The organism is Streptomyces sp. NPDC020299 (genome assembly GCF_044387825.1).
GTDB lineage: Bacteria > Actinomycetota > Actinomycetes > Streptomycetales > Streptomycetaceae > Streptomyces.
The window spans coordinates 115,344-342,409 of the sequence record NZ_JBIRWL010000002.1 but is presented as its reverse complement, the minus strand read 5'-3'; the positions used below and the strand labels follow the sequence as shown (position 1 = coordinate 342,409).

The 227,066-nt window shown below is 71.6% G+C and carries 197 protein-coding genes and 6 pseudogenes (1 of these 203 only partly in view); 98 read left to right on the top strand and 105 right to left on the bottom strand.

The window, feature by feature from the left end; all coding sequences use genetic code 11:
• Positions 1-1,763: the 5' portion of a glycoside hydrolase family 44 protein gene (locus ACH45E_RS05720; protein WP_361444438.1), read on the bottom strand. Its footprint begins 628 nt before the window's first position; 1,763 of the gene's 2,391 nt are visible here — the first part of the coding sequence; the start codon lies at positions 1,761-1,763; its stop codon lies off the left edge, out of view.
• Between the two features lie 247 nt (positions 1,764-2,010).
• Complete coding sequence (locus ACH45E_RS05715) at positions 2,011-2,427, bottom strand: hypothetical protein (RefSeq protein ID WP_361444441.1); 417 nt, start codon at positions 2,425-2,427, stop codon at positions 2,011-2,013.
• Between the two features lie 112 nt (positions 2,428-2,539).
• Here ACH45E_RS05715 and ACH45E_RS05710 point away from each other — a divergent pair, with 112 nt between their 5' ends.
• Positions 2,540-2,893 (top strand): hypothetical protein, encoded by a 354-nt coding sequence (locus ACH45E_RS05710; protein WP_361444444.1) that lies wholly within the window; start codon positions 2,540-2,542, stop codon positions 2,891-2,893.
• 450 nt (positions 2,894-3,343) lie between these two features.
• On the top strand, positions 3,344-5,005 hold the full coding sequence (locus tag ACH45E_RS05705; RefSeq protein WP_361444447.1) for a BTAD domain-containing putative transcriptional regulator: 1,662 nt from the start codon (positions 3,344-3,346) through the stop codon (positions 5,003-5,005).
• Positions 5,006-5,018: 13 nt separating this feature from the next.
• Here ACH45E_RS05705 and ACH45E_RS05700 read toward each other — a convergent pair whose 3' ends face one another.
• From ACH45E_RS05700 to ACH45E_RS05675, 6 genes are read right to left on the bottom strand one after another with little or no spacing between them, the layout of a single operon-like run.
• Positions 5,019-5,570 carry a GAF domain-containing protein gene (locus ACH45E_RS05700; protein ID WP_361444450.1) on the bottom strand — a complete coding sequence of 184 codons (552 nt, stop codon included), beginning with the start codon at positions 5,568-5,570 and terminating at the stop codon, positions 5,019-5,021.
• Between the two features lie 8 nt (positions 5,571-5,578).
• Positions 5,579-6,424 (bottom strand): S8 family serine peptidase, encoded by an 846-nt coding sequence (locus ACH45E_RS05695; RefSeq protein ID WP_361444453.1) that lies wholly within the window; start codon positions 6,422-6,424, stop codon positions 5,579-5,581.
• On the bottom strand, positions 6,421-9,492 hold the full coding sequence (locus ACH45E_RS05690; protein WP_361444456.1) for an adenylate/guanylate cyclase domain-containing protein: 3,072 nt from the start codon (positions 9,490-9,492) through the stop codon (positions 6,421-6,423). Before ACH45E_RS05690 ends, ACH45E_RS05695 begins: the two co-directional genes overlap by 4 nt.
• A 56-nt stretch (positions 9,493-9,548) precedes the next feature.
• Positions 9,549-9,770, bottom strand: a complete 222-nt coding sequence (locus ACH45E_RS05685; protein ID WP_361444459.1) for an aroma-sacti cluster domain-containing protein — start codon at positions 9,768-9,770, stop codon at positions 9,549-9,551.
• Position 9,771: 1 nt separating this feature from the next.
• A complete protein-coding gene (locus ACH45E_RS05680) occupies positions 9,772-10,521 on the bottom strand; it encodes an iron-containing redox enzyme family protein (RefSeq protein WP_361444462.1) in 750 nt (249 codons plus the stop codon).
• The gene (locus ACH45E_RS05675; RefSeq protein ID WP_361444465.1) at positions 10,518-11,621 is read right to left on the bottom strand and encodes a radical SAM protein; all 1,104 of its coding nucleotides are present in this window, start codon (positions 11,619-11,621) and stop codon (positions 10,518-10,520) included. Before ACH45E_RS05675 ends, ACH45E_RS05680 begins: the two co-directional genes overlap by 4 nt.
• Before the next feature lie 295 nt (positions 11,622-11,916).
• Between ACH45E_RS05675 and ACH45E_RS05670 the strand changes: the two genes are divergently transcribed.
• The 5 genes from ACH45E_RS05670 to ACH45E_RS05650 all read left to right on the top strand — a co-directional run bounded on the left by ACH45E_RS05670 (position 11,917) and on the right by ACH45E_RS05650 (position 17,643).
• On the top strand, positions 11,917-12,132 hold the full coding sequence (locus ACH45E_RS05670) for a hypothetical protein (RefSeq protein WP_361444468.1): 216 nt from the start codon (positions 11,917-11,919) through the stop codon (positions 12,130-12,132).
• Between the two features lie 12 nt (positions 12,133-12,144).
• Positions 12,145-12,357, top strand: a complete 213-nt coding sequence (locus tag ACH45E_RS05665; RefSeq protein WP_361444471.1) for a hypothetical protein — start codon at positions 12,145-12,147, stop codon at positions 12,355-12,357.
• Between the two features lie 144 nt (positions 12,358-12,501).
• Entirely contained in the window at positions 12,502-15,240 is a 2,739-nt protein-coding gene (lanKC, locus tag ACH45E_RS05660) for a class III lanthionine synthetase LanKC (RefSeq protein WP_361444474.1), read from the top strand.
• On the top strand, positions 15,237-16,580 hold the full coding sequence (locus tag ACH45E_RS05655) for an MFS transporter (protein WP_361444477.1): 1,344 nt from the start codon (positions 15,237-15,239) through the stop codon (positions 16,578-16,580). The genes lanKC (ACH45E_RS05660) and ACH45E_RS05655 overlap by 4 nt, the downstream gene beginning before the upstream one ends.
• A 19-nt stretch (positions 16,581-16,599) precedes the next feature.
• Positions 16,600-17,643 carry an MsnO8 family LLM class oxidoreductase gene (locus tag ACH45E_RS05650; protein WP_361444480.1) on the top strand — a complete coding sequence of 348 codons (1,044 nt, stop codon included), beginning with the start codon at positions 16,600-16,602 and terminating at the stop codon, positions 17,641-17,643.
• Between the two features lie 153 nt (positions 17,644-17,796).
• On the opposite strand, the gene ACH45E_RS05645 is transcribed toward ACH45E_RS05650, so the two are convergent.
• Both ACH45E_RS05645 and ACH45E_RS05640 read right to left on the bottom strand, forming a co-directional pair.
• Positions 17,797-18,714 carry an alpha/beta hydrolase gene (locus ACH45E_RS05645; protein WP_361444483.1) on the bottom strand — a complete coding sequence of 306 codons (918 nt, stop codon included), beginning with the start codon at positions 18,712-18,714 and terminating at the stop codon, positions 17,797-17,799.
• A 369-nt stretch (positions 18,715-19,083) separates the two neighbouring features.
• Positions 19,084-19,875 carry a hypothetical protein gene (locus ACH45E_RS05640; RefSeq protein ID WP_361444486.1) on the bottom strand — a complete coding sequence of 264 codons (792 nt, stop codon included), beginning with the start codon at positions 19,873-19,875 and terminating at the stop codon, positions 19,084-19,086.
• A gap of 300 nt (positions 19,876-20,175) precedes the next feature.
• Here ACH45E_RS05640 and ACH45E_RS05635 point away from each other — a divergent pair, with 300 nt between their 5' ends.
• The 5 genes from ACH45E_RS05635 (at position 20,176) to ACH45E_RS05615 (ending at position 24,251) form a co-directional block, all read left to right on the top strand.
• The gene (locus ACH45E_RS05635) at positions 20,176-20,844 is read left to right on the top strand and encodes a DedA family protein (protein WP_361444489.1); all 669 of its coding nucleotides are present in this window, start codon (positions 20,176-20,178) and stop codon (positions 20,842-20,844) included.
• 67 nt (positions 20,845-20,911) lie between these two features.
• A complete protein-coding gene (locus ACH45E_RS05630) occupies positions 20,912-21,622 on the top strand; it encodes a phosphatase PAP2 family protein (protein ID WP_361444492.1) in 711 nt (236 codons plus the stop codon).
• On the top strand, positions 21,597-22,265 hold the full coding sequence (locus ACH45E_RS05625) for a response regulator transcription factor (RefSeq protein ID WP_361444495.1): 669 nt from the start codon (positions 21,597-21,599) through the stop codon (positions 22,263-22,265). Before ACH45E_RS05630 ends, ACH45E_RS05625 begins: the two co-directional genes overlap by 26 nt.
• The gene (locus ACH45E_RS05620; RefSeq protein WP_361444498.1) at positions 22,262-23,638 is read left to right on the top strand and encodes a HAMP domain-containing sensor histidine kinase; all 1,377 of its coding nucleotides are present in this window, start codon (positions 22,262-22,264) and stop codon (positions 23,636-23,638) included. The genes ACH45E_RS05625 and ACH45E_RS05620 overlap by 4 nt, the downstream gene beginning before the upstream one ends.
• Before the next feature lie 49 nt (positions 23,639-23,687).
• Positions 23,688-24,251 (top strand): CGNR zinc finger domain-containing protein, encoded by a 564-nt coding sequence (locus ACH45E_RS05615; protein ID WP_361444501.1) that lies wholly within the window; start codon positions 23,688-23,690, stop codon positions 24,249-24,251.
• Between the two features lie 63 nt (positions 24,252-24,314).
• Here the strand turns inward: ACH45E_RS05615 and ACH45E_RS05610 are convergent, their stop codons facing one another.
• Positions 24,315-24,509, bottom strand: coding sequence for a hypothetical protein (locus tag ACH45E_RS05610; RefSeq protein WP_361444504.1), 195 nt, complete (start codon positions 24,507-24,509; stop codon positions 24,315-24,317).
• 300 nt (positions 24,510-24,809) lie between these two features.
• Between ACH45E_RS05610 and ACH45E_RS05605 the strand changes: the two are divergent.
• Positions 24,810-25,010, top strand: a pseudogene (locus tag ACH45E_RS05605) (alpha/beta hydrolase); the annotation flags it as partial.
• A 124-nt stretch (positions 25,011-25,134) separates the two neighbouring features.
• A complete protein-coding gene (locus ACH45E_RS05600) occupies positions 25,135-25,623 on the top strand; it encodes a hypothetical protein (protein ID WP_361444973.1) in 489 nt (162 codons plus the stop codon).
• A 203-nt stretch (positions 25,624-25,826) separates the two neighbouring features.
• On the opposite strand, the gene ACH45E_RS05595 is transcribed toward ACH45E_RS05600, so the two are convergent.
• The 3 genes from ACH45E_RS05595 to ACH45E_RS05585 form a co-directional block, all read right to left on the bottom strand.
• Positions 25,827-26,987 carry an MFS transporter gene (locus ACH45E_RS05595; protein WP_361444945.1) on the bottom strand — a complete coding sequence of 387 codons (1,161 nt, stop codon included), beginning with the start codon at positions 26,985-26,987 and terminating at the stop codon, positions 25,827-25,829.
• A 302-nt stretch (positions 26,988-27,289) separates the two neighbouring features.
• The gene (locus ACH45E_RS05590; RefSeq protein WP_361444507.1) at positions 27,290-28,129 is read right to left on the bottom strand and encodes a type II CAAX endopeptidase family protein; all 840 of its coding nucleotides are present in this window, start codon (positions 28,127-28,129) and stop codon (positions 27,290-27,292) included.
• A 76-nt stretch (positions 28,130-28,205) separates the two neighbouring features.
• Positions 28,206-29,135, bottom strand: a complete 930-nt coding sequence (locus tag ACH45E_RS05585; protein WP_361444510.1) for a LysR family transcriptional regulator — start codon at positions 29,133-29,135, stop codon at positions 28,206-28,208.
• A gap of 169 nt (positions 29,136-29,304) precedes the next feature.
• On the opposite strand from ACH45E_RS05585, the pseudogene ACH45E_RS05580 reads away from it, so the two are divergent.
• Positions 29,305-29,862, top strand: a pseudogene (locus tag ACH45E_RS05580) (LysE family translocator); the annotation flags it as partial.
• 99 nt (positions 29,863-29,961) lie between these two features.
• Here the strand turns inward: ACH45E_RS05580 and ACH45E_RS05575 are convergent.
• The 3 genes from ACH45E_RS05575 to pepN form a co-directional block, all read right to left on the bottom strand.
• Positions 29,962-30,132 (bottom strand): hypothetical protein, encoded by a 171-nt coding sequence (locus tag ACH45E_RS05575; RefSeq protein WP_361444513.1) that lies wholly within the window; start codon positions 30,130-30,132, stop codon positions 29,962-29,964.
• Positions 30,133-30,169: 37 nt separating this feature from the next.
• Positions 30,170-30,523 (bottom strand): hypothetical protein, encoded by a 354-nt coding sequence (locus ACH45E_RS05570; protein ID WP_361444516.1) that lies wholly within the window; start codon positions 30,521-30,523, stop codon positions 30,170-30,172.
• A gap of 113 nt (positions 30,524-30,636) precedes the next feature.
• Positions 30,637-33,087 (bottom strand): aminopeptidase N, encoded by a 2,451-nt coding sequence (gene pepN, locus ACH45E_RS05565; protein WP_361444519.1) that lies wholly within the window; start codon positions 33,085-33,087, stop codon positions 30,637-30,639.
• Between the two features lie 274 nt (positions 33,088-33,361).
• Here pepN and ACH45E_RS05560 point away from each other — a divergent pair.
• From ACH45E_RS05560 to ACH45E_RS05535, 6 genes and pseudogenes are all read left to right on the top strand, one after another.
• Positions 33,362-33,859: pseudogene (locus tag ACH45E_RS05560) on the top strand (PAS domain-containing protein); the annotation flags it as partial.
• Positions 33,837-34,103 (top strand): SpoIIE family protein phosphatase, encoded by a 267-nt coding sequence (locus ACH45E_RS05555; protein ID WP_399040212.1) that lies wholly within the window; start codon positions 33,837-33,839, stop codon positions 34,101-34,103. The pseudogene ACH45E_RS05560 and the gene ACH45E_RS05555, both read left to right, overlap by 23 nt.
• Before the next feature lie 256 nt (positions 34,104-34,359).
• Positions 34,360-36,918 (top strand): class III lanthionine synthetase LanKC, encoded by a 2,559-nt coding sequence (lanKC, locus tag ACH45E_RS05550; protein WP_361444522.1) that lies wholly within the window; start codon positions 34,360-34,362, stop codon positions 36,916-36,918.
• Between the two features lie 115 nt (positions 36,919-37,033).
• Entirely contained in the window at positions 37,034-37,159 is a 126-nt protein-coding gene (locus ACH45E_RS05545) for a SapB/AmfS family lanthipeptide (RefSeq protein ID WP_361444525.1), read from the top strand.
• 155 nt (positions 37,160-37,314) lie between these two features.
• Positions 37,315-39,021: an ABC transporter ATP-binding protein gene (locus tag ACH45E_RS05540; RefSeq protein ID WP_399040051.1), complete on the top strand. Its 1,707-nt coding sequence runs from the start codon at positions 37,315-37,317 to the stop codon at positions 39,019-39,021.
• A gap of 44 nt (positions 39,022-39,065) precedes the next feature.
• A complete protein-coding gene (locus ACH45E_RS05535) occupies positions 39,066-40,970 on the top strand; it encodes an ABC transporter ATP-binding protein (RefSeq protein WP_361444531.1) in 1,905 nt (634 codons plus the stop codon).
• Here the strand turns inward: ACH45E_RS05535 and ACH45E_RS05530 are convergent.
• On the bottom strand, positions 40,906-41,595 hold the full coding sequence (locus ACH45E_RS05530) for an SDR family oxidoreductase (protein WP_361444534.1): 690 nt from the start codon (positions 41,593-41,595) through the stop codon (positions 40,906-40,908). The two genes, ACH45E_RS05535 and ACH45E_RS05530, sit on opposite strands and share 65 nt — an antisense overlap.
• 273 nt (positions 41,596-41,868) lie before the next feature.
• Here ACH45E_RS05530 and ACH45E_RS05525 point away from each other — a divergent pair, with 273 nt between their 5' ends.
• Positions 41,869-42,315, top strand: a complete 447-nt coding sequence (locus tag ACH45E_RS05525; RefSeq protein ID WP_361444537.1) for an XRE family transcriptional regulator — start codon at positions 41,869-41,871, stop codon at positions 42,313-42,315.
• Here ACH45E_RS05525 and ACH45E_RS05520 read toward each other — a convergent pair.
• Complete coding sequence (locus ACH45E_RS05520) at positions 42,308-42,823, bottom strand: LuxR C-terminal-related transcriptional regulator (protein ID WP_361444540.1); 516 nt, start codon at positions 42,821-42,823, stop codon at positions 42,308-42,310. The genes ACH45E_RS05525 and ACH45E_RS05520 overlap by 8 nt on opposite strands.
• 145 nt (positions 42,824-42,968) lie before the next feature.
• Entirely contained in the window at positions 42,969-43,877 is a 909-nt protein-coding gene (locus ACH45E_RS05515; RefSeq protein WP_361444543.1) for an SDR family NAD(P)-dependent oxidoreductase, read from the bottom strand.
• A gap of 96 nt (positions 43,878-43,973) precedes the next feature.
• Here ACH45E_RS05515 and ACH45E_RS05510 point away from each other — a divergent pair, with 96 nt between their 5' ends.
• Positions 43,974-44,600: a TetR family transcriptional regulator gene (locus ACH45E_RS05510; protein ID WP_361444546.1), complete on the top strand. Its 627-nt coding sequence runs from the start codon at positions 43,974-43,976 to the stop codon at positions 44,598-44,600.
• Positions 44,601-44,624: 24 nt separating this feature from the next.
• Here ACH45E_RS05510 and ACH45E_RS05505 read toward each other — a convergent pair whose 3' ends face one another.
• Complete coding sequence (locus tag ACH45E_RS05505; RefSeq protein ID WP_361444549.1) at positions 44,625-44,822, bottom strand: hypothetical protein; 198 nt, start codon at positions 44,820-44,822, stop codon at positions 44,625-44,627.
• Positions 44,823-45,299: 477 nt separating this feature from the next.
• Here ACH45E_RS05505 and ACH45E_RS05500 point away from each other — a divergent pair, with 477 nt between their 5' ends.
• From ACH45E_RS05500 to ACH45E_RS05490, 3 genes are all read left to right on the top strand, one after another.
• Positions 45,300-45,707, top strand: coding sequence for a YciI family protein (locus ACH45E_RS05500; protein ID WP_361444552.1), 408 nt, complete (start codon positions 45,300-45,302; stop codon positions 45,705-45,707).
• Positions 45,708-45,715: 8 nt separating this feature from the next.
• Complete coding sequence (locus ACH45E_RS05495; RefSeq protein ID WP_361444951.1) at positions 45,716-46,861, top strand: DUF6596 domain-containing protein; 1,146 nt, start codon at positions 45,716-45,718, stop codon at positions 46,859-46,861.
• Positions 46,862-47,129: 268 nt separating this feature from the next.
• The gene (locus tag ACH45E_RS05490; protein WP_361444555.1) at positions 47,130-49,136 is read left to right on the top strand and encodes a non-reducing end alpha-L-arabinofuranosidase family hydrolase; all 2,007 of its coding nucleotides are present in this window, start codon (positions 47,130-47,132) and stop codon (positions 49,134-49,136) included.
• Here the strand turns inward: ACH45E_RS05490 and ACH45E_RS05485 are convergent.
• From ACH45E_RS05485 to ACH45E_RS05475, 3 genes and pseudogenes are all read right to left on the bottom strand, one after another.
• Positions 49,111-49,728: a 2'-5' RNA ligase family protein gene (locus ACH45E_RS05485; protein WP_399040047.1), complete on the bottom strand. Its 618-nt coding sequence runs from the start codon at positions 49,726-49,728 to the stop codon at positions 49,111-49,113. The genes ACH45E_RS05490 and ACH45E_RS05485 overlap by 26 nt on opposite strands.
• 28 nt (positions 49,729-49,756) lie before the next feature.
• Positions 49,757-50,369: pseudogene (locus ACH45E_RS05480) on the bottom strand (IclR family transcriptional regulator).
• Between the two features lie 91 nt (positions 50,370-50,460).
• On the bottom strand, positions 50,461-51,054 hold the full coding sequence (locus ACH45E_RS05475; RefSeq protein WP_361444561.1) for a dihydrofolate reductase family protein: 594 nt from the start codon (positions 51,052-51,054) through the stop codon (positions 50,461-50,463).
• Between the two features lie 71 nt (positions 51,055-51,125).
• Here ACH45E_RS05475 and ACH45E_RS05470 point away from each other — a divergent pair, with 71 nt between their 5' ends.
• Positions 51,126-51,725 (top strand): TetR family transcriptional regulator, encoded by a 600-nt coding sequence (locus ACH45E_RS05470; protein WP_361444564.1) that lies wholly within the window; start codon positions 51,126-51,128, stop codon positions 51,723-51,725.
• A gap of 25 nt (positions 51,726-51,750) precedes the next feature.
• Here ACH45E_RS05470 and ACH45E_RS05465 read toward each other — a convergent pair whose 3' ends face one another.
• The 6 genes from ACH45E_RS05465 to ACH45E_RS05440 all read right to left on the bottom strand — a co-directional run bounded on the left by ACH45E_RS05465 (position 51,751) and on the right by ACH45E_RS05440 (position 56,092).
• Positions 51,751-52,449 (bottom strand): alpha/beta hydrolase, encoded by a 699-nt coding sequence (locus tag ACH45E_RS05465; protein ID WP_361444567.1) that lies wholly within the window; start codon positions 52,447-52,449, stop codon positions 51,751-51,753.
• Between the two features lie 80 nt (positions 52,450-52,529).
• The gene (locus tag ACH45E_RS05460; protein WP_361444570.1) at positions 52,530-52,952 is read right to left on the bottom strand and encodes a nuclear transport factor 2 family protein; all 423 of its coding nucleotides are present in this window, start codon (positions 52,950-52,952) and stop codon (positions 52,530-52,532) included.
• Positions 52,953-52,957: 5 nt separating this feature from the next.
• The gene (locus ACH45E_RS05455; RefSeq protein ID WP_361444573.1) at positions 52,958-53,764 is read right to left on the bottom strand and encodes an MBL fold metallo-hydrolase; all 807 of its coding nucleotides are present in this window, start codon (positions 53,762-53,764) and stop codon (positions 52,958-52,960) included.
• A gap of 65 nt (positions 53,765-53,829) precedes the next feature.
• Positions 53,830-54,441, bottom strand: coding sequence for a DsbA family protein (locus ACH45E_RS05450; protein WP_361444576.1), 612 nt, complete (start codon positions 54,439-54,441; stop codon positions 53,830-53,832).
• Positions 54,442-54,558: 117 nt separating this feature from the next.
• Complete coding sequence (locus tag ACH45E_RS05445; protein ID WP_361444579.1) at positions 54,559-55,053, bottom strand: MarR family transcriptional regulator; 495 nt, start codon at positions 55,051-55,053, stop codon at positions 54,559-54,561.
• Between the two features lie 103 nt (positions 55,054-55,156).
• On the bottom strand, positions 55,157-56,092 hold the full coding sequence (locus ACH45E_RS05440) for an AraC family transcriptional regulator (protein WP_361444582.1): 936 nt from the start codon (positions 56,090-56,092) through the stop codon (positions 55,157-55,159).
• A 97-nt stretch (positions 56,093-56,189) separates the two neighbouring features.
• Between ACH45E_RS05440 and ACH45E_RS05435 the strand changes: the two genes are divergently transcribed.
• Complete coding sequence (locus ACH45E_RS05435; RefSeq protein ID WP_361444585.1) at positions 56,190-56,987, top strand: MBL fold metallo-hydrolase; 798 nt, start codon at positions 56,190-56,192, stop codon at positions 56,985-56,987.
• Here ACH45E_RS05435 and ACH45E_RS05430 read toward each other — a convergent pair.
• Positions 56,926-58,539, bottom strand: a complete 1,614-nt coding sequence (locus ACH45E_RS05430; protein WP_361444588.1) for an FAD-dependent monooxygenase — start codon at positions 58,537-58,539, stop codon at positions 56,926-56,928. The two genes, ACH45E_RS05435 and ACH45E_RS05430, sit on opposite strands and share 62 nt — an antisense overlap.
• Positions 58,540-58,838: 299 nt before the next feature.
• On the opposite strand from ACH45E_RS05430, the gene ACH45E_RS05425 reads away from it, so the two are divergent.
• From ACH45E_RS05425 to ACH45E_RS05410, 4 genes are read left to right on the top strand one after another with little or no spacing between them, the layout of a single operon-like run.
• On the top strand, positions 58,839-59,750 hold the full coding sequence (locus tag ACH45E_RS05425) for a GNAT family N-acetyltransferase (protein ID WP_361444954.1): 912 nt from the start codon (positions 58,839-58,841) through the stop codon (positions 59,748-59,750).
• The gene (locus ACH45E_RS05420; RefSeq protein ID WP_361444591.1) at positions 59,747-61,069 is read left to right on the top strand and encodes an ABC transporter substrate-binding protein; all 1,323 of its coding nucleotides are present in this window, start codon (positions 59,747-59,749) and stop codon (positions 61,067-61,069) included. The genes ACH45E_RS05425 and ACH45E_RS05420 overlap by 4 nt, the downstream gene beginning before the upstream one ends.
• Positions 61,063-62,022, top strand: coding sequence for a sugar ABC transporter permease (locus ACH45E_RS05415; protein ID WP_361444594.1), 960 nt, complete (start codon positions 61,063-61,065; stop codon positions 62,020-62,022). The genes ACH45E_RS05420 and ACH45E_RS05415 overlap by 7 nt, the downstream gene beginning before the upstream one ends.
• Positions 62,019-62,888: a carbohydrate ABC transporter permease gene (locus tag ACH45E_RS05410; RefSeq protein WP_361444597.1), complete on the top strand. Its 870-nt coding sequence runs from the start codon at positions 62,019-62,021 to the stop codon at positions 62,886-62,888. Before ACH45E_RS05415 ends, ACH45E_RS05410 begins: the two co-directional genes overlap by 4 nt.
• Before the next feature lie 18 nt (positions 62,889-62,906).
• Here the strand turns inward: ACH45E_RS05410 and ACH45E_RS05405 are convergent, their stop codons facing one another.
• Complete coding sequence (locus ACH45E_RS05405; protein WP_361444600.1) at positions 62,907-63,563, bottom strand: ATP-dependent endonuclease; 657 nt, start codon at positions 63,561-63,563, stop codon at positions 62,907-62,909.
• A 170-nt stretch (positions 63,564-63,733) separates the two neighbouring features.
• On the opposite strand from ACH45E_RS05405, the gene ACH45E_RS05400 reads away from it, so the two are divergent.
• The 4 genes from ACH45E_RS05400 to ACH45E_RS05385 all read left to right on the top strand — a co-directional run bounded on the left by ACH45E_RS05400 (position 63,734) and on the right by ACH45E_RS05385 (position 68,822).
• On the top strand, positions 63,734-64,561 hold the full coding sequence (locus ACH45E_RS05400) for a class I SAM-dependent methyltransferase (RefSeq protein ID WP_361444603.1): 828 nt from the start codon (positions 63,734-63,736) through the stop codon (positions 64,559-64,561).
• 101 nt (positions 64,562-64,662) lie between these two features.
• The gene (locus tag ACH45E_RS05395) at positions 64,663-66,360 is read left to right on the top strand and encodes a hypothetical protein (RefSeq protein WP_361444606.1); all 1,698 of its coding nucleotides are present in this window, start codon (positions 64,663-64,665) and stop codon (positions 66,358-66,360) included.
• Between the two features lie 162 nt (positions 66,361-66,522).
• Entirely contained in the window at positions 66,523-68,166 is a 1,644-nt protein-coding gene (locus ACH45E_RS05390; RefSeq protein ID WP_361444609.1) for a protein kinase, read from the top strand.
• Complete coding sequence (locus tag ACH45E_RS05385; protein ID WP_361444612.1) at positions 68,163-68,822, top strand: hypothetical protein; 660 nt, start codon at positions 68,163-68,165, stop codon at positions 68,820-68,822. Before ACH45E_RS05390 ends, ACH45E_RS05385 begins: the two co-directional genes overlap by 4 nt.
• On the opposite strand, the gene ACH45E_RS05380 is transcribed toward ACH45E_RS05385, so the two are convergent.
• A complete protein-coding gene (locus tag ACH45E_RS05380) occupies positions 68,807-69,949 on the bottom strand; it encodes a PP2C family protein-serine/threonine phosphatase (RefSeq protein ID WP_361444615.1) in 1,143 nt (380 codons plus the stop codon). The genes ACH45E_RS05385 and ACH45E_RS05380 overlap by 16 nt on opposite strands.
• Positions 69,950-70,200: 251 nt before the next feature.
• On the opposite strand from ACH45E_RS05380, the gene ACH45E_RS05375 reads away from it, so the two are divergent.
• Complete coding sequence (locus ACH45E_RS05375) at positions 70,201-70,767, top strand: antibiotic biosynthesis monooxygenase (protein WP_361444618.1); 567 nt, start codon at positions 70,201-70,203, stop codon at positions 70,765-70,767.
• A 28-nt stretch (positions 70,768-70,795) separates the two neighbouring features.
• Here the strand turns inward: ACH45E_RS05375 and ACH45E_RS05370 are convergent, their stop codons facing one another.
• The 8 genes from ACH45E_RS05370 to ACH45E_RS05335 form a co-directional block, all read right to left on the bottom strand.
• On the bottom strand, positions 70,796-71,407 hold the full coding sequence (locus tag ACH45E_RS05370) for a TetR/AcrR family transcriptional regulator (RefSeq protein ID WP_361444621.1): 612 nt from the start codon (positions 71,405-71,407) through the stop codon (positions 70,796-70,798).
• A 47-nt stretch (positions 71,408-71,454) separates the two neighbouring features.
• Complete coding sequence (locus ACH45E_RS05365) at positions 71,455-72,354, bottom strand: 3-hydroxybutyryl-CoA dehydrogenase (protein ID WP_361444624.1); 900 nt, start codon at positions 72,352-72,354, stop codon at positions 71,455-71,457.
• 49 nt (positions 72,355-72,403) lie between these two features.
• Entirely contained in the window at positions 72,404-73,576 is a 1,173-nt protein-coding gene (locus tag ACH45E_RS05360; protein WP_361444627.1) for an acyl-CoA dehydrogenase family protein, read from the bottom strand.
• 50 nt (positions 73,577-73,626) lie between these two features.
• On the bottom strand, positions 73,627-74,799 hold the full coding sequence (locus tag ACH45E_RS05355) for an acyl-CoA dehydrogenase family protein (RefSeq protein ID WP_361444630.1): 1,173 nt from the start codon (positions 74,797-74,799) through the stop codon (positions 73,627-73,629).
• Between the two features lie 62 nt (positions 74,800-74,861).
• Positions 74,862-76,916, bottom strand: coding sequence for an acetate--CoA ligase family protein (locus ACH45E_RS05350; RefSeq protein ID WP_361444633.1), 2,055 nt, complete (start codon positions 76,914-76,916; stop codon positions 74,862-74,864).
• A gap of 1 nt (position 76,917) precedes the next feature.
• Complete coding sequence (locus ACH45E_RS05345) at positions 76,918-77,109, bottom strand: ferredoxin (protein ID WP_361444636.1); 192 nt, start codon at positions 77,107-77,109, stop codon at positions 76,918-76,920.
• 56 nt (positions 77,110-77,165) lie between these two features.
• Positions 77,166-78,407, bottom strand: coding sequence for an NADH-ubiquinone oxidoreductase-F iron-sulfur binding region domain-containing protein (locus tag ACH45E_RS05340; protein ID WP_361444639.1), 1,242 nt, complete (start codon positions 78,405-78,407; stop codon positions 77,166-77,168).
• On the bottom strand, positions 78,404-78,826 hold the full coding sequence (locus ACH45E_RS05335; protein WP_361444642.1) for a hypothetical protein: 423 nt from the start codon (positions 78,824-78,826) through the stop codon (positions 78,404-78,406). The genes ACH45E_RS05340 and ACH45E_RS05335 overlap by 4 nt, the downstream gene beginning before the upstream one ends.
• 259 nt (positions 78,827-79,085) lie before the next feature.
• On the opposite strand from ACH45E_RS05335, the gene ACH45E_RS05330 reads away from it, so the two are divergent.
• The 7 genes from ACH45E_RS05330 (at position 79,086) to ACH45E_RS05300 (ending at position 87,199) form a co-directional block, all read left to right on the top strand.
• Positions 79,086-80,261 carry an aromatic ring-hydroxylating dioxygenase subunit alpha gene (locus ACH45E_RS05330; protein WP_361444645.1) on the top strand — a complete coding sequence of 392 codons (1,176 nt, stop codon included), beginning with the start codon at positions 79,086-79,088 and terminating at the stop codon, positions 80,259-80,261.
• 176 nt (positions 80,262-80,437) lie between these two features.
• Positions 80,438-81,562, top strand: a complete 1,125-nt coding sequence (locus ACH45E_RS05325) for a spermidine/putrescine ABC transporter substrate-binding protein (RefSeq protein ID WP_361444648.1) — start codon at positions 80,438-80,440, stop codon at positions 81,560-81,562.
• A gap of 3 nt (positions 81,563-81,565) precedes the next feature.
• The gene (locus ACH45E_RS05320) at positions 81,566-82,465 is read left to right on the top strand and encodes an ABC transporter permease (RefSeq protein WP_361444651.1); all 900 of its coding nucleotides are present in this window, start codon (positions 81,566-81,568) and stop codon (positions 82,463-82,465) included.
• Positions 82,462-83,343: an ABC transporter permease gene (locus tag ACH45E_RS05315; RefSeq protein ID WP_361444654.1), complete on the top strand. Its 882-nt coding sequence runs from the start codon at positions 82,462-82,464 to the stop codon at positions 83,341-83,343. Before ACH45E_RS05320 ends, ACH45E_RS05315 begins: the two co-directional genes overlap by 4 nt.
• A 3-nt stretch (positions 83,344-83,346) precedes the next feature.
• On the top strand, positions 83,347-84,417 hold the full coding sequence (locus ACH45E_RS05310) for an ABC transporter ATP-binding protein (protein ID WP_361444657.1): 1,071 nt from the start codon (positions 83,347-83,349) through the stop codon (positions 84,415-84,417).
• A 36-nt stretch (positions 84,418-84,453) separates the two neighbouring features.
• On the top strand, positions 84,454-85,773 hold the full coding sequence (locus ACH45E_RS05305; protein ID WP_361444660.1) for an NAD(P)/FAD-dependent oxidoreductase: 1,320 nt from the start codon (positions 84,454-84,456) through the stop codon (positions 85,771-85,773).
• Entirely contained in the window at positions 85,766-87,199 is a 1,434-nt protein-coding gene (locus tag ACH45E_RS05300; protein WP_361444663.1) for an aminobutyraldehyde dehydrogenase, read from the top strand. The genes ACH45E_RS05305 and ACH45E_RS05300 overlap by 8 nt, the downstream gene beginning before the upstream one ends.
• A gap of 29 nt (positions 87,200-87,228) precedes the next feature.
• On the opposite strand, the gene ACH45E_RS05295 is transcribed toward ACH45E_RS05300, so the two are convergent.
• Positions 87,229-88,020: an SDR family NAD(P)-dependent oxidoreductase gene (locus ACH45E_RS05295; RefSeq protein ID WP_361444666.1), complete on the bottom strand. Its 792-nt coding sequence runs from the start codon at positions 88,018-88,020 to the stop codon at positions 87,229-87,231.
• 100 nt (positions 88,021-88,120) lie between these two features.
• On the opposite strand from ACH45E_RS05295, the gene ACH45E_RS05290 reads away from it, so the two are divergent.
• From ACH45E_RS05290 to ACH45E_RS05280, 3 genes are all read left to right on the top strand, one after another.
• The gene (locus tag ACH45E_RS05290) at positions 88,121-88,756 is read left to right on the top strand and encodes a TetR family transcriptional regulator (protein ID WP_361444669.1); all 636 of its coding nucleotides are present in this window, start codon (positions 88,121-88,123) and stop codon (positions 88,754-88,756) included.
• Between the two features lie 97 nt (positions 88,757-88,853).
• Complete coding sequence (locus ACH45E_RS05285; protein WP_361444672.1) at positions 88,854-89,489, top strand: ParA family protein; 636 nt, start codon at positions 88,854-88,856, stop codon at positions 89,487-89,489.
• Positions 89,486-89,722 (top strand): hypothetical protein, encoded by a 237-nt coding sequence (locus tag ACH45E_RS05280; protein ID WP_361444675.1) that lies wholly within the window; start codon positions 89,486-89,488, stop codon positions 89,720-89,722. Before ACH45E_RS05285 ends, ACH45E_RS05280 begins: the two co-directional genes overlap by 4 nt.
• Positions 89,723-89,801: 79 nt before the next feature.
• On the opposite strand, the gene ACH45E_RS05275 is transcribed toward ACH45E_RS05280, so the two are convergent.
• A complete protein-coding gene (locus ACH45E_RS05275) occupies positions 89,802-90,077 on the bottom strand; it encodes a hypothetical protein (RefSeq protein ID WP_361444678.1) in 276 nt (91 codons plus the stop codon).
• Positions 90,078-90,302: 225 nt separating this feature from the next.
• Here ACH45E_RS05275 and ACH45E_RS05270 point away from each other — a divergent pair, with 225 nt between their 5' ends.
• Positions 90,303-90,623 carry a GYD domain-containing protein gene (locus ACH45E_RS05270; protein ID WP_361444681.1) on the top strand — a complete coding sequence of 107 codons (321 nt, stop codon included), beginning with the start codon at positions 90,303-90,305 and terminating at the stop codon, positions 90,621-90,623.
• Positions 90,624-90,666: 43 nt separating this feature from the next.
• On the opposite strand, the gene ACH45E_RS05265 is transcribed toward ACH45E_RS05270, so the two are convergent.
• Positions 90,667-91,467, bottom strand: coding sequence for an alpha/beta hydrolase (locus tag ACH45E_RS05265; RefSeq protein WP_361444684.1), 801 nt, complete (start codon positions 91,465-91,467; stop codon positions 90,667-90,669).
• Between the two features lie 205 nt (positions 91,468-91,672).
• Between ACH45E_RS05265 and ACH45E_RS05260 the strand changes: the two genes are divergently transcribed.
• Complete coding sequence (locus ACH45E_RS05260; protein WP_361444687.1) at positions 91,673-92,623, top strand: helix-turn-helix domain-containing protein; 951 nt, start codon at positions 91,673-91,675, stop codon at positions 92,621-92,623.
• A gap of 33 nt (positions 92,624-92,656) precedes the next feature.
• Here the strand turns inward: ACH45E_RS05260 and ACH45E_RS05255 are convergent, their stop codons facing one another.
• The 3 genes from ACH45E_RS05255 to ACH45E_RS05245 are packed head-to-tail and all read right to left on the bottom strand — an operon-like array spanning position 92,657 to position 95,336.
• Entirely contained in the window at positions 92,657-93,703 is a 1,047-nt protein-coding gene (locus ACH45E_RS05255; protein ID WP_361444690.1) for a serine hydrolase domain-containing protein, read from the bottom strand.
• On the bottom strand, positions 93,700-94,623 hold the full coding sequence (locus tag ACH45E_RS05250; RefSeq protein WP_361444693.1) for a DUF6895 family protein: 924 nt from the start codon (positions 94,621-94,623) through the stop codon (positions 93,700-93,702). Before ACH45E_RS05250 ends, ACH45E_RS05255 begins: the two co-directional genes overlap by 4 nt.
• Complete coding sequence (locus ACH45E_RS05245; protein ID WP_361444696.1) at positions 94,620-95,336, bottom strand: hypothetical protein; 717 nt, start codon at positions 95,334-95,336, stop codon at positions 94,620-94,622. Before ACH45E_RS05245 ends, ACH45E_RS05250 begins: the two co-directional genes overlap by 4 nt.
• 510 nt (positions 95,337-95,846) lie before the next feature.
• Between ACH45E_RS05245 and ACH45E_RS05240 the strand changes: the two genes are divergently transcribed.
• Positions 95,847-96,323, top strand: coding sequence for a tautomerase enzyme (locus ACH45E_RS05240; RefSeq protein ID WP_361444699.1), 477 nt, complete (start codon positions 95,847-95,849; stop codon positions 96,321-96,323).
• A gap of 18 nt (positions 96,324-96,341) precedes the next feature.
• Here ACH45E_RS05240 and ACH45E_RS05235 read toward each other — a convergent pair whose 3' ends face one another.
• Positions 96,342-96,938, bottom strand: coding sequence for a TetR/AcrR family transcriptional regulator (locus tag ACH45E_RS05235; protein ID WP_399040031.1), 597 nt, complete (start codon positions 96,936-96,938; stop codon positions 96,342-96,344).
• A gap of 97 nt (positions 96,939-97,035) precedes the next feature.
• Between ACH45E_RS05235 and ACH45E_RS05230 the strand changes: the two genes are divergently transcribed.
• Positions 97,036-97,467 carry a tautomerase family protein gene (locus tag ACH45E_RS05230; protein ID WP_361444705.1) on the top strand — a complete coding sequence of 144 codons (432 nt, stop codon included), beginning with the start codon at positions 97,036-97,038 and terminating at the stop codon, positions 97,465-97,467.
• The gene (locus tag ACH45E_RS05225; protein ID WP_361444708.1) at positions 97,460-98,470 is read left to right on the top strand and encodes an alcohol dehydrogenase catalytic domain-containing protein; all 1,011 of its coding nucleotides are present in this window, start codon (positions 97,460-97,462) and stop codon (positions 98,468-98,470) included. Before ACH45E_RS05230 ends, ACH45E_RS05225 begins: the two co-directional genes overlap by 8 nt.
• Positions 98,471-98,616: 146 nt before the next feature.
• Here the strand turns inward: ACH45E_RS05225 and ACH45E_RS05220 are convergent, their stop codons facing one another.
• The 3 genes from ACH45E_RS05220 to ACH45E_RS05210 form a co-directional block, all read right to left on the bottom strand.
• A complete protein-coding gene (locus tag ACH45E_RS05220) occupies positions 98,617-99,129 on the bottom strand; it encodes an N-acetyltransferase (protein ID WP_361444711.1) in 513 nt (170 codons plus the stop codon).
• Positions 99,130-99,426: 297 nt separating this feature from the next.
• A complete protein-coding gene (locus tag ACH45E_RS05215; protein WP_361444714.1) occupies positions 99,427-99,750 on the bottom strand; it encodes a hypothetical protein in 324 nt (107 codons plus the stop codon).
• Between the two features lie 48 nt (positions 99,751-99,798).
• Positions 99,799-101,307 (bottom strand): DUF4118 domain-containing protein, encoded by a 1,509-nt coding sequence (locus tag ACH45E_RS05210; protein ID WP_361444717.1) that lies wholly within the window; start codon positions 101,305-101,307, stop codon positions 99,799-99,801.
• A 222-nt stretch (positions 101,308-101,529) separates the two neighbouring features.
• On the opposite strand from ACH45E_RS05210, the gene ACH45E_RS05205 reads away from it, so the two are divergent.
• The gene (locus tag ACH45E_RS05205; RefSeq protein ID WP_361444720.1) at positions 101,530-102,183 is read left to right on the top strand and encodes a response regulator transcription factor; all 654 of its coding nucleotides are present in this window, start codon (positions 101,530-101,532) and stop codon (positions 102,181-102,183) included.
• A gap of 8 nt (positions 102,184-102,191) precedes the next feature.
• On the opposite strand, the gene ACH45E_RS05200 is transcribed toward ACH45E_RS05205, so the two are convergent.
• The 3 genes from ACH45E_RS05200 to ACH45E_RS05190 all read right to left on the bottom strand — a co-directional run bounded on the left by ACH45E_RS05200 (position 102,192) and on the right by ACH45E_RS05190 (position 104,484).
• Positions 102,192-102,578 carry a response regulator gene (locus tag ACH45E_RS05200; RefSeq protein WP_361444723.1) on the bottom strand — a complete coding sequence of 129 codons (387 nt, stop codon included), beginning with the start codon at positions 102,576-102,578 and terminating at the stop codon, positions 102,192-102,194.
• A 96-nt stretch (positions 102,579-102,674) separates the two neighbouring features.
• A complete protein-coding gene (locus ACH45E_RS05195) occupies positions 102,675-103,907 on the bottom strand; it encodes a hypothetical protein (RefSeq protein WP_361444726.1) in 1,233 nt (410 codons plus the stop codon).
• A 67-nt stretch (positions 103,908-103,974) separates the two neighbouring features.
• Entirely contained in the window at positions 103,975-104,484 is a 510-nt protein-coding gene (locus tag ACH45E_RS05190) for a SigE family RNA polymerase sigma factor (RefSeq protein WP_361444729.1), read from the bottom strand.
• A 136-nt stretch (positions 104,485-104,620) separates the two neighbouring features.
• On the opposite strand from ACH45E_RS05190, the gene ACH45E_RS05185 reads away from it, so the two are divergent.
• The 10 genes from ACH45E_RS05185 to ACH45E_RS05140 all read left to right on the top strand — a co-directional run bounded on the left by ACH45E_RS05185 (position 104,621) and on the right by ACH45E_RS05140 (position 116,551).
• Entirely contained in the window at positions 104,621-105,064 is a 444-nt protein-coding gene (locus ACH45E_RS05185; RefSeq protein ID WP_361444732.1) for a hypothetical protein, read from the top strand.
• A gap of 236 nt (positions 105,065-105,300) precedes the next feature.
• The gene (locus ACH45E_RS05180; protein ID WP_361444735.1) at positions 105,301-106,155 is read left to right on the top strand and encodes an ABC transporter permease subunit; all 855 of its coding nucleotides are present in this window, start codon (positions 105,301-105,303) and stop codon (positions 106,153-106,155) included.
• Positions 106,152-107,039, top strand: coding sequence for a carbohydrate ABC transporter permease (locus ACH45E_RS05175; protein WP_361444738.1), 888 nt, complete (start codon positions 106,152-106,154; stop codon positions 107,037-107,039). Before ACH45E_RS05180 ends, ACH45E_RS05175 begins: the two co-directional genes overlap by 4 nt.
• 38 nt (positions 107,040-107,077) lie before the next feature.
• Positions 107,078-108,727: an extracellular solute-binding protein gene (locus ACH45E_RS05170; RefSeq protein WP_361444741.1), complete on the top strand. Its 1,650-nt coding sequence runs from the start codon at positions 107,078-107,080 to the stop codon at positions 108,725-108,727.
• A 57-nt stretch (positions 108,728-108,784) separates the two neighbouring features.
• On the top strand, positions 108,785-109,831 hold the full coding sequence (locus ACH45E_RS05165) for a LacI family DNA-binding transcriptional regulator (RefSeq protein ID WP_399040024.1): 1,047 nt from the start codon (positions 108,785-108,787) through the stop codon (positions 109,829-109,831).
• Between the two features lie 22 nt (positions 109,832-109,853).
• Complete coding sequence (locus ACH45E_RS05160; protein ID WP_361444744.1) at positions 109,854-111,866, top strand: DUF2264 domain-containing protein; 2,013 nt, start codon at positions 109,854-109,856, stop codon at positions 111,864-111,866.
• A 78-nt stretch (positions 111,867-111,944) separates the two neighbouring features.
• Complete coding sequence (locus ACH45E_RS05155; protein WP_361444747.1) at positions 111,945-113,474, top strand: APC family permease; 1,530 nt, start codon at positions 111,945-111,947, stop codon at positions 113,472-113,474.
• Between the two features lie 165 nt (positions 113,475-113,639).
• Positions 113,640-113,891: a ferredoxin gene (locus tag ACH45E_RS05150; RefSeq protein WP_361444750.1), complete on the top strand. Its 252-nt coding sequence runs from the start codon at positions 113,640-113,642 to the stop codon at positions 113,889-113,891.
• Positions 113,881-115,269: an FAD/NAD(P)-binding oxidoreductase gene (locus tag ACH45E_RS05145; RefSeq protein ID WP_361444753.1), complete on the top strand. Its 1,389-nt coding sequence runs from the start codon at positions 113,881-113,883 to the stop codon at positions 115,267-115,269. Before ACH45E_RS05150 ends, ACH45E_RS05145 begins: the two co-directional genes overlap by 11 nt.
• Before the next feature lie 49 nt (positions 115,270-115,318).
• On the top strand, positions 115,319-116,551 hold the full coding sequence (locus ACH45E_RS05140; RefSeq protein WP_361444756.1) for a cytochrome P450: 1,233 nt from the start codon (positions 115,319-115,321) through the stop codon (positions 116,549-116,551).
• 36 nt (positions 116,552-116,587) lie between these two features.
• Here ACH45E_RS05140 and ACH45E_RS05135 read toward each other — a convergent pair whose 3' ends face one another.
• Positions 116,588-117,505 (bottom strand): hypothetical protein, encoded by a 918-nt coding sequence (locus tag ACH45E_RS05135; RefSeq protein ID WP_361444759.1) that lies wholly within the window; start codon positions 117,503-117,505, stop codon positions 116,588-116,590.
• Between the two features lie 166 nt (positions 117,506-117,671).
• On the opposite strand from ACH45E_RS05135, the gene ACH45E_RS05130 reads away from it, so the two are divergent.
• From ACH45E_RS05130 to ACH45E_RS05120, 3 genes are all read left to right on the top strand, one after another.
• Positions 117,672-118,691, top strand: a complete 1,020-nt coding sequence (locus tag ACH45E_RS05130; protein ID WP_361444762.1) for a glycoside hydrolase family 43 protein — start codon at positions 117,672-117,674, stop codon at positions 118,689-118,691.
• A gap of 191 nt (positions 118,692-118,882) precedes the next feature.
• The gene (locus ACH45E_RS05125) at positions 118,883-119,683 is read left to right on the top strand and encodes a MerR family transcriptional regulator (RefSeq protein WP_361444765.1); all 801 of its coding nucleotides are present in this window, start codon (positions 118,883-118,885) and stop codon (positions 119,681-119,683) included.
• Positions 119,680-120,894, top strand: a complete 1,215-nt coding sequence (locus ACH45E_RS05120; RefSeq protein WP_361444768.1) for a glycosyltransferase — start codon at positions 119,680-119,682, stop codon at positions 120,892-120,894. Before ACH45E_RS05125 ends, ACH45E_RS05120 begins: the two co-directional genes overlap by 4 nt.
• Positions 120,895-120,980: 86 nt before the next feature.
• Here the strand turns inward: ACH45E_RS05120 and ACH45E_RS05115 are convergent.
• A pseudogene (locus ACH45E_RS05115) lies at positions 120,981-121,318 on the bottom strand (YciI family protein).
• Between the two features lie 306 nt (positions 121,319-121,624).
• Between ACH45E_RS05115 and ACH45E_RS05110 the strand changes: the two are divergent.
• Positions 121,625-122,434, top strand: a complete 810-nt coding sequence (locus ACH45E_RS05110) for an SGNH/GDSL hydrolase family protein (RefSeq protein ID WP_361444771.1) — start codon at positions 121,625-121,627, stop codon at positions 122,432-122,434.
• A 67-nt stretch (positions 122,435-122,501) separates the two neighbouring features.
• On the opposite strand, the gene ACH45E_RS05105 is transcribed toward ACH45E_RS05110, so the two are convergent.
• The gene (locus ACH45E_RS05105; protein WP_361444774.1) at positions 122,502-125,105 is read right to left on the bottom strand and encodes a PA14 domain-containing protein; all 2,604 of its coding nucleotides are present in this window, start codon (positions 125,103-125,105) and stop codon (positions 122,502-122,504) included.
• Between the two features lie 143 nt (positions 125,106-125,248).
• Entirely contained in the window at positions 125,249-126,292 is a 1,044-nt protein-coding gene (locus ACH45E_RS05100; protein WP_361444957.1) for a LacI family DNA-binding transcriptional regulator, read from the bottom strand.
• A 215-nt stretch (positions 126,293-126,507) separates the two neighbouring features.
• On the opposite strand from ACH45E_RS05100, the gene ACH45E_RS05095 reads away from it, so the two are divergent.
• Positions 126,508-134,592: a type I polyketide synthase gene (locus ACH45E_RS05095; RefSeq protein ID WP_361444777.1), complete on the top strand. Its 8,085-nt coding sequence runs from the start codon at positions 126,508-126,510 to the stop codon at positions 134,590-134,592.
• A gap of 81 nt (positions 134,593-134,673) precedes the next feature.
• Here the strand turns inward: ACH45E_RS05095 and ACH45E_RS05090 are convergent, their stop codons facing one another.
• A complete protein-coding gene (locus ACH45E_RS05090; protein WP_361444780.1) occupies positions 134,674-136,866 on the bottom strand; it encodes an MMPL family transporter in 2,193 nt (730 codons plus the stop codon).
• A 234-nt stretch (positions 136,867-137,100) separates the two neighbouring features.
• Here ACH45E_RS05090 and ACH45E_RS05085 point away from each other — a divergent pair, with 234 nt between their 5' ends.
• Positions 137,101-137,436 (top strand): hypothetical protein, encoded by a 336-nt coding sequence (locus tag ACH45E_RS05085; protein WP_361444783.1) that lies wholly within the window; start codon positions 137,101-137,103, stop codon positions 137,434-137,436.
• Between the two features lie 132 nt (positions 137,437-137,568).
• Entirely contained in the window at positions 137,569-138,426 is an 858-nt protein-coding gene (locus ACH45E_RS05080; RefSeq protein WP_361444786.1) for an intradiol ring-cleavage dioxygenase, read from the top strand.
• A 59-nt stretch (positions 138,427-138,485) separates the two neighbouring features.
• On the opposite strand, the gene ACH45E_RS05075 is transcribed toward ACH45E_RS05080, so the two are convergent.
• The gene (locus ACH45E_RS05075) at positions 138,486-139,370 is read right to left on the bottom strand and encodes a hypothetical protein (RefSeq protein WP_361444789.1); all 885 of its coding nucleotides are present in this window, start codon (positions 139,368-139,370) and stop codon (positions 138,486-138,488) included.
• A 229-nt stretch (positions 139,371-139,599) separates the two neighbouring features.
• Here ACH45E_RS05075 and ACH45E_RS05070 point away from each other — a divergent pair, with 229 nt between their 5' ends.
• The 4 genes from ACH45E_RS05070 to ACH45E_RS05055 all read left to right on the top strand — a co-directional run bounded on the left by ACH45E_RS05070 (position 139,600) and on the right by ACH45E_RS05055 (position 143,440).
• On the top strand, positions 139,600-140,283 hold the full coding sequence (locus ACH45E_RS05070; protein ID WP_361444792.1) for a response regulator transcription factor: 684 nt from the start codon (positions 139,600-139,602) through the stop codon (positions 140,281-140,283).
• Positions 140,284-140,402: 119 nt separating this feature from the next.
• On the top strand, positions 140,403-141,833 hold the full coding sequence (locus tag ACH45E_RS05065; protein ID WP_361444960.1) for a HAMP domain-containing sensor histidine kinase: 1,431 nt from the start codon (positions 140,403-140,405) through the stop codon (positions 141,831-141,833).
• Positions 141,830-142,429 (top strand): hypothetical protein, encoded by a 600-nt coding sequence (locus ACH45E_RS05060; protein WP_361444795.1) that lies wholly within the window; start codon positions 141,830-141,832, stop codon positions 142,427-142,429. The genes ACH45E_RS05065 and ACH45E_RS05060 overlap by 4 nt, the downstream gene beginning before the upstream one ends.
• 219 nt (positions 142,430-142,648) lie before the next feature.
• Positions 142,649-143,440: an HAD family hydrolase gene (locus ACH45E_RS05055; RefSeq protein ID WP_361444798.1), complete on the top strand. Its 792-nt coding sequence runs from the start codon at positions 142,649-142,651 to the stop codon at positions 143,438-143,440.
• On the opposite strand, the gene ACH45E_RS05050 is transcribed toward ACH45E_RS05055, so the two are convergent.
• Together ACH45E_RS05050 and ACH45E_RS05045 are read right to left on the bottom strand one after the other, a co-directional pair.
• Complete coding sequence (locus ACH45E_RS05050; protein WP_361444801.1) at positions 143,437-144,873, bottom strand: hypothetical protein; 1,437 nt, start codon at positions 144,871-144,873, stop codon at positions 143,437-143,439. The two genes, ACH45E_RS05055 and ACH45E_RS05050, sit on opposite strands and share 4 nt — an antisense overlap.
• 251 nt (positions 144,874-145,124) lie before the next feature.
• Positions 145,125-145,739 carry a lamin tail domain-containing protein gene (locus tag ACH45E_RS05045; RefSeq protein WP_361444804.1) on the bottom strand — a complete coding sequence of 205 codons (615 nt, stop codon included), beginning with the start codon at positions 145,737-145,739 and terminating at the stop codon, positions 145,125-145,127.
• Between the two features lie 368 nt (positions 145,740-146,107).
• Between ACH45E_RS05045 and ACH45E_RS05040 the strand changes: the two genes are divergently transcribed.
• Positions 146,108-147,085, top strand: a complete 978-nt coding sequence (locus ACH45E_RS05040) for a chlorophyllase (RefSeq protein ID WP_361444807.1) — start codon at positions 146,108-146,110, stop codon at positions 147,083-147,085.
• Here ACH45E_RS05040 and ACH45E_RS05035 read toward each other — a convergent pair.
• Both ACH45E_RS05035 and ACH45E_RS05030 read right to left on the bottom strand, forming a co-directional pair.
• Positions 147,078-147,485, bottom strand: a complete 408-nt coding sequence (locus ACH45E_RS05035) for a DUF3224 domain-containing protein (protein WP_361444810.1) — start codon at positions 147,483-147,485, stop codon at positions 147,078-147,080. The genes ACH45E_RS05040 and ACH45E_RS05035 overlap by 8 nt on opposite strands.
• Positions 147,482-147,907 carry an STAS domain-containing protein gene (locus ACH45E_RS05030; protein ID WP_361444813.1) on the bottom strand — a complete coding sequence of 142 codons (426 nt, stop codon included), beginning with the start codon at positions 147,905-147,907 and terminating at the stop codon, positions 147,482-147,484. The genes ACH45E_RS05035 and ACH45E_RS05030 overlap by 4 nt, the downstream gene beginning before the upstream one ends.
• A gap of 158 nt (positions 147,908-148,065) precedes the next feature.
• Between ACH45E_RS05030 and ACH45E_RS05025 the strand changes: the two genes are divergently transcribed.
• Positions 148,066-148,410 carry a helix-turn-helix domain-containing protein gene (locus tag ACH45E_RS05025; protein ID WP_361444816.1) on the top strand — a complete coding sequence of 115 codons (345 nt, stop codon included), beginning with the start codon at positions 148,066-148,068 and terminating at the stop codon, positions 148,408-148,410.
• Between the two features lie 17 nt (positions 148,411-148,427).
• Here ACH45E_RS05025 and ACH45E_RS05020 read toward each other — a convergent pair whose 3' ends face one another.
• Complete coding sequence (locus ACH45E_RS05020; RefSeq protein WP_361444819.1) at positions 148,428-148,961, bottom strand: DoxX family protein; 534 nt, start codon at positions 148,959-148,961, stop codon at positions 148,428-148,430.
• A 26-nt stretch (positions 148,962-148,987) separates the two neighbouring features.
• Positions 148,988-149,743: a helix-turn-helix domain-containing protein gene (locus ACH45E_RS05015; RefSeq protein WP_361444822.1), complete on the bottom strand. Its 756-nt coding sequence runs from the start codon at positions 149,741-149,743 to the stop codon at positions 148,988-148,990.
• A 121-nt stretch (positions 149,744-149,864) separates the two neighbouring features.
• On the opposite strand from ACH45E_RS05015, the gene ACH45E_RS05010 reads away from it, so the two are divergent.
• From ACH45E_RS05010 to folE, 3 genes are read left to right on the top strand one after another with little or no spacing between them, the layout of a single operon-like run.
• A complete protein-coding gene (locus ACH45E_RS05010; RefSeq protein WP_361444825.1) occupies positions 149,865-150,425 on the top strand; it encodes a DUF2231 domain-containing protein in 561 nt (186 codons plus the stop codon).
• Complete coding sequence (locus ACH45E_RS05005) at positions 150,407-150,865, top strand: hypothetical protein (RefSeq protein ID WP_361444828.1); 459 nt, start codon at positions 150,407-150,409, stop codon at positions 150,863-150,865. Before ACH45E_RS05010 ends, ACH45E_RS05005 begins: the two co-directional genes overlap by 19 nt.
• Positions 150,866-150,899: 34 nt before the next feature.
• The gene (gene folE / locus ACH45E_RS05000) at positions 150,900-151,517 is read left to right on the top strand and encodes a GTP cyclohydrolase I FolE (RefSeq protein ID WP_361444963.1); all 618 of its coding nucleotides are present in this window, start codon (positions 150,900-150,902) and stop codon (positions 151,515-151,517) included.
• A gap of 521 nt (positions 151,518-152,038) precedes the next feature.
• Here folE and ACH45E_RS04995 read toward each other — a convergent pair.
• On the bottom strand, positions 152,039-152,851 hold the full coding sequence (locus ACH45E_RS04995; RefSeq protein ID WP_361444831.1) for an SAM-dependent methyltransferase: 813 nt from the start codon (positions 152,849-152,851) through the stop codon (positions 152,039-152,041).
• Positions 152,852-153,068: 217 nt separating this feature from the next.
• Between ACH45E_RS04995 and ACH45E_RS04990 the strand changes: the two genes are divergently transcribed.
• Both ACH45E_RS04990 and ACH45E_RS04985 read left to right on the top strand, forming a co-directional pair.
• Positions 153,069-154,304 carry a SpoIIE family protein phosphatase gene (locus ACH45E_RS04990; protein ID WP_361444834.1) on the top strand — a complete coding sequence of 412 codons (1,236 nt, stop codon included), beginning with the start codon at positions 153,069-153,071 and terminating at the stop codon, positions 154,302-154,304.
• Positions 154,301-156,421: an acyltransferase family protein gene (locus ACH45E_RS04985; RefSeq protein WP_361444837.1), complete on the top strand. Its 2,121-nt coding sequence runs from the start codon at positions 154,301-154,303 to the stop codon at positions 156,419-156,421. Before ACH45E_RS04990 ends, ACH45E_RS04985 begins: the two co-directional genes overlap by 4 nt.
• Before the next feature lie 120 nt (positions 156,422-156,541).
• Here ACH45E_RS04985 and ACH45E_RS04980 read toward each other — a convergent pair whose 3' ends face one another.
• The 11 genes from ACH45E_RS04980 to ACH45E_RS04930 all read right to left on the bottom strand — a co-directional run bounded on the left by ACH45E_RS04980 (position 156,542) and on the right by ACH45E_RS04930 (position 174,117).
• Positions 156,542-157,240, bottom strand: coding sequence for a GAF and ANTAR domain-containing protein (locus tag ACH45E_RS04980; protein WP_361444840.1), 699 nt, complete (start codon positions 157,238-157,240; stop codon positions 156,542-156,544).
• A gap of 44 nt (positions 157,241-157,284) precedes the next feature.
• A complete protein-coding gene (locus ACH45E_RS04975; RefSeq protein WP_361444842.1) occupies positions 157,285-158,448 on the bottom strand; it encodes a substrate-binding domain-containing protein in 1,164 nt (387 codons plus the stop codon).
• A 60-nt stretch (positions 158,449-158,508) separates the two neighbouring features.
• Positions 158,509-159,594 carry an ABC transporter permease gene (locus tag ACH45E_RS04970; protein WP_361444845.1) on the bottom strand — a complete coding sequence of 362 codons (1,086 nt, stop codon included), beginning with the start codon at positions 159,592-159,594 and terminating at the stop codon, positions 158,509-158,511.
• A complete protein-coding gene (locus ACH45E_RS04965; RefSeq protein ID WP_361444848.1) occupies positions 159,591-161,138 on the bottom strand; it encodes a sugar ABC transporter ATP-binding protein in 1,548 nt (515 codons plus the stop codon). The genes ACH45E_RS04970 and ACH45E_RS04965 overlap by 4 nt, the downstream gene beginning before the upstream one ends.
• Before the next feature lie 63 nt (positions 161,139-161,201).
• Complete coding sequence (locus ACH45E_RS04960; RefSeq protein WP_361444851.1) at positions 161,202-164,060, bottom strand: SpoIIE family protein phosphatase; 2,859 nt, start codon at positions 164,058-164,060, stop codon at positions 161,202-161,204.
• Positions 164,061-164,157: 97 nt separating this feature from the next.
• Complete coding sequence (locus ACH45E_RS04955) at positions 164,158-165,102, bottom strand: cyclase family protein (RefSeq protein ID WP_361444965.1); 945 nt, start codon at positions 165,100-165,102, stop codon at positions 164,158-164,160.
• On the bottom strand, positions 165,099-166,136 hold the full coding sequence (sbnA, locus tag ACH45E_RS04950) for a 2,3-diaminopropionate biosynthesis protein SbnA (protein WP_361444854.1): 1,038 nt from the start codon (positions 166,134-166,136) through the stop codon (positions 165,099-165,101). Before sbnA ends, ACH45E_RS04955 begins: the two co-directional genes overlap by 4 nt.
• 38 nt (positions 166,137-166,174) lie before the next feature.
• A complete protein-coding gene (gene sbnB, locus ACH45E_RS04945) occupies positions 166,175-167,245 on the bottom strand; it encodes a 2,3-diaminopropionate biosynthesis protein SbnB (RefSeq protein WP_361444857.1) in 1,071 nt (356 codons plus the stop codon).
• Entirely contained in the window at positions 167,242-168,249 is a 1,008-nt protein-coding gene (locus tag ACH45E_RS04940; protein WP_361444860.1) for a TauD/TfdA family dioxygenase, read from the bottom strand. The genes sbnB and ACH45E_RS04940 overlap by 4 nt, the downstream gene beginning before the upstream one ends.
• Before the next feature lie 47 nt (positions 168,250-168,296).
• A complete protein-coding gene (locus ACH45E_RS04935) occupies positions 168,297-171,566 on the bottom strand; it encodes an amino acid adenylation domain-containing protein (RefSeq protein ID WP_361444863.1) in 3,270 nt (1,089 codons plus the stop codon).
• Positions 171,567-171,579: 13 nt separating this feature from the next.
• Positions 171,580-174,117 carry a Pls/PosA family non-ribosomal peptide synthetase gene (locus ACH45E_RS04930; protein WP_361444866.1) on the bottom strand — a complete coding sequence of 846 codons (2,538 nt, stop codon included), beginning with the start codon at positions 174,115-174,117 and terminating at the stop codon, positions 171,580-171,582.
• 280 nt (positions 174,118-174,397) lie between these two features.
• Between ACH45E_RS04930 and ACH45E_RS04925 the strand changes: the two genes are divergently transcribed.
• Positions 174,398-175,246, top strand: a complete 849-nt coding sequence (locus ACH45E_RS04925) for a maleylpyruvate isomerase family mycothiol-dependent enzyme (protein WP_361444869.1) — start codon at positions 174,398-174,400, stop codon at positions 175,244-175,246.
• 13 nt (positions 175,247-175,259) lie between these two features.
• On the opposite strand, the gene ACH45E_RS04920 is transcribed toward ACH45E_RS04925, so the two are convergent.
• The 4 genes from ACH45E_RS04920 to ACH45E_RS04905 all read right to left on the bottom strand — a co-directional run bounded on the left by ACH45E_RS04920 (position 175,260) and on the right by ACH45E_RS04905 (position 180,681).
• Positions 175,260-176,243, bottom strand: a complete 984-nt coding sequence (locus tag ACH45E_RS04920; protein ID WP_361444872.1) for a winged helix-turn-helix domain-containing protein — start codon at positions 176,241-176,243, stop codon at positions 175,260-175,262.
• A 124-nt stretch (positions 176,244-176,367) separates the two neighbouring features.
• Positions 176,368-176,820: a peptidoglycan-binding domain-containing protein gene (locus ACH45E_RS04915; RefSeq protein WP_361444875.1), complete on the bottom strand. Its 453-nt coding sequence runs from the start codon at positions 176,818-176,820 to the stop codon at positions 176,368-176,370.
• 197 nt (positions 176,821-177,017) lie between these two features.
• A complete protein-coding gene (locus tag ACH45E_RS04910) occupies positions 177,018-179,744 on the bottom strand; it encodes a SpoIIE family protein phosphatase (protein WP_361444878.1) in 2,727 nt (908 codons plus the stop codon).
• A 124-nt stretch (positions 179,745-179,868) separates the two neighbouring features.
• On the bottom strand, positions 179,869-180,681 hold the full coding sequence (locus tag ACH45E_RS04905; RefSeq protein WP_361444881.1) for a maleylpyruvate isomerase family mycothiol-dependent enzyme: 813 nt from the start codon (positions 180,679-180,681) through the stop codon (positions 179,869-179,871).
• Positions 180,682-180,861: 180 nt separating this feature from the next.
• On the opposite strand from ACH45E_RS04905, the gene ACH45E_RS04900 reads away from it, so the two are divergent.
• The gene (locus tag ACH45E_RS04900; RefSeq protein ID WP_361444884.1) at positions 180,862-181,449 is read left to right on the top strand and encodes a sigma-70 family RNA polymerase sigma factor; all 588 of its coding nucleotides are present in this window, start codon (positions 180,862-180,864) and stop codon (positions 181,447-181,449) included.
• A complete protein-coding gene (locus ACH45E_RS04895; RefSeq protein WP_361444887.1) occupies positions 181,439-182,215 on the top strand; it encodes a hypothetical protein in 777 nt (258 codons plus the stop codon). Before ACH45E_RS04900 ends, ACH45E_RS04895 begins: the two co-directional genes overlap by 11 nt.
• A 37-nt stretch (positions 182,216-182,252) precedes the next feature.
• Here ACH45E_RS04895 and ACH45E_RS04890 read toward each other — a convergent pair whose 3' ends face one another.
• The 3 genes from ACH45E_RS04890 to ACH45E_RS04880 form a co-directional block, all read right to left on the bottom strand.
• Positions 182,253-183,152, bottom strand: a complete 900-nt coding sequence (locus tag ACH45E_RS04890) for a serine hydrolase (RefSeq protein ID WP_361444890.1) — start codon at positions 183,150-183,152, stop codon at positions 182,253-182,255.
• 145 nt (positions 183,153-183,297) lie between these two features.
• Positions 183,298-183,756, bottom strand: a complete 459-nt coding sequence (locus tag ACH45E_RS04885; RefSeq protein ID WP_361444893.1) for a Fur family transcriptional regulator — start codon at positions 183,754-183,756, stop codon at positions 183,298-183,300.
• Positions 183,753-184,211 (bottom strand): ATP-binding protein, encoded by a 459-nt coding sequence (locus tag ACH45E_RS04880; RefSeq protein ID WP_361444897.1) that lies wholly within the window; start codon positions 184,209-184,211, stop codon positions 183,753-183,755. Before ACH45E_RS04880 ends, ACH45E_RS04885 begins: the two co-directional genes overlap by 4 nt.
• Before the next feature lie 471 nt (positions 184,212-184,682).
• Between ACH45E_RS04880 and ACH45E_RS04875 the strand changes: the two genes are divergently transcribed.
• Complete coding sequence (locus ACH45E_RS04875; protein WP_361444900.1) at positions 184,683-185,450, top strand: CAP domain-containing protein; 768 nt, start codon at positions 184,683-184,685, stop codon at positions 185,448-185,450.
• Between the two features lie 19 nt (positions 185,451-185,469).
• Here the strand turns inward: ACH45E_RS04875 and ACH45E_RS04870 are convergent, their stop codons facing one another.
• Complete coding sequence (locus ACH45E_RS04870) at positions 185,470-185,997, bottom strand: SRPBCC family protein (protein ID WP_399040002.1); 528 nt, start codon at positions 185,995-185,997, stop codon at positions 185,470-185,472.
• 97 nt (positions 185,998-186,094) lie between these two features.
• Here ACH45E_RS04870 and ACH45E_RS04865 point away from each other — a divergent pair, with 97 nt between their 5' ends.
• Positions 186,095-187,006, top strand: coding sequence for a LysR family transcriptional regulator (locus tag ACH45E_RS04865; RefSeq protein ID WP_361451177.1), 912 nt, complete (start codon positions 186,095-186,097; stop codon positions 187,004-187,006).
• Between the two features lie 12 nt (positions 187,007-187,018).
• Here ACH45E_RS04865 and ACH45E_RS04860 read toward each other — a convergent pair whose 3' ends face one another.
• The 8 genes from ACH45E_RS04860 to ACH45E_RS04825 all read right to left on the bottom strand — a co-directional run bounded on the left by ACH45E_RS04860 (position 187,019) and on the right by ACH45E_RS04825 (position 205,027).
• Complete coding sequence (locus ACH45E_RS04860; RefSeq protein ID WP_361451180.1) at positions 187,019-188,380, bottom strand: alpha/beta hydrolase; 1,362 nt, start codon at positions 188,378-188,380, stop codon at positions 187,019-187,021.
• A gap of 119 nt (positions 188,381-188,499) precedes the next feature.
• Complete coding sequence (locus tag ACH45E_RS04855; RefSeq protein WP_361451183.1) at positions 188,500-191,346, bottom strand: type 2 lanthipeptide synthetase LanM family protein; 2,847 nt, start codon at positions 191,344-191,346, stop codon at positions 188,500-188,502.
• Between the two features lie 99 nt (positions 191,347-191,445).
• Entirely contained in the window at positions 191,446-191,646 is a 201-nt protein-coding gene (locus ACH45E_RS04850; RefSeq protein ID WP_361451186.1) for a DUF6229 family protein, read from the bottom strand.
• A gap of 118 nt (positions 191,647-191,764) precedes the next feature.
• Complete coding sequence (locus ACH45E_RS04845) at positions 191,765-195,031, bottom strand: family 78 glycoside hydrolase catalytic domain (RefSeq protein WP_361451189.1); 3,267 nt, start codon at positions 195,029-195,031, stop codon at positions 191,765-191,767.
• Between the two features lie 26 nt (positions 195,032-195,057).
• On the bottom strand, positions 195,058-198,423 hold the full coding sequence (locus ACH45E_RS04840; RefSeq protein WP_361451192.1) for a glycosylhydrolase-like jelly roll fold domain-containing protein: 3,366 nt from the start codon (positions 198,421-198,423) through the stop codon (positions 195,058-195,060).
• Positions 198,416-200,986: a beta-L-arabinofuranosidase domain-containing protein gene (locus ACH45E_RS04835; RefSeq protein ID WP_361451195.1), complete on the bottom strand. Its 2,571-nt coding sequence runs from the start codon at positions 200,984-200,986 to the stop codon at positions 198,416-198,418. The genes ACH45E_RS04840 and ACH45E_RS04835 overlap by 8 nt, the downstream gene beginning before the upstream one ends.
• A 67-nt stretch (positions 200,987-201,053) precedes the next feature.
• Complete coding sequence (locus tag ACH45E_RS04830; RefSeq protein ID WP_361451198.1) at positions 201,054-204,062, bottom strand: glycosyl hydrolase; 3,009 nt, start codon at positions 204,060-204,062, stop codon at positions 201,054-201,056.
• A gap of 110 nt (positions 204,063-204,172) precedes the next feature.
• The gene (locus tag ACH45E_RS04825; protein WP_361451201.1) at positions 204,173-205,027 is read right to left on the bottom strand and encodes a GNAT family N-acetyltransferase; all 855 of its coding nucleotides are present in this window, start codon (positions 205,025-205,027) and stop codon (positions 204,173-204,175) included.
• Between the two features lie 266 nt (positions 205,028-205,293).
• Here ACH45E_RS04825 and ACH45E_RS04820 point away from each other — a divergent pair, with 266 nt between their 5' ends.
• Positions 205,294-205,593 (top strand): hypothetical protein, encoded by a 300-nt coding sequence (locus ACH45E_RS04820; protein ID WP_361451204.1) that lies wholly within the window; start codon positions 205,294-205,296, stop codon positions 205,591-205,593.
• Between the two features lie 79 nt (positions 205,594-205,672).
• Here the strand turns inward: ACH45E_RS04820 and ACH45E_RS04815 are convergent, their stop codons facing one another.
• A complete protein-coding gene (locus tag ACH45E_RS04815) occupies positions 205,673-206,146 on the bottom strand; it encodes a carboxymuconolactone decarboxylase family protein (RefSeq protein WP_361451207.1) in 474 nt (157 codons plus the stop codon).
• A gap of 251 nt (positions 206,147-206,397) precedes the next feature.
• Between ACH45E_RS04815 and ACH45E_RS04810 the strand changes: the two genes are divergently transcribed.
• The 4 genes from ACH45E_RS04810 to ACH45E_RS04795 all read left to right on the top strand — a co-directional run bounded on the left by ACH45E_RS04810 (position 206,398) and on the right by ACH45E_RS04795 (position 211,011).
• A complete protein-coding gene (locus ACH45E_RS04810; RefSeq protein WP_361451210.1) occupies positions 206,398-207,000 on the top strand; it encodes a DUF3455 domain-containing protein in 603 nt (200 codons plus the stop codon).
• 41 nt (positions 207,001-207,041) lie between these two features.
• Entirely contained in the window at positions 207,042-208,307 is a 1,266-nt protein-coding gene (locus ACH45E_RS04805; RefSeq protein ID WP_361451213.1) for a glycosyltransferase family 4 protein, read from the top strand.
• Positions 208,304-209,137 (top strand): transferase, encoded by an 834-nt coding sequence (locus tag ACH45E_RS04800; protein WP_361451216.1) that lies wholly within the window; start codon positions 208,304-208,306, stop codon positions 209,135-209,137. The genes ACH45E_RS04805 and ACH45E_RS04800 overlap by 4 nt, the downstream gene beginning before the upstream one ends.
• A 65-nt stretch (positions 209,138-209,202) precedes the next feature.
• Complete coding sequence (locus ACH45E_RS04795; RefSeq protein WP_361451219.1) at positions 209,203-211,011, top strand: hypothetical protein; 1,809 nt, start codon at positions 209,203-209,205, stop codon at positions 211,009-211,011.
• A 14-nt stretch (positions 211,012-211,025) separates the two neighbouring features.
• On the opposite strand, the gene ACH45E_RS04790 is transcribed toward ACH45E_RS04795, so the two are convergent.
• From ACH45E_RS04790 to rpmG, 3 genes are all read right to left on the bottom strand, one after another.
• A complete protein-coding gene (locus ACH45E_RS04790) occupies positions 211,026-212,231 on the bottom strand; it encodes an MFS transporter (RefSeq protein WP_361451222.1) in 1,206 nt (401 codons plus the stop codon).
• A gap of 77 nt (positions 212,232-212,308) precedes the next feature.
• The gene (locus tag ACH45E_RS04785; protein ID WP_361451225.1) at positions 212,309-212,773 is read right to left on the bottom strand and encodes an MSMEG_6728 family protein; all 465 of its coding nucleotides are present in this window, start codon (positions 212,771-212,773) and stop codon (positions 212,309-212,311) included.
• Positions 212,774-212,883: 110 nt separating this feature from the next.
• A complete protein-coding gene (rpmG, locus tag ACH45E_RS04780) occupies positions 212,884-213,048 on the bottom strand; it encodes a 50S ribosomal protein L33 (protein WP_361451228.1) in 165 nt (54 codons plus the stop codon).
• Positions 213,049-213,249: 201 nt separating this feature from the next.
• Here rpmG and ACH45E_RS04775 point away from each other — a divergent pair, with 201 nt between their 5' ends.
• Entirely contained in the window at positions 213,250-214,464 is a 1,215-nt protein-coding gene (locus ACH45E_RS04775) for an acyltransferase (protein WP_361451231.1), read from the top strand.
• 18 nt (positions 214,465-214,482) lie between these two features.
• On the opposite strand, the gene ACH45E_RS04770 is transcribed toward ACH45E_RS04775, so the two are convergent.
• Positions 214,483-215,400, bottom strand: coding sequence for an SGNH/GDSL hydrolase family protein (locus ACH45E_RS04770; protein ID WP_361451234.1), 918 nt, complete (start codon positions 215,398-215,400; stop codon positions 214,483-214,485).
• Positions 215,401-215,519: 119 nt separating this feature from the next.
• Between ACH45E_RS04770 and ACH45E_RS04765 the strand changes: the two are divergent.
• Positions 215,520-215,861, top strand: a pseudogene (locus ACH45E_RS04765) (amidohydrolase); the annotation flags it as partial.
• A 36-nt stretch (positions 215,862-215,897) separates the two neighbouring features.
• On the opposite strand, the gene ACH45E_RS04760 reads toward ACH45E_RS04765, so the two are convergent.
• Positions 215,898-216,257 carry a helix-turn-helix domain-containing protein gene (locus ACH45E_RS04760; RefSeq protein WP_361451237.1) on the bottom strand — a complete coding sequence of 120 codons (360 nt, stop codon included), beginning with the start codon at positions 216,255-216,257 and terminating at the stop codon, positions 215,898-215,900.
• A gap of 124 nt (positions 216,258-216,381) precedes the next feature.
• On the opposite strand from ACH45E_RS04760, the gene ACH45E_RS04755 reads away from it, so the two are divergent.
• The gene (locus ACH45E_RS04755) at positions 216,382-217,035 is read left to right on the top strand and encodes an NAD(P)H-dependent oxidoreductase (protein WP_361451240.1); all 654 of its coding nucleotides are present in this window, start codon (positions 216,382-216,384) and stop codon (positions 217,033-217,035) included.
• Positions 217,036-217,100: 65 nt separating this feature from the next.
• Here ACH45E_RS04755 and ACH45E_RS04750 read toward each other — a convergent pair whose 3' ends face one another.
• Positions 217,101-217,367: a hypothetical protein gene (locus ACH45E_RS04750; protein ID WP_361451243.1), complete on the bottom strand. Its 267-nt coding sequence runs from the start codon at positions 217,365-217,367 to the stop codon at positions 217,101-217,103.
• A gap of 52 nt (positions 217,368-217,419) precedes the next feature.
• On the bottom strand, positions 217,420-221,877 hold the full coding sequence (locus ACH45E_RS04745) for a cation-translocating P-type ATPase (protein ID WP_361451246.1): 4,458 nt from the start codon (positions 221,875-221,877) through the stop codon (positions 217,420-217,422).
• A gap of 174 nt (positions 221,878-222,051) precedes the next feature.
• On the opposite strand from ACH45E_RS04745, the gene ACH45E_RS04740 reads away from it, so the two are divergent.
• Positions 222,052-222,225 carry a CsbD family protein gene (locus ACH45E_RS04740; protein WP_361451249.1) on the top strand — a complete coding sequence of 58 codons (174 nt, stop codon included), beginning with the start codon at positions 222,052-222,054 and terminating at the stop codon, positions 222,223-222,225.
• Positions 222,226-222,366: 141 nt separating this feature from the next.
• Here ACH45E_RS04740 and ACH45E_RS04735 read toward each other — a convergent pair whose 3' ends face one another.
• The 3 genes from ACH45E_RS04735 to ACH45E_RS04725 all read right to left on the bottom strand — a co-directional run bounded on the left by ACH45E_RS04735 (position 222,367) and on the right by ACH45E_RS04725 (position 225,129).
• Complete coding sequence (locus tag ACH45E_RS04735; protein ID WP_361451252.1) at positions 222,367-223,533, bottom strand: FAD-dependent oxidoreductase; 1,167 nt, start codon at positions 223,531-223,533, stop codon at positions 222,367-222,369.
• Between the two features lie 68 nt (positions 223,534-223,601).
• Positions 223,602-224,351, bottom strand: a complete 750-nt coding sequence (locus ACH45E_RS04730; protein ID WP_361451255.1) for a restriction endonuclease — start codon at positions 224,349-224,351, stop codon at positions 223,602-223,604.
• Between the two features lie 112 nt (positions 224,352-224,463).
• Positions 224,464-225,129 carry an SDR family NAD(P)-dependent oxidoreductase gene (locus tag ACH45E_RS04725; protein ID WP_361451258.1) on the bottom strand — a complete coding sequence of 222 codons (666 nt, stop codon included), beginning with the start codon at positions 225,127-225,129 and terminating at the stop codon, positions 224,464-224,466.
• A 121-nt stretch (positions 225,130-225,250) separates the two neighbouring features.
• On the opposite strand from ACH45E_RS04725, the gene ACH45E_RS04720 reads away from it, so the two are divergent.
• The 3 genes from ACH45E_RS04720 to ACH45E_RS04710 all read left to right on the top strand — a co-directional run bounded on the left by ACH45E_RS04720 (position 225,251) and on the right by ACH45E_RS04710 (position 226,977).
• Positions 225,251-225,811, top strand: a complete 561-nt coding sequence (locus ACH45E_RS04720) for a hypothetical protein (protein ID WP_361451261.1) — start codon at positions 225,251-225,253, stop codon at positions 225,809-225,811.
• 5 nt (positions 225,812-225,816) lie between these two features.
• Positions 225,817-226,209, top strand: a complete 393-nt coding sequence (locus ACH45E_RS04715; RefSeq protein ID WP_361451264.1) for a DUF6153 family protein — start codon at positions 225,817-225,819, stop codon at positions 226,207-226,209.
• A gap of 105 nt (positions 226,210-226,314) precedes the next feature.
• A complete protein-coding gene (locus tag ACH45E_RS04710; protein ID WP_361451267.1) occupies positions 226,315-226,977 on the top strand; it encodes a DUF305 domain-containing protein in 663 nt (220 codons plus the stop codon).
• Positions 226,978-227,066 lie beyond the last annotated feature (89 nt).

Here is a 227,066-nt window from a genome sequence, read left to right as displayed (position 1 = left end):
CGGTCCGAGCCGACGGAGGTGGCGGTCGGGGTGCCGGGGGCGGAGGGCCCAGTGGCCGTGGAGGACCCGGCGGGCAGCACGTACTCGGTGATGGAGTACGCGGGGAAGGTGGCGGTGAAGGCGCCGCCGGACACCGGCTGGTCGGCCAGGTGCTTGATCGCGGTGGTGTCGTCCTGACCGTAGCGGTAGACCTGTGCGGCCGAGGCCGGTGCGGTACGGCCGGTCACCGACACCGGCGCGGTGAGGTCGCCGGTGGTCTTGTTCACGACGATCATCGTCAGCGCGTGGTCGGAGCTGCGTTCCGCCGCGTACACGGCGAGCTTGTCCTGGTCGGCGCTGGCCGCGTGCACCGAGGTGTCACCGAAGGAGCTGCCGTTGCCGTCGTAGTTCCGGTACATCCGGAAGGCGAAGGCCCCGGGGTCGGTGGACTTGGGCGGGTCCCAAAGGGTGGCCAGGTCCAGGCCCTCCCGCCCGAAGATACCGAGCACGTCGGCCTGGGCGAGCCCACCGTCGATCTTGTCCAGCGCGCCCCAGTTGTACTCGGTGATGGCGAGCTTGGTGCCGGGGTAGTCGGCGTCGACGAGGGAGCGCATCCGCGGGATGAACTGGACGGCCTGGTTGATCCAGCTCTCGTCCACGTAGGTCGGGTCCCACAGCTGCCGGGTGGAGCGCAGCCGCAGCGCCTGGGTCGCGGCGTCGTCGCTGCCGCCGAACACCCCTGACTGCTGCGGGTAGATGTGCTCGTCGAAGTAGTCGAGGATGCGGCGGCCGTGGGCCTGCTCGTACGCCTTCATCTGCTGCAGGTACCAGGGGGCGAACTGGACGCCGCCGTGGGCGGCCCGGTCCGGCGGGTTGGACCAGCAGTCGCCGCCCTGCTCGCTGCAGTTCTTCTGGTCGAGGCCCGAGTAGACCAGGGAGTTGAAGCCCCAGCCGACGGGGCCCAGGGTCTGCGCGGCCGGATCGGCGTCCTTGATGGCGGCCGCGGTGGCGTACGTCGTGTCGCGGATCTCGTCATAGCCGGGTCCGGCCGGGTGCACGTCCCGATGGGTGCTCCACCACAGGTCGGGTTCGTTGTCGAGGTTGTAGAACCGCACCCCGCCGCCGTTCGCGGTGCCGTAGGTCCTGTCCAGGTACTGCACCCAGCCCTTGGTGAAGTCGGCGCCGATGGCGGTGCTGGTGTCGGCCGGGTCGTTGCCGGTCACCTTCGTGCCGTCGGTCTTCACACCGTTGCCGCAGTCGGGCCGCCACTGGGCGTCGCTGCCCTGCTGGGCCCCGTACTTGGCGATGCCGAAGCCGCAGGCGCTGTTGCGGGCCGCGGTCGTCCAGCCGGACATCGGCACGGTCATGACGGTGTCGGTGCCGGTGCGGCGGTTCTGCTCGACGAACTTGTCGGCCTCCGAGCCGTCCGGCAGCTTCGAGGTGTCGTTGTCGTAGTACAGGTTCTCGAAGTACCAGTCGGCGCCCGCGTTGTAGGCGTCGAGCTTGTAGTTGTAGCGGGTCGTGGCGTTGCCGCCCCACCGGCGGACCGGCAGCCGCAGCTCGGCGGCCAGGGACTCGTCGGCGAAGTTCATGCCGTAGATGTGCGGATCGATGGCGCGGCGGCCGGTGGTGGCGTCGATGCCGAGCGCGGGGCCGTCGGCGGCCGCAGCGGCTCGCGGCGCCGCGACGGGAGAAGCGGTGGCCACGGCGGGCACGGCCGCCGGGCCGGCTCCGGCCGTCAGCAGGACCACGGCCGCGAGCGCGGCTCTCGAAGTCGTGCGCATGATCACCTTCCCTGCGGCCGCGCGGCGAGGGCCCTGACCGCCCGGGCGGGCGGTGCCGCACGACCTGGACGTGGGGGACGACGGAGGGGTGCGCGGAGCAGGCGTGCGTGTGCGGTGGGGGGAGCCGGGACGCGGGAGCGCACCCCACATGGGAGCGCTCCCACAGCCTCACATGTTCAGCGACCCTCGATGCGGTGTCAACCTTCCGGACACAAGCCGTCGGGACATGGCTGTTGCGGACGGCGGCTCAGGACGCGGCGGCGAGGCGCGAGGCGAGGTCCCGGCCGGCGGCCTTGCAGGCGGGCGGGAAGGTGAGCTTCAGGCCCTGCTCCTGCCCCTCGACGGTGAGTACCGTCCGCACTCCCAGGCCGAGCAGTGCCCTGCCCGCCGGGGCGGCGGAGATCAGCTCGCGCGGCAGGGCGACGAGCAGCTTGCCGGGCCGGCCCGTGGAGGTCTTCGCGTCGAAGAACAGCGGACGCCGGCCGGTGGGCGCCCAGTACATGGGACGCGGCTGCACCGTGGCGATGACCGTCCCCGCGGTCAGGACGCCGACCAGCGCGGTGGTCATGACCCGACGCTTCGCAGAGACGGAGCCGACCTTGGCCAGAGAGGTGAGTTCGACCTGCTCGCCCTCGGTGAGCAGGGGCGCGACGGACTGCTGCATCTGAACAAAGCCTTGACCACGAGTTGGCAAGATCGGTCGTGACACTTGTCATGCGCAGCAGGGGACGGCGGACACTGTGGGCCCAAGTGCCGTCGCCTGTACGGTTCTTCGCATGCCAAAGAGCGACGGGGACAACCCGCAGAAGACCGATGTCAAGGTCAGCCTCCTCGGCGGTCACCGCCTGGACGGAGCCACGCTCCATGAGCGGACCATCACCGCATCCCTCATCGGCGGCGCCGACGTCGACCTCACGGACATCGACATCCCCGACGGCGCCGAACTTCGCATCACCAAGCTGAGCCTGATCGGCGGAGTCAGCCTCAAGGTCCGCCCCGAGGTCCGGGTGGAGGTACGCGGGCTGCGCCTGGGCGGCGTGAAGGACGACGGGCCGAGCGAGCCGGGCGGCCCGACCGTCCGGATCGACGCCTGGGGCCTCGTCGGCGGCGTCACCGTACACCGCGCATAGTCACATCGACGGGGGCGCGCTCGTACAGGCCGCCGATTCGCGCCGCTGTCGCAAGTTGTGCCGGGGTCGCACACGTCGGGGGTTCTGGCAGCGGGCCGTCCGGAGCGGGGCATGGACCGGTTGCCGGTGGGAATCGCCCGAGCGGACCACCGCGGCGGTCCGTGACCGGCTCATGAGAATGCTTCGTTCCGATGCGGACAAAGCGGTCGGGGAGCCAGTCATCCGGCAGTGCCGCGCACGACGGGCCGAACGTGGACCGGCACTTCGCGAGTCCGCAGTCGCACGGCTGCAAAGCGGCCGTACGGTCGCGCCGTCCACGGTACGGCCGTGCGCGTCCGGTGAAGGCGGTGAACAGCAGGAACTTGCTGGCCGACCCCCCATGCGCGGTACAAGTAGTTGTGGCAATGTCGACACATGAGTCGTTTGGTCACTGCATTCGGGGAATTATGCGTGCGGGACGACAGGGGCGCCCCGGCCGATCTCGGCGGGCCGAAACCACGTCTGCTGCTGGCTCTGTTCGTGAGCCGGGCCAACACGGTGTTCCCGGTCGATGGTCTGATCGACGCCCTCTGGTGCGGCCGGCCACCGCGGACCGCACGGAAGAACCTCCAGGTCTACGTGTCCCGGCTGCGCCGGGTCCTGGGTGACCGCCTGGCCCACACCCTGGGCGGGTACGTACTGCGGCTCGATCCGTCGGACTGCGACCTGCTGCGGTTCGAGCAACTGGCCAGGACCGGCAGGCAGCGAACCCGGGACGGGCAGACCGAGGCGGCGCTCGACGCGCTCGTCGAGGCCCTCGAACTCTGGCAGTGCAGGCCGCTGGCGGAGTTCGGTGACGTGCCGCATCTGACCGCGGCGGTCGACCGGCTCCAGGAGATGTTCCTGTCGGTTCTGGAGGAATGGGCGGAGTTGGAGGGTGACCGCGGTGGCCACCGGCTCGTGCTCGACCGGCTCCAGGAACACATCGCGTTCCATCCGCTGCGGGAGCGGCTGGCCGCAGCGTGGATCAAGGCGCTTGCGGCCACCGGCCGGCACAGTGAGGCGGCGGCCTACTTCGACACGGTCCGGCGGGCGCTGGCACGGGAGTTGGGGGTGGCGCCGGGGCCCGCGCTGACCGTGCTGCACCGTCGATTGCTGGAGACGACCGCTGTCGGGCGTCACCCCGGGCCGGGCAACCAACTACCGCGTGACTTACCGGACTTCGTCGGGCGGGCCGACGAGGTGCAGCGCGCGCTCGCGTACTTCCGCGCGCGCCGGGACGGCGGTGTCATCGTCGTGTCCGGTCCGGTGGGAGTCGGCAAGTCCGCGTTCGCCGTCCACGTGGCACACCTGCTCGCGGACTCCTTCCCCGACGGCCTGATCCTGGCCGAACTCGGCAACCGCTCGCTGGGCTCGGTTCTGCGGGCACTGCTGGACAGCGTCGGTCTGCCCGGGACGCACAACGTCGCCCAGGCCCTGGCCCGGTGGCGTTCCTGGGTGGCGGGCCGGCGGATCCTGCTGGTACTGGACGATGCGGTGGGGCAGCAGACGGTACTGGCGTTGCTGCCCGGCTCCGGGGCCAGCTGCACCCTCGTGACCAGCCGGTACCGGCTCAGCGGTCTGGAAGCGGTGACCCGGGTCGAACTCCCGCCGTTCGAGGAGGCGGAGGCGACCGAACTGCTCGGCCGGATCATCGGTTTCGGCCGGGTGATGACCGATCAGCCATCCGCGCGGCGCATAGTCCGCTGCTGCGAGGGGCTGCCGCTGGCAGTCCGGATCACCGCCGCGAAGCTCGACTCACTACGCCATGTCCGGCTGGCCGACTACGCCGACCGGCTCTGCGGCGCATCCTCCCTGCTGGACGAGATGGCGGTGGGCGAACTGGTGCTGCGTGAGCGGTACGAAGCGTTCTGGCGGGACCTGCCGCAGCCGCAGCGGGTGGCCTACCGGAGGCTGGCCGCGCTCACGCCTCCCTTTCGGTACGACCAGGTGATCGCCGAGGTGGAGGAGTTGCACGAGTGCAGTCTGTTGATGCCGCCCGCCGGGGAGGTCAGCGCCCACATGGCCGCCTACGGGATGTCGGGGTTCGCCTATGAGTTCGGGCGTCGGGTCACATCTCCCAAATTGTCATGATCATGGCCGATCTTCAGCGCGGCCTGCTGCGCAGGAAGTCACGGAAGGCGTCCATGATCTGCTCATCCGTGGTGTCCCAGGCCGGGGCACCGCCGCGGAGCGCCGGGCCGCCCGCGACCCGCAGCGCGAGGGCCGCCTGACCGGCGAAGAGCGACAACAGGTCCAGGTCGCCCAGATCCGCACGGGACCGGGGCGTCGGATCGAGCACTTCCAGGACGCCGAGCACCCGCTGATCCGACAGCAGGGGCGCGGCCATGAGCGCGTCCGGAACGTAGCCCGTGGACTCCGCGAGGTCGCGGGCGAAGGTCCGGGTGTTCGCCAGGTCGTCGGCGATCATCGCCTGGCCGGACGAGGCGACCCAGCCGGCGATGCCGCGGTGCGCCGGGAAGCGGGTGCCGACGAGGAGGTCCTCGCCCTCTCCGGACACGGCCTGGAAGACCAGTTCGCCGGCGGCGTCGTCCAGCAGGAACACAGAACTCGCGGCTGCGCCGAAGATGGCCCTGGCCACGTCGACCACGGACTGCAGCAGCGCACGGGTGTCGTCGGAGGGAAGGGATGGGGACACCGCGGACCTCACTTCTGCGTTCGGGACGGGGGATCGGCGGGACCGGCCGACCGGACGTTCGCCGCTGTCAGATAGAGCACCGTCTTGAGCTGGAAGACGGTCAGCCCCGGATGCTTGGCAAGGATCAGCGCGCACAGCCCCGCGATCCGCGGAGTGGCGAAGCTGTTGCCCGTCGTCCGGGTGACGCAGTTGTCCAGCCAGGCCACGCGCACGTCCTGGCCCTTCGCGTAGAACTCCACCGGAGGACGCGGGTTGTACAGGTGCAGACCGGGATCGCCCTCCTGGTGGCTCCCGACGGACACCACGGAGCAGAACCGCCAAGGGAAGCTGACAACGGGGCTGTTGTGCGCCGACGCGACGATGGCGGACCGCCGGAAGTACGCCTCGTCGGCCAGTTCGTGCAGTTCCCGGACGAACCTGGTGTGCGTGGTCGACAGACTCATGTTGATCACGTCGAACTCCTGCTCCACCGCCCAGCGCAGACCGGCCAGCAGGAAGTCTCCGGTGCCCGTGAAGTTCTCGCCGAGCACCCGCACGCTGTGCAGCTCGCACTCCGGAGCGACTTCTCGGACGATTCCCGCGCAGGCGGTGCCGTGGCCGCACAGGTCACCGGTGTCGGTCGGCCGGATCCGGGGTCGGCCGTCGTCCCCCTCGACGACCATGTGCGCCGACGCGACGCGCCCCACCATGAGATGGTTCCGCTCCACCCCGCTGTCGACGATGCACACCCGTACACCACGGCCCGTGGACCCGCCCCACGCCCATTCGGGTGTGACGGGCCCCAGGGCCACCGCCGGCACCTGGATGTCGTCCGGCCGCAGGTCCCGCAGCCCCCAGCTCAGCGCGTTCGTCACTGGCTGCCTCCGTCCGCCGCCGCGTGATCCCGTGGTACGCCCTGCCCGGCCGCCTCGCCCGCCTGTACGGCGAGTTGCAGGGCGGCCGCTCGTCCCATGGTGTGGCCCTTCGTCTGGAAGAGGCGGCCGGCGCGATCGGCGGTGTGCCGGGCGGCTGCCGGCCGTCCCGCCTTCAGGTGGACGTGCGCCAGGTCGAGCCGGGCGGTCGCGCGACTGATCGGGGAGTCCGTGGTGTCCGCCACCTCGACTGCCCGGCGAGCCAGGGCCAGCGCGGTCCCGGCATCACCGCTCAGGGCCGCGGCCAGGGCACGGACACCGTAGTCGTCCGCCGCGTCCGCCGGGGGGAGATCGGCGGCTTCGGCGTCGGCCAGGGCGGAGCCGGGGTGCCGCCCGCGCGCGATCACGACCCGGGCGAGGTCCCGGCAGGCGGCGGCGAGGAGCACCGGGCCGCCCGCCGTACGGAACGTCGCGACGGCCTGCCGCAGCAGCGACTCCGCCCTCCCCGCCGACCCGGCCAGTACCTCCACCCCGGCGGCGAAGAGCGGTGCGAACCCGGCCACTTCCGCGTAGCCGAGCCTCGCGGCGAACCGCTCCGCGGTCACCAGACAGGTACGGGCTTCGTCGGCCCGGCCGCACAGGGCGAGCAGGTTCGCCAGCGGGTAGTTCAGGGTGACGACCGCGATGGGGTTGCCCGGACCGTGCTGGGCGAGAAGCGCGCGGCAGCGGTCTATCGCCTCGTCCGCCGGGGTCGGTCCGTGCCACAGGGAGATGCCGAGCGCGCCGAGCGCCATGGCCCGCTCCGGGGCGGCTCCGGCGGCCACCGCGTGGTCCAGCGCGACGGCGAGCAGATCACTCGCCGCGCGATGCCGTCCGGCGAACTGCTGCTCCTGCGCCAGCCGTACATGGGCGCGCGCCAGGCCAAGCCGGTCGTCGCAGTCCTGGAAGACCTCCAGCCCGGCGCGCGCCGCGTCGGCGGCCGTCCCCGGCGAGGCGTCGGGGGCCAGGGAGGCGAGTTGCAGCCGCGCATGGGCGTGGGCGAGCCGGTCGCCGGCCGCGGAGGCGGCGTCCAGCACTTTGCCGAGCAGGGCACCGCCCTCGTCGGTGCGGCCCAGGGCCAGCCAGGTCTCCCCCAGGCCCTGTGCGGCGTGCCTCCACCGCTCTTCGCCGGGAGCGCAGTGGTCGAGGGCGCGGGCGTGCAGCTCCGCCGACCAGGACAGGTCGGCGCGGGCGAGCGCGTGCCGGCCCGCGCGGATGAGTGCCTCGGCTGCCCGCTCACGGAGTTCTTCGGTGTGTTCGCCACGCCGCCCGAGGTCGCGCCGGTGCAGATGGGCCAGTTCGAGATGGTGGGCGGCAAGGGCCGCACCGGCGCCAGGCAGTGCCGCCAACCGCTCGTGCCAGACCGCGCGTTGCCACTTGCTCAGGCCGCGGTAGGTGACGTCACGGAGCAGGCCGGAGCTGAACTGGTAGGTCGCCGGAGCTCCTGGCACGGGTTCGGCCAGGCCGCGCCGTACGAGGTCGCGCAGCGCGTCGCCAGGGTGGGCGCACCACCGCCCCGTGTCCAGGGGGCTGTTCTCGGGAATCTCGTCGAGGAGCCACCGGACCTCCGCCTCGCCGAACCGGCGGCCGATCACCGCGCCCGCGTCGAGAACCGCGCGTTCCTCCCCCGGCAGGACGTCGAGCCGGGCGGCGAGAACGGCGGTGACGGTCACCGGCAGGTCGCCGGGGTCGGCGCCGTCCTCCACCATGCTCAGCAGCTGTTCCAGGTGCAGCGGGTTGCCTTCGGCACGTCGCACCACGGCCTCCAGCAGGCTGTCCTCGGGTCCGGTGGTGGCCAGGGCGGCGGCCAGGCGCCAGGCGTCCGGGCCGGCCAGCGGACCGAGGCGGATCTCGTCGGCCGCGACGCGCGGCTCGTCCTCGCCGGAGCGCTGTGAGCAGACCAGCAGCACCGGCACGCCGGACAGTGCGTCCCCCAACCGTGCTACGACTTCGAGCAGTTGCGGACGTGCCCACTGCAACTCGTCCAGTACGAGCGCGACGGGCCCCGTCGCGGCCAGCCCGCTGAGCACCGTGGCGACGGCGGCCCACGTCGCCTCCGCCGACGGGCTGGGCGTTCCGTCCGCCAGCAGCCCACCCCGCAGCACCTCGTAGGCGGCCTCGTCCGGTTCCCCGGCACCGGCCGGCGCTCCTGGCCCGGCGGACGGGGACGCGTGACGGGTGCGCGCGGTGCGCAGCACGTCCCGGATCGCGTCCGCGAGGGGTGTGAGGCTGGCCTGGTCACGGTAGGAGTGGCAGCGGCCGGCGCCGACGGCCGAGCCCTGGGCCGGCAGGGTCGCGATCCACTCCCGCAGCAGCCGGGTCTTGCCGATCCCCGCGTCGCCCGTGACCCGGACCACGCGGCCGGTGCCCTCGGCCGAGGCGGCGGCCCAGGCCGCCGCCAGCCGGCCGTACTCCCTCGCGCGCCCGACGAAGGGAGTGCCGGAGCGCGCCGCGCCGCGTGGGTGGTCCTCGGCGGTCAGGCCGAGCAGACGGAAGGCGTCGACCGGTTCGCGCTTGCCCTTGAGGGTCAGCGCCCCCACCGGTTCGACGACCGCGGTGGCTCCCAGGAGGGTCCGGGTGGCGGGCCCGATGAGGATGTGCCCCGGGCCCGCGGCCTGTTCGAGCCGGGCGGCGACATTGACCACCTCACCGGAGACCACCGTGCCCGCCGCGATGTCCCCCGAGGTCACGGCCTCTCCGCTGTTCACACCGATGCGGACCGCGAGGGTGCTGCCGAATTCCCGTTCGAGCTCGGTGTTGAGCTCGCCCAGCGCGGCCATCATGTCCAGAGCCGCGGACGCCGCCCGGCGCGCGTCGTCCTCGTGCACGTGCGGCACGCCGAACACCGCCATCACGGCGTCCCCCACGAACTTCTCCACCGTCCCGCCGTGCGACTCGATTCCGGTCCGCATCGTGTCGAAGTAGCGCAGCACCACGGAGCGCAGCGTCTCCGGATCCAGCGATCCGGACAGTTCGGTGGAACCGACCAGGTCGCAGAAGAGCGCGGTGATCACCTTGCGTTGCTGCCGCATGGGCCGTCCCCCTCGCTGGTCGCCGTCCGACCCGCACGGCAGGTCGTGCGGGCTGCTCAGAACAGCGCCGCACCCGCGACGACGGTGTGCGCCTGCACTTCCGGCTCCACGGCGTCCAGCCGTGCCTTGAGGTCCAGGATCAGCTCGAGTTCCTCCGGGGTGAGTGCCCCGAAGACGGCGCGTTGTTGTCCGGTGAAGGCATGGACGGGGAAGCCGGCCTCCTCCAGTGCCCGCAGGATGTGTTCCGCGTCGCGGTCGGGTTCGGGGGCGGACGCCATGTCACGTGTCCTCTCGGTCGGGGTGACCGGTCCTGTCGGTCGTGGTGCTCACCGCGTCCAGTACGTCGACGAGCGCCCCCACGGTGTGCAGTGCGCTCAGCCTGACCGCTGCCCGTACCTGCGGCGGCGCGGTGATGCCGTCGAGGGTCGCGAGGACCGCGGCACTGTGTCCGCCGTCGACCTCGGCGTGCACTCGCAGCGTCTCGAAGGCGGCCGCGGGCAGACCGGTGCGGTCGGCCAGCAGGGGTATCAGCGGCGGTGCGGGGGCGTTGAGTTCCAGCACCGCCACATAGCCGAGCAGACACAGCGGGTGGAAGTGGCTGACCCAGTAGTACTGGGCGCCGACCATGCGGGCCACTTCCGGTGACGGCGGCCGGGCCAGCTCTCGTCGCGGCTGGAGACCGGCGGCCGCCATGTCCCGCAGCAGCCACGTGTCGTGGTGCCGCTCGCGTGCGATGTGCCGGGACAGGTAGTGGCCGAGCGGCTCCGACGCCGGATCGGCCGGGTCTGCGCGGCGGCAGTGGTCCAGGGCCAGTTCCATCAGCGGCACGGAGGCCCGGATGACCGTGTGCATCGTGACGAGGTAGCGCAGGTAGCGTTCCCGCAGGTGCCGGGGGTGCCACAATCGGGCCGCGCTGCTGCGGAGGGTGGGCGTCACCAGGCCGAGGACTACGCGCAGTTCCTCTCCCACGGGCACCTCGGCCCGCTGCGGACCGCCTGCGCCGACAGCGCGTTCGGGAGCTGCCGTCACGGCGTGCGCTCCCGCCCGGAGCACCCGCTGTGGCTCTGGTGCCGCTCGGGGTCGACGAGGTGGGCGTGGCGTGCTTGGCCGTGCCGGGCGACGAGCGCCGCGGGGCCGCCCGCCTCGCCGGCGCGCACCGCGGCAGCCTGCAGCAGCTCCCCGGCCGGGCCGCCGCCCGAACGCTGTGCCCAGCGCCGCGCGGAGTCCGAGTCGTCGAGGTGGTGGCAGGTACCGCAGTAGCCGTCCGGGGCCACGCCCGCGCGGGTGGCGATGTGCACGGGGCCGACCGTGCGGATCATCCGCAGCAGCGGACGGGTCCGCGACTGCTCGTGCACGGTCCGCCAGGCCGTCGTACGGACGTCACCCAGATTCAGATGGGCTGGGCGGACCCGGCGGTCCGCCACGTCCTGGTTGCAGCAGGCGGTGATGGTGCCCTCGACCGTCACGACCGGCCATGCGGCCATGTCGCAGGGGGCTGCCGCCCATGGGTCCGGTCCGGCCGGCGTCAGGGGGCGGGGCGTCAGTCTGCTGCCCCGTCCCACCGGACGGACCTGTCCGACCAGCATCGGGACGTCGGTCCCGAAGCGGCTGAGTACCTCGGCGCAGACCTCGTCCGGGTACGGATCGGCCGGAGCGTTTCCCAGGAGGTGCAGGCTCACGGCGACACCGGTGCCGAGCAGGGCGTCGAGGGCGGAGAACACGTCCCGGCGCGGGACATGCCGCTCGTGGTACGCGTCGAGGCTGAGCGAGAAGTGGTCGACGGCGCGCGCGACCCGGCGTACGGCGGGCGGCAGTTGACCGCCGATGGCGAAGAACCCGCCGGAGAGCACCGCCGTCCGTGTCCCCGAGGCACGGGCGGACTCGGCCGCCGCGACCACCAGGTCCGGCCGGACCAAGGGCTCGCCGCCGGTCAGCATCAGCACCTCGGGATGGCAGTCGGGCGCGAACGTGCCAAGGAATCGCAGCAGTTGGGCGCCGTCGAGGTCGCGGCCCCGGCGGGTGGCCGCCGTGGAGCAGTGGCCACAGCTCAGCGGGCAGCGCTCGGTGACGGTGACCAGCAGTCCCGCGCCGATCTTCTGGCGCAGCGACATCAGTTCGGCCAGCCGCATGCCCGCCCCCTCTCGGTGAGGCCGTGGTCGGCGCGGTTGTCGGTGACCAGCCCGAGTGTCGGGCCTCTGCCTGCGAAGCGGTTTACAAACGGTATATGCCCAGGTCAGAGGCGCGTTGCCGGGAGCCGGGGCGGTCGGCGCGGGGCCGGGCGGGGGTGGCCGCGGTCCGCCATGAGCGCCAGGAGCTGCCTTTTCACCGTCCGCAAACCGCTCTTGTGGCGGTGGTTCCTACCGTTCTGGGCGAGCCGGGCCGGAGCGGACCGGCCCGTGCCGCGCGACGGAGGGAGAAGAGCCCATGGCGGAAGCGGACAAGGTACCCGAGCAGAGCGAGGACGACACCGCCAAGGTCGACAAGGCCGCCGAGGTGGCCCGGGCGGCGGAGGTGGCCGCCCACTCGCTCGCCGATGCCGTGCTGCAGTTGCAGCGGCTCGACCCCGAGAAGGAAGCGGCCGGCGGCATCGTACCGCCGGCCGACAGTGGCGGTTCCTGCCACAACATCAGCTGCTTCTAGAGAGGTGACGCCATGTCCGAGGAGATCCGCCCCGACGCCGAACCCCCCGAGGTCGAGCCCATCGAAGCCGAGGCCGCCGAGCCCGACGGCGATGTGGAGGCGCACCTCGCGGCCGGCCAGGACGCCGTCCTGGGCCTGCAGAAGCTGAGTCCGGAGAAGGAGGCCTCCATCATCAGCGATCCGGCGGGAAGCGGGGGCTCCTGCCACAACATCAGCTGCTTCTGACGGCTGACGAACGCACGATCAGGACGTTCGGCCGGGTACGGGGCGCACACTCCCCGGCCCGGCCGGACGGGGCGTCACCATGCTCCGGTCTCGGCAGAAGGGATGTGCGTTATGCAGCTCGAATGGGAGATCATACAGACGTACATGACGCACCACCCGCGCTGGTTCGAGGATTTCGAACGCCGAGTGCCGAGTGGGGAGCACCTGCGCGAGTACCGGGCCGTGATGCCCGCGGCGTGGCGGCTCTGGCGCCGGGGCTACTGGCTGCTGACCGCCCCGCCGGAGGTGCCGGCCGTCGCCCAGGGCTGGAAGCTGCACGTGTCCGCGACCTCACGGACCAGCGCGGCCACCCTGCGCGCCGTACTGCCGCTGCTGCGGGACGCGAACGTGCACTTCAAGTTCCTGATGGATCCCGCCGCGATGCTGGAGTCCAACGGCAAGTCCTTCCCGCGGGGTTCGAGCGGCAAGTTCATCACCGTGTACCCGGCCGACGAACGGGAGTTCCGCGCGGTCGGGGACGCGCTGACCGACGCCCTCTCGGGCTTCGACGGCCCCCACATCCTCTCCGACCGGCGCTACCCGGGGTCGCGGGTGGTGCACTACCGGTACGGCGGTTTCGTCTCGATCTCCCGTATGCGGCCCTCCGGCATGAAGGAGCTGCTGATCCGCACTCCGGACGGCGAGCCGGTGGTCGACATCCGGCATCCGTACTTCCATCTGCCGTACTGGGTCACCGATCCCTTCACCGGGGAGTCGGCCCCGGACCAGGCCCAGGCCACGACGAAGGACACGTCCGGCTCCGGTGTCACCCTCGCGGACGGACGCTTCACGGTGGTCAGCGCGATGAAGTTCAGCAATCGCGGCGGCATCTACCACGGCGTCGACAACGAGACGGGCGCGGACGTGCTGATCCGCGAGGCCCGGCCAGGCGTGCAGATCGGCCCCGAGGGGACCGATGCCGCCCAACTGCTCCGCCACGAGTACGACATGCTCACCGAACTCGCCGACACCGGGCTGTTCGTACGGCCCGTGGCGTTCTTCACCGAGTGGGAACACTCCTTCATCGCCGAGGAGTTCATCGAGGGCACACACCTCGGCCACCTCGGCATCATCGAGAATCCCGTCTACAACCTGGATCTGACCGCCGAGCGGCTGACCGACTACTACGAGCGGTTCCGCGCACTGTGGCTCCAGGTCGCGGACGCGATCGCGGTCTGCCACGAGCGCGGCATCGTGCTCGGTGACCTGTCGCTCACGAACATCATGGTCACCGCCGACGACCGGATCCGCGTCATCGACCTGGAGTCCGCGTTCCACGAGGACGCCCCCCAGGGGGCGGCCCGCGGCGCGCGGCTCTACACGCCCGGTATGGTGACCCGCCGCGCCCGGCTGGCCGGACAGGGTGACCGGGGCACCGACTACTACGCTTTCGGCGGCCTGATCCTCGGCTGCGTCATGCTCTGCCACCAGACGGACTTCATCGACCGGACGATGCCGCGCAGGCTGCTGGCCGAGGTGGCCGCCGATCTCGCCCTCCCCACCGAACTGGTAGAACTCGTCAGGGACCTCTACGACGAGGACGCCGCCCTGCCCGATCCGCGCGAACTGCGCCGCCGGATCGAGGCGCTGCCCTTCGCGGACGCCTGGCGGCAGCCGCCCCCGCTGGGGCTGCCCCCGGCGACGGACGGCGCCGCCCGTGCCGAACTGCACAAGCGGGTGGAGGCCACCCTCAACGGTGTGGCGGACTTCTGGAAGAACACCGCCGACCTCAGCCGTCAGGACCGGCTGTTCCCGGCCGACGTGATGGTGTTCCGCACCAATCCGCTCTCGCTCGCCCACGGCGCCTACGGCACGCTGTACGCCCTGCACCGGTTGCGCGGCTCGGTGCCCGACGATCTGCACGCCTGGGCCCTGCGGCAGTCCACCGCGCACGACGCGATGCCCGCCGGACTGTACTTCGGCGCGGCGGGCGTGGCCTGGGCCCAGTCGGCCACCGGGCACCGGGACATCGCCGTACGGACGCTCCGGGACGCCCACGGGCACCCGCAGCTGCTGACCGAGCCCGGTGTGCTGACCGGGGCGGCGGGCTACGGCATGGCCTGTCTGCGGCTGTGGCGCGACTCGGGGCTGGAGGAGTTCGTGGACCGGGCCCGTGCGGTCGGGGAGCATCTGGCCGGGGCGGCCCACCGCGAGAACGGCCTGGCCTCGTGGCCCGACAGCTCGGGCGCGACGCCCGTCGGGTACGGGGACGGCGCCGCCGGCGTGGCCATGTTCCTGCTCGGCCTGCACTGTGCCACCGGTGACCCGGCCGCGCTGGAACTCGGCCGCGCCGCACTGGACTTCGACCTGGCCCAGGCGGTCGCGGGGGCCGGCGGCCGCCTGTCGTTCCCCGCCTCGGTGGCCACGGACGACAAGCCCACGATGGTGGTGCGGCATTACTGGGACCACGGCACGGCGGGCATCCTCACCACCCTGTTGCGCTACCACCATGTGACCGGCGATCCCGGGCTGCGCGAGCGGATCACCGAGCTGCTGCCCGACGTGCGACGCAAGTACACGGTGTTCCCCCAGCTGTTCCACGGCACCAGCGGGCTGGGCAACGTGCTCCTGGACGCCTACGAGTTCCTCGGCGACGCCGAACTGCTCGCGGAGGCCGAGCGGGTGGCCGAGGCGGTGCTGTGCACGGCGATCGAACGGCCCGAGGGCATCGTCTTCCCCGGCGAGCAGACCGTCCGCGAAAGCTGCGACCTGGCCGGCGGATCGGCCGGCGTGGCCCTCTTCCTCGACCGGCTGCGCAGGGCCCGCCCCGGTGGCCGCAGCAACACCAACTTCCTGCTCGACGACCTGCTGCCCGCGGCCCGGGGCCGGGCCGGTGCGCGGTGAAGGCGACCACGGCCGCCGCCACGGCCGATCCCGCCGTGGTGCCGCTGCGGGCCAACCGCGACTTCCGGCTGCTGTGGATCGGGCAGGCGCTGTCCGACTTCGGGTCGGCCATGACGGGGCTGGTCCTGCCGCTGGCTCTGCTGCGCAGCGGCTACTCGACCTCGGCCGCCGGCACCATCGGTACGGCGGTCCTCGTCACCGCCATGATCGTCCGGATGCCCGCCGGCTATCTCACCGACCACTACAGCCACCGCCGGCTCATGCTCACGGCCGATCTCACCCGCCTGGTCACGGTCGGCGCGGTCGCCGCCTGGACCTTTCTGGACCGGCTGCCGATCGCGGTGGCCGTGGTCACGGTGATCGTGGCCCAGCTGGGCGTGGAGCTCTTCCGGCCCAGCCAGAACGCCACCGTGCGGCGTGTCGTCCCGGCCGCGCAACTCGGCACGGCCATCTCGATGAACCAGGCGAGGGCGTACGCCGCCGGCATCATCGCCCCGGCCGTGGCGGGGCTGCTCATCGCCGCCGCGCTGTGGCTCCCGTTCGCCATCGACGCCCTGACCTACGCGGTGTCCGCGCTGTGCGTGGTGTCGCTGTCCCGTCTGGCCCGCCGCGCCGAAGCGGACGGGACCGACACCACGGCAAAGGCCCCGGCGAGCGGGAAGGACACGCCCGGAGCGGCGGCGAGCACGAGCGGAAGCGGCCCGGACACCGCTCCGCGGGAACGCTTCCTGCCCCGGCTGACCGCGGGACTGCGGTACGTGGTCAAGGACCCCTTCCTGCGCACCGTTGCCGGGCTGGCCGCGGGAGAGAACTTCGTCTTCCAGGCCCTGGCCTACGCCCTGCTCCTGGGAATCGGACGGGAGCACGACGGCGCGGCCGCGGTGGGACTCGCGATGAGCGCGGCGGCGGTGACCGGCCTCACCGGTTCACTCATCGCGCCCTGGCTGCAGCGCAGGCTGCGCATGCAGACGGTCATGGCGGCCGGACCGGCGCTGGCCGGCATCATGCTCGCGGTCGCCTGGTCCACCGGCAGCGGCATCGCGTTCGCGGCCGGGTACTCCGCCCTGTGCCTGCTGACGCCCGTCAACGGCGCGGTGTTCGGGACCATTCTGGCGACCACGGTGCCCCAGGACATCTACGGCCGGACCACCACGGCGCTCGGGTTCACCGCTGAGATCCTCCAGCCGCTCGGCCCGTTGGCGGCGGGCCTGCTGCTGGCGTATCTGTCCCTGTCCGGCATCGCCGCCCTGCTCGCCCTGGCTTTCGCCCTGCTGGCGGTCCTCTCTCTGCTGCTGCCCTCCCCGCCGGATGCATCGGGCTCCGACGCGGTCAAGGCCTGACTCTCCCAGGGAGGTTCACATGGTTCCGCTGTCCGTGCTCGACGTGGCGCTCGTCGCGCCCGGCGGCACCGCCCGGCAGGCACTTCACGACGTCGTGCGGACGGCCGTGGCGGCCGACGCATCCGGATACCACCGGTTCTGGGTTGCCGAGCACCACAACTCACCCCGCTGCGCGGGGAGTTCACCAGCGGTGCTGATCGCGCACATCGCGGCGACGACGCACCGTGTCCGGGTCGGCTCCGGCGGGGTGATGCTGACCAACCACGCACCGCTCACCGTCGCGGAGCAGTTCGCCGTCCTGCAGTCACTGCACGGCGATCGGATCGACCTCGGCGTCGGCCGCGCGACCGGCGGCACCGACAGCAGCACCCTCCTCGACCGCGCTCTGCGCCGACCGCCGCAGGCGCGCGCCGAGTTCCCCCAACTGGTCGACGAACTCGCCGGCTTCCTGTACGGCCACTGGCCGGGCGACCACGCGTTGCGGGAGCTGGAACTGTCCCCTGCGGTCGCCGTGCCGCCCGGCATCTTCGTGCTGGGCACCTCGGAGAACGGTGCCCGGGTGGCCGCCGCGCGCGGGCTGCCGTTCGCCTACGGGGCGCACCTCGGCCCCAAGTCCCGTCCGGCCGCCCTGGACCGCTACCGGTCGGCCTTCTCCCCCGGCCCCCTCGGATCGAGCCCGTACGTGATCGCGTCCGTCAACGTGCAGTGCGCCGAAAGCGATGAAGAGGCCGAGGTCCTCGCCTTCGACACCACCGCCGCCCGCTTCCGTCAGAAGCACGCGGCGACCTCCCCGGCCACCGCGCTCACCGAACCCCGCGAGCGCTACCTCATCGGCAAGATGCTCGACGACATGCAACTCGTCCGAGGTGGCCCGGACACCGTCACCAGCGGCCTGAGCCGACTTGCCGCGTCATTGGGCGCCGACGAGATCATGGCCGTCCCGTACGACATCACCGCCGCCGGCCGCGCCCGCACGCTGCGCCTCACGGCCGAGGCGTGGTTCCGTGACGCGAAGGCCCCCGCAGTGCCGTCCTCACTTGCCTTGGGACCCTCCTGCGCGTAGTCCGCACCCGACGCCACACCCCGGGTGATCCCCGACCGCCATGACGGCTTCCTGTCGAGGGAAGCCGGGGTGCCGCAGTGCTCGTTGCCGTCGGTCAGGTCGTCTCGCACCAGGACGAGGAGTTGTCACCCACGACGCGGGCATCGTCGAAGCCTAGGACCTTTCCTGCGTCGCCGGGGTGCGGATGCGCTGGGTGAGGAAGAGGGCCGCGCGGTCCAGTGCGTCGTCGGCCTCGTCGAGGACGCCGGCGAACGACTGGAAGACATGGGGTACGTCGGCGGTGATGTCGAGGACGACGTCCGCTCCGGCGGCTCTGGCGCGCGCGGCCATGCGCGTGGAGTCGTCCAGGAGCACCTCGTTGGTGCCCGCCTGCAGGAGCATGGGCGGGAAGCCGGTCAGGTCGGCGAGGACGGCCGGGCTGAGCATGGGGTGGTACGGGTCCTGCCCCGCGAGGTACATGGCCCCGGTGTACTCCAGGGTCTCGCGGGTGAAGAACGGGTCGATGCCGGCCTTGGAGTCCATGCTTTCTCCGGTCCGGGTGGCGTCGAGTCCGGGAGAGAACGCCACGATCGCCGCAGGCATCGGGAGGTCCGCGTCACGGGCGGCAAGACACGTGGTGACGGTGAGGCCACCGCCGGCGGAGTCCCCCGCGAACGCGATGGCCGAAGGGTCCTCGCCGCTGTCGAGCAGTGCCCGGTAGGCGCTCAGCGTGTCTTCGATCGCGGCCGGGAACGGGTGCTCGGGAGCGAGCCGGTAGTCCAGGGACAAGGCCCTGAAGCCGGTCCTGGCCACGAGGTTGCCCGTCAGCGACAGCGCGGTGCGGGGTGAACCGAACACGTAGGCGCCGCCGTGGAAGTACAGGATCGTCCCCGCGCAAGGGCCGTCGGCCGGCTCGACGAGCAGCGCGGGGCGGGGGCCCAGCGTCGTGTCCGTGGTGCGGATGCCGTCCGGGACGACCATTTCGGCCATCATCGCCCTGAACCCGGCCCGGATCTCCTCGACCGACTGAGGGCCCTCGGGCCCTGGCTGCCGCAGCATCGTGTCGATCATCGCCCGCTGTTCCCTGCTCATGCACACTCCCACCCGTAGATAGCTGCCGCTACATTATATGCCACGGCATACATGTCGGCGCGATGACACTGCCGGCCTCCCGGGCGCCCGCACAACGCCCTCAGGCCGGCCGAGTTGGTCGCCCCCCTCGACGAGCCCGCGATGGCGACCGTCGCACAGACCCGCTGACAACCCGGACGACGACGCCCCCCAGGCCGCCCGGAATTGACTCCGCGGCAGCCTGGCGGAGGCGGTGGAGCCGGCTCCGGTATGCCATTGGGCGGGCGTAAGGTTCCGCGCACGCGAACACGTCCGCCGCAGCCACCAGGCGCTCATGGCCGGCATGGCCGAGCGGGAGCACGAGTAGCCGGCCATCCTCCCCTTTCGGTCTCACATGTGAGCCGGCTGCTCCTGGTCCCGGCGGGAGAAGGCCAGGTAGCCCACGAAACAGACGATGGCCGCCGTCCAGGCGAGCGTGACCGGTCCCAGCCCGAACCCGAGTCCACCCCGGGCGTGCCCGAGCGCCATCCAGTCGGCGAGGGAGGCGCCGAGGGGGCGGGTGATGACGTAGGCCGCCCAGAAAGCGGGCACGGCGTTCAGGGCGGCGAAGCGGTGGGCAACGGCGGGTACGCAGATCACGGCGGTGAAGAGGACGACCGATCCGAGGTAGCCGAAGCCGATGGTGGCGGTCAGATCGCCGGCCGCGGTACCGAGGGCGAAGGTGGCGAGGACGGCCGCCCAGTAGAAGATCTCGCGGCGGCGGGTGCGGATGCCGTGGATGGACAGCGTCCGCTCGACGGCGTACCAGAGGGCGAAGACGGCGGCCAGCGCGGCGAGGAAGAGCGGCGTGGACACCGTGTAGGGCACGCCGAGACCGACGTGCAGGACGTCGGCGGCCATCGTGCCGAACACGCTGACCATGACGACGGCGGTCCAGTACACCCAGGCGACGTACCGGCGGACGGCGAACTGCACGACAAGGGAGACGGCCAGGGCGAGCCCACCGAGCGCGACCGCCGGCACGGGGCCGAGCACACGGGCCAGAAGGTCCGAGGCGGTCTCGCCCATCCCGGTGGTGAGCACCTTGATGATCCAGAAGTAGGCGGTCACTTCCGGCACCTTGTTCGCCAGGGTGCGGACGGAAGCAAGGGGGCGGTCGTCGAGGAGGCGCTCTGTGGTCATGGCCCGCACGATGACATGGTGAACTCCCGGTGCCACAGATGCCTTTGCGATTGTTTTGGGGCTTCTGGTGCAGGAGTTTCAAAACCGCGTGGCCAACCTGACAGCAACCTGAACGCCTCGGCAAAGTCCCTGGTCATGATGGTAGGGCGGGTGATAGGCGCGACGACGCCCGAACGCGGCCGGTGATGTGAACGGATGCCCCTGTGTGATCGGCTAGAGTTCCAGACGACGTCTACAGAACTGTAGTCGACTGACGACTCGCGTGAAGTCGAAGTTGTCCACCGGAAGGGGTCATCGTCCATGACCGCACCGATGCACGCCGCCGCACAGCTGGCCGTGAACGTGCTCGACGCCCATTCGCTGCTGGCGGCCTTCGGCGTGCTGGGCGTAGGAGTGGTGATGTTCGCCGAGACGGGACTGCTGGTGGGGTTCTTCCTCCCGGGGGACGCCCTGCTCTTCACGGCCGGCCTGCTGTGCACGAGTACGGCCGAAGGCAGTGTGCGCCTGTCCCTGGGGCCTTTGCTCGTGGCGGCCGCGGCAGGCGCGCTGGCCGGGGCGCACTGCGGATATGTGCTCGGCCGGAAGGCGGGCGGAGCGCTGTTGGCGCGGAGTCGCTCGCAGCGTCTGCACGAGGGCATGAAGCGCGCCGAGGAACTGCTCGAGCGGTACGGGTATGCGAAGGCCATCGTGCTGGCCCGCTTCGTGCCGGTGGTGCGGACGGTGCTCAATCCGATGGCGGGCGCGCTGGAGGTTCCGCTGCGGACATTCACGCTGTGGCAGGTCGTCGGCGGGCTCGTGTGGAGCGTCGGCCTCACCCTCGCGGGGTATGCGCTGGGCTCGTCGATCCCGAATGTCGACCGGTACCTCCTGCCGCTGGTGGCGTTGATCGTCGTCGTGTCAGTGGCCCCTCTTGTCTCCGAGGTCTACCGGGGTCGCCGGGCGGCCGGGTCCGAGGGGGGACGCAGGTGATCCAGGTGATCATTGCCTGGTCGGCACACGGGGAGCCGGTGGCACAACGCCCGCTGCCGACGGTCTCGTGAACCGGCGTGACGCCGCCGACCTGGCCGGCAGCATCGCTCTCGGCGCCTGGACGGCGTTCGGGGTGCTGTGCGCGGTCGTGGTGGGCCGGCAGGGTGTTCCGCTGTGGCTGGACGACAACCTGCTGACCTGGTCGGTCGGCCATCGGCCGGTGGTGGCCCTGGCCGCGACCCGGGGGGTGACGGATACCGGGACCGGGGTCGTCCCCTACGTTCTCGCGATGCCGGCCGGTGCGGTGGCAGGACGAAGCGGGCGCGAGCGGCTGGTGGCCGCCGCGTTGAGCCTTGTCTGTCTGGGGTCCGGACAGGCGGTACGGCGCGGGGTGATGACACTCGTCCACCGGCCCCGTCCGGCGCGCGCCGACTGGGCGGCGCATGCGAGCGGATGGGCGTTTCCGTCGGGGCACACCACCACGGCGGCTCTCACCGCCGGGCTGCTGATCGTCGCGGTCTGGGTGCGCGCTCCGCGCGGCGCCGTCTGGCTCGGCGTCGTCATCGGATGCTGGGGCGTGCTGGTCGGCCTCTCCCGCGTCTATCTCGGGGTGCACTGGTTCACCGATGTCGTCGCGGGCTGGCTGTTCGCCATCGGGTGGCTCGGTGTGTGGCTGTGGGCGGTGGCCCGGTGGCTGCCCGCATCGTTCGTCTCGGGCGCGGCCCGCCCGGCCGATGATCCGACGGAGGACCATGCTTCACAAGATCCTGGTCGTTGAGGACGATCACGCCCTGCGTGACGTGCTGCGCCGTGGCCTCGCCGAGGAGGGTTTCGAGCCCGTGCTCGCCGCCGACGGCGCCACCGCGATGCGGCTGGCCGCCGACGGCATCGGCGCGGTCGTCCTGGACGTCGGGCTGCCCGACGCGGACGGCCGGGATGTGTGCCAGGCGATGCGCGCCAACGGGTTCGGCGCCCCGATCATCTTCCTGACGGCCCGCCGCCACCTCACCGACCGGCTGTCCGGGTTCTCCGCCGGGGGCGACGACTACCTTCCCAAGCCGTTCCATCTCTCCGAACTCGTCGCCCGGCTGCGGGCCGCACTCAAACGCGCCGCGCCATCGGCCGTGACCACGGTCGGAGATCTGGTCCTGGACGCGACCCGGCACAGTGCGCGGGCAGGCGATGTCGGCGTCGACATCGACCTGTCACCGACGGAGTTCCGTCTGCTGGCCACGCTGGTGGCCGCGGACGGCGGCATCGTGCGCCGCCGCGACCTGGTCAGGGCCGCCTGGCCGGACGGAGCACACGTCAGCGACAACACCTTGGACCAGTACCTGACCCGACTGCGCCGCAAGCTGCGCGAGGCGGGCAGCGGCCTGAGCCTGGGAACGGCGCGCGGGATCGGCCACCGGCTGTCATGAACCATCTCCTGCGGCGCCTGGCTCCGCGTACCCTGCGCGGCCGGCTCTCGCTCGTGGCGCTGACCACCGCCGCGCTTCTGATGACCGTTCTGACCGTGGTGTTCAACACTGTGGTGGACCGGCACCTGCGGCATCTGGCGGACGACGAACTACGCAGTCGCTCGGCCGCTGTCGCCACGACCGTCGACGCCGGCGGCCCCCAGGTGCGGATCGTGGAGTCCGTCAACGACCGCCTCCTCGACGCGAACGTGTGGATCTACGCCGGGACTCACCTGCTGGAGAAACCGCCATCGGCCTCGGCCGGCGGCACGCTGACCCGGGCGGCCGACCAGCTCGCCGTGCGAGGGCACCCGCTCTGCAGGACCGTCGAGGCTGATAGCCCTCACCTCGTCCGACTGTGTTCCCGGCCCGTGCCCGGCCACCGCAGCACCGCCACCATCGTGACCGCCCTGGACCTCGCCCCCTACCGCAACTCGGCGAACACCCTGCTGCTGGGTTCCCTGATCCTGGACGCGGTCATGCTCGCGTGCACCTACGCGCTGACCCGCCTGGCCGTCGGCCGGGCGCTGCGCCCCGTGCGCACCATGACCGACCAGGCCACCCAGTGGAGCGCCGTCGGCTCCGACCAGCGCTTCGGTACCGAGGCCCAACCGGTCGAACTGGCCCGCCTGGGCACCTCGTTGGACGCGCTGCTGGACCGCATACGCACCGTACTGCGCCATGAGCAGCAGCTGACCGGCGAGTTGTCCCACGAACTGCGCACACCGCTGACCCGGATCATCATCGAGCTCGACTGGTGGCGGGCCCGCCCGCGCTCCGCCGCGGAAACCAGCGCCACCCACGAGGTGATCGCCGAGGCCGCCCAGTCCATGCGCACCATCTGCGACACGCTGCTGAACGACGCCCGCGACAGCGCGCAGGACGCCTCCACGGCCCCCGGCGCCACGGCCGTCGTCCCAGTCCTGTGCCGACTGGTCGACAACCTCGGCACACCGGAGCGGGTGAAGGCCGTCGTCGAAGTGACGCACCCTGGGCCGACGGCGGGCGTCGCGCCCGCTCTGCTCGAACGCATCGTCAGCCCGCTGCTGACCAACGCGGTCCGCTACGCCCGCTCCAGAGTCACCGTGTCCGCGCGGCAGGGGCCTGGCGGCGTGCGGATCCACGTCACCGACGACGGTCCCGGCGTGCCCGCGGCGTTCGTCGACGAGCTGTTCCAACCCGGCCGCCGCGCCGACCCCGACGACGGACACGACGGCGCGGGCCTCGGACTGCCGCTCGCGCGACGCCTGGCCCGCGCCGTCGGCGGTGAGGTCTCCCACGACCCCGGGTACACCTCCGGGGCGCGCTTCCTGGCCGACCTGCCCGCCGGATGACCGGCTGCCCAGGCGGCACCCTGCGTCAGTCACCTGTCAGGATGGTGATGTGAATCTCAACCATGTCTTCGTTTGCGGGCACCCGGCCCTCGACTTCGTGGCCACCCTCCGCGCCCGGCGCTCGACCCGGTTCGAAATGTTCGTGACGCCGGAGCGGCTGAACGCCTGGTACCTGGAATCCGGGCTCGTGGACACGATCACGCCGGGCGAGGAGGGCGACGTCCGGGAGGCGACAACCGTGCGCGAGGCCATGTACCGGCTCGTCACGGACCGCCGTCTCGGTGAGGAGTTCCACCGGGAGGCGCTCGCCGTGGTCAACGCCGCCGCACGCAAGACCCCCGTGACGCCCCAGCTCACCATGGCCGGGCGACACACCGACGCGACCCCCGAGCAAGCCCTGGCGACCGTCGCCCGGCAGGCCGTCGAGCTGCTCAGCGGCCCGGACGTCCCCCTGCTCAAGGAGTGCGAAAACCCGGAGTGCACGCGGGTCTACATCGACCGTTCCCGGGGCTTCCGGCGGCAGTGGTGCGGCATGGAGTCCTGCGGCAACAAGATCAAGGCAGCCGCCTACCGCGCCCGCAAGAAGACCGCGCCCCCCACGGCCGCGCGCTGACGCGCATCCACTCCGGTCGATGCGGGGCCGTCGAGCGTGGCCTCGCCGCGCCGTGCCGGATACCTAAAGCCCCAGGTCGAGAGCCAGGCACGAGTAGTACTTCCAAGACCCGTCGGGGCCGTACGCAGTATTCACCGTGCCGCCCGACGCCGCCTCGACCTCTTCGGTCATCTCCTCGAAGCGGATGCGCTCGGGAAGCCTGCCGTACCGCGCGAGCCGCGCTGCCGTGGCGGCATTCATGGCGAGTTCCTCGTTCATGACCGTTCTCCACTTCGCCGATCGTGGGCCGCGTCCTGCTCGCTGTCTGCGAAGACCATCAGCATGCCTTCAGATGCGTCACCGGTCAAGCAGGTGACGTAGCCCCGCGGTCTCCCGGTTTCAAGTGATCGACAGGCGCACCATCAGCAAGGCCGTCGGCCTGGGGGGCACCGGCACAGTCACGGTCCCGCTGTCCGGCCTGCGGGCCAACGCGACCGGCTTCCGCACGCTCAAACATGTCAAGGCAGGCGTCCTCGACATCGGTTACGCCGAGGCAGGGCCCGCCCACGACCCGGTCGTGTCAAGGCCCTCGTCTCCCCCAGCTGGAACTTCGACGACGCCACCTTCCAGCGCACCGCACGGGCCTTCGAGAACCCCGACCATGCCGCCGCCGTCGTCGTCTACAACTACCGCTGGCGCATCGGCCTCATCGACGGGGAAGGCCGCTACGACCGCTACGAGAAGCGACTCGTCGCCCAACCCCCCATCGTCGTCCCCACCGAGCTCTGCCCAGGGGGCTTCCGGGAGTTGTCGCCCTTGCCGATGGGCTACTGTCAACTTCACGAGCGGCAGCGGGAGCGGATGCGTGTCTCGCCACCTACCTGGCCGGAGGGTCTGCATCCCAATGACGCCCAACCTGCTGTTAATCGTCGGCATCACCGCCGTTGTCATGGTGAGCCAGTTCTCGGCGCGGCCAGTACGGCCGCTGGCGTATCTGTGGGTCGCCCTCCTGCTCGCGCGTGGCTGCGTTCCACCAGGACCGAGCCGTACGACCGCGGCCGGAGTCGCGTTCTTGGTCGCCGGGCTGGTCGTGTCGGTGGCCGCCGGGGTCCTGCGCGGTCGCACCATGCCGATGTGGCGGGATGCGAGCGGGCGGCTGTACCGCAAGGGCGGCCGGGTGACGCTGGTGCTGTGGCTCGCCACCGTCGTCGTCAAGCTGGGGCTCGGCGCGATCGCGGAAGTGGCGTTCGGCGAGCCGTTCAACGACGACGCCCTGTGGCTCGGCCTCGGTGTCACGTTGGGAGCCCAACAGCTGGTGATGACGTATTACGGCCGCCGTCTGACAGAGCCCGGGCAGCGGACCGCTCACAGCGTGATGGTGCCGCGGATGTAGGTGGTGGCGGCGCCACTGGCTCAGCGCCCTCGCGGACCAGTGGTGGGCGGGCTGCCACATCGATGATGGACAACAGGTCGCCCGAGACGTATACCGGCGCCTCACCACGTCCAGCACCGGCGATCCCGACCGGCTGTGCTTCGGCCTCGCGGCGTGCGGCCCCTGCGGACAGCCATCGGGGCTGACATGGCACGTGTGTCCCTTCACGGTCCCGGCTCGGCCCGGGGTGCCGCCGGTACCGGGCGCCGGTGCACGAGGGCGATCACCGCGCCCATCCCGATCAGCGCCGCGAGCGCGACGAAGCCGTAGGTGAGCGTGGCGAGTGAGGCGACGGCGGCGACGAGGAGGGGACCGCCCGCGTCGCCGAGTTCGCGGCCGAGTTCGGCGGCGCCCATGGTCTGGCCCAGTCGCTCCGTAGGAGTGCTCGCGGCCAGCGCGGCGAAGCCGAGCGGGGTGATCAGGCCCGTACCGACGCCGATGAGGGCGGCTGCGCCAAGGATGCCGGCCAGGCCCGGCAGCAGCGCGCAGGCCAGGCCCGCGGCGGTGACCGACAGCCCCGCGGCCAGGCCGGTCCGCGTGGTCAGGCGTCCGTCGTCCAGCGCGCGCCCGGCCCGCGGCTGGACGACGGCGGAACAGCCGGCGAGCACCGACACCACTGCCCCTGTTGCGACCGTGCCCAGTCCGGCGGTGCGGCCGGCGACGGGCAGGAAACCGACACCGGCCGACAAGGCCGCGGTGCCCGCCGCGAGCGCGGCCGTCGGAGCGAGGAAGGCCGGTTCGGTCAGCCGCCGGGCCAGGTCCAGTACCGTCTGCCGGGCCCTGGGCAGCGGAAGCACGACGGGAACGGCGAGTACGGCCCAGACGGCGACGGCCGCGCCGAGCGCCGCGAGGACCGCGAACAGCAGTCGCAGACCCCCGGCCCACACCAGGACGCCGCCGAGCAGCGGGCCCGCGGTGTAGCCAAGGGACTTGTAGAAGCCGTAGCTGCCGAATGCCCGCCCGTGTTTCGCCGCCGGGTTCAGCCGGGCCACCAGTGCGGAGGCGGACGGCGAGAACGCGGAGGCCGCGGCTCCCTGCCCGAGCCGGGCGGCCCACAGCCAGCCGGGGCTGTCCGCGACGGCGTATACCGCGGATGCGACGGCGAAGGCGGCGAGCCCGCCGAGCAGTACCGGGCGGGCGCCGATGCGGTCGGCGAGGCTGCCGAAGAGCGGCTTGAGGAGTACTTCGGCGCCGTCGTAGAGGGCGAGCAGTCCGCCGAGCACCATGAGGGAGGTGACCTCGCCCTCGGGGTCGCTGCCGAGGCTGGCGGCGATGCCGTGCGCACCGAAGGCCGTGGTGAACCCGGCGGCGTACAGCGGCCACATCTGACGGGCCGGGTGATCACTCACGGGTCAGGCCCAACTCGCCCGAAGGGGCTTGATCCGTGCCCAGAGCTCGAGATCACCGTTGATTACCATGATCTGTTGCATGCGTCCATTGTGGCCGACGCACGCGGAGGAAGGGCACCACGGCACTGAGCAGTACCAGGAGCAGGGCGGTGGCGAGGGGCCGAGTTCGCGACGCGTTGCGGCCGGGAGGACCCGAGAGGTCCCTGAGCGCGACGCCGGCCCCCGGGGACAGCCCGGCAACGTCGAGAAGGGCGTCGAGGCCGTCGAATCTGCGAAGGTCAGCGAAGGATCAGCACCGCCAGCGTTCCGATGACGGTGTCGGCGGCTACGTGCACCAGGTAGCTGACCCGGATGCCGCCGCTGCGTACGCGCAGGATGCCCAGGACGAGCCCCCAGGACCCGGCCATGAGCATGCCGGTGATGCCGGACGGGAAGCCCCCGTAGTGCGCGGCTCCGAACAGCACCGCTTGCAGCGTCACGGCTGCCTTCGGCCCCCAGACGGTGGCGAGTTCGGTCAGCAGCACGCCGCGGAAGAGCGTCTCCTCCCACACCGCATTGACGAGAGCGAACGCCACAATGCCGAGAAGCGCGAGCCCGAGCGGCAGGCGCTGCAACTCCCTGAGGAATTCGGCCGGTTCGGGCCGCACCACAAGCGCCCAGGCCGTGAGCGCCACGGCGCTGAGCACCACAGTGGCCAGGCCGAGCCAGGCAGTGCCGGGCGTCACCGAACCCCGCGTCAGCCATGGCACGGCAGGCCTCAGGGCCGCGTGGCGACCGGCGATCAGCAGACATCCGAGCGGGACCACGCACACCAGGGCCGTGGTGACGGCAGGCGGCCACCCGCCGACGGTGCCCACGGCGAAACAGCCGAAGAGCGGCCCGATGAACGCCGCCGCCCGGATCGCCGCCGACGACCGCAGGACGCCGGCACAGACGATCAGCAGGAGGACGGCCGTCCCTACCGCTGCCGTCCGCACCGGCACTCCCGCGCCGATCGGGAAGACCGCGCAGGCTCCCAGAGCGACGATGCACGCGCCCGAGGGCCACGCGCGGGCCGGGGAGGCGTCGGTCCGCGGGGCGGGCAACAAGGGCGCCGAGCCCTTCAGTTCGGAGGTCATCACGTGGCTCCGGTCGACGTGTCGGCGGGCGGTTGCACAGCATGTGGGGCACGCGGGTGTGGAGGACGGCCTTCGTTCACGGAGCCGTCCAGGCAGTTTCGATGTCCGCTGCGACATCGCGCAGCAGTGTCAGAAAGACGTCCACCAAGGGAGTGAGAGAGGTCTCGGTTGCCGTGACCGCGTGGAGCCGGCGGTGGAGCCGCGGCTGGGCGAGTTCCCGGTGCGTGGTGCCCGGGGCGTGGATCAGGGCCAGGCGGGAGACCAGGGCGACACCGATGCCCGTACCGACCAGGGCCTGGGCGACGGCGTAGGAGGCGGTCTGGAACCGGATCCTGGGGGTGAAGCCGGCGTCGGCCGTGGCCCGGTCGAACTGCTCCCGGGCGGCGTGACCGGCCAGGATGGTCACCCATGATTCACCACGGAGTTCTTCCAGGCGCAGTGGGGCGTTCCGGGAGTGCCGGGCGGCCAGCGGGTGATCGTCGGGGAGGACGACGACCATGGGGTCGAGCAGCAGCGGGTGGACGGTGACCTGCGGCGGTGGATCGGGAAGCGTGGCCCAGGACGCGATGACCGCCAGATCCAGTCGGCCCGCCGTGATTTCCTCCACGCCGCGTTCGGAGAGCAGGTCCTCCACGGATACGTCGGCGTCCGGGTGCTGGTGGCGCAGGGCCGTCAGAGCGGGCGGGAGCAGGTGGAGGGCGGCGGCCTGGAAGGCTCCGACTCTCAGGCGCAGTGACAGATGGCCCAGGAGTGCGGTCAGCCCCTCTGTGGCTTGGTCCAGCTGCTGGTCGATGACCTGTCCGTGTCGGGCCAGGAGGGCGCCGGCGGCGGTGAGAGTCGCTCCGCGTGCTCCGCGCAGGACCAGTGGGGCCCTCCAGTGCCGTTCGGCCCTGGCCACCTGTTGGGTCACGGCTGCCGGGGTGAGGCCCAGGGCGTGGGCGGCTCCCGTGAGAGAGCCATGACGTTCGATCAGTGCGAGCAGGCGGAGCTGTCCCGGATCCGGCATTCAGTAATCTTAAGGCTGAGCCGATCGCATTGGGCTTCTGTGAAGTCCGCGAGCACGCCAGCCTGGGTGGGCAAGCCACCACCTGCGGAGAGGCCGATCGGCATGCCCACCCACCTGCCCGTCTTCCTGATCACCACGTGGCTGCTGGCCATGCTTCCCGGCGCCCGGCCAGGCACTCGTGATCCGTCAGACGCTGGAGGGCGGCCCTCGCTCGGCGCGGGCGACCATCGCGGGCAACGCCACCGGACTGGTGATCTGGTCCGCCGCGGCCGCGGCGGGGCTGTCAGCCGTCCTCCTGGCCGATCCCGCGGCCTACGCTGTCGTACGCGTGGCGGGCGGGCTCGTCCTGATCGTGCTGGGCATCACCACGCTCCGGGCGGCCCGCAGGGGGCCCGACTCGTCTTCGACGAGTGCGGAGACAGAGCCGACGAGCTGGTGGCGCGCCTACACCGCAGGCCTTGGCACGACCCTCGGCAATCCCAAGGCAGGCGTGTTCGCAGTCTCCGTACTGCCGCAGTTCGTCACGGCCGACGGGCCGGTCCTCATCTCGAGCATCGCCCTGGGGGTGACATGGGCGCTGGTCAACGCCTGCTGGTACCTGCTGTTCACCTGGGCCGTCGGCAAGGGGCGCGCGCTGGTGTCCAGGCCGGCGGTGCGACGCATGCTGAGCATGGTGACCGGGCTGGTGCTGCTGATCCTCGGAGCGGCCGTCGCAAGCGGCGTCTGAAACACGCCGGTCCGCTCGTCCCGCGTCGATCGGTGGGCGCCCGCGGCCGGGACCTCCGGCCACGGTCGAGCACCTGGTGTGCGCCCCGGGCTGAACCTGTCAGGCCGTGGGTGGGTACGGCTGGTCGGCGTGCTGTCCGCCCAGCAGTTGCGTTGCCTTGTGCTGCGTGTGCTCGGCGGCCATCTGGGCCTCCGCCACCACGTCGCCCAGTTCCCGCACCAGGTCCTCGTAGATCGGCATGTGATCGCTTTCGCTGAAAGTACGTGTCACGGCGCTGCTCCTTTCTCTGTCGTGGCTCGTAATGCTGTCAGGCCCGGTTCAGCCGGGCGGCGATTCCGTGACCGATCAGCAAATAGATGACGGCCGGGAGACCATAATTAAGGACAACACGCAGACTTTCTGTGTCCATCGTGAAAATGTCCTGTGCCCATCCGGAGAGCCAGTCCGCCGTTCCGTGCACGAACTCAACGAAGGGATTCGCCTGATTGGCGTCGAGCAGGTAGAGCACGATCCACAACCCCAGCAAACCGGCCGCGACATCGGCGATCGTGCAGATCGCAAGGGCTGTCCGACGTGCAGCGGCCTGGTTGCGCGCGGGGTGACCGGCCCCTGGGGGCCGGTCGTACGCCTGGTATCCGGAAACCGGGTCGGTGCTGTTCACAAAAAATCCGATCTGACGCTTGTTCTGCCGGCAGGGTCACTTGAGGCACTGAGATTCAGCACCGGCCAGTGACCTGTTCCTGCTTGCTTCTGCGTCTCGGGAGCACCACCGTGTTACACCTTCATTTGATCCGCCCGGAAAGTTCGGGAATGGAGCATTCGGCTGACCATGTCCGAGCGTTCCAAGAGGGTCATGCGGACTACCGGGGCCGCTTCACGGGATGCCTGCCGGGCCTTTTCTATGTACGCGGGATCTATGGCCTGGGCAGGGAAGAGGTGGCTTGTGAAGGCGGCGGCCGCGATCATTCCGCCTTGATGCAGATGGGGGATCGAGTCCAGGTAGCGCCGGGTGTAGGGCAGCAGCAGCGCGTCCTGGGAGGGGCGCCAGAAGGCCGCCGCGACCTGGCCGACCGACTGGACGGGGACCTGACGGTCCACGACCAGCTGCTGCCAGACCTCCGCCTTCGCGGTGGGGTCGGGCAGGGCGGCTCGTACGGTGAGGGCGCGGATCCAGGCGTCGGGGTCCGGGTCGCGTCCCAGCAGGACGGCCGCCTCGGACGCGACGTCCCGGCCGAGTTCCGCCTCCCGGACCAGCGCGCGCCAGCGCAGGTCCACGTCGTCACCCGCCTGTTCGCGGAGCCATGCCAGGTCGTCCGGGGCCGCCGCCGTGCGGGCCAGACCGCGCAGCGCGACCTGACGGTGACCGGGACTCGCGGCGAGGTGCCGGCACGCTGCCGCGACTTGTGCCGTCAGCCCGTCGCGTTCGCCGGGCGACGCCCACAGTTCGGCGATGTTCGCGGCGAGGGTCAGGTACGGCTCGATCGCGGCGTCGGACGTCTCGGCCGTCAGGACCGCCGTGACGCACCGTCCGGCTTCCGTCGCCGTGGCCTCGCCGTTCGTCAGCATGTCCCACACGGTGGACGCGGCCACGGCCCGCGAGACGGCTGTGGGCAGTTGTGCCGCCGTGCGGAAGAGGGCGTCCCTCGTCGTGGGCTCCGGGCGGGACGTGGCGAAGGTCAGGCCGTCGTCGTTGATCAGCAGGACGTCCGCCGCGGGCGGGAGGCCGGTGACCGCGGTTCGGGCCTGCGTCACCTCGACCCGGACCAGCGCCCTGCGTTCCAGCGCTCCGCCGTTCCCGCCGTACGCACCCACCGCCAGCACCTGGGGGCGCGGGGTACCGGCGGCCACCAGTGTGACGGTCTCGCCGTCACACTCCAGTGAGAAGCGGTCGGCGCCCGCCGTCTCGAGCCAGGCCGTGCGCCAGGCGTCCAGATCCCGCCCGCTGACCTCCGAGAGGGCGTCGATCAGGTCCTGGAGGGTGGTGTTGCCCCACGCGTGACGGGCGAAGTAGGCGGCCATGCCGGCCGTGAAGCGCTCTTCGCCGACGTACGTCATGAGCTGCTGGAGGACGGAGGCGCCCTTGGGATAGGTGATGCTGTCGAAGATCGACGCGGCCTGCGCGACGTCCTGGATGGGCTGGTGGATCGGGTGGGAGGCGGGGCCCTGGTCGGCCAGGTACGCCCTGAGCTTGCCGCCCACGAGGTGGCTCGCCCACACGTCGGTGTACCGGGTGGCCCGCTCGGCGGCCCAGTGGCAGGCGAACTCCGCGAACGCCTCGTTCAGCCAGAGGTCGTCCCACCAGCGCATGGTGACGATGTTGCCGAACCACATGTGGGCCATCTCGTGCAGCAGCACCCTGGCGAACTGCTCGCGCTCGGCGGGCGTGGGCGTGGCCCGCCGCAGGAACACGTCCGACCAGGTCACGCAGCCGTAGTTCTCCATCGCCCCGCCGAACTCGGGCGTGAACACCTGGTCGTACCTGCGCTGCGGGAACGGCATCGCGAAGGCCTCGCCGAAGAAGGCGAGGCCCTGGCGGGTGAGGGTGAAGATCTCGTCGGCGTCGCGTGCGAGAACCCCGGCGAGCGAGCGGCGGGCGTAGAGGCCCAGGTCATAGCCATCGGCCTCGCGGCGGATCTCGTGGAACGGGCCCGCGTTGACGACGGTGTTGTACACGGACAGGGGCGGGGTGTCCGGGAAGGTCCAGCGGCGGGCCGAGCCCAGTTCCTCCACGCGCGGGTCGCCCGAGTTGCTGATGACCGTCCACGCGGGCGGGGCCGTGACGGTGAACGCGTGCGGGGCCTTGAGATCGGGCTGGTCGAAGCACGCCCAGACGAACCGGGCCTCGTCCGGTTCGAAGCTCGTCCACACATAGACCTCGCCGTCCGCGGGGTCGATGGCCTTGTGCACGCCCTCGCCCGTGGCCGTGTCGGCCTGGACGCTCTCCACACGCAGTACGTTGTGCCCGGCCAGGGCGGGCAGCGGGATACGGCCGTCATCGGTGGCCGTGAGGGGGACGCCGTTCAGCGTGGCGCCCCGCACCTGTGCCGCGCAGTCCACGAAGGTGTCCGCGCCCGGCTCGCGGCAGCTGAAGGTCACGGTGGAGACGCATCGGACCTCGGGCCCCACGGGCAGGGCCGTGAGATCGATCTCCACGTCGTACCGCTCCACCGTCAACAACGCGGCCCGTCGTTCGGCTTCGGTACGGGTAAGGCTCCGCATCCCCATGCGCCCTCCTTCGGCAGACAGCAGGCGTCAGCGTACGACGGAGCCCCCCGGTGACCGCAGCCGTTTTCGGGAGGGAGCGGCCGGTCACCGGGCAGACGCGAGGCGCTGCACACGGCGACTTCTCTGAACTTCTCCTGCCGTCGCGAGGGACGATGGAAGCCCCGCCCCCGCGCGCGGGACCGGACGGAAGGAGTTCCGTGCGTCCCACACCGAACGCTCGTCCGGGTTTCCTGACGCCGGTACCGGTGCTGCGGAGCCGGGCGGTCTGCTGGACGTGCTGCGCATGGCGGCCATCGTGCTGGACGCGCGCGGGCGGATCGTGTTGTGGAGTCCGCCGGCGGAGTCGCTGTTCGGCTACACGGCGGCCGAGGCGCTGGGCCGCTACGCCGGTCGCCTGCTGGTGGCCGAGGAACACCTCGAACTCGTCCTGCGCCTGTTCGACGAGGTCATGCGTACGGGCGAGAGCTGGGCCGGGACCTTTCCCATGCGGCACAAGGACGGCAGGACACACCTGCTGGAGTTCCGCAACATGCGTCTGCAGAACGACGAGGGCGACTACTACGCCCTCGGCCTGTGCGCGGAGCAGGAAACCCTGCGCAAGATCGAGCAGGACGTGGCCCTGTCGATGCGGTTGGCGGAACAGTCACCGATCGGGCTGGCCGTACTCGACCCCGAATTGCGGTACGTGGCGGTGAACGCCGCCCTGGAGCGCATCGACGGGATCCCGGCCGAGCAGCGCCTGGGGCGATCTGCCCAGCGGCGCCCCCCTGGGCACCGGGACCGCCTCCTACCGTGCGGTCACCCTTCCGTTCGACACGGGCGATCGGCTCGTGCTGTACACCGACGGCCTGATCGAACGCCGCAGGGAGGACATCGACAGCCGTCTTCAGGTCCTGCTCCGCCTGCTCGACACTCCCGGCACTTCGCTGGAAGACATGTGCGACCACCTCCTGCACGCGTTGCGCAATCCCGACGATGACGACGACGTCGCTCTGCTGATAGCCAGCCCACGCTGACTACGGGCACGGTCACGGAGCCGATGGCCGAACAGGTATGCCAGCGCACGATATGGCGCATTTTGGATGATGATGGCTTCGCGCGCCCAATGCGCGCGCTTGATGCGCCCTGCCGACCTGAGGGTGATTGGTCTTACCTTCACATAACAAGCCGCAAAAAGGGCCGACATAACGGCCCTTGAGGGTGAAGGACGGCACATCCGTTCTTTATCCGTCCTTCAGGAAAGGCTTGTCGCCGCGCTTTGGGGGGGCTGTTATGGACATGCGCTACGAGGCCTATTCGTACGCCGATCACGTGTTCTACGACTCGCCTGTTCGGTGGGCAACCAAGGACGAGTTCGCTGCCACCGAAGAGCCTTTACCGGCCGGCTGGCTGGGCAACACGAGAGACGTATGGGTGGGCCGTCAGCCCGCGGACGTCGAACTGCCCGACCAGGGCTGGAAGATCCACGTGTCCGCCTGCCTGGACAACGCGGAGCACATCCTGTCGGCCGTCAGCAGGTACTGCTTCGACCACCGGGTGGCGTTCAAGTTCCTGCGCAGTCCGGCACTGGTGCAGACGCAGAACGCGAAGTACGCCTCACGCGGCTCGAGCGGGAAGTTCATGACGCTCTACCCCGTCGACGAGCCGACGCTGGAGCGATGTCTGGGCGACCTCGACGCGGCGCTCGCCGGCCGGCCGGGACCGTACATCCTCAGCGACGTGCGCTGGCGCGACGGCCCGCTGTATCTGCGCTACGGCGGATTCACCGAGCAGTTCTGCCGGTCGGAGACCGGAGAGCTCGTCCTGGCGCTGCGCGAGCCGTCGGGGCGGCTCCGCCCCGACGTACGGCGCGCGGTGTTCGACGTGCCCGAGTGGGCCCCCGTACCGGCCGTCCTCAAGCAGGCCCTCGCCGACCAGGCCAGATCGAGCATGGCCGACTTCCCCTACACCGTGGAACGGGCCCTGCACTTCTCCAACGGCGGAGGCATCTACGTCGGCCGGCCCATCGGCGGCGGCGAGGAGGTCGTCCTCAAGGAGGCCCGCCCGCACGCCGGGCTCGACCAGCGCGGGGACGACGCCGTCGAGCGGCTCGGCAGGGAGCGCGACATCATGAGGCGGCTGGCCGGCGTGCGCGCCGTACCCGCCGAACTCGGCCATCTCACCGCCTGGGAGCACCACTTCCTGGTGCAGGAGTACATACAGGGCGAGCCGCTGAACAAATGGTTCGGGCGGCGCTACCCCCTCATCCACCCCGCTCCGGACGACAAGACCATCGCCCGCTACCGCGAGGAGGCCCTGGCCGTCCTGGCGAGTATCGAGGAGGGCCTGCGCGCCATCCACGAACGAGGCGTCGTCTTCGGCGATCTCCACCCACGCAACCTCATCGTCCGCCCGGACGGGCAGGTGTGCTTCATCGACTTCGAACTCGCTTCACCGGTCGACGAGTTCGTCAGACCCGGACTGGGTGCCGCCGGCTTCGCCGCCCCCGCCGACCTCCAGGGATTCGCGATCGACGAGTACGCGCTCGACGCGCTCCGTCTGTGGATCTTCATGCCGCTCATGCAACTCACCTCTCTGGACCCGGGGAAGAGAGCCGAACTGTCCGCCGCCGCGACCAGGCGCTTCGGCCTGCCCACCCGCACGCCCCCCGACCAGGACTTCCAGGACCCCCAACGCACCACGCTGACCGAGCTGTTCGGCGGCGACCGCGCCACCTGGCCGGCGCTGCGCGACTCGATGGCGGCGGCGATCACGGCGAGCGCCACCCCGCAGCGCGACGACCGCCTCTTCCCGGGGGATCCCAACCAGTTCACCCATGACGGACTCGGACTCGCCTACGGTGCGGCAGGCGTGCTCTGGGCGCTGCACTCCACAGGCGCGTCCGTCGACGCCGACCACGTCCAGTGGCTCCTGGACGCCGTCCCACGCGAACCCTGCCGCCCCGGCCTCTACATCGGCTCGCACGGCGTCGCCCTCGCCCTGGACCGTCTCGGCCACACCCAGCAGGCGCACAACCTCCTGGACCGGCTCCTGCAGGACTCCCCCGACGGCCACGGCACCGATCTCGCCGAGGGACTGCCCGGCATCGGACTGACCCTCCTGCACTTCGCCGAGAGGACCGGCGACCACGCCCTGCACACGGCCGCACTCGACACCGCCGAACGTCTGGCCGCGCGCCTGCGACAGACCTCCGGCGACACCGCTCCGGCAGCGCGGCAGCGCACCGGCCTCATGTACGGCGGCTCCGGGTCCGCGCTGTTCTTCCTCCGCCTGTACGACGCCACCGCCGACACCGGGCTTCTCGACCTCGCGGAACAGGCCGTCGACGACGACCTCGCCCGGTGTGTCCTGGGTGAGGACGGCACGCTCCAAGTGGACGACGGCAGCAGGGTGTTGCCCTACCTGGAGTCGGGCAGCGCCGGCATCGCCGCCGTACTCCACGACCTGCTGCGCCATCGACCGGACGAGCGGCGGCAACAGAGCCTCGATCAGATCCGCGGCGCCGCGGAGCCCGAGTTCATCGTCCAGCCCGGTCTGTTCAACGGGCGGGCGGGACTGATCCTGCTGCTGCATCACCTGCAGGACGGCGCTTCGCTCCACGAGCCCGTCATCCGGCGGCACATCCGGCGACTGGCCTGGCACCTCATCCCCTACCAGGGACACGTGGCGTTCCCCGGCGAGCAGTTGCTGCGCCTGTCGATGGACCTCGCCACCGGATCCGCCGGCGTCCTGCTCGCCCTGGGATCGGCCCTCGCCGGAACCCCGGCGCTGCCCTTCTGGAGCGGTGGACGTGCCACGGCACCCGCCGCCCCGGTCCGGCAAGTCTCCTGACCGCCGCTCCACCGAGAGCGGCGCCACCCCACTGCGACCTCCGCAGTCGCAGTCCACGAGTTCCCGGTGCTCGCCGGGAAAGCAGGAACACCCATCACAGTGACAGGAGTGCATCATGTCCATCCTCAGCCTGCAGGCCCTGGAGACCCCCGAAGAGAGCACCGAGTACATGTCCGTGCTCAGCTCGCTCAGCGCGGTCAACTGCACCAACAGCACCGTCAGCACGCTGCTCTGCCTGTAGCGGATGCACCCGCCGGGCCGCCCGTACGGCATGCCGTCGGCCGACCCGGTGACACACGGCCGGCCCGGACTGCGAAGCAGTCCGGGCCGGTGCCCTTTGTTCCGCCGGCACCCCCACGTCCGCCGGCCACGCCATCTCCCGGAGGGACCCCGAAAATGGGAAACGATCGCCGAGGGCAGCCGAGACGCGAGGAGGTCCACAACCGGATGTGGTGGCCCACCGTCCTGGCGATCTCGGTGACGCTGAGCTCGGTGTCCGCACTGGTCCTGCCCACCGTCCTCGCCAGAGCCGTCGACCGGGTCCTGTCCGGCGGCGCCACCGCCGGCTTCCTGCCGGTCGCCGGCGCCGTCGGCCTTCTCACGGCGGCCGAGGCCACGGCGCAGTACGCGGGTCCGCGGGCCACCGCCGGGGCGACCGCCCGGCTGCGCGCCGCCATGGTGCGGCACACCCTGGCCGTCGGTCCCTGTCCACCCGGGCGACTGGCCACGGGAGACCTGGTGGCCCGGCTCACCGGAAGCACCGCCGAGGCCGCGCTCACCGTCCAGGCCGCGGTCTATGCCGTCGCCCAGCTCACCATGGCACTCGGCGCCGTGGTCGCACTGGGGCTGCTCGCCCCGGAACTCGCCGCCGTGTTCCTGGCCATGGCGCTCCTGGGCTACCTGCTGGTGCGCCGGCAGGTCAGGAACACCGCCCAGCGAGGTGCGGGCTACCTGCGGGCACAGGGCGACGTAGCCGCACGACTGCTGGACGCGCTGGCCGGCAGCCGTACCATCGCCGCCGCGGGAACCGTCGAGCAGGAGATCGAGCGGGTGCTGCGACCGCTACCCGAACTAGGCCGGTACGGGCGCGCCCTGTGGGACAGCCAGCGCCGCGTCGCCTGGTCCACCGGGCTGCTCGCCCCGGCCACGCAGATCATCGTGCTCGGCGTCGCCGGGCACGAGCTCTCCACCGGGGAGATCACCCCGGGCGACCTGATCGCGGCACTCGGCTACGCCACGCTCGGCCTCGGCGGTTTCGGCACCGTACAGAGCCTCCTGGACTTCGCCCGGGCCAGAGCGGGACAGGCCCGGGTCCTGGCAGCCCTGCGTACGTCCCCGGACCCACCGGGCCTGCGCGCCCTGCCCCCCGGCCCGGGGCGTCTCGAGATCCGTGCGGTCACCGTACGGAGGGCGGGAAGCGCCGTCCTCGACCGACTGGAGCTCGTCGTCCCCGCACGGTGCTGCGTCGCCCTCGTCGGCCGCTCCGGCGCGGGCACGTCCTTGCTGGCAGCGGTGGCCGGCGGGCTCCTGGCCCCGGACGAAGGCATCGTGCTCCTGGACGGCGTACCCCTGGACGAGATCCGCCCCGCCGACGTGCGTGCCGCCGTTTCCTATGCCTTCAGCGACCCCGTGCTGACCGGTGCCACGGTCCTCGACGCCATCCGTGTCGCCGCCCGGCCGGTCCCCGAAGCCCGCGCCCACCAGGCCGCCCGCACCGCGCAGGCGGACGCCTTCGTCCGCCGCCTCCCTTCCGGCTATCACACCGCCGTGTCGGAAGCGCCACTCTCCGGCGGAGAGCGTCAACGGGTCGGGCTCGCACGCGCCCTCAGCCGCGACTGCCGGCTCCTCGTCCTCGACGACGCGACCTCCAGCCTCGACACCACCACCGAAGCCTCGGTCCTGTCCGCCATGGACGTCACTCACGGGGCCCGCACCCGACTGGTCGTGACCCGCCGGACATCGACAGCCGCCCGCGCGGACCTCGTGGCATGGCTGCACGAGGGCCGCATCCAGGCAGTCGCCCCCCACCAGGAGCTGTGGCAACAGCCCGCCTACCGCCGCATCTTCCGCGACACCGAGGACGACCGGGACGCGGGCGACTGAGATCCACCTGCGCCCCGTAGCCACGTACGAAAGGACAGGCACGCATGGGCGACCGCACCGCCGGCGCACGTCACCCCAACCCGACTCCAGCGGCCCGGCCCACGACCGGTACCGATGCCGGCACCGGCAACGCAGCCGTGCGCCTGGTGCGAAGCAGCCTCGCGCACAGCCGCGGGCAGGCATGGCGGCTGACGCTCTGGACACTGCTGTCCACCGCTCCGGCACTCGTCTCCGGCAAGGTTCTCGCCATCGCCGTGGACCAGGGCTTCATGGCGCAGCGCCCCCGCGCGGCGGTGCTGGGCCTGGGTGTGTTCGCCCTGTGCGCGCTCGTCGGGGCGTGGGCGAGCCGGCAGGCCTATCCCTGGCTCGCCGAGATCGTGGAGCCGCTGCGCGACCGCCTCCTGCGTGATGTCGTCACCGGCACGCTGCGCCGTGCGGTGGCCGACGGGGCGCCGCGGGACGACGGTTTCGCGGCCGTCGCCGTCGCTCAGCTCACCCGGCAGGTGGAGGCGGTCCGGGACGCACTCGCCGGGCAGCTCATGCTCGTGTGGCATTTCGCCCTGACGGCCGCGGCGGTCATCGCCGGGACCGCTGTCATCGCCCCGGCCGCTGTGCCGCTCGTCGCGGGGCCGATCGTCGTGGCGCTCGCCCTGTTCGCCGCCCTCGCCCCCGCCACCGTTCGCAGGCAGCGCGAGGCGTTCGAGGCCGAAGAGACGCTGGCCAGGAACGCGGTCACGACCGTGGAAGCCCTGCGTGACCTGGTGGCGTGCGGGGCGTACGAGCAGGCGGAGCGCGAGGCCCTCGAGGCCGTGCGGGCCAGCTTCCGCGCGTCCCGTGCGCTGGCGCGGGTGTCGGCGGCGCGGCGGCTGATCGTGGCGCTGGGCGGGCACAGTCCTCTCCTGCTGGTGGTTCTCGCCGCCCCCGGCCTCGCCGATGACGGCATGACCTCCGGCGCCATCCTGGGCGTACTCGCCTATGTGCTGGCCACCCTGGAACCCGCGATCCGTCTGCTGGTCCAGGGCGTCGGTGCCTCCTGGCTCCGGCTGGCCGTGGCAGCCGAGCGCCTCGCGGAGGCCGCCCGCCATCCGGAACCGGAGCCGGATCCCCATCCCTCGCTCCGGCCCGCGGACGGGTCGGCCGTCCTGTCGGGGATCACTTTCGCCTACGGCCCGGAGGCCGAGCCGGTGCTCGACGGTCTCGATCTGGCCCTCGCCGACGGCGACGACCTGGTCGTCGTCGGCCCCTCCGGCATCGGCAAGTCCACGATGGCGGACCTGCTGGCCGGAATCCGCAAGCCCGACAGCGGACAGATCGTTCTCGGCGGTGTGCCTCTCGACCACGTCACACGCCGCGATCTGACCCGTGCCAGGGTCCTGCTGCCCCAGAACCCCTATGTCTTCACCGGGTCCTTGAGAGAGAACCTCTGCTATCTAGCCCCGGACGCCGCGGACGGCGTCATCGCCGCGGCCGTCGCGGAACTGGGCATGGAGGGCCTGGTCGGCCGCCTCGGCGGGGTGGACGGCTGGGTCGAGCCCGCTCAGCTCTCCTCCGGGGAACGGGAATTCATCGCCCTGGGGCGTGCCTACCTCTCCCCCGCGCGGCTGGTCGTCCTCGACGAGGCGACCCGCCATCTCGACGCGGCGGCCGAACGGCGGGTGGAAGAGGCGTTCCGACGGCGGCCCGGCACGGTGGTGACGATCGCGCACCGCATCGCGCCGGCCCGCCGTGCGGGCCGGGTGCTGCTCCTGGACGGCGTCCGGCCCTGGGCCGGCACGCATGACACGCTGCTGGCCGAGGCGCCGCTCTACGCCGATCTGGTCGGCCACTGGGACCTCGGTGCCGCCGCGCCCGGCGGCACCCGGTCCGACGGGAGCGGAGCGGAACTCACCGTCCGGGGCGCAGCGTCAGATCGCTCATCGTCGCGTCCCTCGGCAGATCCAGCGCCGTGACGACGGCGGAGGCGACCGAAGCCGCGCTCATGTGGGCGTCCGGGTCGTAGGGGAGGCCGAACTGTTCGTGCAGCCGCACCTGCATCGGCGTGTCGGTCTCACCGGGGAAGACGGTGGTGACGCGCACCCCGTGCTCGTACTCCTCCGCCCTGAGGGATTCGGCCAGCGCTTTCAGCCCGAACTTGGAGGCCGCGTAGGCGCTCAGGCGCGGCGGCGCGTACATCCCCGCGCCCGAGTTCATGAAGACGACGTGTCCGCGCGCCGCCCGGAGGGCGGGAAGAAGCAACCGCGTGAGCTCCGCCGGTGCGGCCAGATTGACCGCGAGTGTGCTCTGCCAGACCTCCGCGGCCGTGCCGTCGACCCGTCCCGCCTCCGCCACGCCGGCGATGTGCAGCAGCGAGTCCAACCGTCCGGGCAGCTCCTGCGCCTCCAACTCTCCACGCAGCGAACCAGGTTCGGCCAGATCGGCCACCACGGTCCGGCACCCCGGAAAGCGGATGCGCAGCTCCCTCGCCCGCGCCTCGTCCCGGGCCAACAGCCACAGTTCCTCCCCTCGCGCCGTGAGGACGGCGGCCAACGCCGCACCGATACCCGAACCAGCACCTGTGACCATATACACGCTCATAGGATCTTAGATACCCAGATGCACCGCTATATCCACCAGACTTGCGGGCTTGATGCGGAGTGCCACCGCGCCCGGGGCGCGTGCGGTCATGTCCGAACGGGACGAACTCTCTTCCCATCCGGCCTCTCCCCGGGCCAGTGGCTCAAAAGCTGCTGGTGACCGCCGTAATGTGGCACCCGCTGGACCATTTCTGCACAAGTAAGAAAGAACCAAGCAGTGAATCGACCACCATTCTCCGCAGTCGGCGCGTTAGCGGCACGACAGCGTCTCGGCATGTCACATGAGCAGGTGGCAGGGCAGCTGAACGCCCTTGCGGTCCCTGCCGATCCGAACCTGGTGATTTCCTGGGAGAGCGGTTCCTCCCGCCCCACCGAGAAACAACTGTTCGCACTGGCGGATGTTCTGTGGTGCCGGACCACTGAATTGATGGGCATCGAAAAGCCTCGAAGCCTGGCAGAGCTTCGGCTGGCCCGGCAGTTCACCGTGAGCATGCTGGCCGAAAGCATCGGAATGAGTGCCGCCGAATACGAGGAGGCCGAGAAGCACAACCAGTGGCGCGGAAACTGTCATCAAACGCTTGCCCTGCTGAACGCGATGGACCTTTCCCTGCCCGAAGTACTGGATGCCATAGGCCAGTCCGAGGTCCAGGTGACCGCCTTGCCCTTGGGGTCGCGGACGTCCCTGTGGAGCCGGGTCCGGCCCGGTCGAGAGGTCATATGAGTCCGGCACGGATGGCATAGGACACCGCGTGCACGCGGTTGCGCAGGCCTAAGCGGAGCATGACGGCGGACATGATGTTCTTGATGGTGCGCTCCGAGTAGCTCAGCTTCATGGCCACCTCGGACAGGGTCAGTCCTTCCGAGATGAGACGCAGCACGTCGATCTCCCGGGAACTGAGCCCGGAGGCGGTCAGGCCCCGGGGACCGAGAACCTGACGCTGGACGTGTTCGAGCTGATCGAGCAGTCTGCCCTGCGCGACCGGGGGCAGACACGCCTGCCCGACGGCGACGACGCGCACCGCGCGCACCACCGCCGTGGCATCGGCCTCCGCTCGCCACAGCACCGCCCGTACCCGATGCTCGGCCACAGCGGCAGGGTCGGCGTACCAACCGCCGTCGGCCACCAGCACGAAACGGGCCTGTGCCGGCGCAGGCAGCCCGCGCAGCAGCTCCAGCGCAGAGGCGTTGACCGAACTCACCGCGACCACCACGGCCTCGGCTTCCGTCACCTCCGCCAGGGTGATGTGCGGGCCACTCCGCAAGGACGCCGTCAGCCCCAGTCTGGTGACCGGATCGACGGCGTGCACAGCGGCACGCACCGAGTTCATGTCTCCTCCTACAGGGGACACCGAGGTGTGAAAGGTGAAGCAGCCGCTACGAGGCCCGCGTGGCCGCGTCTCGTCCGACGTCGCCCTTGCGGGCCCGTGCGATCGTCGCGTCGATGTAGCGGAAGAGCAGGCCGGGGGCGGCGCCGGCCACCCACTTCAAAACCTTGGTGCTCGCCCCGGGAACGACACTGGCCCGGCCGGACTCGGTTCCCTTGAGCATGGCGCGCGCGACGGCGAGGGCGGTGAGCGGCTTTTCACCGCTGGACAGGGCGAGCGTCTCCGGCGGCTTGAGAGGCTGCTCCGCTGTGAGCATCGGTGTGTCGACGTCCGGCGGGTAGACGCCCGTGACGGTGATGCCGTGGGGCCGGTACTCCTGGCGGAGGACTTCACACAGGCCGCGGACGGCGAACTTGCCGGGACAGTAGGCGCCGTAGCCGAAGACGCCGAGCAGCCCGGCCGCCGAGGAGACACAGGTGATGCTGCCACCGCGGCCACTCATCAGGTCGGGCAGCGCAAGACGGACGGGGTACAGCGTGCCGAAGTAGTTGACCTCCATCTGCCGCCGCAGATCCGTGTCGGTCAGGTCCTGGAAGTACGCGGGTCTGGTGATCCCGGCACAGGTGATGACGGACCGGATCGCGCCGTGCTCGGCCCTGCCCCGGTCGAGCGCCGCGGCGACCGCGCCGGCGTCGGCCACGTCAGCGGGCGCGACGACCACGTTGGGCAGCATGCGGTCGCGCAGCGCCTCGGCCTTGGCGCCGTCCGAGGCGATCACTGTGACATGGGCACCCGCCCGCACCAGAAGCTCCGTCGCGGCGAGGCCGATGCCGCCGGTGCCGCCGGTGAGGGCCACGTGCCGGCCGTTCCAGAAGGCGCGATCGACGACGCGTCCGGTGCTCGACCCCGCCCCGCCGTCAGCTCTTCGCTGCCGGTCGCCGGCCGCCCCGCTTGCCATCGTGCCTCCCTCTCCTGAGCTGCAGCGAGTTTGACTTGGGCAACTGTTTTGGTCAAGTGCCCAAATCGCTTGTTCAAGATGTGCGAGAATGGGCCGATGCCCGATAGCCGCAACCCGAGCCGGCGCCGTGACGAGGGCCGGCGTGTCGAGCTCATCGAAGCCGCCACCCGAGTCATCGCCAAGGAGGGGATCGCGGCGGCGACCATCCGTCGGATCGCCGAAGAGGCAGGAGTGCCCGGCAGCCTCGTCCACTACTGGTTCGCGGACAAGGACGAACTCCTGCAGGAGGTACTCGCCGCCGACCTCAACCCGATCCAGAACGCGGTCACCACGGTCACCGAGGCCGGTGACGGCCTGCTCGAGCAACTTCGGGCGGCGTTCCGGGTGATCGAGCAGGACGACCGCGGCCGTCAGATCACTCCGTACGAAATGACGACCTGGGCACTGCGGAAACCTGAAATCGCACACCTGGCGAGGGAGCAGTACGCCTCCTACCGGCAGTTCGGGACGGAGAGCATGTCCGCCTGGGTGGCCGCGACGAACGCCCGGCTGCCTGCCGAGACACCCGTGGCGGGGCAGCTCATCGCGGCTCTCTTCGACGGACTCGTCCTGGCCTGGCTCGCCGACCCCGAGAACACGGACGTGGACGCCGTGCTGAGGCTGGCGTGCGACCTCATGGCACCGTTCGCGCCGGAATCGCCGGACTCGCCAGGCACTTCCTGAGGTCGCAGCCCTTCTTGACCGTCCTCATCGCGCACCGGCCCACCGCCCTGTCGCGGTGTCGAGCTGCTTACGGGCATCGTGGGCAGACGACTCGGCGCTCAGCCGGCCGCCCGACGCGATCTCGGCGTCGCGGATGATCGATCCGACCGCTGCCGGGGCGTCGTCGGCGACGTCGTAGTGCTGGGTGGTCCCAGACGTCAGAGCGACGATGCGGTTCATCACGCCCGGCACGGTGAACAGTTCGCCGCCGACGACCTTCCGCAGCTGCTCGGTGCGCTCGTCCCCGCGCAGCAGAGCGACCTGTGCCCGCGTCCAGCCCAGCCCTCAAGCCGCGATCGCCCGCACTGATCGCGCGTCTTGGTGCCTTCCAGTCCGAGATCGAGAAGGAGCTGGCGGCGGAGCTCAGCATCCGGACCGCATGAAGCGCGCTTTCGACGTACTGACCACGGGCCCGCCGAACAGCGAGGGCCGCCGGAACTGATCCGCACCAGGCGCGGCCATGTCGATCCCCGTTCATGCCTCCATGCCTCCGACAAGGACGGACGGCACCGACAACAGTTCGCGACGTCCCGTAACGGAGGCGTCGCTCTCCGAGATTCTCAAAAAAAATCGGACGGCGATGTCGAGAACCCGTGACCCGCTCCGTCCCCGGGGTGAACGCGACGACAATGGGTCGCACCAGTACCGAGGAGAAACACGATGGCGAAGTACTTGCTGCTCAAGCACTACCGCGGCGCCCCGGCCCCGGTCAACGACGTCTGCATGGACGAGTGGACGCCGGAGGAGATCTCGGCGCATGTGCAGTACATGCAGGACTTCGCGGCCCGGCTCGAGAAGACCGGCGAGTTCGTCGACGGCCAGGCGCTCGCCCCCGAGGGAACGTGGGTCCGGTACGACGGTGAGGGGCGCCCGCCGGTCACCGACGGCCCGTTCGCCGAGACCAAGGATCTCATCGCCGGCTGGATGGTGATCGACGTCGACAGCTACGAGCGCGCCGTCGAGCTGGCCGGGGAGTTGTCGGCCGCCCCCGGCGCGGGCGGGAAGCCGATCCACGAGTGGCTCGAGCTGCGTCCGTTCCTGGCCGCGCCGCCCACCATCACGGAGTGACCTCATCGATGAACGAGGCCCTGCTCCGGAGCCTCACGCCGGGCGTGCTCGGAATCCTCGTCCGCCGCGGAGCCGACTTCGCGGCGGCCGAGGACGCCGTGCAGGACGCGCTGGTCGAGGCGGTCCGCGTCTGGCCGGCCGACCCGCCGCGGGACCCGAAGGGCTGGCTGGCCACCGTGGCCTGGCGCCGGTTCCTCGACGCGACCCGGGCGGATGCCGCCCGCCGCCGGCGTGAGGACCTCGTGGACGAGGAGCCGGCGCCCGGGCCCGCGACCGCGGTGGACGACACGCTCCAGCTCTACTTCCTGTGCGCCCATCCGTCGCTGACACCGGCGTCCGCGGTCGCGCTGACGCTGCGTGCCGTCGGCGGGCTGACCACCCGCCAGATCGCCCAGGCCTATCTGGTGCCCGAGGCGACCATGGCACAGCGGATCAGCCGGGCCAAGCGCACCGTCTCCGGCGTGCGGTTCGACCAGCCCGGCGATGTCGCCACCGTGCTGCGCGTCCTCTACCTGGTCTTCAACGAGGGCTACTCCGGCGACGTCGACCTCGCCGCCGAGGCCATCCGGCTCACCCGTCAGCTCGCGGCCGTGATCGACCACCCCGAGGTGGCCGGGCTGCTCGCCCTCATGCTGCTCCACCATGCCCGGCGCGCCGCCCGGACCGCGCCCGACGGCAGCCTCGTACCGCTTGCCGAGCAGGAGCGCGGCCGGTGGGACACCGAGTCGATCGCCGAGGGCGTCGAGATCCTCCAGGCGGCCCTCGCCCGCGACCGGCTGGGTGAGTTCCAGGCACAGGCCGCCGTCGCGGCACTCCACGCCGACGCACCCACCGCCGAGGAGACCGACTGGGTGCAGATCGTCGAGTGGTACGACGAGCTCGCGCGCCTGACCGACAGCCCGGTCGTCCGGCTCAACCGCGCGGTCGCCGTCGGCGAGGCCGACGGACCGCGCGCCGGTCTGGCGGCGCTCGCGGCACTGGACACCTCACTGCCCCGCCACACCGCGGTGGCGGCCTACCTCCACGAGCGCGACGGCGACCTGGTGACGGCGGCACGGCTGTACGCCGAAGCGGCCCGAAAGGCACCCAACCTCGCCGAGCGCGATCACCTGACGCGCCAGGCCGCCCGGCTCAACTCCCGCCGCCGTCGCTGACAGGACGTCTCCCTTGGCGCGTTCGCTGCGACGGCGGGAGCCGAATGCCACGCAGGGGATTGACGCGCCCTCCGAGGCTCCTATCATCCGTAACGCCCGACGAGTCGTCCGCTGTTCGCCCCATCGAACTCCGCCGGGCCGCACGGGCACGTTGCGTCCGATCCCTCCGAATCACCCTCGCCCGCACGGCGAGCAGACTTGAAATGGGAGCGCTCCCACCGCTTCGGAACGGCACTGCACACCCGCACCCGACCGTACGAGGAGACACATGCGTCAGCCCACCCGCACCGATCGACGCCGAGCCGCCGCAGCGCTGGGCCTGCTGGCCGCCGCCGTACTGGCGGTCTCCGGTACCGCTGCCGCGGTGCCCGATGCCGTGAAGGCCTCCACTCTGGGTGCCCAGGCGGCACAGTCCGGACGCTACTTCGGCGCGGCCGTCGCGGCCGGCAAGCTCGGTGACGGCACTTACGCGACCGTCCTGGACCGCGAGTTCAACATGGTCACGCCCGAGAACGAGATGAAGTGGGACACCACCGAGCGTTCCCGCGGCTCGTTCAACTTCGCTCCCGCCGACCAGATCGTCAACCACGCCACGGCCCACGGCCAGCGCGTGCGCGGCCATACGCTGGTCTGGCACTCCCAACTGCCCGGCTGGGTCAGCGGCATCACCGACGCGAACACGCTGCGCAGCGTGATGAACAATCACATCACCACGGAGATGAGCCACTTCAAGGGCAAGATCTACGCCTGGGACGTGGTCAACGAGGCGTTCGCCGACGGCAGCGGCCAGCACCGCGGTTCGGTGTTCCAGAACGTGCTCGGCAACGGCTTCATCGAGACGGCGTTCCGTACCGCGCGGGCCGCCGACCCCTCGGCCAAGCTCTGCTACAACGACTACAACATCGAGAACTGGAGTGACGCGAAGACACAGGGCGTCTACACCATGGTGCGCGACTTCAAGTCCCGGGGCGTGCCCATCGACTGCGTCGGCTTCCAGGCCCACTTCGGCGCCGGCGGCCCGCCCGCCAGTTTCCAGACGACGCTCTCCAACTTCGCCGCCCTCGGCGTGGACGTACAGATCACGGAGCTGGACATCGCCCAGGCGCCCGCCACGGCGTACACCAACACCGTCAAGGCCTGCATGAACGTGTCGCGCTGCACCGGCATCACCGTGTGGGGCATCCGGGACAGCGACTCCTGGCGCACCGGGCAGAACCCGCTGCTGTTCGACGGCAACGGCAACAAGAAGGCGGCGTACAACGCGGTGCTGACCGCACTGGGCGGCCGGCCGGCGACCGCCCTCCGCGCCTTGGCCGCCGCCCTTCCGTCCAGCTTCGGCTGGAGCTCCAGCGGCACGCTGATCGCGCCCAAGCCGGACTCGACGCACAACATCGCCGGGATCAAGGACCCGTCGGTCGTGTACTACAACGGCAAGTACCACGTGTTCGCCAGCGTCGCCGGTTCCTCCGGCTACGGACTCGTGTACCTGAGCTTCAGCGACTGGTCGCAGGCCGGCTCGGCCACGCACCACTACCTGGACCGGACCGCCATCGGCACCGGATACCGGGCCGCCCCGCAGGTGTTCTACTACGCGCCGCAGAAGCTGTGGTACCTCGTCTACCAGACCGGCAACGCCTCGTACTCCACCAACACCGACATCAGCAACCCGAACGGCTGGAGCGCGCCCCGCAACTTCTACGCGTCGATGCCGGACGTCATCAAGCAGAACATCGGCAACGGCTACTGGGTCGACATGTGGGTGATCTGCGACAGCGCCAACTGCTACCTGTTCTCCTCCGACGACAACGGACACCTGTACCGCTCGCAGACGACCGTGTCCCAGTTCCCGAACGGGTTCACCAACACGGCCATCGCGGCCCAGGACTCCAACAAGTACGCCCTCTTCGAGGCGAGCAACGTCTACAAGGTGCAGGGCAGCAACCAGTACCTGCTGATCGTCGAGGCGATCGGCTCGGACGGGAAACGCTACTTCCGCTCCTGGACCTCCGGCAGCATCGCCGGGTCGTGGACCCCGCTGGCCGCCACCGAGGGCAACCCGTTCGCGCGGGCGAGCAACGTCACCTTCCCGGCCGGTGCCTGGACCAAGGACATCAGTCACGGCGAGATGATCCGCGCGGGCTACGACCAGACCCTGACCATCCCCTCCTGCAAGCTCCAGTACCTGTACCAGGGCCTGAACCCCAACGCGAGCGGCGACTACAACAGCCTCCCGTGGCGGCTGGGCCTGCTCACCCAGACCAACTCGGCCTGCTGACATCCGGCTGGTGTACCGCGCCGGCGCCCAGGTCGATCGTGGCGCGTGTCCGCATGGGGCCGGCACCTCGGCGGGAGAGCAGTGCGATCTCGGCCACGCGTGCGTGCAGCACGCCGAGCCGGGCGGCGCATTCGGGCGCGAGGACGCGCGGGACCCGGGTGCGCCCGAGCGAGAGGTGCGGGGTGAAGCGCGGGAAGCGGTCCGTGCAGTACGGGAAGGGCTCCGCCAGCGCGCGCCGGAGCTCCGTCCAGGGCGCGGCTCCGGCCGCCGCGGGGTCGAGCCACACAGTGGCACAGGACCGGTGGCGGAAGGTGTGGACCCCGCCGAGCCGGATGTCGAAGGGCCGGCATCCGGCGGCCGCGGCGGCCAGCAGCGGGAGCGCCGCCGGGAAGTCCTCCTCCGGTACGAAGCCGAAGAGCAGGTTCACATGGGGCGGCCAGCGGCGGATCTGCGGGTCGTGCTCGATCCGGATGCGCTGGATGGCGGGCCACAGTCCGGCCGGGGGAAGCCATGCCACGGCAGTCCGGGGCGTGGGGCCCGACCCGAGGCGGCCAGGTACCTCGGGCGGGTCGGGGGCTGCGGGGCGGGGCACAGCTTCAGCATGCGCCGGGCCTGCCCGCTCAGCCACCGCCCCGCAGCGTCCGGGACAGCCCCAGTGCCGCTGTGCGGACGGCCGGGGCGAGGCGGCGACCGTCGTGCCGCCGGCGAAGACGGGGGCCGCGATGCAGATCACGCCGAGGGCTGCCTCCTTCTCCTCGTAGGCCAGGCCGGAGACCTGGATCTTCTCCAGGGCCATCCGCAGGCGTGCCGGGTCGGTGATGGAGTGGGGGGGTGAGGCTGGGCAGCGCCCGGGAGAGCACCTCCTCGGTCAGCTGGGCGCCGGAGGAGGCGAGCAGGGCCTTGCCGACGCCGGTGCAGCTCAGCGGCAGGCTGCCGCCGATGCGGGAGGGCAGTCGCAGGCCCTCGTGGCCGTGGATGCGGGTCCTGGAGGAAGGGCAGCGCCGTCTCCCGCAGATCGAGCCGGTGCGGCACGAGTGAGCCCAGCTCGAACAGTTGCGCGCCGAGCCGGTAGTGCGGACCGGAGCGCTCCAGCCAGCCGAGCCGGACGAGGTCCGCCGCCGGCCGGTGCACCGTGGGCTTGGGCAGCTCGGTGCGCTCCGAAAGTTCCGCCAGGCGGAACGATCCGCCGCTCGGACTGAAGCTCTCCAGGATGAGCGCGGCCTTTTCCAGCATGTCGCCGCCCTGCTTGTTCCGTGTCACGGAACACCGCCGGCCGACGCCCACGAGGTCGCCCGGCGCCCCCTCCCCGGCCCCGCGCTGCGGCCTAGCGGCGGGTGAGGTGGGTGAGGGTGACGCCGTTGGGGAAGGCGGTGCGCTCGGCGACGTCGAAGGCGGTGGGGACGAAGGCACCGTCGAAGGCCGGGATCCCGGCGCCGGCGACGACGGGGTAATTCTTGATCACCAGTTCGTCGATCTCGGGCAGGAGGGTGCCCGCGAGCTTGCCGCCGCCGCAGAGCCAGACGTCCAGTCCCGCCCCTTCCTCCCCCTTGAGCTCGCGGACGAGCGCGAGCGGGTCGCCCGGAACGACGGTGACGGACGGGTCGGTGTCGGGCTTGAGGGTGCGGGAGACCACGTACTGGCGCAGGTGCGCGTACGGGCTGGTGATCCCCGCGTCGAGGGCGGGGCGGTAGGTGCCGAGCCCCATGACGACGGTGTCGAAGTGGCGGTTGGGTGCGTCGGCCAGGCCGACCGCGGCACGGTAGGCGGTCGGGAGCGTCTCGGGAAAGAGCGCGTTGGTCCAGGCGGAGTAGGCGGCGGCCTGCTGCTCGTCGCCGCTGGGGAAGAAGTCGTACTCGCCGCCGGGACCGGCGATACGACCGTCGAGCGTGACACCGACGTAGTACACGAGCTTTCGCATCTTTGATGACTCCACACGTAGTACTCTGATTGAAGTGGTTTGAACTTAGTACTACAGACGGAGTGGTGTCAATGGTGAGACGAAACGACCAGCGGCGTGCCGCCCTCGTCGACGCCGCGATCGAGGTGCTGGCGAGGGAAGGCGCACGGGGCCTGACGTTCCGGGCGGTGGACACCGAGGCCGCCGTACCCGCCGGGACCGCGTCCAACTACTTCGCCAGCCGTGACGATCTGCTCACCCAGGCCGGCGCCCGTGTCTATGAGCGGCTCCAGCCGGACGAGGCCACGATCGCCCGCCAGCGGACGGCCGGCCGCGACCGGGAGACGTACGCGGAGCTGATGCGTGCACTCGTCAGCCGTGTCGCGTCTTTCCGCACCGGCTACCTGGCACTGCTCGAGCTACGCCTCGAGGCCACCCGCCGCCCCGAACTGCGCAAGGTCCTCACCGAGCGGGTCCGGGGCGACATCGACGCCAACGTCGCCTACCACGAGGCCTCGGGCCTGCCCGGCGACGCCATGGCCGTCAAGCTGCTCATGCTGGCCCTGAACTGGCTGATCGTCGAGCAGCTCACCCTGCCGGACGTCTTCACGGAGGCGGAGCGTGAACAACTGGTGACGGCCGCGGTGGAGCGCATCGTGGCCGCGGACCCGGACTCGGCGGGGCGTATGTGATCGTCGGCGGGCCGGCTCCCGCCGTTCAGGCGCGGGCGGACACCCGCGCGACCGCCTCGGCGAGGACCGCCGCGACCTCGTCCGGGTGGGACAGGTGAGGGGAGTGCCCCGACGGGAGCCGGGCGCTGTGCGCCGAGTGGGCGGCCCACTGCTCCTGCACGGCCGGGGGCAGGGAGGGGTCCTCGGTGGCCACGACATAGGTGAGCGGGAGACGGGTCGGGGCGGCGCCGAGCTTCTCGGTGAAGGCGCGCAGGCCCTGCCAGTTGAGCCGGCTGACGGCCTCGGCGGCGAGGCCGGGGTCGACACCGCTGAAGATCGACTGCTCCGCGTCGCCGGCCTTGACGGCGAGTCCGTCGGGCGAGTGGATCCAGTTGGGCGGGAAGTCGCCGCCCAACCACTCCATCATCGAGGTGCCGGGGACCAGCGCGAAGGCGGCGATGTGGACGAGTTCCCCGACCCGGCCGGCCTCGGCCGCGGCCCAGGTGGCGGGGACGCCGCCGTAGGAGTGGGCGGCCAGGACGACCGGCCCCGCCACGGAGTCGATCGCGGCGCGGACCACCGCCACGTCCTCGGTGAGTCCTTGGGCCGCGGCGCTGTCCGGGCTGCTGCTGGGCAGTTGTACGGCTCGGGACTCGATGCCGCGGGCGGCGAGGCGTTCGCGCAGCGGGCCGAAGATCCAGGGGGTGTGCATCGCTCCGTGGACCAGCACGACAGTGGGGTTCATCAGGTCTTCCTCACGTGCGGAAGGCCGTACGCCGCGACGGTGTGCCACGGCGTACGGCCGGTGGTGCGTGGGTCAGCCGATCATGTGTTCATGGCTTCGCGTACGAGTGCGGTGTCGACGAACTGCTCGAAGCGGACGATGAGTCCGCCGCGTACGACGAAGTGGTGGGCGACGCGGACGTCGACCGGTTTGCCGGTGGCCTTGTTGGCCGCGGTGTAGCGGGCGAGGACGACGACGTTCTCGCCGTCCACGACGTAGGTGTCGTCGTGGGCGGTCCAGTCGTCCCAGTCCTGGCCGAGCCGCTCCATGACGTTCGAGGTGACGCCCTCGGGGGTGCGGTAGGTGCCGGCCAGCGGGAAGCCGGCCATCTCCGTCCACTCGACGTCGGGGGCGAGGGTGGCCCGCAGCGCTTGGAGGTCACCGGCCGCCGAGGCCAGATACTGACGGCGTACGACCTCGGCGGGGGCGATGGAGGTGGCGAAGTCGGTGCTTTCGTACGCCATGGCGGTCAGCCCCACTTCATCTCGCCCTTGGCGACCTTCGCGCCGATCTGGGCGGCGATCAGCATGCCGTTGTCCGGGTACCGCCGGACGAGCGCCTCGGTGAGCGCGGCTCCGTCGGCCGCCTTGCCCAGCTCCTCCTCGAAGGCGAGCAGGTAGTCGCGGGTGGCGGTGATGGCGGAGGAGTCCGCCGGGGCGTCGGGCAGACGGTGGCCGGGCACGACCAGTTCCGGCTCCAGGGCCGCCATGTCGTCCAGCAGCCGCACCCAGGCGGAACGGTCTTCGGGCGTGGGCGTGTCGGCGACCCAGACGTGCTCCTTCTGGAACAGCAGGACGCCGCCGAGGATCGCACGCTGTTCGGCCTGCCACAGGTAGTGGCGGTCGGGCAGTTCCGCCGGGCCGCCCTTCAGCTCGAAGCGGTGGCCCTCCAGGATGAGGTCGCCGGTCAGCGGTTCGAGATCCACCAGCCGCGTCGGCAGGTTCGGGCCGAGGGCCCCCCACGCCTTGAGCTTGCCCTCGTAGGAGTGCTGGATGTGCTCGATGACGAGCGGGGTGGCGACGAACTTCGCCTCCGGGAAGGCGTCGGCGAGGATCTCGGCACCGAAGTAGAAGTCGGGGTCGCCATGGCTGACGAACACGGTGGTCAGCTTCTTGCCGGAGTCGAGGATCTCGGCGGCGAGACGGTGTCCGTCGGCGCGGGTGAAGCCGGCGTCGACCAGCAGTGCCTCGTTCTCACCGGTGACGAGAGTGGCGGTCTTGTTCTTGCTGCCGGCGGGGAAGTCGAGGTCGAGGACCTTGAACGCGAGAGTGCTCATGGGTGGCTCCTTGCGGGGACGTGAGGACATTGAGGACGTGACGACACTTGAGGACGGGAGAGCAATCAGTGCAGGGTCGCGAGCCGCTGGTCGACGTCGTCGGCGGTGGCGTGGCCGTGGGCCAGCACGATGACGCGGTCACCGTCGACGGCCAGAAGAGTGGGGAACCCGGTGACGCCCAGCTCGGCCGCGCGGCGGAAGTCGGACTCCGCCGCCGCCTGCGCCCCGGACGCCTCGAAGGCGGCGACCACGGCGTCGGCGTCCAGCCCGGCGTCCTCGGCGACCCTTCGGTGGGTGGCGGCGTCCGACAGGCTGAGTCCGTCGGCGTAGAACACCCGCTGGAGGTCCGCGGCCAGTTCGGCGGCGCGTTCCGGGGCGGCCTGGCGCAGGGCGGCCATGCCGCGTGCGGCGGCGTCGGAGTCCATCACGAACGAGCCGTCCGCGATCAGCCGCTCGTAGCCGTCACCGAACTCGGCGCCGGTCAACCGGGCGATCTTCGCATTGGCTCCCTGGACATAGCCGAACTCACTGATCGGCACCTTCCGCGACCCGGTGAACAGGCCGCCCGACACCACCTCCACCGGCAGGCCGGGATGACGGGAGACGACCTCGCGCAGGGTCCCGGAGAACCCGTGCGACCAGCCGCAGTAGGCATCGAAGACATAGACGAGCTTCATCGAAGACCTCGCGAGGGGTGTGGCGCCCGCCGGGTGCGGGCCGTTCACCTGACACAACAGTATCTGTGCAGTCAGATATTTCTCTGTTCCTGTGACGGTCGTCACACCCCCTGCCGGTCAGGGCAGGCGGGGCAGCACATCCCGGGCCGAGTGACTCAGGATGCGCAGGTCCTCGGCGAATCGGTCGCGGTGCTCCGGCGGCAGGGGCTCGAGGAAGTAGCGACGGATGTTCTCCACATGCACCTGGGACGCCCGCACCGCTGTCCGCTCCCCCAGCGCGGTGAGCCGCACCAGGCGGCCCCGCCGGTCGCCGGGGTCCTCGGCGCGCTCGACCAGACCGGCGGCCTCCATCCGGTCCACGAGACGCGTGGCACCGCCCGTGGTCAGCACCTGTTCCTGGGCGATGGCCCGCATCGACAGGCCGGGCTCGTCGGCGCGTCCCAGGATGAGCAGGACCTCGTACATGAGATGGCTGACGCCGCACTCCTGCTCCAGGGCCCGCCCCAGGATGTACTCCAGCCGGTTCGCGGCCCCTTGCAGCCGCCCGAAGGCCAGGACCAGCGGGTTGTTCGCGGCCTCCTTCGGCGACGAGATCGCTGCCTCTTCGTCCACGGCTTCGGCACACCTCTCCTCGTATTCGCACCTCGTTCACCGATCATGCCGCACAACGGGCCCTGGCCGGCCGGTCTCATCGCTCACCGCCCGCGCCGACGGACTACTGGCTCTGATGGGTCTGGCGGAACACGCCGGGGGTCACCCCGGTGTGGCGGGTGAAGAACTTGCCGAAGTTGGTGGGCTCGGGAAAGCCGAGACGGCGGGCGACCGTCGCCACCGGCTCGTCGGTGTGCGCGAGCAAGCGCCTGGCCTCCAGGGCGACCCGGCCGTCGATGACGTGCTTGACGGTCTGCCCGGTGGCCGCCGTGCAGGCTCGGGTGAGGGTCTTGACCGTGTAGCCGAGGCGGTGGGCGTAGTCGGCGGCCCGGCGCGTGGCCGCGTAGGAGCGTTCCAGTTCGGCGCGGAAGCGGGCGTAGACGTCCCCGCCCGCGTGCGGGTCCCCGTCACCCCCGGGCTGCGGCAGCCGGTCGATCTGCAACAGCAAGGTGCCCAGCAGGAGTTGGAGGATCTCCGCCGACCCGGCTCCGTCCGGCCGCTCGTACTCCTCCCGCATCTGCCCCAGCAAGGTGGACACGACGGCGTACTCCTGCCGTGCGCCCAACTGCCGGCACACGGCCCCGTACCACTCGTTGACCAGGCGGTCGGCACTGCTGAAGCGAGGCGGAAAGGCAGGAGTGAACAGCAGGTGCGTGCCGTCCATGGTCCCCTCGCCCAGGAAGCGCTGAACCTGGCCGGGGCGGATCCACAACAGCGTGCCGGGGCGGCAGGGGTGGGTCACGAAGTCGATCGCGTGCTCCCCGCCGCCCTCCGTGACGAGAGTGAGGGTGTGGAAGTCGACACGGTGCACCGCGTCCGGCCGACCCCCTCGGCGTCCGCGCCGCTCGCGCAGGGTGGCCAGGTCGATGATCTCGAAGCCGGGGACCCGCTCGTCGGGCGGGTTGAAGTCGAGCCGGGGGATGCCCCCGCCCCGGGAACGATCGTCACCGCTTGGCCCCACGGGCTGCACCACGATCTCCGTATGTCCTCGATCTACCATGCGAGGTCCTCAGCGTATCTCGCCTGCCTGCGGCTTTGTCGCGAGAGTGGAGGCCATCGGGGCGACACAGGGTCACCCTCACCATCAGGAGCACCTCATGAACGGCACGGTCACGGTTCTCGACAAGGGCGCGGTCCGCATCCACAGCTACATGTCCCCGGCGGACACCTTCCACGCCACCACTCAGCTGATCGAGACGTCCGCGCGGATCATCGCGATCGACGCCCAGCTACTGCCGGCCCACGCCGACGAGGTGGTGGACTACGCCAAGGGCCTCGGCAAGCCGCTGGACCGGCTGATCGTCACCCACGCCCACCCGGACCACTACAACGGCGCCGCCCGCTTCGGCGTACCCGTCCACTCCCTGGCCAGGGTGTGCGAGCAGATCGTCGCGCGCGGCGACAGCCCGCTGCCCACCGGTACGGTCATCCCGGTCGCCGACTTCACCCCGACCGTGGACCTCAGCCCGGGCACCGAGGTCATCGACGGCGTGCGGTTCGTCTTCGAGGCCGTCTCCGGCGGCGAGGCCGCCGACGAGCTGCTCGTCAAGCTGCCCGACCAGGGCGTCCTGATCGCCCAGGACCTCGTCTACAACGGCGTCCACCTCTACCTCGGCAACAACGACGTCGCAGGCTGGCAGCAGGCCGTCGACGCGCTGGCCGCCGAGTCCGGCTACGACACGATCCTCGCGGGCCACGGCCGGCCCACCGGCCCGGAGATCTACGCCGAGGTGCGCGCCTACCTCGCGGAGGCCCGCGAACTGCTCGGCGACGACGGCGAGGTGTACAAGAAGGCGATCGTGGACCGTTACCCCTCCTACGTCGGTCCGTTCCTCATCGACATCGCCAACCGGTCACTGTTCGGCGACGGCCACGGACCGGGCAGCCGCCGGTGACGGCGGCGAGGGCGTCGTGGAGGGCGGAGTCGCCGGGTGGGCGGTCGGGCCAGCGGGCGGCGATGTGGCCGTCAGGGCGGATGAGCAGTGCTCCGTGGGGGCGGAGGCCGCAGGGGCCGGTGTGCTCATGGGGAAGGAGCTCGATGTGCAGCGGCCACGGTGTGGCGGTTCGTTGTTCCCAGCGGGCGGGGTCCGGGGTGAGCAGGGTGAACCATTCGCCGAAGGAGTCGAGCGTGGAGCGGTCGTGGGCCAGCCAGAGGTGTGGCATGCGATGGCCCGGCCGTGCGCGGGGGACATAGTCCGTGCCGGTGTCGGTGCCGGACGGCTCGGCCGGTGTGCCGCCGTCGGTGAGGACGGCGCCGGAGTCATAGGTGACGCCGAGGACGAGACCGAGCTGCGCGAAGTACCGTTCTGACCAAGGTGGTTCGAACTCCGTCGGCGCCGCGGCACCGGTTTGGAGCTGTTTGCGGCGAGTGTTCTGCACTCCGAACATGAGCTCGGTGTTGACCACTGCTTCGCGAAGTGTCCGGTGGGCGACGGCGTGCCGCTCCGTCTCGTAGGTCTCCAAGAGACCCGGTGCGGCCCACCCCTGGAGAACTCCGGCCAGCTTCCAGCAGAGATTGTGCACATCGGCGACGCCGAGGTTCATGCCCATACCGCCGGCGGGCGGGATCGCGTGCGCGGCGTCGCCGGCCAGCAGGACGCGGCCGTGGCGGAAGCGCTCGGCGACGAAAGCGTTCACCACCCAGTGCTGAACGCGCAGCACATCGACCTGTACGCCGGCACCGGAGCCGAGCGCGCGCGAGACGAGGCCGGACCAGTCGGCGCCCGCCACGTCTTCGGGCGTGGGAACGATCCAGGCCCAGCCTCCTTCGGGGTACAGCGGGAGGAAGTACCCGTCCGGTGTGAAGTAGACCCCTGCGGGCTGCCGGGCGCGCCAGTGGTCGAGGTCGGCGTCGAACAGGACGGTGGTGACCCGTCCGACGGCTCCGGGGCCGGTGGTGCCGATTCCCGACCGTTGCCGGACCGTGGAGTTCGCGCCGTCGGCCGCGAGTACGTAGCGGGCCCGGACGCGGGTCTCCTCACCGCTGTGCCGGTCGACGAGCAGGGCCACGACACCCTCGGCTTCCTCGGTCAGGCCGACCAGCTCGACCCCGAACCGCACGGGTGCGTCCGCAGCGGCGAGCAGGGTGGGTTCCAGCCGGTCCTGCGAGGTGACCACGCCGGTCACGGGGCTCTCGGGCACCGGCGCGTTGATCCCGACCATCGCCTCCGTGGCGAAGTCGGGGTCGTACAGGGTGTCCCGGAAGCGGACGCGGCCGTACTCCGGCGCGAACGCCAAGGCGGTGATCGTGGCGGTGAGCCCGAGCTGGCGGAAGATCTCCATCGAGCGTACGTTGACCAGCCGGGAGCGTGGAAAGGGGGACAGCTCGCCGCGCTTCTCGACCAGTGACGTCCGCACGCCCCAGCGTTCCAGGAACGCTCTGCCGGTCAGTCCCACCGGCCCGCCACCGACGATCAACACCTCCACCTCGGCGTTCGCTACAGGCATGTCGGGTACCTCCTGCCGGCGGCGGTGACAGTGGGCGCGGCGGCCTCTGCGGCAGAGCCGGACCGCGGCCGGGTGGCCACACAAGACATTCAACCCGCAGTCGTCCATCGATGCTCGTCGGCGACGGACGGCGGCACCTTGGCACGAACGGGTGGTGGATAATTGCGAAATTGCCGGATATGAAGGTACGTTTCCGTCCACCGTTTCGAGAGATCACCGGCAGACGGGGGCAAAGGATGGGCACGGCGACGTCCCGGGCCGGGATTCGTGGCTTTCGCGCGGGTGATGGCCCGCGGTTGGTGGAGGCGTGGCGCCGGAGTGCGCCGGCCGATCCCATCACCTCGGAGCGCTTCCGGTCCCTGGTGCTGCTGGACGCCAACCTCGATCCGGAGGGGCTGCGGGTCGCCGTCGACGGTGGCCGTGTCGTCGGCGCGGCCTACGCGGTGCGCCGTCTGACGCCGCTGACCGGCACCGATCTGGAGCCGGAGCAGGGCTGGATCCCGTTCTTCTTCGTCGACCCGGCCGCCCGTGGGCGCGGCCTCGGCCGCCGGCTGCTGACCGACGCCCTCGACTGGCTGCACGGCCACGGCCGCACCCGGGTGGACTTCTCCTCGTACACCCCGAACTATGTCCTCCCCGGCCTGGACGCCGAGGAGTACCCGGAAGCGGCCGGGCTCCTCGAGTCCCTGGGCTTTCGCACGCTGTACGAGGCGGCGGCGATGGACCGCTCTCTGGTCGGCTATCGCTTCCCGGAGGACGTCGCGTGCCGCTTGGACGAACTGACGGCGCGGGGCCACCGGTTCGCCACTCCGGCCGACGACGACCTGGTGGAGCTCGTCGCGCTCGCCGGGAGCCACTTCAATCCGGACTGGGCGCGCGCGATCCGGGAGTGTCTTGCCGCGGGCACGCCGCTCGACCGGATCGTCGTCGCCCGGGACTCCTCGGGCCGACTGGTCGGCTGGGCGATGTACGGCGCGTACGAGTCGGTGGGCGAGCGGTTCGGCCCGTTCGGTGTGCTGGAGGAGATGCGCGGCACCGGTCTCGGCAAGGTCCTGCTCCATCTGGTGCTGGAGCGGATGCGGGCGCGCGGTGCGCACTCGGCGTGGTTCCTGTGGACCGGTGAGCAGTCCCCCGCGGGCCACTTGTACCGCAAGGCCGGTTTCACCACGACCCGGGTGTTCCGCGTGATGCGCCGCGAGGCCGCCCGATGACACCGCCGCGCCCCACCGCGGCAGGCGGTCTGAGCCGCCGTCACTTCGCGCTCGCGCTCCCCTCGGCGCTGCTCGTCTCCGGATGTGCCGCGCCGCACCGGGGCACCGGGCGGCCCGGGGATCCGATCGTCCTCACCCTGCTCTCCCACTACGCGAGCGGGGAACTCAAGGCAGCCCTGCAGGGGCCGGTCGACGAGTGGAACGCCACGCACGACCGGGTCAAGGTGCGGACGATGGCCGTCGAGTTCACCGACCTGCTGACGACGTTCATGGTCCGGCAGGCCGCGGGCCAGGGCGCCGACATCCTCCACCCGTACTGCCTGTGGAACGGTCAGCTCGTCCGGGCCGGCGTCCTGCGGCCCGCTCCGCCCGAGTACGCCGAGGAGATCAGGCGCGGCTACGGCGAGGCCGCGGTCGGCGCCGCGTCGGTCGGGGGCACCGTCTACGGCTACCCCACCGAGATGCAGACGTACGCCCTCTACTACAACAAGCGGCTGCTGCGCGAGGCCGGCGTCGACCGCCCCCCGCGCACCTGGCGGGAGCTGGAGGAGACGGCCTGTCGCACCGCCAGGCGGGACCGGTACGGCAACACGCTGGTCCAGGGGTTCGGGCTGTCGACCTACGACGACTCCACCACCGTCGGCCAGACCCTCGCACTGCTCAATGCCGCCGGCGGCCGGTTCGTCTCGGCGGACGGCAGGACCACCGCCATCGACTCGCCGGCCGGCCGGGCCGTGTTCGATCTGGAGCACCGCCTGGTCGCCAAGGGCGCGAGCGACCCCGGGGTCAACGTCTACAACGCGTTCGCGTCCGGACAGGTGGCCATGGTGATCAGCGCCGGCTGGTGGACCGCGAACCTGAAGGCGCTGATGGGCGAGGGCTACCGCGACGTCGGCGTGGCGCCGGTACCGCTGCCCGAGACGGATGCCCGGCGCGCCACCCTCTCCACCGGCTTCATGCTCGGCGTCAACACGGCCGGCGAACGCCCGCGCGAGGCCTGGGAGTTCCTGCGCTGGCTCAACACCGAGAAGGTGAGCGGTGCCACCCGGATGAGCGCCCTGCAGGTGTCGGTCGGCTCCCTGACCGGCCGTGCCGACGACATGCACACACTCCTCGGCACGGGCGGCGATCCGAATCTTCGCCCGTTCCTGGACGCGCTGGAGTACGCGGTGCCGGAGCCGAACGTGCCGGGCGCGCAGCAGGCCAAGTCGCTGCTGCGCAAGAACATCGAGGCATTGTGGACCGGTCAGCAGTCGGTCGACGAGGCACTGCGCACCACCCGCCGTCAGGTCGATCAGGAGGTGTCGCGCTCATGGTGAACGCCACCCTCGCACCGGAGACGACCGAGAGGGCGGCGGGCGGCGAGCCCGCCGTCGGCGTCCGCGGCCGTGATCGGACCCGGCGCCGCCAGTCCGTCGTCGCCTACCTCTTCCTGGCGCCGGCACTGCTGTTCTACGCCGTCTTCCTCCTCCTGCCGCTCGGCTTCGCGCTGCTGCTGTCGATGTCCCGCTGGACCGGGTTCAGGCTCGGCGACATCGAGCCGGTCGGCCTGGACAACTTCGCCGCCCTGTTCGCGGACGGATCGACGTTCCTGGCGCCGATCCTCACCAACACGCTGCTGTTCGCCCTGGGCACCGTGGCCCTCGCCCTCGCCGGCTCCGTGCTCGTCGCCACGTGCATCGACAAGCTGCGGTTCCAGGGGCTGTGGCGCACCCTGTACTTCCTGCCGATCGTCACGACCGTCGTCGCCGTCGGCAACGTGTGGAAGTACATGTACGAGCCCGGCGGCCTCGTCAACGGCGTACTCAACGCCCTCGGGCTCGCCTCGGTGGCTTTCCTCCAGGACCCGGACACCGCGCTGCCCTCGGTCGTGGTCGTACAGGCCTGGGCGTCGGTCGGTTCGGCGATCCTCATCCTGACCGCCGGGCTGAAGTCCATTCCCGAGTCGTACTACGAGGCCGCCGCGCTCGACGGCGCCGGGCCGCTCACCGTCCTGTGGCGCATCACTCTGCCACTGCTGCGGCCGTCCCTGCTGTTCGTGTGCATCACCCAGTTCCTCACCGGTCTTCAGTCGTTCGCGCTGATCATCGTGATGACCAAGGGCGGGCCGGGTGACGCCACCGATGTGGCCGCGCTGGAGATGTACCGGCAGGCGTTCGGTTACGGCTCCTGGGGCACGGCGAGCGCCGCCGCCTTCGTGCTGTTCGTGGTGGTCCTCGCGGTCACACTGGTGCAGTTGTGGATCTTCCGGCGCAAGGGGGAGGACGCATGAACCGCCGCCGTTTCCCGTGGCTGTCGTACCTGGTGGTGGTGACCGGCGCCGTCCTCACCGTGGTGCCGTTCCTCGACATGGTGATGACGTCCTTCAAAGGGCCCGGCGAGTCCGGCACACTGCCGTACCGGTTCCTGCCCGAGGCGTTCGACCTGTCCAACTATCGGGCGGCGATCGACCAGCTCGATCTGCCGGTCCTCTTCCGCAACAGCGTCATCGCCACCACCATGATCACCGGGTCGGTGCTGCTCACCTCGTCGCTCGCCGGCTACGCGCTCGCCAAACTCCGCTTCCCCGGGCGGGACTTCGCCTTCCGGCTCGTGCTGTCGACGATGATGTTCCCGCCGTTCCTCTTCTTCGTCCCGCACTTCCTGATCCTGGTGCACTGGCCGCTGGCGGGCGGCAACGACCTGTTCGGGCGCGGCGGCGCGGGTCTGACCGTCAGCATCGTGGCGCTGGCCATGCCGTTCCTCGTCAACGGCTTCGGGATCTTCCTGATGCGCCAGTTCATGGTCTCGATCCCGGACGAGGTCCTGGAGGCCGCGCGCATCGACGGTGCCGGTGAGTTCGCCGTGTGGTGGCGGATCGTGGTGCCGCAGACCAAGCCGGTCGTGGTGACGCTCGGGCTGCTGACCTTCGTCGACGCCTGGAACGAGTACATCTGGGCGTTGCTCGTCTCGACCGCCGACCCGGACGTGATGACCCTGCCCGTCGGCGTCCAGCTCCTGCAGGACCATGTCGACCCGACGCGCACGATGCCCATCGTCATGGCCGGCCTCGTCCTGAGCGTCCTGCCGGTCCTGGTTCTCTTCCTGCTGCTTCAGAAGTACTACATCCGGGGCGTCATGCTCAGCGGCCTCAAGTGACCGGGAGCGCCGACCGGGTCAGACATGTGTGAGGAGGCGTTCCAGCGGCCGGGGGACGCGCTCGAGGTCCAGGTGCGCGACCAGCGCCTGTGCGTAGAGCGCCTTGCGACCGCTGTGCGTGCCCATGAAGCGCCGCAGCTGGTGCTCCACGGGCCGTTCCCGCTGTGCCGGCTGGCCCTGGAAGGTGTGGAAGGGGCGCGTCTCGCCCTGGGCGTCGATCACCTGCCGCACTCCGTCGGCCCCGACGGCGCGGATCAGTTCGTCCTCCAGATCGGCGACGCACACATGGAAACCGAGTGTCTCCAGGCCGGCGTGCGTGAGACCGGAGCCGAGGCCGACCCGCTCCAGATGACGCCGGAAATGCCGCTCCTCGCCGATGTCGCAGAGACCTGCCAGCGGCAGACCGAGCCCCGGAGGGCCGCACACGTCCAGGAAACGCCCGATGTTCGTCGCACCTCCGAGCGGTACCACCGCCACGCCCTCCGCACCGAGGTCACGGCCGTGGCGCGTGGCCAGCGCTTCGAGCGCGATCTGATCACTGCTCCCCTCGACGAGCACGATCGTCCGCACAGCGCCGCCGGCCAGCTCCCGCGCCACCGCGGCGGCCGCTCCCGCCCGCGCTCCGCCGGCCGCCCATGCGACCAGCGCCCGGCCGAACCGCCTCAACTCGTCCACGAGACCTCGCTTCCCGACGCCATCCTGGCACGGCCGAGAACCCGTTCGCACGCACGTTTTCCGGGGTGAGCCGCCTCAAGGAACCGGCGGGTGTTCCGGGGGCCGGTCAGTTGGCGACTCGCGCGCCTACGGGCTGTCACCCACCGCCTGTTCACGCTTGGATGGTGTGCATGAGCATCGATGAGCACGAGCGGCTGATGCGGACCAACCAGGAGAACTGGGACGCGCGCACCCCGGTGCACGTGGCCAGCCGGTTCTACGGGCTCGATCAGGCCCTTGACCCCGCGCGCTGGTTCGCCCCCTTCGAATGGGACGACCTCGGGGACCTCGGCGGTCTCGACGTACTGCACCTGCAGTGTCACCTCGGCACCGAGACGATCGCTTTCGCCCAGCGCGGGGCGCGGGCCGTGGGACTCGACTTCTCCGCCGCGTCCGTGGCGGCGGCCCGCTCCCACGCGGACCGGGCCGGACTCGACGTGACCTATGTCCGGGCGAACGTCTACGACGCCGTCGAAGCCCTCGGGCAGCAGCGCTTCGACGTCGTCTACACCGGCAAGGGAGCCCTGTGCTACCTCCCCGATCTTCCGCGGTGGGCGCGGACGGTGAGCCGCCTGCTGCGTCCCGGCGGCCGGCTGTACGTCGTCGAGTTCCACCCGCTGCTGAACGCCCTCGGCCCGACGCCCGCTCCGGGTGAGGGTCCCGAACTGCTGCTGCGCCACGACTATCTCGGCGGCCGCGGACCCGTTCACCGCGACGCGACGTACACGTACACCGACGGCCCGGCGGTCGAGGGCGCGCGGGACAGCTACGAATGGATGCACGGAATCGACGAGGCCGTCAACGCGGTGACGGAGGCGGGGATGACCGTCCGGCGGCTGCGGGAGTCCGACGAGCTGCCCTGGCCGCGCTGGCCGCAGATGGTCCGTACGCCGTCCGGCTGGTGGCGCCTGCCCGAGCCCCGGATCCCGCTGCTGTACAGCATGCTGGCGATCCGCTGAGCGGGGAGCCATGAGCCCTGATCGGGTGATGCCCACACCCGTGGGGTCACGGCTAGGCTGCGACGCAGGGGCCCGAGCGGTCGCGGAATCGGGAGGCACCCATGGAGTACGCGGAGTACTACGACCTCGGCACCCATCGGCGCCCGGTGACGGCCTCGTCCCAGGAGGCCCGGACATGGTTCGACCGCGGGCTCGTGTGGACGTACGCGTTCAACCACGAGGAGGCCGTCTCCTGCTACGAGGCCGCCGTCGCGGCCGACCCCGACTGCGCCATGGCGTACTGGGGCATCGCCTACGCGCTCGGCCCCAACTACAACAAGCCGTGGGACTTCTTCGACGAGCAGGACCTCGCGCGGACCGTCGAGCGCACTCACGCGGCCGTCGAGCTGGCCCAGGAGAAGGCGGCCACCGCCACGGCCGTCGAACGCGCTCTGATCGACGCGCTGCGCGCCCGCTACCCGAGGGCGCGAGCCGTCGAGGACTGCTCGGTGTGGAACGCGCCGTACGCCGACCGGATGCGTGCCGTCCACGAGCTCGCCCCGGACGACCTGGACGTGGCCGCCCTCTACGCCGACGCGCTGATGAACCTCACGCCCTGGCAGCTGTGGGACCTGCGCACCGGCGAGCCGGCGAAAGGCGTCCGCACACGCGAGGCCAAGGCCGTCCTCGACCGTGCGCTCGCCATGGACGGCGGTGCGGCGCACCCGGGCATCCTGCACCTGTACGTCCATCTGATGGAGATGTCCCCGACGCCCGAGGCGGCACTGCGCGTCGCCGACCGGCTGCGCGGCCTGGTACCGGACGCCGGGCACCTGCAGCACATGCCCTCGCACCTGGAGGTGCTCTGCGGTGACTACCGCCGCGTCGTGGCCGACAACAGCGCGGCCATCGCCGCCGACGAGAAGTTCCACGCGCGGGCCGGGGCGATGAACTTCTACACCCTGTACCGGTCGCACAACTTCCACTTCAAGATCTACGGGGCGATGTTCCTCGGGCAGGCCCGGACAGCCCTGGAGACCGTCGCCCAGCTCGAGGCGTCCATCCCGGAGGAGCTGCTGCGCGTGCAGAGCCCGCCCATGGCCGACTGGCTGGAGGGCTTCCTCGCCATGCGGGTCCACGCGCTGATCCGCTTCGGCCGCTGGGCCGACATCCTGCGTACGCCGATGCCCACCGACCCGGAGCTGTACAGCGTGACCACGGCCATGCTGCACTACGCCCGCGGCCTCGCCCTGTCGGCAACCGGCCGGGTCGCCGAGGCCGAGACCGAACGCGGACTGTTCCGTGCGGCGGTCACCCGGGTACCGGCGACCCGCATGCTGTTCAACAACACCTGCACCGACATCCTCGCCATCGCGTCGGCGATGCTCGACGGTGAACTCGACTACCGCAAGGGTGACTACGACGCCGCCTTCGCAGCGCTCGAACGGTCGATCGAGCTGGACGACAACCTTCCCTACGACGAGCCGTGGGGGTGGATGCAGCCGGCCCGGCACGCCTACGGAGCCCTGCTCCTGGAGCAGGGGCGCGTCGCGGACGCCGAAGCGGTCTACCGGGCCGATCTCGGACTCGACGACACGCTTGCCCGCCCGTTGCAGCACCCCGGAAACGTCTGGTCCCTGCACGGGCTCCACGAATGTCTCCTGCGCCTGGGAAAGACCGGCGAGGCGCGTCTCGTGGCCCAGCAGCTCAAGATCGCCGCCGCGACGGCGGACGTACCGGTCGAGGCGTCCTGCTTCTGCCGGCTGGAAGCCGTGTCGAGCATCGCCGACGCGGACGACTGCTGCGCCCAGGGCCACTGAGGGCTGCTGAGGACTGCTGGGGCGACCGCCGGCACCGGAGTGCGCAGCCGGGGCCCGATGGCTGGAACCAGACCGGCCGGAATCGTGTCTTTGTGCGCGTGGCCGGATGCTCCTGGGACGCCCAGGAACCGCGGGGGTGCCACGGTCCCTGGGGGGATGGCGATGAACGCTTGGGCAGTACCGGGGTACTCCGAGTCGCTCGAACTCGGCTCCGGAGCCAGTGGACGGGTGGTCTGCGCCGTTCACGAGGAGACCGGTGTGCCGGTCGCCGTGAAGTACCTGAGCGAGTCGCTGCGGACCCGCCCGGGCTTCGTGCACGGGTTCCGCGCCGAGGCGCAGTTGCTCGGCGGGCTGCGGAGCCCGCACGTCACCTGTCTCTACGAGTACGTGGAGGCGACCGAGGGCGCCGCCATCGTGATGGAGCTCGTGGACGGGGTCTCCCTGCGGACGCTGCTGACCAGGCAGGGGCCCATGGCGCCCGAGGCCGCGCTGACCGTGCTCAAGGGGTCCCTGCTCGGTCTGGCCGACGCGCACGGGGTCGGTGTGGTCCACCGGGACTACAAGCCGGAGAACGTCCTGGTCACGCCGGAGGGGGTGTCCAAGCTCGTCGACTTCGGCATCGCGGTGGACGCCGGGGTGAGCGCCGGCATCGCCGGCACCCCCGCCTATATGGCTCCGGAGCAGTGGACGGGGGCTCCCGCCTCCTTCGCCGGCGACGTGTACGCGGCCACCGCCACGTTCTTCGAGTGTCTGACGGGCCGCAAGCCCTACAGGGGTGAGAGCCTCGCCGAGCTGGCGTTGCGGCATGTGGAGGGTCCCGTCCCGGTGCAGGACGTGCCGGCGGCGGTGCGTTCGCTGGTCCGCCGGGGGCTGGCCAAGTCGGCGGCGGACCGCCCCGCGGACGCGACGGTGTTCGTCACCGACCTCGAGCGGAGCGCCGTCGCCGGTTACGGGGACGACTGGGAGGAGCGCGGGCGTGGTCTGCTCGCCGCGCTCGTCGCCCTGCTGCTCCGCCCCTCCGTACCCCAGGCGCCCTCCGCTGCCACCGACACAGCCCGTACGGTGCTCGGCCGGGCGCCGGGGACGGGCCGGCTCCACGAGTGGCGGCCGTCGTGGCCCGGGATCGCCGTGGCCGGGGCCGCTCTGCTGGCGGCGGTCCTGCTCTCCCAGGGCACCGGCCAGGGCTCTGCCGCGAACGCCGGGCAGGCGGCGCAGGTCCTGGCCACCTCGAGCGCCGCCGCGGACTCCGGTGCGAGCCCGCACCCGGCGGGCACGGCCACGCCCTCGACCGCGACGGACTCCGCGACGCCGGGCACCTTCCCTTCCGCCTCGGGCACCGACGCCTCGGCGTCGCCCACGGCACTCGGCACCACCCCGGCGGACTCCCCCGGGCCCACGGTGAGCACCGGCCCGACGGCCACCCCCAGCACCCCGCCTGACTCCCCCACCGCCACCGCCGGCACCTCCGCACCGGCCGCGCCCGGGGTCAAGGACGTCGCCCTCTCCGAGTTCCGGCAGACGGGCCCGGCGACGGCGACGGCGACCCTCACCGTCACCACGGACGGCACCGGCCCGCTCACCGTCACCGTCGGCTGGTTCTCGGGCGACACCGGCGGACAGCCCGGCGCGCAGGACGGTCAGCCCACGTCGTACCGGCGCAGCGGCGCCACGCAGTACACGATCACCGTCGACCACACCTTCCAGGGCACCGGCTGCTACTGGACGGTGCAGGCCACGACCGCTCCCGCCGCCACCGACGGCGGCGCGTCACAGCAACTCCTGACCCGGCGGTGTGAGATCCGATGACCACTCCCGAAGAGCACCCGTCCCGCTCCCGGGGCGAGGAAAGCGACGACTACAGCGCGACCGTACTGGCCAGCCACTGGATCCAAGGACCCGACACCCTCACCGACGCCACGCTCGTGGACGCGCCAGGGGTGTCCACGCGGCCGGATGGCCTCGGCCCCACCGTGCTGCGCTTCGGTCCCGGGGTGACCGCCGCTCTGGCACATCGCCCGCCTCCGGCCCCGTCCGCCCTCGCGGCGCCCCCCGTGCCCCCACCACGGGGGCGGCGGCTGCGCCGGCACGCCCTGCCCGCGCTCGTCGTGAGCGCCGTGCTGCTGTTCCTCTGGTGGCAGGAGCACAAGGCCCCGGACCTGGCCGTGGACCGGGTCACCGTGAGCTCCGCGAAGCGGACCCTGGGATGCGGCCGGACCGCGGACATCGCCGGTGCCGTCCGCACCAACGGGCGCGAAGGAACACTGGCCTACCGCTGGGAACGCAACGACGGCACGTCCTCCGGCCAGTTGCACGCCACCGTCGGCCCGGGACAGCGACTCGTACGGCTGAATCTCCGGTGGACCTTCCAGGGCCGGGGCCGCTTCCCCGCCACAGCCACGCTGCACGTCCTCTCCCCCGCCACCCGGACGGCGACCGTCCGACTCACCTACGCCTGCCCCTGACCGCCCGGCCGCATGGAACGCTCGTCGCCCGGCGAGTCCCGGCAGCGCACGGCGAGGGCCGCGATGTCGTCCTCGAGCCGCCCGCCGCTGTAGTGGAGCAGGTCCCGGTGAAGCCGGTCCAGCAGTTCCCGGGGCGGCGCCGGGCCGAGCTGCCGCATCCAGTCCGGCAGCGGGAAGAACGCGCCCTCGCGGTCCCGGGTCTCCGTCACACCGTCGGTGTAGAGCAGCATCTGGTCGCCCGCGCCGAAGGTGACGTAGTCGACGGTGTACTGGTCGCCGAGGAGCGTCCCCAGGTTGAGGGGCGGCGAGGGCACCGCGGACTCGAGGACCCTGACCTCCCCGCGTTCCACGAGCAGCGGCGGGGGGTGCCCGCAGTTGAGAATCCTGGCCTGCCCTCCGCCGTGCGGGATCTCCACGATCAGCGCGGTCGCGAAGTGCTCCAGCTGATCCGGGGCGAGGGACCCGAGGCTGAAGCGCGCCATGCTTGTCTCCAGGCGATGGATGACGCCCCTCAGATCGGGCTGGTCGTACGCGTTCTCCCGGAAGCAGTTGATCACCGCCGAGGCCGCTCCCACCGCGGGGAGCCCCTTGCCGCGCACATCGCCGATCAGCAGCCGCACCCCGTACGGCGTGTCGGCCGCCTCGTAGAAGTCGCCTCCGATCCGGGCCTGCTCCTGGGCCGCCAGATACAGCGACTCGATCTCGACGTCCTGGATGCGGCGCGGCAGCGGGCGGAGCAGCACCTTCTGGGCCGCGTCGGCGACGAGCCGGACCTGGAAGAGCATCTCCTCCCGCTGGAGTCGGAGATGGCTGGCGTATGCCGCCGCCAGGGTGACCGCGATGATCGCGGCAGCCGTGTACGGCGTCCCCAGATCGGAGTAGACGAAGCTGAGTCCGATCATGACCACCAGGCAGAACGCCCCCAGCAGGACCGTCGGGACGACGGACCACATCGCGGCGGCGAGGGCGGGGGCCGCGGGCAGGAGGCGGCTGAAGGCGATCTCTCTGGGAGTGGCGAACGCCAGGCTGGTGATGAGGACGGTGAGAACCACCGGCGACAGCAGTACGGCTTCCCGCCGGCCGCCGTATGGAGGGCGGCGACGCCGGAGCCGTCCTGACCTGATCACAAAATGCATCCTAATGGGATAAATAGGAAGCGCACTCCGCCGAGCCAGGCCACTGGCCCTGCGAGTCGGCGGGGACCGGCGAGAGGCGGTAGGCGTCCGGATCCCAGTAGGCCGTGGTCCCGACCGCCCGCGCCGGCACCCGGTCCACCTGCGCGTAGGGGGCGAGCCTCGTATCCAGGCCGCGAGGCCCGGGCCACGGCGTTCTCGGTCACCAGGCATGACTCGCGCCGTACGTGGCACACCTGATGAGCATGAGCACCACCGAAGTACGGCGGGGCGAGCCGGTCACCACGGTCCTCACCTGGGAGGTGCGTCCCGGCCAGGAGCAGGAGTTCGAGGACTGGACGCACGGGATCGCCCACTGCGCCAGACAGTTCCCGGGCAACGAGGGCGTCTCGTGGCTGCGCCCCGAGGAGGGGCACCGCTTCCACGCGGTGCTGCGCTGGTCCGATGCGCACCGGCTCACCGCGTGGCTGGAGTCGGACGAGCGGGCGGAATGGCATGCACGGATCAAGGGTGTCGCCACGGAGATCGGCAGCGAGCGGCAGTCGACGTCCGGGATGGAGACCTGGTTCAGCTTGCCCGGCACCACCGTGCAGGCCCCGCCTCGCTGGAAGATGGTGCTCACCACGTTCCTCGGCGCCTATCCGTTCACGCTGCTGATCCAGGCGCTGGTGACGCCCCGCACGGGTGCCTGGCCCCTGCCGCTGCGGGCCGCCGTGTTCCCGGTGGTGCTGCTGCCGACGCTGACGTACCTGGTGATGCCGCGGCTGAGCCGCCTGCTGCGGCGATGGCTGTACCCTCCGCCGGACGGCTGACCGGGCCTCGTTCCGGCATCGCGTGACCTCACCGGGCCGGCATCGTCTCCGGCAGGCCGAGCGCGGCGGCCACGTGCCGCCAGATCGAGGTGAGAGCCGAGTCGAGGTCGACGGTGGGATCGCGCAGCATCAGGCGGATGCCGTAGCCGTCACTGAGGGACAGCACGAGGGTGCTGAGGTCGTCCACGTCGGCCGGGGTGAACTCGCCCGACGCGATGCCCCGCCGCACCGCACCGGCCACCCAGGCGTGCAGTTGCGCGTACAGGTCCACGGCGAAGGCGCGGGTCGTCTCGTCACGCAGCGCCCGGACCCACAGTTCCTGCCAGAGCCGCCAGTCCTGGTGCAGTACGGGATCGGCCGGCAGCAGGTTGCGGATGATCCGGCCCAGGATGACCGCCGCGGGCGCCGTCTCCGCGTCGCGATCGACGTCCACGGCGGTGTTGGCGAAGGAGTGGGTCATCGCCTCCGTGAACAGCTTCTCCCGGGTGTCGAAGTGGTAGTGCAGCAGCGCGGTCGACACACCGGCCCGCTCGGCCACCATGCGCATCCGGATCTTCTCGAAGCCGGTCTCGGCGATGACCTCGCACGCCGCGGTCAGGATGCGCTCGCGCGTGTCTGCCGTGCGCACCTTGGTCGACACCCTGCGGCTCCCCTCGGTCGGTGGTCGTACGTCGTGACCATCTTCCCTCACGGCCGCTCCGCCGGTACCGGCGCCTCGTGTCGCGGCTGTCTGTACGTGTGGAAGCCGCGTCCCGACTTCCGTCCCAGCAGGCCCGCCTCCACCATGCGGGACAGCAAGGGCGGTGGCGAGTACAGCGGCTCGCGGAACTCGGCGTACAGCGACTCGGCGATGGCGCGTGTGGTGTCCAGGCCGATCAGGTCCGTCAGGGCCAGCGGGCCGAGGGGGTGCGCGCAGCCGAGGACCATGCCCCGGTCGATGTCCTCGACGGTCGCGCTGCCCGACTCGACCATGCGGACGGCGGCCAGCAGGTAGGGGACGAGCAGCGCGTTGACGACGAACCCGGCCCGGTCCCGGGTCCGGACGACCTCCTTGCCGAGCCGGCCCGTCACGAATGCCTCGGCCCGTGCCGTGGTCTCGGGCGAGGTGAGCAGCGACGGGACGAGTTCGACCAGCCGCAGCACCGGTACGGGGTTGAAGAAGTGCACGCCGACGACGCGATCCGGCCGGCCGGTCGCGGTGGCGAGCCGGATGACCGGGATGGACGAGGTGTTGGTCGCGAGGACGGTGCGGTCGTCGGTGAGCACGGAGTCGAGGCGGGTGAAGACGTCGAGTTTGAGGCGCTCGTCCTCCGCCACGGCCTCGATCACCAGGGTGCTGTCGTGCAGGGCCTCGATCTGGTCGGTGACCGTGATCAGTGCCGCGGCGGCTTCCCGTCGCTCGGCGCCGAGCCTGCCGTGCGCGGCGGCCCGGTCGAGCGAGCGGGTGATGCGCCTCAGGCCCGCCCGGGCCGCCCCGGCGTCGCGTTCGACGACCGTCACCGGCACGTCGGCACGGGCGCAGACCTCGGCGATGCCGGCGCCCATCAGGCCGCAGCCGACGATCCCCACGTGCTCGATGTCGGTCATCCGTCTTCCTTCCTTGTTCGGGCTGTGCCGGTCGGCCTGGTCCGGTGGATCAGGCGACGGGCAGGTCCAGGACGCCCGTGCCGCGCTTGACGAGTTCATTGGCGATGATCAGCCGCTGGATCTCGGAGGTGCCCTCCCAGATCCGGTCCACGCGCAGCTCGCGGTAGAGCCGTTCCACCGCGTACGCACGGTCGTAGCCGCGTCCGCCGTGGATCTGGAGGCACCGGTCGATCACCCGGCCCGAGGCCTCGCTCGCGGCGAGCTTGGCGATGGCCGCCTTGGCGTGCAGCGTCTTGCGGTCCTCGGCGGAGGCCTGGTCGACCTCCCAGGCGACCTGGTGGGTGTAGGCCCGGTTGACGGCGATGTCGACCGCGCAGTCGGCGAGCATCCCCTGGACCAGCTGGTACGAGGCGATCGGCGCCCCGAACTGCTCGCGCTCCACGGCCCAGTCACGGGCCAGCTCCAGGGCCCGTTCGGCCGCGCCGGTCGTGCGCGCCGCGATCATCAGGCGCTCCTCGGTGAACCAGGAGCGGGTGATGTCGTACCCCTCGCCGATGCCGCCGAGCACGGCGTCCTCGCCCACCTGGACGTCGGTGAAGGTGAACTCGGGGTGCTCGTAGACGAAGGTGTGCATGAAGCGCGGTACGCGCGTCATCTCGATGCCGGGGGTGTCCTTGTCGACGAGGAACAGGGTGGGTGCGCGATCCGGGCCCGCCGCGGCCAGCACGATCATGAAGTCGGCGTGGTCGCCGACGGTCACGAACCATTTCTCGCCGTCGATCACCCAGCCGTGTTCGTTCTTCGTGGCGGTGGTGGCCAGGTTCTGCGGGTCCGAACCCGCGCCGCGCTCGGTGACCGCGTAGCAGTCCCGCCGCTCGCCCTTGATCACCGGGATCAGGAAGCGTTCGCGCTGCTCGGGGGTGCAGAACCTCAGGGCGTTGGCGGGTCGCCACACCATGTCCCACAGGGCGCCGGTGAGCCGTCCGAGTTCTTCCTGCACGGTGGCCTGCTCGGCGACGGTGAGTCCGGCGCCGCCCCATTCGGCCGGCATGTTGACCGCTTGGAGGCCGGAGTCGAGTACCGCGTCGCGGATCTTGCCGTGGACCTCGGCGGGCAGGCCGTTGTTCTCCTCGCACTGCGTTTCGTAGGTGGCGATGAAGTCGGTGAGGGCGCGTGCGTCGGCCTTGAGCTGTGCCTGGCGCGGGGTGAGGCGGAAGTCCATGGGTGTCCTCGCTGTCGGGCGGTGGTGACGGGAGCAGGTGATGACAGGGTTCAGTGGGTGGGCAGGGCGAGGGCGCGGGTGCCGCGCTTGATCAGCTCGTTGGCGATGATCAGGCGCTGGATCTCGGAGGTGCCCTCCCAGATCCGGTCCACGCGCAGTTCGCGGTACATGCGCTCGACGGGGTAGGTGCGGTCGTAGCCGCGTCCGCCGAAGATCTGCAGACAGCGGTCGGCGACCCGGCCGGCGGCCTCGCTCGCCGCGAGCTTGGCGGTGGAGGCCTTGGCGTGCAGGGTCTTGCGGTCGGTGTGCGGCTGGTCGGCCTCCCAGGCCACCTGGTGGGTGTAGGCCCGGTTGACGGCGATGTCGACCGCGCAGTCGGCGAGCATCCCCTGGATCAGCTGGTACGAGGCGATCGGCGCCCCGAACTGCTCGCGCTCCACGGCCCAGTCACGGGCCAGCTCCAGGGCCCGTTCGGCCGCGCCGACGGTGCGTGCCGCGATCATCAGACGTTCGTCGGTGAACCATTCCTTGGTCAGCTCGTAGCCGTTGCCGACCCCGCCGAGCACATCCTCGTCGGCGACGAAGACATCGGTGAAGGTGAACTCGGGATGCCCGTTGACCGCGGAGTGCATGAAATGCGGGACGCGCGTCATCTCGACGCCGGGTGCCGCCTTGTCCACGAAGAACAGCGTGGGTAGCCGCTCGGGACCGGCGTCGGCCTGCACCAGCAGGAAGTCGGCGATGTCACCGCAGGTGACGAACCACTTCTCCCCGCTCAGCAGCCAGCCGCCGTCGGTGCGCGTGGCCGTCGAGGTGCCGGAGGACGGGTCGGAGCCGGCGCCCGGCTCGGTGACGGCGAACGCGTCGAACCTCTCGCCCCGGATCACGGGCAGCAGATACTTCTCGCGCTGCCGTTCGTCGCCGTGGGCCAGTACGTTGGCGGGCCGCCAGGGGATGTCCCACAGGCAGTTGGTGGCCTTGCCGAACTCCTCTTCGACGATGACCTGGTCGAGGAGGCTCAGGCCTGCCCCGCCCCATTCGGCGGGCATGTTGATGGCGTAGACGCCGGCATCCATCGCGGCCCGGGTCAGTTCGGTGACGAGTGGCTGGGGCAGGGGTCCGCCGGCCTGCTCGGACTGGTCCTCGTACCGCATCAGCAGCCGGGCGTAGTCGGCGGCGCGACGCTTCAGGTCGGCCTGTTCGGGGGTGTAACGCATGTCCATGGAGGCCTCGTTGATCGGGAAGTTGATCGAAAGTTGACTGGAATTCGATCAGGAAGGGACGGTCAGGCGAGTACGGCGCGGGAGTCCAGCGCGAGGACGCCGCGGGGCCGTACCAGAAGGGGGTTGACCTCGATCTCGGCGAGCTCGGGGTGGGCGGCGGCGAACGCCGTGATCGTCTCGACGGCGGCCGCGGCCGCGGTGACGTCCAGGGCGGGCCGGCCGCGTACGCCGTCGAGCAGGGCGGCGGTGCGCAGCCCGCGCAGCAGCCGCTCGGCATGGCCGGCGGGGACGGGGGCCAGGGCGAAGGCGACGTCGTGCAGCGCCTCGGCCAGGACTCCGCCCAGGCCCACCATGGCGACCGGGCCGAAACGCGGATCGCGGTTGACGCCGACGATGAGTTCGATGCCGTCGGACAGATCCGCCATGGCCTCGACCGAGTAGGAGGGCGCGCCGAGCCGGGCGTGCATCTCCCGGAAGGCGGCGAGCAGTTCGTCAGGGCCGGCCAGACCCAGGGCCACTCCGCCCGCGTCGGACTTGTGCAGCAGGTGCAGGGCCTTGAGTACATACGGGCCCGTGAACTCGGCAACGGCCGCGAGGAGTTGGGACTCGTCGCGGATCTCCCGTGCGGCGGGGAAGGGCAGTCCGGCCGCTTCGAGCGCTCTGCGGGTGTCGAGGTAGCCGCAGGCGCCCAGCGGTGGGGCGGGCGCGGGCAGCGGTGGGATGCCGCTACGGGGTGTGCCGGGGGCCGTGACGGCGAGGGCGCGGGCGGCGTCCTCGGTGGCGGCGAAGACGGGGATGCCGGCTGCCGTGAGGGTGCGGCAGCTGGGGGATTCGGGGTACATCGACTGCACCACCAGTGGTTTGGCGGTGGCGCTGTGGCGGGAGACGATGAGGTGGGCGGCTTCCTGTTCCCCGTCCGCCAGTGCTCTGCCCCCGCCGCCGAGCCCGCCGTCGGCCGCCGCGTAGCCGCCGAAGTAGCCGGTCATCAGTACGGCGTCGACCTCCTCGGCCGCCAGTAGTTCGGCGACGGTCTCGGCGTAGGAGCCCGGGTTCTGCTCGCCCATGCCGGCCAGGTCCACCGGGTTGGCGACGGCCGACTGCTCCCACAGGGCCTGACGCAGGTGCAGCCGCGTCTCCGGTCGGAGCTCCGGCACGGCCAGTCCGGCCGTCTCCACCGCGTCGGCGGCGACGACACCGTGGCCGCCGCCGTCCGTGAGCACGGCGACCCGGCGCCCGGCGGCTCGGCGTCCGCCGTCCAACGCGGCCAGCGCGACGGTGAGTTCACGCGGGGTGGCGACCAGTTCCACGCCGGCGTCCCGGCAGGCCGCGCTCACCACGTCGGCGGAGGTGGCCAGCGCCCCGGTGTGGGACTGCGCGCTGCGCGCGGAAGCGTCACCGCGTCCGGCGGTGAGCAGGACCACGGGCTTCCCGGCGTCGGCGGCCGCCTCGGCGAAGGCACGCCCGTCCGCGAAGTCCTCGGCGTAGACCGCGATGGCCCGGGTGCCCTCGTGCCGGGCGCAGTCGGCGAGGAGGTCGACGAGGGTGACGTCGGCCTGGTTGCCCAGCGACACGAAACGGGAGAAGCCGAGGCCGTGCGGGCTCGAGCGGAGCTGGAGTTCGAGGGCGAGGTTGCCGCTCTGGCTGAGCAGTGCGACACCTCCGGGGGTGAAGGTGTCCGAGGCCAGGAACAGGTCGGTGGTGTTGTCGGCCAGCCCGAGGCAGTTGGGGCCGACCATGACGGCACCGGCGGCCCGGACGCGTTCGGCGACGGCCTGCTGGCGTGCCCGCCCCGTGTCGCCGGTCTCGGCGAAACCGGCGGTGATCGCGACGATCGCCCGGGCTCCGCACCGCAGGGCGTCGTCGACGGCTTCCTCGAAACCGGCGGCCGGTACCGAGATCACGGCCAGGTCGACGACTTCGCCGAGCGCGTTCAGGCTGGGGGCCGCGGTGCGGCCGAGCACCGTGCCGCCGCGTCGGTTGACCAGGTGGACGGGGCGGCGTCCGTTCGCGCGGAGGGCCTGGGCGGCGATGGCGTGGCCGTACTTGGCGGGGTCGTCGCTGGCTCCGACGACGGCGACGGAGACGGGGTCGAAGAGGGCCGAGAGGTCGCGTCCCATCTCACTTCACCAGCCGCAGGGCCGAGTTGGGGCAGGCGGTGACGGCGCCGACGGCGTCTTCCGCACCGTCGGCCGGTACTTCGGCGACACGCACCCGCGCGTATCCCCACTCGTCGAGGTCGATCAGCTCGGGCGCGGGTTCCTGGCACAGGCCGTAGCCCTGGCAGCGGGTGGAGTCCAGCAGGAGTTTCATGTGTGGGTCCCTTCGGTGTTCCGGTCCGGGCGGCGGGTGCGGGGCGGGAGTCGGGATCAGGGGACGGCCACCGTGAACCGGCGTCCCTCGTCGGGTGCCGAGGCACCGAGGGCGCGGCACGCCGGGCAGGCGGAGTCGCGGTGGTCGTCGATCCGGTCGGGGAAGCGCGTGAGGAGGCTGCCGGCGACACGCGCGGCGGCGTCGAGCAGCCCGCAGGCACCACGGCCGGGCAGTTGCCGGGACCAGCGGCGCAGCTGGTCGGTGGTGCCGTCGTCGCCGGTCTCGCCGCGTGCGACGGCCGTGAGGGTCCGGGCCAGCGCCCCGGTGCCGGAGACGCACACCCCGCACTGCCGGGCACTTTGCGCGGCGAGGTAGGCGACCGCCTCCGTGGCCACGGCGACCGGGCAGTCCTCGGGGTGCAGGAAGTGCAGCGCCCCGCAGCCGAGCGCACCGCCCGCCGCGGCCAGGGCGTCGTGATCGAGCGGGAGGTCCCCCCAGCCCGGGCCGTGCAGTCCGCCGAACAGGCCGCCCAGCAGGACCGCTTCGGCCCTGCCGTGTCCGCCCACGTCGGCGATGGCCTTCAGATGTGTGCCGGCCGGCGCCTCGACCAGCGCGGCCGTGCCACCGCTGCCCGAAAGTGTCAGCAGGTGCGTGCCGGCGACGGCGGTCGCGGCCTCGGGGTGGGCGTGCAGCATCGCGATGCGGGCCAGTGTTTCGACATTGGCGACCAGGGTGGGGGCGCCGCCGACGCCGCTTTCGAACGGGCGCGGGGGTTTGGCCGTGGGCAGGGCCGGGCCGCCGTCGATGCGGCGTACGACCGCGGTCTCCTCCCCGGCGACGTAGGTGTGCGGGGTCAGTACGACGTCGACGCGGAGGTCGCCGGGCCACTCGGCGAGCGCCTGTCGGACGGCACGCTCGGCGACGGTGTCGGAGAGGTAGACGCAGCCGCGTCCGGCACCGGTCATGGCCGCCGCCAGCCGGACGCCGTCCAGCACCAGGTGCGGCCGGTGGCGCAGCAGCCAGCGGTCCTTGACCGAGCCGGGCTCGCCCTCTTCGCCGTTGGCCACGACGACGGACGGGCCGGGAGCCTGACGGACGGCGCGCAGCTTGACGGCCGCGGGGAAACCGGCACCGCCGCGCCCGCGCAGCCCCACGGCGGCGATCCGGTCGAGCAACCGGTCCGGCGCGGCCGACGGGGTGTAGCCGCCCGCCGCCACGTACCGGTCGAGGTCACCGGAGGCCGGGTGGGTGAGCAGGCCATGCCGCTGTTCGGGCAGCAGGGAGAAGACGCCGGTCATGCGGTGCTCCTGGGCTCGGAGTGACCGTAGGGAGAGGTACGGGATCTCAGGCGGGCCAACGCCCCTTCCAGGTCGCGCCGTTGGGTGGCGGTGCGCTGGTAGCCGGGGCCGGGCAGGCCGATCAGCATGCGGTGGTGGTCGAGGACGACCTCGCCGGCCAGCAGCGCCGGCCGTGGGTCGGCGGTCGGGGACCCTTCGGCGGCCCGGACCACCAGGGCGGTGACCTCACCGAGGTAGCGCAGCCAGCCGTGCTGTGTCCCGCGCAGCACCAGCCGCTCGACGCGACGTCGCTCGGCGGCCACGAGGGCCGACGGCGGACGGCCGTGCGCGGGGCCGCGCAGGGCGGCCACCGCGGTGGGCAGCTCCTGCTCGGGCTCCGGCGTCAGGCCGAGCCACAGCAGACTGCGGTGAGCACTCATGCGTGCCTCCGGGATCGCACCGTTGCGGTGGTCGGAAAGAGAAGAGACCTGAAGAAGAGAGGGGTGGCGCCTGATCAGAGGCGCGGATCTTTACGGACCGCGCTCCGCGGGCCGATGGGATGCGCTCGGGCAGTCGTCTGCTGGAGCAGGCGCATCCACCTGCCACGACACTAACTAACCAATTAGTCAGCCACAAGCCTTGACTTGCCCCCTCCCCACCCTCAGTCTGACTAACCAATCAGTCAGCCGGGAGGACTCCATGCATCCCTCGACCACCGGGACAGTCGCCGCGTCCGCTGCCCCGCCGGAACCGCCCCCCGGACACCCGGGAGAGGCGCTGCCCGCGCGCTACTACACCGACCCGGCCATCGCCGAGGCCGAGACCGAGCGCGTTTTCGCCAGGTCCTGGCAGCTCGTCTGCCATGAATCCGACCTCTCCGGGCCGGGAGCGCGCCTGACCGCCACGGCCGCCGGCCGGGAGGTCCTGGTGGTGCGGACCGAGGACGGCGGCCTCGCGGCCCACCTCAACGTCTGCCGCCACCGCGGCACCCGCCTGGTCAGCGGCCCGGAGCCGTCGGGCAAGGCGATCCGCTGCCCGTACCACGGCTGGACCTACAAGCTGGACGGACGACTCGTCGGGGCCCCCGAGGCGCGCCGGATCCCCTGCCTGGACAAGCCCCGGCTCGGACTGCACCCGGTCAACGTGGAGTCGTTCCTGGGCTTCGTCTTCGTCAACCTCGACCTCGAGGCGGCCCCGCTCGCCGAAACCTGCGCCGGTCTCGCCGAGGCCGTCGGCCGCTACGCCGGGCCCGGTCTCGTACCCGTCGGCAAGCACCGCATCCACGACCTCGCGGGCGGTGAGGAGCAGAACGCCAACTGGAAGGTGATCGTCGACAACTACCTCGAGGGCTACCACGTCCCCGTGGCCCACCCCGCGCTGATGCGTCTGCTCGACTACCAGGCGTACACGGTGGACGTGCGGGAGGACTACGTCCTGTTCGAGTCCCCGCTGCGCGACAAGCCGTCCTCGAACTGGACCGAGCGCCTGTACCAGCGGCTGGCCAGCCCGATGCCCGGGCTGACCGAGGCCGACCGCCGCGTGTGGCGGTACGCCGTGATCTACCCGAACACGCTCATCGACTTCTACCCTGACCACGTGCTCGCATGGACCGCCCTGCCCACCGCCCAGGACCGGGCGGCGATCCCCGGCGCCTTCTACACCCGGCACGGCGAGAGCCTGCGCACCCGGCTGGCCCGGCGGCTGAACATCCACATCGGCTGGGTCACCAACGACGAGGACGCCGAGCTGGTGGAGCGCGTGCAGGCCGGTCTGACCACGCCCGGTTTCGAGCCGGGTCCGCTGTCGCAGCGCGAGGCCGCCGTCGGCTGGTTCGCCCGCCGGGTCCGGGACGACCTGGAGGGGAACGGCCGGTGACCCGTGCTCCGTACCCGCCCGCCCCACGCCTCCGGTCGGGCTTACCCCTCCCCCGCTGACGCGCACTCGCACCCTCCCCAGACCGGTCATCCCTACGGAGTCAGGGCCCGTAGTGAGCCGCACCCACCGGTCCCGCCCTGGAGTTGTGCCGTTCCTCGACGGAGAGGACGCTCCACATGTCCCCCGAGGTACCCCCACCGACCAGACGCGCCTTGCTGCGGGCAGGCGCCTGCGGCCTGCTGGGCGCCGCGGCCGGCGGCTGCGGGTTCATGCCCGCGAAAACGCCCGACGCCCAGGACCTCGCCCCGGTCCGGGCCCGCGTCGACGGCGATCTCGTCTACTTCAACTGGGCCGACTTCGTCGACCCGTCCGTGTTCAAGGGCTTCGAGAAGGAATACGGTGTCAAGGTCGTCCAGTCGAACTTCGACTCGATGGAGGGCATGGTCGCCAAGCTGAACGCCGGCAACCGCTACGACATCGTCTTCCCCTCCGCCAAGTGGGCCCAGCGGCTGATCCGCGGCGGCCGGCTGCGCCGTATCGACCACGCCCAGCTCACCCACTCGCACGCCGTTTTCGGCACGCACTCCTACTTCGCCGATCCCTGGTACGACCCGGGCTCCGCGCACACGGTCCCCTTCACCGCCTACAAGACCGGCATCGGCTGGCGCCGCGACCGGATCGGCGACCTGACCGGGTCCTGGAAGGACCTGTGGAACGACAGGGCCAGGGGCAAGGTGTTCCTGCTGGACGACCGCGACGAGGTCCTCGGCATGGGTGCCCTGGAACTCGGTCTGGACGTCAGCACCGGCGACACCGGTGACCTCGACCGCATCACCTCCCTGCTGGGCACCCTGCGCCCGAGGCTGCGCGGTTTCTCCAGCGACAGCTACAACAACCTCCTCAACGGCAACGCGCTCATGACCCAGGCCTGGAGCGGCGACATGGCCGCCATGCTCAACCAGGCCAAGGACCCGTCCGTCTTCGGCTTCGAGGCCCCCAAGGAGGGCACACCGATCAACTCCGACTGTTACGCGATCCCCTGGAACGCCCCGCATCCCGGCACCGCGCTGCTGTTCATCGACTACATGCTGCGGCCGGAGAACGTGAAGAAGAACATCGAGTACATCGGCTATCCGATGCCGGTGGCCGGCTCCGAGAAGATCTACGCCGACCTGGTCGAACCCTTCCCCGAGTGTCTCGTCACCGAGGACGACCTCAAGGCGGACCTGTTCTTCCGCAACGGCGGCCGCGCGGCACAGGACGCCCGCGACACCGCCTGGACCCATGTGAAGGCGGGCTGAGCCATGGCACTGCCGCATCACCGCTCGCCCGCCCGCCGTCGGGGCCCGGGCGCCACCGGTACCCGCATGTGGACCTGGTTCATGCTCCCCGGCACCCTGTGGATGACCGGGTTCCTGATCGCCTCGCTGGTACTCGTCGCCGTCCTCGCCGTCGGCACCACCGACGAGCTCGGCAACCCGCGCTTCGGCTTCGACCTCGCCGGCGTCCGCGCCCTCGCCGACCCCGCCTACACCGAGGTCCTGGCGCGTTCCCTCGGCTACGCGCTGCTGACCTGCTTCATCTGCCTGCTGATCGCCTACCCGGTGGCGTACACCATCGCCCTGCACGGCGGACGCTACAAGCACGCGCTGATCGCCGCGATCGTGGTGCCGTTCTTCGCCAACTACCTGGTCCGCATGTACGGCTGGTCGGTGGTCCTCTCCGACGACGGACCGGTGCTGCGGGTCCTGCGGGCGGTGGGGCTCGCCGACGGAAACACGAAGATCCTCAACACCGGCGCCGGGGTGGTCACGGGCCTCGTCTACGGCTTCGTCGTCTTCATGATCATCCCGTTGTACGCGGCCCTGGAGCGGCTGGACGTCTCCCTCATCGAGGCCGGCCGTGACCTGTACGGCGGCCCGGTCCGTACGTTCCTCTTCGTCACCCTGCCCGCCACCCGGCAGGGCGCGGCGGCCGGACTCGTCCTGGTCTTCCTGCCCGCCATGGGCGACTTCGTCAGCGCACAGCTCATGGGAGGGCCGGACCAGATCATGATCGGGAACCTCATCCAGGACAAGTTCTTCCAGGGCCAGAACTGGCCGCTGGGCTCCGCGCTCACCATGCTGCTGATGCTGGTCCTGCTCATCGGGATGTTCGGCTATCTGCGGCGCACCCGCAAGGACGAGGCGGAGGCCCGCCGATGACCCTCCTCAAACTGCCCTCCGCCACCGCCGCGGCCCCTCCGGCCGCCCGGACCCGCGCGCGCCGCGGACGCGCCGACCGCAAGCCCCGGGTCCTGGTCGCCGTCACCGCGCTCTTCTTCGCCCTGCTCTACCTGCCCATCGCCGTCGTCGCCCTGTTCTCCTTCAACTCCAAGAAGTCCCTGGTCGTCTTCGGCGGGTTCAGCCTGCGCTGGTACCGCGCGTTCGTCCACGACGACGTCCTCATCTCCTCCCTGGGCACCAGCCTGCGGATCTCCCTGGTGGCGACGGCCGGTTCGGTGGTACTCGGTGTGGCGCTCGCGCTCGGCCTGGTCCGCTGCCGCACCCGGCTCGGGTCGCTGGCCGGGCTGATCATGCTGGTGCCGCTGATCACGCCGGAGATCGTCACGGGCGTCGCGTCGATGCTCCTGTTCAAGGGCCTGGGCGTGGCACTGTCCACCGGCACGGTGATGCTCGCGGAGATCACCTTCTCCATCTCCTACGTCACCGTCATCCTCCGGTCGCGGGTCGCCGCACTGAACCCGGAGGTGGAGGAGGCCGCGATGGACCTGGGCGCCACGCGCTGGCAGGCCGTCCGCCTGGTCACCCTGCCGGCCCTGCTGCCCGCCGTACTCGCCAGTGCCGTACTGATCTTCGCGCTCGTCTTCGACGACTTCGTCCTCGCCTACTTCACCACCGGGGTCGACCCCCAGCCGCTGTCCGTACGCATCTACTCGGCCATCCGCTTCGGGGTGCAGCCCACCATCAACGCCGTCGGCACGCTGATGCTCGCGGGATCCATCGCCCTGATCGCCCTGGCGCTGTTCATCCCACGCCTCTTCGGCCGCCGCGGCGGCCTCGACATCCTCTCCGGAGAGTGACCCATGGACGCGACCCCGGCCGTCCGGCTCGACGGCGTCTCCAAGCAGTTCGCGGACTCCTACGCCGTCCACCGTCTCGACCTCGACATCGAGGCCGGCGAGTTCTTCTCCCTGCTGGGCCCCTCCGGCTGCGGCAAGACCACCACGCTGCGCATGATCGGCGGGTTCAGCGACCCCACCGAGGGCTCTGTGCTGCTCTCCGGTGAGGACGTGACCGCGCTGCCGCCCGACAAGCGCAACGTCAACACGGTCTTCCAGAGTTACGCGCTGTTCGACCATCTGAGCATCGCCGACAACGTCGCCTTCGGCCTCAAGCGCAAGGGTGTCGACAAGGGCGAGATCCGCCGGCGGGTCGGCGAGATGCTGGAGCTGGTCCAGCTCGACGGCCTCGCGGACCGCAGGCCGCGTACGCTCTCCGGCGGCCAGCGGCAGCGCGTCGCCCTCGCCCGGGCGCTGGTCAACCGGCCCGCCGTCCTCCTCCTCGACGAGCCGCTGGCCGCGCTCGATCTGAAGCTGCGCCGCCAGATGCAGGTGGAGCTGAAGCAGATCCAGCGCGAGGTCGGCATCACCTTCGTCTTCGTCACCCACGACCAGGACGAGGCGCTGACCATGTCCGACCGGATCGCCGTGATGAACGAGGGGCGCATCGAACAGTGCGGCACACCCGAGGACGTCTACGAGCACCCCGCCGGCCGGTTCGTCGCCGCGTTCATGGGCACGTCGAACCTGATGACCGGCACCTACCGGGGCGGTGAGGTCTCCCTCGACGCGGGTCCGGCGCTGCCGGTCGGCTCCCGGACCGGTATCGCGGACGGTACCGCCGTGAGCGTGTCCGTGCGGCCCGAGAAGATCTGGCTGTCGGACTTCGAACCGGGCATGTCGATGCTGCGCGGCGTCGTCCGCGAAACCGTCTACAGCGGCCCGACCACGACCTACCTGATCGAACTCGCCCCCGGCGTCACGCTGTCCGTACTGGAGCAGAACACGGCCCGCGCGCGCATGGAGGACCGCTGGAACGGCGGCGAGACGGTGGAGTTCGGCTGGCGTCCCGAGCACTGCCTGGTACTGGCCTGACCGCCACCACCCGCCCCACTCAGGAAAGCGAAGCTGATGCATCACGACGTGATCGTGCTCGGCGCCGGACTGTCCGGGCTCACCGCCGCCCGGGACCTGGCGTCCGCGGGCACCGACGTGCTCGTCCTGGAGGCCCGGGACCGCGTCGGCGGCCGGGTCGAGCAGACTCGTACCCCCGACGGCCGTGCCGTCCAGCTCGGCGGCGAAGTGGTCGGCCACGGGCACACCGCGTACCTTCGACTGGCCAAGGAACTCGGCCTGGAACTGGTCCCCAGCTATGTCTCGGAACCCGGCCGAATCACCCGTGCCACGCCGGAGGGCCGTTCGGCCGGCGATCCGCCGCACTGGTTCGGGCCCGGCGACGCGCTGCTGCATGAGCGGCTGGGCGCCGAGTTCACCGCGCTCGCCGCCGCCGTCGATCCCGACGATCCCTGGTCGCACCCGGACGCCACCGCTCTCGACCGGCTGTCCGTGGCCGACTGGCTACGCTCGCGGCACGCCACACCCGCGGTCGTACGCCTGTGGGACATCGGCCAACTCGCCCTGGCGGGTGGCTCGTACGAGCGGATTTCGCTGCTGGCCGCGTTGCGCAAGAGCGCGGCCGTGCCCGGTTCGGGCATGGGCGACTACGACTACGACGACTGGGAAGGACTGCGGCTCGCGGAGGGATCGGCGACGCTCGCCGAGATCCTCGGCCGGGGGCTCGGCGCCCGTGTCCGGCTCGGCTCACCCGTCGTCGCGCTGGACGTACGCCCCGGCCGCTGCACCGTACGCCTGGTCACCGGTGAGGTCCTCACCGCCGCCGCCGTGGTCAGCGCCCTGCCCGTGGGACCGCTGCGGGATATCGCCGTCAGCGGCGTGAGCGAGGCCCGCCTGGCCTCACTGCACCGGCAACGCCACGCCGTCGCCGCGAAGTTCACCGCCGTGTACGACCGTCCTTTCTGGCGGGACGACGATCTGAACGGCCTGTCCGAGGCAGAAGGGGTCCTGGGCAGCACCTGGCCGCAGGGCGAAGGCGTCCTGTCGGCACTCGTACCGCCCGAGCGCTACGGCGTCCTGCTGGGCACTCCGCCGCATCTCCGCGCTCCCGAACTGTGCGCCGAGATGGCCGCCATGTTCGGTGCCGAGGCACTGCGGCCGGCCGCCTGCCACCTGCGGCTGTGGGGCACCGACCCGTGGACCCAGGGGTACGTCACCCAGTGGCCGCCCGGTGAGGTCACCGCGGTCGGCCCCCTGCACGGCACCCACGAACCACCGTTCTACGTCTGCGGCTCGGACCAGTGGGTCGCCGGATACATGGAGGGCGCCGTCCGCACCGGCCGCGCCGCCGCCGAGGAGGCACTGCGCCGTGGCTGACACCGCTCGCCCCACCACCGTCCTCAACCACATCGGCGGCAAGGAGCTACCGGCCGTCTCCGGGGCCACGGTGCGACTCGTCGACCCGGCCACGGGGCTCCCCCACGGCACGGCCCCGCTCTCCGGCTCCGCGGACGTCGAAGCGGCCTGCCGCGCGGCTCAGGAGGCCTTCCCCGCCTGGTCGGCCACGACTCCGGCGACGCGGCAGACCGCGCTGCTGCGCATCGCCGACGCCCTGGAGCGGGAGTCGGCCGCCCTGGCGGAAGCCGAGGTGACCGACACGGGCAAGCCGCGGGCCCTGTTCCTGGCCGACGAACTGCCGGCGATCGTGGACGTGCTGCGGTATTTCGCCGGAGCCGCCCGGAACCTGCCGGGAGCCGCGGCCGCCGAGTACACGCCGGGCCGCACCTCCGTCCTGCGCCGTGAGCCGGTCGGTGTCTGCGCCCAGATCACCCCGTGGAACTACCCGCTGATGATGGCCGTGTGGAAGGTCGCCCCCGCGCTGGCCGCCGGCAACACCGTCGTCCTCAAACCGTCCGACACCACGCCCTCCTCCACCACGCTCCTCGCCCGGCTGGCCGCCGAGCACCTGCCGCCCGGCGTGCTCAACGTCGTGTGCGGCGACCGCGGTACCGGGCGGCTGCTCGTCGCCCATCCGCAGGTCCGGCTGGTCGCCGTCACCGGCAGCGTCCGCGCCGGACAGGAGATCGCCGCCACCGCCGCGGCCGACCTCAAGCGGCTCCACCTCGAACTCGGCGGCAACGCGCCGGTGCTGGTCCACGAGGACGCCGACTTCGACGACGCGGTCGAGCAGTTGTCGTCGCCGGCGTTCTACAACGCGGGACAGGACTGCACGGCCGCCACCCGGATCCTGGTCCACCGGCGGATCCACGACGCCTTCCTGGACGCCTTCGCCGACCGGGCCGCGCGACGCGTCCCCGGAGCCCCCGACGACGATCACGCCGACTTCGGCCCACTCGCCAGTGCCGGCCAACTGGCCTCCGTGCGTGGGCTGCTGGAGCGCTTGCCGGCCCATGCCGAGGTCGTCGTGGGAGGCGCCGCCCTGGAGCGTCCCGGTTATTTCCACCAGGCCACGGTGGTCGCCGGAGTGCGGCAGGAGGACGAGATCGTACGCAGTGAGGTGTTCGGCCCCGTCGTCACCGTCCAGCCGTTCACCGACGAGTACGAGGCCCTGCGCATGGCGAACGCCGTCCCCCAGGGGCTCGCCGCGAGCGTGTGGACCCGCGACCACGACCGCGCCATGCGCGCGAGCCGCGCGCTGCACACCGGCATCGTCTGGGTCAACACCCACGGCACGACGGTGTCGGAGATGCCGCACGGCGGCGTACGCCACTCCGGCTACGGCAGCGACCTCTCCCTCACCGGCCTGCTCGACTACACGCAGGTCAAGCATGTAATGCTGTGACTCGCGCCGGCAGCCGACGACGCCGTGGCTCAGCGGCTGGGCCGCTGGGACGCCACGATCGCGTCCATGGTCTGCTCCGCACCCACCCACCGCTGCACCCGTTCCGAGAACCCCGGGAACTGCGACGCGACCTTGGTGAGGAACTTCAGCTCGAGCGGGGCGACATTGGTCTCGGCGATGTCGCGTTCCACCGCGCGGATCACTCCCTTGACCACCCGCTCCGGTGAAACGGTACGTACGCCACCGGGCGTCGGTGAGCCGGTGTTCGCGAACATGCCCAGGTCGCGCACGAAACCGGGCTGGACGATCGAGACGCCCACGCCGGTGCCGTGCAGATCCTGGCGGAAGGACAGGGAGAAACCCCGTAGCCCGAACTTCGTCGCGGTGTACATCGACGACGACTTGGTGGCCGCCATGCCCGACAGGGACCCGACGAAGCAGATGTGCCCGCGCCCCGCCTCCACCATGTCCTGGGCGAGCAGGCGCGCGAGCACAGCGGGTGCGCGCAGGTTCACCGCGAACGCCCGGTCGATCTGGGCGGGCGTGTAGTCCAGCACGTCGCCGCTGGAGGGCAGTGCCGCGTTGGCGATGAGGATCTGCGTGCCGGCGGCTTCCACGGCAAGGCGTCGCACGTCCTCCGCGTCGGCGAGATCGGCGAGGATCGTCCGGGCGCCATAGCGTTCGGCGAGCGGCTCCAGCGCCTCACGACGCCGGCCGGTGAGAATGAGCTCCGCGCCCCGGGCCGACAGTTCGGCGGCGAGCGCCCCGCCGATACCGCCCGTGACTCCGGTCAGCAGAACCGTGGCCCCAGCAATGTGCACGAATACCCTCCGGTCTCCGGTCTGTTCGTTCGAACGAACAGTAGCTGCTCCCCGGCCCCCTGCCCAGGGCGGGGACTTCACCAGTGGAACAATGAGCGGCATGCCCAAGGCCGTCCCCTCCGACCACTCCGCGCCCTCCGCGCCCTCCGTTTCCTCCGCCCCGACACGTCAGCGCATCATCGCCGCCGTCCTGCGGATCATCGGCGAGAGCGGGATCGCGGCGCTCACCAACAGGAGGATCGCCAAGGAGGCGGGCGTATCGCTCGGCTCCGTCACCTATCACTTCGAAACCCAGCATGATCTTCTGCGTGAGAGCCTGCTGCAGTTCGTGCGCGAGGAAGCGCGGCATTTCACCGAGCTGGCCGACCAGTGCCAGACCGAGGGCCTGGACATCGAGGACGCGGCGTCCCTCGCCGGGCAAGTGGCCTGCGGCACGGCCCTCGACAGCGCGCATCTCGCGCCTTTCGAGCTGTACCTGCACGCCGGACGCGACGAACGGCTGCGCGCGGCGGCATCGCAGGCGTTCGAGGCCTACGACCGGCTGGCCACCCAGATCCTCACCGCCCTCGGCGTTCCCGACGCGGAACGCCTGGCGGCGACCACCGTAGCCGTGGTGATGGGTCTGCAACTGCGCCGCCTGGCAACCGGCAGCCAGGCGGACGATCTGGTCGACGCCCTCCTTCTGCTGGCAGGACGCGCCGGCGACCAGTCGCCCGGTACGACAGCCGGACGCTAGCCCATTCGCATGGGTCACCGGCGCCACAGGGTGAACGGGGAAGCCGTGTGACGCGTCAACGGCGGTCGGCCACCCGGGACCGCTAGCGTCGGCTCTCGTGCTGCTCAGCTACGCCTTTGTGAACTTGAAACCCGGAGTCGGAAAGACGACCAGCGCGGTCTGGCTGGCTCACGCTCTGCACGAGTCGGGCTTCCCACCGCTGCTGGTGGACAGTGACCCGGCCTCCTCCGCGCTGCGCTGGAGCGAACTGGCGGGCGGTTTCCCGTTTCCTGTGGTCGCCCTGCCCGTGGGTGACGTGCACCGGCGGGTGAACGACTTCCTCGGCGACCGGCAGGCCGTGGTGTTCGACGCCCCGCAACTGGAGGACCACGCCCACATCGCCCGGAGCATCATGAGATACGCGAGCGAGTGGATCGTGCCGGTGACCCCGGCCCCCATCGAGTTGGATCGCATGGCACCCATCGGCGGTGAGATGGGCGACATGCAGTCCCTGCGCGCCCAACCGGCCCGCGCGGCCGTCCTGCTGAACCGTACGAACCGCCCGGACGCCACGCGCACGGGCCCCGACGCCGATGCCCGCGAAGCCCTTGCCGAGCGCGGCTTCGACGTGCTGTCCACCCACATTCCGCGACTCGACCTGTACGCCCAGTCGTTCGGCGGCCCGGTCCACGTCAAGGGCTCGGCCTACATGGACCTCGCGGACGAGCTCATCAAGCGTCAGGACAGGCCGTGAACCAGCGCAAGGACACCTATCGGGCCGCACTGCGGCGCGAACCGAACGCCGCAGCATCCCGCCAGGCCAAGACCACCCGGCTGCACACCCGATACGTCCGGGTGACCATCGAGCTCGACCCCGCCGTGCAGAGCAGCCTCACCAGCTGGGTGGCTCCACCGGTCTCCGCGCTCCTCCAGGCGGGCACCGCGGTACTGCGACCCCTCACGCGTTGGTACCGGCCGGACAGCTGAGGTCACCCCGGCTCAGGGAGCGCGGCCGTGACGGACGCGCTCCCTCCGCCTGCCATGTGCCATGTGCCTGCGACGACCGCTACCTGACCACGATGATCACAACGCCTCCGTTGTTGAAGCGGTGGTCGAAGCACAACCCGGGGTGGAAGAAGCAGAACCCGCGGTGGCCGAAGCGGAACCCACCGTGGTCGAAGCAGCGCCCGTCGTTGTGATCGAAGCACACGTCGGTGGTGGCCCGGGTGTGCACGGCGGGGGCTGCTGCTGCCGTGCCCGCTGTGGTGATCACAGCACCGCCGGCCATCAGCATGCCGGCCGCGGAAGCCGCGGCGAGACGCCTTGCGCGTTGTGCTCGCATGATGGATACACCTTCCTTCCATCGTCTCGCGCGACCTTCAGCGACACGAGATGGAGCCCTACTTCCTGTACGTCGGCGGCGCCCTTTCGGATTGCTGTGACGAGGGTTTTTTCCACACAGGTTTGGCTTCCAACGGGTGAATCCGGCCGTTCGGCCAGGGGCGGCCGGCGTGACAGCGGGAAGGGCATTCTGCGTACCGGACCAAGACGGGCAGGGAGCGCCGCCATGCCGAAGTTCCTCATCCAGGCCACCTACACGCCTGAGGGCACCAAGGGTCTGCTCAAGGAAGGAGCGAGCGGCCGCCGCGCCGCCGTCGACCAGGTCGTCACCGGTCTCGGCGGGACGGTGGAGACCATGTACTTCGCCTTCGGGGCGGACGACATCGTGCTCATCGTCGACTTCCCCGACCCGGTCTCCATGGCCGCCGTCAGTCTCACCGTCAAGGCCAGCGGCGCCCTCAACACCCGGGCCACCCCCCTGCTCACCCTCGACGAGCTGGACGAGGCCGCCCGTCGGCAGGTCGCCTTCCGCGCCCCCGGCGCGTAGACCCACGGCCGGGGGGCCGAACCAGCGGTGGCACGCCGGAGGGTCAGAGGCGGGCGGCGAACGCGGTGATGTGCGAGGCGACCTGGTCGGGCACCTCCAGTGGCGACAGATGGCCGGTGCCGACGAGTTCGACGAGGGTGGCGGTGGGGATCAGGGGAAGCAGGTGTTCGCGCAGGATCCTCGGCGGGTCCACCTTGTCCTCGCTGCCGGCCAGCACCAGTACCGGAACGTCGATCGCACCGACCCTGTCCGCGAAGTCCTCGACCAGTGCCTGCCGCGGCCACGCCATGCGGGCCGCCTCGCCCGCCCGGGAGCTGTCCTCGTGCACCTGCCGGCGGGCCTCGGCGGACAGCCCGCCGTTGGTCAGTGCCAGATCGATGCTCTGACTGATGGTCTCTTCGCTGTCGTAGGCGTGCGCCAGCGCCTCCTGGAACTCGGGTGTCACACCGGCCGGAGCCGGCGGGGCGGGTGCGACGAGCACCACGCCCCGCAGCCCGGCGGGACGGCGGGAAGCGAGCACCTGGGCCACCTTCCCTCCCATCGAGTGGCCCACCAGGACGTACTCGCCGTAGCCGAGCTCGTCGATGACACGCTCGGCGTCGTCGGCGAGCTGATCGATGCCGTACGGGCCGGGCACCTCGGTGGACTCGCCCCAGCCGCGGTGGTCGTACGCGACGAAGGCCTGTGCGGGGCCGAGGCGCTCGAGGACCGGCCGCCAGGTGCGGTGGGAGCCACCCCAGTAGTGGAGGAAGACCAGGGCCGGTCCGTCGCCCTCGCGGACGTGTCCGTAGACCCGTCCGTCCTTCACGTCGAAGTACCGGCCGATGGGCGTGTGTGTGCTCACGACAGTCAGATGTCCTTGTCCGGGCCGGTGCGGAGCCGCTCTGCCGCGGGCGCTGCCGGCGTGATCCCCGGCGCTCGGGCCGGGCTGCTCATCGCTCGATCGTCGTCCTGCCCTTCTTGATCAACCACAGGCTCGTCCGCCACGGTTCGCAACTTTCGGGACACGTCAGCCGTGTCTCGAAAGTTACGGTCGTAGCATTGGCGCCATGGCTCCCCATCGCGTCGCGGTCCTGGCGCTGCCCCGCGTCCTCCCCATCGATCTCGGCATCCCCACCCAGATCTTCAACGCGCGGCCCAACACCCCGTACGAGCTGACGGTGTGCGGCGAAGGCCGGGGCGGCGTCACCACCAGCACGGGGTTCACGGTCGGAGTCACCGCCGGGCTGCCGGCCCTGGCCCGGGCGGACACGATCATCGTCCCCGGCTACTGGGACTACCAGCGGCCACCGGCGCCCGAGGTCACCGCGGCCCTGAGACTCGCCTTCAGCCGAGGCGCCCGCATCGCGTCCATCTGCACCGGCGCCTTCGCACTCGCCGCGGCCGGGCTGCTCAACGGCCGTACGGTCACCACGCACTGGGCCAGCGCCGACGATCTCGAAAGGCTCTACCCCCGGCTCCGGGTGGACCGCGACGTCCTCTACATCGACGACGATCCCCTGCTGACCTCAGCGGGCGTGACCGCCGGCATCGACCTCTGTCTCCACATCGTCCGCAAGGACCTCGGTGCCGCCGTCGCCAACGGGATCGCCCGCGAGCTGGTCGCCGCACCGCACCGGGACGGCGGCCAGGCCCAGTACATCGCCCAGGCCTTGCCGGAGCCCACCGCCCACACCCTCGCCGACACCCGCGAGTGGGCCCTGCGCCACCTCGGCGAATCCCTCACCCTCGACGTGCTCGCCCGGCACGCACGCGTCTCGACCCGCACCCTGGTCCGGATGTGGCGGCAGGAAACCGGCATCACCCCCCACCAGTGGCTGCTCACCGCCCGCGTCAACCGCGCCCGTGAACTCCTGGAAGTCACCGGCCTCGGCATCGAACAGATCGCCGCCCAGAGCGGCCTCGGCACCAGCACCAACCTCCGCGCCCGATTCCGCGACGCCCTCGGCACCACGCCCACCGCCTACCGTCGGGCCTTCCAGCGGACGGCCGCGGCCTGAGGGGACCGGGGGGCCGGCGGGGCGCGGGCCGGTTCACGCTCGGTGGCTCGTCCGGACGAGGTGGTGCAGCAGGTCGTAGGCGGTCTGGATGAAGGTGCCGCGCAGGGTGGGGCCCGTGTTGGTGACGGCGGCGAGAGCCGTGGGCGGGTCGGCGGTGAGGCCGGTGAAGGCGGTGAAGCCACGGGTGCCGCCGGAGTGGAAGTAGACGGTGCGGGTGGGCAGGGTGCGGTGGGTCCAGGCCAGGCACAGGGGCGGGGCGCCGGGGGCGGTGGGCCGTGGGGTGAGGACCTTGTGCAGCGCGGTGCGCAGGGGGGTGTTGGGCGGGGCGGCCCGGTCGGGTTCGAGCAGTGCGCCGAGGTAGTGGAGGAGGTCGCGGGCGGAGCAGCGCAGTGCTCCGGCCGCGGGGAGTGCCGGGATGAGCCAGGGCTCGAGCGGTGTGCCGTTGCGGTGTCCTACGGCGTGTCCCGTGCCGGGTGCGGCGGTGGTGTCGGTCAGGCCGAGCGGCTGGAGGACACGGGTGCGCAGGAGGGGCGCGTAGGGGGTGGACGTGGCTCGTTCGAGGACGTGCCCCAGCAGGCCCATGCCGAAGTTGGAGTAGCAGGTGCGGGTGCCCGGCCGGCGACGGACACGGGTCCGGGAGAGGGCGGGCAGGAGCGCCTGGGGCGGGAAGTCGCGGTAGGGGTTGGTGAACCAGTGCGGTCGGGCGGCGCGCAGGAAACCGGGTGGCAGGCGAGGCAGTCCCGAGGTGTGCGTGGCCAGGTGTTCGAGGGTGATCGAGTGGCTGTGGGGGCCGCGGGGAAGCGCCGTGGGGGGCAGGTGGGCGGCGAGCGTCTCGTGCGGATGCACCTCGTCGCGGGCGCTGAGTTCGGCGAGCAGGAGCGCGGTGAAGGTCTTGGTGACCGAGCCGATCTCGAAGCCGGTGTGCTCGGTGACGGGCCGTCGGCGTGAGGCGTCCGTCCAGCCGCGGCACAGGATCGTCGACCCCTGCGGGGTGACGGCGGCGACGGCGAGTCCCGTGCCGCCTGGTGCCGCCGACACGAAGGCGGTCAGTGCCCGTTCGAGCGGGTCGGCGGGTGTCACGAAGCGACCGGCTGCTGCTGGTGCCGGGCGAGGGCCAGGGTCGCGGCGATCGCCGCTACGACGGTGGTGTGGTGACCGGTCCGGAACGCCTCATGGGGATCGTCGGGGACGGGTCGGCTGTCCGGTGGCAGCAGCCCGTCGGAATGCTGCACCTCGGCCAGGCGCTGCCAGGCGCCGGTGTCGCCGACGGGGTCGGGCAGGCACAGGCCGGCGATGAGGAGTTCGGCGACGAGGTCCCATTCGTGGATCTCGGCCCAGATGTCGGTCCACACCGGCAGCCAGGTGGCCAGGTAGTCGCACAGGGCGGGCGGCAGGTTGTGCGGCTCGGCACCCCAGTCGGTGATGTGGAAGACGGTGTGGGTGACGGCGTAGCCGGTCATCCAGTCGATCGTCCAGGGTTCGGGGGTGTGCCCGAGCCAGGTCGCGGCCGTCAGGGTGGGCCAGTGGGCGTGTACGGGAAGTCCGGCGACGTGGGCGGCGTTGGCGACGGCGAGGCGGCGGTTGGGCAGGTGCTCGGTGCCCTGGTGCGAGGCCAGGCCGGTGAGGTACTGCTCGAGTTCGTGCAGTGCGTCGTGCCGGTGGCCGGCGCGCGCGAAGTGGGCGTAGACCTCCAGCGGGTCGGTCATCGCCGGGTAGCGCAGTTGCCGCTCGTACAGCAGGGCGCCGTTGCCGAGCTGTGCCCAGGCGAAGGAGAGGATGCCGTCGGCCAGTCGCCGGTCCGCCGGGGTGGAGGCGGGGGTGCGCAGCAGCAGGCAGGCCGCGAGCGCGGATTCGCCCAGCGGCTTGTAGACGCCGTCGGGGTCGGCGAGTTCGGCCGAGGTTCCGGGTGGGAACGCGCCGTATTCGCGGTGGCGGTGCAGCCAGCCGATCGCTGTGGAGGCCATGCGCTGGGCGAGGTGCCGGCAGGGCAGGTGGGTCATGTGGTCGTCCCCGTGGGCCGTGCGGTCAGGAGGCGGGCGATCGTCACGTCGAGGACGGTGTGCGCGTCGTTGCCGCCGTAGAGTTCCAGGTGCCGCAGTGCCGCCGGCAGATCCAGGTACGTGCGGCTGCCACGGGCGGTGGCGAGCGCGGCCCAGCGCGCCAGCCGCGCGGCCGTCGCGTGGTCGCGGCGCAGCAGCGCGCGGGTGACTCCCTGGGACGCCGCGCGCGCATGCCTCTCGGGCGATTCACCGAAAGGGCTGGGCAGGCCGGGCAGGGTGAGGCAGTACAGCGGTGCCATGGCCGCCGACACCGCCTGCCAGGCGAGCCCGGCGAGGTCGATGGTTCGGGGCAGGGCCCGCAGGGCCGGGAATTCCTCCGCGTGCGCGCCGAGCAGCGCCATGCTCGCGTAATCCCTCCACTGCGCTTCGGGCGGGTCTGCCGCGGAAGGGGGGAAGACACGGAAGGCCTCGACGACGCACTGGCCGTCGGCGTGACCGAACGGGGCACCGGCCAGTGCCGCGGGCGCGAAGACATCCGGTCCGAGCACCCGTACGGCGGCCAGCGCCGCCTTGGTGTCGTCGCCGGCGTCCACGTAGGCCGCCAGGCCAGGCCGATCCTGGGCGCCCGTTGCGAGGGCGCCCAGGACATGACCGGCCAGACCTTGCACCGCAGCGGCGAATCGGCTGTGGGGTGAGGGGTCTGGGTCAGGCATCGGAATTCACCATTCTGTTCGCGATCGTGTTCGCGCGGAACGTCAGTGGCTGTGGCCGGTCGTCAGCGCTCACTTCTCGCGGGGCTCGGACGGCTCCTTGGGCGAGAGCAGAGCCAGCAGCAGCAGCTTGCCCGCGGCCTGGGGGGCGTAGGTCGGCGCGCCGCTGAACGGGGCTTCCTGAGTGGACATCAAAGAGGTCAAGGCGGCTTGTTCGGCCGACTCGGTGGATACCGGTGCCAGGTGAGTGGCTGTCAGAACAGGCATCGTGCCTCCAAAGGGCATCCCCGCCCGACCGGGACGGGAACGGGTCGAACGTCACTCAGGAAGAGCGACGGATGAGCGCCGTCTCGGCAAGCTGCATCACCCCGTACGCTGCCCCCCCTCCCCCACCAACTAAAGCGACATTCATATAAATCACCCATATCGGGCAGGCGCCGGGGTGGCGTTTATGACACTCGTCATATGCGCAGTGTAGGCTCTGGCTATAACGATCGTTATAGGAGGCTGTGCATGACCGTCATCACCGTGAACACCTCGAAGGGGCGCCTGAGTCTCGCGCAGCGGCGCTCGCTGGCCGAGACCCTGACGGACGCGGTGCTCGTACCCGAGGTGGGCCGGTTCGCGCCGGCCGCCCGGGCCGGATTCCAGGTGCACTTCGTGGAGCGTGAACCCGACATGATGGCCATCGGTGGCCGCTTGCTGGCGGATGCCGGCCAGGAACTCGACGTCATGGTGATCGATGTGGCCGTGATGGACGGCGACTGGCGCCGAGAGGTCCGCGCCGAGGTCATCGAGCGCGTCCTGGCAGCGCTGGCGGAAGCATGTGAAATGACGGAGCCGTCGCCGGCCTGGTGGGTCAACTTCCGGGTGATCGAGGAGGGCAGCTGGGGCTCGCGCGGCGGCGTGCTCTCCATACTCTCCCTGCTCGACAGCGGCGTGTTCACCGAGGAGAAGACCAAGGCGATCCGCGCGGCGATCGGCGCCTGAGCCCGGGAGCGCGAGCCGTCAGGCGGAATCGTCGAGCGCGCCGACGATCAACACCTCGAGCTGCCGCGCGACCCGATCCAGCGGTTCCATACCGCGCTTCGCGCGGCACATGGCGATGGCCCCCTCGACGGACGCCACGATGAGGGCGGCGAGCCCGGGCGCCGCGTCGGGATCGGCGCCGTGCCGCGTCAACGCCTCGGTCAGCAACCGCTCCCAGTCCTCGAACACCTCGGCGGCGGCGACCAGGGCCGGTGGAATCCCGTCGGCCGGCGGCTCCTCCACGGAGACGGCCAGCACGGGACAGCCGGCCCGGAAGTCGCTGTCGAGGACGACGCCGCGCCACAGGGCCAGGAAGGCGCGCAATCCGGCGACCGGGCCCGCGTCCAGTTCCTTGCGCAGGATGCGGGCGACCGCCGCTCCCGCGTACCGCACCGCCTCGGTGGCCAGCTGCTGCTTGCCCTCGGGGAAGTAGTGATAGGTCGAGCCGAGCGGCGCCTTGGCGTGTTTGGCCAGCTCCCGGATGCTGGTCGCGTTCAGGCCGCGCCTGCTGATCATGTCGGCCGCCCCGACCAGGATGCGCTCGCGCGACGCCGCGCTGGGCTTGGCCAAGATCATGCTCCCCTCTGGCTATAACGCACGTCATAGTCTAGCGTGGCCTCCGGTTATAACGGTCGTTATAGAGCGTGTGCAGAGCACGAAGGGAGAATGCGTCATGCCGATGATCCGGCTCACCGTTCCGTCCGGTTCCCTGACCGAGGAGGGCCGCGGCAGCGTCCAACGGGACCTGGCCGCCGTACTGCTCCACTGGGAAGGGGCACCCGATACCGCGTTCTTCCGCGCCCAGGCATGGAGTTACCTCGTCGAACTGCCCGAGAGGGCACAGACCACCGCCGAGGACGACGCGCCGCGCTTTCTCGTGGACGTGACGGTTCCCCAGGGTGCGCTGTCCGATCGGCGCAAGGCCGGCCTGGTCGAGGACGCCACCAAGACCGTCCTCGCCGCCGCCGGGCTCCCGGCGGACGACGCCCCGCGGGTGTGGGTGCTGGTGCACGAGCAGCCCGACGGCACCTGGGGCGCCGGCGGATCCGTCTTCCGCTACGCCGACCTGGTCGCGCTCGCGAAGGGGCAGCGGACCGATGCGTGAACTGACCTACGTGGCCCGCAACTCCGTCGAATGGCGCGAGGCACCCGACCCCGAGCTTCAGTCCGGCCAGGAGGCGATCGTCGCCCCCGTCGCCGCGACCTCCTGCGATGTCGACACCGCGATCCTGGCGGGACACGGCTTCATAGAACCGCCCTTCGCCCTCGGCCACGAGTGCGTGGCCCGGGTCGTCGAGACCGGCGACGCCGTCACCGCCGTGGCCCCCGGCGACCTGGTGGTCGTCCCCTGGTCCATCAACTGCGGCAGCTGCGAGAACTGCCGTGCCGGACTCACCGCGCACTGCACGGCCGTACCGCACATGGCCATGTACGGCGCACCCATCGGCGGCAGTTGGGGCGGCCTCTTCTCCGATCTGGTCCGCGTACCGTGGGCGGACGCCATGCTCGTCCCCCTGCCCGCCGACCTCGACCCGATCGCCATGGCCTCGGCGAGCGACAACTGGTCCCTGTCCTGGCGCCTGGTCGCCCCGCATCTCAGGAACAGGCCCGGAGCCCGTGTCCTCGTCGTCGCCCGCGGCAGCATCGGCCTGTACGTCTGCGACATCGCCCACGCGCTCGGCGCCTCAGACGTCCTCTACGTCGACCCCGACCCCGAGCACCGCGAGATCGCCCGCGGCTACGGCGCCGCCACCGCCGAGACGCTCGAGCCCGTCCGGCACGGCTTCGACATCGCGGTCGAGGCCACCGGCCGCGTCGACCAGCTCGCCCTGGCGGTCAAGTCCCTGGCCCCGGAAGGCATCTGCGAGTCCGCCGGCAACCACTTCCGCCCCGGCGAACTGCCCCTGCTCGACATATACCTCACCGGGGTCACCCTGCGCATCGCCCGCGACAACGTCCGCGACCACATCCCCGACGCCCTCGAGCTCGCCCGCTCCGGCACCGTCGACCCCGCGCGAGTCGTCTCCCACGTCCTCGACTGGGAACAACTGCCCGACGCACTGCCCGAGAAGCACCTCAAGCCCGTCTTCGTCCGCGCCGACGGCTGACCGCGTCCCGCACCCGGCCCACCCCGGCCCCGACCGGGAAACCCGATGAACGCGCCCCCGACCGAACCCCTGACACCGCACACCGACGCAGAACGCGGGTGGAGCTGCGCGGGGGGCGTCGGCGCGCCCCCGCGCAGCCGGGCGGGTCAGATGCCGAACGGTGCGGCGTATCGGACGGTGCCGCCGGGCAACGGGTGGCCGGCGTCGAGGGTGAGGGCCATCAGGGCCTCGTCCGGGACGTCGATGGTCAGGCCGATGCCGTGCGTGGAGGCTCGGGTGAAGCCGAACCGGGGGTAGTAGGACGGGTGCCCCAGGACGACGACGTAGTGCTCCCCGAGGTCCTTGGCCGCCGTCAGGGCGGCTCGGACGGCCGCGGTCCCGGCGCCGGTGTTCTGCTTCTCGGGTCGCACGGCGACCGGGCCCAGGCACAGAGCCGGGGTGTCGCCGATGTGACAACGGGTCAGGAGCGCGTGACCGGCGAGAGTGCCGTTCCGGTCCGCGGCGACGAGGGAGAGACCCTCGATCCACGCGGTCGAGTCGGCGCGCAGGGCGTCGACGAGGTCGGCCTCCTGCACGGTGGGGAAGGCCGCGAGGTTGATCTCACGGAGGCTGGGAATGTCGGCGCTGGTCTCAGCGCGCGTGATCCAGGCGTTGCTCATGATGAATGAGAGATCCGTTCCGGAGAGTTCGTGTGGCGGGGCGGGTCAGGCCGCGGTCCGGGACATGAGGGAGACCCGGGTGCTGCGCACGGCGGCCTTGAGCACGGTCATCAACCTCACCTCCCCTGCTCCCGGTCCCACACGAACGGGCTCAGCGTACAGCAGCGGCCACCGCTGTGCCGGGGCGATTACCGCTGGCTGGTAGAGCCGCTTCCAGCTCCCAGGGTTGTCCGAGCGCCCTCCCGGAAGGGAGCGTAGAAAGCACGGAAAACGGACCAAGCGGATATTGGCGTACCGTCAGGTCCAATCCATTTCGGGAGATACATCATGCGCAACGTCAAATGGCTCATTGCTGCCCTTGCGGGTCTCGCCCTGGCCCTGGGAGGTGCGGCTACGTCGGCCGTCGCCGCGCCGGCCTCGGCGGTGAGCGCTGTCCATTACGACCACGGCGGCGACCACGGCGACCATGGCGGAGACCATGGTGACCACGGCGGAGACCACGGAGACCACGGCGGCGATCACGGAGACCACGGCGATCACGGTGACAATGGCGACCACGGTGACCACGGTGACCACGGCCGCTTCAACAACAACGACGACTGGTGATGGTAGTTCCGTCACCGAGGGGGCCGGTCTCCAACCGGCCCCCTTCCGCTGCCCAGCCGGCACTCAGCGGGGTCCCGCGCGGTCGGCCGGCACGAACGGCAGCTCCGCGCTGAGGGTGGTCCCCACCGTCCGCGGACTGTCGAGAAACATCCTGCCGTCCAACGCCTCCACACGGTCCCTGAGGCCGACCAGCCCGGTGCCGGCGGCGAAGTCGGCGCCGCCCACGCCGTCGTCCTGTACCCGGACACGCAGCACGCCGGAGCCGGAGCCGGAGTCCACGGTGACGGTGACGGAAGACGCCTGCGCGTGCTTCACCGCGTTCGTCAGCGCCTCGGAGACGACGTAGTACGCGCTGACTTCGATCCGCTCGGGCAGTCTGTCCTCGACGTGCACGTCGAGATCGACCGGAACGGCCGATCGCCGGGCGAGTGCCTTGAGAGCCGGAGCAAGGCCGCCCTGAGCCAGGATCGCGGGATGGATACCGCGCGCCACCTCACGCAGTTCGTCGAACACGTCCGTGAGCCCGGTGGCGACATGGCGGAGTTCCGCGTGAAGTCCTCCCAGCTCGGACGGGACCGTCATCTGCGCGTTGTTGAGCAGGATGAGCAGCGAGACGAGCCGCTGCTGGACGCCGTCGTGCAGGTCACGCTCGATGCGGCGGCGTGCCCCGTCCGCGGCGGTGACGATGCGGGCTCGTGAGGCGGTCAGTTCCGCACTGGCCCTGGCGTTCTCGATGGCGATGGCGACGAGATCCGTGAACGCGGAGATCTGCGACTCGGTGTTCGCCGGAAAGGCACCTTCGCTCGTCTTCGACACGATGATCACCCCCCACAAGCACCCGTCCACGACGATCGGGCAGCCGACCGACGAACGGACGCCCACCGCACGCGCCGCACGCGCGATCGAACCCGTCGCCCCCGCGAAGTATGCGACGCGGACCGGTTCGCGCTTCTCGCGGACCTCACGGGAGACACTGAGCCCGTCGAGGGCGAAGCGAGTGGGGACGTCCGGCACGCTCGGCCCACCCCGGCGGCTCCAGGCGGCGACGCCGCTCACGGTGTCAGGCGTCTCGTAACACTCCATGAAGGCAAGATCCGCGTCGCAGAGAAGGGCCGCCTCGCGGGTGACGGTCCCGAACACCGTCGACGGCTCCGCGGACCGTGCGACGAGCGTCGCGACCTCGCGCAACGCGGACTGCTCCCGCGACAACCGCTCCGACACACGCGCGGTGCGCCGCAACCGGGCCGTGAGCTGTGCGACGACCGATGCCGTGAGGAGGAAGGTGGCCACGGCGACGACGGACTCCGAGTCGGCGATCACGAATCCGTGCGGCCTGGCGAACAGGTAGTAGTACGCGGCGACGCTCAGTACCGATGTGACGACAGCCAGCACGGTCCCCCACACCACGGCCACGGCCAGGACGACGAGCAGGTAGAGCGCCAGGAGATGCAGGGGCACGTCGTACGGTTCGAGGGCGTTCAGGAGGCCCGTCACCGCAGCCACCATCGCCGTACCGGCGAGCAGCCCGTTGACGCAGCGCCGGCTGAGCACGTTCACCCGGCGATGCGTCATCGCGCCGCTTCCCTTGCCCGGCCCTTGCAGGTCTCTTCAACCAAGTGTGACAGAGCCATGGCCCGCACGGCGGGTCGTGGCGCCGGCCCGGGCCCGCTGCACCACCTGGCGGTTCAGCGGTCGACTCGGTGCCGACGCCCGTGAGAGCCTCCAGGTGGGCAGGCCTTCCGTACATGGGCCGGGAGGCCGGCCCATGTCCCACATGACGGTGGGAGGCGCGCCATGACGGAGTTGCGGGTGGTTCTGGCGGACGACGACGTCCTGCTCCGCCAGGGCCTCGCCAGCCTGCTCGAACGGACCGACGTGTCCGTCGTGGGCCAGGTCGGGGACGGCCCCTCATTGCTGCGGCTCGCGAGGGAAACGGTGCCCGACCTGGTGGTGGTCGACATCCGTATGCCGCCGACCAACACCACGGAGGGACTGCAGGCCGCCCGGGTCATCCGCAGCGAGCTGCCGGATGTCGGCATCCTGGTCCTGTCCGCGCACGTCGAGGTCGAGCACGCCATGGAGCTGCTGGCGGGCGGTCAGCGGATCGGGTATCTCCTCAAGAGCCGGGTCGCCGACGTGGAGGAGTTCCTGGAGGCGGTCAGGAGGGTCGCCAGGGGCGGCGCGGTCGTGGATCCCGCCCTGATTCAGGAACTGGTGTCGGTGCGGCGGCGTGAGAATCCGCTCGACGTGCTGAGCGACCGCGAGCGCGAGGTGCTGGCCCTGATGGCGGAGGGCCGGTCGAACGTCGGGATCGCGCGCCGTCTCTGGGTCACCGAGGGCACCGTCGAGAAGCACGTGCACAGCATCCTCGGCAAACTGGGCCTGTCCGAAACCGACGACGACCACCGGCGGGTGCGAGCCGTTCTGACCTTTCTCCAGGCCCCCTGACCCGGTTCTCACCTTTCGCCGGGCCGGCTGCCGCGCCCCTCGTCGAGCAGGGCGCGGATCGCGGCGGCGGACAGGCAGGTCTTGGGCAGGAAGCCGACCGCCGAGCAGGACCCGATCAGATGCGCGCAGTCCTGCTCGGCGCGCGCGGAGATCAGGATGGTGGGCGGCGGTTCGCCCGTGGCGTCCCGGTGGAGACGATCCGCGAGTTCGACGCCGTTCTCCGCGCCGAGCTCGATGTCCAGCAGGACGACGTCCGGCCGTAGCTCCTCGACCCGCTCGGCCGCTTCGGCACCCGTCGACGCCACCCCCACCACGTCGACACCCTCGCGCTCGAGCAGATCGCGGGCGGCGGTCAGGAAGTGGAGGCAGTCGTCGACGATGAGGCAACGCACCACACCGTGAGCGTCCCACACCCGGATGCGGACGAACATTGCAGCTGACCGCCATAATGCGGCGCCCTCCGCCGGACGTCCCCTACTCCCCCGCTCTCCTCACTTCCACTTCGCGCTGAGGGCGATCTTCCGGAGCTGCTCGATGGTGAGGGCGGGAGTCTTGCGGCTCGCGGCGTCGTGCTCGGTGCCGGAGTTGAACGCGCTGATCACCACGCGCCGGCCGTCGGCCCGCATGGTGTCGACCGTCCACATCACCACGCCCTCGCCGCCCTTCTCGCCCGGTCCCTGGTGGACGGCGACCCGGGTGCCGTCCGCCAGGGTCTCGGAGCCGCTGCCGAAGAGTTCGCCGGCGACGTCCCGCATGTCCGCCTGGACATTGACCTGGACCAGGCTCCTGCCCTTGCCGTCATCGACGACGACGTAGGCGAAGCCCGTGTCGTCGGTGCTCTTGGCGACCACGTGCAGGCCCCTGGGCAGCAGCCCGAGGAGGGTGGTGCGGGCGCCGGTGATGTCGGGGGGAGCGCTCGTCGCGGCGGTCGGCTTCCTGGGATCCTCCGGGATGGAATCGACGTATCCGCGCCACACCTCGGCCGTGGCGATCTTCTTCAGCTCGGCGGTGGTGAGCGGCGGCTCGGGCCGGGTGACCGGGGCGCCCTTCTCGGCGGCGGCGTTCCACTCGGTCACGGAGACGTGCTGCCCGGCCGGGGTGACCAGTTCCGCGTCCCACATCTTGGTGTCCTCGCGCCGGTCGGGATACTCGTAGCCCTGGATGATCTTCAGCTTGGACCCGTCGGGAAGCCGGCTGGTGGAGCAGTGTTCGTACGGGGTGAACGTCTTGTCCGGGCAGGTGGTGAGCTGGCGCGTCTGTTCACTGCCCGGCTCGACCCGGTCCAGACCGATGCCGACGGCCCCCGCGCCCTTGCCGTCGTCGAAGACGACGTGCGCGTACGGGGTCAGCAGGGACTCGTCCGCGCCGCGCGCCTCCTGACCGCTGATCCTGCCTTCGGGCAGCAGCTTCTCGAACGTCCGGAGGAGTTCGTCACCGGTGACGGGTGAGGCGCTCCGTGTCGATTTCGGGTTCGCGGCCACGGAGGAGCGCCCTGGTTCCGGGGAGCCCTCCGACGGCAGGAGCAGGGCCCCGCCGACGCCGATGAGCGCGAGTCCGGCCGCCCCGCTCACGACCGTGGCCCGGCGCCACAGCAGCAGGCGCCGTCCACGGGCCCGGCCGGCGGCGGCGAGCGCGGCCCGGTCGGTGTCGAAGACGCCGCCGGTTTCGTGCAGGACCGCTGAGAGCCGGTCCTCGAAGGAGTCGCTGTGCTGTTCGTCGGGCATGGCAGACCACCGTTTCCCGGGGGTTGAAGTGATGCGATGGAAAGGGGGCGGAACGTCGGGGGGTCCGTCAGTGCCGTGCGTACTCGCCGAGGTCCTCGCCGAGCAGCTCCCGCAGCCGTCCGAGAGCCCGCACGCACCGCGTCCGGACGGCCGCCGAGCTGACGTTCATCGCGTCGGCGGTCTCCTCGATGGAGCGGTCCTCCCAGTAGCGCAGGACGACCACGGCCCGGTCCTTGGCGGACAGCCGGGCGAGCGCCTGAAGCAGGGTCAGCCGCAGCGACGTGTCGCCGGCGGCGGTGTACGGCACGTCCGGCAGTACGTCCGTAGCCCGCTCGGTACTGCTGCGGCGCCGCTGATGCGCGAGAAAGGTCCGGGTCAGGACGGTCTGCGCGTACCCGGCCGGGTTGCCGACCCTCGACACCCGCCCCCACCGGACGTACAGCCGCCCGAGTGTCTCCTGTACCAGGTCTTCCGCGAGATGCGTGTCACCCGCGGTGAGCAGACACGCGGACCGGTACAGGTGCCCGGCGCGCGCCGCCGCGAACTCGGCGTACTCGTCCGCGCGGACCTGCGTCATGCGTGGTTCCCCCTGTCACCGTGGCCGCGAGGACCGTTCTCACTTCACTGATGCGGCGGGCCCCCGGAAATGTTTCACACCCGGCGGCGGGTAGGTTTCCGTGGGAGACGACGAAGCACGAGGGACCGGGGGACCCATGACGAACCAGCCGCCGTACGGCCACCAGCAGCCACAGGGTTTCGGTCCCCCGCCGCCGCAGTACGCCGCGATGCCGCCGCAGAACGTCCCGGCGCCGCAGCAGTACCCGCAGCCGCCGATGCCTCCCGTGCCTCCGATGCCGCCCCAACCCGCACCGGCGGGCCCCGAGTTCATGGCCGTCGACCGGCACAGCTCGATCGTGGTCGACGTGGATGGCGTCGCCTTCGAGATCAACGACGTCACCGCCGAGTTCCCCTGGCCGGAGATCCGCAGCGTCCACTACAAGGCGAGCCCGTCGGGCAAGGACCTGATGATGGCCGTCGTCCACCTCGACGGCCAGGTCTATGAGTGCGTCGTCCAGGCGAAGCCACGCGAACGGCTGGGGCAGTGGTTCGCGCAACTGGCCTCGGTGCTGGGGTACTACCGCCCGATGGGTTACTGAAGGCCCCCCAAGTCACCTGCGAAGAACGGGAGATGAGTGTCAGAAGTGTTGACCCGGCTCTGAAAACGTTTTAACTTCGGCTCACTCCCTACCGCAGCCGAGGAGGCTCCGTGGCAGCCCTGCTACGTGAGCGCGCCGGGAAATCGACGGTGAGCCGCCCTACCCGTCACCCGACAGGCGCTCCAACCAAGCGAAAAGGTTTTCACAGACGACGGGGCCGGTCCCTGTTCCTCCTGATGCTCCCCGGGCTCGCCTACTTCCTCGTGTTCCACTACGGCGCGCTGATCGGCAACGTCATCGCGTTCAAGGAGTACGTGCCGTTCGACGGCCTGTGGGGCAGCCCCTGGGTGGGCCTCGGCAACTTCCGGCGGATGTTCGAGGACAGCGGATTCTGGGACGCGGTCCTCAACACGCTCTGGATCGCCTTCCTCCAACTGGTTTTCTACTTCCCCGTGCCGCTCGCCCTCGCCCTGCTGCTGCACAGCCTGACGTGGTCCTCCGTGCGCCGCTTCGTACAGTCGGTGGCGTATCTGCCGCACTTCATCTCATGGGTGATCGTCGTCGCCCTGTTCCAGCAGGTCCTCGGCGACACCGGCATGCTCAACGGCTCCCTGAACGACGCCGGCCTGCACTCCGTCGACATCATCGGCAACCCCGACGCGTTCAAGCCGCTGGTCGTCGCCCAGGTGATCTGGAAGGACGCCGGCTGGGGCACCATCATCTTCCTCGCCGCGCTCGCCCAGGTGGACGAGCAGCAGTACGAGGCCGCCGCGATCGACGGCGCCGGACCCTGGCGGCGCTTCTGGCACGTGACGCTGCCCGCCATCCGCCCGGTCGTCGTCCTGCTGCTCATCCTGCGGCTGGGCGACATCCTCTCCGTCGGATTCGAGCAGATGCTGCTCCAGCGCGACGCGGTCGGTCCGCAGGCGGCCGAGATCATCGACACCTTCGTCTACTACCGGGGCGTCATCGGCGGCGACTACGGATTCGCCGCCGCCGCGGGCCTGTTCAAGGGCGTCGTCGGTGCCCTGCTCGTCTACGCGGCCAACAAGGTCGCCCATCGCCTCGGCGAACAGGGGGTCTACAGGTGAGCGCGTCCGCGCGGCCCGGCTGGATGGAGAAGCCGAGGCCCGTCACCCAGGCCGGCAAGGCCGTCGCCCTCGTCGCCGTCGTCCTGCTGGTGTGCGTGCCGTTCCTGGTCATCCTGTCGACCTCGCTCGCCTCCCAGGGCGAGGTCGTCGCCAATGGCGGCTGGGTGCTGTGGCCCGAACACCCCACGCTCCAGGCCTACCGCGACATCCTCGACGGCGGCATCGTCACCCACGCCCTCGGCGTCAGCGCCGGCGTCACGATCACCGGTACGCTGCTCAGCCTCGCCTGCACGGTGACCCTCGCCTACGCTCTCTCCCGCCCCGGTGTCCTAGGCGGCCGGCCCGCGCTGCTGCTGATCCTGTTCACCTTCCTGTTCCCGCCGGGCATGATCCCCAACTACCTGCTCGTCAAGCAGCTGGGGCTGCTGGACAGTTACGCGTCACTCGTCCTGCCCGTACTCGTGAACGTCTTCAACCTCGTCGTCCTGCGCGGCTTCTTCCAGGGCATACCGGAGGAGTTGTACGAGGCGGCCCGGCTGGACGGGGCGGGTGACCTCAGGGTGCTGTGGTCCGTCGTGCTGCCGCTGTCGAAGGCGGCCCTCGCCGTCGTCGGCCTGTTCTACGCCGTCGCCTACTGGAACTCCTGGTTCTACGCCTCGCTCTATCTGGAGAACGACCACTGGCCGCTCCAGCAGGTGCTGCGCACCTACGTCGTGGCCGGATCCGGACTCACGGACACGACGTTGGGCGACGGTTCGGTGAACGCTCCCCAGACCATCCAGATGGCGGTCCTGGTGATCGCCACGGTACCGATCCTGCTCGTCTACCCCTTCCTGCAGAAGTACTTCACCAAGGGCGTGCTCACCGGCGCCGTCAAGAGCTGAAGACCCTCAAGAGCCGTATCGAGAAAGGTCACCCGCTCATGCCCCGCATGTCCCGACGCACGCTGCTGCGCACCATGGCCGCCGCGGGCACCGCGATCTCCGTTCCAGGTCTGCTCACCGCCTGCTCCACCGCCTCCGACGACGGCGACACCACCAACGCCGGCAAGAAGCTGGCCGCGTGGCCCGCCTACACGGCGTCCTCGGCGGCGAAGCCGGATCTCGCCCCGACCGACGCGGGCGTCCAGCCCGGCTACACCTCCTACCCCGCCGACCTCACCACCTCGGTCTCCCGCACGCCGGGCGACGGCTCCACGATCAGGGTCATGTCCGTCACCTTCGGCACGCCCCCGAAAGGCCGCTCGCAGAACCAGTACTGGCGGGCCGTGGAGAAGGCCCTCGGCGTGAAGATCGAGTTCACGGTCATCCCGACGGACGACTACCAGAAGAAGATGGCGACCGTCATGGCCGGCGATCCCGACTCGCTGCCGGACATCATCAACATGTTCTCCGGGTTCGTCCTGCCCCGCGAGGCGCAGTTCGTCCAGCGCAGGGCCCAGGACCTGACGCCGTACCTGTCGGGCGAGGCGGTGAAGGACTATCCCAACCTGGCGGGTGTCCCCACCCATGCCTGGCGCGACATGGGCCGCATCGGGGGACGCCTCTACGGCATACCCCTGGAACGCCCGCTGCCCGGCTCCACGCTCTGGCTCAACCAGAGCCTGTTCACCGACGCGGGCATGCACGAGGGGTGGACCGCCGACGACTTCGCGAGCGTCGCCAAGAAGGCCACGCACGGCAAGACCTACGCCCTCGGCGCCGCGACCGGCTCGGACTTCGGCAACGCCGTGCACGCCGCCGCCCACAACGCCCCGACGGGCTGGGCCGTGGACAAGGCCGGCGTGTTCCACCCCAACTTCACCGACGAGCGTTACAAGGCGGCCGTCGCCTACCAGGCGCAGCTGCGCAAGCAAGGCTCCTACCACCCCGACGCCGCCTCGATGTCGACGGCCGACCTGGGCACCCTGTTCCTCAACGGGACCGTCGGCTCGATGCAGAACGGCTTCGGGTCGTACCAGAACCTGTACCCCGACTCGAAGGGCCTGCTGACCCCGGCGCCCGCACTGCCGTACGGCGCGAACGGCACCCCTGGCGGTGTCGTCGCAGCCCGCCGTTCCTTCGGCTACACCATCCTGAAGAAGGCGAAGAAGGAACGCGTCCAACTGCTGCTGCGCGTCCTCGACTACCTCGCCGCGCCGTTCGGCTCGAAGGAATGGGAGCTGGTCCACTACGGCCTGGAGGGGACGCACTTCGCCCGGGGCAAGGACGGCTCACCGCGGCCCACGAAGCTGGGCCAGGTCGAGAACGTCGCCAACCTCCCCTTCCGCTACCTGGCGGAGGGACCCCAGGTGCTGTTCGTGCCGGGCCGGCCCGAGGCCGTGCGGGCCGTGTACGCCTGGCAGCAAAAAGTGGTCCCGGTCGCCATCCGCGACGCCTCCTACGGACTGCAGTCCCCCACCTACACCACGCAGGGCACCACCCTCAAGGCGCTGATGGACGACACGATCACCGCGGTGGTCGCCGGCCGCTCCCCGATGTCCGCCTACGACGACGCCGTACGCAAGTGGCGTTCCCAGGGCGGCGACAGAATGGCCGAGGAATACGCCAAGGAACACGCCGCCAACGCATGAGCCGGCGTCGGCGGACGCCGGGTCACGCGCACACGGACGAGAGGGACGGGAAGCGACATGGCGAAGGAACGGGTCACGATCCGCGAGGTGGCCGAACGGGCAGGGGTGTCCGTGGCCACGGTCTCGCGCGTGCTCAGCGGCAACTACCCCGTCCCGCCCGCCACCCGTACCCGGGTCATGCGCGCCGCCCGCGCCCTCGACTACGTCGCCAACTCCCACGCCCGCGCCCTGGTCGGCAACGGCCGCAAGATGGTCGCCGTCGTCCTGCGCCAGGTCACCAGCCCCTTCTACGCCCAGGTGGCGGAGGGTGTCGAGGCGGAGGCCGCCGACCGCGGCTGGCTGTGCCTGGTCGGCACCACGGGCGGCGATCCGCAGCGGGAGATGGATTTCGTCCAGCTCATGCGCGAGGAGGGCGCCCGCGTGGTGATCCTGGTCGGCGGGGTGGTCGAGGACGACGCCTACCGCGAGCGGGTCGCCCACTACGCGCAGGCCCTCGACGCTTCCGGCGCCCGGCTCGTGCTATGCGGGCGGCCCGCACCGGACCCCGAACTCCCCGTGCTGGTGGTGGAGTTCGACAACGAAGCCGGTGCCCGGGCCGTGACCGGACACCTGCTCTCCGCCGGTCACCGCAGGATCGTCTTCCTCGGCGGACTGCCCGGCAACACCGCCCTCGACGCCCGCGTCGCCGGCTACCGCGCCGCTCTCGCCGGACACGGACTTCCGCCCGAGGCGGCGCACGTCGTCGACTGCGGCCTCGGCCGCGCGGCCGGCCATCGCGCGATGACCGAACTGCTGAAGGAAGCCCCGGAGTTCACCGCCGTCTTCGCCGGGGACGACATGGTCGCCGCCGGCGCCCTGCGGGCGATCACCGAGGCCGGACTGCGCGTTCCCAAGGACATCTCGGTCGTCGGCTACAACGACATCCCCCTCGCGGAGGACTTCAGCCCTCCGCTCACCACCGTACGCACCCCCGCCGAGGAACTCGGCCGCGCCGCCATACGCCTGGCCGTGCGCGACCCCGAACACACCGCCGGCGCCCACCATCTGCTCGGCACCCACATCGTCGTGCGCGACAGCGTCGCACCACCACCCGGGCGCCCCTGACCGACAAAGGACACACCGCCGCATGACCGCGCCGCATCTCTCCACCGACGCGAGCCATCCGTCCCTACCCGACCCGGCCCCCCTGCCCCCACCCGACCCGGCCCTGTCCCCTTTCACCGGCTACACCCGCGCCCACTGGGAGGCCACCGCCGACCGGCTGCTCAGCGCCCTGCTCCCGTACGCCACCCCTGGACTGGCCCAGTACCGCCTCCCCGGCCGGACCGGTTACTCCGGTGTCTGGTCCGACGGCGTCGAGGGCTACGCCCGGTCCTTCCTGCTCGCCGCCTTCCGCATCGCCGGTTCCGGCGGAACAGGCGCGGAGGAACTGATCGAGCGCTACGCCACCGGCCTCGCCGCCGGCACCGATCCCCGCCATCCGGAGCACTGGCCGCCGATCACCGACCGGGCGCAGCCCATGGTCGAGGCCGCCTCGATCGCGATCGCCCTGCACGAGACCCGCCCCTGGATCTGGGACCGGCTGCCCGACAGGGTACGGCAGCGGACCGCGGACTGGCTGGGCGGCTTCGTGGGGGCCACCGCCAACGACTCCAACTGGCGGCTCTTCCAGGTCATCACCGAGGAGTTCCTCGCCTCGGTCGACGCGCCGCACAGCCGTGCGGAGATCGACGCGGGGCTGGCGCGGCTGGACGACTGGTACCGCGGTGCCGGCTGGTACACGGACGGTGACGGCCGGAAGTTCGACTACTACAACGCCTGGGCCCTGCATCTGTACCCCGTCCTGTGGTCCCGTATCGCCGGACACCGCGCCGACACCGGGCTCGTCCGCACGCACCGCACCCGGCTGCGGGCCTTCCTCCAGAGCCACCAGTACTTCTTCGGTTCTGACGGTGCCCCCGTCCACCAGGGCCGCTCCCTGACCTACCGCTACGCCGCCACCGCACCCCTGTGGGCCGGCGCCCTCGCCGATGCCACTCCCCTGCCGCCCGGCCGTACCCGACGCCTGGCCTCCGGCGCGCTCAAGCACTTCACCGACCATCAAGTGCCGGACGAGCAGGGACTGTTGAGCCTCGGCTGGTACCAGCCCTTCCTTCCGGTGACCCAGCCCTACTCCGGTCCCGCCTCCCCGTACTGGGCGGCCAAGGCGTTCCTCGGTCTGCTGCTGCCCGCCGGCCACCCCGTCTGGACGGCGCGTGAGGAACCCGGCCCGGTCGACGCCGAGGACCACCGCGTGGCCCTGCCGGCACCGGGCTGGCTGCTGCACTCCACGGCGGCGGACGGCATCGTACGGCTGGTCAACCACGGCAGTGACCGGCTGGCGCCGCCACCCGCCCGGTCCGAGGCCAGTCCGCACTACACCCGCTTCGCCTACTCGACCGCCACCGCGCCGGAGACACCCCCGGGCGACGAGGCGGCGGGCCACGACAACCACATCGCCCTGGTGCTCCCCTCCGGACCGTCACGCCGGGGCCGTATCCACCCCCTGGGCACCGAGGACGGCAGGGCCGCCTCCTGGCACACCCCGCTGTCGGCGGACGGTACCGAGTACGGGCATGCGATCAGCACGGTCAGCACCGTGCACGGCCCCTGGGAGGTCCGCCTGCACCGCGTCGAGGCTCCGGCCGGGACCATCGTGCGGGAGGGGGGCTGGGCGATCGCGAGCGACACCGCCCGGCCGACGGCGACGACCGGACCCGGATGGGCGGTGACAATCCGTGACGACGGCCTCACCAGCGTGCTCGTCGCCCTGCTCGACCGGCCCGGGGCAGCGATCGGCCGCGAGGGCGAGGTCGGCCATGGCACAGGGCACAACGCCTACGGCCGGTATTCGGCCACGCCGCTCCTCACCGCGGAGCACCCGGGCGGCACGCTCCTGCTCGCCACCCTGGTGGTCCTCACCGCGGACCCGGGCGTGTCCAGCGATCCCGAAGCACTGCGGAAAGACACACGAGCACGCGAGATGCCGGACGGGACGGCAGAGATTCGCTTCCCGGACGGCACAATTCACACAGTGTCGCTGTCGCGTGCTCCGGAGGAGGATGAGAGAGGAGAAGTGAGGGTCAAGAATTGCACATGACCGCTTGTGGGCTTTTGCGGTAGCGGCGGATTATTGGCCGGATCCAACCCTTTTCCCCCGAGCACGCAGGAGTCCCCGGTGGCCGCTGGTCAGATAATCTCCGAGCCGGCCGGCACGCCGGCCGCAGCCCAGGTGGAGCGGCAGAAACTGCGCAAGCACTTCGGTCGCTTCGACATCCTTTTCTTCCTCCTCTGCACCATCGTCGGGGTGGACACCATCGGCACCGTGGCCTCGTCCGGTGCCGAGGCGTTCACCTGGCTGATCGTGCTGGCCGTCGTCTTCTTCGTGCCCTCGGCGCTGCTGATCGCCGAACTCGGGGCCGCGTTCCCCGACGAGGGCGGTCCCTACATCTGGACCAGCCGGGCCTTCGGGCGGCTCACCGGGGCCGTCAACAACTTCCTGTACTGGATCACCAATCCGGTGTGGCTCGGCGGCACGCTCTCCGTCTCCGCCGTGACGGCCTACACCACCTTCTTCAACGACGGCAAGGACCTGAGCACCCCGGCCTTCTACGCCTTCACCCTCGTGTTCGTCTGGGTCGGGGTGCTCGCCGCGATCCTGTCCTTCGACATCGGCAAGTGGATTCCCACCATCGGCGCCTGGAGCCGATTCGCCCTGCTCGGCCTGTTCACCGTCACCGTCGTGGTGTACGGCGTCGAGCACGGCCTGCACGGATTCGGGATCGGCGACTTCTCCCCCACGTACGCGGGCTTCGTCGGCCTGGTGCCCGTCCTGATGTTCAACTACGTCGGCTTCGAGCTGCCGAGCACCGCCGGCGACGAGATGACCGACGCCCAGCGGGACGTGCCCTTCGCGATCTTCCGCAGCGCCGTGCTCTCCGTGCTGCTGTACGCGCTGCCGATCCTCGGCATCCTGCTCGTCCTGCCGGTCAAGGCCGTCACCGGTCTCGGCGGATTCATCGACGCGATCCGGCAGGTCTTCACCGTGTACGGCGGGCACGTCGCCGCCGACGGCACCGCCACGCTCAGCGGTGCCGGCAGTGTGCTCGGGGACCTCGCCGCGATCATGTTCATCCTGACGGTGCTGTCGTCCGGCGTCACCTGGGTCATGGGTTCCGACCGCGCGCTGGCCGTCTCCGGTTACGACGGTGCCGCGCCCCGCTTCCTCGGCGTCATCTCAAGCCGGTTCGGCACCCCGGTGCGGGTCAACGTCCTCAGCGGGCTGGTCTCCACCGTCGTCCTCGTCCTGGCCCATCAGCTGACCGGCGGCAGCGCCGCCAAGCTCTTCGGCGCCGTCCTCGGTCTCGCCGTCTCCACCACCCTCGTCAGCTACCTGGGGATCTTCCCGGCACTCGCGGTGCTGCGCCGCAAGGCACCGGAGATCCCCCGTCCCTACAAGGCGCCCTTCCCCCGCACCATCAGCGTGGTGCTCACCCTGCTGATCCTGTTCGCCAGTGTGCAGCTGGTCGCTCCCGGCCTCGGCGACCACTGGTTCGGCTCCGACTACGCGCCGGACGGCTGGGGCCACGGCGAGCGCTGGAAGTACCTGCTGACGGAGGCCGTGCCGCTCCTCGGGTTCATGCTCTGCGGCGTGCTCTTCTGGGCGCTGGGCAGGCCGACCCGTAGGTCGTCCGTGGCCGAGGGGTAGCGGGCGGGGCCCCGGGGGCGGGACGTCCTCACCCGGTCGGCGCGCACCGGCGAGCGCCGGACCGTCCCGGCATCCATGCTGGCGTGCGGGAGATGACCGCTGTCCGCAGTGCGCGGCCCAGCGGGTGGTACGCGATGGACCCGGCCGCGAAGGGGCACAGCGCTGATGAGGCTTGTCGTCGATCTCAACAGGTGTCAGGGGTACGCACAGTGCGCGTTCCTCGCGCCGGACGTCTTCGCCATGCACGGCGAGGAGTCGCTCGTCTACGACCCGCATCCCGCGGACGAACAGCGCGAGAGACTCGCACGTGCCGTCGCCGCCTGCCCCGTTCAGGCGATCACGGCCGAAGGGCTGGACGGGCCGGGTACCGGAACGCTCCCCGCCGCATCCGCCGGGGAGCGTTCCGATGTCCGTTGACTACCTGGACTGGCTCAGGCGCGAGGGCAGGATCGTGATCGTGGGTGCCTCGCTCGCGGGTCTGCGGGCCGCCGAGACGCTGCGCGCCGAGGGTTTCGCCGGTTCCCTCACCATGATCGGCGACGAACCGTACGATCCGTACGACCGGCCTCCGCTGTCCAAGGCGGTCCTGCTGGGCAGGGCGTCCCCGCAGCACACCGAGTTGCCCCGGCGCCTCGAGATCGACGCGAAGTGGCGCCTCGGCGTCGCGGCGACCGGTCTTGACCTGGCGGCCAAGCGGGTGCGGCTGGCCGACGGGGACGAGGTCGAGTACGACCGGCTGCTGATCGCGACCGGGGTCCGCGCGCGGCCCTGGCCGAAGGAGTCCGAGGCCGAGCTGGACGGCGTCTTCGTGCTGCGCACCCGGGACGACGCGGCCGCCCTGTACCGGCGGCTGCGGGCCGGGCCGCGCCGGGTGTTCGTCATCGGTGCCGGGTTCACCGGTTGCGAGATCGCCTCGGCCTGCCGGGAGATGGGCATCGCGGTCACCGTGGCGGAGCGTGCGGGCGCGCCGCTGGTGGGTGCCCTGGGCGGAGTGGTCGGCGCGGTGGCCGCACAGCTGCACCAGGACAACGGTGTGGATCTGCGCACCGGCGTGATGGTCACCGCCCTGGCGGGCGACTCCGTGGGCCGGGTACGTGCCGCCCATCTGTCCGACGAGAGCGTCGTCGAGACGGACGTCGTGATCGTCTCGCTCGGGGCGACGCGCAACACGGAGTGGCTGGCCGGCTCGGGCCTGGGCGCGGGCCCTCGGGGCATCGCCTGCGACGCGGGCTGCCGGGCCTTCGACTTCCGGGGCATCGTCACCGACGACGTCTTCGTCGCGGGCGACGTCGCACGGTCCCCGCACGCGCTGTTCGGCTATCAGTTCCTCTCTCTCGAACACTGGGGCAACGCCGTCGCCCAGGCCGAGATCGCCGCGCACAACATGATCAGTCCCGGCGCCGAGCGGCGCCCGCACCTGTGGGTGCCCGCCTTCTGGTCGTCGCAGTTCGGCGTGAACATCAAGTCCGTCGGCGTCCCGCCGATGGGCGAAGAGATCATGATCACGCAGGGCTCGCTCGCCGAACGCCGGTTCGTCGGGGTGTACGGCTGTCAAGGCCGCGTCATCGCCGCCGTGAGCTTCGACAACACGCGGTGGCTGGAGTTCTACCAGCGGCAGATCGAGACGGGCGCGCCGTTCCCGGTGGAGTTCCCGACGGTCGACCGCCGTCCCGAGGGCCGGCAGCCGGTCCCGGCCGGCTTCCCCGACCCGTCCCTGCCCACGCACGGCCCGACCGTGACCCTCAGCGGTTACTCACCGGCCGACCGGCAGCTGGTCTTCACCCCGGCCCACTGACCGGGCCCGGCCCTCGCCCCCACGGACCTCCACGCCCCAAGGACGCCGCATGACGCACGCCTCGCTCCTGCGCCAGATCACCGACTTCGCGAACCGCGCCGACCCGTATCCGCTGTACGAGGAACTCCGCAAGACCCCCGTGCTGCACGAGGAGGAGGACGGCCCGTATCTCATCAGTTCGTACTGGGACATCAAGGGCCTGCTCCACGACCCGCGGATCAGCTCCGACTTCACCAACCTCGCCGTAGCGGCCGGCGACGAGCTGTCCGGGCCGGAGGCGACGGGACTGCCGCCGAGTTTCATCCGGCTCGACCCGCCGGAACACGACCGGCTGCGGCGGATCGCCAACAGTTCCTTCGGCCCTCCGCACCGGCCCACCCGCATCGACTCCCTGCGTGGTGAACTCGCCCAGATCGTCGCCGACTTGATCGACGGATTCGGGGACGTACGGCAGATCGACGTGGTCGACCAGTTCGCCTACCCCTTCCCGGTGACCGTGATCTGCCGGCTGCTCGGTGTGCCCCGCGAGGACGAGACCCGCTTCCGTGCCTGGGTCGACCCGATCGTCGCCGGTCTGGACCCGGACACCCGTACCAGCGCCGACTCCGAGCGGGCCGCTCAGGAAGCACGGCTGCAGCTCGGCATGTACCTGAACGGGCTGGTGGAGCAGCGCACCCGGGAACCGCGCGACGACATGCTGTCCGACCTGGTGAACAGCCACGGTCCGGACGGCGCCATGACCACGATGGAAGTACTCAGCACGGCGGTGCTGCTGCTCATCGCCGGCCACGAGACGACCGTCAACCTGATCACCAACGGCATGCTCACCCTGCTGCGCCACCCGAGGTACCTCCGGCGGCTGCGCGACGATCCGGGCCAGTCCGTGCGGATCGTCGAGGAACTCCTGCGCTACGAGCCCCCGGTGCAGCTCGTGCCGCAGCGCACCTGTATCGCCGACATCGAGGTGCGCGGGGTCACCATCCCGAAGGGTTCACGCATCTGGCTCGTCCTCGCGGCGGGCAACCGGGACCCGGAGCGTTTCCCGGACCCCGACCGGTTCGACCCGGACCGCGAGGACATCCAGCACCTCGGCTTCGGCAGCGGCATCCACAGTTGCTTCGGCGCGCCGCTGGCCCGCCTCGAGGCCCAGATCGCGCTGTCCGAACTGGCCCGTCGCCTCGGCAAGCCCCGCCTGGTGGAGGACCCGCCACCCTACCGCCAGAACGCCGTGCTGCGCGGTCCCCGCCATCTGAACGTCAGCTTCGACGAGTTGCGACCCTGAACCGGAAAGGGTCACGCTGCCGACCGCGCGGAGCCGTCAGATCCCGCCGGGCGCGAAGTACGTGGTGATCCACGCCGCGCCGGTTTCGTCGACGGCGACCATGGCGCGCTCCCCCGGGGGGCCGTAGTAGTACGTGCGGGTGGCGCCCAGTTGCGCCAGTGCGCTGCTGATGTCCGCGGCCTGCTCGATCTGCTTCCGGGCGGCCTTCAGGTATGCGTCGATCAGGTTCTTCGCCGCGTTCGGCTTCCTTGTCAGGGGCTGGTCCTTTCGCGGGTGCTTGAGGGCGTGCGCGACGAGGGCTTCCACGGAGCCGAAGTTCAGCCGGTCGGCGCTCTTCTGGAGCATGCCCGCGAAGTCGGGCTGGTGGGACCGCCAGGCGGCCTGCGTGCCCAGGGTCGGGCGGCCCGGCGCGGTGTGCTCGGCCGCTGCACGGCCCTCGGCGTACACCGTGCGGATGGCCTCCGGCCTGTCCGCGGCGGCAGGCTCGTCCCCGCCCGCCTGCAGGGCTCGCAGGGCGTACAGGTAGCTCCCGTGCAGATTGATGAAGGCCTGCACCGAGGCCGGGTTGTGCTCGCCGGCGAACTCCGTCGCTTCGGCGCGCACTCCGGCCTGCCACCACTGAGGCAGGTCCTTGCCGGCGTCGGCGTACTGCAGGAGCGGGATCTGCTCGCTCAGGTTCCCGTACCGGCCGTCGGTGATTCCCAGTTGGGCGCGCGCGTCGTCGATGGCTTCGAGGTGGCCGTCCAGAACGAGCCGGAACCGGCCGATCAGCGGTGCGGCATCCCGGGCACCGCCCAGCAGCAGGTCCTTGGCCTCACCGGCGCTGAGGGCGTCCAGGAAAGCCGGGTGGGCGCGGAATGTTCCCACCGCGGCGGTGATCTGCCAGTGAGGCGCGTTTTCGGTGTACGGGACGCCGAGTCCGGTAAGCCGCTGTTTGAGTTCGTCCCAAGGCAACGGTATTCCCCCTTTTCCCCCTTGATTCGCGGCCCGGCACCGCCGGACCGCGCTCCGCCTACTCTGCCGGGTCCGCGCCGCCGGGCCAATCGCCGGGAGGGGGCGCCCGCGGGCACAAGCGGGGTGCAGGGGAGCGTACACATCCGGACGGCCGTATTCTTCGACGATGGCTCAGACCGAACCCATGCGGCTTCCCGACATGCCGCTGCACGATCCGTTCATCGTCGCCGACGCCGAAACCCGCACGTACCACCTGTACACGTCCAACGAGCCGTCCGTGTCGGGGGTGGACGGCGTCGGCACGATGGTCTACCGCAGCCACGACCTTCGCGACTGGGTGCGACCTGTCGTGGTCTTCCTGACCGCCGAGCAGGAGGGAATCTGGGCGACCGACGGCGGCTGGGCGCCGGAGGTCCACGCATGGGGCGGCAGGTACTACCTGTTCACCACGCTGCACAACGAGGACAAGCCGCTTCCGGTACCGTCGGCCGGCCGATGGGGCTCGCCGTTCCAGGTCCCGAACTACATGCGCGGCACCATCACCGCCGTGTCCGACTCGCTGCTCGGCCCCTTCACGGTGGTGGACCCCTCACGCCCGACCCCGCCCGAGAACCTGATGACCCTCGACGGGACGCTCCACGTGGATGCGTCCGGGCAGCCCTGGATGGTGTACGCGCACGAGTGGCTGCAGACCATCGACGGAACCATGGAAGCGGTCCGGCTGGCCCCGGACCTGTCCCGGACGATCGGTGAACCGGTCTTCCTGTTCAAGGCCTCGGACGCGTCCTGGATCAGTGAGCAGATCCCCGGCGGCGTCCCGAACCAGCTACCGCCCTACATCACCGACGGCCCGCAGCTGTGCCGCACACCTGACGGGTCCCTGCTCATGCTGTGGTCGACGTACGAGAAGAACGTGGCCGCCCAGGACGGCACGGTCAGCGGCGGCTACGTGCAGACCTGTGCCGTCTCGGAGTCCGGCGACATCACCGGGCCGTGGCGCCAGCACCGGCCACTGGTGCGGGACGACAGCGGTCACGGCATGCTGTTCCACACGTTCGACGGCCGGCTGATGATGATCCTGCACCGCCCCTTCGACAACGCGCGCGGGAAGCTGTACGAGATGGAGTTCGCCGGCCCCGAGCTACGGGTGCTCCGCCGGCGCGCCGACCTCGACGGCGGCGGATGACACCACCAGGTCCCAGCCCTCGCCGCAGGCGTCGGTGCCGGTCGGTCATCGTCCAGGACCCCGGCCTCATCCGCACCATGCTCACCGATCGCCGTCGCCCCAAGTGGGCGGCGGCATCCGCGCGTTCAAGCTCGGGTTGACCCTCCCCCTACGTCAGGCTCGAGGCTGTGCGCCGACGAAAGGGCAGGTGGATGAGCTACTCCGTGGGTGAGGTCTCGAGGTTCGCCGGGGTGACGGTGCGTACGCTGCATCACTACGACAAGGCGGGGCTGCTCTCGCCCAGTGGCCGCAGTCGCAGCGGTTACCGGCTCTACGGTGACGCCGACCTGGCCCGTCTCCAGCAGATCCTCTTCTACCGGGAACTCGGCTTCACCCTTGATGAGATCGCCGAGATCCTCAAGGACCCGCAGGCCAACGCCGTGGAGCAACTGCGTGCTCGGCAGCGCCGGTTGAGTGAGGAGATCGCCAGGCTGCAGCGGCTGGCGGAAGTGGCGGAGCGGGCCATCGAGGTCCAGCAGACCGGGGTGTCCCTGACGCCGCAGGAACGCTTCGAGGTGTTCGGTGAGATCACCTTCGACCTGAGCTATGCCACCCAGGCAGAGCTGAAGTGGGCGCACTCGGACGGACAGCGCGAGGCGATGGCGCGCGCGGCCGCCCATACCAAGGACGACTGGCGGCAGCTCATGGGCGAGGCCGCCGCCTGGCGTGCGGAACTGCTCGCGGCCTTCGACGAGCGGGAACCCAGCGACGGCGAGCGGGCCATGGACCTCGCCGAGGAGCACCGGCTGCACATCTCACGCTGGTTCACCTCCTGCCCGCCCGACATGCACCGGCGCATAGCGGACGACTTCGCCGCCGACCCGCGCGCCTTCGCCCTGGTCGTACCGCCGTCACAGCAACGCCCGGGCCTGGCCGCCTACATGTGCAAGGCGGTCCACGCCAACGCGGCCCGCCACGCGGGCGGCCGTACCGGCTCGGAGGAGGAGCGATGAGGGTACTGATCGCCACGGCCGGATCGCGTGGCGACGTCGCGCCCTACACGGGCCTGGGCGCCGAACTGCGCCGGGCCGGGTACGACGTCGCCCTCGCCACCACGGACACGTTCGCACCCCTCGTACGGGACGCCGGGCTGCAGTTCCGGCGCCTTCCCGCGGACCCGCGGGCGCGCGGTGGCGGCACGGGCAGGCGTGAACTGATGCGCTCGGCCGCCGCGTTCGTCACCGAACTGGGCCAGGGGTTCGCCGACGCCATGGCCGACGGCACGGATCTGCTTCTGCTGTCGGCCACCACGGCGCCGCTCGGCTGGCACCTCGCGGAGGCCACGGGCACCGCGAGCCTCGGCGTGTACCTCCAACCGACCGCGCCGACCGGCGACTTCCCGCCCGTCGTCACGGGCTCCCGGTCGCTGGGCCGGCCCGCCAACCGCATGGCCGGACGCTTCGCCCTGCGCATGGTCGACCGCCTCTACGAGCAGGCGGTCGTGGAGTTGCGCCACCGTCTCGGTCTGCCCTCGGTCTCCGCCTCCGCGATGCGCCGACGGCAGGAACAGGCGAACTGGCCCGTCCTGCACGGCTTCAGTACGGCACTCGTGCCCCGCCCCTCCGACTGGCGTTCCGGCCTGGAGGTCACAGGCACCTGGTGGCCCCATCTCGATCCGGCCGAACGGCTGCCCGCGGACCTGGAGGACTTCCTGCGGGCTGGCCCCCGGCCCGTGTTCATCGGCTTTGGGAGCATGGCGTCCGGCGACGGGGAACGGCTGAGTGAGATCGCCGTGCGAGCCCTGCGACGTGCCGGGCTGCGCGGCATCCTCCAGGCCGGCAGTGCCGGGCTCGCGGCCGAGGGCGACGACGTTCTCACCATCGGCGAGGTCCCGCACGCCCTGCTGTTCCCGCGGCTGGCCGCGGTGGTCCACCACGCCGGGGCCGGGACCTCGGCCGCGGCGTTGCGGGCCGGAGTGCCCGCGGTCACCGTACCGGTGACCGCCGACCAGCCGTTCTGGGCACGACGCCTTGCCGCGGTCGGTGCCGCCGCCGACCCGGTCCCCTTCCGGTCCCTCACCGCCGAACGGCTCGCCGACGCCCTCGGCCGCGTCGTGAAGCAGCAGGCATACGCACGAGCCGCCGCGACAGCCGCGCAGCACCTGGCGGCCGAGGACGGAGCGGGCCAGGCGCTCAAGGCCGTCCAGCGGCTCACCGGGAGCTGAGGCCGCTCAGCGATGCCATCGGCGCGGCGCGCCCCCGCGCATCACCGCCGGCCGCCGAACTCCCAGGCATGGACCTCTATGTCCGTCTACCGGTCCGCGGTCAGAGCGGCCCGTGCCGTGTCCGGGTCCGGTGCCCGGACCAGCGCCGCCATGCCCACTCAGCTCGTGGCGTCGTCGGACAGCAGAGGCCCGTACGCGATCAGCTCGTCCCGGTCGTGCGGTACGGCGAGATCGGGGGCCCGCCCCTCGCCGAGGCCGAGCACCAGGTACCTGTTGCCACCGGTACGGCCGCCGGGGAAGTGGTCGGGCCGCGGGCGGTCAGCTCCTTCGCGTACCGGTCCATGTAGGACCAGTGCTCCTCCAGCAGTTCGCGGCGCAGCGCCAGGGAGCCGGGCCGGTCACGGTGGTAACAGAAGGACTCCATACCGGCAGACTGTCGTCGACGCGACGCGACATCTCAACTGGTTCGGCAGCGGCGAGAAGGCGGCGCATGAACCTGGTCCGTTTCACGCCTGACGCCGGCCGGAAGGCGCCGCCGGACGGGTGACGGCTCACCGGGTGAACCCCCGCCGGGGCCCGGGCCCGCCGAAGCGCCCCGCGGTCCGGTCGGCGTCCTCGCCGGTACGGGGGCGCATCGGTGGCGGCAGAACCGCGGGGATCCGTCAACTCGGCTGGGCGGACGGGACGGCCACGGAGGCCGGGGCGAGCCGGGCCGCGATAGACGAGAGTCATGAGACAGTCCCGAACAGCGTCCGGCGCGTCCTCGCTTCTGCTCGCGGCCGCCGCCGCCCTCGCCGGTCCCGCGGCCGGGGAAGCGGCGCCGAGCACGGCGGCCACGGGTTACGTGGCCCTCGGTGACTCGTACGCCGCCGGGGTCGGCGCCGGCGGCTACCTCCCCTCCGGCACGGACTGCCTGCGCAGCGGCCGGGCCTATCCCGCCCTGTGGGCCGCCGCCCATGCGCCGTCGTCCTTCGACTTCACGGCGTGCAACCACGCGCGGACCGGCGATGTCCTGGCCGGCCAGCTCGGTCCGCTCGGCCCGCGTACCGGCCTGGTGACCCTCACGGTCGGCGGCAGCGACGCGGGCTTCGTCCGGGTCATGGCGACCTGCGCGCTGCCCGGCCATGACGCGTGCCTGTCCGCCATAGCCGCGGCGGACTCCTTCATGGACGCGAGTCTCCCGAGCGACCTCGACCGTCTCTACTCGGCCATCACGAGCAAGGCGCCCGCCGCCCGTGTGGTCGTGCTCGGCTACCCCCACCTCTACCAGCTCCACGGCACCTGTGCGCGCGGCCTCCAGGACACGGAGAGGTCCGCGCTCAACGAGGCCGTGGACCACCTCGACCGCGTGATCGCACGGCGCGCCGCCGCCCACGGGTTCACGTTCGCCGACGTCAGGACCGCCTTCGCCGGGCACGAGATCTGCTCGTCCAGCCCCTGGCTGCACAGTGTCGACTGGCTGGATCTCACCGACTCCTACCACCCCAACGCATCGGGGCAGTCGCTCGGCTACCTCCCCCTGCTCATCGGCGCGGTCTGACATGGCAGGGCCCGGTCCGCCCGCCGCCCAAGCGGTGGGCGGACCGGGCCGCGGAGCGTCGCCGGCGTCAGGCGCAGCCCGCCGGAACCGCCCGTGACGCGTCGTCGATCAGCGCGTCCTGGGCGGTCTTCAGCCGCGCCACGTCGGGCTTGGTCACCTTTCGGTCGTACGTCGTCAGGCCGTTGAGCTCACCCTCGACGTCCGTGATCTGGGTGTACACCGCGCCGTTGCCGCCCTGGCAGGCCAGCGCGCGCACCTCGCTCAGCTTCTTCAGGTAGTCGTCGGTGTAAGTGGTGGGGTCGACGTCGACGTACGACTGCTGCACCGACCAGGCATGGCCCGGTACGGCGAGGCCGAGACCGCCGTACTCGCCGCTGACCAGGGCCCGTTGGCCGTCCGGATGCGGTGGCAGGGCAGGGCTCGGATAGCCGTGCTCGTCCATGATGTCGCCGGCTCCGCCGTCGGCCCCGAGGTTCAGACCGGACATGTTGTTGACCAGGCGGGTCGGGTCCCAGGACTTGGCCTGGCGGGCGACGCGGCCGATGTCGTACTGGCCCCAGCCCTCGTTGAAGACGACCCACATGACGACGGCGGGGCTGCTGATGTGCTCGTCGATCATCTGCTTCATCTCGCGCTCGTACTCGGCGCGGGCGGCGGTGGACGGGTTCACGCCCGCTGTCATCGCCGGCATGTCCTGCCACACCAGCAGGCCGAGCCGGTCGGCCCAGTAGAACCAGCGGTCGGGTTCCACCTTGATGTGCTTGCGGACCGCGTTGAAGCCCATCTTCTTGTGCATCCTGAGGTCGTACGCGAGGGCCGTGTCGGTGGGTGCGGTGTACAGGCCGTCGGGCCAGAATCCCTGGTCGAGGGTGGCCATCATGAAGACGGGGTTGCCGTTGAGGACCGTGCGCGGGACGCCGTTCACCTTCTCCACCGCGATGGAGCGCATGCCGAAGTAGCTCCCGACGCGGTCGGCTCCGACGTCGACCTTCAAGTCGTACAGGAACGGGTCGTCCGGTGACCAGAGGCGGGCGTGCGGGATGGTGAGGGTGAGGGGTTCGCCGGTGCGGCCGGTGGCCGTGGCGACGCGACGCTTGCCTGCGTACGCGGTCGCGGTGATCCGGATGCCGTCGCGCACACCCTGCGGTGCGACGGTGAGCGTGCCGCTGCCGACGTCCGGGGTCAGCTTCAGCTGGTCGACGTGGTCGGTGGCGACCGGCTCCATCCACACCGTCTGCCAGATGCCGGAGGTCGGGGTGTACCAGATGCCGCTCGGGTCCAGGCGCTGCTTGCCGACGGGCGGGTTCTCACCGTTCGCGGCGTCCGTCGGGTCGTAGACGCCGACGATCAGCTCCTGGGTGCGGCCGGGCCCCAGCGCGTCGGTGATGTCGGCGCTGAACTTGTCGTAGCCGCCCTTGTGTTCGGCGACCCTGGTGCCGTTGACGTAGACGTCGGCCTGCCAGTCGACGGCACCGAAGTTCAGCTTCAGGCGCCGGTGATCCCCGATCTTCCAGCCGGCGGGCACGGTGAAGGTGCGGCGGTACCACATGCGGTCCTCGTGCCGTTCGATGCCCGAGAGCTGGGACTCGACGGGGTAGGGGACGAGGACCCGCTCCCCCAGGGTGCGGCCCACGGGCGGCTGTTCGCCCTCCTCGGCCGCGGCGAACTGCCAGCTGCCGTTGAGGTTTCGCCAGGCGTCCCGGGTGAGCTGGGGTCTCGGGTACTCGCGGTGGGCGTTGGCCGGGGTGACGTCGTCGGCCCACTTGGTGCGCAGCTCGTAGGTGGAGTGGTTGGAGCCGCTGCTCCAGAAGGCGTTGACAACGTTTCCCTCTTCGGTGGTGACGCCGCCCTGTCCGTCGTAGCGGACGTCTGCCAAGCCGGGCGCGGTGCCGGTCTTGTTGCCGACGACGGGTTCCTTCAGCGGTACGAGAAGGGATGTGGAGTCGGCGGGGTTCAGGCGGGCGCGGCCCAGCGGCCAGGCGGCGCCGCCGATGACGGCGTCGAGGTGGTCGGTGAGGTGGGCGTCGGGCTTGGCGAGGGGCTGCGCGAAGTCCAGCTTGAGTGTGCGGCCGTCCCCGAGGACGGTGGTGGCGATGGCGCCGTTGTAGGCGTATCCCTCGGGCAGCAGGAACGCCGACTGCGGTACGGCGGACTTGGTGCCGCCGGGCGGGGTCCAGCGCAGGTGGAGGTTGGAGCCGCCGTAGTGCTCGAAGTACTCGACCTTGATGTCGTAGGCCTTCCCGGCGGTCAACTCGACGGGTTCACCGGTCTGTTCGCGATCCCAGTCATCGACCCAGTGGTCGATGACGAGTTTTCCGCCGACCCAGAGGCGGAATCCGTTGTCGCCGGTGATCGAGAAGGTGGTGGCGCCGGTCTTCTCCGGCACGATGCGGCCGGTCCAGCGGACACTGACGTCGTCGGACTGCCCGGTGGCGGAGTTCAGACGGGACTCCAGCGAGCCGAAGTCGAGCTGCGGGTCGAATCCGGTGGCCTTGAGCCGGGCGAAGTCGAAGGCTCCGGGGGCGGATTGGGTGTAGTACTCGCCCTTGAGGCCGTGAACCTGGACGGGGTCTTCCGCGGCCGTCGCGGCCGGTGTCGCGGCCAGTCCGGCGACGCCGAGTGCGGCCGCGATCAGCAGGGACAGGTGGTGTCTGAGCGATCTGATGCGCACGGTCCTCCTTGACTGAGGAAGGGTGGCGGCTCATCGCTTCGGTTTCTGCAACGTCCTTTCACAACTTACAACGTTGGAAGCGTTGGCCGTTGGCATCAGAGCATGGGTCCCGGCCGCTGTCCAGGGTCATGACAACAGACCGGTCAGCCCCCGGTGCTCTCCCGCACCATCACCCGGTGCCCGACGACATGGTGCTGCCCGGCGCCCGACTCGGGATCGTCGATGCGGTCCAGCAGCAGGGACACCGCACTGCGGGCGATCTGCTCCTTGTCGGGGGCGACCGTCGTCAGGGAGGGGACGCTGAAGCGGGTCGCCTCGATGTCGTCGAAGCCCATGACGTCGAGGTCTCCCGGCACCGGCCGGCCGGCTTCGTGCAGGGCGCGCAGCGCGCCCAGCGCCAGGTGGTCGTTGAGGCAGAGCAGGGCGTCCGGGGGCGTGTCCCGGTGGATCAGGGCGGTGGCCGCGCGGGCGCCGTCCTGCCAGTGGTACGCCCGCACCGGTGTCACGAGGTCCTCCTCGAAGGGCAGGCCGGCGGCGGCGACGGCCGCGCGGTAGCCGTCGGTGCGCAGTCGGTCGGTGCCCTGGCGGCCCCGGACGGATCCACCGATGACCGCGATGCGGCGGCGCCCGCGGGAGAGCAGGTGCTCGGTGGCCTCGCGGGCGGCGGCGACGTTGTCGATGCCGACGTGGTCGGTCGTGCCGGCCGCGGGACGTTCGCCGAGCAGGACGACGGGGAGCCGCCGGTCGCGGGTGGCGAGGTCGCGGGGCAGCAGCGACAGCGGGCTGAGGATGACACCGTCGGAGAAGTGCGCGTCGAAGCCGTGCAGCGCGGCGAGTTCACGCTCGCGTGCTCCCCCGGTGTGGTGCAGCACAAGGGTGCGGCCACGGCGGTCCGTCTCGGCCATCACGTGCTTGGCCAGCTCCGCGAAGTAGGCCACGTCCAGTTCCGGGACGGCGAGCGTGATCATCCCGGTGCGGCCCTGGCGCAGCTGGCGTCCCGCGACGTTGACGCGGTAGCCCAGGGCGTCGATGGCCTCGCGGACGGCGGCACGGGTCTGTTCCGAGACGTGCTCGAAGTTGTTGATCACATTGGAGACGGTCTTGGGTGAGACACCCGCGTACTCCGCCACGTCCTTGATCCTCGGTCTGGCCGCCACGCTGATCACCCTTCCGCCTGCCGGGATCATACCGACCCGCATCGGACGGACCCCGGGGCGATCCGATGGGCCGAACCGCTTCTCGCCCGACTTCCTTCCGAGCATTTATATCGATGTAACCACCATGATGCCCTGGTGCCGCCGCAGCTGCTGATCGTGCCGTGGGCTGCTGCCGGGTCGAGCTGTGCGGCGGCAGCGGCATGGCACCATCAACTCCCCCTGCCCATAAGGAAGAATGCAACCACGTGACGGCACGCACAGACCTCATCAGGCCGCTTCCGGAACTGCTTCGGGAGAATGCCCGGCGCTTCGGCGACAAGATCGCGTTCCAGGATTCCCGTACCAGCGTGACGTACGGGGAGCTGGAGCTCAGGACCGGACGGCTGGCGGGTCATCTGGCCGGCCTCGGGCTGCGGCACGGCGAGCGCGTCGCGGTCCTGCTCGGCAATCGCGTCGAGGTGATCGAGAGCCTCCTCGCCGTCCTCCGGGCGGGTGCGGTCGGCGTGCCGATGGATCCGCGCAGCTCCGACGGGGAGCTCGCGCACATGCTGGACGACAGCGCCGCCCGGGTGGTCTTCGCCGACCGGGACCAGTCGGTCCGGCTGCGGCAGCTGCTGGCCGAGCGCCCTGAGGTGACCGTCGTGCCGGTGGACGGGCCCGGAACGGACCGTTCCGCCGGCTACGAGGAGTTGGCCGCCACCGAGCCGCGCGTGCCCGCGCCGGACGACCTCGGACTCGACGAGGTGGCCTGGCTGCTCTACACCAGCGGGTCGACTGGCACACCCAAGGGCGTGCTGTCGACCCAGCGCAGCCGTCTGTGGTCGGTCGCGTCCGGCATCGTCGGCGTCCTCGGGCTGTCGGCCGACGACCGTCTGCTGTGGCCGCTTCCCCTCCATCACGCCATGAGCCAGCTGATGTGCTTCATCGGGGTGACCGCGACCGGGGCCGGCGCCCGGATCCTGCCGCGGTTCTCGGTGGCGGACGTGCTCGGCGAGCTGCGGCGCACGGACGCCCCGTGCACGCTGCTCGCCGGTGTGCCGACGACGTACGCCCAGCTCCTCGACGCCGTACGCGGCGAGGGACTGAGGGCGCCCGCGCTGCGCGGCTGCGTCAGCGGGGGTGCCGCGGTCACGCCCGCTTTCCAGCGGTCCTTCGAGGAGATCTGCCGCGTCCCGTTCCTCGAGCACTACGGCGCCACCGAGACGGGGCCCGCCACCATGACGGCGCCGGGCGCCCACCGTACGCCCGGCTCGTGCGGCCGTGTGGTGCCGGGCCTCAGTGCCCGGGTCGGGGGCAGCGGCGGCGACGGCGAGCCCATCGGAGAGGGCGAGTTGTGGATCAGCGGTCCTGGTGTCATGGCCGGCTATCACAACCGGCCCGAGGACACCGCCGAGGTCCTGCGCGACGGGTGGTACCGCACCGGTGACCTGGCGCGGATCGACGCCTCCGGCGAGATCACCATCACGGGCCGGGTCAGCGAGCTGATCATCCGGGGCGGAGAGAACATCCACCCGTCCGAGGTGGAGGCGGCGCTGCTGGATCTGCCGGAGATCGCGGAGGCCGCGGTGACCGGCCGCCCCCACGACGTGCTCGGTGAGGTACCGGTCGCCTATCTGGTCCCCGACCGGGCCGGCGGGCTCGACCGGAGACGGATCCTCGCCCACTGCCGTGCGCGCCTCGCCCCGTACAAGGTCCCCGCCGACCTCTACGAGGTGGCCGCCGTCCCGCGCACGGCCTCGGGAAAGCCCAAGCGGTACGCGCTCGCCGACGTGCCCGCGCGGCTGCTGGAGGCGGAGACCTCCCCGCAGGCCGGGCCCACGGCGGCGGATCTGCTGGCCCTGGTCCGCGCGGAGGCCGCCGCCGTACTCGGCTGCGGTGCCGACGAGGTGGAGCCGGGGACCGCGTTCCGGGATCTGGGCCTGGACTCGTTGTCGTCGACGGTGCTGCGCGGGCGGCTGTCGGCGGCGACCGGACTCGACCTGTCCGAAGCGGTCGCCTTCGACTTTCCGACCGCGGCCGAGATGGCCGCCCATCTCCGGGCGCGGCTGACCGGGGAGTTGACGGGCACCGCGCACACGAGCCCGCAAGGGGCCGACGGCGCCGACGATCCTGTCGTGATCGTCGGGATGGCGTGCCGCTTCCCCGGTGGTGTGGAGTCCCCCGAGGAGTTGTGGCGGCTGGTCGCCGACGGCGTCGACGCCATCACCCCGTTCCCCGCCGACCGGGGCTGGGACCTGGAGGGGCTGTTCGACCCGGATCCCGGGCGGGCCGGGCGGACATACGTCCGGGAAGGCGGCTTCCTGTCCGGTGTGGACCGCTTCGACCCCGGGTTCTTCGGTATCTCGCCCCGTGAGGCGCTGGCGATGGATCCGCAGCACCGGCTGCTGCTGGAGGTCGCCTGGGAGGCCTTCGAGCGGGCCGGGGCCGATCCCGCCACCCTGCGCGGCACGGCGACGGGTGTCTACGCCGGCATCATGTACAGCGACTACGCGGGCCGTCTCGCGGCCACGCCGGAGCACATCGAGGGGTACCTCGGCATCGGCAACGCGGGAAGCGTCGCCTCCGGCCGTATCGCCTACACCTTCGGTCTCGAAGGGCCCGCCATCACCGTCGACACAGCGTGTTCGTCGTCCTTGGTGGCCCTGCATCTGGCGGCCCAGGCGCTCAGGAGGGGCGAGTGCTCGCTCGCCCTCGCCGGGGGCGTCACGGTGATGTCGGGGCCCGGTTCCTTCGTCGAGTTCAGCAGGCAGCGCGCGCTGGCTCCCGACGGCCGCTGCAAGGCGTTCGGAGCGGCGGCCGACGGCACCGCGTGGGGCGAAGGCGCCGGCATGCTGCTGGTGACCCGGCTGTCGGAGGCGAGGCGTGCGGGTTATCCGGTACTCGCCGTGGTGCGCGGCTCGGCCGTCAACCAGGACGGTGCGAGCAACGGCCTGACGGCCCCGCACGGGCCGGCCCAGCAGCGGGTGATCCGGCAGGCGCTGGCCGACGCGCGGCTGCGGCCCGAGGAGATCGACGCGGTCGAGGCGCACGGCACCGGGACCCGGCTCGGCGATGTCATCGAGGCGGAGGCCTTCCTCGCCGCCTACGGACAGGACGGACACCGGGAGCGACCGCTGTTGCTGGGCTCCGTCAAGTCCAACATCGGTCACACGCAGGCCGCCGCGGGCATGGCGAGCGTGATGAAGATGGTCCAGGCGATGGCACACGGCGAGCTGCCCCGCACCCTGCACGCCGACGAGCCGACGCCGAGGGTGGACTGGTCGTCGGGGGCGGTGTCGCTGCTGACCCGGCCGGTGCCGTGGCCCCGGACCGGCCGGCCGCGCCGGGCGGGCGTGTCCTCCTTCGGGATCAGTGGGACGAACGCCCACGTGATACTCGAGCAGGCCCCCGCGCCGGAGCCGTCCGCCTCGGCAGCCCCGGAGGCCGGCGGCTCCACCTCCGCGGCGGCAGCCGTGCCGTTCCCGGTCTCGGCCAGAAGCGCCGAGGGGCTCCGCGCCCAAGCCGCACGCCTGCACGCCGAGTTGGCGGCGCACCCCGAAACCAGCCTGCTGGACACCGGGTTCTCCCTCGCCACGACCCGGGCCGCCTTCGAGCACCGCGCGGTGGTGGTGGCCGGGGACCGCGAGGACCTGCTCGCCTCCCTCAAGGCGGTGGCCGAGGGGCAGCGGCGACCGGGAGTGATCACCGGCGGTCCCCGCCAGAAGGGCTCTGTCGTCTTCCTGTTCACCGGTCAGGGCAGCCAACGGGCCGGTATGGGGCGGGAACTGTACGACGCCCACCCCGCCTACGCCCGCTCCTTCGACGAGACCTGCGCGCTCTTGGACCCGCTCCTGCCTCGCCCGCTGCGGGACGTGGTGTTCGCGCCGGACGGCTCGGAGGCGGGCGCCGACCTGCACACGACCCGGTTCGCGCAGCCGGCGCTCTTCGCCCTGGAGGTCGCCCTGTTCCGGCTGCTGGAGTCCTGGGGCGCGCGTCCCGACATGGTGGCCGGTCACTCCGTCGGCGAGCTGGCGGCGGCGCACGTCGCGGGGGTGCTGACCCTCTCGGACGCCTGCACCTTGGTGGCGGCACGGGGCCGGCTGATGGGCGCGCTGCCCGCCGGCGGGGCCATGGTCGCCGTACGGGCCGGCGAGAGCGAGATGGCCGCATCGCTCGCGTCTCTCGCCGGCCGGGAGCAGGAGGTGGACATCGCGGCCGTCAACGGCCCCTCCTCCGTGGTCGTCTCCGGGGACGAGAGCGCCGTGCTGGACATCGCCGCGCACTGGCGGGAACAAGGCCGCGAGACGTCACGGCTGCGGGTGAGTCACGCGTTCCACTCCCCGCACATGGAACCCATGCTCGCCGACTTCGCCGAAGTGGCCCGCGGACTCACCTACTCCCCTCCGTGCCTGCCCCTCGTGACCGCCGTGGCGGGACGAGCCGCCACGGACGAGGAGGTGAGCTCACCGGAGCACTGGGTGCACCACGTACGACGCCCGGTCCGCTTCGCCGACTCGATGCGCCACCTGCGGGAACGGGGCGCCACACGCTACGTGGAACTCGGCCCCGACGGTGTGCTGTCGGCCCTGGCGCAGGACTGTCTCCCCGACACGCCGGCACCCCTGGTCGTCCCCACCCTGCGCGGCTCCCGTCCCGAAACGGAGGCGCTGCTCTCCACGGTGGCCGCGCTGCACGCCCACGGGGTGGGCGTCGACTGGCGGGAGGTGTTCGCCGGACGCGGTGCACGGCGTACGGCACTGCCCACGTACGCGTTCCAGCGCGGGCGGTACTGGCTGGACGCCGACCGACGACCGGAATCCGCGACATCGCCGGGCACCGGACTCCATCCCTTCCTGCGGTCCGCCACGTCCACGGCGGACGACGACGGCCTGTTGCTGAGCGGACGGCTCTCGCTGCGCGAGACGCCCTGGCTGGCCGACCACTCGGTGCTGGGCACGGTGCTCCTGCCCGCGACCGCGTTCGTCGAACTGGCCCTGCACGCCGGGGTCCTGGTGGGAGCCGAGGTCCTGGACGAGCTGACCCTCACGGCACCGCTGCCGTTGCCCACCACCAAAACCGTCGAGCTGCAGGTGAAGGTGTCCGGCCCGGACGGGGACGGGCGGCGGGCCGTGGTCTTCCACTCGCGGCCGCACACACCCGCGTCCGAGGGGCCGTGGCGTCGGCATGCCTCCGGTTTCCTGGCGGGTGAAGAGCCGTCGGGCGCCGCTGAGGGCGGCGGGTCCGCCGCACCGGCCGTGCTGTCCGACTGGCCTCCGCTGGGCGCCGTACCGCTGGTCCTCGACGGCGGGCCGGCGCAGGACGGCGACGACGGCGGCTTCTACGAGCGTCTCGCGCGTGGCGGGCTGGGCTACGGCCCGGTGTTCCAGGGGCTGCGAGCCGCCTGGCGCCTCGGCGACGAGGTCCTCGCGGAAGTCGTGCTGCCGGAGGAAGGGGAAGCCGACGCCACCCGGTTCGCCGTGCATCCGGCCCTGCTGGACGCGGCGCTGCACACCATGATGCTCGGTGGGGCCACGCCCGACGACGGCGCCGGCCGGGCGGTGTCGCTGCCGTTCGCCTGGAGCGGTGTGCGCGTGCACGCCTCCGGTGCCCGCCGGCTGAGGGTACGTATGGCACCCGGGGCGGAGAACCGGGCGGGGCTGGAGCTGGCCGACGACTCCGGGAAGCCTTTCGCCACGGTTCGTTCCCTGGCTCTGCGGCCGCTTCCACGCGAGCAGGTGAGCACCGCCGCCGTGCCCGGAGACTCCCTGTTCCGGGTCGACTGGACACGGCCGGCGGACTCCTCTGCCGCCACACCCCTTGGTCCGTCCGCATGGGGCGTGCTGGGCGAGGCCGATCCGCGGCTGCTCGACGCGCTCGTCCCCTCCGGCGTCACGACGACGCGGTACGCGGACTGCGCGGACCTGGCCGCGGCGGGCGCCGCCGCACCGGCCGTCGTCCTCGCCCCGTGTCCGCGCCTCGCCGAGATCACGGACGGCACCGACCCGGCCTGTGCCGCACACCGTGCAGCCACCTGGGCACTGCGGCTGGTTCAGGACTGGCTCGCCGAGGACCGGCTGACGGGCTCGCGCCTGGTCGTCGTCACCTCGGGGGCGGTCGGCACCGGGGCCGCCGAACAGCCGCATGCGGACATCTCCGCTGTCGCCTACGCGTCGGTGTGGGGACTGGTCCGCTCGGCTCAGACGGAGAATCCGGGCCGCTTCGTACTCGTCGACGTGGACGAACACGCCCTTTCGCTGCGGGCGTTGGCGCAGGTGGTGGCGAGCAGGGAGCCGCAGACGGCCGTGCGCCGGGGAGTCGCGTACGTCCCGGGGCTGGTCCGCGCCGCCGGTACGGTGACCGGTGCGGGCACCGGCCCCGGCCGTCGGCTGGACCCCGACGGCACCGTCCTGATCACCGGAGGCTCCGGCTCGCTGGGCAGGGCCCTCGCGCGCCACCTCGTCGTCGGGCACGGCGTGCGGCATCTGCTGCTCGCGGGACGGCGCGGCGCCGATGCGCCGGGAACCACCGAACTCCGGGCCGAACTCACCGAACGGGGCGCCCAGGTGACGGTCGCGGCGTGCGACGTCGCCGACCGCGCCGCGCTCGCCGCTCTCCTGGCCGGTGTGCCTCGGGCGCACCCGCTGACCGGTGTGGTGCACACCGCGGGTGTCCTGGACGACGGAGTGATCCCCGCGCTCACCCCGGACCGGCTGGCTCGCGTGCTCCGCCCGAAGGTGGACGCGGCCCTCGCACTGCACGAGCTGACCAGGGACCACGACCTGGCGGTCTTCGCCCTGTTCTCCTCGGTGGCCGGGGTGTTCGGCTCCGGTGGCCAGGGCAACTACGCGGCGGCGAACGCCGCCCTGGACGCTCTGGCACAGCACCGCAGGAGCCTCGGCCTGGCCGGCACCTCTCTCGCGTGGGGGCCCTGGCGGCAGAGCGACGGTATGACCGCCCACCTGAACAGCGTGGATCTGCGCCGGATGGCCCGTTCCGGTTTCATCCCGCTGAGCACCGAGGAGGGCCTCGCGCTCTTCGACACCGCCGTCGACAGCCGTGAGGCGATGCTCGTGGCAGCGCGTCTGGACCCGGCGTCCTCCGCGGGCACCGGCACGGCCGGTGCGCCTCTGTCACGCGTGCCGGGCCGGGAGACCGCCCGCCGGAAGCCGGCCGCGAGCACCGAACCCCACGGTCGTGGTTCGCTGCACCGACGGCTGGCCGCCGCATCCGCGAGCGAACACGTATCCCTGCTGCTGACCGCGGTACGCACCGAAGCGGCCGCTGTGCTCGGCCACAGCGCGGGGCCGTCCGCGATCGACGCGGACCGTACGCTGACCGAGCTGGGCCTCGACTCGCTGGCGGCGGTCGAACTGCGCAACCGCCTCGAGACGGTGACGGAACTGTCCCTGCCGTCCACCCTGTTGTTCGACTTCCCCACGCCTCGTGCGGTCGCCACCCACCTCGGGGAACGGTGGTCCCAGACCAACTCGGCAACCCTGGGCACCGCCGGCCACGCGCCTGCCGCGACCCCATCGGTGCCCGCCGACTCCGTCTCCGCGCTCTTCCGTGCCGCGTGCGCCGCCGGTCGGACGTGGGACGGCATGGCACTGCTGACGGTCGCCTCCCGGTTGCGGAAGGTCTTCGACAGTGCCGAGGCCCTCGGGGCTCCGCCCAAGGCCGTCACGCTCTCGGCCAAGGGCGCCGCCGGGTCCCGGCTGATCTGTTTCCCGGCACTCAGCGCGCTCTCCGGGCCGCACGAGTACACCCACTTCGGCCGGGACCTCCAGGGGCTGCGACCGGTCTCCGTACTGCCGCATCCGGGATTCCTGCCGGGCGAACCGCTGCCGGCCACGCTGGACACCTTCGTGGCCGCGCAGGCCGCCGCCGTTCTCGCCTGCGCGGACGGCGAACGGTTCGCCCTGTTGGGCCGCTCGGCCGGCGGCTGGGTGGCACACGCCGTGGCCGAGCACCTGGAACGCGCGGAAGCCGGCCCGGCCGCCGTCGTCCTGATCGACACCTACGGGTCCGGCAGTGACGACGGGCCCGCTCTCACCGCGATGACAGCCGGAATGCTCGACCGGGCGGCACAGTTCGCCTCCGTCGACACCGACCGGCTCACCGCGATGGCCGGCTATCTGGAGCTCTACTCCGGCTGGGCACCGGCCGCCCTGGCGGCTCCCACGCTCTTCGTCCGGGCGAGAGACGGCCTGCCCGGCACCGAGCCGCCCGCGCCGTGGGGCCTGCCGCACTCCGAAGTCACCGTGCCCGGTGACCATTTCACCGTCCTGGAGGAGCACGCCCCCACGACCGCCGCCGCCGTCCACGACTGGCTCGGCGCCCGGTCGTCCTGACCCTCCACGCACCACGGGCGCCCGTGGTCCCGGGTGGGACCGCGGGCGCCCGCGATTCCGGCACGCGCGCCGGTGACGTTCCTAGCCGCGGCGCACCGACGGATCGTGGGCGGTCTCGTCCCGGTCCTCGTCGGAGTCCCGGCCGGAACCGATGGATCCGGAGGCCGCGGCTGCGGCCCCTTCCTCCGCCCGGTCCCCGTGCCCCGGCCACCACGCCGCGTGGCCGATGAGCGCGGTGAGGCTCGGAGTGAAGAACATCGCCATGACGAACGCGGCGACCGCGATGCCGAAGGAGACCGCGAAACCCATCTCCGTGAGCAGCGCGTTGCCCGCCAGCATCATCGTGGCGAAGGTCGCCGCCAGGATGAAGCCCGCCGCGGCCACGGTCGGCCCGGCATGCCTCAGCGCCATGCCGGCCGCCTCACGCGGATCGCGGCCTTCCCGGGCCTCCTCGCGGAGCCGGGCGATCATGAGGATGTTGTAGTCGGTGCCGATGGCGACCACGAACAGATACATGATCACCGGGAGCATGAACATCAGACCCGAGTGTCCCTGCCCCTCCTGGAAGATCCATACGGTCGCACCCAGGGTGGCGCCGAAGCCGAGACCCACGGAGGCGATCAGGTACCAGGGGGCGACCACGCTGCGCAGCAGCAGCCCCAGGATGACCATGATCAGGACGGCGGCGACGGGGAAGACCGTCCGGTAGTCGTGGGTGACCGCGGTGTCGATGTCCTTGTAGATCGAGGACATGCCGCCGACGACGGCTTCGGTGCCGTCAGGGGCGTCGGAGTGCGCGACGTCACGCACCCTGCCGACGGCGTCGATCGCCTTGTCCGTCGAGGCCTCGTACTTGAGCGTGACGGTGAAGTCCGCTGTGGTGCCGCCCTTGTTGACCTGGGTCATACGGGCGCTCGCGACGCCGTCCACGGCACCGAGCTTCTGCGCGTACGCGTCGAAGCCGGACTTGTCCAGCGGCTTGCCGTCGGCACTCGACAGGTAGACGTCGGTGGGCGCCGCGGCACCCGCCGAGTACGCCTTCTGCATCTTGTCCTGGACGACCATGGACTCCTTGGTCTTGGGCATGGACCCCGCCGCAAGGTCGAACGTGGCGTTGAACCCGAGCGTGCCCAGCGAGAGCACGAGCAGGACGAGGCCGGATGCCACGGCGGTCAGCGCCGGGCGGCGCTGCACACCACGGCCGAGGGCGGCGAAGCGGGCGTTGTCCGGCTCCTGCCGCCAGGACTTCGAGGGCCAGAAGACCTTCGGCCCGATCAGCGAGACCACGGCCGGGATCAGGGTCAGGCCCGCGATCAGAGTGACGCTGACCGCGATCGCCAGCGCCGGGCCCATCTGCTTGAGGAAGCCCAGCGTGGACAGGGACAGCGCGAGGAAGGCGATGATGACCGCCCCGGCGGCCGAGGCGATGGCCTCGCCGACCCGGGCGACCGCGTTGATCATGGCCTCCTTGGGCTCGTCACCGGCACGCAGGCGTTCGCGGTATCGGAAGATCAGGAACAGGAAGTAGTCCGTACCCACGCCGAAGAGCACGACGATCAGGATCGACGAGATCGAACTGTTGGCCTGGAGATCGAACAGCTTGGTGGCGTACGAGATCAGCCCGTTGGCGATGGCCGACACCAGGCCGATCAGGATCAGGGGCAGCACGGCCAGGATCGGCGCCCGGAAGATGATCAGCAGGGTCACCAGGATGATGGCGAAGGTGCCGATGCCGATCAGCGCCTGGCCGCGCTTGGACGAATCCTGCTGGTCGAGGGCCTGCGCGGCGGAGCCGCCGAGCTTGACGTCGAGCTGCGTTCCCTTGGCCAGTGCTTTCGCGTCGTCGCGCAGGACCTTGGCCGCGTCGGCCTGTTTGGGCTGGCCGGCGTTCTTGCTGTCCATCTGGACCAGGGTCATGGCGTACCTGCCGTCCTTGGACGGCTGGCCGGGGACGACCTTCTGCACCTGGTCGATGTGCTTCTTGCCCAGTTCGGTGGTGATCCGGGCGACGTCCTTCTGGTCGGCGGCGGTCAGCTTGCCGCCGTCGGTGCGCTGGTACAGCGCGATCGCGGACGGGGTGAAGGCGCTGGGGAACGCCTTCTGCTGGAGATCCGCCGCTTTGATGGATTCGTAACTCTTCGGTAGGAAACTGCTCTCGTCGCTGTTCGAGGGCAGGCTTGGAGCGGTGGCGACGATCGCAACCGCCGCGATCAGCCATGCAACGATCGTCCAGACGGGATGTCGGACGACGGTGTTGCCAATACGTCGGAACATGCGGGAGGGTCCTCCTGGAACAGGAAGATCACCGCAACCTGGGGAGCGGACCCTGGCATCGGCGACCCCGACCGGCATAGGGCCGGCCGAACGGTTGTCTTGAGCTCCGATCGTAGTGACCGGACGGAAGATCATTCCATCAGGCCGCGGCATGGCCCTGCCAGAGATTTTCGAGCCTCTGAGACTCCTCAAGTCGCTTGGCATGCGTGGAACACGACGGTCACGATGATCCACATGACAGGATTCGCGGGACTGAACAAGAAACACAACTTCGTGCTGCTCATCCGGGACGCGGACGTGGTGGCGGCAGCCCTGCGCCAGGCGCTGGCCGACGCCTCGTCCGAGGAGCGCCCGGGCCTGGAACGCGCCGCCGCACTCGTCGAGTCCACCGCCGCCGCGAGCGAGCACCAGCTGCGCGCCCGCTGGGTCCGCTCCCGGCTGGCCGCCGTCGGCTTCACGGGGGACATCACCTCGGTCGCGGCGGTGAAGGCGCTACGCCAGGCGGAGCCGAAGCTGAGCCTGCTGGCGGCGGTGCAACTGCAGAAGGAGGCGGTGGCCCACCCCGAGTGACGGCATGCCGTCCGGGACACGCGGAATGCGTCCCAACTTCCCGAAGCTATGCGGCAGTTGGGGGCCATGTCCCCAGCCGGCTCACAGCACGTTCCTCATGCTTTCTTCAGGTGCGTCTCTACGTTCGTGGCCATGACAGACAACGCCTCCGCAACACCGCGGTCACCTGAACCAGAGCTCTCCGACTCCTCCGGGCCCGCTCGGCATCGGCGGGACAAGGGCGTACAGCGACGGCGCGTCCTCATCGGCGGCGGCGGTATCGCCGCGGCCGGTGGGCTGGCGGCCGCCGGGTTCGCCTCGGCCAGCACCGACACCAGCACGGCGGAGACCGACGCCTCCGCCACCACGACCGCCACCAGTTCGGCCTCGGCGGGCGTCTGCACCCTCAACGCCGAGGTCACCGAGGGCCCGTACTCCCTCTCGGGCGCCCTGGTCCGGGAGGACATCCGCGAGGAGAAGGAAGGCGTGGAGGTCCAGTACACCTTCACCGTCGTCGACACCGCCAACGACTGTTCCCCGCTGGCGAACGCCCTGGTCGAGATCTGGCACTGCGACTCCCTCGGCGAGTACTCCGGTTTCGTCGGCGGCAACGGCCACACCGAAGACGACAACGGCACCTTCCTCCGGGGCGGCCAGATGTCCGATTCCGACGGGCAGGTGAACATCACCTCCATCTGGCCCGGGCACTACGTCTCCCGCGCCGTCCACGTCCACATGCGGGTCCACACGGACGTGACGCTCACCGACGACTCGTACACCGGCGGGGAGGTCATCCACACCGGGCAGCTGTTCTTCGACCCGGACATCAACACCGAGGTCCAGGCGTCGTCCCCGTACTCGGACAACACCACCAAGGAGACACAGCTCGAGGACGACACCATCTACGACGACGGCGGCGCCTCCTCGGGCCTGCTGACGCTGACCGCGCTCGGCGACAGCGTCTCCGACGGCTACAAGGCGACCCTCACCGTCGGCGTGAGCACGTCGTAGCCCTCTCCCGGGGCGGCCCTGTGCGCGGGGCCGCCCCACCGGCATGCCGTCGCATCGGCTCAGTCGTCGTTTCCCGCTTTCTCTCTCGGCAGGAACGTCTGGCGTGCCCAGAGACTGAGCATCACCGTCCCGCCGACCAGCAACGGCACCGGGTCGCGGGACAGCGGAGCCAGCGCGTACCCCAGCGCCGTGACCGTGCAGACGGTCAGGGGGATGAAGGCGGCGGCGCCCTCTATGCCGAGTTGCAGCGTCGGTTGACCGGCGACCAGAACGCTCGCCCCGCCGGGCACCCAAGGGCCGGCGGAGAGCAGCAGCAGCCCCGCGGTGTCGCAGGTGTCGACCAGTTGACAGGACATCACCTCGCAGCCGCTCGAGCCCATCGTCCACAGTCGCAGGCTGTCGCCGACCAGCGTGAGGGACAGCCCCACCGCTCCCACCCACAGGGTGACCCGCTGGTCGCTGCGTACGAGCCGGCGCAGGGCGAACAGAAAGCTGAGGAACACCACTTCCGCGGCCCAGAGGACCCCGACCATGCCCGTCCCCAGCCGCCAGCCGTCACCGGCCTCCCGCAGCACCACCCAACCCGTCATGAACACCGACCCGGCTGTGACCACCCCGTCGAACAGGCGCCGCAGGAGTACGTTCCGGCCCGCACCGGCGTCGGCCGCGACCACCAGGCCGGCCATCCCCAGTCCGACCGCCAGGGTCACGCCGGTGATCACCACCGAACCCAGCGCGTTCCGTTCCCAGGACCGGGGGTGGGCCGACAGCACCTCGACCGCGCCCCGGTACACACCCCCGGATGCCGCGGAACCCGCCAACAACAGCAGGCGTTTGCGGACCAGGCCGCCCGCGCCGCAGGCACGGAGCAGCAGAGAGGCCGTCAACACCCAGCAGCCGATGGACGGCCCGCTGTCCACCATCCGTGCCGCCAACCCCACCATCCGGTGCGCCTTTCAACCGGCCCCCCGCCCGCAGAGCCTCCTCTGCGGCCGGCGGATCCACGCTGAGACCGTAAAAGATCTACCGCCGGCGCCGAACGGAAAAGCCGCCTCATTCACTCGTACTGCGTAAACCCCTCAGCGGTCGGCCGTGCGAAGGCCGGGAGTTGGGCCATATGATCATCCGGTAACAGTTTCTCGGCCTGCCGGATCCCGCAGGGATACTGAGCGCATGCCACGGGTTCTGCTGATCGAAGACGACCGGGCCGTGCGGGAGGGCGTGGCCCTCGCGCTGCGCCGCCAGGGCCACGAGGTCGCCGCCGCCGACACGGGGGAAGAGGGGCTGAACGTCCTGCGGTCCTTCCGGCCGGACGTCGTGGTACTCGACCTGATGCTGCCCGGCATGCCCGGCCTGGACGTGTGCCGTGGGATGCGCGCCCTCGACCAGACACTGCCGATCATCATGGCCACGGCCCGGGGCGACGACGAGGACATCGTCGTCGGGCTGGAGGCCGGGGCCGACGACTACGTGGTCAAGCCCGTGCAGGCCCGGGTGCTGGAGGCGCGTATCCGCGCCGTGCTGCGCCGTGCGGCCGCGGTACCCGCCGCCGACGGCGGTCTGCCGAAGCTCGACACCTACGGGGACCTGACCGTCGACCGGGCCGGTTTCTCGGTGACCTTGCGGGGTGCGCCCGTCGCGCTCGCCCCGTCCGAGCTGCGGGTCCTGCTGCTCCTGTCCGCCTCGCCCGGCCAGGTGTTCAGCCGGCAGCAACTCCTGGAAGCGGTCTGGGAACACAGCTACCACGGGGACGCGCGTCTGGTGGACGCCTGTGTCAAACGGCTGCGCGCCAAGCTGGGCGAGCCCCGCTACATAGAGACCGTGCGCGGTTTCGGCTACCGGTTCGCCTCCCTGTGACGCCCCTGCCGAAACCCCACGCACGAAGGCTGCTCGGAGCCCGCGCCAGGGTCCCGCAACTGCGCGGCCTGCGCACCCGGTTGGTCGTGGCGTTCGCGCTCGTGGCCGCGCTGACCGCCATGACCACCGGTGCCCTGACCTTCCGTGAGGCGCGCACGGGCGTGCTCCAGCAGAGCCAGGACACGGTGATCAGCCGGCTGCGCGCCCAGGTGAACCGGCTCGCCCCGACACTGAGCCTGCCCTCCAGCAAGGCCGGGCTCCAGGTTTTCGCGGTCAACGTGGCCGCGGCCGAGCCGTCCGGGACCTGGCGCGTCCTGGTCACCTATGGCGGCCTGAAGGCGACCTCCGTCCCCGGTGACCGGTTCGAGGAACTGACGCCGGACCTGCGCGAGGCCGTGAACTCCAAACGGGCCACCGTCTTCCAGCGGGTGGACAGCGGCGATCACACCGCACTCGTCGTCGGCATGTCGGTTCTCTTCACCGACCGTGCCACCTCCTCGGGCCTCCACGTCTTCCTCACGGTGCCGCAGACCACGGAACAGGCCTACGTCGACGCCCTGGTCACCGCCGTCGAACGGGCCGCCGTGCCCGCCCTGGCGCTGGCCGTGCTGCTCGCGCTGCTCGCCGCGCGTGGGGTGCTGCGGCCGGTACGGGCGCTGCGCAGCGCCACCCGCAGCATCGCCGAGGGACGGCTTGACACCCGGCTCGCCGTCAACGGCTCCGACGAACTCGCCGATCTGTCGCACACGTTCAACGAGACCGCCGCCGCCCTGGAGGAGTCGGTCGCGGAACTGCGCGACATGGAGGCCCGTGCCCGTCGGTTCGCCGCGGACGTCTCGCACGAACTGCGCACCCCGCTGGCCGCCATGTCGGCGGTCACCGACGTCCTCGACGAGGACGCCGCCCGCCTCGACCCGGACACCGCCACGGCGGTCCGCCTGATCAGTGAGGAGACCGTGAAGTTGGCCCGCCTGGTGGACGACCTGATGGAGATCTCCCGGTTCGACGCGGGCGCGGCGGTGCTGCACCTGGACGAGATCGACCTCGCCGAGTCGCTGCGGCGCACCCTCGCCGCCCGCGCCTGGACCGACTTGGTGGACGTCCGGTTGCCGCCACCGGACGCGTTGCGCGGACGCGTGGACCCGCGACGGCTCGACGTCGTGGTCGCGAACCTGGTCGGCAACGCCCTCCGGCACGGCGCCCGCCCGGTCCAGCTGCGCCTGCGCCGGGGCGGGGAGGCCGGTGCGGGCCACCTGGCCGTCATCGAGGTGCTGGACAGCGGGCCCGGTATCCCCGAGAGCGTGCTGCCCCATGTCTTCGAGCGTTTCTACAAGTCGGACGCCGCCCGCACCCGCACCGAGGGCAGCGGCCTGGGGCTCGCGATCACCGCCGAGAACGTCCGCGTGCACGGCGGCACCATACGCGCCGGGAACCGGCCGGAGGGCGGTGCCGTCTTCACCGTGGAACTTCCGCTGCGCAGGGAGGATCCGCCTCGTCCGCCCCGGGTCGAGCCGCCGAAGGGCGCGGCGCCGCGGGGAAGCCGGTCATGAGAGGCGTACGCCGGTCCGCGTCGCTGATCCTTCCGGCGCTGTGCGCGCTCGCCTCCTGCGGCATCCCCACGACCGGGGTGGTGGAGGCGGGCGGCCCTGCCGACGGGGTCGTGGCGACGACATCGGTCTACCTCGTGGCGGACCGCACGCTGGTCCCCGTCCCCCGCCAGATGGCCAGCGCGGTCGGCGTCGAGCCGGCCGTGCGGCTGCTGTTCCAGGGGCCGACCGAGAAGGAGCGGCTCAAGGGACTGCACACGCTGCTGCCACTGCTGCCGTCCACTGCGGCCACGTCCATTCCCACGGACACCCCCACGGATGCCCGCACCGACACCCCGACGGACGACCCCACCCACGTCCGGCCGGAAGCCACCCCCGCCTCGGACCCGGTGAAGGTGACGTCGAACGACGGCCACGTACTCATCGAACTCTCCGTGCCCACGGCCAGGCCGGCCGGTCTCGCCGCTTCCCAGCTCATCTGCACGGCCGTCGCGGCGCAACGCGTCGCCGACCCCGGGACCGAACCGCTGCCGGTGACCGTCACGGACCCGGACGGCCGGCGCACCGAGGGAACCGGAAAGCAGTGCCCCGGCGGCTAGGGCCTGTTGCGAAAGTCCCTCCCCCAGCCTTCGGCCGGGAGGGGCCCTCAGCCCGGCGACGCCCGGCACGCACTCTCGCCGCACCGGACGCCGCCGGGCCCGCCCTTCGGGCGGACGACGGGATTTTCGCAACAGGCCCTAGAAGCGCGCCTCTCCGCACGGCAGTCGTCACCCGGGCGGGCCTGAGACGGAAGGGCTCACCGCGGGAAGACATCCCAGATGCCTGTGATCTTCTTCGACATCGGGGCGACCCTGGCGGATGCCCGCGTGGAGCCCGACGGCTCGCTGTCACTGCTGCCCCGGCCGCGTGTCATCGCCGTCCTCGACGCCCTCGGCGAGGTGCGCAAGGGCATCATCTCCAACCCCGGTTCGGGGGACGGCGCGGCCGCACGGGCTGCCGCGGCCCTGCGAGAGGCGTTCCCCGGCCGTTTCACGGACGCGGGTCTCGTGCACTGGGGTGCCAAGAACAGCCGCAAGCTGTTCGACCAGGCGGTGGCGAGCACAGGGGGTGTGCCCGCCGACGGCTGTGTCTTCGTGGGGGAGGACCCCGACGAGCGTGCGTTCGCGCGGGAGGCGGGGATGCGCAGCGCGCCCCACCCGGTGTTCGCCTTCGCCGCGCTGGACGGCCGCCCCGTGTTCCGGGCGCGGATCGAACTGCCGGACGGCCGGGACCTGCCTGAGCTGACCGCGGCCGTGAACGAGACCGAGGCCGTTCCCGAGAGCGCCGTCTCCGAACGGCCGGTGCTCGCCATGGTGACCGCACGCGGCGCCGAAGCCCTTGAGCGCGGCGGTTTCACGGTGGACCTGCGCAGGCCGGTGGACGGTGGCGCCGCGGCTGCCGGTGCGGACGACGACGCCGAGCGCCGGGCGGCCGACAAGTACATCAGCGACCTGCTGGCCCGCGGTGAGGCGGTGTTCGAGGGCGAGGAGCCGACAGCCAGGACGACGCATGTCGTCACACGCGAGGACGACGGACGGCTGACCGTCCGTCGTCTGCGCTATTTCAGCTAGTCGAAGCACCTCCGGACCAGAGAGAGGCCCTCTCCGGTCGTCGCGGGCGCGATCTCGTGGGTCTTGAGCCGGTTCGGGCTGACGTCCGCGAACGCCGCGTCGGAGCGGTGCTCTTCGGGTACGTGGACCCGGCCGCGACGGAAGAGGTCCTCGAGGTACGACGTGGCGACCAGCTCGGGGTCGGCGGGCCGCACCGTGCCGCCGGCGGGATCGGAGCCGGCGATGCCGAACCGCCGTTCCTCCGCCGGGGCGGCGAGCGTCAGGGGCTGGGTGATGCCGTACATCGTCCCCTGGATCGTGACGGCGGTCGTGCCCTGGTCGTCGCCACCGCCCGGCACCGCCTCGGTGATGCCGGCGCTGCGGCGTGCCACCTCCGGTCCGGTGATGGACGTGGCGGCCTCCATGGAGAGGATGCCGTGGCGGATGAACGCCGAGCGCAGGGCCTGCCCGTACCGGCCGCCGTTGCGGCGCTGGTCCGCGGCGATCATGTGACCCGCGATCTGCGCGTAGTAGCCGGACACCACGGGCGCGGCCACCACGGCGTCCACCAGCAGCTGGCCCGCGATCTCGGCTGCCGCCCCCAGACCGGCCTGGTCCTGAAGGTCCTGCATGTGGAAGATCCCGGCGACGACCTTCAGGAACGCCCCGCTGAACACCCTGGAGAACGAGTGCGGCTCGCTGGAGAGCGAGTTCGCGGGTGCGCTCGGCGGCAGGTGCACCGGGTCGGTGTAGAAGAAGCTGTTCGACAGGTTGCGCAGGCAGTCCGGGTCGACCGCGCTCGGGTGCCCCTGGCGGATCGCCCAGCCGAGTTGTTCGGCCACCCGCGACACCCGCGAGGACAGTTCGAGGTCGCCCTGGGTCTCGGCCAGTACGGCGGTCCGGAGGGACTCCAGGCGGAGTGAGCTCAGCAGGGAGCTCATGTCCCCGAACGCTTCGTGCAGGGCGTCCGCCTCGGCGCTCGCCACGTTGAACAACTGAGGACGCAGGGCATCGAGGACCGCGTGACCCGTCTCGTGCTCGACGACCTCGGAGCTCTCGCACGCGGCGACGGTCACCCCGGCCACCGTGTGGCGGAAGAAGAACAGGCCTCTGCGGTTGTAGAAGGCGTTGAGGTCGTCTCCCGCGTTGAGGTGCGCGGTGAGTGCGCGTCCGACCATCGGATGCCACTGGGTTCCCGCGGGTACCAGCGGACCCCAGGTCTGGCAGGCCCTGCTGAGCGCGTCGGCCGCCACCCAGTAGCGGAACGCCTCTGTGCCCGGCCCGGCGCTGTCCGGCTGCGGCGCCGGCTCGGCTATGGCCGTCGGGAAGGGCTGTGTGTCGAGCTGGGGAACGGGATGCGGCACGGGCATGTTGACGTGCGTGGGGGGAAATCCCGGGTCGTCCTCGTAGACCAGAACCTTCTGGATCATGGCTTGCTGTTGCTGCACCGTCATGGCGGCTCCCTGAGCGGGGAGAGATGGGGGGATGGTGGAGTGCACCACAGGGAAACTCTTGACCAAGAGTCCCTCGTGTTCAGTACCGCGCCCTGCGAGGCAGCTGTCAATCCGACCAGAACCCGTTGGCGACCAAGTGGGTGACGGTGAGCGAAGGACACGGCGCGCCACCGTGGAGGGCGGCGCGCCGTCAGCCGTGCGCACCCGAGGTGACCGACCGGCGAGTCAGCGGTCACCAACGGGCAGGCCGCCTACCGGCGGTGGTCACCGTGGTGATGGTCACCGTGGTGGTGGCCCTCCTCGCGGTCGCCGTCGCGGCGGCCGTCGCGGTGGCCGTCCCAGCCGCGGCCGCCCTCGCGGCGCTCGCCGCCCCAGCGGTCGCTGTCATGGCGGTGGTGGTCCCGTCCCCAGGAGAAGGCGTCGACGAACCGGCCGTGGTCGTCGCGCAGGGTGGCGGTGTCGGAGTTCTCGTCCCACACGTGGTTCCGCCGGTCCTGGTACAGATCCGTGGCACTGTCCCGGCCGATGCCGGTGTGGACGCGTACCGTCGCACGGCCGGCCAGCCGTACGTAGCGGAACGTGTAGCTGTGGCCTTCCTCGTCGGACAGCGTCCAGCCGTCCAGGTCGACGCCGCGGCGGCTGTTGTTGGTGACCTCCACCCACTCCCGGTTCAGGGAGTGGCGGGAACGGTCCTCCCGGGCCGGAGAGACGTGCTGTACGTCGCTGATGACCACGCGGTCACGGTCGGAAGGCCGCTGGTGGTGGTCGGCGGCCGACGCGGGCAGCGCCACCGCCCCCACCACGGCCGCGGCGACAGCCGCGGCGGTGGTCAGACGGCGGGTGGTCACAGAAACGGATACGGACACGGGGGTCCCCCTTCTCAGGGTTCGGAGCACACCTCCGGCGAGCGGTCTGCTGCCGCGGCGCCGACGGGTGCTCGGTGCGGGTGGCGGCCGGGTGGCCGCACACCGACACCTTGCGGCCGGACGCGGGCGACTTTCGGGATGCGCGACGCCTGTTACGAATTGCCCATATTCACGTGACTCTCGCCTGTATCGCCCAACCATTTGGGACATGCCTGGACATGGCGAGACCTCAAGGATCGACATCCACGACGGGGGTCACGGTCACCCGAAAGTGAGTAACAGCCGGCGCCGGCGCCCATTGCTAATCGGAACGCTGTTCCGTATATTAAACGGAACAGCGCTCCGCTTCTGGCAAAGGAAGGCACATCATGAGCGAGTCGACTCACACCGCCGATACCATCAGCTCACCGGTCCCCGTGCTCTCGGTGAGTCCGGTGGTGCTGTCCACTCCCGGCCGGCCCGTGGACCTCCAGGTACGGGTTTCCGCACCCGTGACCGGCGACGAGCTGCCGGTCATCCTCCTGTCGCACGGGCAGGGCCACTCGAACCACCTCTCCTCGCTGAACGGCTACGCGCCACTCGCCGACTTCTGGGCCGCGCACGGCTTTGTCGTGATCCAGCCGACCCATCTGAGCTCCAGGACGCTGAGCCTGGCTCCCGGCACACCCGGGGCGCCTCTGTACTGGCGATCACGGGCCGAGGACATGAAGCGCGTCCTCGACCGGCTCGACGCCATCGAGGCCGCCGTCCCGCAGCTGCTCGGCCGCCTGGACCGGAGCAGGGTGGCCGTGGCCGGTCACTCGATGGGCGGGCACACCGCGAGCCTGCTGCTGGGCGCCCGGGTCACCGATCCGGACGACGGAACGGCACCGGACCTGGCCGATCCCCGGATCAAGGCGGGTGTACTGCTCGCCGCGCCCGGCAGGGGCGGCGATGCCGTCACCGGGTTCGTGGCCGAGAACTACTCGTTCTTCCTGACCATGGACTTCTCCGGGATGGCGACACCCGCGCTCGTGGTCGCCGGCGACAAGGACGCCTCCACCCATCTGACGGTCCGTGGCCCGGACTGGCACACCGACCCGTACCACCTCTCCCCCGGCCCCAAGTCCCTGCTCACCCTGTTCGACGCGGAGCACGGGCTCGGCGGGATCTCCGGCTACGACGTGGCCGAGACCACGGACGAGAACCCCGAGCGAGTGTCCGCGGTCCAACGGCTCACCTGGGCCTACCTGCGCTCCGAGCTCTTCCCCGGCGATCCCGCCTGGCAGGCGGCGTGTGACGCGCTCCCGGCAGGACCCGACCCGCTCGGGCGTGTCGAATCCAAGCCCGGTGACGTACTCAGGTGAGCGAGTAGTCGAGCCAGATCCGGTGGGTGCCGTCCGTGTCGATCGCGATGCCGCCGGTACCGGAGATCCCGGCCAGTTCCCCGGTGCCGCTCGACGGAACGATGGTGAAGAACTCTGCGGTGCGGTCGCCGCCGGACGTGGTCGCCGAGTGCACGAAGTTGAAAGCGCCGCCGCGGCCGTGCAGCGCGCCTTCGAACGACTCCATGGCCACGTAGGTGCCGACCCCGGTCGCCTGGTCGAACGCGGCGGTGAACAAGGTCGCCGAGCGACCCGAGACCTCCCCCTCGAAGCGTTTCTCCATTGTCGCGACACCAACCGGAAGGCCGGTGGTCACAGCCGGGGCGGGCGTCAGGCCGGTCGGGGCGAAGTCGCTTACGGTGAACGTTCCAGCAGCTCTCATGGGCCGACCGTACCGATCCGGTCCGACAGTGGGCCCGGGGGCTCGAACAGTTCCCCGGCTCCGGTCAGGTCGAGCAGCCGCTCGACCATGGGACTGCCGGCACGGATGGTGATGGTCTTGCCCTGCTCTAGGGCCCGATGGCGCAGGGTGAGCAGAATGCTCAGGCCGGCGCAGTCGCAGAAGTCCACCGCGCTCAGGTCCAGGGTGATCCCGTCGACCGAGCGGCTGAGCACGTCGTCCAGGTCACCCTGGAGCCACCGGTCGGCGTCGAAGTCGAGTTCGCCCCGGACCACCACGCTCATCCGGGCGCCGTCCTGCTGGACGGCGACCGTCGCCCGGCACGGCACGAACGGCGCGCCGCTGTCCGCACGTACGACGTCCCGCGCGATGAGGGGCTGCGCCCGCGGCGCAGGCTCCGGCATGTCCCTCTCCTCCGCCCGATCCCTCTGCCTGTTTCCCTCGGCCTGATCGCCAGCCTCCGGCTCCAGGCTCTCCCGATCGACCCATTCCCGTCAACCAATACATGAAAAACAGTACGTGCTTTTGAATGCCTGAATGTCCGGCCGGTAAGCTGACAGCCATGGACGGAGTGCCCGAACCACACACCGGATGGACCTTCATCACCAACCACGCCCGGGTCCTGGCGGCAATCGCCGACAATCCCAGCACGCGCATCCGCGACATCGCCGCGCACTGCCGCCTGACCGAGCGCGCCGTCCAGAAGATCATCGCCGACCTGGAACGCGACGGCTATCTCTCCCACACCCGGGAGGGGCGCTCCAACAGCTACCGGATCGACCCCAGCAAGATCCTTCGGCACCCTGCCGAAGCCGGGCTGACCGTGGCGGCACTGCTCGCCCTGCTCATCCAGGACGAAGCCGCCCGCGGCACGCTTCCCCACCCCCACGTCACGGCGGAGTCCTGACGGTCACGCCCCAACGGTCACAGCGCCAGCACGACCGCCGCGCCAAGCCCTCCGGCCCCGAGGGCGAACGCACCGGTGCGTACGGTTCCGCGGTGCCACGGGAAGGGACGGTCGAGGGAGATGCGCCCCGGCCCCACCCCCGCGATGGCGAGCGCGGAGGCCGCGATGCACATGGGGTGTTCCAGGCCGCCGTCCATGGACCACAGCCCATGGGAAGCGGTGACGGCCATGGCGTTGATCATCACTCCGACGGCGGCGGCCGCCAGCGGGGTGAGGAGTCCGGCGGCCAGACCGAGCCCGCCCAGCAGTTCACCGGTTCCGGCCAGGCCGGCGTGGAAGGTGCCGGGGTGATAGCCGAGCTCCGCGAGCTGTTTGCCGGTGACGGCCAGTCCCGGCCCGCCGAACAGGCCGAAGAGTTTCTGTGCGCCGTGCCCGGCGAGCACCAGCCCCACGGTGAGCCGCAGAATCAGGATGCCGAGGTCGGCGCCGTATGAGTTCAGGAAGGCGGTCCGGGCGTCGGTGTCCGACCGCCGTTCGGTCGGCGGTCTCATGACGATGCCTCTTCCGTGCTCAGAGATTAAGCCAACGGCTTCTTCCTTTTTTCGGGGCTCTCGGCGGCGCCGGGGCCGAGCCTGACGCAGCATTCTCCGGGTTCGGGGGCCAGGACCGCCCGCACCCCGGTGATGCCGAGGCCTTCGAGGTAGCCGGTGAGGAAGGCGTGGTTCATCCCGCACACCAGGTCGGGGGCCTTGGCGGCCAGCGGGTGGAACGGGCAGTTGCGCAACCGCAGCCGGGTGGGGGTTTCGCGGACGGGTTCGTAGCCGTGCAGGTCGAGCATGCGCTCGCAGGCGGTCAGACCGCGTTCAGGGCCCAGGCGGCCGGGGCGGGTGCGGTCCCGTTCGGCTTCGCCCATGTCCCGGCCGCGCCGGCCGGCGGCCCGGACCGCTGCCTGCGCGGCGTTCTCGCCGGCACCCTCCGTCAGGACGGCGTCCAGCAGGAGGTCGGCCAGGAGTTCGTGGCGCCGGTCGGGGATGTTCACCGTGATCTGGGCATCGGTGGGTTCGTAGACCTTCGGCTGCCTGCCGACCTTACGGATCCCACCGGGCGGGTCGTAGTGCGCGCGCAGCAGACCGGCGTCGACGAGCTTGTCGAGGTGGAAGGCGGCGAGCTTGCGCGAGATGCCGACGCTGGCGGCGGCCTCATCGCGGGTCACGGCGCGGCGGGCGCGCCGGATGAAGGCGAACATGCGTCGCCGCGAGTCCTCGCCCAGGACGCTGACGGAGTCGATCGCGGCGCCGGCCGCGTCGGCCGGCGAAGTCGGGTCTATGGCCACGAGACCACGGTAACTCCTGCGTACGTGGGTCCTGCGTGGTTTGCGACGTCATGAGCTGCATACCTTGACGTTCTCGCGCAATAAGACCAAGCTTTATTGGTGAAAAGGAAAGGAGTCAGCGATGGCCAGTGAGTCTCAGCTTCAGGCGAAGCGGCCGACCAGTGCCGCGCTCGCCGGTCCGTACGGTCATCCCTTCCATCCGATCCTGGTGACGGTGCCGATCGGCGCCTGGGTGGCCGGCCTGGCGTTCGACATCGCCTCGCACGTCGTGCGCCGTCCGGCCTTCCTGACCGAGGGCTCAAAGTGGCTGATCGCGGTCGGGGTGATCGGCGCGCTGCTCGCCGCCATGGTCGGATTCCTCGACCTGCTCGGGATCCCCGCCGGGACCCGGGCGTTCCGCACCGGCCTGGTGCACATGGCGTTGAACCTGCTGGTGACCGCCGCCTATGTCATCAATTTCCTCTGGCGCCACAGCGGCTACACCGACGGCGGCAGCGTCGGCCTCGGCCAGCTCGCCCTGTCCGCCGTCAGCCTGGTGGTCCTGGGCGTCTCGGGGTTCCTGGGCGGCAAGCTCGCCTACCGCTACGGCGTGCGCGTCGCCGACGAGAGCACCCAGGCAGAGGGATACGTCTCACCACACGCTCCATCACTCGGGAGTTCCCCATGGACATCGCGGCACTGATCGCCTGGCTGGTCACAGCCCTCGGCGGCTTCTACATGCTGGGCACCTGGATCCAACGCGGGGGGATCCGGCAGCAGCAGTCCGGTGCGAGCCGTCTGCCCGCGCCGGTGGTCTTCGGTCATTTCGCCCTGGCCGCGATCGGCCTGGTGGTGTGGATCGTCTACGTGGTGGCCGACAAGAGCGGCCTTGCCTGGACCGCGTTCGGTCTCCTGCTGCCGGTCGCCCTGCTGGGATTCGTGATGCTGGGCCGTTGGCTCCCCGTCTACCGCGGCCGTGCCATGGCCACGGCGGCGCCGGGCGCCGCGTCCACGCCGGTGACCGAAGAAGCCGTACCCGCCGAACGCCACTTCCCGCTGCCGGTGGTGCTGGCGCACGGCCTGTTCGCCGTGGTCACCCTCGTCCTGGTGCTGCTCGTGGCCCTCGGTATCGGCGGTGGCTGACATGACCGAGCTCTCATCCCACGCCACCGCTCGCATGGCCGGCCAGGACGGACCGGCACCCGCGGCGCCTGCCCTGCGGGTGGTCCACGAGCCGGGCGGTATCGACCTGGCCGCCGCCCAGGACGCGGCCGGCCGCTTCCTCAGGGCCCTCGGTGTCTCCACCGACTCGGAGAGCCTGCGCGGCACACCGGGGCGGATGGCCCGCGCCTACGCCGAGCTGTTCAGTCCCCGCCCCTTCGACCTGACCACCTTCCCCAACGACGAGGGCTACGACGAACTCGTCCTGGCGCGCCGGATCCCGGTCCGGTCGGTGTGCGAACACCATCTGCTGCCGTTCGTCGGCACCGCCCACGTCGGCTACCTGCCCGGCGGCCGGATTCTCGGCCTGTCGAAACTGGCCCGTGTCGTCGAGCACTTCGCCTGCCGCCCGCAGGTCCAGGAACGCCTGACCAAACAGGTCGCCGACTGGCTTCAGACCCACCTGGAGCCGAAGGGTGTCGGCGTGGTGATCGAGGCCGAACACACCTGCATGACCCTGCGCGGCGTCCAGGCGGGCGGCTCCAGCACCATGACCTCCAGCATGCTCGGCCTGCTGCGCACCGACGCCCGCTCCCGCAGCGAATTCCTGGCCCTGACCGGCGCGACCTCGTGACGGCGGAGCCCTGTCGGGCTCCGCCGTGTAGGTGTCAGGGGGCGTCCACGCGGCCGTACTTGGGCACGGTCACCGTACGGGCGCCGGGAGTGCCGCCCAGGACGACCTTGCGGTAGGTGATGTTGTGGTCCCCCGTCGACCGTGACATACGTGCCGAGGTCGAGGGTGACGCCGGGTTCGCCCTCATAGCGGTCGAGGGTCACCGCGGAGGTGGCGGCGATGAGTTTGAGTTTCGGCGTCCCCGCCGGGGTGGCCGCGGTCGCGCCGGGTGCCGTGACGGTGCCGGCGGCGCCGACGGCCAAGGCCGCGGCCGCGATGAACGCCGAACGGGTTAACGCACGGGGCAGATGTCTGGTCATCGGTTCCTCGCTCTGCGTCGGTCCGAAGCTGAACGCACCATGTGCTCGCCTCGGGCGACAACACATGTGTGCCATCGGTGAACAGGGCGAAAAACCGATCAAGGTTGCCTGCCGGGCCGTAGTGCCCGGAATTCCCGCCCGGCGCGTGCGGTGCGGACCGCCCTATGACGTCTTGCGGCCGACGCCCGCGTAGACCCAGTACTCGGACGGGTCGTCGGGGATCTCGTCGTCCGGGTCCGGGCGCCACAGGGGTACGTAGGTCAGGCCCGGCTCGACGAGGTCGAAGCCGTCGAAGAGGCCGAGGATCTCCGCGCGGGAACGGGCCGTCACCGGGGAACTGGCCCGCGACCGGTACAACTGGCCCACGGCCGCGGCTGTTTCCGGGCGGTCCTGGTTGGTGGCATGGGTCATCGCCAGCCAGCTCTCGGCGGGCAGTGCGTCACGGAAGGCGGTCACGATGCCGGCCGGGTTGTCCTCCGGTGAGATGAAGTGCAGGATCGTGATCATCAGCACGGCGACGGGCTGGTCGAAGTCGATCAGCTTCCCCACCTGTGGGGCGGACAGGACGTCGGCGGGCCGGCGGATGTCGGCGTTCACGATGTCCGCGTCCGGGTTGTCGGCCAGCAGGGCCGCGCTGTGCGCCACGGCCACGGGGTCGTTGTCGACGTAGACGACCCGGGCCCCCGGGCCGGCCGACTGCGCCACCTCGTGGACGTTGCCCTGGGTGGGAATGCCCGAGCCCAGATCGATGAACTGGCGCACCCCGGCGTCGACGAGGAAGCGGACGGCCCGGCCCAGAAAGGCACGGTTGGCCCGGGCGAGCGTCCGGACCTGAGGATCGATGGCCGTGAAGGCGGCGAGTGCCTCACGGTCCATGGCGAAGTTGTGGTGCCCGCCCAACATGGCGTCGTACATGCGGGCAACGCTCGCCTTGTCCGGATCGATTCCTTCCGGCAGACCCGCACCAGCGGACATCTCAACACCCCTGTCCCTCAGCGATCTTGACGCATCATCATATAGTGATCTCACAGCGCGGCGGGCCCCCGTCCCCGCGCCGGCCCCTGCCCCTGCGCGACGCCCCGGCCCCACCCGGAAAGGCACGACCCTGCGGAACGAAGCACGGCCCTCCCTCTCCCCCGCGGCCGATGTCATAGGCTCCGAACTCGACCTGCGGCTGACCGGCAGCCAGGTCGTGCACGCGTTGACGCCGGCGTTGTGCGACGCGGCGTCGGTCTATCTGCTGGAGCGATGGCTGCAGGAGGAGAACGGCTCCGCCTCCGCCGACCCGCCGCGGATCGAAGGCCGCCGCCTCGCCGTGCGTGTGGGTTCGGACACCGCCGAGGACTGGGAACCGCTGCTCCCCCTCGGGGAAGTGATCGTCTTCCCTCGCGAGACCCCCTACGCACGCGCTCTCGCCACCCGGCGCACCCAACTGCTCGACGCCGTGGACACCCATACCTCCGAGCGGCTCGGCTCGCTCGCGGACGACAGTTCCCGCATCGAGGACCTGCTCAAAACGGCCTCCTTCCTGGTCGTGCCCCTGCATCTGCGGGACGTGGCCGTCGGATTCATCGCCTGCACCCGGGGGCCCGAACGGGCGCCGTTCGCGGCCGACGACGCGGTGGCCGTGGAGCGGCTGGCGACCCGGGCCTGTATGGCACTGGACAACGCGCGCCGGTACGAGCGGGAGCGCCGCACGGCGCTGGCCATCCGCGGCAGCCTGCTGCCCGCCGCCGACGCGGAATACCCCGGTTGCCGCATCGCCCACGGCTGCCTTCCGGCCGGTGACGGCGACATCATCGGCGGTGACTGGTTCGACGTCCTGCCCCGGCCGGGCGGGCGCATCGGCCTCATCGTCGGAGACGCGATGGGCCACGGCCCCGAGGCGGCCGTCGCGATGATCCAGCTGCGCACCGCGGTCCGCGCCCTGGCGGGACTCGACATCCCACCGGCCGATCTCATGCACCGGCTCGACGCGCTCGCCTGCGACACCCCGGGTGCCTCCTTCGCGACCTGCGTCTACGCCGAGTGGGACGCGGAGCGGCACATGTGCACCCTCGTCGGTGCCGGTCACCCTCCCCCGCTGATCCGCGGCCCGGACGGACGCGCCGTACCGGTCACGCTCGCCAGCCCCGGCCTGCCCCTGGGGCTCGGGACGGACACCTACGAGGCCACGGTGCTGGACGTGCCGGAGCCCGCCCTGCTCGTCCTCTACAGCGACGGCCTGGTCGAGTCCCGGCAGACGGACATCGACCAGGGGATCACCCGGCTCGGACGCGCCCTCGACTCGGCCACGACCACCGCCGCCCACAGCCAGGAGACTCTGCACGCCCTGTGCCGACGCCTCCTGCACACCCCGAACGTCCCGGCCGGAAGGGACGACCGGACACTGCTGATCGCCGCGCTGACGCCGGGGCCGCCTCGATGACACACACTCCCACGGCCTCCCCCTCCGAGCGGGTCCGTCCTGCCCGTTCGCCGAAGCCTCCCTCGCGGGGCGACATCCAGGGGCTGCGCGGGCTCGCCGTCACGCTCGTCGTGCTCGCGCACGCGGGAGTTCCGTACCTGGCGGGCGGCTATGTCGGCGTCGACGTCTTCTTCGTGATCTCCGGGTTCCTCATCACGTCGGGCCTGCTCCGGGAGACCGAACGGTCCGGATCGCTGTCGCTGCGGCGTTTCTACGCCCGGCGCGCGGTGCGCATCCTCCCGCTCGCGACCCTGGTCTCGCTGGCCACCATGGCGGGCTGCCGGCTCTTCGCCTCGAAGATCCGCTACACCGAGTTCCTGCACGACGCACTGGCCAGTGCGCTGTACTTCATGAACATCGACCTGGCGGCCTCCGGCACCGACTACCTGCGTGAGGGCAGTGCTCCCTCGCCGTTCCAGCACTTCTGGTCGCTGTCCGTGGAGGAGCAGTTCTACCTCCTGTGGCCCGTGCTCCTCCTCGTCAGCCGGAAACTGCCCGGGCGTCCGTGGCTGCGGGCCCTGCCGCTGGCCGTGCTGTGCCTGGTGTCGTACGCCCTGGGCGTCCAGGCGGCCGAAACCTCGCCCTCCTGGGCCTACTTCGGTCCGCACACCCGGCTGTGGGAACTGGGTGCCGGAAGTCTGCTGGCCTTCTGCGCCGGGGCGGCGGCGCGCCTTCCGCGCGTGCTGTCCGCCGCGGGTACGCGGCTGGGGCTCGCCGGCATCGTCGCGTCGGCGGTGCTGTACGACGACGCCACCGCTTTCCCCGGCCACTTCGCGCTGCTGCCCGTGCTGGGTGCGGTCCTGGTGATCGCGGGCGGGTGCCGTGCCTCCCCGTCCCCGGCCTGCCGGTTGCCCGGGCTGCGTCCCGCGACCTGGGTGGGCGACCTCTCGTACGGCTGGTACCTGTGGCACTGGCCACTGCTGATGATCGGCCCCGTTGCCCTGCGCCGGCCGGCCGAGCCCTTGCTGAACCTCGCGCTGTGCGCGGCCGCCCTGCTGCTCGCCTGGGCGAGCCTGCACCTCGTGGAGAACCCCGTCCGGTTCCACGGCCCGCTGCGCGGCAGGCCCACCGCGGCCGTGGCATTCGGCCTCGGCCTGTCGGCGGCCGTCGTGTCCGCCGCCATCGTCGCGGCGCACTTTCCGCCGTCGATCGGCTACGGCGGCCGCGCTCCCGGGCTGGACGAGGCCCTCACCACGGCACAGGACCCGCATTCCCGGCTCGCCGGTCTCATCGCCGCGCCCGCGACCGGGCTGCCGCGCAACATGTCACCGTGGCTCCCCGACATCAAGAAGCGGCGGTCGGCCGTCTACCGCGACAGCTGTCATGCCGACTACGCCGCCACCGAGTCACCCGCCTGCGTGTACGGACACCGGTCCTCCGACCGGGTCGTCGTCCTCTACGGGGACTCCCATGCCGCACAGTGGTTCCCGGCGCTGGAGAAGCTGAGCCGGCGGTACGGGTGGAAGCTGGTGTCGCTGACGAAGGCGTCCTGCAAGACCGCCGACATCACGACCGTCAACAAGCACCGGCCGTACGAGGCGTGTGACACGTGGCGGAAGAACGCGCTGGAGCGGATCGCGCGGCTGCGTCCGATGCTGGTGGTCGCCTCCTCGTCCGAGGCGGCCACGCCGGTGCGGCGGATGGCGGACCCCCGGCGGGACTGGGAGGCGGGCTACGAACGCGTCTACCGGACGCTGGTCCGCGCCGCGGACCACGTTGCCGTGCTGCTCGACAATCCGTGGCCCAAGGGCGATGCCGTCGAGTGTGCGTCCAACTATCCCCTGTGGCTGGAGAACTGCGAACCGGACCAGCGCGACGCGATCAAGGACCCGGTGCTTCGGGAGGCCGGCCGGAAGGCTGCTGGGCGGGCCGGCGCCGCCGTGCTCGATCCCGAGCCCTGGCTGTGCCCGCGGTCGGGCAAGTGCCCTGTGGTCGTGGGCGACACATTCGTCTACCGGGACGAGAGCCATGTCGCGGAGTCCTATGCCGAGGCGCTGACGCCGGTGCTGCGCGAGGAGTTGCGCCGGGTGTTGCGCGAGCCGGCTCTTCTCGGCGACAGGGCAGCGGACCCTGGGTGACCGCCGGGTGCTGTCCCCTCTACACCGGGCCGCTTCCCACAGCGTCGGCGGTCTCGTACCTCCTGCACCGCCGCAGGGCGAGGGGCGCCCGGTCGTACGGACGGGCACCCCGTACCGGTGTCAGGCCCGGCCGGTGCCTTCGTCCCTCACCCGCTGGGCGACATCCCGCAGCTTGACGTTGTGGTGCTGGGACAGGCGGCGCAGCACGTTGAAGGCCTCCTGTTCGCTCAGTCCGTGGCGTTCCCTGAGGATGCCCATGGCCTCGCCGATGGCATGCCGGGTCTCCAGGGCGTGCTCGAGCTGGTCGATGGTGCGGGCGTCGGCCAGCGCGACGGCCGCGTGCGAGGCCAGCAGCCAGCCCGCGGTTTCGATGTCGTGGCTGAAGGCCCCTGGGCGGTGTGCGTAGAGGTTCAGCGCGCCGAAGTCCTCGTCGTGGGTGTAGAGCAGTACACCCGTCATGCTTCCGATGCCGAGTTCGCGTGCGGCGGCGGCGTAGCGGGGCCAGGCCTGCTGGGGCTGGGTCATGTCCGCGATGCGGAACGCGCGCTCACCGTCGTTGTCCGCGCCACGGGCCAGATCGAAGCACGGGCCCTCGCCCAGCTCACCCTGGAGCCGGTCGCTCTCCTGCACCATGTCGCCGCAGGCGGACAGGGTCACGGCCTGGCCTTTGCGCACCGCGAGGATCCCCGCCGCGTCACAGCCCTCGACCAGCTTCACCGCGGACGCCGTGATCTCGTCCAGGGTCGCCTGGACGGAGTCCTGCCGGAGCAGGTCCCGCGCGAGCAGAGCCATCCGCTCCGCGTACTCGCGCCACTCCATGCGCCACCACCACCTCGATCACCGCTGCGGCCACAGTACGCCTGCTACCCGCCCCAGATCTTGCGGTACGCCACCCGGTAGCCGGACGGGTCCCAGGATGTGGCACCGCCGCTGTTGCCGGCCGTGGTGATGTGGACGGGGGCCACGTATCGGCTGGCGGGGCGGCCGGAGAAGGCGCGGTTGAACTCGTCGACGATCTGCCAGCCCTGGAGGGACAGCGGTTCCGGGACGGTGGCCGCCTGGTACTGCCCGCTGTTGATGCGCTGGAAGGCGGAGGGGTCGCCGTCGCCGGCGCCGATGTTGAACGGGGGGCCGGAGCCTTTGCGGCCCGCCGCGCGGAAGGCGGGGGCCGCGTCGGCGAAGTACAGGTCGTTGATGGCCACGGAGTGGGTCCACTCGCTCCCGAACCGGGACAGGAGGGAGGAGATCTCCGGCGGGGTGCGGCTGCTCGCGTCGGGGATCGGGATGTTCTCGTACGCGAGCAGCTTCACGCCCCGGCAGGTGGCGAGCTCCTTCCTGATCAGGTCGGACTTGTCCTTCGCGAAGGGGATCGAGGCGTCGGTGATGAGCACGACCCCGGCACGGCCGCGGGACTCCGCGATGACCCACCGGGCGCTGATGCCGGCCACCTCCTCGACGCGGGTGGTGATGTTGGTGAACAGTTCGGGCCGCCGGCTGGGGCCGGGAGCGGCGAGCGCGTGCCAGCCGACGAGCGGGATCTGCTCGGCGTTGGCCTGCGCGGTCTGCGGGGCCGTCGAGCCGGGGTCGAATCCGCCGATGACGATGCCCGAGGGCTTGAGGGTCACCGCCTGGCTCATCGCCGCCCGGATGCCGGCGGGGGTGCCCTGGCCGTCGATCACCCGGACCTTCCAGCCGATGACCCGTGCGGCCTCCCGTACCCCGCTCGCGGCGCCCGCGACTCCGGGGTTGGTCATGGTCTGGGCGACGAAGACGATGGTCTTGCCGGGCACCGCCGCGGGGCCCGTGGTCGGCCCGTTCCACGGGACGTCGGTCCGCTCCGCCCGGTCGACGGCGGCCCGGGCCCTGGCATGAACGGCGGGGCAGCCGTTCGGGCCGGTCGTGGACTCCCCCGAGTCTGCGGTCGAACCGCGTTCACAGCCGGTGAGGGCGATCGCCGCGGCCAGCAGGGCGCACGAGGCGAGCCGGACCTGGCGGGCGCCGGGGGTGGCCTTGCGGTTGCCGTGCACGGGAGCTCCTCGCGGAGGGCTGGGCGGAGGTTGCGGCCGGGGGCGCGGACACAGGGCCGGTCAGGAACCGGGACCGGCGGTACCGCCCTCCTGCGTCGGGGCGGACGGTGGCGGCGGTGCGGCGGGCGCGTCGCGGGCCGCGGCGGCGCCGGTGCGCAGCCGGCGGCGGGCGGCGTAACCGGCCAGGCCGACGGCGATGAGCAGGGTGCCGCCGTAGAACAGCGGTACCGTCCAGAAGTCGGCGCCCAGTTGGGCGATGCCGGTGAGGCCGACGGCGAGGACGGCGACGGCGACCAGGGTTCCGAGGGCGTTGGGGCGGCCCGGTTTGATCGCCGTGGAGCCGAGGAGGGCGCCGGCGAAGGCGGGCAGCAGATAGTCGAGGCCGACACTCGGATTGCCGATCTGCTGTTCGGCCGCGAGCAGCACACCGGCGAAGCCGACGATCAGCCCTGATGCGGCGAACGCGTACACGGTGTACGTGCGGACCGGGATGCCGACGAGGTCGGCGGCGCGCCGGTTCGAGCCGACGACGTACAGGTACCGGCCGAGCGGCAGCCGCTCCAGGAGCAGCCAGAGGACCAGCGCGAGGGCGAGGACGTAGAAGGCGGGGACGGGAAGGCCGAGGAACGTGGAGTCGTAGAGGTCGGTGAAGCCGGCCGGGAGGCCTCGCGGGCCGGGGACGATCCGGCCGCCGTCGGTGACCCAGCCGGTCACGGCGTACATCATGCTGCCGGTCCCGAGGGTGGCGATGAAGGAGTCGATCCGGCCGAACTCGACGATCGCACCGTTGAGGACGCCGACGACCGCCCCTCCGGCGATCACCACGAGACAGGCGAGCGGCCAGGGCCACCCGTCGTGGACGAGGAGCCGCATCACCATGACGTGCGCCAGGCCGAGGCCGTAGCCGAGGGAGAGGTCGAACGCCCCGGTCACGATGGGGACCATGGCGGCGAGCGCGAGGACGGCCGGGATCGACTGGTTGGACAGGATCGAGTCGACGGTGTCGTGGGTGGGAAAGGTGCGCGGCAGGGCGAGCGAGAAGATCAGGACGAGCAGCGCCGTGAGGGCCAGGAGGCCGTAGGCGCCGACGAGGTGCCCGCCCGGTCGGTGCGGCCTGGGCGTGGAGGGTGAGGGCGGCGCCGTCATGGGTTCGTCGCGGTTCCGGGGCGGGGCATGGCCGAAGCAGCCCGGGTGAGCCCGGCGACCGTGAGGGCCGGGCCGCTCAGTTCGGCCGTCACGGCCCCGCGGACGAGGACCACGGCCCGCCGGCACACGCGCGCGACCTCCTCGAAGTCGGTGGAGACGAGCAGGACCGCGAGGCCCGCGGCCAGCGCCTCGTCGAGCAGGCGGTAGATCGCGGCCTTGGCCCCGAGGTCCACGCTCGCGGTCGGTTCCTCGAGGATCAGCAGGCGCGGGCCGGCGTTCAGCCACCGGCCGATCATGACTTTCTGCTGGTTGCCGCCGGACAGGGTGGCGAGGGGCGCCTCGCTGTCACGGGGACGCACCGAGAAGCGTTCCAGCAGGGTCACGGCCTCGGCGCGTTCGCGGCGGGGGCCGATCCAGATCGGCGCCGGTCCGCCTCCCGCGCGCGGGTTGGCCAGGAGGTTCTCCCGTACGGTCAGGTCGGCGGCGCACCCTTCCCGCAGCCGGTCCCCCGGCACGAAGCCGACACCGAGGCGGACGGCGTCGGCGACCGTGCGGGGGTGATAGGGCAGGCCGCCGAGCCGGGCCCGTCCGTCGAGGAGGGGGTGGGAGCCGGCGAGGGCCCGGCCCAGGTCCAGGTGTCCGGCGCCCGTGAGGCCGACCAGTCCCAGGACCTCACCGGCCCTGAGCTCCAGGCTGACCGGTCCGGCGCCGGCGGTCCGGACGCCGTCGAGGGTGAGCACGGGCGGACCGCCGGCGGGCGCCGCGGTGGGCCGGTAGTCGGCCGGTTCCTCGCCGACGATGTCGCGCACCAGGTGGCCGGCGCTGTGGCCCGCCAGCGGGCCGTGGCTGACGAGGCGGCCGTCGCGCAGGACGGCGAAGGTGTCGGCGACCTGGTACACCTCGTCGAGGCGGTGGCTCACGTAGAGGATGGCGTGTCCCCGGTCGCGCAGGGTGTGCAGGACGTGGAAGAGCCGGGCACAGTCCGGGGCCGGGAGACGGGCGGTCGGCTCGTCGAGGACGATGAGCTTCGCGCGTGCCGCCAGGGCTCTGGCGATGGCGACCAGTGACCGCTCGGCCGGGCCGAGCCGGGCGATCGGCGCGTCGGGGTCCAGATGTGCGGCGACGATCCCCAGGGCGTCGGCACCGCGCTCGCGGGTCCGCCGCCAGGAGATCAGTCCGGCGCGTCGCGGATACCCGGCGGTCAGGGCGACGTTCTCGGCGACCGTCATCCATTCCACGAGACCGAGGTCCTGGTGGATGAAGGACATGCGCCGGGAGGCGGCGTCGCTGCCGAGCGGGTGCCCATCGACCGTGATCCTCCCGGCATCGGCGTGGTGGACGCCGGCGAGCACCTTGATGAGCGTGGACTTTCCCGCGCCGTTGGGCCCGAGGAGGGCGAGGACGCTTCCGGCGTGGACGTCGAGGTCGACCCCGGCCAGGGCGACGGTGCCGCCGAACCGCTTGCCGAGCCCGCGGATGCGGACCAGCGGTGGTGTCCCGAAGGGCGCCGGCGCCTTCGCAGACGAGTCTGGAGCGTCGTGCACAAGCGGGATACTAGCCGAATAAAACACTCTATTTCGGGCATACCCGGGCGCGTCGCACCCTCCTCACGCCGCGTCGAGCTCGCACTCGGCCCAGATGACCTTGCCCTGCGGCAGGTAGCGCGTGCCCCAGCTCCGGGACAGCTGCGCGACGAGGAACAGGCCGCGCCCGCCCTCGTCGGTGCTGGCCGCCCGACGGAGGTGCGGGGCGGTGTTGCTGGCGTCGGAGACCTCGCAGATCAGGGCCCGGTCGTACAGCAGCCTCACCCGGATGGGGCCGGCCCCGTGGCGGATGGCGTTGGTGATGAGCTCGCTCAGTATCAGTTCCGCGGCGAACGCCGCCTCCTCGACGCCCCAGTCGGCCAGCTGCCGGTTGGCGGACGCACGGACCTCGCTGACCAGGGCGGGGTCGGCGGCCAGCTCCCAGGTGGCGATCCGGTCGGCGTCCAGGGCGTGAGCACGGGCGACGAGCAGGGCGATGTCGTCGTACGGGTGGTCGGGCGCCACCGTGTCCAGGATCGCCTCACAGGTCTCGTCGGGTGTGCGGTCCGCGTGCGCCAGGGCCTCGCGCAGCTGCTCGAGGACCGCGTCGACGTCGCGGTGCCGGTCCTCGATCAGTCCGTCCGTGTAGAGGACCAGCTGGCTGTCCTCGGGCAGGTCGATCTCGACGGCGTCGAAGGGCAGCCCGCCGAGGCCGAGCGGGGGTCCGGCCGGCAGGTCGGGATAGGTGACGGTGCCGTCGGGGCGGACCAGGGCGGGCGGAGGGTGGCCGGCGCGGGCCATGACGCACCGCTGCGTGGTCGGGTCGTAGACGGCGTACAGGCAGGTCGCGCCGATGATGCCGGCGCCCTCACCGCCGGGGTCCTCCCGGTCCAGGCGCCCCACGAGGTTGTCGAGGTGGATGAGGACCTCGTCCGGCGGGAAGTCGAGCTCGGCGTAGCTGCGCGCGGCGGTGCGCAGCCGGCCCATGGTGGCGGCCGAGAGCATGCCGTGGCCGACGACGTCGCCGACCAGGAGGCCGACGCGGCTGCCGGACAGGGGGATGACGTCGTACCAGTCCCCGCCCACGTCGGCTTCGGCGGGGAGGTAGCGGTGGGCGACCTCGACGGCGTCCTGGTCGGGCAGGCCGTGCGGAAGCAGTCTGCGCTGGAGGGCCAGGACCATGGTGCGCTCGTGCGTGTAGCGCCGGGCGTTGTCGATGGACAGGGCAGCGCGGCTGGCGAGTTCCTGGGCCAGCGCGCAGTCGTCGTCCCCGTAGGGCGCCGGGTCCTGGGCGCGGTAGAAGCCGACGATGCCCAGCACGACACCGCGGGCGACGAGGGGTACGGCGATGAGGGAGTGGACGTGGGCCAGCAGCGCGTCGGTGTGCTCGGGGTCGTAGGCGAGCCAGCCCGCGGCGACCTTCAGGTCCGGTTCCAGAACTGCCTGTCCGCTGGTCAGACAGCGCAGCTGGGGTGCGGTCGGACCGTAATCGGCCCGCTTGCCGACGGCGATGAAGGGAAGGTCGTGGCGGATGCCGTGGACCACCGTACGGCGCAGGTCCCCCAGGGGGTCGGCGGACTCCTCACCGCGCAGGACGGCATCGGGCAGGTCGATGGTGACGTAGTCGGCCAGTCGCGGGACGGCCGTCTCGGCGAGTTCCTCGGCGGTGCGGCGCACATCCAGGGTGGTGCCCACGCGGGCACTGGCCTCGGACAGCAGCTCCAGGCGACGGCGCGCGGCCAGGGCGTACGTCCCCACACGCGGCTCGCCCACCATCACCAGCCCTCTGGCCTCGGTCGGCCGGCCGGGGTGATCGTCCTTCGTGCCGTCGGCCCCGTTGGTCGTGGCCTTGCCGCCCGCCGCGACCAGGCCGGGCTCGCCGTCGGCGAGCAGGTGCCCCGGCGGCGGAGTGCGGGACCGGCGCGCCAGCGGGGGGACGGCGCAGACGACGACCGGCTCGGCGGCGAAACCCGCCATCGTGTCGAACTGGTGCGGTACGACGAGGAGCTCCGCCGGTGCGGCCCCCGGGAGGACGGCCTCGACCGCGATGCCTTCCGTCCCGGAGGCACTCGTCATCGGACGGCTCAGGAGTGTGACCCGCCGGCCGTCGGGCAGGGGCACGTCCACGGCGGCCCGCTGCGCGCCGGAGATCAGCTCGGTGGCCTTCTCCAGGAGCATGGCCTGGTCACGCGGGCGCAGCTCGCGGGCCAGTTCGTCCACGGCGACGCTGTGGTGCGGGCCCGCGGCCGCTTCGGCCTGCGCCGCCAGGTACGCCGTCAGCAGTGCGCGCTCGCGTTCGGAGCTCTGCCCCAGCAGCCGCCGCTCGATGGCCGCGGCCGCCTTGCGTATCACCGCGCCCAGGCCCAGGGTTTCGGCGCTGCGCGGATAGCCCATGCACAGCACTCCCTCGATGCGCGCGCTGAGCGGGTCGCGGACGGGCAGCGCGAGGCAGGCGCTTCCCTGAGCGCGCTCGGCGAAGTGCTCGGCTCCGTAGACCCGGATGAGTTGCCGCTCCGCCAGGGCCAGCCCGATTCCGTTGGTGCCTGCGACCTGCTCGGCGAACACGAAGCCCGGGACCCTCTGGATCGCCGGGAGGTCGCCGGCCAGCGACGGCCGTCCGAACCGGCGGAGCAGGACCGTGCCGTTCGCGTCGGCGACGGAGATGTTCATCTCGCTGCCGGAGAACTTGGTCTGGAGCCGGTCGAGCACCGGCACGGCCGCGCGGACGATCCGTCCGCCGGGATCGAAGTCCTCGTTGAAGGGGAGGTCGTTCTGGTCGGGCGAGAGCCCCAGGGACCGGCAGCGCTGCCAGGAGCTCAGGATCGGCGTGCGCACGCCGTTGTCGACCGGCTCACCCTGCAGGAACCGCTCACGGAAACGGGCGGGCCCTGTGCCGTCCGTCGCACGCCCCGCCGGTTTCGGTTCTCCGCCGGACCGATCCACGCTTCGCCCCACTCACACCAGAGACAGGCCATTTTCTGTGACTATACGGAAAAATCTGGCATTGACGAGGATACGGCATCGGGGTCACGCGTCACGGTCACAGGACCGCGACCGGAGTGACGGGCGATCCCGTCCCACCCGGTACGTTCAGCGGCGCCACGACGAGCAGGAACGCGTACCGTCCGGCCTCGGCGGTCGCGGCGGAGAGGGCCTCCAGATCGAGGTTGTCCAGCAGGGGCACCCCCATCGCGGCGACGGCCAGCGCGTGCACCGGCGAGTGCACGCCGTCGACGGGCGAGGGCCGTACGTCACTGTCGCCGTCGCCCCCGAGTAGCGCGATCCCCCGCTCGGCCAGCAGCGGTACGGCGTCCACGTGGAAGCCCGCGCCGGCCGTGCCGGGATCCCAGGCACCGAGTTCCCGGCGGCGGCGGACCTGCCCGGAGCGCAGCAGCACCGCGTCGCCCTCGCCGATCGTCACCCCGAGCGCCTGCTCGGCGGCGACGACGTCCCGCGCGTGGACCGCCTGTCCCGGCTCCAGCCAGCGGATCCCGAGGACGGCGGGGAGATCCAGGAGCACCCCTCTCGTCACCAGGGGCCCGAGCGCGGACACCGCGCCGAAGCGGGCGCCCGAGGCATCGACGGCCTCGTGTGCCGTCCGGCCGTCGTAGAGCCGCCCCCGGTAGGCGATGTGGCACAGCGCGTCGAGATGGGTGACGCCCTTGCCGTGGTAGTCGACGGCGATGAAGTCCTTGTGGGTGGAGGGTTCCGGGTCCTCCACGTCACCGAGATCGGTCATGTGGTGCAGGGCGGGCCTGGGGTTGTCGGGGCCGGACCGGGTGTTCCACGGCAACGCCATCGGCACGACCGTCCCGGACCGCACCGCGGCCACGGCCCGCCGTACGTGGTCACCGGTCACCCGGTTCCAGGCCCCGCGGTCGGCCGGGGTCCAGGTGCCCCAGGTGCGCACCGCGTCGAAGAGCGCGTCGAACTCCTGGCGGGAGACGGCGGGCCCGTTCCCGGTCCCGGCCGGCCTCGGGCTCAGTGCTCCCCTCCGCGGTCGCCGCCGACGGCACGGCGCCGCGCCACCGGCTTGCCCCTCGGGGAGGTCGCGGGCACCTCTTCGGGGCCGAAGATCTCGTCGCCGTACAGGTCGTGGAGCCAGTTGGTCTGGTAGATGGTGTCGAGGTAGCGCTCGCCGAGATCGGGGGCGATGGCCACCGCGGTCAGGTCCCCCGCATCGTGCTGGGCGAGCCAGTCCGTGGCGCCGCTGACGACGGTCCCGGTGGAGCCGCCGAACAGGAATCCGCGGCGGGCCAGCCGGTGGCAGGTGCGAATGGTGTCCACCTCCTCGACCCGGACGACGTCGTCGACGTACGACTCGTCGAGCAGCGGCGGACGCATGCTCATGCCCAGGCCGGGGATCATCCGGCGGCCGGGCTCGCCGCCGAAGGAGACCGAACCCACGCTGTCCACGGCGACGATCCGCACCGGCCGGTGCCACTGCCGGAAGTAGCGCGCGCAGCCCATCAGGGTCCCGGTCGTGCCCGCCCCGATGAACAGCACGTCGAGCCGCGGGAAGTGGCCGGCGATCTCCGGTCCCGTGGTGCGGTAGTGCGCCCGCCAGTTTCCCGCGTTGGTGTACTGGCTGAGCCACACATAGCGGTCGTCGGACGCGCACAGCGCGCGGACGTAGTCGATCCGTTTGCCGAGGAAGCCGCCGTTGGCGTCCAGGTCGGCCACGATGTGCACCTCGCTGCCCAGAGCCTCCATCAGGAGTCTGGTCGACAGGTTGCACCGGGAGTCCGTCACGCACAGGAACCGGTACCCCTTGCTGGCGGCGATCACGCTGAGCGCCACGCCCAGGTTCCCGGACGAGGACTCGACCACGATCGAGTCCTCGGTGAGCAGGCCGTCTCGCTCTGCTGCCTCCACCATCTCGTTCGCGGCCTTCAACTTGACGGAGCCGGCGAAATTGAAGCCTTCGCACTTCAGGTGGAGACGGCACCCGAGGACCGGCTCGAGGTCGACGAACAGATGGCCTTCGTTGAAGGCGTGGGGAGCGGATATGACAGGCACGGTGGGCCTCCGGATGCCGGCGCCGAGCGGATTCGCGTTCAGCCGTACCGGCGCAGGTCGTGGAAGAAGTCGTCGATGAGGCGGAGCTGACCCGCGCGGGCCACTTCGTCGTAGACGTACTTGCCGACGGCGAGGTCGAGGACGCCGAGCCCGAACGGGGAGAACACCACCGGCCGGTCGGACGGCGGGGTCAGCCGGCCGCTCATGACGTCGTCGAGGGTGCCGTCCAGGAAGTCACGGTTGCCCGTGAGCTGTTCGGCCAGGTGGGGGGAGGTGTCGGCCTTCAGGCAGTGCTCGATGTCGTCGACGATGTTGGCCGAGGACAGCAGGATCTCCGGGGCGAGATCGCGCAGGGAGATGTGCAGGACCAGGGGGTTGTGGGCGAACCAGGCCGGGTCGCCGACATGGGGTTCGCCCGCGATGGTGGCGAAGACCACGAGGTCGCTGGAGCGGATGAGTTCCTCGGCACGGTCGTGGACCGTGACCCGGCCGGGGGCGCCGGACTGCTCCAGGTAGCCGCGGAAACCGGCCGCGCTGTCGGCGGAGACGTCGTGCACGCCGATCTCGTCGAACGCCCAGTCGGTGCCGGTCAGGAAGGTGTGGATGTAGCGGGCGATCAGGCCCGTGCCGAAGAAGCCGACGCGTGCGGGGCGGGGCCGGGTGCGGCTGAGCCGGTCGGCGGCCAGTGCGGCGGAGGCCGCGGTTCTGGTCGCGCTGATGATGGAGCTCTCCAGGCAGGCGAAGGGGTAGCCCGTGTCGTGGTCGTTGAGGATGAGGACCGCGGAGGCCCGGGGCAGGCCCGTACCGACGTTGGCCGGGAAGCTGGAGATCCATTTCAGGCCGTCGACGTGGACCGACCCGCCGATGGAGGCCGGCAGCGCGATGATCCGGTCCGCCGGGCGGTCCGGGAAGCGCAGGAAGTACGACGGGGGGTTCACGGACCGGCCGGCGCCGTGCAGCCGGTAGGTGGCCTCGACGAGTTCCACGATCTGTTTCTCGTGCCCGCTCAGCGCCTGCTGGACCTGGGTGCCGGGGATCACCGCGAAGGTCGGCGCCGGGGCCGGGCCGGAGCCGGACCGCTCGGTGGTGGGTGACAACAGGTTGGTCATCGCCGGCTCGCCTCCGGGGTCGGGCAGGAGTCGGGCAGTCGGCGGGGCTCGGCCATGCCGACCAGTACCTGGCGGTCTGCGGTGAAGGGCTCCCTGCTGTGCGCGGTGCGGATGTTGTCGACGAGCATGAGGTCGCCGTCCTGCCAGGGCTCGCGCCGGGTGTGTTCCTCGTAGGTGGTGTTGAGCAGCCGGACGATGTCCTCGCCGATCGGGGTGCCGTCTCCGAAGCGGGTGTTGAAGGGCAGTGCGTCCTCGCCGTAGACGTCCACCAGGTACTCGCGCACCTCCGGGGCGAGCGTCCACTCGTTGAGGAAGGCGATCTGGTTGAACCAGCACCGCCTGCCGGTGAGCGGGTGCCGTACCACGGCGCTGCGCCGCTGCCGGGTGTGCAGGGACCCGTCGGGCTGCCAGGTGAAGTCGATGGCGTGGGTGCGGCAGTACTCCTCGATGGCGGCGCGGTCGTCGGTGCCGAAGGATTCCGCCAGGGACGCCCCGATCTCCTCGTTGTAGGCCCGGGTCAGCAGCCAGCCCTCGTGTTCGAAGCGTTCGGTGATCTCGGTGGGCAGTGCCCGGAGCACGTCCTCCGCGTCGGCCACGGCCGTCGCCCCGCCCTGGCCGGGCGCGGTCAGGCAGGCGAACAGCATCAGACCGGGCACCTCCAGCGCGTAGCTCAGTTCGTGGTGCATGCACATCGGCTGGTTCGCCGGCCAGGTGGTGGAGGAGTACACGCCCGGGCCGTGGGTGTCGCGGGGGGCGAAGGCCTCCTTCTCCGTCATCAGACCGCCGGTCAGTGCCGTGAACACGGCTCCGGCCCCGGCCGCGTCCCGCAGTCCCAGGCCCCGGACGAGCAGCGCACCGTGCTCGGTGACCTGGGCGCGCAGCGCTTCGCGGTGCTCGGCCGCCCAGCCGGCCGCGTCACCGGGGGACTCGACGCGCAGGATCGGAGGTCCGTCCGGCTGCGGCTGTACGTCGAGCGGTGCGGCCAGGGGTGGTGAGGACGACATCTCTGTCTCCTTTCGGTTGCCCCGTGGGAGGCGACGGGAGGTTCAGTTCAGGGGGAGGCCAGTGGTTCGACGGCGCCCAGGACGGCCTGGGCGGCCTCGGCCGGGCGGGTGCGCAGGAAGTAGTGGCCGCCGTCGGCGAGTTCGTGCAGTTCCACGCGTTCGGCCAGGAGCTGCCAGTCGTGCCGGCGGTCGGCGTATCCGGCGGTGCAGGGGTCGTCGGCGGCGACGACCACGGTGACCGGTGCGGTCAGCTTCACCGCGGGTGGGGCCGCCAGGGCGGCGGCGAAGTAGCGGTGGGCGGACACGCAGTCGTGCCGGTAGGCGGCACCGACGTGCTCGGCGTGCTCGGCGTTCAGTTCCCGCAGTTCGGTGTAGCCGCTGTCGGCGGTCAGTCCCGCGGCGATGCGGGCGTTGCTCAGGCCCGTCAGCTCGTCGACGGCGGCGCGCCGGTCGGGGGCGGTGCCGAGCAGCTGGGCGGCGAGGAACACCCGGGCGACGTCGACGCCGTGCTCCTGGAGTTTCCGCGCCGTGGCCACCGCCGGAGCGGCGCCGGACGAGTGGCCCCACAGCATGACCCTGGTCAGGCCGCGAGCGGTGATCTCGGCGACGACCCGCTCCGCCACCTGCTCGATCGGCGCGAACGGCTCGGTGTGGGCGGCCAGGTCGTGACCGGGCAGCTCGACGGCGTACACCGCGACCCCGCCGGACGCCAAGGCACCGGCCATCGGCTGGTAGTTGACCGCGTTGCCGCCCGCGTAGGGGAAGCACACCAGTGCGCAGTCCGGCGCACCGCCCGCTTCCGACAGCGGCTGGAGCAGCTCCGGGCGCTGCCGGGCGCTGCCGTCGAGGAGGGCGGCGAGATCGGCCAGTACCGGGTGCCGGGTGATGTCCTTGAGGGAGACGGCACGGTCCAGGGCGATGGTGAGCTTCACCGCCGACAGCGAGGTGCCGCCGGAGTCGAAGAAGTGGTCCGTGCGGCCGATCCGGTGCTCGGGGACGCCCAGCAACTCCGCCCACGCGGCGGCCAGTTTCCGCTCGGTCGGGGTGAGGGGGGCGTGGTCGTGCGCACCCGTGCCGTCGCTCTGTAGGGGCTGGACGGCGGCCGTCCGCTCGGCCAGCGCGGTGAGGGCCTTCCGGTCGGTCTTCCCGTTGCCGGTCAGCGGCAGGACAGGCTGCCAGTGGAAGGCGGAGGGGATCATGTAGGCGGGCAGTTCGGCGCCCAGCGCCGCGCGCAGCGCGTCCGGTTCGAGGTGCCGGCCGGTGTAGAAGGCGTTCAGGTGCTTGCCGTGGTCGGCCCGTTCGGAGACGACCACCGCGCCGTCGCGCACTCCGGGCACCCGCAGCAGGGTGTTCTCGATCTCACCGATCTCGATACGGAAGCCGCGGATCTTGACCTGGTTGTCCCGGCGGCCGAGGAACTCCAGGCTGCCGCCGGGCTGCCAGCGCCCCCAGTCACCGCCGAGGTACAGCCGCTCCCCCGGCCGGTACGGATCCTCGCGGTAGGCCTCACGGGTCCGCTCGGGGTCGTTGACGTAGCCCCGCCCGACGCAGACGCCGGAGAAGGCGATCAGTCCCGGGGCGCCCAGGGGTACCAGCGACAGTTGCTCGTCGACGACGTAGACGTGCACGTTGTTGACCGCACGCCCGAGCAGCACACGCTCGGGGACGCCGGTCATGACCTCGTGGTTGGTGTCGTCCGACGTCTCCGTCAGACCGTAGGCGTTGACCAGCTTGATCCCGGGCTGGACCGCGAACCAGCGCTGGATCAGCTCCCGTTTGAGTGCCTCGCCGGTCACCGAGACGCACCGCAGGTCCGGCAGCGCGCGGGGCCGGCGTTCCAGGTACGAGACGACCACTTCCAGGTAGGAGGGCACGACCTGCGCCACGGCGGCCCGGCCGCGGACGATGGTGTCCAGGAACCGCTCGACGTCCAGGATCGCCTCCTGTCCGACCAGCAGGGTCCGGCCGCCGACGAGCAGCGCGGACACCAGTTGCCACAGCGAGATGTCGAAGCACTGCGGGGCCGTCTGTGCCACCACCGCGCCCTCGGCGATCTCCAGGTCGTCGATCTTGGCGTGGAGGTGGTTGAGCATGCCCGCGTGTTCGCACATGGCGCCCTTGGGCTCACCGGTGGAGCCGGAGGTGAAGTAGATGTAGGCCAGTTGGCCGGCGGCGACCCGCACTCCGACGTCCTCGCCGTCGTGCTGCTGCCGGTACGCCGTCTCGATCGGCAGCTTCTCGACTCCGGGCAGGGTGGCCAGGGCCTGGTCGAGGGTGTCGGTGCCGCCGGATTCGGTCAGCACCAGCCGGCATCCGGCCCGCGACAGGGTCGCCGTGATCCGTCCGGCGGGGAAGTGGGGTTCGATCGGCAGGTAGGCGCCGCCCGCCTTGAACACCGCCAAGGTCGCGGCCAGCCAGTCGAGATGGCGTTCGGTGACCACCGCGACCACGTCCTCGCGGCCCAGTCCTCGCGCCAGGAGGGCCCGGGCCAGCCGGTTGGCGCGGGCGTTGAGTTCGCCGTACGTCCACTCCCGCTCGCCGTGCACCGCCGCCACCAGATCCGGGTGCGCGCGCACCCGCTGCTCGAACAGTTCGTGCACCCGTGCAGACGGCAGTTCCCGGCGGGGCCCGGCCAGCCCCTCGATCTGCTCGTGCACCTCGTCGGCGGACAGCAGGCTGTGCCGGGTGTGATCGGCGTCCGCGTCCGCCGCGGCCAACCGCAGCGCGGCCAGGTGATAGCCCCCGATCCGGGCCGCGCAGTCGGTGTCCAGCACCTGCGTGCGGTACCGCAACCGCACCGACAGCCGCCCGTCCTGGTCGCACCAGCCGACGCCCAGCGCGGCGTCGTCGACGAGCCCGCCCTCCTGGCCCGCCGGGTCGAACACGACCTCGTACGACGGGCCCGCCGCCCCCAGTTCCTGCCGCAGCTCCTCCACCGGGAAGTGCCGGTGGGTCAGCAGCTCGGCCTCGACCCGGTGCGCCTCGGTCACGAGCGAGCGCCAGGTCCCGTCGGGAACGGTCAGCCGGCACGGCAGCGGTCCGCTCCGCTCCCCCGCGACGTAGCCCGTCACGACCTCCCGCTCACCGGACAGGGCGGCCAGTACCTTGGTGTGCGCCGCCAGCAGCACCGCGCTCACCGGCACCGCCGACCGCCGCGCCAGCTCACGCACCGCGGCCGCCACGGCGTCCGGTACGGTCGCCTCGTACTCGGCGACTCCCGCGACCGGCTCCGGAGCCCAACGTGGCACCGGGGTGAGACCTCCGGCGGTCAGCACACGGCTCCAGTACTCCCGGTCCGCCTCTACACGCGCTCCCATCGCATGGCCTTCCTCAACTCAGCGTCGCCGCAGCGCCGTTGGCCGTAGACATTGCTGTTCTTGAGCCGATGCCACGGGACTGGCCGGGGGCATCCGGCATGTCGGCGGCGGGGTTGCCGCCCCACTGGGTGTTCGGGGGGACCTCCTCGCCCTTCATCAGGAAGGAGTCGGTCGCCAGCACGGCGCCGTCGCCCATCGTCACGCCGTAGTGCACATGGGCGCCGACACCGAGCGTGCAGCCGGCGCCGAGGGTGGTGCCGTCGGACTTGAAGGTGCCGTCCTCCTGCGAGTGGCACTGGATCTTGCTTCCGGCGTTGAGGGTGCAGTCGTCGCCGATGGTGGTGAGCGTCCGCTCCGTCAGGTAGCAGCCGTCGTCGAACACCCTGCTGCCGATGCGCACACCCAGCAGCCGCCAGACCAGCGACTTGAACGGGGTCCCGTTGAAGATGTTCAGGTGCTCGTCCGGGACCTTCCACAGGCGCTCGTGCCGCCAGAAACGCGGGTCGTAGATGGAGAACAGCTGGGGCCGCAGCGCGCGGAACGACGTGATGCAGCGCTCCACGAGGATGTAGTAGAGGGTGGTCGAGGCGAGCGTGAGGGCCAGGTATCCGGCGATCACCACATGCCCGAGCACGCCGTACAGGTCGACGGAGGCGAGCGCGAGAAGCGTCAGCAGGAAGCTGTGCAGCCACCGCGCGCACAGCATGACGGCCATCGAGCGAAGGTTGTAGCGGTTCTTCGCGGCGAGGCGCCGGCGCAGGGTGTCCCCGGTGCGCAGATGGTCGAACCGGGCGTCGCGTTCCACCGACCGGGGGATCTCGAAGCAGGGGGAGCCCAGGAGCCCCACCCCTTCGCGGATCTCACCGTCGAGGGGCACCATCACCTTCGTCGCGAGCAGGCAGTTGTCGCCCGTCCTGGCGCCCGAGGGGTAGGCGATGTTGTTGCCGAGGAAGTTGCGTGCCCCGATCGACGCCCGGGACACCCGGAAGGAAGTGCTGGAGAAGTCGGCGTTGAGGACCGACAGCCCGTCGGCCACCATCGTGCCGCTGCCGACGGACACCAGGAAGGGGCTCTCGTGCTGCACCTCGGTACCGAAGTTCGACCCGGTCTGCTCGACGCGGGACAGGTCGTACCCGAGGCCGCGCAGGTAGTACACGATGTAGGAGCTGTCGCCGAAGAGCCAGGCGAAGAACTTCACGTTGGTCATGCGGGCCGTCGCCCGGTGCGCCGCGTAGTGGAATCCGTAGAGCGGATAGACCCTGTCGGGTCTGACGGCCAGGCTCAGCAGCCGCGGCACGGTGCACAGCACGACGAGACCGACGACGACGAAACCGAAGAACAGCGCGAGGGACAGCAGCAGCGCGTCGGTGAGCAGAGCCCGCGGCTCGAGGCCGTCCGTGTCCGGGCCGAGCCGCCTGCCGATCGCCGGAACACCGGTGAACAGCATGTACAGCCCGCCGAAGGCCAGCGGCAGGTACAGGAAGAACAGCTGGACCAGGGTCATGAGGCCGAACCAGGCCCGGCGCGCGGTGCCGCACTTCGCCGGAGCGACCCTCGCGTAGTCGGTCCCGGTGGGCTGTGCCGGGGTGCCGTGCCGGCGCTCCCCGTCCGGCACGGCCTGGCCGCGGTACAGGGCGGACGAGTGACCGATCTGCGCTCCGTCACCCATCGACGTGTCGATGTCGAGGACGGTCTTCTCGCCGACGAACACGTCGCGGCCGAGCGTGATCCGTCCGGTCTGGATGCGGCCCGCGTGTGCCCGGTAGCAGAGCAGGAACGCGTCCTTGCGGATCACCGATCCGGACCCGATGGTGAGCAGGTCGGTGCAGACCGGTACGGAGCGGGAGAGGATCGTGGCCCCCTTGCCGATGCGCGCGCCGAGTGCACGCAGGTACAGCACGTACAGCGGGTTGCCGACGAAGAAGACCATCGGATTGGCGTGGAGGAGCACCTTGACGAGCCAGAAGCGCAGATAGGCGAGACCCCAGAGGGGAAATTCACCGGGTTTCCAGCGGCCTACGAGCAGCCATTTGGCGATGACCGGGAAAAGGCACATGGCCACGAAAACGGCGCTCCCGAAGAGAAGCGACCTCAGGTAGATGTCCGCCAGACCGGATCCGGTGGCGATCCACTCGTATCCCCGGGAGGTGGCCAGGCCCGCCACAAAGGAGTAGGTCAGGAAGATCAGCAATTGGCAGGTTCCGCAGAGGAGATAACGCAGCCGACTCGCCGGCGTCACCGGCGCTTCGACCGGTGCTTCGACCGGCGCTTCGGCGGGTGCGGGAGTCGCCGTGGCGAGAGCCGCCGCCAGGCTGCGGATCGTGGGGTGCCGGTATATGTCCTTCATCGACGCGGACGGCAGATCCGCCCTTTTCCTGATCCGGGCGCAGAACTGCGCCATCACCAGGGAGTTGGCGCCGAGGTCGGTGAAGAAGTGGCTTTCGACGGGAATTCGCTCGAGGGAGGTGACGTCGGCCAGCACGTCCGCGAGTGCTCTTTCCGTATCGGTCACCGGTCCGGATATGGGGACCTCGGAGGACTGCTCCACCATTCGACCTCCTAGATCGCGAACCGTGGATCTCAGTCTGGGTCGGCCCGCGTCGGGCTGCCACTCCGAATCGATCGCCGGGAACGCTACGAGCGGGAGAAGAGCCAGTCCGCCCTTGTTTCCCGCACCGTTCGGCCTGAGAAGCACATCACCCGAATGGCCGGAGTCCGGCCGTGGCGCCATGGAGATCCGACGCCCAGCGGGCTTGTCGCGCCTGCCCGGGGTCTGGTTGGGTGCGGCGGACCACGTGCGCGCAGGACGCGCCGGGCGGAAGGGGCGCGGTGTGCGTACGACGGCTGGGCAGGACCTGAGAGGGCCTTTGCCCGAGGGGCTCGGGCGGGCGATCCGTGAGACCGCCGGTGACATCGCCGCTCTGCTGCGCGATGCGCCCGACACTTCGGCCCCTGTACCCGGATCGCGGTGGACGGTCGGCGAAGCGGCCGCCCATCTGGCGCTGGCCAACGAACTGATGGCCGATCTCGCGTCCGGACGGCAACGCCCGTACGGCGACGGCACACCCGGGAGTCTGGCCGCGGCCAACGAGCGGGCGCTGGCCGGGTTCGGGGAGCGCCGGGCGGAGCCCCTGGCGACGATGATCACCGAGCAGGCCGGCGTGTTCCTGGAGGCCGTGGAACGTGCTCCGCGTCGGGCCGCGTCCCACGGACCGGCCGAACACGCGACGCCGGTCACCCCCCTCGGCCCCATGGACCGGGCGATACTCGGGTCGTACCTGCTGACACACATGCTGGGCCACGGTTACGACCTCGCCCGGGCGCTGCACCGCCGGCACATGCTCGACCACGGCCGCGTGATGCTCTGTATGCCGTTCATGCTCTCGGTCATGCCACGCGTCGCCGACCCGGCGGCCACCGCCGGCCTCACGGCCCGGTACACCGTCCGGCCCCGCGGTGGCGCGGCGTTCGGCGTCGCCCTGGCCGACGGCTCCGTGAACGTGACCCCGGGGCCACCGGACCGTCCGGACTGCACCATCTGGATCGAGCCCGTCACCTTCCTCCTGATCGCGTTGGGCCGCCGCAATCCGTGGCGGGCCATCGCGCGGGGGCAGGTGGTCGCCTGGGGACGCAGACCGTGGCTCGCGCCGCGCTTCCCGGCCCTGTTCACCGCGCCCTGACGCGCACCGCGGCTCAGGCTCCGCCACGCAGCACTGCCGCGCCGAGGGGAGTCAGGACGTGGAGTACACCGACGGCGTGGCGTTGGCTGGTGAGCAGGCCCGCGTCGCGCAGCGCCGTGGTGTGGTGGGTGACGGTGGCGGCGGAGACACCGACGGCCCGGGCGAGTTCACTGGTGGTGGCCGCTCCGTCGGCGGTGACCCGCAGGACGGCGGCGCGGGTGCGGCCGAGCAGCGCCGTCACGGGTGCCGCGGGCCGTCTGCCGGAGGGTTCGTCCTGCGGTGACGGCGGTGGAAGGGGGTGGACGAGCACCGGAGGCAGGTCGGGGTCCGCCAGCGAGATCGGGCGGTTCCAGCAGAAGTAGGACGGCACCAGGGTCAGGCCGCGGCCCCGGAGGTACAGGTCCCGGTCGTCGCAGTACTCCACCGAGAGGACGGGCGGCTGCCAGCGCGTACCGGGGCCCAGGGTGCGCAGGAGGCCTTCGATGCCGCTGTCGAGGAACGCGCGGGCCTGCACGGCGCGTTGGGTGTCGATGCGGGCCTGGATACGGTCCCCGTGGGGAGCGATCACGGCGTCGTGATAGCCGCGCAGCGCCCGGACCAGGTCGGCACGGTTCTCTGTCTCGGCCACACGGGGTGCCCAAGGGCGGACTCCTCTGACCCGGGCGAGCCGGTCCAGCTCGCTGCGGACTCGGCTCGGTGACGCGGCGGTGATGGCCTTCAGCCCCTGTTCCAGGCCGTCCTGGGACTGGACGGGGGTGAGGAAGTCGGGGAAGTAGGTGGCGAGCGGGAACAGGGGGAGCAGCAACTCGCGCACGGTGCGGCTCAGCCCGCTGTCGTGCAGTGTCGTGCAGGCGGTGCGGTACCAGCCCGCGTAGGCCCAGCGGCCCCGCCGGGTCTGGAAACGGTGCAGGCTGACGGCGATCTCCCATAAGGGGTCCGGGGCGGCCGCCACTCTCAGCCGGGCCAGATCAGCGTCCGTGAAATGTATCCGGAGCATTGGATTCCCCCGCTGTGCCGCGGATGTGGAGCCGTGCCGACAGCATGGCCGGTGGCACCGACGCGGGCAACAGGCGACCGCCCGCCTGGTCGAGAGGCGGGCGGTCGGGGAAGATCGAGCCGGACTACCAGGCCCTCAGACAGGGCCAGGTGTTCGGCCCCACCTCGCCGTCCCACTCGCTGGAGTCGGAGAAGCAGACCTTCTGGGCATTGATCACCGCGGCTTCCGTGTTGCTGCCGAACTGGCCGTCGACACCCTTCGGGTCGAACTTGCTGTCACCGACCCGGTTGGCCCAGTAGGTCAGCAGGCACTGCACCTCGATCACGCGGTTGCCGGTCTGTCCCTTCTTCGTGTTGGTCGTGTTGGTGTCGCTGTATCCCTCGTACAAGTAGGAGACACCGCCGCTGGTCTTCCAGGAGGGGTGGCAGGTGTACGTCGTCGTGGCCGAGGCGGGCACCGCCGCCGAGGCGGCGGGCGCCAGGGCGACGAGCGAGGTGCCGAGGACTCCGGCCGTCACGAGAGCCGTCAGCTTGGCGTGCGCCGTTCGCGTCCTGGTGCCGGTGATGTTCCTGATCATGAACTGTCCCCCTTGTCCGGACCGGTCCTGGTGAGGCCACGATGTCAACGTGGTGCACGAGGATCCAGGCTTTTCGACCGAGGTCTAAAGCCGCAGGTGGTCCGGGCGCGAGCGGATGACCGGGGTGCACGGAGGGGCGAGAGGTGCGGGAGGCATGCCGTGGGTGACGATCACGGGGGCCATCGCCGGGCGGACGCTCACCAAAGGCCCGCGTCCGCTCCGGGCGATGCCGGGCCGCCGCAGTCGGTGGACTTCGGCAGTGCGTGTTCCGCCCAGATCACCTTGCCCTGGGGGGTGTACCGGGTGCCCCAGCGTTCGGTGAGCTGCGAGACCAGGAAGAGGCCTCGCCCGCCCTCGTCGGTGGTCGCGGCGTACCGCAGATGCGGCGAGGTGCTGCTGGCGTCGGACACCTCGCAGGTGAGGGTGCGGTCGTGGATCAGCCGGACGTGGATGGGCTCGCCGCCGTAGCGGATGGCGTTGGTGACGAGCTCGCTCAGGACGAGTTCCATGCCGAAGGCGAGCTCGGTCAGGCCCCACTCGTCGAGTTTGTCGGCGGCCGCGAGGCGCACCTTGGCGACGGCGGCCGGATCGGGCGGTACGTCCCAGTCGGCGATCCGGTCGGGCGGCAGCGCCCGGGTGCGGGCGATGAGCAGGGCGACGTCGTCCTGGGGCCGGCCGGGCAGCAGCTCTTCCAGCACGGCCTGGCAGCTCTCGTCCGGCGGCCGGTCGGGGTGGCCTGCCAGGGACTCGCGCAGCAGTTCCATGCCCACGTCCAGGTCGCGTCTGCGGTCCTCGATGAGGCCGTCGGTGTAGAGCACGAGCTGGGAGCCCTCGGGGAGGTCGAACTCCGCCGTCTGGAACGGCATGCCGCCCAGGCCGAGCGGCGGTCCGGCCGGCAGGTCGGGGAAGGTGGCGCTGCCGTCCGGGAGGACCAGCGCGGGCGCCAGGTGCCCGGCTCGTGCCATGGCGCAGCGGCGCGACACCGGGTCGTAGATCGCGTACAGGCAGGTCGCGCCCACGACGGCCGCGGGAGTCTCGGGGCAGGTCTCGTTCTGGTCGATACGGCCGACGAGGTCGTCCAGATGGCCCAGCAGTTCGTCGGGCGGCAGGTCGAGGGTGGAGAAGTTGTGCACCGCGGTGCGCAGTCGTCCCATCGTGGCGGCGGCGTGCAGGCCGTGCCCGACGACGTCACCGACCACCAGGGCCACCCGGCTGCCGGGCAGCGGTATCACGTCGAACCAGTCGCCGCTCACCCCCGACTGGGCGGGGAGGTAGCGGTAGCCGACGTCGAGGGCGCTCTGCTCGGGCAGGGCCCGCGGCAGCAGACTGCGCTGGAGGGTGACGGCCAGGGCGTGCTCACGGGAGTAGCGGCGGCCGTTGTCGATGCTGATGGCGGCGCGGGCGACCAGTTCCTCCGCCAGCGACAGCTCCTCCTCGTCGAAGGGGCCGTGCTCCTTCGACCGCCAGAAGTTGGCCAGGCCCAGCACGGTGCCACGGGCCAGGATGGGGGCCGCGATGAGCGAGTGGATGCCGTAGTCCACGATCTCCTCGGCGCGTTCCGGGTCCTGCGCGCGCCAGCCGGGGGCGGTGGACAGGTCGGTGACCAGTTCGGAGCGGCCGGTGCCGTAGCCGCGGGCCTGGGGTGTGGAGGGCAGGAAGTCGATCAGCCGGTCCTTCTCGTAGAGCGGGTGGTCGTCCCGGATGCCGCTCACGGCGATACGTCGCATGCCGGTCGCCGTGCTGGCGGGTTCCTCACCATGCAGCACGGCGTCGGCCAGGTCCACGGTGACGAAGTCGGCGAAGCGCGGGACGGCCACCCGGGCGAGTTCGTCGGCGGTCCGGACCACGTCGAGGGTGGTGCCGATGCCCAGTCCGGCGTCGTACAGCAGCTTGAGGCGGTCGCGGGCGACCTGGGCCCTGCCGGACACGGCCTGGAGCTCGGTGGAGTCGCGCAGCGTGACCACGGTGCCCTTGGGACCTCCGCAGCGGTCCGTGGGCCGCTGGTTGACCGCCAGCAGCCGGGGCCCGGCGAAGTGGACCTCGTCGGTGGCCTCACGGCCGGAGGTGAGCAGCTGGACCATCTCGGGTTCCAGGCTCGCCAGCCCGGCCACCTGTCGGCCCTCGGCGTCCGCGGGCAGTGCCAGCAGCCGCCTGGCCTCGTCGTTGGCCAGAAGCAGCACCCCGTCGTCATCGATGATGAGCACGCCTTCGCGTACGGAGTGCAGCACCGCGTCGTGGTGCTCGTACATGCGGGTCATCTCGACCGGGGCCAGGCTGTGGGTCTGGCGGCGCAGCCGCCTGCCCACCAGCGCCGTCACACACGTCGCCGCTGCCAGCGCGCCTCCGCCGGCGGTGAGGATGATCGGTATCTGCCGGTCCACCTGGCTGGTGACGTTCTTGACCTTCAGCCCGGCGGAGACGAGGGCCACCACCTTGCCGTCGGGGTCGTTGATGGGAACGGTGGCCTGCACCTCCCGTCCCAGTGGGCCGTGGACGCTTTCCGTGTAGACCTTCCCGGCCAGGGACGGCCCGATGGTGCCCACGAACCGCTTGCCGATCCGGCTCGGTATGGGGTGGGTGTAGCGGATGCCGTGGGTGTCCATGACGACGACGAAGTCGACGCCCGCGGACTTGCGCCCCGCCTCGGTCAGCGGCTGGAGCACCTTCGACGGGGCGGGGGTGCGCAGCGCGGTCAGGATGCCCGGGGAGTGGGCGAAGGTCTGCGCGACGGCTATGGAACGGCGTTTGGCTTCGGCGTTGGTGTCCCGCCGCGACTGCAGGAAGAGGGAGAAGACGGCGAAGACCACGAGCAGCACCACCAGTGCCACTTGCAGAACGAACACCTGCCCGGCGACGCTCCGCGGGCTCTTCCCCGACAGCGGTCGCAGCGATATTCGTCTAAGCCGGGCAAATCGGTCTTGCATTCGGCCTTTCTAGCACTGCTTGTCCCGAATCGTCACCACCCTGTCCAAGGAGCGGCGGTCACCGCCGCCCCTGCTGTCCCATGAGTCACATCCGTCACGGTGGGCCGCCGTCCACGGCCGCGGGTCAGAAGGCCGTGTGCGCGAACCATGAATCGAGCACCGCGGTCTCTCCCGAGACGTCGAAGGCCGCCTCCTGGTACGACCGGCGCCCGTAGAGCAGCAACAGGAGGTCGGCGGCCGGCCCGGCCACCGTCGCGTGCGGTTCGGATTCCGTGGCGCCGTCGGCTGCCCGCGGCAGCAGGCGGAACGCGTCCGGATCGAGCCGCACCCGCCACTCCTCGCCGGCCCCGTCGACGGAATCCGTGCACCGGAAGGCGATGATCTCGCCGTTGCCGCGCAGTTTCGTCACGCCGGGGGCGAAGAGGCCCGCGTAGGGCAGATTGACGAGGAACTCGTCCACGCCGTCCGCCGCCGGCACGGGGTCGATGTCCGACTCGCGGCCGGCGGCCCGTTCGGCGTCCACCCGGTGCACCAGCGTCTCGAACAGCATCCGCCGGGCCCAGAACCGCGCATGCTGGTCCTCGCCCCACGCCCACATCGCCGCCTGGGGGTCGGTGGCCCGCAGCACGGCCGCCACGAGCGGTACGCCCGCCGCCACCCACTCGGCATACTCCTGCGCACGCTCCGGCAGCCCCAGCTCCACGTCCCGGCTGCGCGGAGGCTCCTGCACCAGCCGGGTCAGCAGCGCGGAGAACCAGCGCTGCAGCGATCCCACATGTCTGGAGAGCTCGGCCAGCGTCCAGTCGGGGCAGGAGGGCACGGCGGTCGCGGGGTCCACGCTCCCGGCCACCGCGGCGAAACGCAGGGTCTCCCGCTCGATCGCCTGCGCATAGCTGTCGTACGGCAGTGGGTGCCCCGCCCGGCCTGTCGTCTCCATGTGCTGCCGCCCTTCGGTCCCGGCTACGAAATCCGTCGCGGTCAGTGTGTCGGCTGGAGCGCACTCCAAGGCAAATCCGCCGGCTGCGCGCGGCCCCGGCGGAGGGAGAATCGGAATATGCACTTCCGTTTCCGTGGCGGCCGGGCAATCCCGAGGCTCGGATGGACCGTACATACTGATATGTCGAGATTTCGGTTCCCCGCGAGCCGCCTCCCGGACGAGGCTCTGCTGTCCGGGCTGGCCACCGGCGATCCGGAGCTCGCCGTCACGTTCGTGCGCCGGTTCCAGCACACGGTCTTCGGTGTCGCCATCGCCGTCATCGGGGATCCGCAGCTCGCCGAGGACGTCGCCCAGCAGACGTTCGAGCGGGCATGGCGCCATGCGCAGATCTACGACGCGCGTCGCGGTTCGGTGCGGACCTGGCTGACGGCCATCGCCCACAATCTGGCCATCGACGCCGTACGCTCGCGGCAGCCGGAGCCGGTGGCGCCCGAGGACCTCGAGGCGGTTCTCGGTGTCGTCAGCGAGACACCCGAGCGGCACGCGCTGGCCGACGAGGCGTCCTCCCGGCTGCGGGCCGCCGTGGCGGAGCTGCCGCCCGAACAGGGCCGCGCCCTGGTGATGGCGGGCATCTACGGCATGACCGCCCAGCAGGTCGCCGACTCGGAGAAGATCCCGCTGGGCACCGCCAAGACGCGCATCAGGGCGGCGATGGGCAAGCTGCGCACCACGCTGGCGGCTCCGAAACGAGGCGACCATGTCGAGTGACGTGACCTGCGAGAAGCTGCGGGAGATCGGCGCCGAGCTGGCGCTCGGTGTGATGCCCGGCCGGGAACGGGCCGGTGCGGTCGCTCATCTCGACGAGTGCGCGGAGTGCCGGGAGTACATCGAGCAGCTGACCCTCGTGGGCGACGGGCTGATCGGGCTGCTGCCCGGCAATGAGCCGCCGGTCGGGTTCGAGACCCGGGTGGCGCAGGCGCTGACGCACCGGGCGCCGGTCCGTGAAGGGCGTCCGCACGTCCGCGAGTCCTCCGTGCCGCCCCGGCGCCGGCGCGGCCGGGTGCGGCTGCGGGTCGCCTCCGCCGGGGCCGCGCTCGTCGTCGCCATAGGGTTCGGCGGCTGGGCGGTCGGTACGGCGATCGAGGACGTCGCGGCCGGCCCGTCCGCCACCTCCCCCGGCAGCGGCACGGAGATGTTGTCCGGCGACCTCGTCTCGGCCGCCGCCGGCGGGAAAGTGATCGGTGAGGTCTACGCGCACGCCGATCCGCGGGGCTGGGTCTACATGACCGTCGACCTCGCCGGCGCCGGGAAGCCCTACAGCGGCAAGGTCTTCTGCCTGCTGGCCCACAGCGACGGCACCACGGTTCCCGTCGGCGCGTTCACCCTGCGCGGGGGGAAGGGCTCCTGGGGCGGCCCCGCCTCCGTCGACCCCAGGGCGCTCACCGGCGCACGGGTGACGACGTCCGACGGCAGCGTGCTCGCCACAGCCCACCTGGGAGCGTCCGACCTGGCCGTCCCGGCGCTGTCGGCGTAGTACGCGACGGTCGTTGTACGCGACGGTCGCTCCCGGATCAGTGGGCGGCTGCCGAGGAGACGGCCGCTCGGGCCGCGCGTTGCACCAGGGAGACGCCGTCGCCCATCGTCGTGCTCCCCTCCGAGAGGACCGCGACGAGGTAGTGGTGCCCGTCCGCGGTGATCTCTCCGACGCTGTTGACGTCCCACAGCTTGGTGGCGGTGCGCTGCAGCCAGCCGTTCTTCAGCGCCCATCCGGAGTCGGCGGCCGCCGAGACGCCCCAGGACTGCTCGGCGGCGATACGGGTCATCAGCGTGCGGAGGTAGGTCCGGGACGCCGCGTCGAGCGCCGGGGAGGCGCCGCCCGTGCCGGAGCCCGCGCCGAAGACGTCGCGCAGCAGCCGTACCTGGTCGCTCGCCGTCGTCCGGGTCAGCCCCCACGTGGGGCCAGAACCGCCCTTCGTCGAAGTCAGCCCCAGCCGCTTGTTCGCTGCGTCCAGACCGGGCGCCAGGCCGATGCGCCGCCACAGCGCGTTCGCCGCGTCGTTGTCGCTGCGCTCGATCATGACTTCCGCCTGGGCACGGTCCTGGGCGGTGAGACTCCGTCCGGCGTCCTGGGCCTGGAGCAGTGCCGCGGCGAGGATGTCGACCTTCACGATGCTGGCGGTGTCGTAAGGGGTGTCGTCGCCGTACACCGCCGGCGTGCGGCCGGTGTCGTCGAGGTCGAGCGCCGCGGCCGTCACCCGTTCCTTCCCCTGCGGCCGCACCCGGTCGAGGAACGCGGCCGTCGCCGGGTCCGACCGTGTGGTGGCGGCGTCGGAGCGCGCGGCCGCCGGTGCCGCCGCTGCCGGTACCGGGTCCACCGTCCCGGCCGCCAGCAGCCCCGCCACCGAGGTCGCGACGACGCCGGCCCACATCGCGGCGCGCCTGTGCGGCAGGAGGCAGGGTCGGTACGGCATCGGCAGGGACCTCGGCAGTTCGCGGGACAGCGGCACAGTCCCGCGAACCTAAGCAAAATGCCTGCCCCGCGGCGTGACCGCCGCCACGAAAAGCCCGTTTCGCGGCGAACTGTGAAGGGATTCACAGCTCGGCCGAGGGTGTCGATCAGGAGGTCGGGGCGGCGGCGCGGCAGTCGGGGCACAGGCCCCAGAACGTCACCGCGGCCTCCTGGGTGTCGTACTCGTCCGGCAGTCGCGGCTCCATGCAGGGAGCCGCACCCACCGTGCACTCCACGTCACGGATGACGCCGCAGGCGCGGCACACGAAGTGGTGGTGGTTGTCGTGGCGCTCGGTCTCGTAGCGGGCCGGGTGACCCGGGATCTGGGTGCAGCGGACCAGACCGGCGTCCGTGAGTGCCCGCAGCACGTTGTAGGTGGCCTGCAGGGACAGGCGGCCGGTGATCCGCTGGGCGCGTTCACGCAGGGCGTCGGCGTCGAGGTGGCCGGGCGACTCGTGGACGGCGGTCAGCATGGCCATGCGCGGGGCGGTCACCCGCATGCCCGCCGTGCGCAGCCGCGCGGCGGCCAGCGCCATGGGCTCGTCGGTGGTGGAGGTGGTCGTCATGCCGCCGCCAAGTCCGCGGAGAGCTCGAACCACACGCTCTTGCCCACGGGCCCGGATGTCCAGCCCCACCGCGCGGACAGGGCGTCGACCAGCGCGAGTCCGCGGCCGGTCTCGTCCTCGGGGTCCGCTTCACGCGGACGGGGAGGCTGCGAGGAGCCGTCGCTCACCAGACAGCGCACATCGGACACCCGCTCGAGAGTGAGGCTCACCGGGCCGTCGGCGTGCCGCAGGGCATTGCCCACCAGCTCGCTGACCAGCAGCTCGGCGATGGGGACGAGATCGGCGAGACCCCATTGGGACAGTACGTCGCGGATGGCGGCCCTCGCTCGGGCGCACGCGGTCGGCGACCACGGCAGGGTCCACGGTCCGCCGACGAACGATTCCAGGCCGCCTGCGGCCAGGGGCGCGGCGGGCGCCGCGCTCTGGTGGGGTTCGCGGGGGACTGTGCGGTCCATGGGGGGCGTGCCTTCGCTGGACGGGAGCGATCTCACTTGAAACCGTACGCCTTTTCTGGAGTCGGTCAAGTCTTTGGATAGTGTCATCTTTCTGGATTCGCACGCATTCGGAACTGGTGATTCCGTGACATCCCTCACGCCAGGTCCACGACCTCGCCGTGCCGGTTAGTAGCGGCCGCTCCGGCGACATAGGGGACTTGTCCGTCTTGGTGCCGACACGTCTCGCGTTCGACTTGAAGGCGTTCCGTCCGTTCAGGGGTTGTCGCCCGTTCGCGACACCCAAAGGCCGCTGACGGTGCGTCAGGGCCCCCGGCCGGTCGCGGGAGCGCAACCAGCACGCCCCCACTGCCCTGGCAAGGGCCCCGAAGGGCTACGAAGCGAGGTAGTACCAAGAGCCCTTTGCGCTCTCTGTGAGGCCGTCCCAAGAATGACGATCCGCAGGACATCGTCGCAGTTCAGGGCAGGTCACGCATGGGAAAGCACCGCAAGATCCAGCATTACCGGCGGATAGTCGTCACCGCCGCCGTCGTGGGAGCCGCGGGCGTGCCGTCCGTCGCCATGGCGTGTGGCGAATGGGGAGCCGGCGGTGGAGATCAGCTCCACGGCACCGCGGTGAACACAGCCGCGCAGTGGCAGGGCAACAAGGACTGGGATCTCCAGTGGTACCGCCACTGGAAGCACCGCTGGGACGGCGCCCCTGACGGCGCTCTTGCCGCTTCACCGGCGGCGAAGGCCCCGACCGCATCCCCGAGCACTCCGCGGACCACCGCACCGAAGACCACCGCCCCCACCCGGAAGGTCACCGCGCCCACCGCGAAGACCCCCACGGCGCCGAGCACCCCGAAGCCGACGGCCACGGCCTCCGGGACCGCCGCCCGCATCATCCAGCTGGTCAACGCGGAGCGCGCCAAGGCGGGATGCTCGGCCCTCACCTCGAACGCGACCCTGGCCAAGGCAGCCCAGGCGCACAGCGCGGACATGGCGGCCCACCAGAACATGTCGCACACCGGGTCCGACGGATCGTCCCCGGGCGACCGGATCACCAGGGCCGGCTACAGCTGGAGCGCCTACGGCGAGAACGTCGCCTACGGCTACTCCACCCCCGAGCAGGTCATGGCGGGCTGGATGTCCAGCCCCGGCCACCGGGCGAACATCCTCAACTGTTCCTTCAAGGAGATCGGCGTGGGTCTCGCACAGCCCAACTCCTACTGGACCCAGGACTTCGGCACGCCCCGGTAGGACCGGGACCCGGTGACGGTCAGGCGCCGAGCGTGCCGGAGGCGGCGCGGACGAGGCCGTCGAGCCAGGCCTGGTGGCCGCCCAGCATCGGGTTCGGGATCTGCTTCGCCAGTTCGGCGGCGGGCCGGCCGATCTGTGTCTCCTGGGTGAGCACGCGCACCCGGCCGCCGGGCAGGTCCTCCACGAGCCAGGCGTGCAGGACGTCGAGCCGCTCCTGCGGCTCGACGTCCTGCCGCGCGGTCCACGACAGGCGGCCCGGGACGCCCTCGCCCGGGGCCTGGAACTCCACGACGCGCGCGTCCAGGGGCGGGAAGCCGAAGGTGCCGAAGCTGAAGTCGAGGTCCCGCCGCAGCTCGGGGCCGCCGCCACCCGGGAAGGAGATGTCGGCGACGTTGTCGTAGTACGACTCCCAGGTGGAGGTGTCGGTCAGGTACCGCCAGACCCGGTCGGCGGTGATGCCCTGGACGATCACCTCGTTGGAGACGAAGTTGTCGCCGGTGCCGGGCAGGTACTTCTCGGGCCAGTTGATCGCGTTCTGTGTGCTCATGGCCTCGACGTTGGGTCCGCGTCCCATCGGACAGCCAATAGGAGCACCGATCCCACCCATCGGAACTCCGATGGGAGCGCTGGTTGGGCTGGCTGTCATGAAGAAGGAGCTCCCGGCGCACGGCGACCTGAACCTGCTGCGCACCTTCCTCGCGGTCTACCGCGCCGGTACCTTCACCGCCGCCGCACCCGCACTGGGGCTGTCCCAGCCGACCGTGACCGCGCAGATCCGCGCCCTGGAGCAGCAGACCGGCCGCGACCTGTTCACCCGGCTCCCCCGCGGCGTGGAGCCCACGCCGCTCGCCCATGAACTCGCCGCCCAGATCGCGGGCTCCCTCGACGCGCTCGCCGCCGTCGAAGGCGGCGGCCCGCTCGCCGGGCGTGCCGCGCCCGTGCACCTCGCCGGCCCGTCGGAACTGCTGTGTGTGCGGGTGCTGCCCGCCCTGGGGCCTCTCGTCGCCGACGGCCTCGAGCTGCGTGTCACCCAGGGGCTGCCCGAGCCACTGCTGGAGGAGATGCGGGCGGGCCGCCACGACCTGGTCATCGCCACCCGGCGGCCCCGGGGGCGCGGGCTGGAGTCGGTGCCGCTCGCCGACGAGGAGTACGTACTCGTCGCCGCACCCGTCTGGGCAGGTCGCGTCGCCGCACGCCAGGCCGACGACGTGTGCGCCGCCCTGCGTGACATCCCCCTGGTCACCTACGCCGAGGACCTGCCCATCGTGCGCCGCTACTGGCGGACCGTGTTCGGCAGGCAGCTCACCGCGCGCGCCGCGGTCACCGTGCCCAACCTGTACGCGGTGCTGTCCGCGGTCAACGCGGGCGGCGGCTTCAGCGTGCTGCCCCGCTCGCTCTGCCAGGAGTACCTGGACTCGGGGCGCCTCGCCCTCCTCCACGATCCGGAGGAATCCCCGCTGAACACCCTGTTCCTCGTCCAGCGGCCCGGTGCCGGGAGCAATCCCGACGTGGTCCGGGTCCGCGACACCCTGCGGCAAGCCGCCCGCGGCTGGTAGCGACTCCCGTCGTCAGCGCCGACCGACCGTCAGGGCCGCCGGGCGGTAGGGGACGTAGGCCGCTCCGTCCAGGCCGAGTGCGGTGGCCGACCGCTGCAGGGCAGCCGGCGTGGCGGCGTCCCAACTGCCGGTGGTGACGCGGTGTTCGAGGGCGTGGAGGGCCGCGACCGTCTCGGCGGTGGTGAAGGTGCAGTGGCCCTGGCGCTCGACGTAGGCCTGGCGCAGCAGCGCGCCTCGGCCGGCCGCGTGGACGCGGTCGGCGAACCGGCGTTCCTGTTCGACCGGGACGAGGTTGTCGGCGGTGGTGTGCACGTCCAGCAGGGGTACGCCGAGTCCCTGCCCCGCGGAGGAGGTGCGCTCGGCGGTGCGGACGGCGGCCGGGTCGGCGGTGATGCGGGCGCCCGAGGTCAGGGCCTCGAGGTCGGTGCGCAGGTCGAGCCCGGCCGTCCGGTACAGGGCGCGGACCTGCGGAGCGTGGACGGATCCGGCGAGGAGGCGGGCGTAGTCGACGCCCCGGTTCCAGGAGTTGTTGCCGCCGACGGACTGCTCGACCGCGTACCGGCCGCCCTCCACGAAGGACAGGATGCCGCTCGCGAACCAGGCGTACTGCTGCTCCTGCTGGCCCGCCCAGTCGGTGGGCGCGGGGGCGGTCCGGCCCGGGGCCCACGCCGGCAGGTTGAGGAAGGCGGCGGCCAGCGCGACGCGGGCGCGGCCCTGCGGTGTGGCCTGTGCGGCGGTGACGGCCGCGGTGAGCTTCCGGGCGGTGGCGGCGGCCTCGTCGGCGGAGCCGAACCGGACGAGCTTGAGGTCCTGTTCGGGCAGGAGCAGCCGGGCCAGGGCGTACTCGGCGTCGAGTTGGTAGTTGTCCAGGTCGGTCCCGCCGGCCACCAGCCCGCACAGGCCCAGCGCGCCGTCGACGCGACCGGCGCCGTCGCGGGCGATCCGGGCGTTGACCAGCCCGCCCATGGAGGTGCCCACGGAGAGGGTGCGGCTGGGTGTGCCGATCCGCGCGGTGACCGCGTCGAGGGCGGCGAACTGGTCGCGTTCCGCGCTGGCCAGGCCCCACATCGAGCCGTTCGGGTCGTAGGAGGAGCCGGCCAGCGCGTAGCCCTGGGCGAGGAGTTCGTCGCGTACGGCGTCGGTGGGCGCGTCGCGGGCGACGAGCGGGCCGAAACCGTGGCTGAACAGCAGCAGGGTGCCGTTCCAGTCGGCGGGGACGTCCGCGATCCAGGTGGCTCCGTCGGCGAGGGTGCCGGTGAGGTGGCCTGAGTCCCCGGTCCGGGGCTGCACGGTTGCCGGGGCGGAGCCGGTGGTCAGGGCGGTGACCGCGGCCGTGGCGAGGGCGATGAGGGAGAGGCGCAGACGGGTGCGCATGACGGCGGCTCCTGTGGGAGTGGGGGCGGGAGCACGTCGGAATCTAGGGCAATTTTATTGCAGCCGTCAATCTAGTGCACAGTATTGGTGGCCACAGTATGGGTCGTGCACGGCATCGGTCAGTCGAGGATGAGCGGATTGGGCAGCGCGGTCCCGGGACGCATGCGCAGCAGGGTGTGCAGGACTCCCGCGAGGCCGGACATGAGGCTCGGGGAGAACGCCTCGCGGGCCAGGCCGCCCACCGGACCGCGTTGTTCGAGACCGGTGAGGATCTCGCCGTCGAGCGCAGACGGGTCGCCGAAGTCCATGGAGGTGAGGAACTCCCAGAGGCCGAGGTCGCCGTGGCACAGGGTGTGGCTCCAGCCGAAGCCCTCGGCGGCGCAGGCGCGAGCGGCGCGGTGGGCCATGTCGAGGTGGGCGGGATCGCCCGTGCGCCGGTGGAGGTCGAGCATGCCGATGCCGACGCCCGCGCTGCCGTGGCACCAACTGGTGAAGAAGTCCTCCTCGGCGCCGATACGGACGTCGAGCCAGTTGCCGTGCTCGGGTCGGTAGAGGGACTCCTGGTAGGCGAAGGCCCGCTCGGCGAGGTGCGTCCAGTCGCGCCGTTCGGCCGGGGAGCCCGCGGCGCCGAGGGCGAGCCTGGCCAGCGCCCAGCCGATGCCGGTGGCGCCGTGGGCGAAGCCGCCGATGCCCTCGGGGTTGAGCCGGGTCGTCCAGCGGGCGCCGCTCGCGTCGACGGTGGCCAGCCCGGTCAGCCGGCGGCCGATGTGCGCGGCGGCACCGAGCCACCGGTCGTCTCCGGTCGCCGCGGCCAGGCCGAGCAGGGGGACGATGCCGCCGGCCGCCCCGTTGAGGAGGTCCACCTCGATGTCGTCCTCGACCAGCCGGCCGCTCTCCGCGAGCAACAGGGCCCGGTCGGCGGCCCGTTCCAGCAGCCACTCCTCGCCGAGCACCCGGTGCAGCGCCAGCCACGTCCACACCTGGGAGGCGGCACCGCTGAACGCCCCGGCCGACGGTGTCGGCGTCCGGTCCTCGGTGGAGACGAGCACCCGCAGGGCGCCCTCGAACGTCTCGGCGACCCCGGGCACGTCGTCCGCGCGTCCGGCCCGCACCTCGGTCAGGTACTCCGCGAGGGTCAGCGCCACCCCGCCCTGCCCCGTGTAGAGGTCGGCGGGCAGCACCCTGATGGACCATCCGGCCGGGGTGAAGACGGGGCTGATCCAGGTGACCGTACCGTCCTCGCCGCGCACCGCCCCGTCGCACAACCGCCGTACCATCTGCGCGGCCAGGTCGCGGCGCCGCCGCTCCCGGTCACGGGCATGCGGTTCACGGGCGGCGGCCTGCACCCGCTGGGGCAGCGAACGCTCGTTGAGGTACGCGCCCACGAGCGCGTCCTGGATCACCGACTCCTCCAGCGCCAGGTCGGCGGTGCGCCAGTCCTCGACGGTGGACCGTACGGCGGGCGGGTCCACGGTGAAGGTGAACATCGGTATGTCACCGGTCAGCAGGTCCGCGATCTCGCCGTCGACGGCCGCGCGGTCGGTCGGCGCACCGGGCAGCACCTCGGCGTTGCGCCGCAGGATGTCCCGGGCCCGCTCGACGGCGGCCGGCTCGTCGTGCAGCGACGCCGGGTGCCACAGCATCCGGCCGATGTCGACGTACGCCTGCGTCGGCCGCAGAATCCGCCGCGCCCTGGCGCCCTCGAAGCGGCGCAGCAGCCGGTACGGATCCGTCCCGGGCCGGTGCAGATGCGCGGTCATCTCGCGGAACCCGGCCAGGATCCGGTCCCAGTACACGCTCAGCACCGGGGTGGCGCTCGGGTGGTTGTCGGTGGGGGGCATCGCCACCAGGTCCACCTGGAAGCGGGCCGCCGCGGTGCCGGCGTCCGCGATCACCGGGTTCGGGATCAGCGGCTGCTGGCCGGGCAGCGCCCCGACCCCGGAGATGTCCACCCCACCGAGCGCGAAGCCGGTGCCGCGCACGGGCAGCAGCCCGGTGCGCAGCACGGTGCGGCGGATGGCCGCCGCCGCCACGTCCACCGCGTCGCCCCGGCCGCTGGGCGGGAAGGGCGCGGGGGCGTCGAAGAGCGTCTCGGCGTCCACGATCACCGGCACCGGGCCCGCGGCGATCATGTTCTCGGCGTGCATGTCGGTGCCGCCGGTGAACCGGAGCACGGCCAGCCAGTGCCCCATGTTGCGGTAGAAGGCGGCGAGTTCGGCGTCGTCGGCACAGTGGCGGTGACGGACGAACTCGGCCCAGCCGTAGCCCTCGCGCGGCAGCGTCCGCGGTACCCGGATGCGCTCGTCCGGCGCCGGGGCACCGGGGAAGTCCGTGTACAGCTCGTCCAGCAGCGCGCCCAGGGCCACATCGGTGTCGGACGGGCGGGGCTTGTACATGACGGTTCCACCGGCGAACTCGGCCCGGCTGACCGTCAGTCCGCCGCGGTGGGTGTCGCCCGCCCCGAACGCGACGGCGCGCAGCCGCCCCGCGGGCCCGTCCAGCAGCGGCCGCAGCAGTTCACGGTCCGCGGCGAGCCGCTGGGCGAAACCGGCCGTCGCGGCCACCGACAGCCGCGCCACCGACGCGACCCGCCGGCCCAGGGTCGGGTACCGGCCGGCCAGCTGGCCGAGATAGTCCTCCTCGGCGGCCTGCTCGATGAAGTCGGCCCACGTCTCCGTGTCGGCCACGGCGTCCGCGCCTCGGGCGGCCCGCCCGCCGCCCGCTGTCATGTGCAGCGCGCGCAGTTCGATCAGGAAGAGGCGGGACAGCTTGGCGTGCAGGGACCTGAGCAGGGCGTTGTGGCCCGCCGCCAGCACCGCGTCCCGTTCCGCACGGCTCAGGGTGTCCACGGCGGCCAGCCGCCGGGCCAGCTCCTCCCGCCACGGGCGGGCGATGGCTCGTACGGGCCGGGCGAACCACTGTTCCTCGTCGCTCCTGCCCGGCTCCACCGGTACCGATCCGCTCACCGTCCACCCTCCCGATCCAAAAAAGGAGCACGAGGAACCGCGCCGTGGTTCGGCACGCGGTTCCCCGCGCCTGTGCTCTTGTGCAGGTGCCTCAGGTGATCAGCAGCACCAGCTGCCGTGGGAGCCGCTCGGGCTGGAACAGAAGCCGTAGAGGGAGTCGCTCGGGTCGGTGAGCGCGGCCTCGGCCGCTGTGCCGCCGACGTACAGGGGCCCGGCCGGGTTGGCCTGCCCGTACGCGCTCTCGGCGCCGGACAGCCAGGCGTCGAGCACGGCGGCGGTGGAAACTCTGGTCTGGGGCATGGATGGCCTCCAAACGAGGGGATTGGGACGGATTGCCCAGCCCTGAGTATCGCCGGATTCGAACGCTCGTCAGACGAGCGATCCGGCCACAGTCGGGCGGTGCCGGTGCGGCGTACGACTACCCGTGGGGGGCCTGCGGCGTCGTCGAGCGGAACCTCCAGTGGCCGGAGCCCACCTCGTACACCGTTTCCGTGTCGCCGGTGCGCAGGAGGCGCGCTCCCGCCGGCGCCTCGGCACGGCCGTCGGACGCGGGGACGTGGACCTCCGCCGTGCTCCCGGCGGGCACGTCCACGGTCAGCCGGAAACGGTCGGCATGGCGGGTCCAGGCGGTGCGTGCGATGCCATAGGGGGTGCGGTAGGAGGCGGACGCCGATGTCATGTCGCCTTCGACCGCCGGATCCACGAGGAGTTCGGCGTACCCGACCGAGTCGGCCGTCTGCGCGAGGCCGGCGACGCGTCCGGTGAACCAGGAGTCGATGGCGCCGAGCATGAAGTGGTTCTGCGACTGGCCCGGTCCGCCGTCCCAGGACTCGCCGAGCGTGGTGTTGCCCGCCCGCACCTGGTAGCCGTAGCTCGGGCTGGTCGTCTGCGTGGCGATCTCGTGGACGATGTCGTCGCGGCCGGCGGCGGACAGCACCCGGAAGGCGGCGGGCAGGGAGATCTCGCCGAGCAGCAGGTGGTATCCGGCGGTCTTGACGGCGGTGGTGAAGTGGGCGAGCAGCCGGTCCCCCTCCCCCGCCGGGTAGGCGCCCATGTCGAGGGCCAGCGCCTCGGCGCCCTGGCCGCCGCCCCCGAAGGTGCCGGTCGTGGCGTCGTAGTACTTGGCGGCGAGGGCCTTGGCGCTCGCGTCGGCCTTCGCCCGGTACTCGTCGGCCGCCGCCCGGTCACCGAGGACGCCGGCGATCCGGCTGAGGCCGTCGACGACCCGCCAGTAGCCGTAGGTGCCGGCCACCGCCCGTGGGAAGGTGCGGTCGGGCGTGAACCAGTCGCCCAGGCCGTAGTCCAGGATGCCGCCGCTCACCTGGCGCTCCAGGTAGGCGGCGTACTGCCGCATGCGCGGGTAGTAGGTGCGCAGTGTGTCGCGGTCGCCGTAGGTGGTGTACAGCTGCCAGGGCACGAGCACGAACGCGCCGCCCCAGTTGGCGTCGTCGCGGTAGGCGCCGGGCAGGCTGGTGTACTCCGGGACGGTGCTGGGGATCAGCCCGTCCTGTGTCTGCGCGTCGGCCATGTCCCGCACGATCTTGCGCAGTTGGGCCTGAATGTCGTAGTTGCCGGCGAGCGCGGGGAAGACCAGCTGGTCCTGTTCCAGCCAGCCCAGTTTCTCCCGGCTGGGGCAGTCGGTCAGGACGCTCATCATGTTGCCCTCGATCGCCCGCCGGATCAGCGAGTGGATGCCGTTGACGAGCGGGTCGGAGCTGGTGAAGTCGCCGGCGGAGGTGTTGTCCGTGTGCAGGACCTGGCCGCGTACGGTGATCGTGGCGCCGTCGGGGACACCCTTCAACTCCAGGAAGCGGAAGCCGTGGTAGCTGAACCGGGGATGCCAGGTCTCGGTGTGGGCACCGCCGGTGGTGTAGCCGTCCCACAGCGGGGCGCCGACGTTGCTGAGGGACTGGAAGGCGTGGCCGTCCTTGAGGCTCTCCGCCGGGTAGGCGCGGATCTCGGTCCCGGCGGGAGCGCTGACGGTGATCTCGGGCCAACCGGCGATGTTGCGGCCGAGGTCGAAGACTCGGCTGCCTGCGGCGCCGTCGACCTCCTTGCCGGTGAGGGTCTCGACGACCCGGATCGGCTCGGTCTCACGTGCGCTGAGCACCGCCGGCCGCTGCTCGGTGCCCGGGCCGGGTACCGCGACCGCCCGGTCCCAGCCGTGCCGGTCGCCGCGCGGCTCGTCCCAGTGCGGGATCTCCCGGCGCGCGTCGTAGTCCTCTCCGCCGTACCAGTTGGAGGAGGTGGTGGGTCCGAGGGTCGCCCGCCAGCCGTCGCCGCTGGTGACGGTACGGACGCTGCCGTCGGCCAGGGTGACCTCGAGCCGGGCGATCAGCTTGGGGTCGCTGAGGTTGCCGTACAGCTTGCGGTAGCGGTCGGCGGTGCTGACCACGTTGGACATGCCGTTGCCCAGGGCGACGCCGATGGTGTTGGCGCCGGTCCGCAGGCGGTCGGTCACGTCATAGGTGGCGTACTGGACGCGTTCGGCGTAGTCGGTGTTGGCGGGTTCCAGCACGGCGTCGCCCACCGGGCGGCCGTTGACGGTGGCTTCGTAGACGCCGAGGCCGGAGAGGTACAGCCGGGCGCTGCGCACCGCGCGGGGCAGGGTGAAGTCGTCCGCGAGCAGCGGCAGTCCGGACGGCAGGTACGGCTCGGGCGGCGCTTGGCCGGTGACCCGGGTGAGCGAGGTGAACGGCCCCGTCGCCGCGTCCGCGCCAGACAGGGTGTAGTCGACCGGGAAGTCGGGGACGCGGCCGTCGTCGGTGAGGACGTCGGCGCGCGGGTAGAGCGCCACCTGGTCGAAGGTCTTCGGTGACTTGAGGTCGAGGGTGAGGGTGACGGGGGTGTCGGCGACGTCGGGGCCGGAGTGCGCGGCACTGGAGTATCCGGCCGCGGTCTGCAGGGCGCTGTTCGGCAGGCCGTCGACGGCGAGGGCGGGTTCCCAGGTCTTGCGGATCGTCCTGGTCTCCGAGGCGGTGACCGCGGCGCCCCGGGCGAGACCCGCGGTGGAGGTGGCCGAGTCGCGGACGTCGATCTCGCCGAGCTCCACGCGCCAGGTGCGGGCGGGGAAGTCCTCCGCCAGCGGCAGACCGAGTCTCGTCACGTCCAGGCGCAGGTACCGGGCCGTGGTGCGGGGCACTTCGACGACGACCGGCTGGACGGTGCGTTTGCTCAACTGCCAGGCGGGATGGGTGATCCAGTCCGCGTCCCAGTCCGACGGCACGGTCAGGCCGGTCTCGAAGACGGCGGTGCCGCTCCAGCCGGAGGCCTGGTCCGCGCGCCGCGACCAGAGCATGACGCGCCAGTACACGCGGGTGCGCGAGCCCAGTGCCCTGCCCGCGTACGTGGTCTCCGGGGCGGTCGAGCGGACCTTGCCCGAGTCCCACAGGTCGGGCCGGCCGGCGCGGAGCCGCTGCGGGGAGGTGGCTGCCTGGACGCGGTAGGCGGTCTGGAGGGCGTTCGCGGCGCGGGCGGTGGTCCGCCAGCTGAGGGCGGGGGTGGTGTCGTCGATGCCGAGGGCGCTGGTGAGGTGCTGGGTGCGCAGGCCGGACGGGGAGATGGTGCCGGTGGTCGTGGCGTCGGCGCTCGCGGCGCCCGCCAGTACGGTCACGAAGGCGGTCAGTGCGGCCGGCAGGAGGAGGAACCGGCGCCGCTTTCCGCCGGGGAGGCGAGAGAAAAGCATGATGCTCCGGGGGTCGAGGGGGTGCGTCAGACGCGGGTGAGGCGGGCGGTGACGCGGCGCCGGAAGCGCAGGGTCACGGGGCCGAGCAGTCCGGACGGCAGCGGTTTGTTGCGCTCGTTGGAGAGCGTGTTGGCGACGCGTACCTCGAGACGGTTTCGTCCCGGGACGGTCAGACCGGTGACGTCGACGACGAACGGGGCCCACAACAGGGGCGGGAGCGCCGTGCCGTTGACGGTCACGGCGGCCACGTCACGCACGTCCCCGAGGTCGAGCAGAACCCGGCGCCCGTCGAGCAGGGACCGCGCCACGTCGGTCTCGGTGGTGTAGGTGCCGCTGCCGGAGAACAGGGGGTCGTGGGCCGTCCAGCTGCCCAGCGGACCCGTGGTGGGTGTGGACCCGTCGCGTTCCAGGGTGAGCGTCCAGTCGCCGTCCACGGCGAGCGGTTCGAGCGGGTCGTCGATGCGGACCGTGCCGCGGTAGGTGTGGCTGCCGTCGGTGCCGGTGAGCCGGTGGTCGCCGGGCGCGGCGGCTTCGACGGTCGCGCGCAGGACGTGTCCGTCCCGCTCGACGCCGATGACGGGCAGCGGGGCGGCGGTCAGGTGCGGCGGGGCGGGTTCGTCGCGGCGGACCACGACGATCCGGGTCTGGTACGGCTCGAAGCTGATCGGCAGGCGGACGCCGCGCCGGGTGGCGCGGTGGACCGGGGCGGGGTCCGTGGCGCCCGTCGCCGGGTCCCACAGTTCGGGGGCTCCGGTGGCCGGGAGGGTGACGACGGTTTCGACGGGGGCTCCGCTTTCGTTGTTGAGGAGGAAGGCGGTGTCCTTTCCCCGCTTCACGCGCAGCACGCGTACGGCGTCCCGCGCGGGTTCGAGGATCGCGGCGGCGACCCCGGCGTCGTGCGTGGCGGCCCGTAGCCCGGAGGTGTCGGCGATTCTAAGGGCGCGCCCGGCGCCGAGGGCGCGGCTGCCCGGCACGTCCTCGCCGAACAGGTCGGACAGGGCGCGGGCGAGGGAGCGGTCGTTGCCGTCCGCCTCGTCCGAGGGAAGGGAGCCCACGCCGACGACCGTCCCACCGGAGCGTACGAACTCGCGCAGCACCCGGACGCAGTCCGCGTCGAGCGTCGGCACCACGGGGAGCACCACGAGGTCGTAGCGTGCCGCGCCCACGGCGAGCCGCCCGTCGCGCACGTCGGCCCGGTACCGCAGGTCCGGGTCCCCGGACAGCGCGCCCTCGTGGAGCAGGTCGAAGTCGACCTGGGCCCGCTCCAGGGCGTAGGCGGCGTCGGCGAGCGCGCTGTCGGTCTCGCCCTGCCGGCCGGTACCGGTCCACTGCTCGGCGGCGCGCTGCGGTTGCAGCAGGGCGGTACGCGCGGCGGAGGTGCCACGGCCCGCCTCCATGACCCGGCCGATCCACTCAGCGAGGGGCCGCATCGCCCACCACCAGGGCGCGCGCGGGCCGAACGGCGGAGGAAAGTAGACGACTCGTTCGTCGGTCCACAGGGCGTGCAGGACCGTCAGGTTGATGCCCCGGGCGGCCTGGGCGCCGACGGTCGCGTGCACGAATCCGGGGGTGACCTGCCAGCCCATGTTGCCGAACATCTCCAGCAACGCCCGCTCGCGGCCCGCCTGGTGGGCGGCCGAGGCCGGGTTGCGGGGGATCATGGTGGGCTGGCCGGGGACGTACTCGGCGGTGATGATGTCACCGCCGGGCACGTGGGCCCACTGGTTGACCTTGTGCAGGTCGCCGGTGGAGGGGATCCGCTTGGCGGGGGCCGTCTCGTCGTACAGCGGATTGGTGATCAGGGCGACGCCACGCCGCTCGTACCAGCGTGCCTGCTTGCGGAAGTACTGGGCGAAGCGGTTGGACACGGCCTGCCAGTAGCGGCCGCGGGTGATCCTGCCCCGGCGGCCCAGGTCGTCGCAGGCGCTGGCGTACGCGACGCCGGGTTCGACGCCGACGGCCCGCAGGGCCTCGTCGAGCGTGGGCGACCACGGCAGCCGCTTGAAGTGGGCCTCCGCGGAGGCGAAGAACGGCTCGTCGTCCCAGAAACCGGGAATGACGGTGCCGAAGTAGCGGCCGAACCGCCGGTGGTACTCGCCCGGCACGATGTCCAGGAACAGTTCCACGGGTTCGTCGTCGAGCAGGTCGAGGTAGCTGCGGCTGTAGCCCTGGCTGTCGTCGACGAGGGGGACGCCGCCGAACAGGTCGATCTGCCAGCGGCCGGCCGGCACCTGCCAGGTGTGGCCGTCGGCGAGCCGTGCCGTCAGGTCCAACGCCTCGGCGGCGTCGGCGGATCCGACGGGCCGGGCCGCGGCGGCGACGGCGACGGCCCCGAGGGAGTCGCGGTCGGGGAAACCGCCCGCGGCGGCCGGGTCGTCGAAGACCGACGTGTACAGCACCGTACCGTCGTCCGCCGTGACGGCGAGGCTGTCCCACAGGCCGCGTTGGCCGGTCACCGCCCGCACGCCCGCTCCGCCCGCCGTGAAGTGGTCGTCGTGGACGGTGCCCTTGTCCTTCCCGTCCAGGGTGATGGTCAGGCCACCGCCGTGGACGGTGACGGCCAGGGTGTGGAACTTGGTCTTGTTGAAGCCGTCGGTCCGGCTGCTGCGCAGCAGTTCGACGGGCTCCGTGCCGCGTGCGAGCAGCAGTACGGTGACGACGCCGGTCTGGTCGAACGTGACCGCGTACCCGTCGAGGCCGTCCGGGGACGCCCGTACGACGAGTCCGGCGGCCGTGCGGTCGGCCTTGGCGCTGCCGGTGACGGTGTAGTCGGTCCACCGCTCGCCGCCGCGCAGCACGGCGGCACCGTCGAGGACCGCACCGTCGACGGCCAGGGATCCCGCCTCCACCCCGACGCCGGTGGTGCGGCGCAGGTCGACCGTGCCGGGGCCGTCCACGACGGTGGTCGACCGCCACAGCGCCTTCAGACGCAGGTCCGGGCGCGGTGGATAGGTGCGGGAGCCGACCGTTCCGCCCTTGACGACGTACTCGCCCGCGCGGCCGCTGGGGAAGTGGTCGTCGTTGAACAACCACACCCGCATACCGGTGCGTTCCGCGGTGCTCAGGACGTGTCCGACGATGCCGAACCATTCCTCGGTGAAGAACGCGGGCTGCATCTCGGCGTTGTCGAAGGGGAACAGGACGACCTCGTACATGCCCTTGGAGCGCAGGTCGGCGAGTTGGGTGTCGACCAGGTCGGGAGTGACGGGTCCATTCCAGTACCAGTAGACGGTGGGGCGGCTGTCCTTGGGTGGGTCGGCGAAGTGCCGTGCGGAGTAGGCCGGTTGCCCGGCGGGCGCGGCGTGGGAGAAGCCCGGGATGCCGACCGCGAATGCGGTACCGGCTCCCGCGGCGGCCACGAAGTGACGTCTGGTCAGGTCGTTCTCAGACATGGGTGTCCTCCACCAGTCGCGCCACCTCGGTGGCGGTCAGGGCCCGGTTGTGCAGCCGGAAGTCGCGTACGGCGCCGTGCAGGTACGGGTGGGTGCTGTTCTGGGAGCGGCCCAGGTAGTTGCGGCTGGTCGCGCCGAGCAGCAGCGGGCCGGACACCATCGCCGGATTGCGGCCCGATTCGCGGCCGTCGAGGTAGAGCACGCCCGTGCCGCCGCCCAGCGTGAGGGCCACGTGCGTCCAGCGGCCCACGGGCAGCGGGCCGGCCGCGTCGATGAAGTCCTCCGCCTCCATGCCGGCGATCTTCAGCGCGGCACGGGCCCGCCCGGCGCCGGTGGTCGCGGCGAGGAACAGATACGTCTCCTTGTGGTACCCGAGGTCGAACACGCGGGCCGAGGCGGCGAGGGCGTCGACACGTACCCGCACGCTGACGGTCAGCTCGTCCAGGCCGCTCAACAGCCCTGCCGACAGGGCGACATGCCCGCTCACCCCGTCCAGGGACACGGCGTCCGCGGAACCGTCCCGGATCCAGGTGGCGCCCCCGGCCAGGGCCGCGTCGGCGAAGGTGCCGGTGCGGTCGGCCGCCGAGGTGCCGCTCGCCTCGTCGAACGGGTAACGGGCGACGTCCCGTTCACGGCCCGGGCGCGGTGTCACCGCCCAGTAGACGTTGTACCGCTGGTGGTGCACCTCGTGGAACGGCCGCAGTGACACGGTGCGGCCATCGGCGAGGGCGGTGAACGCCGTGGGGTCGCCGGACGCGGGGCGCAGGCTGTCCGGGCGGATGGTGGGCAGGGTGGCGAGGGGGGTGTCGCCGTACTCCCCCGCCAGGACCAGCGGCCCGTACGACAGCGCCTTCACCTGTGGGTTGTCGGGGGCCGGCCGCCAGACGGGCTCGCGTGGCAGGACGAGTTCGACGCTGTCGCCGGTGCGCCAGTGGCGGTGGACGGTGGCGTACGTCCCGGGCCGCAGCCGGAGGCCGGTCCGCCGGTGGTTGACCTTGAGCACGGCCGGGCGGCCGGAGTCGGCCACCCAGGCGGGTATCCGGATCTTCAGCGCGAAGCGTGCGTCTCCCTCGGTGAGGGTGAGCCGGGTGCGGTCGGTGGCCGGATACCGGGTCTCCTGACGTAACGTCACTCCTTTTTCCGGCCAGCGCACTTCGGACGGGATGAACAGGTTGACGTACAGCTCGGCGGCGTGGGCGTCCCGGGAGCGGAAGTAGATGCTGTCGGCGAACTTGGTGTGCGTCTCCAGGCCCGTGCCGTGGTCGCAGGAGAAGTTGTCGTAGTCCCCGCTGTAGCTTCCCTCGGCCGCCCCGAGTCCGCCCTTTGGCTGCCGCCGGGAACCGGCCCACAGCCCGGTGTAGTAGGTGACGAAGCCGTGCGCGGCGTCGGGGTCCTGCTCACCGAGCATCTGGTTGTAGAGCGTCCACTCGTAGTGGTCCATGTACGCGGCGCGGGACGGCCGGTGCCAGAACAGCTGCCGGCCCAGCTTGAGCATGTTGTAGCTGTTGCAGTTCTCGCAGGTGACCTCGGAGAGCCGGCTGACGATCTCGTCCGGCGGGCCGAAGAGTTCCTGGTTGGAGTTGCCTCCGATGGCGTACGAGTGGTGGCGTACGACCGCCGTCCAGAAGGTGTCGGCGATGTCCAGGTAACGGGTGTCCCCCGTGGCCTCGAAGCCCGGCACCGCGCCGACCACCTTGGCGATCTCGGTGTTGGCGTGCCGTCCGGCGAGCTCGTCCCGGCCGGCCGCCAGCGGCTCGTACAGCTCCTGGTGGTCGAAGCGCTGCGCGGTACGCAGGTGTGCGGGGTCGCCGGTGACCAGGTGCAGCCGGGTGAGTACGTCGTTCATGCCGCCGAACTCGACCTTCAGCACGGCCTGCATCCGCTCCTGGGACAGCGGTGCGGTGCGCGCGTCCACCCAGGCCGCCATCTCCAGCAGGATGTCGAACGCCTGCCGGTTGCCGCTGAGTCGGTACTGGTCGAGGAGTCCGGCCATGATCTTGTGCAGGGTGTAGTACGGCGCCCAGGGCTTGCCGCCCGCCTCCAGCTGGTCGAAGACCGACTCCGGGAAGGCGGAGAGGTAGCCGCGGTGGAATCCGGCGGCCGGGGCGGCCTTCTGACACTCCGCCAGGGCGGCCACCAGCGAACCGGCCTTCTCCGCGTAGGCCCTGTCTCCGGTGTTGGCGTGGGCCTGGGCCAGGGCGCTGAGCAGGTGGCCGGTGGTGTGGCCGCGCAGCTGGACACCGGGGGCCTCCCACCCGCCGCAGGGCTGCGCCGAGGACGGCAGACCCACGTTCAGGCGGAAGGTGTGCAGCAGCCGGTCGGTGTCGACGAAGAGCAGGTACGCGCAGGTGCGGCGCATGTTGGCCAGGAAGGGGCTCTCCAGGAGCCGGACCGCGGTGAGCGGGAAGGGGACGAGCGCGCCCTCGGGGCCGGATGAACCCGCCGGAAAGGCGGGGGCGGCCCAGGCCGCGGTGGGCGACAACGCGGCGACGGCCGCCGCGGCCGAGGCGGCGGACAGGACCTGACGGCGGGAGGGGACGGGTCTGGAGCGCTGTGCGGGCACGGTGCCGGATTCCCTTCGGATCGACGGAAATTGATCGACGGAAATTGAAACGTTCAACCCTGTCGCGTCAGTCCACGGCCGTCTGCACGTACGGCACCAGGCGCACGGGGCCGACGAGTCCGTGGTCCTGGCGGGCGACCGCGCCGAACACGGCCGGCTGGACGACCCGCAGGCGGTTGATGAGCGGGGTCGCGACCTCGATCTCGAGCGTGTTGTCGCCGCGCCGCAGCAGGGCACCGAGGTCGACGAAGGTGCGCAGGCGGTCGGCCGGTGGCAGCCGCGTGCCGTTGACGGTGACCCGGAACGTGTCGCTGACCTGTCCGAGTTCCAGGTACGCGCCGTGGGACGAGTCCCATCCGGCGGGCAGGGTGACCGTCGTGCGGTACCGGCCGATTCCGGCGGAGTCGGTCAGCTCGGGGATCTGCGACCAGGGCAGCAGGGTGTCGAGCGTCAGCGTCCGGCGTACCCGTTCGGTCCGGGTCGCGTCGGTTCCGGGCTGGAAGTCATCGACTTGGAGTTGCCAGCGGGCGGGTGTGACCGGTGCGGGCACGGACCGGACGGCCGTGGTGACCGTACGGCCGCCGGACAGGCGTGTGGTGTAGGTGCCCGCGCCGCCGGCACGCACGGCCAGGCCCCGCCGGGTGTAGAGCGCCGCGTCGGCGTCCGTGGCCAGGGCGTGCGGGCGGCTTCCGTCGCGGTCGCCGAACAGTCCCGGCCGCCCCAGCGCGACGATCATCACCTGGCCCGGCTGGAGCGTGACGCGCAGGGTGAAGTCCCGCCCGTCCTGCGCGTATTGGGCGATGCGCGCGGTCTTGCCCGTCCAGGGGTCGAGCAGGTACGGCACGGTGGCGCCGCCCCGGGTGCGGCGCAGGGTCACCTCGTGGTCGATCGCCGCCACGGGCGGTTTGACGGTCTCGGCGTGCTTGCCGTTGCACAGGTAGTAGAAGTCGGCTTCCGCGGTGGCCCGGTGGGCGTTGAGGAGTGTGGAGGAGGTGGCGTAGCGGGCGTCGGGGGTCACGCCGAGCCGGGTGAGGGCGTCCCCGATCGCCGTCTTGTCGGTGACGCGGGCGACGCCCGGCAGGGCGAGCAGGCGGGCGAGGATCCCGCGCAGCTCGTCGGTCTCGCCCTCGCCGGGTACTCCCGGGGTCAGCGCCTGGTCGAAGGCGCCGAACAGGACGACGGGGAGTCCGGCCCGGGCCAGTTGGAGCACCTTGCGGGCGTCGGTGACGGAGAGCGTGGGCGTGGAGCCGTAGAAGAAGTCACCCTCGACGAAGAGCGCCTTGTAGGCGGGGCCGTCCGGGGCGAGCCGGCCGTCGGACACGGTGGCGCCGGGCAGGTCGAGCAGCGGGCCGCTGAGGAACTGGTGGGTCCAGCCGAGCGGGACGCCGGTCGCGGTGAACCAGGACGCTCCGATGCCGGTGGCGGTGTAGCCGGTCTGCCGGAACACGGCGACGTCCGCCCTCGCGGTGCCCGCCTGGAGGACCCGGTGGACGCGGCCGAGGTAGCCGGAGATGTCGGCGAGGTGCTGCCAGGTGGGCTGCCGGGGTCCCCAGGACTCGCCGTAGCCGGGGGCGCCGTTGTAGGGGCTGAAGGCCGCGAAGCCGGGCCAGCTCACCTGCGGCGCGGTGGCGTAGGAGAAGCCGTGTACGACGGTCTGGTTGACTCCCGCCGCGTAGGCGCCGCCCATGGTGCGCAGGAAACGGTCCCATGTCGTGCTGTACGCCGAGCCGTTGTACGCGCCCGCCTCGCACGACAGCACCGTGCGCCCGGCCATGTCCCGGCCGCCGGCCAGGCAGCGGAAGTCGTCCAGGTTCTTGAAGCCGAGGGACTCGCCCTCGGGGATGTCGAGGATCGCCGCCGACGCGATGGCGTCCGTCTGCAGGCCGTAGGGCTGGGCGCGCAGGTCCATGCCCACGGAGTGCGCCCAGTCCCGCAGGGCTCGCAGGTGGTGGCGGTTGAACAGACCGGACACGGTCTCCCAGAAGTCGTGTCTGATCTGCCGGGTCAGCTGGGCCTCGAAGGCGAAGACCTGGTTGCTCTTGTCGAGGACCAGCACCGGCAGGTAAGGCCGCAGTGCCCGGCCGGTGTGCTTCTCGAAGGCGTCGGGCAGTCCCGGGGTCCAGATCAGCCCGTCGGTCTCCAGTTCCACGGAGTCCTCGAAGAACGCGCCGCCCGCGGCCTTCAGCAGCCTTCTCATGGCAGGCGTCAGCAGCCGTCCGTCCCAGAAGCCGGTGATCGCGGCGGTGCCCTCGGCGCTGAAGTGGTCGACGGCGTAGGCGGCGGGAGAGGAGTGGGGGCCGGACTCGGGCTGCTGTCCCGAGCCGCGCTGCCAGTAGGAGATCAGCACCCAGTCCCCGTCGTCGGGCGCCGTCCAGGTCAGCGTGGAGTCGGTGACGGTGTCCGTCAGGTCGATCAGGGTCGTCGGGTCGAGCCCGGTCTCCTTGCGGGTGGAGTTCGCGGGTTCGACACGGGCGGCCTGCACGGCGAGCAGCCGCTGCTTCGTGACGCCGGCGGCCGCTGCGCGTGCGGGTGGCGGCACGGGCCCCGCGTAGGTGGCTCCGCCGGCCAACGAGACGCGCCCGTGGACGAGTTCCCGGGCCGCCGCTTCGTCGTCGGGGGTGAGGCCGGGCACGGCGACGGGCCAGCTCGGGCCGAGCGTGAGGTCGACGGTGAGGCCGCGGCGGGCGGCCCGGCGCAGTGCCGCCTCGACGCCCTCGCGCCAGGGTCCGCTTCCCCATCCGTGGTGAGCGGTGTCGAGGACGGACTTGTCCTTGATGCTGTGGTGTACGGCGGCGATCTCGACCCCGCCGAAGCCGGCGTCCGCGATCTGGTCGATCTCGCGGGCGATCTCGTCCGGGTCCACCAGGCCGTCGGGCCACCACCACCGGAACCTGGGGCGCACCGGTCTGGGCGGGTCGGCGAACCAGTCGCGGCCCGGTCCGCTCCCGCCGTCCGCGTCGAGCGCGACGGCAGCGGGCGGCGCGGCCCCGAACGCCGCGGCGGTACCGGCCGCCAGGCCGACGGCCAGCACCGAACGGCGTGAGATCCCGCCACGCCGCGGGAGGTGATCCTGCATCAGTGCACCCCAGTGGATTGAATCGTTTCAATCGATCCGAACGCCGGAACGTTAAGCCGCTGGTTCGGACGGGGTCAAGATGTCGGCGGCGGTCCGCGCGCCGGACGCGACTACGACCGTGCGGGCTGATCGGCGATCAGAAGAGTGGTGCCTGCGGGCCGGAAGCCCAGGCGGGCGTAGATACGGGCCACGCTGTCGTCCGCGTAGGCGAGGAAGACCGTGCGCACCCCGTGGTCGCGGGCGTGGGTGGCCAGAGCCGCGGCGACGGCGGCGGCCAGACCCTGGCGGCGAGCGCTGGGGAGAGTGCCGATACCGCCGATCTCGGTGGTGCCGTCCGCCGGGTGGTAGTGGCCTGCGGCGAGCGGGGTGCCGTCGGGGCCGAGGGCGGCTATGAGTGTCTTGTGCCCGGCCCGCAGGGACGGGCGGATCGTCTCGACCGTGCCCTCCGCGGTCAGTTCCGCTGCCTGCGCGGACAGTTCGACTCTGCCCCCCGAGGCCAGGGCCGTACCCGCCCGGGCAAAGGCCAGTCTGGGCAGTGCGAGGGTCATGGGCAGGGCCGGGTCCTCGGCCGTCAGCGCATGGAGCCGCACGCCCTCCGGCAGGGGCTGCGGCGGTATCGCGTGGCGCGGGTCGAGGGCCATCAGCGGGCGTTCCGCCACCGGCAGGCCCGCGCCCTCGATCCGGGAGCGCAATGCCGGCGCAGCCTCGGCGAGCCACTCGAAGGCTTCCGGGACGCCGAGCTCCCGCTGCCGGGCGCGTACCCGGGCGATGTCCGCGCCGGTCACCGACGAGGCGCCCTCCGCGGTGGGTTGAGCATGGCTCGGGCCGCCGTAGTACGGGGTTCCCGGTTCCTTGCGTACGAACAGCCGCAGCGGGCCGAAGTCTTCGGCGTCGGCGAACAGCAGGGGCACGGTGGCGTAGTACCGCTCGATACGGTCCCGCAGCGCGTCACTCATGATCCGCATCCCACCACGGTGACGCGGTGCGCCGCATCCGGAAAACCCTCGTCACCGAAATCCCAGGCGTACAAGGCCCGTTCACGGATGCGGCTGGATATCGTTGCGGGCATGGACATCTCGCGATCGAGGGGACCGGCGGGCTTCAGGTAGCCGCCAGGAGATACCTGGCGGTGACTACCTACGGAGTCCCCGTGGCACGCACCGCCCATCACGTTCCCGCCGCGCACAGCCGGAAGGGAGACGGCCAACGGCCATGGAGCCCTTTTCGTTCCGTGGTTCTGTACGACCTCAGGTACAGCGCCCGCAGCCTCACCGATGCGGCACGGGAGTCCAGGAGGCCTCATCCGCGCAAGGTCCGCCGCAAGGTGGACTTCTACTCGTTCAACCGGCACGGTCACGACCGTTTCGTCGCGTGGTATTCCACGATCCAGGAACGCCGGGCACGACAGCGGCTGCGGACCCAGGTCGGGGTTCTTCTGCGGCTGGTGAACTCTCCCGCCGGTGAACTCGCCCTCGACGCGGTGGATGTAGCACCGGCGCGTCACCGGCGCGACTCACTGGAGCTCTCGTAGTCCTGGGCGGCGTCTTCGGTGGCCCCAGTGTCGACACGGCGGTCAACCGGGCTGCCGGATGACCGCCTTCCCGTCCGGCTTATCCGAACTGGCCGGGCTGGTAGTCGCCGGCGGGCTGCTGGACGATGACGTTCAGCCGGTTGTAGGCGTTGATGAGGGCGATGAGGGAGACGAGGGCGGCGAGCTGGTCCTCGTCGTAGTGCTTGGCGGCGTTCGCCCAGGCCTCGTCGGAGACGCCGCCGGCCGCGTCGGCGATGCGGGTGCCCTGCTCGGTCAGCTCCAGTGCGGCGCGCTCGGCGTCGGTGAAGACCTTGGCCTCGCGCCAGGCCGCGACCAGGTTGAGGCGGACCGAGGTCTCCCCGGCGTGGGCGGCGTCCTTGGTGTGCATGTCGGTGCAGAAGCCGCAGCCGTTGATCTGGCTGGCGCGGATCTTCACCAGTTCCTGTGTCGCGGCAGGCAGCGTCGACTCCGACACCGCCTTGCCCGCCGAGTTGATGTACCGCAGGAACTTGGCCGCGACCGGGTTGCCGAAGTGGTTCAAGCGAGCTTCCATGACGGACTCCTGTGTGCGGTTGCCGATGTGTACACCTCTCTGACGGGACGGCCCGGCAGGATGTGACAGCCCTGAATGTGGTGTGGGTCACGTTCTACTGGGGCGGGGTGAGCCCGCCGGCGGCACACCGGACCGACGCGCCGTTGAACACGCTGTGCGTCCGGTCCGTACCGTCCCGTGCACGCGTCAGTCAGCACGTCAATCACTCAGCAGCCGCCACCGGCAGCCACGATTCCCGGAGTCGATCCCGCATGATGCTCACCCAACGCGCCGCACTCATGACCGGAAGCCTCGCCACAGCGGCCGCGGCGGTCCTGGGGGCCGCCACGGTCGGTCACGCCGCCGACCACGCGCCGGCCCCCGCCTCCGCCGACGCCCACAGAACAGCGATCCCCCCGCAGTTGCGCGTGCCCGACGGCAACAAGCGGATCGCCGCGCTCGACGCACGGGGCGTGCAGACCTATACCTGCGCCGACGGCTCCTGGACCTTCCTCGAACCCGCCGCCACCCTCTGGAAGGAGCACGACCCGCGGCACCGCCCCATCGCCCTGCACAGCAAGGGCCCGGTCTGGATCTCCACCGTCGACGGCAGCGCGGTCAACGCCTCGGCCGTCCCCGGTGCAAACGTCCCGCACCCGGACGCGGTGCCGGAACTGCTGCTCAAGGCCACGGCCACCCGCGGCGACGGCATGTTCGACTCCGTCTCCTACATCCAGCGCCTCCACACCGAGGGAGGCCTCGCACCGACGGGATCCTGCACGGGCAACAGCCAGATCGGCGTCCCCTACTCGGCCACGTACCTCTTCTACGCGCCCTCGGACAACAAGTCCGGCACCGGCATCACGAAGCGGTAACAAGGCGCAACCCTAGGAAAGTTGGCTAGGTCTAGGCCGCCATGAAGATCTCTTTCCTGCTGCACAACGCCTACGGGATCGGAGGCACGATCACCACCACCTTCAACCTGGCGCAGGCGCTGGCGGACCGGCACGAAGTGGAGATCGTCTCCGTGTTCCGGCACCTGGAGCGGCCGCACTCCGCCCTGGACCCGAGGGTGTCGCTGCGGCCGCTCGTGGACCTCCGGAAGGAGAAGGAGCATCCCCAGCAGCTGAGACCGGCGCGAGTCTTTCCCCGCTCCGAGTACCGGTACAAGCAGTACAGCGAGTTGACGGACGAACGCATCGGCGCCTGTCTCGCCGCGAGCGACGCCGATGTGGTGATCGGCACCCGGCCGGGCCTCAACGTGCATCTCGCGCTCCAGGCACCCGGCCACGTGGCACGCGTCGGGCAGGAGCACCTGACCCTGGACAACCACTCGCCGCAGCTGCGCACCGCGCTGCGCCGGGCCTACCCGCGGCTCGACGTGCTCACCACCGTGTCCGAGGCGGACGCCGCCGCGTACCGGCGGCAGATGCTGCTGCCCGGCGTGCACGTGGAGAACCTCCCCAACAGCGTGCCGGATCCCACCCTCCCGACCGCGGACGGCAACGCCAAGGTGGTCGTCGCGGCCGGCCGGCTGGTCCCGGTGAAGCGCTACGACCTCCTCATCGAGGCCTTCGCGGTGGTCGCCGCCGAGCACCCCGACTGGCAGCTGCGCATCTACGGCAAGGGTGAGCAGCACGACCGGCTGCGGCAGCTCATCATGGAGCTGGGGCTGTGGAACAACGTCCACCTGATGGGCCCTGCCGCCCCCATGGAGGCGGAGTGGGTCAAGGGTTCGATCGGCGCGGCCGCCTCCGACTTCGAGCCGTTCGGCATGACGATCGTCGAGGCGATGCGCTGCGGTCTGCCGGTGGTGAGCACCGACTGCCCCCACGGACCCGGTGAGATCATCAAGGACGGCGTCGACGGCCGGCTGGTGCCGGTGGGGGACCGTGACGCCCTGGGCGCCGCCCTGCTGGAACTCGTACGCGACGACGAGCGGCGTCGCCGGGCCGGCCGGGCGGCCATGGAGAACGCGCGGCGGTACGCCCCCGGCCCCGTGCTCGAGCAGGCCGAGCGCCTGTTGACCGAGGCGGTCGCGGCCCGGCGGGCGGGACACCCGGTCGCCCGGGAACGCGCTCACCTGGGCCGCGTCCTGGCCAGCCGGGGTTTCGCCGCCCGCGACGCCGCGAGAGTCGCGGCGAACGGCGTCATGCGCAGGGTACGGAAGGCAGGACGATGAGCACGGAACAGAACGCACAGCCACGCGTCGCCTGCACGGTCGGCGCGGACGGCCGGATCACCTTCGACCTGCCGCTGCCGCCGGCCGAGGGACAGCAACTGCTCCTGCGGCTCCGCCCCAAGAAGGGACAGCCCGAGACGACCCGGCACGTCCTCGGCCTCGAGCCCTCCGGCCCCGGCCTGCGCGCCACGCTGGAACCACGGACCGTACTCGCGGAGGGCCGCTGGGACGTGTACCTGCTGCCGGACCCGGAGTCCCCGCGGATCCGGCTGCGCCCGGGCCTGCGCGACCTGCGGGCCCTCGTCGACGGACACCTGCGTGAGGGGCCGTCACCGCTCGCCGTCCGGGTCCCCTACGTCACCAAGGACGGCTATCTCGCCGTGCGCGCCTGGCTGCGTCCCGCCCACGCCGAAGCCGGCCCAGTCGACGTCACGGACCGGTCGACGACGGTCGCCGCACGCCTGCACGGCGCCGCCCTCCTGGAGGGGGCGGTGGTCCACCTGCGCCTGCGGGGCGAGGACGACACCGTACGCACTCTTCGACCGCGGCCCGGAGACGACGACCGAAGCCTGTCCTTCACCCTCGACCACGAGGAGCTCGCCGCCGGCGCGAGCACCGGCAGTGGCGTCTGGGACGTCTTCGTCCGCCCGGCGGCCGAGGCACCTCTCATCCGGTTGGCCCGCCTCCTGGACGACGTGGCGGACCGCAAGGAGGTGTTCGTCTATCCGCCGGCCACGGTCGGGGACGCGGTGGTGCGTTCCTACTACACGGTCGACAACGACTTCTCCGTGAAGGTGGCGAAGGCCGGTCGCCCGGCGGCCCAGGCGTGAGATCGACGCGGGTCGGGTAGCCATGCGGTGCTTCACTGGCGCTGGGCCGAAGGGGGAGACGGGCGGTGTCGGACGAGAGGCCGCCGGATGCCTGGGAGCCGCACGAGCGCCGTCTCTGGGAGGCGTACCGGCGGGGCGAGTGGTGCGACGACGTGCCGGAAGTGCGCGCCGAGGTCGTACGGTGGCTGCTCGTCGCCGCGCCCCGGCCGGTGCCGGGGAGCCTCGCCCGTCTGCGTTTACGGGGAACACGCATCACCGGGCGGCTCGATCTCGCCGAGGCGGACGTCCGGTGCGCGATACGCCTGTGGTCCTGCCGGCTGGATGAGGCGCCCTGCTTCGACGGCGGGCACTTCAATGCCCTGGAGACGAGGGACTGCGCCCTGCCCGGACTCACCGCGGTGGGCGCCCGGATCGATCAGGAATGCGTGCTCGCGGACTGCGCGATCGACGGCACGCTCGATCTGCGGTCCCTGAGCGTGGGCACACGGCTGTCACTGAACCGCTCGCGGACGGTGGCCTCGGACGGGCGGCCCGCGATCGACGCCGAGTCGCTCTCCGTCGACGAGGGTTTCTCGGCGGCCGGCCTGGAATGCACCGGACCGGTCCGGCTCACCAGCGCCCAGATCCGGGACGCGCTCACCCTGCGCGGCGCGCGGATCCGCGAGGGCGGCATCGACCTCTACGGCGCCTCCATCGGCGGAACGCTGCACCTGGAGGAGAGCACCCTGACCGGCAGGGGCGAGGGACGCGGTGAGCCCGCGTTGCAGTTGCTGTGCGCCACGGTCGGCGGTGACATCCAGGCGGGCCGCGGGCTGGTGGTGCGGGGGTGTGTCGACCTGAGGGACACGACGGTGCGCGGCAGTGTCGTGCTGAAGAGGGCCCGGCTGAACCACCCGGAGGGCACGGCGCTCACCGCCGAGCGGCTGCACGTCGGCGGCACGCTCAACTGCCGCGGCGGGTTCGTCGCGCAGGGCACCGTGGACCTCTGCGACGCCCGGATCGGCGGTTCGGTCCTCTTCGAGGGCGCGGATCTGACCGGCCTCGCGGGACCGGCGTTGCGCGCCAACGGCATAGAGGTGGGGGCCGAGTTCAACTGCTGCGACGGGATGACCGCGCACGGCCGGGTCTCGCTCAGCAGCGTCACCGTACGCGCCAAGCTCTGCTTCAAGGACGCCCTGTTCGACGTTCCGAGCGGCACCACCGCGCTGACCTGCCGCCGCTCCACGGCCTCCGAACTCGCGCTCCAGCCCCGCGAAGCCCCCGTCGGCACCGTCGACCTCAGGCACACCCGGGTCGGTGTGCTGCGGGACGACCCGGCGAGCTGGCCGCGGTCCCTGCTCCTCGAAGGCCTCGTGTACGACAGCGTCCACCCCACGCTGCCCGGCGACGACCGGCTGCCCTGGCTGGACCGGGACCCCACCGGTTTCGCCCTGCAGCCGTACGAGCAACTGGCGGCCACCTACCGGCAGCACGGCCGGGACGCAGACGCCCGTACGGTGCTGCTGGCCGAGCAGCGCCGCATCCGCACCACGCTCACCTGGCCCGCCCGCGTCTGGAGCGTCGTGCAGGACGTCACCGTCGGCTACGGCTACCGGCCGGCCCGCGCGGCGTGGCTCCTGGCCGCGCTGTTCGCGGCCGGCACCGCCGTCTTCGCCACCTGGCCGCCGCAGTTCACCGGCGACGGCGCACGGCCCGGCTTCCAGCCCGCCATATACACCCTGGATCTGCTGCTGCCCGTCGTCGACTTCGGGCAGGAACCGGCGTTCACGGCCCGCGGCGCCGCGCAATGGGCGGCCGTCGTGCTCGTCAGCGCGGGCTGGCTCCTCGCCACCACCGCCGCGGCGGGCGCGAACAGAGTCCTGCGCAGGAGCTGACCCCGGCCGGCGCGTCACAGAGCCTGTGGGGGGCGGCGCCAGACGTGGATACCCACGGCCGCGACGAGCAGGACCGCGCAGCACGCGAACACCATCCCGGCGTCGCGTACCCCCAGGGTCACAGCGAGGGCGCCCACTCCGACGACGGGCAGCGAGATCCCCACGTAGGCGACGACGAAGAACGCGGAGATGGTGGCGCCCCGGTGCTCCTGGGGGGCCGCGGTGCTCACCGCGGTCAGACCGGCGCGGAAGGCCATGCCCTGCCCCACACCGCCCGTCGCCGCCCCCGCCAGCAGCACCGGCAGGGACGTCAGGAGCAGCGAGGCGCCGACGAGGAGGAGGCCGACGACGAGTACCAGGCAGCCCCAGGTGAGGGCTCGCCGGGCGCCGACGCGCCCCATGAGGAGCTGCCCGCAGGTGGAGGCGCAGAACACGCAGAAGACGACGGCACCGACCACCGCCAGGTTGTGCTCACCCAGCGTCTCGGCGAGGAAGGCGGGGGCCACGGCCGTGAACAGGCCGAGCAGGGAGAAACCCGCGAAGGCGGCGAGGGCACTGGACGGGAAGACGCCCCGCACCTCGGGTGGCACCGTCATGCCCTGCGGCCGCAGCGGAGGCCGGGGGCCGGGGTGGCGTACGGTCTCGGGCAGCAGGCAGGTGACCACCATGGCGACCGCCAGCAGCGCGAGATGGACGACGAAGGGCAGTGTGAGCGGCCAGGGCGCGTACTCGGCCAGGAAGCCGGAGAGCAGGGGGCCGAGGCCAAGGCCGCCCATGTTGGCCGCGGTCGCCGCCAGACCGGCCCTTGCGCGCAGTCCCGGCGGGGCCAGGTCGAGGACGGTCGCGGTGGCCGTGCCGCTCAACAGCCCCGCGGAGAAGCCGGACAGCACCCGGCCCGTGTACAGCAGCGGCAGCCCGCCCTCGAACAGGAAGCAGAGCGCGCTGAGCGCGGACAGCCCGAGCGCGGCCATCAGCACCGGGCGCCGCCCGAGCACGTCGGAGAAGCCGCCGGCGACCAGCAGTGCGGTGATGACGCCCACCGCGTAGACGGCGAACACCACCGTCACGATCAGTTCGGAGAACCCGATCCGCTCCCGGTACAGCCCGTACAGCGGCGTCGGCAGGGTGGTGCCCAGCATGCCGACGGCGAAGACGCCGGCCGCGGACTTGTACCCCGGCCGGCGCCCCCGGTGATGAGGCTCGGCGTCACTTCTGACCACACCTCACCATAGGCATCCGGCAGTCCGGCGCGAGGTGACGTGGCGCGGCGGCACGGCAGCTGGCCGCCGGGCCCGTCTCACTCGCGGTCCGAGGCCGGCCAGACGTAGGGCAGGTCGTCGGGCACGCCGGGGAACAACGCCGCGTACGTGGCCGGGTCCTTGCGCACCAGCGCCGAGCGGTGGCTGCGGTGGACGTCCTCGTCGCCGAGCCAGCACGGCAGTTCCCCGGCCGCCGCCAGCTCCTCCTGGCCGCGCACCGGCGCTCGGGGGCGGACCGCGGCGAGATCGGCGACCAGGGTGGCCGCACAGGTGTCCTGGTGGCCCTGTTCGCGCCAGACCCGGCAGACCTCCAGGCCGTAGCGGACCAGCGCCTCCTCGTAGCCGGTCCACATCCGTACGGCGGGATGCCGGCGCCAGCCGTAGCCCGGCACGGTCAGCCCGCGCAGCACCTGCACCGCCTCGACCCGTTGCTTGCCCAGCCGACGGCGGTCCAGGGCCCGCGCCGACTCGGTGAAGTCGGCGTAGGGCAGAAACGTCTGCATACGGGCTCCCTGCTCCGGTGTCCCCGGAGCCACCTTGCCGGTGCTGGAGCGGAGGGGCATCCGCAGAGCCGCCCAGGGCCCGGCTCAGCCCTGGGCGGCTCGTGCGTGGTTCAGCGTTCCTCGCGGAACAGGACGTGCTTCTGGGCCGTGGGGTCGTACTTGCGCAGTACGAGCCGGTCGGGGTCGTTGAGGCGGTTCTTGCGGGTCACGTAGGTGACACCGGTTCCGGCCGTCGACTTCAACCTGACGACGGGGCGCGCGGTGTTGCGGGCCATGAGGTCCTCCTTGCCTTCACCACACACTCGATCTTGATCCGAGCATGTCAGCAATAGGCCTCAACCACGGGCTTCCGGGTGGAATTCCCGCCTTCTGGTTCGGCAGCGGTGTGATGTTTCGCACGGGGACGGAATGAAGGGTTCCGAATGGGCAACGTTCCCTTTCATGCCCCGCGCGATCCTCCCCCGGCAGGTGACTCCATGACAACGGCGACCACGGCGACCCGGACGCCGCCCGCCACCGCCGCCGGGGCCACCAGACCCGGTACGAAGATCCCACCGTCCGCCGCGCCCGCCTCGATGACCTCGCTGCCCTCACTCACCGGGCTGCGCTGGATGGCGGCGCTGCTGGTCTTCGGGCTGCACGTGCACAACTTCGGCTACTTCGGCGGCACCGGCGGCAGCGTCATGACGTGGGCGTTCGGGGCCGGGGCCAGCGGGGTGTCCTTCTTCTTCGTGCTGTCCGGATTCGTACTGACGTGGTCCGCACGTCCGAACGACCGAGCGCTCGGCTTCTGGTGGCGGCGCATCGCCCGCGTCTACCCCGTGCACCTGGTCACCGTCGCGATCGCGCTGCTCATGGCCTGGACGCCGGTCCATCTGCCGAGGCCCACGCTGCGCCAGGGACTGGCCGACGTGCTGCTGGTGCACTCGTGGTGGCGCCCGTGGTGGCAAACGCTGAACCCGGTCAGCTGGTCCCTCGCCTGCGAAGCATTCTTCTACGCCGCCTTCCCGCTGCTGGCCCTCCTGCTGCGCCGTCTCGGCGCCCGGGGATCGGCGGCCCTCGCCGGGGCATCGGTACTGGCGGTGATGGCGCTCGCCCATACCGAGACGCACCACTGGTTCAGCCAGCCGATCAGTTCCTTCCCCGCCGCCCGCCTGCCCGAGTTCGTCCTGGGCGCCGCGACCGCCCGCCTGGTGCTGCTCGGCCGGTGGCGCGGGCCCGGTCTGGAGGCCTCGCTCGCGCTGGCGATCATCGGCTACTTCTTCGTCCCGCAGGTCACCGCCGGCTATTCGGCGACCGTCTGCACCATCATCGGCTTCGCCCTGCTCATCCCGGCGGCTGCCGTCGCCGACGTACAGGGGCTGCCGTCGCTGTGGCGGCACCGACGGCTGGTGCGGCTGGGGGAACTGTCGTTCGCCTTCTACATGGTCCATCTCCTGGTGATCCGGACCGGAACCGTCCTCCTCGGCAAGTCCCCGCGGTTCGGCCTGCCGACGGCCGTGACCGTCACCGCCATCGCGTTCACCGTGTCCCTCGCACTGTCCTGGGTCCTTTACGAGGCGGTGGAACGCCCGGCGCGACGACTGCTCCTGCGCAGGAGCCGTTCCGCAGCGGCCCGGCGGCCGGCGCCGGACACCGCGTCACCGTCCACGCCGGCCGCGCCGGCCGCGCCGGCCGCCGCGAGCGACTGAATCACCGAGTCGGACCACTCAACGGTGCCCGTGCCCCTGGTCCAGACGTGCCAGTACGGCACGGGCCATGACGTCCTCGCCCTTGGCGTTCGGATGCGCGGGGGCGGCGGGCGAGGCCGGCTGGAGCGGTTCGATCCAGCGGTCCTCGGGCGCCTTGCACATGTCGTGGCCGCGCGTGGGACCGTAGGTGTCGACGTACTCGGCGTGGTTCCACGCCGCCACCATGCGCAGCATCAGGTTGAGCCGTTTGCCGGTGTCCCGCAGATAGGGGAAGTCCTTCGCCCCGAACGGGACGGAGGGGAAGCAGCCGCTGCCGTCGTCGGGGAGGAGGTCCGGGTAGCCGACGACGACCACCCGCGCGTGCGGGGCCCTGGCGCGCACGGCCCGCAGCACACGGTCGATCTTCGGTGCGGTGCGCACGATGGTCACCGCCAGCTGGTCGACCCCGGAGGAGCCGTAGTAGCGCTCGCACGGGTCCCCCGCCGGGTCCTGGGAGCCGAGGCGGGCGCAGGTCTGGATGATCGAGCCGAAGCCGATGTCGTTGCCGCCGATCTGGACCGTGACCAGGTCGGTGTCCCGTCGCAGCGCGTTCAGCTGCGGGGCGTTGGAACCCTGCGACTTCCACATGTTCTCGGTCGTCGCCCCGCTGCAGCTGACGTCCTTGAACGCCGTCACGCGTCGCTCCGCCGCCACGATGGAGGGGTAGTTGTGGTCGGAGCGCGCGCAGTTCGCGTCCACCTGCCGCGGGATGAGGGGACCCGAGGTGTAGGAGTCGCCGAGCGACACGTACTGCGTGCCGTGACCGTGCCCGCCGGCTCCGCCTGCCGCCGCGGGCGTTGTGGAGGCGGCGACGAGAGCACACCCGCCGAGCGCCGCTCCCAGCGCCACCGCCCGCCGCCGTCGCGCCGCCCCGCCCGGATATGTGCCGTCCGCCATCGGATTCCTCCCCCTGGTGCCTACGCACGTTCGACGGGGCCCTGTATACCGTCCGGTAGGTCGGCGAAGCCAGAGGCGGGAACCCACTATTGAGTTCTGGTCAGCAAGTCAGCTCACTCCGCAACGACCATTTCCGGGACAGCGACGTGCTCTCGGACCGGTTCGCCGGGCACCTGTCCCGGGCGGGGATCGCGCTCGCTCCACCCGTGCCCGGCGTGTATCTGGGGTCGTCGGACATCGGCAACGTCAGTACACGGGTGCCCGCCATCCACCCGTTCGTCGCGATCATGGACGAGGACGGATCGGACCACACCGTCGAGTTCGCCGAGGCCGCCGCCTCGGCGAGGGCCCGGGAGGTACTGCTCGCCTCGACGGAGGCACTGGCGTGCACCGCCGCGGACCTCCTGTTGTGCCCGGAACTGCGCGAGGAGGCGTGGGAGCGGCACAGGCTCCAAGGGTGAGGCGGTCCGGCGCCGGTCGCTCGGCCCGGCCGGTGTTCAGTCGGAGCAGGGCGCGGAGCAGTCCGTCTCGGGCAGGTGCTCCTCCGACCAGACGGCCAGTTGCTTCAAGGCCGGCTCGAGGGCCGAGCCTGCCTCGGTCAACCGGTACGAGACCCGCAGCGGCGGACCCTCGTCCACCTCGCGCACGACGAGTCCGGCGGCGCCGAGTTCGGTCAGCCGGTCGGAGAGCATGCGCTCGCTGAGGCCGGGGATGGCGCGGCGCAGGTCGGAGAAGTGCACCGGGTGCTCCATCAGCACCGCGACGATCATGCCGGTCCAGCGCTTGCCGAGCAGTGAGAACACGCGCGTGATCGCGCTGTCGACCTTCTTGCAGGGCTCTGCGTCGTGCTCCCTCATGACACCCAGTCTACTATGACCTTCATTGGAGCTGAGAAAAAGTAAGCCCCTGTGTTATTACTAGGTACGTACGGAACGGCCGCCCGGTCTCGTTCCCTTCACACGCCCTTTTCTGGAGATCACCATGGCAACGCTGCTGCATCTGGACTCGTCCCTCTGGCCCGAGGCCGCTTCCTCCTCCCGCTCGGTCACGGCCGCCTTCCGCAAGGCGTGGGAAGAGCAGCACCCGGACGGCACCGTGATCCACCGCGACCTGAACACCCACCCGGTTCCGCATCTCGACGGCCTGGCCGCGTCCGCCGGTTTCGCCGACCCGGCCGATCACACCCCTGAGCAGGCGGCGGCCTTCGCCGAGCGGCTGAAGCTGATCGAGGAGCTGGAGACCGCGGACGCCGTCGTCATCGGCGCCCCGATGTACAACTTCACGATCCCGTCGACGCTGAAGGCGTGGCTCGACCAGGTGATCCTCGTGGGCCGCACGGCGATGGTCGAGGAGTCCCCGCTGAAGGGCACTCCGGTGTACATCGTGGCCAGCCGCGGCGGTTCCTACGCTCCCGGCACCCCGCGCGAGGGCTACGAGTACGTCCAGAACCTGCTGGGCGCGGTCCTCGGCGACATGCTGGGCATGGAGGTCGACTTCATCGTTCCCGAGCTCACCCTGGCGCACTCCAACCCGGCGATGGCAGAACTGATCCCGCTCGCCGATGCCTCCAAGGCCCAGGCGCACGAGGACGCCGCCACCAAGGGCAAGACGGCCGCGCTGAAGGCAACCGCCTGACACGCACGGGCCACGGCCCGTCGTCACATTCCCGTCCGGCCCCCGTCCGGTCACCGGCTTCGGTCTCAGGGCAGGTCGCCGTGCCAGTCGTAACGGGTGCCGTCGTGCGGCCGGGGGGCGTACAGGGTGCGGCCGCCCGGGCCGTAGCGGCCTATCTCCGTCATGAGCGCCACCGGCTCCCCCGGTGCCCGGCCGAGGCGGTCGGTGACGTCGAGCAGCAGGCCGTCCAGCGGGCCGCCGACGAGTTGGGCATAGGCGTGGTCGGGCCGGGGACCGGCGTCGTCGTGGTCGGCACCGTACACCCGGCCTCGCATGAACTCCTGCTCATCCATGCCGGGCAGCCTCGCATCCGGCACTGACAACCACCCGGCGGACGGGACGGTACTACCTCGCCGGGGCGGCCGCGGGGGGCGGGCCCGGGCGGGCGACGGCCTGGTCGAGCGCCTCCCAGGCCCGTCGCACCATGTCCACGACCCGCTGCGGCGCCGACGCGACCGGTTCCTCGGGCCGGCCGGACGACCGCCACCACCGCAGCACGGCCCGTTCCACCTGCGGCAGCGCCCGCTGCCCGGTCACCGCGAGCGCGATGGCCCCGACCACACCCGCCCAGCTGAACGGGCCGAGCGGGGTGCAGCCGAAGACGTGGCTGACACCGGGGGTCTGCACCAGCGCCACGAGGGCCGCCGCGGAGCCGAGGGCCGTGAACCGGACCAGCGGGCTGTCCCGGCGGTCGGCGAGGGTCTGGGCCAGCTGGGTGCCGACCACGGCGCACAGGGCCATGGTGGTGGAGCGGCGGGCCGTGCCCGCGGTGAAGCGGCCGATCAGCCAGGCGGTGGTCGCGCCCAGGCAGGTGGTCAGGGCGCGGTGCCGGATCTGCCGCATCAGCGGCCTGCCGAGCAGCGAGGTGACGAGCTGTTCGTCGGGTGCCGCCGTCGCCTCCTCTTCCCGGTCCTCCTCGTGCGGGGTGACCGCCACCGCCATCGCGGGGAACAGGTCGGTGAAGAGGTTCACCAGCAGCATCTGGCGGGTGGAGAGCGGGGCCGCGCCGGCCAGCAGGCTGCCGAGGATGCCGAAGCTCACCTCGCCCGCGTTGCCGCCGATCAGGATGGCGATGGCATCGGCGACGCAGCGCCACAGCGCCCGCCCCTCGGCCACCGCGTCGGTCAGCACGGCCAGGTCGCCGTAGGTCAGGACGATGTCGGCGGCGTTACGCGCCGCGGCCGAGCCACGGGCCTCGATGCCGACGCCGATGTCGGCGGCGCGGATCGCCGCGGCGTCGTTGGCACCGTCGCCGACCATGCCGACCACCCGGCCGGCGTCCCGCAGCGCCTCGATGACCAGGAGCTTCTGCTCGGGCGCGACCCGGGCGACGACATCCGCGTCGCGCAGGAGCCGGGCCCGCCGCGAGCGGTCGGCGTCGGCCAGCTCGTCGCCGGTGACGACCGCGGTGTCCGCGGGCCAGCCCAGCTCGATCGCGATCGCCCGGGCGGTCTGCGGGTGGTCGCCGGTGAGCATCACCGGCCGTACACCGGTCTGCCGCAGTTCCTGGACCAGGGCGCGGGAGTTCTCCCTGGGCACATCGGACAGCGCCAGCAGACCCGTGAAGCGGAGCCCCTCCAGCGGGCGGTCGAGGACGTCCGCGTCGTCCTCGTTTGCCGCCAGCGGGCGGTGGCCCACCGCCAGGACCCGCAGCGCCTCGCCGGTCAGCGCGTGGGCCGCCGCCAAGGCCTCGGAGGGCAGGCCGGCGCAGGCCGGCAGCACGGTCTCCGGCGCGCCCTTGACCACCAGCACGCGGGCTCCGTCCGCACCGTGGCCCACGGCCGCGGCGTAACCGCGTCCGGGTTCGAAGGGGCGGCCCTCGGTCTGCACCCAGTCCGGGTCGGGCCCGGCCGCGTCCAGCACCGCCTCGTCGGTGGCGTGGGCGGGCTTGTGCTCCCCGTCGCCGTTCCCCCGGGGGCAGGCCCGCGCGGCGACCCGTACGGTCTCGGCGGACTCGGGGCTCGCGACCGTACGGACCGTGCCCCGGGCGTCGGCCACCCGCACCAGGCGCAGCCGGTTCTCGGTGAGCGTGCCGGTCTTGTCGAAGCAGAGCGTGTCCATGCGGCCCAGCGCCTCCAGCGTGCGCGGGGTACGGACCAGGACGCCCCGCCGGCTGAGCCGCCGGGCGGCGGCGAGCTGGGCCACCGTGGCCACCAGCGGCAGCCCCTCGGGGACGGCGGCGACGGCCACCGCGACCCCGCCGCTGACAGCTCGGCGGATCGGAGCGCCGCGCAGCAGGGACAGCCCCGTCACCGCGGCGCCGCCCGCGAGCGTCAGGGGCAGGGCCTTGCGGGTGATCTCCTGGAGCCTGGCCTGGACCCCGCCGGCCGGTGGCTTGCGGGCCGCGAGGTGGACGGCCCGGGCCGCCTCGGTGCGGGCACCGGTGTGCACCACGACCGCCTGGGCGTGTCCGGCGACCACGGTCGTGCCCTCGAAGACCATGGAACGGCGGTCGGCGACGGCTGCGCGCGGAGTGGGTTCGGTGTGTTTGTCGACCGGCAGGGACTCGCCGGTCAGCGCGGACTCGTCCACCTCCAGCCCGTCCTCCCAGACCAGACGGGCGTCGGCGGGTACGACGTCGTCGGCGGTGAGCTCGATGGTGTCGCCGGGGCGCAGTTCGGCCGCGTCCACGGTCCGCGCCTCGTCATTGCCCCGCGGTTCTTCCCGGGGCTCTTCCGACGGCTCCCCCGGGGGCTGCTGCCCGGCGCGGCTGAGGCGCGCCTTCTGCTGCTGTTCGGCCAGCAGGCCGGACAGGGCGCGCTCCGCCCGCAGCCGTTGGACACCGCCGATCGTGGCGTTCAGGTCGAGCGCCCCGACGACCAGCAGGGCGTCCACGGCGGAGCCGAGGATCGCCGAGGCGGCGGAACCGACCGCGAGCACCGGGGTGAGCGGATCGTCGAGTTCGCCCCGCACGGCCCGGCCGAGCTGCACCGCCCAGCGCGCCGGGGCGGACGCGGGGCCGATCACGGGGTGCTCGCGGGCGGCTTCCGCGAGGCCGCGCACCCGGCCGGTCGTCCGCTCGACGGCGGTGGGCCGCGCCGCGATCTCCCGCGCCAGCCGGTCGTGGACCTCGTCGATCTCCAGGGCGTGCCATGCGATGCGCGGGCGGGGTTGCGGAGGGGCGGCCGTGCCCACGCGGAGGGCCGCGCGCGCTCCGCTCAGCAGCGCGGCGGCGGCGCCCACGTCGACCGGCGCGTGCCGCAGGCCGGGCAGCGGTGAGCCCTTGGGTTTCCGGGACTCGCCGACGGCCACCAGCAGACCGGACAGGACGGCACCGGAGCGGGCCAGGGTCTGCGACCTGCGGCCCACCGCCCGGGCGGCCGGGACGGCGGTCAGCAGCCGCCAGACATCGGTCAGACCGTGCGCGGCCAGCACGTCCGCGCCCCAGACGACGGCCCCGTCGCGGTCGGTGAGGGCGACGGCCAGGTCGCCGCCGAGCAGCCCGGCGAGCACGTCGGTCTCGTGGGCCGAGGTGGGCCGGGCGACCGTGATGACGGTGTCGCCCCGTTCGCGCAGCTCGCGCACCACCTCGTCCCACGGCCGGTCCCCCTCGACCACCCGGTCGGCGAGCCCGGCGAGGTCGCTCAGGGCCGGGTCCTCGGTCATCACCACATTCAGCCTGGCGTGCCGCGCCGCGTCGAGCACGGCCTCGCCCCACGGGTCCGGGCCGCCGTCCGGTGCGCGCAGCGCCCCGGCGTGCAGTACCAGCGTGTCCGCGGTCTCCAGTTCCCGCAGCCGCGCGGTCTCCCGCACCAGCACGCCCTGCCGGGCCAGGGCGGCGCTGAGGACGGCGTGGAAGGCGCCGGGGCCGTAGCGGGCGGCCTTGGGCGAGCCGGCCAGTACCGCCTCGGCCGCCTCGTTCACGTCGTGTTTGACCAGTTCGGTCACCACGGCTCCGAGCACGCTGCCGATGGAGGCGTGGGCGGCGTACTCCTGGTACGGGACGGTCCGCAGCGGCGGGCGGGGGCAGTGACCGGCGGGCACGCTCACCCGCCCGGGCCCGGACAGCAGGTCGTGATCGGCGTCGAACGCCGCCGCGCGCGCCATGCGCTCCGCGAGCTGGCAGGAGCGCAGCGTCCCGTCGAGCACCAGGGCGGTCGGCGAGCGGTCGGCGGCGTGGGTGACCGCGTTGGCGGCGGCGAGCAGCAGGTCCATCCGGGCGAGGCCGACACGGCCCGCCAGCCAGGAGCGGAAGCGCGGGTTCTCGCGCAGCAGCGTGACCCCGGCGGTCACCGCCCGGGCCGAGCGGGGCAGCGGCACCGAGGAGGCGGTGAACCCGACGACGGCGCCGATGACGTCGACCGCGAGGGTCGCCGCCGCGAGCCGTACGCCGCCCGGGTCGCCGGGGTGGGAGTACTCCTCCGGCTCGTCCTCCATGAAGACCAGGCCATGGCGTTCGGCGAGCCCCGCGGCGTGTTCGACCACCCCGTCGGTGAGCTCCTCCTCGGCCGCGGTGACCACCAGCCGTCCCAGACCGCCGTCCCAGTACGCGAGGACCACGTCGGGATGTTCGGCCAGTGCCTCGGCCACCTTCTCGGCCGCCCTGGCCACCGGCCGGGCCTGCTCGGGGTCGGCCGGGCGCAGCGCGAGGTGGGCCCGCGCGCCCGACCGCCACTGGCCGGCCCTGCCCGGCATGGCGTTCCGTACGACCCGTGCGACCCGCACCGTGGTGTCGGCGCCGCGCACACCCGCCCGCGCGGTCGCCGTGGCGGCCCCGGCGACCAGGCCCGCCACGGGCGCGGCCCCGCTTGCCAGCAGCCGGGATCCGGCCGCTGCGAGCCCGGCCGCTTTCGAGGGACGCATCACTCCCGCAAGCCGCATCTCGCTCCCTCAGTCACAGCTCCCATTCTGGCCCCCGAGTTCCCGCGTCGCCTGGTCATCACTTCCGGGCCGGTGAACGGCCGACGTTTACGTCACCCACGGGCGGTCACCCGACGTGGTGACCCCCGACGTCGAGTGCGACTGGGAGTGAGCAAGGTGGCTGGAGAGCAGAAGGCCAAGGCCAAGATGGAACAGGCCAAGGGCAAGACGAAGGAAGCCATCGGCCGGGCTACGGACGACGAGGGCCTGGCGGCCGAGGGCCGGACCAAGAAGTCGAAGGGCGACCTGCGCCAGGCGAAGGAGAAGGCCAAGGACGCCTTCAAGCGCTGAGCAGGGCTACGCCCCCGGAGAGGTCCCCGTTCACGGAACGGGGACCTCTCCGTACTCGTAGCGTCCGCCGTACGGCTGACGAGATCTGACCTGGCGACCATGACGGGTCGACCGTCCCGGCGGATGAGGGGCGGCCACGGGTCACCGGCCGGCAGCCGTGCGGATGTCGGTGTCCCAGTCGAGCAGGCGGGCCAGTTCGTCGTCGCCGGGGCGGGGCGTCGGTCGGCCCCGGCCGGTGCCGGAGCCGGCTCGGGTGCTGCGGGACAGCTGTCCGCTGACGGTGATGTTGTGCTCGACGCGGGGGCGGCGGCATGTCTCGTAGACGGAGAACGCGGTCCGCGTATCGGGCGTGTCCCGCAGGGACTTGGCGAGGACGACGGCGTCCTCCAGGGCCATCGAGGCCCCCTGCCCGGTGGCCGGGGAGGCGGCGTGCGCGGCGTCGCCGATGATCAGGGACCGTCCCGCGTGCCAGACGGTGCCGAGCGGCAACTCGGTGGCGTTGGTGACCATGACGCGGCCGGTGGAGGCCGCGACGATGTCCGCGGCGGGCGTGGCGTCCTTGCGCAGCAGGGGGACGAGCCGGTCACGCCAGGCTGTCGGTGTGGCGTGGGCGAGTTCGTCGGCGGGCAGCGGTTCGCCGGCGACGCGGGCGAACCAGTACGTCTCCCCCTCGGGCGAGACCGCGTAGCCGAAGGCGGCCTCGGTGCCGCGCACCATGGTGATGTGGCCGGTGCCGTCGGCCGACGGCCCGCCGCCGGTGTAGCCGTAGAACACGCGCTGGCCCGCGTAACCGGGGCGCACGCCTGGGGCGATCAGCCGGCGGGCGGTCGAGTTCAGCCCGTCCGCGCCGACGAGCAGGTCGCCCGTCGCCGTGCTGCCGTCGGAGAAGCGCGCGGTGACCCCGTCCCGGCCGTCGTCGACGGACAGCAGCCGGGTGCCGTGGGTCAGGGCGATGCCCCGGCGTACCGCCTCGGCCTGGAGGGCGGCGTTCAACTCGCCTCGGCGCAGGCACCGGTAGCGCAGGGCCGGGTCGTCGGCCTCGCCCAGGGGCGCGTGCGCCAACTCTGTGCCTTGGCTGTCCAGTAAGCGCATCGAGGTCAGCGGAAACCCGATCGCCGTGACGGCGTCCGTGGCGTCGAGCTGTGCCAGGGCGCGCATGCCGTTGCTCGCCAGGGTCAGGAACGCCCCGATGTCCTCGGCCGTGTCGGGGTGCGCCTCGAACACGCCGACGTCCAGGCCCGCCTTGTGCAGGGCCAGCGCGACCGCGGTGCCCGCGATCCCACCGCCGATCACCAGGACTCGTGTCATGTCCAACTCCCTGTCGTATGTGGGCCGATCAGTTTCCCGTGCGGCGTGTGCGGTTCGCCACCGCGCGCTTACGCCCAGGGTCGAGGTCCCGTGGTGTCGTGCCACGCCAGCAGGGACTGTCCGTCCACGCAGACGATCCCGCACAGTTCGGCGTACTCGGCAGCCGGCGCGGTGAAGTCGCTGGTGGTGACGACGATCGCGACGTCGGCGTCATGGACGGTGAAACAGGTGCCGCCGAAGCGCTGGAGTTCCTCCGAGCCGACCCGATGGGTGTCGCCGTACCGCTTGCACTGGATGACGGCGCGCCGCCCGTCCGGGGCCACGGCCAGGATGTCGGCACCGAGGTCCCCGGCTCCGCCGACGACCTCCACCTGTGAGCATCCGTCCCGTTCGCACAGGGCGGCTATCGCCTGTTCGAACTCGTCGGCGTCCAGGGCGTCGTAGTCCATGGCGTCGTAGTCCATGGCGTCGTAGTCCATGGCGTCGTAGTCCATGACGCCGCCTTCGTCCTGCGGCGGCTCCAGCGCCTCCACGGCCGTGCGTGTCGCCGCGTCGAGGGCGGCGGCGGCCCGGTGCGCGGCCCGCCGGGCGGTCCACCGGCGCCGCCCGCGTCGCAGTGCCACCGCGCAGGCCGCGGCGAGGAGACACAGGAGAGCGATCCAGACCGGCCGGCGTTCGAAGGCGGCGGCCACCGCGCGGGCGGTGAGGCCGAGGACGCACAGGAGCAGGGCGAGAAGGCCGAAGTAGAGCGCCGTCGCGCGCAGGCTGAACGGGCGTCGGCGGGTGTTCTGGGGCAGGCGGCGGGTGGGCGTGGTCACGGCGGCGAGGCTCCCCCCCTCTGACGGATGTGAAGATCACCTCTACCGTCTGCCCAAGATCGCATCGTTCAGCGGGACCGCGCCGCTCGCCGGGCTAGGGGAGTCGCCGGATTCAGGGGTCCAGGTCGTCGGCGAAGTGCCGGAACCCGTGCCGGTCCTGGTGCAGGGACCACAGCACGTCCGCGAGCACGTCCGGGTCCTTGCGGCGGTGACCGGGGACGATCGCACCGGGGATGATCAGCTGTGCGACGTGAATGCCCTCGGCGGCGAGTCTGTCGTGCAGCAGATGGCCGTACGCGCTCTCCGCGGCGAACGCGATCGACGTGCCCGCCCGTTCGGGGTGCGGAACGACGGCGGTGCCGCCGTTGACGAACAGGATCGTGCCGCGACCCAGGGCACGCATGCCGGGCAGCACCTGCTGGACGGCGGCGACCGGACCGTAGACCGAGAACTCGACCGGGCCGATCAGATCGGTGTGCGTGGTAGCCAGCACGGGACGCATGAAGTCCCGCTGCGGGACCGGGCTGTACTGCAGGATCTCGATCGGGCCGGCGGCCGCGGCCGCCGCGCCCAGAGCGGCCGCGAGGGCCTGCGGGTCGCGCACGTCGGCGGCGAAACCGCGCGCGCCGACCCCGTCGGCGGCGAGTTCACCGGCGAGGGCGTCAAGGCGGTCCTGGTCACGGGCGATCAGAGCGACGCCGTACCCCTCCCGCCCGAACCGGCGCGCGACGGCCGCCCCCAGCCCCGGGCCGGCTCCGACGAGGGCGAGCGCGGTCATGAGGCGGCCGTCGGGGTGGTAGGCCTGGGAGTCACGGTCACGGGTTCGCCTCCCGATCTCGATGCGGCTGGTGCGCTGAGTAGTCTGCCGCCTGGTACATGTGATCGACCAGGGGGGCCGTGTGGGCAGGCGAGGTGTGCTGGGGCGCGGGATGCGTGTCGGCATGGTGATGGCGGGCGCGCCGGGCCTTCCGTGGGCGGCGCTCGCCCTGGCGGTGGCGGTGGTGGAGTTCACGACCGGCGGGGACACCGAGTTCGCCACGCGTGATCTCCGGTACTGCGGGCTGCTCGTAGCGGGCAGCGTGGTGGCCGGTGTGTTCATGGGCTCGGTCCTCGGAGGAGGGCTGGCCCTCGCGTCCCGCGTCCTCGTCCGGCCCTGGCAGCTCGCCCTCGTGGGCGCCCTGCTCGGCGGCCTCGCCTTCGTCCCCGAGTTCGCGGTCGTCGCGGAGGGCACGGACGGGGGCCCCGCGGAGATCGCGGTGACCTTCCTGGTGTGGCCGGTGATGACGGCGGTGGCCGCCGCGCACAGCTCGGACATCGCGGGGCTGACCCGGACACGGGCGTGGCTGTGGGGCCGGGTCGTCGGCCGACGGCGCGGTACGCCCGGTCACGGCGACCACGAACACGAACAGGAACGCGATCACGATCACGATCACGATCACGATCACGATCACCTAGGATGATCCCGATGACGAGTCCGGAGCAGCCTTCCGAGCGACCGCCCGTGCGGCGGTCCTGGGCGCTGCTCGTACTCGCGCTGCTGGCCGGCCTCATGGCCATGCACGCCCTGGCCCCCGGCGGCGGCCTCCACGACGACCATGCCCAGGTGCGGCACACGACGGTCACGGTGGCATCGCACGACGGCTGTGCCGGTGACGACTGCGGCGGAGGCCACCTCCAGCACGCCGACTCCGTCTGCAAGGCGGCGGCGGTGAGCGGCGGGCCGGCGCTGCCCGCTCTCGTACCCGACCCGGCGGCCGTCCCCGACCGCGCCGAAGCCGTGCGCTCGCACGCCGCCCGGACTCCCGACGGCGCCCGCGCCCCGCCCTCCCTGGCCGAACTCCAACTCCTGCGGATCTAGACACCGCCCGCACCGCGCCGACCGCCCAACGACACACCGGGCAGCACACCAGGCGCGGCGCGCCCCGGCATGCCCAGATCCCTTACGCACCACAGGAGTTCCCTCATGCGCAACACCCGTACCCGCACCCGTCGCGCCGCCCTCGCGGCCACGGCCGTCACCGCCGCACTCGTCCTCGCCGCCTGCGGCAACGACAGCGACACCACCGGCAGCGACCAGCAGGGCCACGGCTCCACCTCGTCGTCGGCGGGCGCCACCGCCGGGGCGGGCGCCCACAACGCCCAGGACGTCTCCTTCGCCCAGGGCATGATCCCCCACCACCAGCAGGCCCTGGAGATGGCCCGGCTCGCCGCCGACCGGGCGTCCTCCGCCAAGGTCAAGGACCTCGCCGCGCGCATCGAGAAGGCCCAGGACCCGGAGATCAGGACCATGAGCGGCTGGCTGAAGTCCTGGGACGAGAAGGTGCCGACGTCCGGCAGTTCGATGGGCTCGATGCCGGGCATGGACCCCTCCGCCCACGCCGGAATGGCCGGAATGGCCGGAATGATGGATGACAAGGACATGGAGAAGCTGGAGAAGGCGTCCGGCACCGGCTTCGACACCATGTTCCTGACCATGATGGTCAAGCACCACCAGGGCGCCGTCGAGATGGCCACGACCGAGAAGACCAAGGGCCGGTACGGCGCCGCCACGGCCATGGCCGACGACATCGTCACCGGGCAGACCGCCGAGATCACCGAGATGAACAAGCTCCTCGGCAAGAGCTGACGCCTCCCGGCGGAGGGGGGCCGGCGGTCGCGCCGCTCCCCTCCGCCCCGGCCCCCGTGCCCCCACCTGGGCGGATCGGGGAAACGGCC

Bases quoted from the DNA above. Each gene is read 5' to 3' on its own strand.
- ACH45E_RS05715 (WP_361444441.1), bottom strand. From the start codon at position 2,427: ATGCAGCAGTCCGTCGCGCCCCTGCTCACCGAGGGCGAGCAGGTCGAA.
- ACH45E_RS05710 (WP_361444444.1), top strand. From the start codon at position 2,540: ATGCCAAAGAGCGACGGGGACAACCCGCAGAAGACCGATGTCAAGGTC.
- ACH45E_RS05690 (WP_361444456.1), bottom strand. From the start codon at position 9,492: ATGCGGCAGCAACGCAAGGTGATCACCGCGCTCTTCTGCGACCTGGTC.
- ACH45E_RS05685 (WP_361444459.1), bottom strand. From the start codon at position 9,770: ATGGCGTCCGCCCCCGAACCCGACCGCGACGCGGAACACATCCTGCGG.
- ACH45E_RS05675 (WP_361444465.1), bottom strand. From the start codon at position 11,621: ATGCGGCTGGCCGAACTGATGTCGCTGCGCCAGAAGATCGGCGCGGGA.
- ACH45E_RS05670 (WP_361444468.1), top strand. From the start codon at position 11,917: ATGGCGGAAGCGGACAAGGTACCCGAGCAGAGCGAGGACGACACCGCC.
- ACH45E_RS05665 (WP_361444471.1), top strand. From the start codon at position 12,145: ATGTCCGAGGAGATCCGCCCCGACGCCGAACCCCCCGAGGTCGAGCCC.
- lanKC (WP_361444474.1), top strand. From the start codon at position 12,502: ATGACGCACCACCCGCGCTGGTTCGAGGATTTCGAACGCCGAGTGCCG.
- ACH45E_RS05650 (WP_361444480.1), top strand. From the start codon at position 16,600: ATGGTTCCGCTGTCCGTGCTCGACGTGGCGCTCGTCGCGCCCGGCGGC.
- ACH45E_RS05645 (WP_361444483.1), bottom strand. From the start codon at position 18,714: ATGAGCAGGGAACAGCGGGCGATGATCGACACGATGCTGCGGCAGCCA.
- ACH45E_RS05640 (WP_361444486.1), bottom strand. From the start codon at position 19,875: ATGACCACAGAGCGCCTCCTCGACGACCGCCCCCTTGCTTCCGTCCGC.
- ACH45E_RS05635 (WP_361444489.1), top strand. From the start codon at position 20,176: ATGACCGCACCGATGCACGCCGCCGCACAGCTGGCCGTGAACGTGCTC.
- ACH45E_RS05625 (WP_361444495.1), top strand. From the start codon at position 21,597: ATGCTTCACAAGATCCTGGTCGTTGAGGACGATCACGCCCTGCGTGAC.
- ACH45E_RS05620 (WP_361444498.1), top strand. From the start codon at position 22,262: ATGAACCATCTCCTGCGGCGCCTGGCTCCGCGTACCCTGCGCGGCCGG.
- ACH45E_RS05610 (WP_361444504.1), bottom strand. From the start codon at position 24,509: ATGAACGAGGAACTCGCCATGAATGCCGCCACGGCAGCGCGGCTCGCG.
- ACH45E_RS05600 (WP_361444973.1), top strand. From the start codon at position 25,135: ATGACGCCCAACCTGCTGTTAATCGTCGGCATCACCGCCGTTGTCATG.
- ACH45E_RS05595 (WP_361444945.1), bottom strand. From the start codon at position 26,987: ATGTGGCCGCTGTACGCCGCCGGGTTCACCACGGCCTTCGGTGCGCAC.
- ACH45E_RS05590 (WP_361444507.1), bottom strand. From the start codon at position 28,129: ATGACCTCCGAACTGAAGGGCTCGGCGCCCTTGTTGCCCGCCCCGCGG.
- ACH45E_RS05585 (WP_361444510.1), bottom strand. From the start codon at position 29,135: ATGCCGGATCCGGGACAGCTCCGCCTGCTCGCACTGATCGAACGTCAT.
- pepN (WP_361444519.1), bottom strand. From the start codon at position 33,087: ATGGGGATGCGGAGCCTTACCCGTACCGAAGCCGAACGACGGGCCGCG.
- lanKC (WP_361444522.1), top strand. From the start codon at position 34,360: ATGGACATGCGCTACGAGGCCTATTCGTACGCCGATCACGTGTTCTAC.
- ACH45E_RS05545 (WP_361444525.1), top strand. From the start codon at position 37,034: ATGTCCATCCTCAGCCTGCAGGCCCTGGAGACCCCCGAAGAGAGCACC.
- ACH45E_RS05540 (WP_399040051.1), top strand. From the start codon at position 37,315: ATGGGAAACGATCGCCGAGGGCAGCCGAGACGCGAGGAGGTCCACAAC.
- ACH45E_RS05535 (WP_361444531.1), top strand. From the start codon at position 39,066: ATGGGCGACCGCACCGCCGGCGCACGTCACCCCAACCCGACTCCAGCG.
- ACH45E_RS05530 (WP_361444534.1), bottom strand. From the start codon at position 41,595: ATGAGCGTGTATATGGTCACAGGTGCTGGTTCGGGTATCGGTGCGGCG.
- ACH45E_RS05525 (WP_361444537.1), top strand. From the start codon at position 41,869: ATGTCACATGAGCAGGTGGCAGGGCAGCTGAACGCCCTTGCGGTCCCT.
- ACH45E_RS05515 (WP_361444543.1), bottom strand. From the start codon at position 43,877: ATGGCAAGCGGGGCGGCCGGCGACCGGCAGCGAAGAGCTGACGGCGGG.
- ACH45E_RS05510 (WP_361444546.1), top strand. From the start codon at position 43,974: ATGCCCGATAGCCGCAACCCGAGCCGGCGCCGTGACGAGGGCCGGCGT.
- ACH45E_RS05500 (WP_361444552.1), top strand. From the start codon at position 45,300: ATGGCGAAGTACTTGCTGCTCAAGCACTACCGCGGCGCCCCGGCCCCG.
- ACH45E_RS05495 (WP_361444951.1), top strand. From the start codon at position 45,716: ATGAACGAGGCCCTGCTCCGGAGCCTCACGCCGGGCGTGCTCGGAATC.
- ACH45E_RS05490 (WP_361444555.1), top strand. From the start codon at position 47,130: ATGCGTCAGCCCACCCGCACCGATCGACGCCGAGCCGCCGCAGCGCTG.
- ACH45E_RS05475 (WP_361444561.1), bottom strand. From the start codon at position 51,054: ATGCGAAAGCTCGTGTACTACGTCGGTGTCACGCTCGACGGTCGTATC.
- ACH45E_RS05470 (WP_361444564.1), top strand. From the start codon at position 51,126: ATGGTGAGACGAAACGACCAGCGGCGTGCCGCCCTCGTCGACGCCGCG.
- ACH45E_RS05465 (WP_361444567.1), bottom strand. From the start codon at position 52,449: ATGAACCCCACTGTCGTGCTGGTCCACGGAGCGATGCACACCCCCTGG.
- ACH45E_RS05460 (WP_361444570.1), bottom strand. From the start codon at position 52,952: ATGGCGTACGAAAGCACCGACTTCGCCACCTCCATCGCCCCCGCCGAG.
- ACH45E_RS05455 (WP_361444573.1), bottom strand. From the start codon at position 53,764: ATGAGCACTCTCGCGTTCAAGGTCCTCGACCTCGACTTCCCCGCCGGC.
- ACH45E_RS05450 (WP_361444576.1), bottom strand. From the start codon at position 54,441: ATGAAGCTCGTCTATGTCTTCGATGCCTACTGCGGCTGGTCGCACGGG.
- ACH45E_RS05440 (WP_361444582.1), bottom strand. From the start codon at position 56,092: ATGGTAGATCGAGGACATACGGAGATCGTGGTGCAGCCCGTGGGGCCA.
- ACH45E_RS05435 (WP_361444585.1), top strand. From the start codon at position 56,190: ATGAACGGCACGGTCACGGTTCTCGACAAGGGCGCGGTCCGCATCCAC.
- ACH45E_RS05430 (WP_361444588.1), bottom strand. From the start codon at position 58,539: ATGCCTGTAGCGAACGCCGAGGTGGAGGTGTTGATCGTCGGTGGCGGG.
- ACH45E_RS05420 (WP_361444591.1), top strand. From the start codon at position 59,747: ATGACACCGCCGCGCCCCACCGCGGCAGGCGGTCTGAGCCGCCGTCAC.
- ACH45E_RS05415 (WP_361444594.1), top strand. From the start codon at position 61,063: ATGGTGAACGCCACCCTCGCACCGGAGACGACCGAGAGGGCGGCGGGC.
- ACH45E_RS05410 (WP_361444597.1), top strand. From the start codon at position 62,019: ATGAACCGCCGCCGTTTCCCGTGGCTGTCGTACCTGGTGGTGGTGACC.
- ACH45E_RS05400 (WP_361444603.1), top strand. From the start codon at position 63,734: ATGAGCATCGATGAGCACGAGCGGCTGATGCGGACCAACCAGGAGAAC.
- ACH45E_RS05395 (WP_361444606.1), top strand. From the start codon at position 64,663: ATGGAGTACGCGGAGTACTACGACCTCGGCACCCATCGGCGCCCGGTG.
- ACH45E_RS05390 (WP_361444609.1), top strand. From the start codon at position 66,523: ATGAACGCTTGGGCAGTACCGGGGTACTCCGAGTCGCTCGAACTCGGC.
- ACH45E_RS05385 (WP_361444612.1), top strand. From the start codon at position 68,163: ATGACCACTCCCGAAGAGCACCCGTCCCGCTCCCGGGGCGAGGAAAGC.
- ACH45E_RS05375 (WP_361444618.1), top strand. From the start codon at position 70,201: ATGAGCACCACCGAAGTACGGCGGGGCGAGCCGGTCACCACGGTCCTC.
- ACH45E_RS05365 (WP_361444624.1), bottom strand. From the start codon at position 72,354: ATGACCGACATCGAGCACGTGGGGATCGTCGGCTGCGGCCTGATGGGC.
- ACH45E_RS05360 (WP_361444627.1), bottom strand. From the start codon at position 73,576: ATGGACTTCCGCCTCACCCCGCGCCAGGCACAGCTCAAGGCCGACGCA.
- ACH45E_RS05355 (WP_361444630.1), bottom strand. From the start codon at position 74,799: ATGGACATGCGTTACACCCCCGAACAGGCCGACCTGAAGCGTCGCGCC.
- ACH45E_RS05350 (WP_361444633.1), bottom strand. From the start codon at position 76,916: ATGGGACGCGACCTCTCGGCCCTCTTCGACCCCGTCTCCGTCGCCGTC.
- ACH45E_RS05345 (WP_361444636.1), bottom strand. From the start codon at position 77,109: ATGAAACTCCTGCTGGACTCCACCCGCTGCCAGGGCTACGGCCTGTGC.
- ACH45E_RS05340 (WP_361444639.1), bottom strand. From the start codon at position 78,407: ATGACCGGCGTCTTCTCCCTGCTGCCCGAACAGCGGCATGGCCTGCTC.
- ACH45E_RS05335 (WP_361444642.1), bottom strand. From the start codon at position 78,826: ATGAGTGCTCACCGCAGTCTGCTGTGGCTCGGCCTGACGCCGGAGCCC.
- ACH45E_RS05330 (WP_361444645.1), top strand. From the start codon at position 79,086: ATGCATCCCTCGACCACCGGGACAGTCGCCGCGTCCGCTGCCCCGCCG.
- ACH45E_RS05325 (WP_361444648.1), top strand. From the start codon at position 80,438: ATGTCCCCCGAGGTACCCCCACCGACCAGACGCGCCTTGCTGCGGGCA.
- ACH45E_RS05320 (WP_361444651.1), top strand. From the start codon at position 81,566: ATGGCACTGCCGCATCACCGCTCGCCCGCCCGCCGTCGGGGCCCGGGC.
- ACH45E_RS05315 (WP_361444654.1), top strand. From the start codon at position 82,462: ATGACCCTCCTCAAACTGCCCTCCGCCACCGCCGCGGCCCCTCCGGCC.
- ACH45E_RS05310 (WP_361444657.1), top strand. From the start codon at position 83,347: ATGGACGCGACCCCGGCCGTCCGGCTCGACGGCGTCTCCAAGCAGTTC.
- ACH45E_RS05305 (WP_361444660.1), top strand. From the start codon at position 84,454: ATGCATCACGACGTGATCGTGCTCGGCGCCGGACTGTCCGGGCTCACC.
- ACH45E_RS05290 (WP_361444669.1), top strand. From the start codon at position 88,121: ATGCCCAAGGCCGTCCCCTCCGACCACTCCGCGCCCTCCGCGCCCTCC.
- ACH45E_RS05275 (WP_361444678.1), bottom strand. From the start codon at position 90,077: ATGCGAGCACAACGCGCAAGGCGTCTCGCCGCGGCTTCCGCGGCCGGC.
- ACH45E_RS05270 (WP_361444681.1), top strand. From the start codon at position 90,303: ATGCCGAAGTTCCTCATCCAGGCCACCTACACGCCTGAGGGCACCAAG.
- ACH45E_RS05260 (WP_361444687.1), top strand. From the start codon at position 91,673: ATGGCTCCCCATCGCGTCGCGGTCCTGGCGCTGCCCCGCGTCCTCCCC.
- ACH45E_RS05250 (WP_361444693.1), bottom strand. From the start codon at position 94,623: ATGACCCACCTGCCCTGCCGGCACCTCGCCCAGCGCATGGCCTCCACA.
- ACH45E_RS05245 (WP_361444696.1), bottom strand. From the start codon at position 95,336: ATGCCTGACCCAGACCCCTCACCCCACAGCCGATTCGCCGCTGCGGTG.
- ACH45E_RS05240 (WP_361444699.1), top strand. From the start codon at position 95,847: ATGACCGTCATCACCGTGAACACCTCGAAGGGGCGCCTGAGTCTCGCG.
- ACH45E_RS05235 (WP_399040031.1), bottom strand. From the start codon at position 96,938: ATGATCTTGGCCAAGCCCAGCGCGGCGTCGCGCGAGCGCATCCTGGTC.
- ACH45E_RS05230 (WP_361444705.1), top strand. From the start codon at position 97,036: ATGCCGATGATCCGGCTCACCGTTCCGTCCGGTTCCCTGACCGAGGAG.
- ACH45E_RS05225 (WP_361444708.1), top strand. From the start codon at position 97,460: ATGCGTGAACTGACCTACGTGGCCCGCAACTCCGTCGAATGGCGCGAG.
- ACH45E_RS05220 (WP_361444711.1), bottom strand. From the start codon at position 99,129: ATGAGCAACGCCTGGATCACGCGCGCTGAGACCAGCGCCGACATTCCC.
- ACH45E_RS05210 (WP_361444717.1), bottom strand. From the start codon at position 101,307: ATGACGCATCGCCGGGTGAACGTGCTCAGCCGGCGCTGCGTCAACGGG.
- ACH45E_RS05205 (WP_361444720.1), top strand. From the start codon at position 101,530: ATGACGGAGTTGCGGGTGGTTCTGGCGGACGACGACGTCCTGCTCCGC.
- ACH45E_RS05195 (WP_361444726.1), bottom strand. From the start codon at position 103,907: ATGCCCGACGAACAGCACAGCGACTCCTTCGAGGACCGGCTCTCAGCG.
- ACH45E_RS05190 (WP_361444729.1), bottom strand. From the start codon at position 104,484: ATGACGCAGGTCCGCGCGGACGAGTACGCCGAGTTCGCGGCGGCGCGC.
- ACH45E_RS05185 (WP_361444732.1), top strand. From the start codon at position 104,621: ATGACGAACCAGCCGCCGTACGGCCACCAGCAGCCACAGGGTTTCGGT.
- ACH45E_RS05180 (WP_361444735.1), top strand. From the start codon at position 105,301: ATGCTCCCCGGGCTCGCCTACTTCCTCGTGTTCCACTACGGCGCGCTG.
- ACH45E_RS05170 (WP_361444741.1), top strand. From the start codon at position 107,078: ATGCCCCGCATGTCCCGACGCACGCTGCTGCGCACCATGGCCGCCGCG.
- ACH45E_RS05165 (WP_399040024.1), top strand. From the start codon at position 108,785: ATGGCGAAGGAACGGGTCACGATCCGCGAGGTGGCCGAACGGGCAGGG.
- ACH45E_RS05160 (WP_361444744.1), top strand. From the start codon at position 109,854: ATGACCGCGCCGCATCTCTCCACCGACGCGAGCCATCCGTCCCTACCC.
- ACH45E_RS05150 (WP_361444750.1), top strand. From the start codon at position 113,640: ATGAGGCTTGTCGTCGATCTCAACAGGTGTCAGGGGTACGCACAGTGC.
- ACH45E_RS05145 (WP_361444753.1), top strand. From the start codon at position 113,881: ATGTCCGTTGACTACCTGGACTGGCTCAGGCGCGAGGGCAGGATCGTG.
- ACH45E_RS05140 (WP_361444756.1), top strand. From the start codon at position 115,319: ATGACGCACGCCTCGCTCCTGCGCCAGATCACCGACTTCGCGAACCGC.
- ACH45E_RS05130 (WP_361444762.1), top strand. From the start codon at position 117,672: ATGGCTCAGACCGAACCCATGCGGCTTCCCGACATGCCGCTGCACGAT.
- ACH45E_RS05125 (WP_361444765.1), top strand. From the start codon at position 118,883: ATGAGCTACTCCGTGGGTGAGGTCTCGAGGTTCGCCGGGGTGACGGTG.
- ACH45E_RS05120 (WP_361444768.1), top strand. From the start codon at position 119,680: ATGAGGGTACTGATCGCCACGGCCGGATCGCGTGGCGACGTCGCGCCC.
- ACH45E_RS05110 (WP_361444771.1), top strand. From the start codon at position 121,625: ATGAGACAGTCCCGAACAGCGTCCGGCGCGTCCTCGCTTCTGCTCGCG.
- ACH45E_RS05100 (WP_361444957.1), bottom strand. From the start codon at position 126,292: ATGATCCCGGCAGGCGGAAGGGTGATCAGCGTGGCGGCCAGACCGAGG.
- ACH45E_RS05090 (WP_361444780.1), bottom strand. From the start codon at position 136,866: ATGTTCCGACGTATTGGCAACACCGTCGTCCGACATCCCGTCTGGACG.
- ACH45E_RS05085 (WP_361444783.1), top strand. From the start codon at position 137,101: ATGACAGGATTCGCGGGACTGAACAAGAAACACAACTTCGTGCTGCTC.
- ACH45E_RS05080 (WP_361444786.1), top strand. From the start codon at position 137,569: ATGACAGACAACGCCTCCGCAACACCGCGGTCACCTGAACCAGAGCTC.
- ACH45E_RS05075 (WP_361444789.1), bottom strand. From the start codon at position 139,370: ATGGTGGGGTTGGCGGCACGGATGGTGGACAGCGGGCCGTCCATCGGC.
- ACH45E_RS05070 (WP_361444792.1), top strand. From the start codon at position 139,600: ATGCCACGGGTTCTGCTGATCGAAGACGACCGGGCCGTGCGGGAGGGC.
- ACH45E_RS05065 (WP_361444960.1), top strand. From the start codon at position 140,403: ATGACCACCGGTGCCCTGACCTTCCGTGAGGCGCGCACGGGCGTGCTC.
- ACH45E_RS05060 (WP_361444795.1), top strand. From the start codon at position 141,830: ATGAGAGGCGTACGCCGGTCCGCGTCGCTGATCCTTCCGGCGCTGTGC.
- ACH45E_RS05055 (WP_361444798.1), top strand. From the start codon at position 142,649: ATGCCTGTGATCTTCTTCGACATCGGGGCGACCCTGGCGGATGCCCGC.
- ACH45E_RS05050 (WP_361444801.1), bottom strand. From the start codon at position 144,873: ATGACGGTGCAGCAACAGCAAGCCATGATCCAGAAGGTTCTGGTCTAC.
- ACH45E_RS05040 (WP_361444807.1), top strand. From the start codon at position 146,108: ATGAGCGAGTCGACTCACACCGCCGATACCATCAGCTCACCGGTCCCC.
- ACH45E_RS05035 (WP_361444810.1), bottom strand. From the start codon at position 147,485: ATGAGAGCTGCTGGAACGTTCACCGTAAGCGACTTCGCCCCGACCGGC.
- ACH45E_RS05030 (WP_361444813.1), bottom strand. From the start codon at position 147,907: ATGCCGGAGCCTGCGCCGCGGGCGCAGCCCCTCATCGCGCGGGACGTC.
- ACH45E_RS05025 (WP_361444816.1), top strand. From the start codon at position 148,066: ATGGACGGAGTGCCCGAACCACACACCGGATGGACCTTCATCACCAAC.
- ACH45E_RS05020 (WP_361444819.1), bottom strand. From the start codon at position 148,961: ATGAGACCGCCGACCGAACGGCGGTCGGACACCGACGCCCGGACCGCC.
- ACH45E_RS05010 (WP_361444825.1), top strand. From the start codon at position 149,865: ATGGCCAGTGAGTCTCAGCTTCAGGCGAAGCGGCCGACCAGTGCCGCG.
- ACH45E_RS05005 (WP_361444828.1), top strand. From the start codon at position 150,407: ATGGACATCGCGGCACTGATCGCCTGGCTGGTCACAGCCCTCGGCGGC.
- folE (WP_361444963.1), top strand. From the start codon at position 150,900: ATGGCCGGCCAGGACGGACCGGCACCCGCGGCGCCTGCCCTGCGGGTG.
- ACH45E_RS04995 (WP_361444831.1), bottom strand. From the start codon at position 152,851: ATGTCCGCTGGTGCGGGTCTGCCGGAAGGAATCGATCCGGACAAGGCG.
- ACH45E_RS04985 (WP_361444837.1), top strand. From the start codon at position 154,301: ATGACACACACTCCCACGGCCTCCCCCTCCGAGCGGGTCCGTCCTGCC.
- ACH45E_RS04980 (WP_361444840.1), bottom strand. From the start codon at position 157,240: ATGGAGTGGCGCGAGTACGCGGAGCGGATGGCTCTGCTCGCGCGGGAC.
- ACH45E_RS04970 (WP_361444845.1), bottom strand. From the start codon at position 159,594: ATGACGGCGCCGCCCTCACCCTCCACGCCCAGGCCGCACCGACCGGGC.
- sbnB (WP_361444857.1), bottom strand. From the start codon at position 167,245: ATGACCAACCTGTTGTCACCCACCACCGAGCGGTCCGGCTCCGGCCCG.
- ACH45E_RS04940 (WP_361444860.1), bottom strand. From the start codon at position 168,249: ATGTCGTCCTCACCACCCCTGGCCGCACCGCTCGACGTACAGCCGCAG.
- ACH45E_RS04935 (WP_361444863.1), bottom strand. From the start codon at position 171,566: ATGGGAGCGCGTGTAGAGGCGGACCGGGAGTACTGGAGCCGTGTGCTG.
- ACH45E_RS04930 (WP_361444866.1), bottom strand. From the start codon at position 174,117: ATGGTGGAGCAGTCCTCCGAGGTCCCCATATCCGGACCGGTGACCGAT.
- ACH45E_RS04920 (WP_361444872.1), bottom strand. From the start codon at position 176,243: ATGCTCCGGATACATTTCACGGACGCTGATCTGGCCCGGCTGAGAGTG.
- ACH45E_RS04915 (WP_361444875.1), bottom strand. From the start codon at position 176,820: ATGATCAGGAACATCACCGGCACCAGGACGCGAACGGCGCACGCCAAG.
- ACH45E_RS04910 (WP_361444878.1), bottom strand. From the start codon at position 179,744: ATGCAAGACCGATTTGCCCGGCTTAGACGAATATCGCTGCGACCGCTG.
- ACH45E_RS04905 (WP_361444881.1), bottom strand. From the start codon at position 180,681: ATGGAGACGACAGGCCGGGCGGGGCACCCACTGCCGTACGACAGCTAT.
- ACH45E_RS04900 (WP_361444884.1), top strand. From the start codon at position 180,862: ATGTCGAGATTTCGGTTCCCCGCGAGCCGCCTCCCGGACGAGGCTCTG.
- ACH45E_RS04895 (WP_361444887.1), top strand. From the start codon at position 181,439: ATGTCGAGTGACGTGACCTGCGAGAAGCTGCGGGAGATCGGCGCCGAG.
- ACH45E_RS04890 (WP_361444890.1), bottom strand. From the start codon at position 183,152: ATGCCGTACCGACCCTGCCTCCTGCCGCACAGGCGCGCCGCGATGTGG.
- ACH45E_RS04885 (WP_361444893.1), bottom strand. From the start codon at position 183,756: ATGACGACCACCTCCACCACCGACGAGCCCATGGCGCTGGCCGCCGCG.
- ACH45E_RS04880 (WP_361444897.1), bottom strand. From the start codon at position 184,211: ATGGACCGCACAGTCCCCCGCGAACCCCACCAGAGCGCGGCGCCCGCC.
- ACH45E_RS04875 (WP_361444900.1), top strand. From the start codon at position 184,683: ATGGGAAAGCACCGCAAGATCCAGCATTACCGGCGGATAGTCGTCACC.
- ACH45E_RS04870 (WP_399040002.1), bottom strand. From the start codon at position 185,997: ATGAGCACACAGAACGCGATCAACTGGCCCGAGAAGTACCTGCCCGGC.
- ACH45E_RS04865 (WP_361451177.1), top strand. From the start codon at position 186,095: ATGAAGAAGGAGCTCCCGGCGCACGGCGACCTGAACCTGCTGCGCACC.
- ACH45E_RS04860 (WP_361451180.1), bottom strand. From the start codon at position 188,380: ATGCGCACCCGTCTGCGCCTCTCCCTCATCGCCCTCGCCACGGCCGCG.
- ACH45E_RS04850 (WP_361451186.1), bottom strand. From the start codon at position 191,646: ATGCCCCAGACCAGAGTTTCCACCGCCGCCGTGCTCGACGCCTGGCTG.
- ACH45E_RS04845 (WP_361451189.1), bottom strand. From the start codon at position 195,031: ATGCTTTTCTCTCGCCTCCCCGGCGGAAAGCGGCGCCGGTTCCTCCTC.
- ACH45E_RS04840 (WP_361451192.1), bottom strand. From the start codon at position 198,423: ATGTCTGAGAACGACCTGACCAGACGTCACTTCGTGGCCGCCGCGGGA.
- ACH45E_RS04830 (WP_361451198.1), bottom strand. From the start codon at position 204,062: ATGCAGGATCACCTCCCGCGGCGTGGCGGGATCTCACGCCGTTCGGTG.
- ACH45E_RS04825 (WP_361451201.1), bottom strand. From the start codon at position 205,027: ATGCGGATCATGAGTGACGCGCTGCGGGACCGTATCGAGCGGTACTAC.
- ACH45E_RS04815 (WP_361451207.1), bottom strand. From the start codon at position 206,146: ATGGAAGCTCGCTTGAACCACTTCGGCAACCCGGTCGCGGCCAAGTTC.
- ACH45E_RS04810 (WP_361451210.1), top strand. From the start codon at position 206,398: ATGATGCTCACCCAACGCGCCGCACTCATGACCGGAAGCCTCGCCACA.
- ACH45E_RS04805 (WP_361451213.1), top strand. From the start codon at position 207,042: ATGAAGATCTCTTTCCTGCTGCACAACGCCTACGGGATCGGAGGCACG.
- ACH45E_RS04800 (WP_361451216.1), top strand. From the start codon at position 208,304: ATGAGCACGGAACAGAACGCACAGCCACGCGTCGCCTGCACGGTCGGC.
- ACH45E_RS04785 (WP_361451225.1), bottom strand. From the start codon at position 212,773: ATGCAGACGTTTCTGCCCTACGCCGACTTCACCGAGTCGGCGCGGGCC.
- rpmG (WP_361451228.1), bottom strand. From the start codon at position 213,048: ATGGCCCGCAACACCGCGCGCCCCGTCGTCAGGTTGAAGTCGACGGCC.
- ACH45E_RS04775 (WP_361451231.1), top strand. From the start codon at position 213,250: ATGACAACGGCGACCACGGCGACCCGGACGCCGCCCGCCACCGCCGCC.
- ACH45E_RS04770 (WP_361451234.1), bottom strand. From the start codon at position 215,400: ATGGCGGACGGCACATATCCGGGCGGGGCGGCGCGACGGCGGCGGGCG.
- ACH45E_RS04760 (WP_361451237.1), bottom strand. From the start codon at position 216,257: ATGAGGGAGCACGACGCAGAGCCCTGCAAGAAGGTCGACAGCGCGATC.
- ACH45E_RS04755 (WP_361451240.1), top strand. From the start codon at position 216,382: ATGGCAACGCTGCTGCATCTGGACTCGTCCCTCTGGCCCGAGGCCGCT.
- ACH45E_RS04750 (WP_361451243.1), bottom strand. From the start codon at position 217,367: ATGGATGAGCAGGAGTTCATGCGAGGCCGGGTGTACGGTGCCGACCAC.
- ACH45E_RS04745 (WP_361451246.1), bottom strand. From the start codon at position 221,877: ATGCGTCCCTCGAAAGCGGCCGGGCTCGCAGCGGCCGGATCCCGGCTG.
- ACH45E_RS04735 (WP_361451252.1), bottom strand. From the start codon at position 223,533: ATGACACGAGTCCTGGTGATCGGCGGTGGGATCGCGGGCACCGCGGTC.
- ACH45E_RS04725 (WP_361451258.1), bottom strand. From the start codon at position 225,129: ATGACCGCGCTCGCCCTCGTCGGAGCCGGCCCGGGGCTGGGGGCGGCC.
- ACH45E_RS04715 (WP_361451264.1), top strand. From the start codon at position 225,817: ATGACGAGTCCGGAGCAGCCTTCCGAGCGACCGCCCGTGCGGCGGTCC.
- ACH45E_RS04710 (WP_361451267.1), top strand. From the start codon at position 226,315: ATGCGCAACACCCGTACCCGCACCCGTCGCGCCGCCCTCGCGGCCACG.